This is a genomic window from Kribbella deserti, from assembly GCF_042434725.1.
GTDB lineage: Bacteria > Actinomycetota > Actinomycetes > Propionibacteriales > Kribbellaceae > Kribbella > Kribbella deserti.
This window is the reverse complement of the sequence record NZ_JBHLTC010000037.1, coordinates 1-229,635: the sequence shown is the minus strand read 5'-3', so window position 1 is coordinate 229,635 and position 229,635 is coordinate 1. Positions and strand designations below refer to the sequence as shown.

The 229,635-nt window shown below is 68.0% G+C and carries 199 protein-coding genes, 3 tRNA genes and 1 pseudogene (1 of these 203 only partly in view); 94 read left to right on the top strand and 109 right to left on the bottom strand.

Annotated features, from left to right (window positions below; all coding sequences use genetic code 11):
• On the top strand, positions 1–145 hold the 3' portion of the coding sequence (gene larC / locus ACFFGN_RS29380) for a nickel pincer cofactor biosynthesis protein LarC (RefSeq protein ID WP_380054052.1). Its footprint begins 1,151 nt before the window's first position; only the last 145 of its 1,296 coding nucleotides appear in the window; its start codon lies off the left edge, out of view; it ends in the stop codon at positions 143–145.
• Positions 146–153: 8 nt separating this feature from the next.
• Here larC and ACFFGN_RS29375 read toward each other — a convergent pair whose 3' ends face one another.
• Genes ACFFGN_RS29375 through ACFFGN_RS29365 form a run of 3 tightly spaced genes read right to left on the bottom strand, consistent with a single transcriptional unit; the run spans position 154 to position 2,795 of the window.
• Positions 154–474 carry a cupin domain-containing protein gene (locus ACFFGN_RS29375; RefSeq protein WP_380054049.1) on the bottom strand — a complete coding sequence of 107 codons (321 nt, stop codon included), beginning with the start codon at positions 472–474 and terminating at the stop codon, positions 154–156.
• Positions 475–2,022: a polyprenol phosphomannose-dependent alpha 1,6 mannosyltransferase MptB gene (mptB, locus tag ACFFGN_RS29370; protein WP_380054047.1), complete on the bottom strand. Its 1,548-nt coding sequence runs from the start codon at positions 2,020–2,022 to the stop codon at positions 475–477.
• Positions 2,019–2,795: a glycosyltransferase family 2 protein gene (locus tag ACFFGN_RS29365; protein ID WP_380054044.1), complete on the bottom strand. Its 777-nt coding sequence runs from the start codon at positions 2,793–2,795 to the stop codon at positions 2,019–2,021. The genes mptB and ACFFGN_RS29365 overlap by 4 nt, the downstream gene beginning before the upstream one ends.
• Before the next feature lie 639 nt (positions 2,796–3,434).
• Between ACFFGN_RS29365 and ACFFGN_RS29360 the strand changes: the two genes are divergently transcribed.
• Positions 3,435–4,907, top strand: coding sequence for a serine hydrolase domain-containing protein (locus ACFFGN_RS29360; RefSeq protein WP_380054041.1), 1,473 nt, complete (start codon positions 3,435–3,437; stop codon positions 4,905–4,907).
• A 68-nt stretch (positions 4,908–4,975) separates the two neighbouring features.
• Here ACFFGN_RS29360 and ACFFGN_RS29355 read toward each other — a convergent pair whose 3' ends face one another.
• Positions 4,976–5,908 carry a LysR family transcriptional regulator gene (locus tag ACFFGN_RS29355; protein WP_380054038.1) on the bottom strand — a complete coding sequence of 311 codons (933 nt, stop codon included), beginning with the start codon at positions 5,906–5,908 and terminating at the stop codon, positions 4,976–4,978.
• Positions 5,909–6,004: 96 nt separating this feature from the next.
• Here ACFFGN_RS29355 and ACFFGN_RS29350 point away from each other — a divergent pair, with 96 nt between their 5' ends.
• From ACFFGN_RS29350 to ACFFGN_RS29340, 3 genes are all read left to right on the top strand, one after another.
• Positions 6,005–7,189, top strand: coding sequence for an MFS transporter (locus tag ACFFGN_RS29350; protein WP_380054035.1), 1,185 nt, complete (start codon positions 6,005–6,007; stop codon positions 7,187–7,189).
• A 15-nt stretch (positions 7,190–7,204) separates the two neighbouring features.
• On the top strand, positions 7,205–8,020 hold the full coding sequence (locus ACFFGN_RS29345; protein WP_380054032.1) for an alpha/beta fold hydrolase: 816 nt from the start codon (positions 7,205–7,207) through the stop codon (positions 8,018–8,020).
• 177 nt (positions 8,021–8,197) lie between these two features.
• Positions 8,198–9,391, top strand: a complete 1,194-nt coding sequence (locus ACFFGN_RS29340) for an arginine deiminase (RefSeq protein WP_380054029.1) — start codon at positions 8,198–8,200, stop codon at positions 9,389–9,391.
• A 242-nt stretch (positions 9,392–9,633) separates the two neighbouring features.
• Here ACFFGN_RS29340 and ACFFGN_RS29335 read toward each other — a convergent pair whose 3' ends face one another.
• From ACFFGN_RS29335 to ACFFGN_RS29320, 4 genes are all read right to left on the bottom strand, one after another.
• Positions 9,634–10,599, bottom strand: coding sequence for a DUF5926 family protein (locus tag ACFFGN_RS29335; RefSeq protein WP_380054027.1), 966 nt, complete (start codon positions 10,597–10,599; stop codon positions 9,634–9,636).
• 91 nt (positions 10,600–10,690) lie between these two features.
• On the bottom strand, positions 10,691–11,107 hold the full coding sequence (locus ACFFGN_RS29330) for an ATP-binding protein (RefSeq protein ID WP_380054023.1): 417 nt from the start codon (positions 11,105–11,107) through the stop codon (positions 10,691–10,693).
• Positions 11,108–11,421: 314 nt separating this feature from the next.
• On the bottom strand, positions 11,422–12,237 hold the full coding sequence (locus ACFFGN_RS29325) for a glycerophosphodiester phosphodiesterase (protein ID WP_380054019.1): 816 nt from the start codon (positions 12,235–12,237) through the stop codon (positions 11,422–11,424).
• A 77-nt stretch (positions 12,238–12,314) separates the two neighbouring features.
• Positions 12,315–12,902, bottom strand: coding sequence for a flavin reductase family protein (locus ACFFGN_RS29320; protein ID WP_380054016.1), 588 nt, complete (start codon positions 12,900–12,902; stop codon positions 12,315–12,317).
• 363 nt (positions 12,903–13,265) lie between these two features.
• Between ACFFGN_RS29320 and ACFFGN_RS29315 the strand changes: the two genes are divergently transcribed.
• From ACFFGN_RS29315 to ACFFGN_RS29305, 3 genes are all read left to right on the top strand, one after another.
• Complete coding sequence (locus ACFFGN_RS29315) at positions 13,266–13,748, top strand: RNA polymerase sigma factor (protein ID WP_380054013.1); 483 nt, start codon at positions 13,266–13,268, stop codon at positions 13,746–13,748.
• Positions 13,745–14,317: a methylated-DNA--[protein]-cysteine S-methyltransferase gene (locus ACFFGN_RS29310; protein ID WP_380054010.1), complete on the top strand. Its 573-nt coding sequence runs from the start codon at positions 13,745–13,747 to the stop codon at positions 14,315–14,317. The genes ACFFGN_RS29315 and ACFFGN_RS29310 overlap by 4 nt, the downstream gene beginning before the upstream one ends.
• 188 nt (positions 14,318–14,505) lie before the next feature.
• On the top strand, positions 14,506–15,438 hold the full coding sequence (locus tag ACFFGN_RS29305; protein WP_380054006.1) for an ArsR/SmtB family transcription factor: 933 nt from the start codon (positions 14,506–14,508) through the stop codon (positions 15,436–15,438).
• 62 nt (positions 15,439–15,500) lie between these two features.
• On the opposite strand, the gene ACFFGN_RS29300 is transcribed toward ACFFGN_RS29305, so the two are convergent.
• The 6 genes from ACFFGN_RS29300 to ACFFGN_RS29275 all read right to left on the bottom strand — a co-directional run bounded on the left by ACFFGN_RS29300 (position 15,501) and on the right by ACFFGN_RS29275 (position 21,330).
• Positions 15,501–15,773 carry a hypothetical protein gene (locus ACFFGN_RS29300; protein WP_380054001.1) on the bottom strand — a complete coding sequence of 91 codons (273 nt, stop codon included), beginning with the start codon at positions 15,771–15,773 and terminating at the stop codon, positions 15,501–15,503.
• A 106-nt stretch (positions 15,774–15,879) separates the two neighbouring features.
• Complete coding sequence (locus ACFFGN_RS29295; protein ID WP_380053996.1) at positions 15,880–17,226, bottom strand: purine-cytosine permease family protein; 1,347 nt, start codon at positions 17,224–17,226, stop codon at positions 15,880–15,882.
• Positions 17,227–17,419: 193 nt separating this feature from the next.
• A complete protein-coding gene (locus ACFFGN_RS29290) occupies positions 17,420–18,088 on the bottom strand; it encodes an alpha/beta fold hydrolase (protein ID WP_380053991.1) in 669 nt (222 codons plus the stop codon).
• A 22-nt stretch (positions 18,089–18,110) separates the two neighbouring features.
• A complete protein-coding gene (locus tag ACFFGN_RS29285) occupies positions 18,111–19,109 on the bottom strand; it encodes a hypothetical protein (RefSeq protein ID WP_380053986.1) in 999 nt (332 codons plus the stop codon).
• A 75-nt stretch (positions 19,110–19,184) separates the two neighbouring features.
• A complete protein-coding gene (locus tag ACFFGN_RS29280; RefSeq protein ID WP_380053982.1) occupies positions 19,185–19,973 on the bottom strand; it encodes a DUF3152 domain-containing protein in 789 nt (262 codons plus the stop codon).
• Between the two features lie 163 nt (positions 19,974–20,136).
• Entirely contained in the window at positions 20,137–21,330 is a 1,194-nt protein-coding gene (locus ACFFGN_RS29275; protein ID WP_380053978.1) for an ATP-binding protein, read from the bottom strand.
• 238 nt (positions 21,331–21,568) lie between these two features.
• Here ACFFGN_RS29275 and ACFFGN_RS29270 point away from each other — a divergent pair, with 238 nt between their 5' ends.
• From ACFFGN_RS29270 to ACFFGN_RS29255, 4 genes are all read left to right on the top strand, one after another.
• On the top strand, positions 21,569–22,618 hold the full coding sequence (locus ACFFGN_RS29270) for a GTP pyrophosphokinase (RefSeq protein WP_380053975.1): 1,050 nt from the start codon (positions 21,569–21,571) through the stop codon (positions 22,616–22,618).
• 200 nt (positions 22,619–22,818) lie between these two features.
• A complete protein-coding gene (locus tag ACFFGN_RS29265; protein ID WP_380053970.1) occupies positions 22,819–24,579 on the top strand; it encodes an ABC transporter transmembrane domain-containing protein in 1,761 nt (586 codons plus the stop codon).
• On the top strand, positions 24,576–26,354 hold the full coding sequence (locus ACFFGN_RS29260) for an ABC transporter ATP-binding protein (RefSeq protein ID WP_380053966.1): 1,779 nt from the start codon (positions 24,576–24,578) through the stop codon (positions 26,352–26,354). Before ACFFGN_RS29265 ends, ACFFGN_RS29260 begins: the two co-directional genes overlap by 4 nt.
• Positions 26,355–26,372: 18 nt before the next feature.
• Positions 26,373–28,163 carry a S9 family peptidase gene (locus ACFFGN_RS29255; RefSeq protein ID WP_380053962.1) on the top strand — a complete coding sequence of 597 codons (1,791 nt, stop codon included), beginning with the start codon at positions 26,373–26,375 and terminating at the stop codon, positions 28,161–28,163.
• On the opposite strand, the gene ACFFGN_RS29250 is transcribed toward ACFFGN_RS29255, so the two are convergent.
• From ACFFGN_RS29250 to ACFFGN_RS29240, 3 genes are all read right to left on the bottom strand, one after another.
• Complete coding sequence (locus ACFFGN_RS29250) at positions 28,156–29,079, bottom strand: S66 peptidase family protein (RefSeq protein ID WP_380053957.1); 924 nt, start codon at positions 29,077–29,079, stop codon at positions 28,156–28,158. The two genes, ACFFGN_RS29255 and ACFFGN_RS29250, sit on opposite strands and share 8 nt — an antisense overlap.
• Before the next feature lie 151 nt (positions 29,080–29,230).
• On the bottom strand, positions 29,231–32,707 hold the full coding sequence (locus ACFFGN_RS29245) for a phosphodiester glycosidase family protein (RefSeq protein ID WP_380053953.1): 3,477 nt from the start codon (positions 32,705–32,707) through the stop codon (positions 29,231–29,233).
• A 231-nt stretch (positions 32,708–32,938) separates the two neighbouring features.
• On the bottom strand, positions 32,939–33,253 hold the full coding sequence (locus ACFFGN_RS29240) for a rhodanese-like domain-containing protein (RefSeq protein ID WP_380053948.1): 315 nt from the start codon (positions 33,251–33,253) through the stop codon (positions 32,939–32,941).
• A 260-nt stretch (positions 33,254–33,513) separates the two neighbouring features.
• Between ACFFGN_RS29240 and ACFFGN_RS29235 the strand changes: the two genes are divergently transcribed.
• A complete protein-coding gene (locus ACFFGN_RS29235) occupies positions 33,514–34,536 on the top strand; it encodes a trypsin-like serine peptidase (protein WP_380053943.1) in 1,023 nt (340 codons plus the stop codon).
• A gap of 220 nt (positions 34,537–34,756) precedes the next feature.
• On the opposite strand, the gene ACFFGN_RS29230 is transcribed toward ACFFGN_RS29235, so the two are convergent.
• Both ACFFGN_RS29230 and ACFFGN_RS29225 read right to left on the bottom strand, forming a co-directional pair.
• On the bottom strand, positions 34,757–35,302 hold the full coding sequence (locus ACFFGN_RS29230; RefSeq protein WP_380053938.1) for a dihydrofolate reductase family protein: 546 nt from the start codon (positions 35,300–35,302) through the stop codon (positions 34,757–34,759).
• 94 nt (positions 35,303–35,396) lie between these two features.
• On the bottom strand, positions 35,397–36,254 hold the full coding sequence (locus tag ACFFGN_RS29225; RefSeq protein ID WP_380053933.1) for an Fpg/Nei family DNA glycosylase: 858 nt from the start codon (positions 36,252–36,254) through the stop codon (positions 35,397–35,399).
• 130 nt (positions 36,255–36,384) lie between these two features.
• On the opposite strand from ACFFGN_RS29225, the gene ACFFGN_RS29220 reads away from it, so the two are divergent.
• Positions 36,385–36,522: a hypothetical protein gene (locus tag ACFFGN_RS29220; protein ID WP_380053929.1), complete on the top strand. Its 138-nt coding sequence runs from the start codon at positions 36,385–36,387 to the stop codon at positions 36,520–36,522.
• A gap of 6 nt (positions 36,523–36,528) precedes the next feature.
• On the opposite strand, the gene ACFFGN_RS29215 is transcribed toward ACFFGN_RS29220, so the two are convergent.
• The 3 genes from ACFFGN_RS29215 to ACFFGN_RS29205 form a co-directional block, all read right to left on the bottom strand.
• Positions 36,529–37,356, bottom strand: a complete 828-nt coding sequence (locus ACFFGN_RS29215; protein WP_380053925.1) for a class I SAM-dependent methyltransferase — start codon at positions 37,354–37,356, stop codon at positions 36,529–36,531.
• A 126-nt stretch (positions 37,357–37,482) separates the two neighbouring features.
• The gene (gene bglS / locus ACFFGN_RS29210; RefSeq protein WP_380053922.1) at positions 37,483–38,256 is read right to left on the bottom strand and encodes a beta-glucanase; all 774 of its coding nucleotides are present in this window, start codon (positions 38,254–38,256) and stop codon (positions 37,483–37,485) included.
• Positions 38,257–38,684: 428 nt separating this feature from the next.
• Positions 38,685–39,665 carry a DUF6528 family protein gene (locus tag ACFFGN_RS29205; protein ID WP_380053919.1) on the bottom strand — a complete coding sequence of 327 codons (981 nt, stop codon included), beginning with the start codon at positions 39,663–39,665 and terminating at the stop codon, positions 38,685–38,687.
• A gap of 149 nt (positions 39,666–39,814) precedes the next feature.
• Here ACFFGN_RS29205 and ACFFGN_RS29200 point away from each other — a divergent pair, with 149 nt between their 5' ends.
• Positions 39,815–40,999 (top strand): DUF418 domain-containing protein, encoded by a 1,185-nt coding sequence (locus ACFFGN_RS29200; RefSeq protein ID WP_380053915.1) that lies wholly within the window; start codon positions 39,815–39,817, stop codon positions 40,997–40,999.
• A gap of 118 nt (positions 41,000–41,117) precedes the next feature.
• On the opposite strand, the gene ACFFGN_RS29195 is transcribed toward ACFFGN_RS29200, so the two are convergent.
• Complete coding sequence (locus ACFFGN_RS29195; RefSeq protein WP_380053912.1) at positions 41,118–41,381, bottom strand: hypothetical protein; 264 nt, start codon at positions 41,379–41,381, stop codon at positions 41,118–41,120.
• Positions 41,382–41,463: 82 nt separating this feature from the next.
• Between ACFFGN_RS29195 and ACFFGN_RS29190 the strand changes: the two genes are divergently transcribed.
• The 3 genes from ACFFGN_RS29190 to ACFFGN_RS29180 all read left to right on the top strand — a co-directional run bounded on the left by ACFFGN_RS29190 (position 41,464) and on the right by ACFFGN_RS29180 (position 46,492).
• Positions 41,464–42,417, top strand: a complete 954-nt coding sequence (locus tag ACFFGN_RS29190; protein ID WP_380053908.1) for a GlxA family transcriptional regulator — start codon at positions 41,464–41,466, stop codon at positions 42,415–42,417.
• A gap of 41 nt (positions 42,418–42,458) precedes the next feature.
• Positions 42,459–42,932 carry a GNAT family N-acetyltransferase gene (locus tag ACFFGN_RS29185; RefSeq protein WP_380053905.1) on the top strand — a complete coding sequence of 158 codons (474 nt, stop codon included), beginning with the start codon at positions 42,459–42,461 and terminating at the stop codon, positions 42,930–42,932.
• A gap of 212 nt (positions 42,933–43,144) precedes the next feature.
• Positions 43,145–46,492, top strand: a complete 3,348-nt coding sequence (locus ACFFGN_RS29180; protein ID WP_380053901.1) for a GH92 family glycosyl hydrolase — start codon at positions 43,145–43,147, stop codon at positions 46,490–46,492.
• Between the two features lie 183 nt (positions 46,493–46,675).
• Here ACFFGN_RS29180 and ACFFGN_RS29175 read toward each other — a convergent pair whose 3' ends face one another.
• Positions 46,676–47,782, bottom strand: a complete 1,107-nt coding sequence (locus ACFFGN_RS29175) for an adenosine deaminase (protein WP_380053897.1) — start codon at positions 47,780–47,782, stop codon at positions 46,676–46,678.
• 223 nt (positions 47,783–48,005) lie between these two features.
• Here ACFFGN_RS29175 and ACFFGN_RS29170 point away from each other — a divergent pair, with 223 nt between their 5' ends.
• Positions 48,006–48,392 carry a RidA family protein gene (locus tag ACFFGN_RS29170; RefSeq protein ID WP_380053893.1) on the top strand — a complete coding sequence of 129 codons (387 nt, stop codon included), beginning with the start codon at positions 48,006–48,008 and terminating at the stop codon, positions 48,390–48,392.
• 531 nt (positions 48,393–48,923) lie between these two features.
• Positions 48,924–49,385 carry a zinc metalloprotease gene (locus ACFFGN_RS29165; RefSeq protein WP_380053890.1) on the top strand — a complete coding sequence of 154 codons (462 nt, stop codon included), beginning with the start codon at positions 48,924–48,926 and terminating at the stop codon, positions 49,383–49,385.
• A gap of 290 nt (positions 49,386–49,675) precedes the next feature.
• Here the strand turns inward: ACFFGN_RS29165 and ACFFGN_RS29160 are convergent, their stop codons facing one another.
• Positions 49,676–50,176, bottom strand: coding sequence for a nitroreductase family deazaflavin-dependent oxidoreductase (locus tag ACFFGN_RS29160; RefSeq protein WP_380053887.1), 501 nt, complete (start codon positions 50,174–50,176; stop codon positions 49,676–49,678).
• Between the two features lie 181 nt (positions 50,177–50,357).
• On the opposite strand from ACFFGN_RS29160, the gene ACFFGN_RS29155 reads away from it, so the two are divergent.
• On the top strand, positions 50,358–51,062 hold the full coding sequence (locus ACFFGN_RS29155) for a TetR/AcrR family transcriptional regulator (RefSeq protein ID WP_380053885.1): 705 nt from the start codon (positions 50,358–50,360) through the stop codon (positions 51,060–51,062).
• Between the two features lie 318 nt (positions 51,063–51,380).
• On the opposite strand, the gene aat is transcribed toward ACFFGN_RS29155, so the two are convergent.
• Positions 51,381–52,061, bottom strand: coding sequence for a leucyl/phenylalanyl-tRNA--protein transferase (gene aat / locus ACFFGN_RS29150; protein ID WP_380053879.1), 681 nt, complete (start codon positions 52,059–52,061; stop codon positions 51,381–51,383).
• Positions 52,062–52,191: 130 nt separating this feature from the next.
• Here aat and ACFFGN_RS29145 point away from each other — a divergent pair, with 130 nt between their 5' ends.
• On the top strand, positions 52,192–52,905 hold the full coding sequence (locus ACFFGN_RS29145) for an EcsC family protein (RefSeq protein WP_380053876.1): 714 nt from the start codon (positions 52,192–52,194) through the stop codon (positions 52,903–52,905).
• A gap of 57 nt (positions 52,906–52,962) precedes the next feature.
• On the opposite strand, the gene ACFFGN_RS29140 is transcribed toward ACFFGN_RS29145, so the two are convergent.
• A complete protein-coding gene (locus ACFFGN_RS29140; protein WP_380053872.1) occupies positions 52,963–53,889 on the bottom strand; it encodes a hydroxymethylglutaryl-CoA lyase in 927 nt (308 codons plus the stop codon).
• Positions 53,890–53,953: 64 nt separating this feature from the next.
• Here ACFFGN_RS29140 and ACFFGN_RS29135 point away from each other — a divergent pair, with 64 nt between their 5' ends.
• Positions 53,954–54,628, top strand: a complete 675-nt coding sequence (locus ACFFGN_RS29135; RefSeq protein WP_380053869.1) for a GNAT family protein — start codon at positions 53,954–53,956, stop codon at positions 54,626–54,628.
• A 518-nt stretch (positions 54,629–55,146) separates the two neighbouring features.
• Here ACFFGN_RS29135 and ACFFGN_RS29130 read toward each other — a convergent pair.
• Together ACFFGN_RS29130 and ACFFGN_RS29125 are read right to left on the bottom strand one after the other, a co-directional pair.
• On the bottom strand, positions 55,147–56,373 hold the full coding sequence (locus tag ACFFGN_RS29130) for a TrbL/VirB6 family protein (RefSeq protein ID WP_380053866.1): 1,227 nt from the start codon (positions 56,371–56,373) through the stop codon (positions 55,147–55,149).
• 91 nt (positions 56,374–56,464) lie between these two features.
• Positions 56,465–57,346: a DUF8175 domain-containg protein gene (locus tag ACFFGN_RS29125; protein WP_380053863.1), complete on the bottom strand. Its 882-nt coding sequence runs from the start codon at positions 57,344–57,346 to the stop codon at positions 56,465–56,467.
• 180 nt (positions 57,347–57,526) lie between these two features.
• Between ACFFGN_RS29125 and ACFFGN_RS29120 the strand changes: the two genes are divergently transcribed.
• Positions 57,527–58,084 carry a MarR family winged helix-turn-helix transcriptional regulator gene (locus ACFFGN_RS29120; protein WP_380053860.1) on the top strand — a complete coding sequence of 186 codons (558 nt, stop codon included), beginning with the start codon at positions 57,527–57,529 and terminating at the stop codon, positions 58,082–58,084.
• 52 nt (positions 58,085–58,136) lie between these two features.
• Positions 58,137–59,669, top strand: a complete 1,533-nt coding sequence (locus ACFFGN_RS29115; protein WP_380053858.1) for a molybdopterin-dependent oxidoreductase — start codon at positions 58,137–58,139, stop codon at positions 59,667–59,669.
• 34 nt (positions 59,670–59,703) lie between these two features.
• Here ACFFGN_RS29115 and ACFFGN_RS29110 read toward each other — a convergent pair whose 3' ends face one another.
• On the bottom strand, positions 59,704–60,306 hold the full coding sequence (locus ACFFGN_RS29110) for a TetR/AcrR family transcriptional regulator (protein ID WP_380053855.1): 603 nt from the start codon (positions 60,304–60,306) through the stop codon (positions 59,704–59,706).
• A gap of 72 nt (positions 60,307–60,378) precedes the next feature.
• Here ACFFGN_RS29110 and ACFFGN_RS29105 point away from each other — a divergent pair, with 72 nt between their 5' ends.
• Together ACFFGN_RS29105 and ACFFGN_RS29100 are read left to right on the top strand one after the other, a co-directional pair.
• Positions 60,379–61,365 carry a hypothetical protein gene (locus tag ACFFGN_RS29105; protein ID WP_380053852.1) on the top strand — a complete coding sequence of 329 codons (987 nt, stop codon included), beginning with the start codon at positions 60,379–60,381 and terminating at the stop codon, positions 61,363–61,365.
• Positions 61,362–63,425, top strand: coding sequence for a YhgE/Pip family protein (locus ACFFGN_RS29100; RefSeq protein WP_380053849.1), 2,064 nt, complete (start codon positions 61,362–61,364; stop codon positions 63,423–63,425). Before ACFFGN_RS29105 ends, ACFFGN_RS29100 begins: the two co-directional genes overlap by 4 nt.
• A 605-nt stretch (positions 63,426–64,030) precedes the next feature.
• Here the strand turns inward: ACFFGN_RS29100 and ACFFGN_RS29095 are convergent.
• The gene (locus ACFFGN_RS29095; protein WP_380053847.1) at positions 64,031–65,428 is read right to left on the bottom strand and encodes a hypothetical protein; all 1,398 of its coding nucleotides are present in this window, start codon (positions 65,426–65,428) and stop codon (positions 64,031–64,033) included.
• A complete protein-coding gene (locus ACFFGN_RS29090; protein ID WP_380053844.1) occupies positions 65,425–66,339 on the bottom strand; it encodes an N-acetylglucosamine kinase in 915 nt (304 codons plus the stop codon). Before ACFFGN_RS29090 ends, ACFFGN_RS29095 begins: the two co-directional genes overlap by 4 nt.
• Positions 66,340–66,438: 99 nt before the next feature.
• Between ACFFGN_RS29090 and ACFFGN_RS29085 the strand changes: the two genes are divergently transcribed.
• On the top strand, positions 66,439–66,885 hold the full coding sequence (locus tag ACFFGN_RS29085; RefSeq protein WP_380053841.1) for an LLM class flavin-dependent oxidoreductase: 447 nt from the start codon (positions 66,439–66,441) through the stop codon (positions 66,883–66,885).
• A gap of 89 nt (positions 66,886–66,974) precedes the next feature.
• On the opposite strand, the gene ACFFGN_RS29080 is transcribed toward ACFFGN_RS29085, so the two are convergent.
• Positions 66,975–67,715 carry a GntR family transcriptional regulator gene (locus tag ACFFGN_RS29080; RefSeq protein WP_380053839.1) on the bottom strand — a complete coding sequence of 247 codons (741 nt, stop codon included), beginning with the start codon at positions 67,713–67,715 and terminating at the stop codon, positions 66,975–66,977.
• 622 nt (positions 67,716–68,337) lie between these two features.
• On the opposite strand from ACFFGN_RS29080, the gene ACFFGN_RS29075 reads away from it, so the two are divergent.
• The 9 genes from ACFFGN_RS29075 to ACFFGN_RS29035 all read left to right on the top strand — a co-directional run bounded on the left by ACFFGN_RS29075 (position 68,338) and on the right by ACFFGN_RS29035 (position 79,857).
• Positions 68,338–69,177 carry a TIGR03084 family metal-binding protein gene (locus ACFFGN_RS29075; RefSeq protein WP_380053835.1) on the top strand — a complete coding sequence of 280 codons (840 nt, stop codon included), beginning with the start codon at positions 68,338–68,340 and terminating at the stop codon, positions 69,175–69,177.
• Positions 69,174–70,868: an acyclic terpene utilization AtuA family protein gene (locus ACFFGN_RS29070; protein WP_380053833.1), complete on the top strand. Its 1,695-nt coding sequence runs from the start codon at positions 69,174–69,176 to the stop codon at positions 70,866–70,868. The genes ACFFGN_RS29075 and ACFFGN_RS29070 overlap by 4 nt, the downstream gene beginning before the upstream one ends.
• Positions 70,865–71,992, top strand: a complete 1,128-nt coding sequence (locus ACFFGN_RS29065; protein ID WP_380053830.1) for an acyl-CoA dehydrogenase family protein — start codon at positions 70,865–70,867, stop codon at positions 71,990–71,992. The genes ACFFGN_RS29070 and ACFFGN_RS29065 overlap by 4 nt, the downstream gene beginning before the upstream one ends.
• An 88-nt stretch (positions 71,993–72,080) precedes the next feature.
• Positions 72,081–73,661 (top strand): acyl-CoA carboxylase subunit beta, encoded by a 1,581-nt coding sequence (locus tag ACFFGN_RS29060; RefSeq protein ID WP_380053827.1) that lies wholly within the window; start codon positions 72,081–72,083, stop codon positions 73,659–73,661.
• A gap of 5 nt (positions 73,662–73,666) precedes the next feature.
• The gene (locus ACFFGN_RS29055; RefSeq protein ID WP_380053824.1) at positions 73,667–75,703 is read left to right on the top strand and encodes an acetyl/propionyl/methylcrotonyl-CoA carboxylase subunit alpha; all 2,037 of its coding nucleotides are present in this window, start codon (positions 73,667–73,669) and stop codon (positions 75,701–75,703) included.
• Complete coding sequence (locus ACFFGN_RS29050; protein WP_380053822.1) at positions 75,700–76,857, top strand: acyl-CoA dehydrogenase family protein; 1,158 nt, start codon at positions 75,700–75,702, stop codon at positions 76,855–76,857. Before ACFFGN_RS29055 ends, ACFFGN_RS29050 begins: the two co-directional genes overlap by 4 nt.
• Before the next feature lie 27 nt (positions 76,858–76,884).
• A complete protein-coding gene (locus tag ACFFGN_RS29045) occupies positions 76,885–78,441 on the top strand; it encodes an AMP-binding protein (RefSeq protein ID WP_380053819.1) in 1,557 nt (518 codons plus the stop codon).
• Positions 78,438–79,253, top strand: coding sequence for an SDR family oxidoreductase (locus tag ACFFGN_RS29040; protein ID WP_380053816.1), 816 nt, complete (start codon positions 78,438–78,440; stop codon positions 79,251–79,253). Before ACFFGN_RS29045 ends, ACFFGN_RS29040 begins: the two co-directional genes overlap by 4 nt.
• Position 79,254: 1 nt before the next feature.
• Positions 79,255–79,857: a TetR family transcriptional regulator gene (locus tag ACFFGN_RS29035; protein WP_380053813.1), complete on the top strand. Its 603-nt coding sequence runs from the start codon at positions 79,255–79,257 to the stop codon at positions 79,855–79,857.
• 344 nt (positions 79,858–80,201) lie between these two features.
• Here the strand turns inward: ACFFGN_RS29035 and ACFFGN_RS29030 are convergent, their stop codons facing one another.
• The gene (locus ACFFGN_RS29030) at positions 80,202–80,975 is read right to left on the bottom strand and encodes a helix-turn-helix domain-containing protein (protein WP_380053810.1); all 774 of its coding nucleotides are present in this window, start codon (positions 80,973–80,975) and stop codon (positions 80,202–80,204) included.
• A 131-nt stretch (positions 80,976–81,106) separates the two neighbouring features.
• Between ACFFGN_RS29030 and ACFFGN_RS29025 the strand changes: the two genes are divergently transcribed.
• Positions 81,107–81,268: a hypothetical protein gene (locus tag ACFFGN_RS29025; RefSeq protein ID WP_380053807.1), complete on the top strand. Its 162-nt coding sequence runs from the start codon at positions 81,107–81,109 to the stop codon at positions 81,266–81,268.
• Between the two features lie 77 nt (positions 81,269–81,345).
• Positions 81,346–82,788 (top strand): MDR family MFS transporter, encoded by a 1,443-nt coding sequence (locus ACFFGN_RS29020; protein WP_380053804.1) that lies wholly within the window; start codon positions 81,346–81,348, stop codon positions 82,786–82,788.
• A gap of 6 nt (positions 82,789–82,794) precedes the next feature.
• Here ACFFGN_RS29020 and ACFFGN_RS29015 read toward each other — a convergent pair whose 3' ends face one another.
• Complete coding sequence (locus ACFFGN_RS29015; protein WP_380053801.1) at positions 82,795–83,376, bottom strand: hypothetical protein; 582 nt, start codon at positions 83,374–83,376, stop codon at positions 82,795–82,797.
• A gap of 109 nt (positions 83,377–83,485) precedes the next feature.
• Between ACFFGN_RS29015 and ACFFGN_RS29010 the strand changes: the two genes are divergently transcribed.
• The gene (locus ACFFGN_RS29010; RefSeq protein ID WP_380053798.1) at positions 83,486–84,511 is read left to right on the top strand and encodes a GNAT family N-acetyltransferase; all 1,026 of its coding nucleotides are present in this window, start codon (positions 83,486–83,488) and stop codon (positions 84,509–84,511) included.
• Between the two features lie 545 nt (positions 84,512–85,056).
• On the opposite strand, the gene ACFFGN_RS29005 is transcribed toward ACFFGN_RS29010, so the two are convergent.
• Positions 85,057–85,206 (bottom strand): hypothetical protein, encoded by a 150-nt coding sequence (locus ACFFGN_RS29005; protein ID WP_380053795.1) that lies wholly within the window; start codon positions 85,204–85,206, stop codon positions 85,057–85,059.
• A 247-nt stretch (positions 85,207–85,453) separates the two neighbouring features.
• Between ACFFGN_RS29005 and ACFFGN_RS29000 the strand changes: the two genes are divergently transcribed.
• The 3 genes from ACFFGN_RS29000 to ACFFGN_RS28990 all read left to right on the top strand — a co-directional run bounded on the left by ACFFGN_RS29000 (position 85,454) and on the right by ACFFGN_RS28990 (position 91,098).
• Positions 85,454–86,752 (top strand): NsdA family TPR-like regulatory protein, encoded by a 1,299-nt coding sequence (locus ACFFGN_RS29000; RefSeq protein WP_380053792.1) that lies wholly within the window; start codon positions 85,454–85,456, stop codon positions 86,750–86,752.
• A 22-nt stretch (positions 86,753–86,774) separates the two neighbouring features.
• A complete protein-coding gene (locus ACFFGN_RS28995; protein WP_380053789.1) occupies positions 86,775–87,338 on the top strand; it encodes a GNAT family N-acetyltransferase in 564 nt (187 codons plus the stop codon).
• 145 nt (positions 87,339–87,483) lie between these two features.
• Entirely contained in the window at positions 87,484–91,098 is a 3,615-nt protein-coding gene (locus ACFFGN_RS28990; RefSeq protein ID WP_380053787.1) for a COG1361 S-layer family protein, read from the top strand.
• A gap of 18 nt (positions 91,099–91,116) precedes the next feature.
• Here ACFFGN_RS28990 and ACFFGN_RS28985 read toward each other — a convergent pair whose 3' ends face one another.
• Positions 91,117–91,482 (bottom strand): hypothetical protein, encoded by a 366-nt coding sequence (locus tag ACFFGN_RS28985; RefSeq protein ID WP_380053784.1) that lies wholly within the window; start codon positions 91,480–91,482, stop codon positions 91,117–91,119.
• Between the two features lie 228 nt (positions 91,483–91,710).
• Here ACFFGN_RS28985 and ACFFGN_RS28980 point away from each other — a divergent pair, with 228 nt between their 5' ends.
• Together ACFFGN_RS28980 and ACFFGN_RS28975 are read left to right on the top strand one after the other, a co-directional pair.
• Positions 91,711–93,387 carry a PHP domain-containing protein gene (locus tag ACFFGN_RS28980; protein WP_380053781.1) on the top strand — a complete coding sequence of 559 codons (1,677 nt, stop codon included), beginning with the start codon at positions 91,711–91,713 and terminating at the stop codon, positions 93,385–93,387.
• 44 nt (positions 93,388–93,431) lie between these two features.
• The gene (locus ACFFGN_RS28975; protein WP_380053778.1) at positions 93,432–94,313 is read left to right on the top strand and encodes an oxygenase MpaB family protein; all 882 of its coding nucleotides are present in this window, start codon (positions 93,432–93,434) and stop codon (positions 94,311–94,313) included.
• Between the two features lie 5 nt (positions 94,314–94,318).
• On the opposite strand, the gene ACFFGN_RS28970 is transcribed toward ACFFGN_RS28975, so the two are convergent.
• Positions 94,319–96,451, bottom strand: coding sequence for an alpha-galactosidase (locus ACFFGN_RS28970; RefSeq protein WP_380053775.1), 2,133 nt, complete (start codon positions 96,449–96,451; stop codon positions 94,319–94,321).
• Positions 96,452–96,737: 286 nt separating this feature from the next.
• On the opposite strand from ACFFGN_RS28970, the gene ACFFGN_RS28965 reads away from it, so the two are divergent.
• Positions 96,738–97,928 (top strand): ROK family protein, encoded by a 1,191-nt coding sequence (locus ACFFGN_RS28965; RefSeq protein WP_380053772.1) that lies wholly within the window; start codon positions 96,738–96,740, stop codon positions 97,926–97,928.
• Positions 97,929–98,026: 98 nt separating this feature from the next.
• Here ACFFGN_RS28965 and ACFFGN_RS28960 read toward each other — a convergent pair whose 3' ends face one another.
• From ACFFGN_RS28960 to ACFFGN_RS28945, 4 genes are all read right to left on the bottom strand, one after another.
• A complete protein-coding gene (locus ACFFGN_RS28960) occupies positions 98,027–98,623 on the bottom strand; it encodes a ParA family protein (RefSeq protein WP_380053770.1) in 597 nt (198 codons plus the stop codon).
• Between the two features lie 142 nt (positions 98,624–98,765).
• Positions 98,766–100,088 (bottom strand): enolase C-terminal domain-like protein, encoded by a 1,323-nt coding sequence (locus ACFFGN_RS28955; protein WP_380053767.1) that lies wholly within the window; start codon positions 100,086–100,088, stop codon positions 98,766–98,768.
• On the bottom strand, positions 100,085–100,999 hold the full coding sequence (gene kdgD, locus ACFFGN_RS28950) for a 5-dehydro-4-deoxyglucarate dehydratase (protein ID WP_380053765.1): 915 nt from the start codon (positions 100,997–100,999) through the stop codon (positions 100,085–100,087). The genes ACFFGN_RS28955 and kdgD overlap by 4 nt, the downstream gene beginning before the upstream one ends.
• Before the next feature lie 139 nt (positions 101,000–101,138).
• Positions 101,139–102,047, bottom strand: coding sequence for a LysR family transcriptional regulator (locus ACFFGN_RS28945; protein ID WP_380053762.1), 909 nt, complete (start codon positions 102,045–102,047; stop codon positions 101,139–101,141).
• Between the two features lie 142 nt (positions 102,048–102,189).
• Between ACFFGN_RS28945 and ACFFGN_RS28940 the strand changes: the two genes are divergently transcribed.
• From ACFFGN_RS28940 to ACFFGN_RS28925, 4 genes are read left to right on the top strand one after another with little or no spacing between them, the layout of a single operon-like run.
• The gene (locus tag ACFFGN_RS28940; RefSeq protein ID WP_380053759.1) at positions 102,190–103,203 is read left to right on the top strand and encodes a Bug family tripartite tricarboxylate transporter substrate binding protein; all 1,014 of its coding nucleotides are present in this window, start codon (positions 102,190–102,192) and stop codon (positions 103,201–103,203) included.
• Complete coding sequence (locus ACFFGN_RS28935; RefSeq protein WP_380053757.1) at positions 103,200–103,691, top strand: tripartite tricarboxylate transporter TctB family protein; 492 nt, start codon at positions 103,200–103,202, stop codon at positions 103,689–103,691. The genes ACFFGN_RS28940 and ACFFGN_RS28935 overlap by 4 nt, the downstream gene beginning before the upstream one ends.
• Before the next feature lie 10 nt (positions 103,692–103,701).
• Positions 103,702–105,207, top strand: coding sequence for a tripartite tricarboxylate transporter permease (locus ACFFGN_RS28930; RefSeq protein WP_380053755.1), 1,506 nt, complete (start codon positions 103,702–103,704; stop codon positions 105,205–105,207).
• Positions 105,204–106,460 (top strand): glucarate dehydratase family protein, encoded by a 1,257-nt coding sequence (locus tag ACFFGN_RS28925; protein ID WP_380053752.1) that lies wholly within the window; start codon positions 105,204–105,206, stop codon positions 106,458–106,460. Before ACFFGN_RS28930 ends, ACFFGN_RS28925 begins: the two co-directional genes overlap by 4 nt.
• Here the strand turns inward: ACFFGN_RS28925 and ACFFGN_RS28920 are convergent, their stop codons facing one another.
• Positions 106,461–107,198 (bottom strand): FadR/GntR family transcriptional regulator, encoded by a 738-nt coding sequence (locus ACFFGN_RS28920; protein WP_380053749.1) that lies wholly within the window; start codon positions 107,196–107,198, stop codon positions 106,461–106,463.
• Between the two features lie 24 nt (positions 107,199–107,222).
• Positions 107,223–108,350, bottom strand: a complete 1,128-nt coding sequence (locus tag ACFFGN_RS28915) for an L-talarate/galactarate dehydratase (RefSeq protein WP_380053746.1) — start codon at positions 108,348–108,350, stop codon at positions 107,223–107,225.
• A gap of 224 nt (positions 108,351–108,574) precedes the next feature.
• Here ACFFGN_RS28915 and ACFFGN_RS28910 point away from each other — a divergent pair, with 224 nt between their 5' ends.
• Positions 108,575–109,618, top strand: coding sequence for a PDDEXK nuclease domain-containing protein (locus tag ACFFGN_RS28910; RefSeq protein WP_380053743.1), 1,044 nt, complete (start codon positions 108,575–108,577; stop codon positions 109,616–109,618).
• A gap of 47 nt (positions 109,619–109,665) precedes the next feature.
• Here ACFFGN_RS28910 and ACFFGN_RS28905 read toward each other — a convergent pair whose 3' ends face one another.
• Genes ACFFGN_RS28905 through ACFFGN_RS28895 form a run of 3 tightly spaced genes read right to left on the bottom strand, consistent with a single transcriptional unit; the run spans position 109,666 to position 113,650 of the window.
• The gene (locus ACFFGN_RS28905) at positions 109,666–110,628 is read right to left on the bottom strand and encodes an ABC transporter substrate-binding protein (protein ID WP_380053740.1); all 963 of its coding nucleotides are present in this window, start codon (positions 110,626–110,628) and stop codon (positions 109,666–109,668) included.
• The gene (locus ACFFGN_RS28900; RefSeq protein WP_380053738.1) at positions 110,622–112,589 is read right to left on the bottom strand and encodes an ABC transporter permease subunit; all 1,968 of its coding nucleotides are present in this window, start codon (positions 112,587–112,589) and stop codon (positions 110,622–110,624) included. Before ACFFGN_RS28900 ends, ACFFGN_RS28905 begins: the two co-directional genes overlap by 7 nt.
• Positions 112,589–113,650: a quaternary amine ABC transporter ATP-binding protein gene (locus tag ACFFGN_RS28895; RefSeq protein WP_380053736.1), complete on the bottom strand. Its 1,062-nt coding sequence runs from the start codon at positions 113,648–113,650 to the stop codon at positions 112,589–112,591. Before ACFFGN_RS28895 ends, ACFFGN_RS28900 begins: the two co-directional genes overlap by 1 nt.
• 160 nt (positions 113,651–113,810) lie before the next feature.
• On the opposite strand from ACFFGN_RS28895, the gene ACFFGN_RS28890 reads away from it, so the two are divergent.
• The 3 genes from ACFFGN_RS28890 to ACFFGN_RS28875 all read left to right on the top strand — a co-directional run bounded on the left by ACFFGN_RS28890 (position 113,811) and on the right by ACFFGN_RS28875 (position 116,948).
• Entirely contained in the window at positions 113,811–114,872 is a 1,062-nt protein-coding gene (locus tag ACFFGN_RS28890; RefSeq protein ID WP_380053734.1) for a DNA alkylation repair protein, read from the top strand.
• A 72-nt stretch (positions 114,873–114,944) separates the two neighbouring features.
• Positions 114,945–115,343 (top strand): DNA-processing protein DprA, encoded by a 399-nt coding sequence (locus ACFFGN_RS36110; protein ID WP_512700334.1) that lies wholly within the window; start codon positions 114,945–114,947, stop codon positions 115,341–115,343.
• A 750-nt stretch (positions 115,344–116,093) separates the two neighbouring features.
• Positions 116,094–116,948, top strand: coding sequence for a hypothetical protein (locus ACFFGN_RS28875; protein ID WP_380053732.1), 855 nt, complete (start codon positions 116,094–116,096; stop codon positions 116,946–116,948).
• Between the two features lie 129 nt (positions 116,949–117,077).
• Here ACFFGN_RS28875 and ACFFGN_RS28870 read toward each other — a convergent pair whose 3' ends face one another.
• The 8 genes from ACFFGN_RS28870 to ACFFGN_RS28835 form a co-directional block, all read right to left on the bottom strand.
• Positions 117,078–117,899: a siderophore-interacting protein gene (locus tag ACFFGN_RS28870; protein WP_380053729.1), complete on the bottom strand. Its 822-nt coding sequence runs from the start codon at positions 117,897–117,899 to the stop codon at positions 117,078–117,080.
• Between the two features lie 70 nt (positions 117,900–117,969).
• Positions 117,970–118,860, bottom strand: a complete 891-nt coding sequence (locus ACFFGN_RS28865; RefSeq protein WP_380053726.1) for a cation diffusion facilitator family transporter — start codon at positions 118,858–118,860, stop codon at positions 117,970–117,972.
• A 41-nt stretch (positions 118,861–118,901) separates the two neighbouring features.
• Positions 118,902–119,312 (bottom strand): ArsR/SmtB family transcription factor, encoded by a 411-nt coding sequence (locus ACFFGN_RS28860; RefSeq protein WP_380053723.1) that lies wholly within the window; start codon positions 119,310–119,312, stop codon positions 118,902–118,904.
• Between the two features lie 207 nt (positions 119,313–119,519).
• Complete coding sequence (locus ACFFGN_RS28855) at positions 119,520–121,205, bottom strand: ribonuclease J (protein WP_380053721.1); 1,686 nt, start codon at positions 121,203–121,205, stop codon at positions 119,520–119,522.
• Between the two features lie 19 nt (positions 121,206–121,224).
• A complete protein-coding gene (locus ACFFGN_RS28850; protein WP_446685226.1) occupies positions 121,225–121,944 on the bottom strand; it encodes a cation diffusion facilitator family transporter in 720 nt (239 codons plus the stop codon).
• Entirely contained in the window at positions 121,941–122,270 is a 330-nt protein-coding gene (locus ACFFGN_RS28845) for an ArsR/SmtB family transcription factor (protein WP_380053715.1), read from the bottom strand. Before ACFFGN_RS28845 ends, ACFFGN_RS28850 begins: the two co-directional genes overlap by 4 nt.
• Positions 122,271–122,464: 194 nt before the next feature.
• On the bottom strand, positions 122,465–123,592 hold the full coding sequence (locus ACFFGN_RS28840) for an endonuclease (RefSeq protein ID WP_380053712.1): 1,128 nt from the start codon (positions 123,590–123,592) through the stop codon (positions 122,465–122,467).
• A gap of 368 nt (positions 123,593–123,960) precedes the next feature.
• Complete coding sequence (locus tag ACFFGN_RS28835; RefSeq protein ID WP_380053709.1) at positions 123,961–124,911, bottom strand: glycoside hydrolase family 16 protein; 951 nt, start codon at positions 124,909–124,911, stop codon at positions 123,961–123,963.
• A gap of 295 nt (positions 124,912–125,206) precedes the next feature.
• Here ACFFGN_RS28835 and ACFFGN_RS28830 point away from each other — a divergent pair, with 295 nt between their 5' ends.
• Positions 125,207–125,905, top strand: coding sequence for a GntR family transcriptional regulator (locus ACFFGN_RS28830; protein WP_380053706.1), 699 nt, complete (start codon positions 125,207–125,209; stop codon positions 125,903–125,905).
• Positions 125,906–126,266: 361 nt separating this feature from the next.
• On the opposite strand, the gene ACFFGN_RS28825 is transcribed toward ACFFGN_RS28830, so the two are convergent.
• The 5 genes from ACFFGN_RS28825 to ACFFGN_RS28805 form a co-directional block, all read right to left on the bottom strand.
• The gene (locus ACFFGN_RS28825; protein WP_380053703.1) at positions 126,267–127,100 is read right to left on the bottom strand and encodes a carbohydrate ABC transporter permease; all 834 of its coding nucleotides are present in this window, start codon (positions 127,098–127,100) and stop codon (positions 126,267–126,269) included.
• Positions 127,097–128,068, bottom strand: a complete 972-nt coding sequence (locus ACFFGN_RS28820) for a carbohydrate ABC transporter permease (RefSeq protein ID WP_380053700.1) — start codon at positions 128,066–128,068, stop codon at positions 127,097–127,099. Before ACFFGN_RS28820 ends, ACFFGN_RS28825 begins: the two co-directional genes overlap by 4 nt.
• A 9-nt stretch (positions 128,069–128,077) precedes the next feature.
• Complete coding sequence (locus tag ACFFGN_RS28815) at positions 128,078–129,334, bottom strand: extracellular solute-binding protein (protein ID WP_380053698.1); 1,257 nt, start codon at positions 129,332–129,334, stop codon at positions 128,078–128,080.
• Between the two features lie 362 nt (positions 129,335–129,696).
• Complete coding sequence (locus tag ACFFGN_RS28810) at positions 129,697–130,524, bottom strand: hypothetical protein (protein WP_380053695.1); 828 nt, start codon at positions 130,522–130,524, stop codon at positions 129,697–129,699.
• On the bottom strand, positions 130,521–131,024 hold the full coding sequence (locus ACFFGN_RS28805; RefSeq protein ID WP_380053693.1) for a SigE family RNA polymerase sigma factor: 504 nt from the start codon (positions 131,022–131,024) through the stop codon (positions 130,521–130,523). Before ACFFGN_RS28805 ends, ACFFGN_RS28810 begins: the two co-directional genes overlap by 4 nt.
• A gap of 152 nt (positions 131,025–131,176) precedes the next feature.
• Between ACFFGN_RS28805 and ACFFGN_RS28800 the strand changes: the two genes are divergently transcribed.
• Positions 131,177–132,481 (top strand): GDSL-type esterase/lipase family protein, encoded by a 1,305-nt coding sequence (locus tag ACFFGN_RS28800; protein WP_380053690.1) that lies wholly within the window; start codon positions 131,177–131,179, stop codon positions 132,479–132,481.
• On the opposite strand, the gene ACFFGN_RS28795 is transcribed toward ACFFGN_RS28800, so the two are convergent.
• The 3 genes from ACFFGN_RS28795 to ACFFGN_RS28785 all read right to left on the bottom strand — a co-directional run bounded on the left by ACFFGN_RS28795 (position 132,478) and on the right by ACFFGN_RS28785 (position 135,505).
• Positions 132,478–133,584 carry a glycoside hydrolase family 183 protein gene (locus ACFFGN_RS28795; protein WP_380053687.1) on the bottom strand — a complete coding sequence of 369 codons (1,107 nt, stop codon included), beginning with the start codon at positions 133,582–133,584 and terminating at the stop codon, positions 132,478–132,480. The two genes, ACFFGN_RS28800 and ACFFGN_RS28795, sit on opposite strands and share 4 nt — an antisense overlap.
• A gap of 169 nt (positions 133,585–133,753) precedes the next feature.
• On the bottom strand, positions 133,754–134,716 hold the full coding sequence (locus tag ACFFGN_RS28790; RefSeq protein ID WP_380053685.1) for a helix-turn-helix transcriptional regulator: 963 nt from the start codon (positions 134,714–134,716) through the stop codon (positions 133,754–133,756).
• Between the two features lie 3 nt (positions 134,717–134,719).
• Positions 134,720–135,505: a PrsW family intramembrane metalloprotease gene (locus ACFFGN_RS28785; protein WP_380053683.1), complete on the bottom strand. Its 786-nt coding sequence runs from the start codon at positions 135,503–135,505 to the stop codon at positions 134,720–134,722.
• 178 nt (positions 135,506–135,683) lie between these two features.
• On the opposite strand from ACFFGN_RS28785, the gene ACFFGN_RS28780 reads away from it, so the two are divergent.
• On the top strand, positions 135,684–139,421 hold the full coding sequence (locus ACFFGN_RS28780; protein ID WP_380053680.1) for a S8 family serine peptidase: 3,738 nt from the start codon (positions 135,684–135,686) through the stop codon (positions 139,419–139,421).
• 30 nt (positions 139,422–139,451) lie between these two features.
• Here ACFFGN_RS28780 and ACFFGN_RS28775 read toward each other — a convergent pair whose 3' ends face one another.
• The gene (locus tag ACFFGN_RS28775) at positions 139,452–140,423 is read right to left on the bottom strand and encodes a helix-turn-helix domain-containing protein (protein ID WP_380053678.1); all 972 of its coding nucleotides are present in this window, start codon (positions 140,421–140,423) and stop codon (positions 139,452–139,454) included.
• Between the two features lie 144 nt (positions 140,424–140,567).
• Between ACFFGN_RS28775 and ACFFGN_RS28770 the strand changes: the two genes are divergently transcribed.
• The gene (locus tag ACFFGN_RS28770; RefSeq protein ID WP_380053675.1) at positions 140,568–140,996 is read left to right on the top strand and encodes a nuclear transport factor 2 family protein; all 429 of its coding nucleotides are present in this window, start codon (positions 140,568–140,570) and stop codon (positions 140,994–140,996) included.
• Here the strand turns inward: ACFFGN_RS28770 and ACFFGN_RS28765 are convergent.
• From ACFFGN_RS28765 to ACFFGN_RS28755, 3 genes are read right to left on the bottom strand one after another with little or no spacing between them, the layout of a single operon-like run.
• On the bottom strand, positions 140,969–142,795 hold the full coding sequence (locus ACFFGN_RS28765; RefSeq protein ID WP_380053670.1) for an ABC transporter ATP-binding protein: 1,827 nt from the start codon (positions 142,793–142,795) through the stop codon (positions 140,969–140,971). The two genes, ACFFGN_RS28770 and ACFFGN_RS28765, sit on opposite strands and share 28 nt — an antisense overlap.
• The gene (locus ACFFGN_RS28760) at positions 142,792–143,316 is read right to left on the bottom strand and encodes a TlpA family protein disulfide reductase (RefSeq protein ID WP_380053667.1); all 525 of its coding nucleotides are present in this window, start codon (positions 143,314–143,316) and stop codon (positions 142,792–142,794) included. The genes ACFFGN_RS28765 and ACFFGN_RS28760 overlap by 4 nt, the downstream gene beginning before the upstream one ends.
• 14 nt (positions 143,317–143,330) lie before the next feature.
• The gene (locus ACFFGN_RS28755; RefSeq protein ID WP_380053665.1) at positions 143,331–144,017 is read right to left on the bottom strand and encodes a MauE/DoxX family redox-associated membrane protein; all 687 of its coding nucleotides are present in this window, start codon (positions 144,015–144,017) and stop codon (positions 143,331–143,333) included.
• Between the two features lie 636 nt (positions 144,018–144,653).
• Between ACFFGN_RS28755 and ACFFGN_RS28750 the strand changes: the two genes are divergently transcribed.
• The gene (locus ACFFGN_RS28750) at positions 144,654–145,160 is read left to right on the top strand and encodes a S26 family signal peptidase (RefSeq protein ID WP_380053662.1); all 507 of its coding nucleotides are present in this window, start codon (positions 144,654–144,656) and stop codon (positions 145,158–145,160) included.
• A gap of 2 nt (positions 145,161–145,162) precedes the next feature.
• Here ACFFGN_RS28750 and ACFFGN_RS28745 read toward each other — a convergent pair whose 3' ends face one another.
• Positions 145,163–146,059 carry a DUF1963 domain-containing protein gene (locus ACFFGN_RS28745; RefSeq protein ID WP_380053659.1) on the bottom strand — a complete coding sequence of 299 codons (897 nt, stop codon included), beginning with the start codon at positions 146,057–146,059 and terminating at the stop codon, positions 145,163–145,165.
• A 169-nt stretch (positions 146,060–146,228) separates the two neighbouring features.
• Here ACFFGN_RS28745 and ACFFGN_RS28740 point away from each other — a divergent pair, with 169 nt between their 5' ends.
• Complete coding sequence (locus ACFFGN_RS28740) at positions 146,229–146,450, top strand: hypothetical protein (protein WP_380053657.1); 222 nt, start codon at positions 146,229–146,231, stop codon at positions 146,448–146,450.
• 44 nt (positions 146,451–146,494) lie between these two features.
• Here the strand turns inward: ACFFGN_RS28740 and ACFFGN_RS28735 are convergent, their stop codons facing one another.
• The gene (locus ACFFGN_RS28735; protein WP_380053654.1) at positions 146,495–146,887 is read right to left on the bottom strand and encodes a RidA family protein; all 393 of its coding nucleotides are present in this window, start codon (positions 146,885–146,887) and stop codon (positions 146,495–146,497) included.
• A gap of 95 nt (positions 146,888–146,982) precedes the next feature.
• Between ACFFGN_RS28735 and ACFFGN_RS28730 the strand changes: the two genes are divergently transcribed.
• Positions 146,983–147,594, top strand: a complete 612-nt coding sequence (locus tag ACFFGN_RS28730; protein WP_380053647.1) for a GNAT family N-acetyltransferase — start codon at positions 146,983–146,985, stop codon at positions 147,592–147,594.
• 754 nt (positions 147,595–148,348) lie between these two features.
• Here the strand turns inward: ACFFGN_RS28730 and ACFFGN_RS28725 are convergent.
• Positions 148,349–148,431: transfer RNA gene (locus ACFFGN_RS28725), tRNA-Leu, on the bottom strand.
• A gap of 231 nt (positions 148,432–148,662) precedes the next feature.
• Here ACFFGN_RS28725 and ACFFGN_RS28720 point away from each other — a divergent pair.
• The 6 genes from ACFFGN_RS28720 to pknB all read left to right on the top strand — a co-directional run bounded on the left by ACFFGN_RS28720 (position 148,663) and on the right by pknB (position 156,159).
• A complete protein-coding gene (locus ACFFGN_RS28720) occupies positions 148,663–149,469 on the top strand; it encodes an FHA domain-containing protein (protein WP_380053644.1) in 807 nt (268 codons plus the stop codon).
• A 10-nt stretch (positions 149,470–149,479) separates the two neighbouring features.
• The gene (locus ACFFGN_RS28715; RefSeq protein ID WP_380053640.1) at positions 149,480–149,965 is read left to right on the top strand and encodes an FHA domain-containing protein FhaB/FipA; all 486 of its coding nucleotides are present in this window, start codon (positions 149,480–149,482) and stop codon (positions 149,963–149,965) included.
• Positions 149,966–149,974: 9 nt separating this feature from the next.
• On the top strand, positions 149,975–151,351 hold the full coding sequence (locus ACFFGN_RS28710; RefSeq protein WP_380053636.1) for a PP2C family protein-serine/threonine phosphatase: 1,377 nt from the start codon (positions 149,975–149,977) through the stop codon (positions 151,349–151,351).
• Positions 151,348–152,736 carry an FtsW/RodA/SpoVE family cell cycle protein gene (locus ACFFGN_RS28705; RefSeq protein ID WP_380053633.1) on the top strand — a complete coding sequence of 463 codons (1,389 nt, stop codon included), beginning with the start codon at positions 151,348–151,350 and terminating at the stop codon, positions 152,734–152,736. The genes ACFFGN_RS28710 and ACFFGN_RS28705 overlap by 4 nt, the downstream gene beginning before the upstream one ends.
• Positions 152,733–154,190 (top strand): peptidoglycan D,D-transpeptidase FtsI family protein, encoded by a 1,458-nt coding sequence (locus ACFFGN_RS28700; RefSeq protein ID WP_380053630.1) that lies wholly within the window; start codon positions 152,733–152,735, stop codon positions 154,188–154,190. Before ACFFGN_RS28705 ends, ACFFGN_RS28700 begins: the two co-directional genes overlap by 4 nt.
• Positions 154,191–154,263: 73 nt before the next feature.
• The gene (pknB, locus tag ACFFGN_RS28695; RefSeq protein ID WP_380053627.1) at positions 154,264–156,159 is read left to right on the top strand and encodes a Stk1 family PASTA domain-containing Ser/Thr kinase; all 1,896 of its coding nucleotides are present in this window, start codon (positions 154,264–154,266) and stop codon (positions 156,157–156,159) included.
• Between the two features lie 62 nt (positions 156,160–156,221).
• Here pknB and ACFFGN_RS28690 read toward each other — a convergent pair whose 3' ends face one another.
• Together ACFFGN_RS28690 and ACFFGN_RS28685 are read right to left on the bottom strand one after the other, a co-directional pair.
• Entirely contained in the window at positions 156,222–156,839 is a 618-nt protein-coding gene (locus ACFFGN_RS28690) for an aminodeoxychorismate/anthranilate synthase component II (protein WP_380053624.1), read from the bottom strand.
• 18 nt (positions 156,840–156,857) lie between these two features.
• Complete coding sequence (locus ACFFGN_RS28685; RefSeq protein ID WP_380053621.1) at positions 156,858–157,568, bottom strand: DUF881 domain-containing protein; 711 nt, start codon at positions 157,566–157,568, stop codon at positions 156,858–156,860.
• A 122-nt stretch (positions 157,569–157,690) separates the two neighbouring features.
• Between ACFFGN_RS28685 and ACFFGN_RS28680 the strand changes: the two genes are divergently transcribed.
• Complete coding sequence (locus ACFFGN_RS28680; protein ID WP_380053616.1) at positions 157,691–157,951, top strand: cell division protein CrgA; 261 nt, start codon at positions 157,691–157,693, stop codon at positions 157,949–157,951.
• Positions 157,952–157,977: 26 nt separating this feature from the next.
• Here the strand turns inward: ACFFGN_RS28680 and ACFFGN_RS28675 are convergent, their stop codons facing one another.
• The 4 genes from ACFFGN_RS28675 to ACFFGN_RS28660 all read right to left on the bottom strand — a co-directional run bounded on the left by ACFFGN_RS28675 (position 157,978) and on the right by ACFFGN_RS28660 (position 161,461).
• Positions 157,978–158,994, bottom strand: coding sequence for an ABC transporter substrate-binding protein (locus ACFFGN_RS28675; protein WP_380053613.1), 1,017 nt, complete (start codon positions 158,992–158,994; stop codon positions 157,978–157,980).
• A 243-nt stretch (positions 158,995–159,237) separates the two neighbouring features.
• Positions 159,238–160,128 carry a serine aminopeptidase domain-containing protein gene (locus ACFFGN_RS28670; protein ID WP_380053610.1) on the bottom strand — a complete coding sequence of 297 codons (891 nt, stop codon included), beginning with the start codon at positions 160,126–160,128 and terminating at the stop codon, positions 159,238–159,240.
• A gap of 40 nt (positions 160,129–160,168) precedes the next feature.
• The gene (locus ACFFGN_RS28665; RefSeq protein WP_380053607.1) at positions 160,169–160,618 is read right to left on the bottom strand and encodes a nuclear transport factor 2 family protein; all 450 of its coding nucleotides are present in this window, start codon (positions 160,616–160,618) and stop codon (positions 160,169–160,171) included.
• A 135-nt stretch (positions 160,619–160,753) separates the two neighbouring features.
• On the bottom strand, positions 160,754–161,461 hold the full coding sequence (locus ACFFGN_RS28660; RefSeq protein WP_380053604.1) for a pyridoxamine 5'-phosphate oxidase family protein: 708 nt from the start codon (positions 161,459–161,461) through the stop codon (positions 160,754–160,756).
• Positions 161,462–161,486: 25 nt separating this feature from the next.
• On the opposite strand from ACFFGN_RS28660, the gene pdxR reads away from it, so the two are divergent.
• The gene (pdxR, locus tag ACFFGN_RS28655; protein WP_380053601.1) at positions 161,487–162,899 is read left to right on the top strand and encodes a MocR-like pyridoxine biosynthesis transcription factor PdxR; all 1,413 of its coding nucleotides are present in this window, start codon (positions 161,487–161,489) and stop codon (positions 162,897–162,899) included.
• A 305-nt stretch (positions 162,900–163,204) separates the two neighbouring features.
• Here the strand turns inward: pdxR and ACFFGN_RS28650 are convergent, their stop codons facing one another.
• Complete coding sequence (locus ACFFGN_RS28650) at positions 163,205–164,197, bottom strand: glycoside hydrolase family 43 protein (RefSeq protein ID WP_380053598.1); 993 nt, start codon at positions 164,195–164,197, stop codon at positions 163,205–163,207.
• Between the two features lie 73 nt (positions 164,198–164,270).
• Between ACFFGN_RS28650 and ACFFGN_RS28645 the strand changes: the two genes are divergently transcribed.
• On the top strand, positions 164,271–165,074 hold the full coding sequence (locus tag ACFFGN_RS28645; protein ID WP_380053595.1) for a hypothetical protein: 804 nt from the start codon (positions 164,271–164,273) through the stop codon (positions 165,072–165,074).
• Between the two features lie 53 nt (positions 165,075–165,127).
• Here the strand turns inward: ACFFGN_RS28645 and ACFFGN_RS28640 are convergent, their stop codons facing one another.
• From ACFFGN_RS28640 to arfA, 5 genes are read right to left on the bottom strand one after another with little or no spacing between them, the layout of a single operon-like run.
• Positions 165,128–167,344: a family 43 glycosylhydrolase gene (locus tag ACFFGN_RS28640; RefSeq protein ID WP_380053593.1), complete on the bottom strand. Its 2,217-nt coding sequence runs from the start codon at positions 167,342–167,344 to the stop codon at positions 165,128–165,130.
• A 24-nt stretch (positions 167,345–167,368) separates the two neighbouring features.
• Positions 167,369–168,196 (bottom strand): carbohydrate ABC transporter permease, encoded by an 828-nt coding sequence (locus tag ACFFGN_RS28635; RefSeq protein ID WP_380053589.1) that lies wholly within the window; start codon positions 168,194–168,196, stop codon positions 167,369–167,371.
• Positions 168,193–169,074: a carbohydrate ABC transporter permease gene (locus ACFFGN_RS28630; protein WP_380053587.1), complete on the bottom strand. Its 882-nt coding sequence runs from the start codon at positions 169,072–169,074 to the stop codon at positions 168,193–168,195. The genes ACFFGN_RS28635 and ACFFGN_RS28630 overlap by 4 nt, the downstream gene beginning before the upstream one ends.
• A complete protein-coding gene (locus ACFFGN_RS28625) occupies positions 169,071–170,396 on the bottom strand; it encodes an ABC transporter substrate-binding protein (RefSeq protein ID WP_380053584.1) in 1,326 nt (441 codons plus the stop codon). The genes ACFFGN_RS28630 and ACFFGN_RS28625 overlap by 4 nt, the downstream gene beginning before the upstream one ends.
• Positions 170,393–171,898: an arabinosylfuranosidase ArfA gene (gene arfA / locus ACFFGN_RS28620; protein WP_380053582.1), complete on the bottom strand. Its 1,506-nt coding sequence runs from the start codon at positions 171,896–171,898 to the stop codon at positions 170,393–170,395. Before arfA ends, ACFFGN_RS28625 begins: the two co-directional genes overlap by 4 nt.
• Before the next feature lie 220 nt (positions 171,899–172,118).
• Between arfA and ACFFGN_RS28615 the strand changes: the two genes are divergently transcribed.
• Positions 172,119–173,123, top strand: coding sequence for a LacI family DNA-binding transcriptional regulator (locus ACFFGN_RS28615; protein WP_380053580.1), 1,005 nt, complete (start codon positions 172,119–172,121; stop codon positions 173,121–173,123).
• A gap of 376 nt (positions 173,124–173,499) precedes the next feature.
• Positions 173,500–174,144, top strand: a complete 645-nt coding sequence (locus tag ACFFGN_RS28610) for an SMI1/KNR4 family protein (protein ID WP_380053578.1) — start codon at positions 173,500–173,502, stop codon at positions 174,142–174,144.
• Positions 174,145–174,317: 173 nt separating this feature from the next.
• Here the strand turns inward: ACFFGN_RS28610 and ACFFGN_RS28605 are convergent, their stop codons facing one another.
• The 3 genes from ACFFGN_RS28605 to ACFFGN_RS28595 all read right to left on the bottom strand — a co-directional run bounded on the left by ACFFGN_RS28605 (position 174,318) and on the right by ACFFGN_RS28595 (position 177,992).
• On the bottom strand, positions 174,318–174,986 hold the full coding sequence (locus ACFFGN_RS28605) for a maleylpyruvate isomerase family mycothiol-dependent enzyme (RefSeq protein WP_380053576.1): 669 nt from the start codon (positions 174,984–174,986) through the stop codon (positions 174,318–174,320).
• 104 nt (positions 174,987–175,090) lie between these two features.
• The gene (locus ACFFGN_RS28600; RefSeq protein WP_380053574.1) at positions 175,091–176,737 is read right to left on the bottom strand and encodes a M14 family metallopeptidase; all 1,647 of its coding nucleotides are present in this window, start codon (positions 176,735–176,737) and stop codon (positions 175,091–175,093) included.
• A gap of 115 nt (positions 176,738–176,852) precedes the next feature.
• Positions 176,853–177,992, bottom strand: coding sequence for an FAD-dependent oxidoreductase (locus ACFFGN_RS28595; RefSeq protein WP_380053571.1), 1,140 nt, complete (start codon positions 177,990–177,992; stop codon positions 176,853–176,855).
• A gap of 104 nt (positions 177,993–178,096) precedes the next feature.
• On the opposite strand from ACFFGN_RS28595, the gene ACFFGN_RS28590 reads away from it, so the two are divergent.
• Together ACFFGN_RS28590 and ACFFGN_RS28585 are read left to right on the top strand one after the other, a co-directional pair.
• Complete coding sequence (locus ACFFGN_RS28590; protein WP_380053568.1) at positions 178,097–178,657, top strand: TetR/AcrR family transcriptional regulator; 561 nt, start codon at positions 178,097–178,099, stop codon at positions 178,655–178,657.
• 96 nt (positions 178,658–178,753) lie between these two features.
• Positions 178,754–179,218, top strand: a complete 465-nt coding sequence (locus ACFFGN_RS28585) for a DUF5680 domain-containing protein (RefSeq protein ID WP_380053565.1) — start codon at positions 178,754–178,756, stop codon at positions 179,216–179,218.
• Between the two features lie 67 nt (positions 179,219–179,285).
• On the opposite strand, the gene ACFFGN_RS28580 is transcribed toward ACFFGN_RS28585, so the two are convergent.
• Together ACFFGN_RS28580 and ACFFGN_RS28575 are read right to left on the bottom strand one after the other, a co-directional pair.
• Positions 179,286–179,882 carry a rhomboid family intramembrane serine protease gene (locus ACFFGN_RS28580; protein WP_380053563.1) on the bottom strand — a complete coding sequence of 199 codons (597 nt, stop codon included), beginning with the start codon at positions 179,880–179,882 and terminating at the stop codon, positions 179,286–179,288.
• Between the two features lie 157 nt (positions 179,883–180,039).
• A complete protein-coding gene (locus tag ACFFGN_RS28575; RefSeq protein WP_380053560.1) occupies positions 180,040–180,582 on the bottom strand; it encodes a peptidylprolyl isomerase in 543 nt (180 codons plus the stop codon).
• A 221-nt stretch (positions 180,583–180,803) separates the two neighbouring features.
• On the opposite strand from ACFFGN_RS28575, the gene ACFFGN_RS28570 reads away from it, so the two are divergent.
• Both ACFFGN_RS28570 and ACFFGN_RS28565 read left to right on the top strand, forming a co-directional pair.
• A complete protein-coding gene (locus tag ACFFGN_RS28570) occupies positions 180,804–181,649 on the top strand; it encodes a hypothetical protein (RefSeq protein WP_380053557.1) in 846 nt (281 codons plus the stop codon).
• Between the two features lie 438 nt (positions 181,650–182,087).
• Entirely contained in the window at positions 182,088–182,492 is a 405-nt protein-coding gene (locus ACFFGN_RS28565; protein ID WP_380053554.1) for a hypothetical protein, read from the top strand.
• 185 nt (positions 182,493–182,677) lie between these two features.
• On the opposite strand, the gene ACFFGN_RS28560 is transcribed toward ACFFGN_RS28565, so the two are convergent.
• Positions 182,678–183,031 (bottom strand): hypothetical protein, encoded by a 354-nt coding sequence (locus ACFFGN_RS28560; protein ID WP_380053551.1) that lies wholly within the window; start codon positions 183,029–183,031, stop codon positions 182,678–182,680.
• 249 nt (positions 183,032–183,280) lie between these two features.
• Positions 183,281–183,760, bottom strand: a complete 480-nt coding sequence (locus tag ACFFGN_RS28555; RefSeq protein WP_380053549.1) for a methylated-DNA--[protein]-cysteine S-methyltransferase — start codon at positions 183,758–183,760, stop codon at positions 183,281–183,283.
• A gap of 172 nt (positions 183,761–183,932) precedes the next feature.
• Here ACFFGN_RS28555 and ACFFGN_RS28550 point away from each other — a divergent pair, with 172 nt between their 5' ends.
• Together ACFFGN_RS28550 and ACFFGN_RS28545 are read left to right on the top strand one after the other, a co-directional pair.
• Positions 183,933–184,754 carry a DUF4328 domain-containing protein gene (locus ACFFGN_RS28550; protein ID WP_380053546.1) on the top strand — a complete coding sequence of 274 codons (822 nt, stop codon included), beginning with the start codon at positions 183,933–183,935 and terminating at the stop codon, positions 184,752–184,754.
• A gap of 210 nt (positions 184,755–184,964) precedes the next feature.
• Positions 184,965–187,073 carry a DUF4328 domain-containing protein gene (locus tag ACFFGN_RS28545; RefSeq protein WP_380053542.1) on the top strand — a complete coding sequence of 703 codons (2,109 nt, stop codon included), beginning with the start codon at positions 184,965–184,967 and terminating at the stop codon, positions 187,071–187,073.
• 26 nt (positions 187,074–187,099) lie between these two features.
• On the opposite strand, the gene ACFFGN_RS28540 is transcribed toward ACFFGN_RS28545, so the two are convergent.
• The 4 genes from ACFFGN_RS28540 to ACFFGN_RS28525 all read right to left on the bottom strand — a co-directional run bounded on the left by ACFFGN_RS28540 (position 187,100) and on the right by ACFFGN_RS28525 (position 193,109).
• Positions 187,100–188,170: an S-adenosylmethionine:tRNA ribosyltransferase-isomerase gene (locus tag ACFFGN_RS28540; protein ID WP_380053539.1), complete on the bottom strand. Its 1,071-nt coding sequence runs from the start codon at positions 188,168–188,170 to the stop codon at positions 187,100–187,102.
• Positions 188,167–188,895, bottom strand: coding sequence for an SDR family NAD(P)-dependent oxidoreductase (locus ACFFGN_RS28535; RefSeq protein ID WP_380053536.1), 729 nt, complete (start codon positions 188,893–188,895; stop codon positions 188,167–188,169). The genes ACFFGN_RS28540 and ACFFGN_RS28535 overlap by 4 nt, the downstream gene beginning before the upstream one ends.
• A 368-nt stretch (positions 188,896–189,263) precedes the next feature.
• Complete coding sequence (locus ACFFGN_RS28530; protein WP_380053533.1) at positions 189,264–191,414, bottom strand: discoidin domain-containing protein; 2,151 nt, start codon at positions 191,412–191,414, stop codon at positions 189,264–189,266.
• Positions 191,415–191,516: 102 nt separating this feature from the next.
• Entirely contained in the window at positions 191,517–193,109 is a 1,593-nt protein-coding gene (locus ACFFGN_RS28525) for an FAD-binding oxidoreductase (protein WP_380053530.1), read from the bottom strand.
• A 42-nt stretch (positions 193,110–193,151) separates the two neighbouring features.
• Between ACFFGN_RS28525 and ACFFGN_RS28520 the strand changes: the two genes are divergently transcribed.
• The 3 genes from ACFFGN_RS28520 (at position 193,152) to ACFFGN_RS28510 (ending at position 196,487) form a co-directional block, all read left to right on the top strand.
• Positions 193,152–193,778, top strand: a complete 627-nt coding sequence (locus tag ACFFGN_RS28520) for a TetR/AcrR family transcriptional regulator (protein ID WP_380053527.1) — start codon at positions 193,152–193,154, stop codon at positions 193,776–193,778.
• Positions 193,775–195,334 carry a glycerol-3-phosphate dehydrogenase/oxidase gene (locus tag ACFFGN_RS28515; protein ID WP_380053525.1) on the top strand — a complete coding sequence of 520 codons (1,560 nt, stop codon included), beginning with the start codon at positions 193,775–193,777 and terminating at the stop codon, positions 195,332–195,334. The genes ACFFGN_RS28520 and ACFFGN_RS28515 overlap by 4 nt, the downstream gene beginning before the upstream one ends.
• A gap of 277 nt (positions 195,335–195,611) precedes the next feature.
• Complete coding sequence (locus ACFFGN_RS28510; protein ID WP_380053522.1) at positions 195,612–196,487, top strand: DUF4328 domain-containing protein; 876 nt, start codon at positions 195,612–195,614, stop codon at positions 196,485–196,487.
• Positions 196,488–196,493: 6 nt separating this feature from the next.
• Here ACFFGN_RS28510 and ACFFGN_RS28505 read toward each other — a convergent pair whose 3' ends face one another.
• A complete protein-coding gene (locus ACFFGN_RS28505; protein ID WP_380053519.1) occupies positions 196,494–197,381 on the bottom strand; it encodes a protein phosphatase 2C domain-containing protein in 888 nt (295 codons plus the stop codon).
• A 39-nt stretch (positions 197,382–197,420) separates the two neighbouring features.
• Between ACFFGN_RS28505 and ACFFGN_RS28500 the strand changes: the two genes are divergently transcribed.
• Positions 197,421–198,035 carry a pentapeptide repeat-containing protein gene (locus ACFFGN_RS28500; RefSeq protein WP_380053517.1) on the top strand — a complete coding sequence of 205 codons (615 nt, stop codon included), beginning with the start codon at positions 197,421–197,423 and terminating at the stop codon, positions 198,033–198,035.
• A 636-nt stretch (positions 198,036–198,671) separates the two neighbouring features.
• On the opposite strand, the gene ACFFGN_RS28495 is transcribed toward ACFFGN_RS28500, so the two are convergent.
• Positions 198,672–199,397 carry a VanZ family protein gene (locus ACFFGN_RS28495; protein ID WP_380053514.1) on the bottom strand — a complete coding sequence of 242 codons (726 nt, stop codon included), beginning with the start codon at positions 199,395–199,397 and terminating at the stop codon, positions 198,672–198,674.
• A gap of 369 nt (positions 199,398–199,766) precedes the next feature.
• Between ACFFGN_RS28495 and ACFFGN_RS28490 the strand changes: the two genes are divergently transcribed.
• Positions 199,767–200,054, top strand: coding sequence for a hypothetical protein (locus ACFFGN_RS28490; protein ID WP_380053511.1), 288 nt, complete (start codon positions 199,767–199,769; stop codon positions 200,052–200,054).
• 145 nt (positions 200,055–200,199) lie between these two features.
• Here ACFFGN_RS28490 and ACFFGN_RS28485 read toward each other — a convergent pair.
• The 6 genes from ACFFGN_RS28485 to gyrB all read right to left on the bottom strand — a co-directional run bounded on the left by ACFFGN_RS28485 (position 200,200) and on the right by gyrB (position 206,343).
• Positions 200,200–200,272, bottom strand: a tRNA-Ala gene (locus tag ACFFGN_RS28485).
• 8 nt (positions 200,273–200,280) lie between these two features.
• Positions 200,281–200,427, bottom strand: a complete 147-nt coding sequence (locus ACFFGN_RS28480) for a DLW-39 family protein (protein ID WP_380053507.1) — start codon at positions 200,425–200,427, stop codon at positions 200,281–200,283.
• A gap of 40 nt (positions 200,428–200,467) precedes the next feature.
• A tRNA-Ile gene (locus ACFFGN_RS28475) sits at positions 200,468–200,541 on the bottom strand.
• A 96-nt stretch (positions 200,542–200,637) separates the two neighbouring features.
• A complete protein-coding gene (locus ACFFGN_RS28470; RefSeq protein ID WP_380053503.1) occupies positions 200,638–201,489 on the bottom strand; it encodes a DUF3566 domain-containing protein in 852 nt (283 codons plus the stop codon).
• Complete coding sequence (gyrA, locus tag ACFFGN_RS28465) at positions 201,489–204,206, bottom strand: DNA gyrase subunit A (RefSeq protein WP_380053500.1); 2,718 nt, start codon at positions 204,204–204,206, stop codon at positions 201,489–201,491. The genes ACFFGN_RS28470 and gyrA overlap by 1 nt, the downstream gene beginning before the upstream one ends.
• Before the next feature lie 52 nt (positions 204,207–204,258).
• Positions 204,259–206,343 (bottom strand): DNA topoisomerase (ATP-hydrolyzing) subunit B, encoded by a 2,085-nt coding sequence (gyrB, locus tag ACFFGN_RS28460; protein WP_380053497.1) that lies wholly within the window; start codon positions 206,341–206,343, stop codon positions 204,259–204,261.
• Positions 206,344–206,620: 277 nt separating this feature from the next.
• Between gyrB and ACFFGN_RS28455 the strand changes: the two genes are divergently transcribed.
• The 3 genes from ACFFGN_RS28455 to ACFFGN_RS28445 are packed head-to-tail and all read left to right on the top strand — an operon-like array spanning position 206,621 to position 208,403.
• Positions 206,621–207,250 carry a hypothetical protein gene (locus ACFFGN_RS28455; protein ID WP_380053495.1) on the top strand — a complete coding sequence of 210 codons (630 nt, stop codon included), beginning with the start codon at positions 206,621–206,623 and terminating at the stop codon, positions 207,248–207,250.
• Positions 207,247–207,849 (top strand): hypothetical protein, encoded by a 603-nt coding sequence (locus tag ACFFGN_RS28450; protein ID WP_380053493.1) that lies wholly within the window; start codon positions 207,247–207,249, stop codon positions 207,847–207,849. Before ACFFGN_RS28455 ends, ACFFGN_RS28450 begins: the two co-directional genes overlap by 4 nt.
• Positions 207,846–208,403, top strand: coding sequence for a hypothetical protein (locus ACFFGN_RS28445; RefSeq protein ID WP_380053490.1), 558 nt, complete (start codon positions 207,846–207,848; stop codon positions 208,401–208,403). Before ACFFGN_RS28450 ends, ACFFGN_RS28445 begins: the two co-directional genes overlap by 4 nt.
• A gap of 55 nt (positions 208,404–208,458) precedes the next feature.
• Here ACFFGN_RS28445 and ACFFGN_RS28440 read toward each other — a convergent pair whose 3' ends face one another.
• The 6 genes from ACFFGN_RS28440 to dnaA form a co-directional block, all read right to left on the bottom strand.
• Positions 208,459–209,796: a hypothetical protein gene (locus ACFFGN_RS28440; protein ID WP_380053487.1), complete on the bottom strand. Its 1,338-nt coding sequence runs from the start codon at positions 209,794–209,796 to the stop codon at positions 208,459–208,461.
• Between the two features lie 87 nt (positions 209,797–209,883).
• Positions 209,884–210,525, bottom strand: coding sequence for a DciA family protein (locus tag ACFFGN_RS28435; RefSeq protein WP_380053484.1), 642 nt, complete (start codon positions 210,523–210,525; stop codon positions 209,884–209,886).
• Positions 210,518–211,654, bottom strand: coding sequence for a DNA replication/repair protein RecF (gene recF, locus ACFFGN_RS28430; RefSeq protein ID WP_380053481.1), 1,137 nt, complete (start codon positions 211,652–211,654; stop codon positions 210,518–210,520). Before recF ends, ACFFGN_RS28435 begins: the two co-directional genes overlap by 8 nt.
• Positions 211,654–212,580 (bottom strand): phosphogluconate dehydrogenase (NAD(+)-dependent, decarboxylating), encoded by a 927-nt coding sequence (gnd, locus tag ACFFGN_RS28425; protein WP_380053478.1) that lies wholly within the window; start codon positions 212,578–212,580, stop codon positions 211,654–211,656. The genes recF and gnd overlap by 1 nt, the downstream gene beginning before the upstream one ends.
• A 22-nt stretch (positions 212,581–212,602) precedes the next feature.
• A complete protein-coding gene (dnaN, locus tag ACFFGN_RS28420; protein ID WP_380053475.1) occupies positions 212,603–213,748 on the bottom strand; it encodes a DNA polymerase III subunit beta in 1,146 nt (381 codons plus the stop codon).
• A gap of 472 nt (positions 213,749–214,220) precedes the next feature.
• Entirely contained in the window at positions 214,221–215,792 is a 1,572-nt protein-coding gene (dnaA, locus tag ACFFGN_RS28415) for a chromosomal replication initiator protein DnaA (protein ID WP_512700336.1), read from the bottom strand.
• 2,753 nt (positions 215,793–218,545) lie between these two features.
• Between dnaA and rpmH the strand changes: the two genes are divergently transcribed.
• The 8 genes and pseudogenes from rpmH (at position 218,546) to ACFFGN_RS28375 (ending at position 225,015) form a co-directional block, all read left to right on the top strand.
• Positions 218,546–218,683: a 50S ribosomal protein L34 gene (rpmH, locus tag ACFFGN_RS28410; protein ID WP_328989730.1), complete on the top strand. Its 138-nt coding sequence runs from the start codon at positions 218,546–218,548 to the stop codon at positions 218,681–218,683.
• 39 nt (positions 218,684–218,722) lie between these two features.
• Positions 218,723–219,067, top strand: coding sequence for a ribonuclease P protein component (gene rnpA, locus ACFFGN_RS28405; RefSeq protein WP_380053472.1), 345 nt, complete (start codon positions 218,723–218,725; stop codon positions 219,065–219,067).
• Positions 219,064–219,357, top strand: coding sequence for a membrane protein insertion efficiency factor YidD (yidD, locus tag ACFFGN_RS28400; RefSeq protein ID WP_380053469.1), 294 nt, complete (start codon positions 219,064–219,066; stop codon positions 219,355–219,357). The genes rnpA and yidD overlap by 4 nt, the downstream gene beginning before the upstream one ends.
• A gap of 21 nt (positions 219,358–219,378) precedes the next feature.
• Positions 219,379–220,347: pseudogene (gene yidC, locus ACFFGN_RS28395) on the top strand (membrane protein insertase YidC); the annotation flags it as partial.
• A 304-nt stretch (positions 220,348–220,651) separates the two neighbouring features.
• A complete protein-coding gene (locus ACFFGN_RS28390; RefSeq protein WP_446685225.1) occupies positions 220,652–221,197 on the top strand; it encodes a Jag family protein in 546 nt (181 codons plus the stop codon).
• Positions 221,198–221,241: 44 nt separating this feature from the next.
• Entirely contained in the window at positions 221,242–221,877 is a 636-nt protein-coding gene (gene rsmG, locus ACFFGN_RS28385) for a 16S rRNA (guanine(527)-N(7))-methyltransferase RsmG (RefSeq protein ID WP_380053467.1), read from the top strand.
• A gap of 986 nt (positions 221,878–222,863) precedes the next feature.
• The gene (locus ACFFGN_RS28380; protein ID WP_380053464.1) at positions 222,864–223,799 is read left to right on the top strand and encodes a ParA family protein; all 936 of its coding nucleotides are present in this window, start codon (positions 222,864–222,866) and stop codon (positions 223,797–223,799) included.
• Between the two features lie 271 nt (positions 223,800–224,070).
• Complete coding sequence (locus ACFFGN_RS28375; protein WP_380053461.1) at positions 224,071–225,015, top strand: ParB/RepB/Spo0J family partition protein; 945 nt, start codon at positions 224,071–224,073, stop codon at positions 225,013–225,015.
• Positions 225,016–228,511: 3,496 nt separating this feature from the next.
• Here ACFFGN_RS28375 and ACFFGN_RS36090 read toward each other — a convergent pair.
• Both ACFFGN_RS36090 and ACFFGN_RS28365 read right to left on the bottom strand, forming a co-directional pair.
• Positions 228,512–228,784, bottom strand: a complete 273-nt coding sequence (locus ACFFGN_RS36090; RefSeq protein WP_446685224.1) for a ribosome-recycling factor — start codon at positions 228,782–228,784, stop codon at positions 228,512–228,514.
• 579 nt (positions 228,785–229,363) lie between these two features.
• The coding region (locus tag ACFFGN_RS28365; protein ID WP_380053458.1) for a transposase at positions 229,364–229,635 on the bottom strand (272 nt) is incomplete at its 5' end.

Sequence of the window (229,635 nt, the reverse complement as noted above, 5' to 3'; positions counted from 1 at the left end):
CGTCAAGATCGCCAGCTACGGCGGCGAGGTCGTCAACGTGCAACCGGAGTACGAGGACGTAGTGAAGGCGGCAGGCGCGTTAGGCCGTCCGATCAAGGTCGTTCTGGCTCAAGCCGTCGCGGCCGCTCACGACCACTGGAACTGAGCAGGCCACTAGCGGCCGGAGTAGGCCGGGGCAAAGAAGACCAGGAGGGCTAGGTCCTCGGTGATGTCTACGAAGCGGTGAGGCTGTTCTGCCGCGACGAAGAGCACATCACCCGGACCTACCGCCGTACGGCCCTCGTCGGTCTCCAGGTGGCCCCGGCCGGCAGTCACCACGTAGATCTCGTCTTCGCGATGTGGTTGCTGGTCGTCGACACCACCGGCCGGGATCGAGTACGTGCCGACCGAGAGCGCCTCGCGACGCAGATGCTCGACAAAGTGGTTCGGTTCGCCTTGCGGTGCCGTGTACTGCCCGGCCTGGGAAAGATGCATCTACGGAGTTAACGCCTTCTTGTCCCGTTTCGGCCAGTCGTAGGGCCACCATTGCGCGTCGCGGCGCCGGGCCCAGACGATCAGCGCGATCAGCAGGCTGAGCTCGATGATCGGGCTGATCGTGTCCCGCAGGCGGGCGCTGAACCATTCCAGCGAGCCGGACAACTCGCCCAGGAGCTGGCGAGCCCGCGGATCTCGCCCGGGCACATACGCGATGGCCAATGACGCCGTACGGACGACCATCAGCTGGTCCAGTCGCGACGAGGCCAGACAGGCCAGGGCGATCCAGGCGGTGAGGTCGTACCAAGGCAGCGTGTACATCGAGGTGAGCAGCCAGGCGATCGCGTAGATGGCCACGTAACGGATCGCGTCGGGCGTGGTGTCGTCCTCGTGCGCCTTCGGCACCACCGACTTCGGGAAGACCTGGGAGATCAGGATCGCGACCAGGAACAGGCCGACCCAGGACGCGATGCCGATGATCGTCCGGACCAGCACACCCGGCAGGAACAGGTCGAAGAAGCTGAAGATCGCCTTGTGCGGCGTACCGGTCGAGATGAACGAGCCCTGCGAGCGGGCCTGCTGGAACGCCTCCAGGCCGACGAACGAGTACAGCCCGATCATGGTCAGGCCCGCGCCGAGGCACAGCATCAGCATCTTGCGGTGGTTGGCCCGCAGGGACCACAGCATCGCGACGCCGACCAGGCCGATCGAGAGTTTCGTACAGCCCGCGATGCCGAGCAGGACGCCCGCCAGGAAGATGTGCCGGCGGAACAGCACCAGCGCGAACAGGGCGAACATCACCGCGATCGACTCGTTGTGCGCGCCGGCCAGCACGGTCCAGATCAGCAGCGGGTTCGCCATGCCGAGCAGCACCACCCGGCGGCGGCGTTCCAGATCGGGGCCGATCAGCTTGAGCAGCAGCAGACCGCTGACGATCAGTCCGATCGCCACCGACAGCTGCAACATCCACACGGTCAGGTGGATCGAGTCGCCGCCGATCTCCGACGACAGCCACTGGATCCAGGTGGCGACCGGTCCGTAGATGCTCTTCGCGCTCTGCCACGGGCGCTCGGTCGCGATGATGACCGGGTCGTAGCCGAGCCGGATGATGTCGGCCGGGGTGGTCTGATACGGATTGCCGCCGGTCGCGATGATCCGCCCGTACGCCGCGTAGATCAGCACGTCACCCGAGGCCATCGGCGGTACCAGCGTCACCGCGGCGGTGGTACCGACACCGAGCGCGATCAGCCGGTCGACCCGCGGGGCCCAGCCGTTCTTCAACGCGCGCAGCGCCACCCACACGCCGTACCCGGCGATGATCAGCGCGACGTAGATCAGGCTGCTGACCAGCCAGTCGTTAGGGCTCTCCCCGAACCAGTACGGCGGAAGCCAGCTGTGCTGGTTCGTCAGGGTCAGTACGACGACCGAAGGCCCGAGTAGTCCCGTGACCACGATCAAGGCCGTCGCGATCAAGTAGCAGGCGATAGCCCGCTTGCCGTCCCGGTTGGCCGTTGCGCGCTTGTTCGAGGTGGTGACCTCGGTGCTCATCGCAACACCTTCAACGGCGGCAGGGCCCTCCGCGCGGCTAGGGCCCGTCGCACGTGTAGGAACTGCTTGCCCCGGTGCAACTGGCCCTTGAGGTCCGTCCCGGTCGCACGATGCCGTACGTCGATGGGCACCTCCACGATCCGGAAGCCCTTCCGGCCGAGGTCAATGCTCAAGGCGGTCTCAACCCCGAACCCCGTGGCCAACGGCACAGCCGCCAGGAAGGCCTTGCGAGTCAGACAGCGCTGCCCGGACAGGGGTTGAGTCGCAGTCCAGCCAGTGGCCTTCTCGATGCCCGCACGGGACAACCGAACCACCAGGCCGTGGCCACCGGCTTTACTGCCATCGGGCCGCACCTGCGCCGGCAAGGTCCCGATGGCCATATCGGCCTCGCCAGAACGAACGGGCTCCACCAACGGCTCGGCGCCGGTGGCCGTCTCGCCCAGGTCGGCGTCCAGGAACAGCAACAGGCGCGGGACGTCCCCATCGCGGTCGATCACCGCGCCGGCGCCGGTCTCCATCGCGGCGGCCTTGCCCCGGTTGGTCTCGTGCCGGACCACCACGGCGCCCGCTTTCGTGGCGACTCCGGCCGTGTCATCGGAGGATCCGTCGTCCACCACGACGACCAGATCGACACCTGCGATTCGTGCCGCGGCTTCGACCGTGGCGGCGATCCGCTCCGCCTCGTCCTTGGCCGGGATCACACAGGCGACAGCCGCGGATCGTGCCGTGGACTCCAAGGACGGTTCAGACGGGCGTGATTCGGTACCGGACACAACACCGCAGCCTAGTTGTTCCCCGGCCGATCGCCCGCCTTCCCCGGCCTTTAGGCCCAGGTTTTGGTGTGCCCACTACCGGGACCACCTCCGACCACCACGTCCACGTTGACCCGCCGTCGACCTCGGCCCGCCGCGGGTTCCACCTCATTCAGCGACCGCGACAACCCCGCGCCATGACGCGCGAACCCAGCCTGTCGGGACGTGCCGCGCGAACCCAGCGCCGTGGCGCGCGAACCCAGCGTGATGACGCAACCCCGGCGCGCAGCGTACGGAACCACCCGAGTCGACCGGCCCAACCTCACCCGACCCGGCCTGACAATTCGCGACTCCTCAGGGGGGACGGGTGACCACGCGAATCCTGGCCCGCGAACGGACGCGCACACGCGACCACTCACCACGACTCGCGAGTGAAGACGCACGACCCTGTCGCACCGTCCGGCCCCGGCGGCCATGCCCGATCACAATCCGACCGCCGGCGCGGACCGGTCGACCTCCAGAGGAGCACCCCGACTCTCCTACCTGCGGAAAACCACAGTTCAAGTCTGCGGTTGTTCGCACTGTGCGACGCCGTGGCGGTCGGCAAACTTGTAAGCACGCACGGAGGAGCCGCCTCTGGGTGTTCTGGAGGTGGTCTGGGTGCGTCGAGGTGTTTACCTGGTGGTGGCGCTGGCGCTGCTCCTCAGCTCCGGAGCGAACGTTCCGGCGGCGCAGGCGACACCTCACGACCGGTCCGCTCTGTCGCCGGAGGCCATCTCGAGAGTCGTGGAGCAGAGCATCGGGCCGACCCGGTTGCCCGGCGTCGCGGTCGTCGTGGTGGGTTCGGGCCGAGTACTGCACAGCGGCGGGTACGGACAGGACTCCCGGGGGACGCCGATCACCGGCAATACGCTGTTCCGGATCGCCTCTGTATCGAAGGCGTTCACGGCGCTGGCCGTCCAGCAGCTCGCGGTGAGCGGCCGGCTTCGGCTCGACGATCCGGTCGCGGCGCGGCTGCCCGAGTTCGCGCCGGCCGATTCGCGCGCCCGACGGATCACCATCCGGCAGTTGCTGAACCACACTTCGGGGCTGTCGGACCGGACGTTCCCCGAGGCGACCCTGCCCCAGCCGGACTCCCTGCGCGAAGCCGTCGCCGCGCTTCGGACGGCCGAGCTGGCAACGGATCCCGGCGCCCGGCACGACTACCACAACCCGAACTACTGGGTCGCGGCCCGGTTGGTCGAGGTCGTCAGCGGGCAGTCGTTCGAGCAGTATCTGCGGCAGCGCATCCTCGGCCCGCTGGGAATGCGATCGACGGTCGCGCTCACCAACTGGAAGGAACCGGTACCGGGTCTCGCGGAGGGGTACAACCGGTTCCTCGGCTTTACCGTGGCGCGACCCGAACCAGACCGCTTCGTCGCCGGATCAGCGGGCCTGGTGTCCAGCGCCGACGATCTCGCCCGCTGGCTGCTCCTGAACAGCGGTTCCGGACCTGCTTCCGTACTGTCCGGCGCGGGCCTGGACGAACTCCACCGTCCAAGTGCTCCCGCCGACGGCCGGTACCGCGGGCGCTACGCGCTCGGCTGGGATGTTCCCGAGATCCCTGACGGCCCTCGGCAGGTGTCCCACTCGGGATCGTCCTTCACCGGGACCGCCCAGGTGGCCTTGCTTCCCGGCAGCGGTCACGCCATCGCGGTGCTGGCCAACAGCCGCATGCCACTGGAATCCGACCTCGAAGCGATCATGACCGGTCTGATCGCCCTCACTCAGGGACGGGCCGCTCCACCGGCGGGGCCGCCGGCTGCTTTCATCGCCGACCTGGTCATGATCGGCCTCGGGTTCCTGATGGGTCTGCTCGGAACGCTGACGATCCGGCGCTCCCGTGGCTGGGCTCGACGCCGCCACGGCGCACCACTGTGGCTGACAATTTTTAGGCTGCTCATGTACCTCTCACCGCTCGCTGCGCTTCTGGCCCTGCCGCGGCTGCTCGAGATCCTGACCGCCGGGCGCAGCGTCACGTTCCAGCTGGTCTCTCACATCTGGCCGACGCTCCTCGTCACGATCGCGCTGGCCGCTGTACTGGGCCTGCTGATCATCACCACCCGCGCCCTGGCCCTGCGGGACGCCGAATAGCTCGGGTCGCCAGTTCGATCACCCGTTCTCGTCCTTTCGTACGACCTCCCAACGGCCCAGGATCGTGATCAGCCGGCTTCGGGCCGGGGCAGCCAGGCGTCGTCCGGGGCGTCGAGCCAGCCTTCGGCGCGGACCAGTTCGTCCACCGCCTCGTGCAAGGCCCGCAAGCCGGGATGCTCGATGTCGTCGCGCCAGATCATCACCCAGGGGAACAACGCGACCGGTTCGATCAAGGGCCGTAGCACCGCCCCCGGTACCTCGGGCTGGGTCGTCATCGTGAGGATCGGGGCGTCGCGATCACGAACGTGCTGGGCCAGTTCGTCAACGCCCTGTACGTGCGGATGCGCGCCCGCCGCGTCAACGCCGAAGGGCGCGAGCAGTTGCAGCAGCGCGTGCTCCCACCCGGGCGTCGCGTGATTGCCCGCGCGAATGCACACGCCGGTCCCCCGCAACGACTCCAAGGTGATGGCCGCCCGCTCGGCCAGCGGATGGCCGGACGGCAGGAGCACGGCGATGGGCTCGCGCCGTACCGGACGCTGGAGAACCCCGTCGAGCGGGCCAGGACTCCGGCCGAACGTGACGTCGAGCTCGTCACCCAGCAGCGGTACGGCGGCCTGGGTCCCGGTGTGAAACCGGGCGAAGAACTCCAAGTGCGGCGCCTTCCGCCGCGCGGCCGCCAACACGACCGAGGGAGTTAATCCCGGCCCGACCACGTCGACGGTCAAGGACCGGGGTTCACCGTGCAGCTCGCGCAGGGCCCGGTCGTGCAAGGCGACCAGCTCGCGCGCCCGAACCAGCAACTTCTGTCCGGCCGGGGTGAGGCCGACCCGGCGGGTGGTCCGGTCGAGCAGCCGGACGCCAACCCGATCCTCCAGCCGCCGGATATCGCGGCTGAGGGCCTGCTGCGCCACAAAGAGGCGTTGGGCCGCACGACTGAAGTGCAGCTCCTCCGCCACCGCGATGAAGTACCGCAGCAGGCGGATGTCCAGGTCGTCGGGCATGTCGTCCTTTCTACACCCGGATTAACACGCCAGGTGCGTGAATCAGCCGTCAGCAGGTGTTGGAGTTCAAGCCGGGACCTCGGCGATGGTCGAGACATGAGATCAGCCAGCGCGAGGAGCCCGAGGCACACCATCGCCCTGTACTACGGGCTGACCGGCGTGCTCAACGCGCTCTGGGGTGCCGCGCTGCCCGCCATCGACGCCCGGCTCGACCTCGGCCCGGCGCGGCTCGGCGGCCTGTTCGCGCTACTGGCGATCAGCGCCCTCGTCGCCATGCCGATCACCGGGCGCCTGGCCGACCGCTGGGACAGCCGGTTGCTGCTCCGGGTGACGAATCCGGCGTCGGCGCTCGCGCTGATCGGCGCCGCGCTGGCACCGACGGCGTCGACCCTCGCGATCTGGACCGTGGTGATGGGCCTGCTGTTCGGCGCGCTCAACGTGGCGCTGAGCATTCAGGCCGTCGCGGTCGAACGAACGATAAGCCGCCCGGTGATGTCCGGCCTGCACGGCATTTGGACCCTCGGCGCGGTCGCCGGTGGCGTTTTGGTCACCGTGGGCCTCGGTACCGGCGCGGACGTCCGGCTCGTCATGACCTCCGGTGCCGTCGTACTGGTGGTCGCCGGTCTCACTATCGCGCCTCCCCCGGTCCGGCCTTCACCGTTGAAGGCGACGGACGAGCCCGGCCCGGTCATCAGTACGACTCTGCTCGTCACCCTCGGCCTGATCGGCGCGGCGGGATTCCTCACCGAAGGTGCCGCCACGGACTGGGCCGGTATCCACGCCACCCGGGTGCTCGGCGCCACCCCGGCAGTCGCGTCGTTCGTCTACACGGTCTTTTTCGTGGCGATGACGGTCGTGCGCTTCGCCGGAGACGCACTCCGGGCCCGATTCGGCGCCGAACGCACGGTCCGCGCCGGGGGCGGTACGGCGTCCGCCGGCTACGCGCTCGTACTGCTGGCCGGTTTGTTGCCCTCGGCAACGCCAGGGCGGATCGCCGTCGCCGTGACCGGCTGGGCCCTGGCGGGAGCCGGGATGGCGGTGATCTGGCCGGTGGTGGTGAGCACGTTGGGCGCGACCGCCGCTTCCGGCCGACGGCTGTCCACGGTGACCGCCATCGGGTACGGCGGTGGTCTGGCCGGACCCGCGCTGATCGGTCATACCGCTGCGGCGACCTCACTTTCGACCGCCCTGGTGATCCCGGCGGCCGTCACCGCGATCGCACCAACCGCACTTCGCCGGGCTCGCATCCCGCGTCCCCTGCAGCCGACTTCCCGGCCTTGATCGAAAGGAATCACCATGTACGAGACCGTCACCCGCGCCACCCTCGCCGTACCGGGCGCCGAGTTGTACTACGAGGTCCGGGGGCAGGGCCCTCTCGTCGTACTCGTCGGGGCTCCGATGGACGCGAAGGCCTTCGCCCCGCTGGCCGACCTGCTCGCCACCGACCACACCGTGCTCACCACCGATCCGCGCGGTATCAACCGAAGCTCGGTGGATGATCGTGACCAGGACTCGACTCCCGAACAACGGGCGGACGACCTCTCCCGGCTCATCGCCCACCTCGACTCCGGTCCCGCCGTGGTCTTCGGTTCCAGCGGTGGTGCCGTCACGGCCTTGGCGCTGACCCAGGCACATCCGGAACAGGTTCGCACGGTGATCGCCCACGAACCGCCGCTGGACGAACTGCTCGACGACCGCGAGGCACTTCGCGTGCAGACGGAGGAGCTGTGTACGACGTACCTGTCGGGTGACGTGATGGGCGCCTGGGAGCTGTTCATGCGGCAGGCCAACATCGACCTGCCGGAAGGCGCGCTGGAGTACATGTTCGGCGGTGACCGGGATCCGCAGGCCGTCGCGGACGAGCGGTTCTGGTTCGAGCACGAGATGCGCCCGAGCACGTGGTGGCGGCCCGATCTCGATGTTCTGCGCGCTAGCCCGGTCCGCATCGTCGTGGGCGTCGGCGAGGATTCGATCGGCCAGCACTGCGATCGCACCTCGACCGCACTGGCCTCCGAACTCGGACTGACCACCACGCCGTTCCCGGGTGATCACACCGGCTTCGCCGAGGACCCGGCCGGCTTCGAGCCGCGGCTTCGCCCGTACCTGGCGTAGCGCCCGGGTGCATTGCCGGGGGAACTGGGTTAACGGCACGATCAAAGCTCTGTGTATATTGTCGGACAATCAGACAGGGCAATGATACGCCCGCGCTCAGGCCAAGCCGGAAAACGGTCCTGGGCGGCGGGTGGTGCCGTAGCTTGGATTGAAGTTGGGTCGAGGAGAGGACGCGCCGTGAGCCGGACGTTTGGGGTCGACAGCGAGGTAGGACCGCTTCGAACGGTCATCCTGCACCGCCCGGGCAACGAGTTGCGGCGGCTGACGCCCCGGAACAACGACAAGCTCTTGTTCGACGGGATTCCTTGGGTCGGCCGGGCGCAGGACGAGCACGACGCCTTCGCGCAGACGCTGCGCGACCGCGACGTCGAGGTGCTCTACCTGGGCCAGTTGCTTACGGAGGCGCTCGGCGATCCGGACGCGCGGGCCGTCGCCGTCGCCGACTCGACCGAGGACCTCCGCCTCGGCGACACCCTGCGCGAGTATCTCCGCGGGCATCTGGGTTCGCTGGATCCGGCCGGGCTGGCCGAGACGCTGATGGCCGGCGTGCGGAACGACGAGGTCCGTGCAGGTGGTCTCGTCACCTCACTGCTGGCCGACGAGGACTTCCTGATCGATCCGCTGCCGAACCTGCTGTTCACCCGCGACTCGAGTGTCTGGATCGGCGGCTCAGTCGCGGTCACGTCGCTGGCGATGCCGGCCCGGGCCCGCGAGACGCAGCTGACCGAGCTGATCTACACGTTCCACCCGCGGTTCAAGGGCGTCGAGCGGATCTACGACCACAAGCTCGAACACGTCGAGGGCGGCGACGTACTGGCACTTGGTCCGGGCGTGCTCGCGGTCGGCGTCGGGGAGCGTACGACGCCCGCGGGGGTGGAACGGCTGGCCCGGCGGGTGTTCGCGAAGGGCCTCGCGCACACCGTGCTCGCCGTACCGATCGCGCAGCAACGGGCCACCATGCACCTGGACACCGTCTGCACGATGGTGGACGTAGACGCCGTGCTGATGTACCCGAACATGGCCGAAGAGATGCGGGCACTCGCGGTCACCGCCGAGGGCGACGAGCTGCACGTGGCCGAGCCCGAGCCGTTCCTGGTCGCCGCCGCGAAGGCGCTCGGCATCGACACCCTGCGCCGGATCGACACCGGCCTGGACCCGGTCACCGCGGAGCGCGAGCAGTGGGACGACGGCAACAACACGCTGGCGCTCGCGCCGCGGGTCTGCATCGCCTACGAGCGGACCGTGGAGACGAACGCGCGGCTCGAGGAGGCCGGCATCGAGGTCATCCGGATCGCCGGCTCGGAGCTCGGATCGGGCCGTGGCGGACCGCGCTGCATGTCCTGTCCGGTGTCCCGCGAACCACTTGCCTGACGGGTCAATCAAGGCCGATTCGGATGCTCGGATGGGCCTGACATCAACCGATTGAGCAGCGCGAACGAGCTGGCGCGGGAATTTGACACTCCGTCGGGTGTGGGACTTGTTGACGGCCCCCACTTTGAGTACTCTTCGTGTCTAGGCCCAGGCCCTGTTGCTCCCCCGTCAGCAGGACTTGGGCCGTCCACGTGAACGAAGGCCCCGCGCTCAAGCGCGGGGCCTTCGTCGTATGTCCGGACCTATCGGATGGTGAGCTGCCGGTTGGCCAGTCCGGCCCGGGCCGCGCGCTCCTCGGCGGAGAGCGGCTCGGAAGTGGCCAGCGCCTTCTCCAGCGCGGCGGCGAACTCGGCCGCCGGCTTCTCCACGTCGGCGGCGGTCGAGTCGGCGGGCAACTCCCACACCGGCGCCAGCAGACCCAGCGCGCGGAACGAGCCGATCAGGCGCGTCCCGTCACCCAGCGTGGACGAACCGGCCGCGTGCAGCCGGGCCAGCGCGTCGAGCAGCACGTCCTCGCTGTGCGGCATCACCCAGCGCAGGTAAACGCGATCGCCGATGCGCGTCCAGTACGCCGCCTCGACACTCTCCAGGCGAACGGTCGGCGCGGCAGCGGCGTTCGCACGCTCGAGCCCGGCGGCGACCTCACCGGTCGGGTCCTCGACGTTCTCGCCGACCCAGAAGTCGAAGCCGTCGTGCACGGCGATGTCGATCGGCTTGCTGACGTCGATCAGGTCCTGCAGTCGCGGTCCGGCGACCAGCAGGTCCGGCGTCTGAACCGGGTTGCCGGGCTCGGTCGCGAGCGCGGCGGTCAGTACGTGGCCGAGGTCGCGGCTCGGGTCGCCGGTGGAGTGGTGCACCTGCAAGCCGATCCAGATCGAGCCGTCGTCGCGGACCAGCCCGGGCATGGCCATCGGCAGCAGCGTGCAGAGGGTGACCGCACGGTCGGCGTGCTCCCCGGCCAGGGTGACCTTGGCGGTGGCGGCCGGTACGACCTCGCGGAAGGCGATCAGGTCGCACTCCGACGGCAGGCCTTCGAACGGACGGACCACGAACACGTCCGCGGCCTGAGCCTGCTCCTTGCCGTGGCACTGCTTGAAGCGCTTGCCCGAACCACATGGGCAGGGCTCCCGGGGCCCGACGTCGGCGAGGTCGGCCGGGTCGAGCGTGACGGTCGAGGTTTTAACGCGCTGGCGCGACTTCTTTCCCATCCCCGCAGTCTCGCAGCAACCCCACCGGTAACCACAAATGCACCGGTCCCGAGCCTCTCGCCGGCGCGTGGGTCAGCACTCGAGCGCGGGGTCAGTGCGGGAGTACGGCGAAGACGGTACGGCCACCGTTGCGCTGGCGCACGCCCCAGCTGGAGGTCAGCACGGTGACGATGGCCAGCCCACGGCCGCCGAGGGCCTCGGGGTCGGCACCGGTGATGTGCTGCGGCGCGGTCTCACCGCAACCGTCGGTGACTTCGATGTGAATGCCGCGCGGATCGATCCACCAGCTGACCCGCAGGTCTCCCGACGACAGCGGTGGCGCGTGGCGAATGGCGTTGGACAGCAGTTCGGACAGCACCAGCCGGGCGTCGTCTCGTCGATCGACCGGCACCTCGTAGCGGCGCAGGTAATCGTTGAGACCACGGCGCGCGTCCGATACCGCCGAGACGTCGTGGGGCAGCACGACCTCGACCGACCTGACGTCGGCAGGCAGAGCGACGGCGGACACGCAGGGATCTCCTCTTCGAGGCTGGGAACGGGGGATGACTCCGCTAGCTCTTCTTCCCATGATGGCGGCGGCGAAAACGTTTGACTGACATTCTGTGATGTTTTCTGCCAGGAATGCGCGGCCTTAACGGAATCTTTAGGGAGATGATCACTTAATTGAGCGCTCGAATTACGCAGCGCATTCGCCTCGTGACAACAACGAGCGTGAAAACGGTTACTTCCGTGACACGCTGGAACGATCCACCTGCTGGAACGAGGGTCAAGTCACAGTCTGGATCGTCCACCAGGTGGACGTTTTTCGCACCCTGGAGTTGATCAGCGCGGCACGGTCTTCAGCTCGCGAACGGTCTGTACCGCCATCTCCGGCCGGTCGCTGATGATCGCGTCCACCCCGATTTCCGCGCAATGCCGGACATCTTCGGGCGTATTCACGGTCCAAACGTGCACCTGATGCCCATGACCGTGCGCGCGGGCGACGTACTCCGGATGGGAAACGACCAGTTCCAGACTCGGACCGGCATGGCTGACACCGGTCGGCAACGAGCCGTCGCGGAAGCGCAGCGGTACCCGTTCCATCAGCAGTACGGTGCGCAGACTCGGCGCCATCGTGCGCATCCGGCGCAACGACAGCCAGGAGAAGCTCATCACCCGCGCGGGTGATTCCGAGCCGATCCGCGGATGCGCCCAGCCGAAGCGATCGAGCGTCTCGATCAGTTTGCGCTCGACCAGCCCGGCGTACCGGGTCGGGTGCTTGGTCTCGATGGCGAGCTCGATCGGACGGCCGCTGTCGCGGACCATGCCGAGCAGCCGGTCCAGCGTGAGCACCCGGGACATGTCCGGATCGGGCAGTTCGGCCTCGTCGTCGAGTTCGGCCCAGGGCTGCTTCCACGAACCCCAGTCGAAGGCGTTCAGCTCTTCGAGGTTCATCGTGGACAGCACGCCCTTGCCGTTCGAGGTGCGCTCGATCCGGCGATCGTGCACGCAGACCAGATGGCCGTCGGCGGTCAGCCGGATGTCACATTCGAGTGCGTCCGCGCCGGCCTCGACCGCTTTGCGATAGGCCGCCAAGGTGTGCTCAGGACTGACCTCACTGGCACCGCGGTGAGCGACAACGCTCGGGCGATTCCCCATGGCTCAACTCTGGCACGCGAACCGCGCCAACCACCGCATGCCCGGCGGTTTTTCCTCCCGTGGGGACGAGTTCTCCGTCAGGGCAGACGGTCGGTGGTGGCGTAGCGACCGTCGTGGTAGAGCAGCGGTTCGTGCTCGCGTCGCTCGGTATGGGTGGCCAGCCGGGCCACGATGATGTGGTGGTCGCCGACGCCGAAGCGGTGCTCGACCTGGCCCAGCAGAAAGCTCGGCACGTCGTCGAGCACCGGTTCCCCCGACGCCAGCCGGGACCAGCGGGTGGGTTCGGCAAAGCGGTCGATCCCACTGGTCGCGAACCGCCCGGCGAGCTCGGTCTGGGTCGCGTCGAGGAAGTTGATCACCAGGCTGTTCGCGGCGTTCACGGTCGGCCAGCTCGACGCCGAGGCCGAAATGGCGAACGACACCAGCGGCGGCAGCAGGCTCACTGAGACCAGCGACGTGGCGGTGAATCCGACCGGGCCGTGGCCGGCGTCGGCGGTGATCACGACAACACCGGCGGCATGCCGGCGAAAGACGGTGCGATAGACGTCGGCGTCCACCGGGCGCTCGGCGGCTTCGGCCGGTACGACGGACAGCGCGTGCGTCGTACCGGGGCTGTGGCGGTGCGGACGGATGGAACGGGCGGAGGTGATGGCCTGAACGGACATGACGGATCTCCCTCGGGGTCATCCACGGGCGCCCACACGCCTGCGAAACGGCCGGTGGGCAGGGCTGATCGGTGGCGCACGCGACCTGGGCAATGCCGTGGCCGCTTGGATACGGGCGCAGAGGTGGTACCGGGAATCAGCGACAGAGCGCGCTGGCGATCCGCATCTGGTCGATGTTGCGGCGGCGGGTCAACCAGGACGTGACGAGCGGCGGCAGCAACCGGCTGCGGTCCTTGCTCGTCTTGGCCATGCCCAAGACTCTCTCATCAAAGTCGACTGATTCACTAGACAATCCCACTATCCGGGACACCGGCTCCGAAGCCGGCCTCACAGCTTCGTCCGCCCGTGCGTTCTACTGACGTGATGCCAACTCCGAGCGCGCTCCCTCCGTTCCAGGCGCTGATCGACGCGCATTGGCGGGACGTGGCGCGCCTAGCCCGCGCACTGGCCGGGCCCGTCGACGGTGACGATGTGGCCCAGCGAGCCTGGGAGAAGGCGCTGAACGCCTATCCCGGTCTCACCTCCGCGAAGAACCTGCGGAGCTGGCTGCTGACCATCACCGCCCGCTGCGCGACGGACCTGCACCGCTCGCGCCGGCCCCAGTCACCGCTGGACGACGACCTGCCGCTCACGGTGGACGGGCCGGACGTGACCGACTGGCCCGATCCGGATCTGTGGCGGGCCGTCGGCGAGCTGCCCGAACGGCAACGGGTGGCCGTCACGCTGAAGTACGTCGCCGATCTCGATCACAAGGCGGTTGCCGCCGTCCTCGACACCACCCCGGCCGCGTCGCGGCGATTGGTCAGCGACGCGCTTGCCACCCTTCGCAAGGAACTGGACTCATGACCGACCTCGAGAACCGCCTCCAGACGGGCCCGGCGTACGGCGCCCCGCCGGTGCTGCCCGACTCCGACGTCTCCTACGCGCTGCACGACACCCCGATCGGCACGATGCTGCTGGCCGTCACCCACGGCCGGGTGGTGGCGAGCTCGTTCGACGACGAGGAGACCATGACCGCCCGGCTGGCCCGGACGATCTCCCCGCGAGTACTGCGCAAACCTTCGGCTGTTGACGATGTCCGCCGCCAATTGGACGAATACCTCGCCGGACGGCGGAAGGCCTTCGAGCTGGACGTCGACCTGGCCCTGGCGACGCCGTTCCAGCGGCTCGTGCTCGGGGATCTGCCGCGGCACACGTCGTTCGGGCAGACCACGACGTACGGGCGGCTGGCCGGGGAACTGCATCGCCCGAAGGCCGCCCGGGCCATCGGTACCGCGCTGGGCGCGAATCCGGTGTGCGTCGTACTGCCCTGCCATCGGGTGGTCGGCGCGAGCGGATCGCTCACCGGATACGCGGGCGGATTGGCCGCGAAGGCCTTTCTGCTGAACCTCGAACAAGCCGGTTTTCAGCCCTGATCGAAACCCTCCGGTGGTGTTATTCCGCTGAGACGGGATTGCAACGTTCAGGCCCCGGATATGAGCGTCCAGCTGGCTACGGTGAAACGACGGTGGTGAATTCCAGCAGGGAATCCTCCGCTTGATTGTGCCGTTGCGGAATCTGGGGGTTCGCCGTGGGACTGAGAATTCATTTCACTTGTGACGACGTGGCCCGGACGACCTTCGCCTCGAAGCCGGACCCGCTGTGGGAGTTGTTGCTGAGCCTGCACCAGTTGCAGACCGATGACGCGCCGGAGGTGTTCGGGCAGTGGCGGCGCCGAGTGCGGGCCAAGCTCGGCGAGCAGGAGCGAAGGCTGCTGGAACTCGCGCCGCCACTGGGATATTCGCCGGACTTCCTGACGCCACCGGAGTCCTCGAACGGCCTGGGCGCGGGTCTTGACGCACTGGCCCGGACGGATCGCGCCCGGCTTCGCGCCGAGCTCGATCGACTGGACGAGGTTCCCCGCTGGGCGGCCGGTCTGCTGGGCGCGGACGGCACGAGCCGGCTGGCGCAGGCGATGCGCGGGTACTTCCGGTCGTTCGTCAGCCCGTACTGGCCGTCGATCAGCCGGCAGGTGGAGCACGATCTGAGCAGCCGGGCGAAGACCCTGATGACCGGTGGGCTCGGCGGCCTGAGCGCCGAACTGACCAAGGGCATGGCGTGGAACTCGCCGGTGCTGGAGGTCGATGTCGGCCAGGCCCGATCGAAGGATCTGCACCTCAACGGGCGCGGGTTGCGGCTGATCCCGTCGTACTTCTGCTGGGGCTATCCGATCACGCTGCGGGACCCGGATCTTCAGCCAGTGCTGGTGTATCCGGTTCGGCACCAGCCGTTCACCGAGCCGGTCACCCAGACGCGCACGGATATCCAGCAGGCCCTGGGCAGTCTGCTCGGACGGACCCGCGCGGCGGTGTTGCGATCGATCTCTTTGGGCGGTTGCTCGACCACCGAACTGGCTCAGCGGGTGGGCATCTCCCCCGCCTCGGCCAGTGAGCACGCGCGGGTGCTCAACCAGGCCGGCCTGATCAGCACCCGGCGGGTAGGTGCCGCGGTCAACCACACGATCCGCCCAACCGGCCGCGAACTCCTCGGCGTCTGAATCGGGCGAAGGCCCCCGCCCTGGCGGGCGGGGGCCTTCATTCGCGATGACCGGCTGGGGCCTTACTTGTAGACGACCCAGAGCTCGTAGTCGTCACCCGGGAACGCGCTGCCGTCGATGCACTTGTACTTGGTCCACTTGGTACCGGCGGCACCCGCGGCGTGGCAGTCCGACTGCCAGAAGAAGTCACCGACGTACTGCCAGTTGTCGGCCGCCTGGACCGCACCGGCCGTCGCGACCGGGGCCTCGACCGCCTGCGCGGCGGGCAGTGCGAAACCACCGGCGGCGAGCGCGGCACCGGCCGCGACACCGAAGATCGTCCTGCGAATGTTCATGACGCCTCCTTCTCGGGAATTTCTTTTGATGTCCCAAGAATGCTTTTCCGGCGGTTTTAACGCTATTGATCTTCGGACCGGACCGAAAGGCGCAAATGCTTTTCGGTCAGGCCCGAACAGTCCTTGCGCCAAGCTTGCCGAGCAGGATCGCCGCGAGCATCGAAATCACGATCGAGGTGTACGTCGCCCCGAGCCAGCCGGGCACGGCGTCCGTACCGGCGAGGTCCAGCAACCGCGCCTGCAGGTCGACCCAGAAGGCGGACCAGCCCGTGACGGTGCCCGGGTTGACGAGCTGATAGGTGACGAAGCCGATCAGCCAGGCGACGGCCGGCTGCCAGCGGAACCGGGCCGCGTCGGAGACATCCCAGTTCATCTTGCTGACCACGAAGAAGTCGGCGATCGCGACCGCGAACAGCGGAATGAACACCGAGCCGATCAGGTAGAGGAACTGCGTGTAGTTGCCGAGATCAACAAACAGCGCGAGCGTGGTGGCGAGTACGCCGATCGCGATCGAGATCCAGCGGCGATCGATGTGCCCGATGATGTTGTGCGCCGCCATCGTGGTCGAGTAGACGTTCGCGTAGGCCTCGTCCACCTCGTCGACCAGCAGTACGAACAGCGCGATCGCGCCCGCAGGCAAGGTGACCAGCGCGGTGATCACGCCCTCGCTGTCGGTCTGCAGCGTCGCCACGGCAAGCACGCCGAGGGTGAAGTAGGCGATCGCGGCCAGCCCGTACCCCAGCGACGATCCGAGGAACGCGGCCTTGTTCGACTTCGAGTGCCGGGTGTAGTCGGCGGCGAGCGGCGCGAACGAGACCACGCCGGCCGCGGCCAGGTCCACCCCGGGCCAGAAGCCGAAGACCCCGTCCTGCGGAATGTCCTGCACCGGCTTACCGAGCACCTGGACGAACAGGTACACCGACGCGGCGAGCACCAGCCAGACCATGAACTTGCGCAGCACCCGCACACTGCCGAGCGGGCGAACCGCCATCGTGGTGGCGATCGCCCCGGCCAGCAGTACGAACACCCAGCGCCAGCGTTCGCCGGTGATCGCGACGGCCGCCTGGGAGATCACGATGATCTCCATCGTGGCCCAGCCGACGTTCTGCGCGATGTTCAGCACGGTGGGCGCGAGCGAACCGCGCCGCCCGAAGATGCCGCGCAGCGCGGCCATCGCCGGCGCGCCGGTCTGCGACCCGAACACCGCGGCACCACCGAGCACCAGCGCCCCGAGCGTGCAGCCGACCAGCACCGCGAGCAGGCCCTTGACCAGCGATCCGGTGTACGCCGCGACCAGCGCGCCGGTGACCGGGCCGAACAACGAGATACCGAGATTGCCCCACAACGTGAACTGGTCGAAGAAGCCCAGCGTGCGGGGTGTATCGGTAGTGAGAACAAGTGGCGCCTCGGCCTTGGCCGAATCCCCAGAGTTGCGCACAGCAGTAGACGTCATCGGTCCTGCTCCCTACGCCGGCATTACCCGGTCAGGTTCAGGCGGTCGGTGACCCGGCTCCGGCCTTTCGGTCTCCCGAAGTCAGGCCGTCACTGCTGCCACCCTCTCAGCCCGCATCCGGCGCGAGCTCCCGCGAAGGTTGGTCCGTACGCCCGCACCCTAACCTCCACCTTCCGCGTCAACAACAGCCTCGCTACCGCTGTGACCCAGCCGACGTGACGCCGTGGATGGTGGTGGCTATTTCGGGACCGCTGGTAAGGACGGGGAGGTGGGAGCCGGAGGGAAGGGTTCGCGGGGCGCCGTGAGCCAGCTCGGCCACTCGGTTGATCCACGAGGTCGGGGCGATGCGGTCGTACTTGCCGCGGAGTACGGCGACCGGGATGGCGAGTGGTTCGAGGCGGCGGGAGAGGTCGTGGCGCTGGGCGGCGCGGAGGCCGCGGATCATGGCGGCCGGACCGGTTCGAACGTACTGGCGGCGCAGAGTCGGGACGAGGCGCGCGGGTTCGTGCACGGCTGAGCGGACCCAGCGTTCCGCCAACCGCCAGAACGCCGAGGCGCCGGGATCGCCGATCGGGCCGATCAGCACGAGCCCGGCGACCAGGTCCGGCCGGGCCAGGGCCGTCTCGACGACGATCTGGCAGCTCGCCGAATGCCCGACGAGTACGGCGGAGGTGATACCGCGTGCGTCGAGCTCCCGGGCCACGACGGCACCGAGTGCCTCCGGGCGGAAGTCGTCACCGCGTCGCGACGGCAGTCCGTACCCAGGCAGGGAGATGACCTCGGACGGTTGATCCAGGCAGCGCCGTACCGGCTCGGACGACTCAGGGCCGAGACCAAGGCCCGGGACAAAAACCACGCTCATTAGCCATAGGTACCCACTCGGACTACTCCCAGGGCGGGCGCTGCGGAGCGGGTCGCACGATCGGGTTCGAGACCTCGGGCTTGAGGGCGCGATAGCCGAGGCCGAAACCGACGGCCAGCAGGATCAGCCCGAGGCCACCCCAGGCGTAGGCGATCGGCAGGCGATCGAGGGTCTCCTCCCGGCCGCCCATGCCGGTCGTGAGCACCATCACCAGCCACACCATCAGCGGCAGCAGCGAAACCAGCACCAGGGCGAAGCCGGCTCGTTCGACCGGATCGGGCTCCAGCTTCGCCTTGCGGCGGGCGATCACGTCGAGCACCCACATCCCAATGGCGGCGGCGCCGACGATCAGCACCAGCAACTGGCCGATCGAGTCGATCACGTCCGTGCGCAGCGGGTGGTTCAGGGACGAACCAGGCGCCTGCACGATCTCCCGGATCGAAACCCGCTGCACGGTCAGTACCAGCAGGCCATAGATGCCCGAGGCAATCGCCGCGACCAGCAGGACCCGCGCCGCCCGGGCATCCCGCCCGACCTCGGCCATCGGCCCGTGCCCATGGCCATACGCGTCCACCGGTGCGCCGGGCTGCTGCTGCGGATGCGCCTGGCCGGGAAATCCCTGCTGATACCCAGGCGCCGGCGCATACCCCTGCCCAGCCGGTACGCCGTACTGCGCGGGCTGTCGATACTGGCCCGGCTGTCCGTACTGCCCAGGTTGACCGACCTGCCCGGGCTGACCGTATTGCCCAGGCGGTCCGTACTGGCCGGGCTGGCCGGGCTGGGGTGGCTGGGCGTAGTGCCCGGGCTGACCGAACTGGACCGGCCCGGCGAACTGTCCGGGCTGACCGCCAAGACCGGGCTGACCACCCGGCCCGGGCTGACCGGTCTGACCAGGCGGCGTACCGGGCGGAGTGCCCGGGGCGTTCTCGTCGTACGGCGCGGGCTTGGCGTACTTGCCGGAGTCGTCGGTTTCGGCCGGATCGTCCCCACGGCCGTACGTCGGGAAATCGGATGACGACATCGAGGCTCCTCCAGTCCGGGCCAGTCCTGCTGGCAGCCTCTCACGAACGCGCGTCAGGCGACCGCGAACGAGGGGTCAGGTGGCGTTGACGGTCGGCCACGGATTGGGCAGGCAGCCGCCGAGGCCTTTGGTCTGCTGCATCATCACCGGTGCCGGTTTGCCGTCGGCCGCGCAGGTCGAGTGGCCGAAGCCGAGCGCGTGGCCGACCTCGTGATTCACCATGTACGCGCGGTAGAGATCGATCTTGCCCTGGTAGTGCGGAACCGCGTAGGCCCAGCGCTTGGCGTTGAGCACCACCCGGTCCTCGACCCGGCAGGAGACCTGGCCGCCGGTGTCGAGCGGTTCGCAGAGCTTGTCGGTAAGCGTTGGCGTCGCCACGATGATCCGGAGGTCGGGATCGGGCCCGTCGGTGCGCTCGAAGTTGACCGGGTGCGCCGACTGCCAGCCACGCTCGTCGGTCAGCGTGCGGTGGATCGCCTCGGCCACGCCCGGTCCGCTGAACGACAGGCCGTGCTCGATCTCCAGCCGGTAGGTCAGCTTGTTCTTCTCGCTCTTGGCCTTGGTTCCGCCCGACACGATCGCCAGCCGGCCGGTGGAGCGGGTGATGTTCGGCGGCGCGGGCTTGGGCGGCCGGACCGTGGACTGCGCGCTCGGATCGGGCGTGGGTTCGATGACCGGATCGGGCTCCGGGCTGACGCCCGGGGTCGGCGCGGCCGTGGGCAGCCCGCCGGAACCGCTGGGCAACTGCTCGCGCTCGGTGGTCACGCGCGCCTCGACCAGGTCGACCGCGAGACTGCTGCGCTTACCGGGATCGGGATGAACCACCACGACCATGGCGAGAACGGCGAGTGCTGTAACACTCAACCATTGACCACGATAAGACCTATGTCGACTGTGGCGGCCCTGCCGCCGCCGTCGCCGACGGTGGGCACGCGTGCGCGCCGCGTGGCGGCTATGGGACCCGACCGTCATGTCGGTTCACACTACCGACCCATTGGTAACTCCGGGAGGGGTTCGGACGGAATACTCAGGCCGTCCGGGTTCGGAGGAACTTGCCGAAGTGCGGCACCGTGAACGCCACGGTGCCTCGCTCGGCCGAGTAGACCAGGCCCTTTTTGATCAGCCCGTCCCTCGCCGGGGACAGACTTTGCGGCTTGCGCTTGAGCGACGCGGCCACTTCGGATGTCGGCACGGACCCGTCCGCGGCACCCACGCCCAGCTCGGCCATCGCCCGCATGTAGTCGCGTTCCGCCGGCGTCGCCCGCTCGTACCGCGAACCGAAAAAGCCCACGGTCAGCTCGGCCGAGGCCTCCGGTGCCGCGACCGCGACATCCTTGATCGTGATCGGGCTGGCCGGCGCGTGGTCCCAGGTCGCGTGCGCGAAGGCCTGCACGAAGTACGGATAGCCGTCGGTCTGGGCGTACAACTCGTCGAGGGCCTCGTCGTCGTACTCCACGTCCTCACTCGCGGCCGGCACCATCAACGCGCGGTCGCACGCCTCCCGGGCCAACCGGTCGACCCGGACATAGCGGAACAAGCGCTCGGAGTACGACTTGCTGGCGGAGAGTACGGCGGGTAGGTGCGGCAGGCCCGCGCCGACGACCACGAGTGGTGCCGCCTGCTGGCTGATCTCGTGGCAGGCCGCGCACAGGGCGGAGAGGTCGTCCGGATTGATGTCCTGCATCTCGTCGATGAACAGGCCGACGCCCACCGACAGATCGTTGGCCAGATCGGCGGCGTCCGCGAACAGCTCGATCAGGTCCATCTCCAGATCGCCGGAGTCCGCCCGCCCCTTGGCGGCGATCACGTCGACGGGCGGATGCCAGCGAATGCCCTTGCGATCGTCGGCGGAGGTCCGCAGCGCGAAGGCCTTGAGCACGGCGCTGAACTGTTCGACCCGGTCGTCGTCGCGATGGCGGTGCCCCAGTTCGCGCATCGCCGAGTGCAGCGCCTGGGCCAACGGCAGCCGGATGCTCTGATCCGGCCGGGCCTCGATCTTGCCGGTGCCCCAGGCCCGTTTGATGGCCTGGCTGCGCAGCGTATTGAGCAGCACGGTCTTACCAACCCCGCGCAGACCGCTCAGGACCAGGCTGCGCTCCGGCCGTCGCGCGGCGATCCGCTCGAGCACGACCTCGAACTGCCTGACCTCGGTATCCCGCCCGGCCAGTTCGGGCGGGCGTTGACCTGCTCCTGGCGCGTAGGGATTCCGAATCGGATCCATGCATCGCACTGTATGGCGTTGTCTAGCGAATCTCGTAGATTTCGCTAGCCACGGTCATAGCGTGTCGCCTCTAGGGAAATCTAGCCCCAGCGCTAGACAACCCTAGAGGGCGACATCGACTACTACAGCGGTGCTCCCGTGCTTCGAACGCCTGTTCACATACAAGCACATCCGCTGACCGGAAATCAACCTCAGCGCGCCTGCGGACACCGGCCCTCTGGGTCGCTATGGTCTCGGCATGAGTGGGGCGAAACCCCTGAGTGGGGCGGAGGAGTTGCGGCGGCTCGCGGAACCTGCGGCCGCGCAGTACGAACGCACCCACCAGCAGTATGTCGGCGGCGCGCGCAAGCTCGAAGCACTGATCAACGAGCTGATCGGTGACGAAGAGGGCATCAACTATCTGAGCGCGACCGCCCGGGCCAAGGATCCGGAGTCGTTCTACGAGAAGGCCTCGCGTCCGCATCCCGACGATCCCACCCGGCTGAAGTACGACGACCCGCTGCAGCAGATCACCGATCTGGTCGCGGCCCGGGTGATCACCTTCCTGGTCGAGGCGGTGGACCGGGTCTGCGAGGTGATCGAGTCCGAGTTCGAGATCGTCGAGCACACCGATATGGGCGCGCACACGCGGGCACAGGGCGTGTTCGGATATGCCAGCAAGCACTATCTGGTCCGGCTGAACGCCCACCGCTCCGATCTGCCCGAGTACTCCGTGCTGAAAAACCTGACGATGGAGATCCAGGTCCGTACGGCGGTTCAGCACGCCTGGGCCGAGTTCGAGCACGACATTCGCTACAAGCTGGATATTCCGCCGGAGCGCAAGCCCGAGTTCGACCGCCGGTTCCTGCTCGCGGCGGCGCTGATGGAACTCGCGGACAACGAGTTCGCCGAGATCGACAAGATGTACCGCTCGCTCGCCGCGAAGCCGGACACTTCGCCGTCACCGACCGAGGCGCTCAGCCCGGCCGCGCTCACGACGTACCTGACCAGGCGGTATCCGGACGCTCCGCACGCCAAGACCAATCACTACGTCTGGATGCTCGGCATTCTCGGGCGGCTGGGCGTGACGACCGAGCAGGAGCTGGGCGCGCTGCTGGCCGGGGTCGACAGCACCGCGGTCCAGGCGGCGATGACGCACCGCTTCCCGGCTGGAACCGTGCGCCGGCTCGACGACGACCTGCTGGCGGCCAAGGGCCAGGACTATCTCAACCTGTTCGCCGACGAGGAGCGCCGGACGAAGATCCTGCGCGGCCGCCTCAAGGCCCTCAGCCGCGCCGGTCTGGCCTGATCCAGGCTCGCCCGGCCCGCTGCGCCGGTTCGTCTCACCAGCTGGGGTTCGAGGCCTCCCCAGTCCTTGAGCAGGACTTAGACCACGGCGTGAAACTCGTTTGACGGGCCCCAGAAGCCGACGCCTAGTGTTGATGAGAGCGCCTGGCCAGCGCTCAGTCCTGCTTCGGAAACCCCTTACCTCACCCCTCTTGGGACGTCATGTCGCTGCGCGAAATTCCATTCGCCGATCCAGGTGTGCCCGACACCCGGTCAGGCCTTCGATTCATTCTCTGGCTGGAGCACCAGCAGATCCGCGGTCAGCTGGCCGCGATCGGCTGGGGCCTGCTGTTCTTCGGTTCCATCGCCGCCGCTCCGGTCGCGGTCGGTATCGCCGTGCAGGCCGTCATCGACCGGTCCTGGCCCCGGCTGCTGCTGGCCGGTGGCCTGCTGCTGGCGATGGGCGTCGTGAAAGCCATCTCCGACGCGTTCTTCCACAAGGCCGTCGTCACCAACTGGATCCGTACCGCGGCGCGGATCCAGCAGCTGCTCGCACGCAAGGCCGCCGACCTCGGATCGATGCTGACCCGCCGGATCGCGGCCGGTGAGGTGGTCGCGGTCAACAGCGGTGATGTCGAGCGGATCGGCTGGTTCGTCGAGATCATCGGCCGGTTCAGCGCCGCCCTGCTGACCTGCCTCGCCGTCGTGATCGGCCTGCTCTTCTACGAACCGCAGCTCGGTCTGGCCGTCGCGCTCGCCGTACCGGTGCTGGCGCTGTCGATCGTGCCGCTGCTGAAGCCGGCCGAGCGCCGGGCCGATGCCCAGCGCGCGAAGAACGGCCGCGCGACCGAACTGGCCGCCGATACCGTGGCGGGTCTGCGCGTGCTGCGCGGTATCGGTGGCGAGGAACTGTTCCTGGCTCGCTACCGCTCTGCCTCGCAGGAGGTCCGCAGCGCTTCGGTGCGCACCGCCCGGATGTGGTCACTGATCGCCGCGCTCCAGATCTTCCTGTTCGGCTTGTTCCTGGTCTTCATCGTGTGGTTCGGCATCAGCCTGGTGCGGTCCGGCCGGATCGGTGTCGGCGAACTCGTCACGACGTACGGCTTCGTCACGTTCCTGCTGCTGCCGTTGCAGGTGTTCGAGGAGACCGCGAGCGCCTTCATCTTCTCCAAGGTCTCCGCCAAGCGCGCAGCCCGCGTGCTGGCGATCCAGCGGACCGACGACACGATGGGCCAGGGCGTCGCGCAGGCGCCTCGCGGTGACCTGTTCGATCCGGTCTCTGGTCTGCTCGTCCAGGAGGGCAGTTTCACCGCTGTCGTCTGCGGCGATCCCGACGCCGGTGGCAAGCTCGCCGACCGGCTGGGCGGTCACAGCCCGGATGCCCTGCCTGAGGACGCCTCGGTGCTGGTGGGCGGTGTATCGCTCGACAACCTTCCGCTCGCTTCGGCGCGGGAAGCCGTGCTCGTACAGGACAAGGACCCGGTGCTGCTCTCCGGCTCGGTGCACGAACTGTTCGACGTACCGGCGAGTGGAGACGTTTCGATCGCGGACGCTCTGCGGGCCTCGCAGTGCGCGGACATCCTCGACGTACTGGCTCAGACCTTGCCGGAAGGCGTCGAGGATCCGATGGAGGCCGTACTGACCGAGCGCGGTCGTTCGCTGTCCGGAGGCCAACGGCAGCGGGTGGCCCTTGCCAGGTCGTTGTACGTCGATCCGCCGGTGCTGGTTCTCGACGAGCCCACGAGCGCAGTGGACGCGCATACCGAGGCCCGGGTGGCAGACGGCCTTGGGGCGTTGCGAGCCGGCAAGACGACCGTGGTGTTCACGTCCAGCCCGTTGGTGCTGGACCGGGCCGACCAGGTGGTGTTCGTTCCGGACGGCCGGGTGGCCGCCGTCGGCACGCATCACGAGTTGGTGCATTCCGACCGCCGCTACCGCTCGGTGGTCACCCGTGAAGATGAAGCTCTCGAGGAGACAGCGTGAAGCGCCCTGAGTACGACCCGGCCGCCCCGCAGGCGGCCGCGCGCCTGCCGGTCGGCGGGACGCCAACGGTCAAGGCGTATGTCCGTGAGCTGGCCGTGCGGCACAAGTTGGCCTTCGCCTGGCTGATCGGAGTCAACGCGATCGCGGCCATCAGCGGCATGGTCGGGCCGTACCTGCTCGGTGAGGTCGTGCAGAAGCTCACGGTGGGCCAACGCGATCTCAACCTGCCGTGGGTGATCGGGCTGTTCCTGCTCGCCCTGGTACTCCAGACGATCTTCGTGCGCCTTACCCGGTTGAAGGGCGCGGTGCTCGGTGAGCACATGCTGGCCGACCTGCGCGAGGACTTCCTGGTCCGGGCGGTCGCACTGCCGCCGGGTGTGCTGGAGCGCGCCGGAACGGGTGACCTGCTCTCGCGGATCACCACCGACGTGGACCGCCTCTCGAACGCGATGCGGCACGCCGTACCGCAGTTGACCATCGCGGTGTTGTGGGCGTTCCTGCTGCTGGGCGCGTTGATCGTGACCGCACCGGAACTCGCGATCGCCGTGGTCATCGCCGCGCCGATCCTGATCATCGGAGGCCGGTGGTACTTCCGCCGGGCGCCTTCGGCCTACCGGTCGGAGGCCGCGGGCTACGCGGCGGTGGCATCGGCGCTGGCCGAGACCGTTGACGCGGGTCGCACCGTTGAGGCCCACCGGCTGGGCGAGCGCCGGATCGGCATGAGCGATCGGCGGATCGGCCAGTGGGTCGCCTGGGAGCGGTACACCCTGTGGCTGCGGATGATGCTGTTCCCGATCGTGAACGCCACGCACACGGTGGCGCTGGTCGCCGTACTGGTGATCGGTGGCGGCTTCACGATCCAGGGGTGGATGACGGTGGGCGCACTCACCACCGGCGCCATCTACATCCAGATGCTGTCCGAGCCGGTCAACATGATGCTCCGGTGGTACGACGAACTGCAGGTGGCTCAGGTATCTCTGGCGCGGCTCGTTGGCGTCCGCGAGGTTGAAGCGGCCGCGACGGGTGACGACACCGAACCGGACGGCCGGACCGTACTGGCGGACGAGGTGCGCTTCGGCTACTTGGAAGGCCGGGACGTACTGCACGGCGTCACGCTGCGGGTGGAGCCGGGCGCGCGAGTTGCGCTGGTCGGACCGTCCGGTGCGGGCAAGTCCACGCTCGGACGCCTCCTGGCCGGGATCTACTCGCCACGGCTCGGGGACATCACCCTGGGCGGTGCAGCGCTCGACAAGATGTCCGCCGAGCGGGTCCGGAACCACGTGGCACTGGTCAACCAGGAGCACCACGTCTTCGTCGGCAGCATGCGGGACAACCTGCGGCTGGCGCGGACTAGTGCGACCGACGCGGAGCTCTGGCAGGCTCTGCGGGCTGTAGACGCTCATGCCTGGGTGGCCGGGTTGGAGAACGGTCTGGACACCGAGGTCGGTTCTGGCGGCGTATCACTCGCACCGGCTCAGGCGCAGCAGATCGCGTTGGCCCGGCTGGTACTGGCCGATCCGCACACGCTGGTCCTGGACGAGGCCACCTCGCTCATGGACCCGCGGGCCGCTCGTCACCTGGAGAGGTCCCTGGCCGGCGTACTGGAAGGCCGTACGGTCGTGGCGATCGCGCACCGGCTGCACACCGCCCACGACGCCGACGTGATCGCCGTGGTCGAGGACGGCCGCATCGTGGAGCTAGGCGGTCACGACGACCTGGTGGCCGCCGAAGGTCCCTACGCCGCCTTGTGGCACTCCTGGCATGGAGACCGTTAGTAGGTAAGTTCTATTGGTATGACCTTGCTGAGCACGCTGCTCTCGTTGCCCGCTGTCATCGCGTTCGATGTTGATGACTCCGGCCGGCTTCTAGTCGGGTACGACGGGAGCGGCGTGCGTCAGTTGCACGAGGTTTCGCCCGCTGGCGACTGGCGTGCGCTGACCGACTTGGCCGACCGGGTGACGAACGGCCAGCTCATTCCAGGCACCACCCGGGTGGTCGTCGAGCACGACACCGGCGGCAACGAGCGAGGCCAGCTGTCCGTACTGGACCTGACCGATCCGGAGCTCGAGCTCGAACCGCTCGTGCACGATCCCGAGTACTTCAACACGTTGATCGAGGTCCGGGCCGATCGGCTGCTTTATACGAGCAATCGGCGTAACGGCACCGACTTCGACCTGATCGCCCGCGAACTTGCCACCGGCGACGAAACCACCCTCTGGGACGGCGGCGGCTACGTCATGCGGGTGAAGCCCTCTCCGGACGGCCGCTGGGTGGCCGTCACCCGCGCCGGTGGGCCCGCGAACTCGAACCAGTTGCTGCTGGTCGAATCCGGCACCACCCACACCATCGAGGTCACGTCGTACGACGACCCGACGTACCTGCACGCCATCTCCTGGTTGCCGGACTCGTCCGGGCTGCTGGTCGCGTCCGACGCGGACCGGGACCGGATCGCCATTCTCCGGTACGACCTGGCCACGGGCGCGTTGTCCGACCTGCTCGTGGACGAGCGGTACGACCTGGCCGGGTGGGCCTGTCCCGACGGCGAGCACCTACTGGTCGCGACCACCGACGACGGAGAGATCTCGCTCGCCCTGCACCGCCTCGCGGACGGCGTACTGCTGGCGCCGCTCGGCCTGCCCGCGGGTGGTTGCGCGGCCCGGCACATGGCGGCCGCGGATCCGCTCTGGTCGACGGACGGGGCCTACGCGCTGATCAACTACAACTCGCCGACGGAACCGCCTTGCGTGATCCGGTACACGCGGGAGACCGGCGAGCTGCTGACCGTGCGCGCCCCGGATATGCCCGAGCTGCCGGCGAATCTGCCCACGCCGGAGAGCCACCGGGTGAAGTCGTTCGACGGCGAGCAGATCCCGGTATTCGTCTACCGCCCGGCCGACGGTGGCGACGGTTCGGCCGTGGTGCTGGTTCACGGTGGGCCCGAGTGGATGTCGGCCCGCGTGTGGCATCCGATGACGATCGCGCTCGCCGGGCAAGGCCATACCGTCGTCGTTCCGAACGTGCGCGGGTCGGCCGGATACGGCAAACGCTGGTATTCCCTCGACGACAAGTACCTGCGGCTCAACTCGGTCAAGGATCTCGCGGCGCTCCACGACTGGCTGCCCGAGCTGGGCCTCGACCCGCGACGTGCCGCGCTGTACGGCGGTTCCTACGGCGGCTACATGGTGCTCGCGGGACTGGCCTTCCAGCCGGAGCGCTGGGCCGCCGGAGTGGACGTGGTCGGCATGGCTTCGCTGGTGACGTTCCTGGAGAACACCTCGGACTACCGCCGGGTGGCCCGCGAACGCGAGTACGGGTCGTTGGCCGAAGACCGGGAATTCCTCGAACAGGCCAGCCCGCTCAACCAGGTCGACCAGATCCGCGCGCCCCTGCTGGTGATCCACGGCGCGAACGACCCGCGGGTCCCGTTGTCCGAGGCCGAGCAGATCGCCGCCGCGCTCGCCGCTCGGGACATCCCGTGCGAGCTACTGGTCTACCCCGACGAAGGCCACGGCCTGCACAAGCGGGTCAACCAGCTCGACGCATATCCGAAGGCCTTGGCGTTCTTGGCGGAAACCCTTAAATAAAAGGCGATTCACTCATGGTGAGGGTGGCCGCCGTCGCGTCGAGCACCACCGGCGCGCCGAGCGGTACCGCCAGGTTGAGGTCCGCGTGACCGACCGGCACCTGGCCGACCATCGGAATTGCCAGGGGCGCAAGGCGATCGTGGACCAGGTCCTCGACCCGGCCCGGCCCCTCGGCCTCGGTGAAGTCGCCGATGACCAGCCCTGCCACCCGATCGAACCAGCCCGCGCGCAGCAACTGCGTGAACAAGCGGTCCAGGCGGTAGACGTCCTCGCCGACATCCTCCAGTACAACGATCGCGCCGTCGGGCCGAAGCTCCGTCGGCGTACCGAGAGAGGACGCCAGCATCGCCAGGTTGCCGCCGAGCAGACGGCCTTCCGCGCGGCCGGACACCAACGTACGAGCTGCTGAAGGCGCGAGCAGATCGGTGATCGACTCGGGCTCGAACAGCAAGGCCCGCAGGCGATCCCGGCTCGCCTCGACCGCGAGCTGTTCGACCGCCGCGACCATCGGGCCGTGCACGGTGACCAGGCCCGCGGAGAGGAACACCTCGTGCAAAACCGTGACATCGCTGAAGCCGAGCAGCAGCTTGTCCGGCGCTGAGGTCAGTTCGGCGAGGTCGAGTTGCTGGAGCATGCGCTGGGCGGCGTAACCACCGCGGGCGCAGAGAACGGCCTGGTACTGCGGATCGAGCCAAGCATCGCGGAAGTCCTTCGCCCTGGCCGCGTCATCGCCTGCCAGGTAAGGGAAAACCTCGTGCCGCGCGAGTACGGACGGCATCACCACCGGGTCCAGACCCCACTCGCGAAGCAGCTTCAGCCCGACCTCCAGGCGCGCCTCAACCACCGGCCCGGACGTGGCCACCACCGCCACCCGATCCCCCACCCGAAGCCGCCGCGGCTTGCGCACCTCATCCATCCCTCGACCCTACCTTCCTTGGAACCCTTACTTTGCGACCGCTTCTTGCGACGATCGGACCCGTTTTGCCGCACGTCCGCTGCCTGTCAGGTACAGGCGGCCTCGCAGCGGCAAAACGGGTCCGATCGTCGCAAAAGTTGGGATGCGTGGACTAGCGCGTGATCGTGACGGGGGTGGACTTGGTGGTGTTGTTGACGGTGACGGTCAGGGTGATGGTGCCGGGGCGGAGGCCGGTGAGCTGGCCGCTTGCCGGGTCGAAGGCGGCGACGGACCAGAACGGCGCTTCCCGGGCCGGACCCAGGTGCAGCAGCGACGAGCCGGACCAGTCGGCCGAGACGGGGAACGCGACCGGAACTCGCCGGTTGTCCTGCACGACGGTCGCACCGGCCGGGGCCGAGGCGTTCACCTTCACCGACGCCGGCGCGTTCAGCTCCAGCGCATCCACGTGCGGGCGGAGCTCCAGCTTGAGCCACCCGCTCTCCGGCGACGACCAGTGCCGGTACGGCGCCTCGGCCGCGCGGGCCGAACCGTCCACGCCTACCAGCGCCCAGCCGGTGAAACCACCCGCGTCGGGTGCTGCCGACGGACCCTTGCCGGCGTTACCCGTGAGCGGCAGCAGTACGCCATCCGTGCGGGTGGCCGCGAACGTGCCCGCGTGGGCCGCCAGGTACGCGGCCCCCTTACCGGTCGACGCCCGGAAGTCGGCGAGCCAGCGAACCAGCAGTTCGGCCTCCTTGCGATCGGCCAGCTGGGAGTTCGCGGTCGGCGACGGGTCGTTGATCGGGTGGTGGGCCATCACCACGACGTTCCGGATCGACTTGTTCCGGGCGGCGTCGTCGAGCTGGCGGCGCAGGTCGAGGATCTGGGCGAATCCGCCCGCCCGCAACGAACCGAGCGACGAGTCACGCAGTACGAAGCGCGTGCCCTTGTGGTCGAACGTGCTGGTTGGAGCGCCGAAGACCTTCGACCATTCGGACAGATCGCCCGGGCCGTAGCTCTCATGGTTGCCCGGAACGTAGTGCACCGGAACCCGGCCGGCGACCTCCTCGTCGAGGATGCGCTTGGCCAGGGCGATGTCGTTCGCGAAGGCCCGGTCGACGAAGTCACCGTTGATAACAAGGAACTCCGGCGACTGCGCGAGCGCCTCGCGGATCGAACGACGCGCCTGCTGCACGATGTCCGAGTCCGGGTTGTCCGCGGTGAACTGAGCGTCTGAGAGTACGGCGAACTTCCACCGGTTCGGGCCGACCGTGCCGTCGGTGATCACCATCGGGTCGATCACCTTGGCGGGCGGCGCCAGGTCAACGGGCGGCGCGCTGCGCACGGTCAGGTCGTCCACCACGATCCGGCCCGAGTACTGCCGGGTCGGCGCGGTCTCCACGACGTACAGCCGGAAGAACCGCAACGGCATGGTCAGCCCCGGCGGGATGTCCGCCTCGACGTACTTCCAGCCGGTCCAGTCGACGGCCGCCGCGAGGTTCACCGTCTTCGCGGCACCACCCGCGGCGTCGTACAGGTTGGCGCGCAACCAAGCGCCCTTGCCATCGCCGTACACCCAAGCGCCGAGCTTTTGCGGCTGCCCGGGCAACGTCTGCTGAACGGTCTGGGCCAGGTACGCCGCGCGCGTGGCCGTTGTCCCGGTCAACGAGTAGTCCAGGGCGATCGCGCTACCACCATCGTGGCCTTCGGCAACGGACTTGCTCGCACTCACGACCACCGGGAAGCCCGTGGCCTGCCAGCCGTTGAGGTTGTCCAGCTCGTCGACGACCTGCGCGGTCAGACCCGCGGTGACGGCCAGTTCCGTACTCAGGCCGGCCGCCTTCGCCTTGACCACGGTCGAAACCGGGCCGTCGCCGAGCGGGGTGACGGCGAATCCATTGCCCTTGGCAACGACCTTGATCAGCGTGGCGTCGTACTCGAGGCGGAGATCGCGCGGCTCCACCCAGGTGGCGAAGCCGTTCGCGTCGTACCCGTTGATGCTGAAGGTGCTGGTGGCCGGCAGTGAGACCTGCCGGGTGGAAGGAGCGAGGCGCACGGGCTTGCCGAGAACGGTCAGCGGGAAGCGCCCGTGCGCCTGGCCACGGATCGCGGACACGGAGGTCTCACCGGCGAGCCGGCCGGTGACGACCGCTTCGCCGAGATTCCCCGCCACGCGGACATGCGGCCCGGCGGTCCACAACGGCACGCCCGCGACCGCGGCGTACGTCTCGTCGTGACCGCGAGCGGCGAGGACCCGGCTCAGGCCGGTCAGTACCCGGGCGCTGTGGCTCAGGTCGGCGTCGGCGGCGGCATCCGCCGTACCGGTCGCCTCGATTCGGAAGCCCTTCAGGCGGCCGGATCCCTTGACGGGCAGCAGGCCGAGGCCGTTCGGGGTCAGCCGCTCGGCGCCGTCGGAAGGCTTGTTCACCACCTCGGGCGTGACCTCGCCAGGCGCTCGCCGCAGCATCGTGGACGAGCCACCACCGTCGAGATTCAGTACGTCGTCCGAGCCGAGGTCGAGCATCAGCCGGCCGAGCTCCCGCTCGGTCAGACCGCGCGAATCCGCCATCCGGCCGTCCACGGTGAGCAGCACCATCCGGCGGCCGTCGGCCGAGAAGCCGATCGCGGTGCGCGGGTGCAACGCGGTGTCATCGACGTTCAGCACCTGGCCGTCACGGGCGAGCTGGATGTTGCCGCTGACGCTCACGGCGATGTCCGCCGCGTCGCTACGTGGGCCGTAGTTCACGACGACCTTCTCGCCCGGTTCGAAGGCGGTCAGCGCGGTGGCACCGGCGTCCCGGCCGATCAGCGCGAGTTCCCCGGCGGCGAGCGGCGTCGTACCGGCTGCGGTGTTGCTGGAGACGACCACCCCGTCGCGCAGCACGATCTCGCGCACAGCCGCGACACCGTCCACGGTCCTGGTCCGCGGCGTCGCGCCCCACTGCGGCGTGTAAAGACCCACGCCACCCGCCTTGACCTCCGGCGAGTTGAGGTTGGTCAGGTCGAGCTTGCTGCCGTCGTCGTCTGTTGCCGTACCGGCGAGAAAGACCTGGGCGATGCGGCCGATGCCGTCGGCGCCGATAACGGCCGACTCGTTGTGACCGCTCGCGGGCGCGTTGACGAGCCGCCCCGCGCCGCCGTCCTCATCGCGCTCAATGCCGACGCCGAGCGGTGCGCCCGTGTCGTTGATGTCGAAGAAGTCGCCGTTGACCCCGGCGATCGCACCCTTGCGGGCCACCTGCTGACTGAGCACCTCGCGGCCCGAGACCGTGCCGGGGTTGAGGTAGTCCACCTTCACCCCACCGGCGTCCAGGTCCGCGACCAGGATGTCGCCTCGCAACCAGCCGCGAGCGTCCAGCCGATCGAAGCTGGTGTACGTGACGCCGGGCGCCACCGGAGTGTCCGAGCGCCTCGTGACCAGGCCTTCGCCCGGCGGCGCCAGTGCGACATCCGGGATGTCCGAGACCGCCGACGAACCCCGGTGCGCCTCGACCACCCCGGCGGCGGCTAGCCGGTCCCGGGACAGCTCGGGCTCTGGCGTGAATGCGGCGGCGGTTGGCACTACCAAGGTGGTCACCAGACCGCCGGTGAGCACGCCGGCCAGCAAACCGCTGGCCAACCGGGATGTCTTACGGACGTACGACGGCATGGGGCCTCCTCGACAGGGCGGACGCGGCCATCCGACGCCGCGCGCCCTACCGGGAGGTGAGGCCCGGGTGTACGCCGGTCGACCGGACGGTGACAAAGTAACCCGTCCGGTGCTTAACCGGTAGATATCTGGCGAACCTATCGCAGGCTAATCCTGCGGGCAGCCCGAGCCGGGAGCCGGAAGGGCACCCATCAGCCGAGCCGCGGGTGGTCGGCGGCCAGGGCTGTGAGGTCAGTCGAAGCTGAGGGGACGGCCTGCGCCGGCCCAGGCGTACATGCCGCCGTCGAGGTTGATCACGTCGCGGCCTTCGGCGTTCAGGAACTGCGTCGCCATGCCGGAACGGCCGCCGACCGCGCAGACGCAGACGATGCGCTGGTCCTTCGGCACCTCGGCCACGCGGGCCTGCAGTTCGCCGAGCGGGATGTGCTGGGCGCCGGCGATGTGCCCGCGGGCCCATTCGTCGTCCTCGCGGACATCGAGCACATGAACATCGGCCAGCATCTCGTCGGTCAGATCGGCGAGCGTGATGGCAGGAATCTCAGACATGACCCGATCATCCCAGACCGCCTGTAGTGGCTCCGCCAGCCGTGGCGCCCACTCGCCCAGAGCACCGTCGAGCCCATCCGCCATGACTGCCGCGCGCCCAGGCCGCGATGCGCGAGGCGGAGTGCGGTCGGTCGCGGGGGTGGCGGGATAGCGATTGCCCTTGCTTTTTCGCGGAGGCCACCTTCTAATCTACTGAGCGCTATCAACCGACTACTTATCGTGCACGACTCTTTTTCCGCCCGGAACAAGCAAGGAGTCGCATGTCCAGCTTTGCTCTGCGTAGGAAGTCCTTTCGCCGCCTCGGTGGTCTCACCCTCGCCGGCACACTCGCCCTCAGCACGCTAGCCATCGGCGGCTCGTCCGCCACCCCGCCACCCACTGGCCCGGCGGGGCTCACCACCTCGGTCAACGCGCCGCCTTTGTCTGGCAAGGCTCCGGCCGGGGCGCTCGACGCGGCCGGGTATTGGACCGCCGAGAAGCTGCGAACCGCCATCCCGGCCGACAACCCCGCCGTGTTGCACGCCGCCAAGGGTGACTCACCGAAGAGCACGCCGGACTCCAATGCCGGGAAGACCGCGGGAGTGGCTTCTCACCCGGTTGCGCCGAAGCTCGGTAGCGGCAACCAGACCATGGCTGATCCCGTGCCATCGACGGCAGGCAAGGTGTTCTTCACCTACAACGGCCGCAACTACGTGTGCTCCGCTTCCACGATCAACAACAACTACAAGAACCTGACCATCACCGCGGGCCACTGCGTGCACTCCGGCGCGGGTCAGGGCTGGCATGCCAACATCGCGTTCGCCCCGGCGTACTACAACGGCCAGTCCGGCTACGGCCTGTGGAACTGGAAGACCGCCCGCGCGTTCACGTCGTGGACGAACAACAGCGACTTCAGCCATGACCAGGCTTTCGTCACGTTCCACCCGCGCAACGGGCAGAACCTCGTCGACGCCGTCGGCGGCAACGGCCTGGTCTGGGGCAACAGCCCGGACCAGGGTGGCGTCCGCATCTGGGGCTGGCCGGCGGAGCCGCCGTACAACGGGCAGGTTCCGTACTACTGCGACGGCACCTCGTACCGCTGGTACGCCGGCAGCACCGACGCGGCCTTGCCCTGCACCATGAACGGCGGCGCGAGCGGCGGGCCTTGGCTGAAGGACCGGATCAACCAGAACCTCGGCTACGTCTTCGCCGTGACCTCCCGCCGAACCACCAGCGGCACACCACTCCTCCTAGCCACCCCGAACTCAGCCGACGTGAAGTCCATGTTCGACCAGATGACCTAACCACCAGAACCGGATCCACCAGCCACAGGCGGAACCGCCTCGGCCCTGCGTCGATTCGCCTGGTTTTGCCCCGCTTGCGCGGCGGGCCAGTCTGCAAGCCAACGGTTGGCGGGCAAATCCGGGCGAATCGACGCAGAGCTGATCGGGTACGGCGTTGCGCCCAGGCGGTTCGACGCAGGAGCTCGGGTGGTACGGCGTTGCGGGCGTCTGGCTGGTTGGTTCAGGCCTCGGACTTGGCGGGGGCGTAGACGAGGTGGAGGACGCCGGTTTTGAAGGTGGTGGAGTTGATCAGGGTGAGGGGGACCTTGGCGCCGTCGGCGAAGAGCTTCTTGCCGCTGCCGACCACGACCGGGTGGACCAGCAGGTGCAGCTCGTCGACCAGGCCCTGCTCGAGCATCCAGCGGACCAAGGTGGCGCTGCCGGTGGTGCCGAGGTTCTGGTCCCGCTTGAGCGCGGTCAGTTCGGCCACGACGTCACCGTTGACGATGGACGAGTTCTCCCAGGTCGCGTCTTCCAGCGTGCTGGAGACGACGTACTTCTTGGCGCCGTTCATCTGCTCGGTGAACGGGTCGCTGGGGTCGGCCTGCGGCCAGTAGGCGGCGAACTCGTCGTACGTCTGGCGTCCCAGCAAGGTGGCGTCGGCCTCGCTCATCAGCGCGCCGACCGCAGCACCCATCTCGTCGTTGAAGTAGTCGAAGTGCCAGGTCTCCGGCGCCTCGATGACACCGTCGAGCGAGATGAAGAGGCTGGACTTGATCGATCCCATGATCGGCTCCTTGCGGTTGCGGTGACACCGGCTCTCGGTGTCTCTCACCACAGCGTCGAAGGGCCGACAGCGAAATCGACAGGGCCGCCAAAATTTATTTGAGAAGTTTTGAGAGGCGTCGATCAGCCAATGGTTTGCCGCCGGTCTGGCAGGTCGCGCAGTACTGCAGAGAGGAGTCGGCGAAGCTGACCTCGCGGATGATGTCGCCGCAGACCGGGCACTTCTGGCCCTTGCGGCCGTGCACGCGCAGGCCGCTCTTCTTCTCGGACTTGAGGTCCTGCGCCGCGAGACCGGCCGAGCGCTTGACCGCGTCCTCCAGGGTCGAGCGCATCGCGTCGTACAGCACGGTGAGCTCGTCCTCCGACAGGTTGGACGCCGGTTTGAACGGGCTCATCTTCGCCACGTGCAGGATCTCGTCGGAGTAGGCGTTGCCGATGCCGGCGATGATCGACTGGTTGCGCAGCACGCCCTTGAGCTGGACCCGCCCGGCCGCCTTCATGATCTCGGCGAAGTCCTCCGCCGTCAGCGAGAACGGATCCGGCCCGAGCTTGGAGATGCCCGGGACCTCGGCCGGGTCACGAACGACATACACCGCGAGCTTCTTCTGGGTGCCGGCCTCGGTCAGGTCGAACCCCGAACCGTCGTCGAGCACCACCCGGCAGGCGATCGGGCCCTTGCCCGGCCGGACCAGGCTGGTCGATTGCTCCTCGCGCCAGCGCAACCAGCCGGCGCGGGCCAAGTGCACGATCAGGTGCACGCCTTGGGCCGAGATATCCAGAAATTTGCCGTGCCGCTGGACATCGTCGATCAGCAGGCCCACCAGCGAGGAGATCGGCGGGTCGTAGGTCTTCAGGGCGCTGATCGCGGTGATGTCGGCACGCACGATCGCCCGCTCGACGGCTCGCTCCCGCAGGAACGCCGCCAGGGACTCCACCTCCGGCAACTCGGGCATTCCCCCATTGTGCCCTGAACCACCGACGGTTTCCGGGTGTTCCTTGGCGGGCACAGCTACGGTCTAACCAGGACGGTGAGCCGGAACGTGCCACTGGTGGCAGGTGACCGGCCGGGAAAGGAGGCCCAAGATGGGTTTCATCAAGGGTGCACTGAAGGCGGGTGTGATCGCCAAGGTCGCACAGATCGCCCAGCGTGAGCTGAGCAAGCCGGAGAACCAGCGCAAGGCCAAGGAGATGGTCCAGAAGTTGCGCGACAAGAAGCGCTGACCGGGATCAGCGGAGTTTGACGGCCTGCAGGGTGTACGAGGCCGCCAGCCGCTCCGGGCGGTCGGTCAGCCGCCATTCGCCGAGGTCCGCCTGGGTCATCAGCCCAGGCAGGGCCTCCCAGGGCACGCTGTCGTGCTCGGACAAGGCGGTGAGCTGCAGACCGGCCTCCAGCAGGGCCGTCACGATCTGGCCCAGACCGTGGTTCCACTCGTGGGTCACGGTGTGGGTGAATTCGGCCTGCGTCTCGACGTACGTGCCGGGTTCGTCGAAGACGTTCGCTTCCGGCTGCTCGAAGTACGGATAGCCGACCGTCAGCAGGCCGTCGGCCCGGGCGTCATCGAGGGACCAGAGCATCGGGTGACCCTCGCGAATGAACAACCGCCCACCCGGCTTCAACAGACCCGCCACGACCTGGGCCCAGCGATCCACGCTCGGCAGCCAGCACAACGCGCCGATACCGGTGAAGACCAGGTCGTACTGTTCGGCGCCGAGCACCTCCACCGCGTCGTACACGTCGGCCTCGTGGAAGTCGATCTCCGCGCCGGTCTTCGCGGCGAGCTGCCGCGCCTCCGTGATCGCGGCCGGGGAGAAGTCCAGCCCGCTCATCCGGGCGCCCAGCCTCGCCAGCGAGACCGTGTCAGTCCCGATGTGGCATTGCAGATGTACGCCGCGCAGGCCGCGCACCTCGCCGAGACGCGGCAGGTCGAACCGGACCACGTCGCTGAGAACAGCCGGGTCGTCCACAAACCGCTGCAGACCGTAATCGGCGGAGGCCGCATGGGCCGGAGCGCGTTCGTCCCACGCGGCCCGATTCACCTCGCGATAGTCAGCCATGCCGAGACTCTCGCATCCGTCAGCGCGGACCGCCAGCCGATTACGCGCCCCGACCCCGACGGCGGCTCAGCTGGCGGCCGTCAGCCGGAGTGGGCCTCTGCGCTAGTGTCCTGAGTCGGAAGGACACTAGTAGGCGGTGTAGCGAAGCCAGTCGAAGGTGGCGTTCAGCGGTCCGGAGTAGTTGAAGGGACCCAGCCAGCCGTCGACCCCAGTCCCTGGCCAAAGGTTCAGCATGATGCGCCCGGGATTGGTCGGCAGCGGACCGCGCGAGCCGTTCTCCTGGTGGACGAGGCGGCCGTCAACGAACCAGTTGATCGTGCCTTTGTTCCACCATTCGATGGCGTAGGTGTGATAGCCGGCCGAGGCGTCGAAGCCCAGGTTGATGACCTTCTCGTGTCCACCGACGCCGTTGGTGAAGTAGTTCGTTTGCATCTGGGTGGGATTCTTCCCCAGGATCTCGATGTCGATCTCGTCCCAGGGCTTACCGTCACTCGGGCCGGTATAGGTGAAGAATCCGGTCACCGTGCCGGCGGCCTTGACCGCCTTCATACGGACCTCGTAGCGGCCATACGAGTAGAAATCGTTGGTGCGAAGCTCCCCGGAGGCATACGGCTTGCCTGAACAGCCGCTCGGGCAAGGGACATTGTCCAGCTTGAGACCGGCGACACCGCCGCTGAACCAGACGTGGTCGGCACGCCAGCCCACGTTGAACATGCTGCCGTTGCTCCAGCCGTCAGCCTTGTGCCACCGGCCGGTGTTGAACCCGTCGAAGTTGTCCACAAAGCTGCCGCCGATCGCTGTCGGGGCCGCCTGACTGCCGGCCGGTGCCAGCCCGGCGCCGGTGATGCCCAAGGCAGCCAGCGCAAGGACCGTGGTGAGGCGAGTTCGCAATCTGAACATTTTCCCTCCGGTTCATGAAGCCAGCCAACCATCTTGCGGGCACGGCGGAAATCGGCGGATTTGGCAGGCATGAATGGCCGAACCGACCGATTCTGGCAACACCGACGTAGCGCCCTGAATGGCATTGGGAAATGCCAGGGGCGTGCCATCGGTCACGCAAGAGCTTGACTGTGGGCGGATGCGACTCGAGCGGGAGGTCGCAGCAAGATCGTGCTTTGGGAGCGCTTCCATGTCAACGGGCCCACGGTTCCGGAACTTGCTTCACAGCTTGATGAAAGCGCTACCGGTATTTGCTGATTCCGCAAACGCGCTGACCCCAAAGGGAAATCTCTGGTCCGGCGAAAATCGTCCAGCTACCGGTGAAACTGCTCTTCCTGTGCCGAGTCGCGGCGCCCAGGTCGGCGGCGCCGCGAACTCAGCGGCGGGAATCACTGGAAGGCGGCGGTCCAGATTCGGGCCTTGTAGAACTGGGCGCCGCTGCGGGAGCGGTCGGGAGAGGCGGAGAAGCGGACGGTCTTGTTGGCCCACTTGCGCGGTTCGGTGTTGTCACCGCGGATGGAGACGACCTCACCGGACGAGTGCTTCACGTACGACTTGACGCGGGTCTCGCTCGAGATCTTCCGCACGCGGAAGTTGCCGCTGTCGGTGAGCAGTTCCCAAACGCCCTTGGTGGCGGTGAGCAGCAACTTGTTCTTGTTGGTGTAGTCCGGCTGGAGGTCATGCCCCAGGTTGCCGCTGCCCAGACTGAAGTGGCGGCCGTACTTCAGCCGCGTGTTCCGTCCGCTGCCCATCACGGCGTAGTGGCTGACCCTGTTCTGCCCGACGACCCAGAGCAACTCGTACGTCGGGTCCCACAGCACGCCGTGAGCGCCGCCGTAGCTGACGGTCTGCACAGCCTTGAGAGTGCTGAGGTTCGACACCGAACTCGGCGAGTACAACGTCAACTTGCCCCCGCTGCTGGCCACGATCACCGAGCCATTGCCCGGTACGCGCTCGATCGCGTGCGGGTTACCGCCAGGCGAGGCCGACCACTTCAGGTCGTTCAGCTCGGTGTGCTTCTCGCTGCCGATGTCGACGATTCCCGCCCGACCACCGGACGCCGCCACCAGTGCGATCCAGCCCTGCGCCTCGGTGTTGCGGATCTTGATGTCGGACAGATTGCTCCAGCCGCCACCGCCCGGGCTGAAACTCCAATGCACGTTGGCGTCCGAGAACGCCTTGTTCTTCGGGAAGACCAGGATCTTGTTCTTCGTCTGCTCGGTTGTCGCGACGTAGTAGCTGGCCGCGGCGGCGTCGACCTCCTGCACCGCGGCGCCCGCCGCGAGCGCGCCTTCAGCGCCAGCCAGCGCGGCGGCCGGCGCGGCGATCGCGCTCGCGGCCAGACCGCGCAAAAACGTCCTGCGTTTCATGACGTGACTCCTTTTTCCGCTGTCGCGTGGATTCGCAGGGTAGGACGCCGGTTTCCCCGTAAGGGTTGGCTCGGGGTAGGTAAAAGTCCACCGGCGATCGAGGAGTCAGCGCGACTGATCACGGTCGAGTCCGCTGGTGGACTGAACGCATGACAACCTCCGAACTCGCGGCCCGGTCGCGCATTTCCGATGTCGACGCCTTGCGCGGGTTCGCGCTGCTCGGCATTCTCATCGTCAACATCACCTTCGCGGCGTCGGGTTATCCGATCCACGTCGCCGAGGACCCGGCGTACGACTCGGGTCTCGACCATGCGGTGCGCTGGCTCAGCAGCACCTTTGTCGACATGAAGTTCTACCTGCTTTTCTCGTTCCTGTTCGGCTACAGCTTCCAGCTGCAACTGGAGGCGGCACGGCGGGCGGGCGCGCAGTTCAAGCCGCGGATGTTGCGCCGGCTGGGTGGCCTGTTCGTACTCGGCTGGTTGCACATGATCCTCCTGATCACCGGTGACATCCTCACCGTGTACGCGCTGATCGGCCTGATCCTGCTGGCCATGCACAAGGTGAAGGACAAGACCGCCCTCATCGTTGCTGCAGGCATCTACATTTGGTTGCTACTGGCAATGGGTTCGACCGGCCTGCTGATGGACAGCTCGACCTTGCTCGACCCGGCCGGAGCCATGGCCGCGGCCCAGGAGACCACGGCCAATCTCGCCGGCGGGTTCGGCGGCGTGATCGGCGAACACCTCAAGGCTCTCCCGCTCTACGGCCTGTCGATCGTGTCGATGCAGGGCCCGACCACACTGGCCGCACTGCTGATCGGCATGGTCGCCGGACGCCGTCGCCTGCTTTCGGGTGTGACCGGCCACGAGCCGGTCCTGCGCAAGGTCCAGCTGATCGGCTTCCCCGTCGGTATCGCGGGCGGCGCCATCTACGCCACCGCCGGCGGCAACGGCCACACGCTCGCCGTACTGGCCAGTGTGATGACCGCGCCGTTCCTGACCGCGGCGTACGTCGCGACCGTGCTGCGTTTCCTGCACACCACCCGCGGTGCCGCCTTCAGCAAGGCCCTCGCGCCGACCGGCCGGATGGCCCTCTCGAACTACATCGGCCAGTCGGTCGCCACGATGATCATCTTCACCGGCGTGGGTTTCGGCCTCGTGGGCCAGGTATCACCGCTGGAGATGGTGGTCTTCGCCTTCGCGATCTTCGCGGCCCAGCTGGTGCTGAGCCGGCTGTGGATGAACCACTTCGAGTACGGGCCGCTTGAAGGCGTCCTGCGCGGCATCACCAACAAGACCCGCCCGACCTGGCGCAAGCTGCCCCAGACGGTCTGAACCGCCACCCCTCCCACAAACCTTTGCGTTCATTCGTCGGAATACGGCCGGCGTCTAAGCCGTACTCCGACGAATGAACGCAAAGGGCTGTGGATGGGCCAGCCGGGGCTGGCCGGCATCAGGCGGCGTGGCGGTGGGTGAAGGTGCGGGTGGCGCGCAACGAGAGCACGTTCTCATCCTGCGCCATCGGCTTGTGACTGAAGGGCTCGGCCGCCGCGCCCAGGGCGAGCAGGTCGAGCTTGGTCCTGGCGAGGTCGCGATCGCCGGCGGCGGTGGAGCCGTTGAGGCCCCGGCCCAGCTGCGACGAGTGGCGCCGGTTGCTGATCTCGAGGGCCGCGATGAGGGCCAGTGCGAGGACTGTGAGTACTACGATTCCGGTCATGGCAGTAATCTTGCTACCATCGAGATTCGGCCACAATTGGCAAAACTGACCCACTTCCACAAATTTCTGCCAGTCTGGAGCCATGATGCGCAAGATCGCCGTCGTGCTGCTGGAAGACGTTGCCCTGTTCGAGTTCGGCGTCCTCGCCGAGGTGTTCGGCGTGGACCGAACCGATGATGGGGTGCCGGCGTTCGACTTCCGCGTCTGCGCCTCCAAGCCGAACGAACCACTGCAGACCAGCAGCCACTCGGCCGTGATCGCGCCGTACGGACTGGACGCCCTCGAGGACGCGGACCTGGTCGCGGTTCCAGCCACCTCCAAGCGCGGCAAGTACCCGGCCGACGTACTCGAGGCCCTCCGCGCCGCGGCCGCCCGGGGCGCGATCCTGCTCACGGTCTGCTCCGGCGCGTACGTGCTCGGCGCCGCGGGTCTACTCGACGGCCGGAAGTGCGCCACGCACTGGCGCTACACCGACGACTTCCGCGAGAAGTTCCCGAAGGCGAATCTCGACCCGGACGTGCTTTTCGTCGACGACGGCAACATCATCACCAGCGCCGGTACGGCGGCCGGCATCGACGCCTGCCTACACCTGGTCCGGCGCGAACTCGGTGCCGCCGTGGCCACCCGCATCGCCCGGCGCATGGTCGTACCGCCGCAGCGCGACGGCGGACAACGGCAGTACGTCGATCTGCCCGTGCCGGAGGCCACCGGCGAAAGCCTGCAGCCGATCCTCGACTGGATGGTCGACAACCTCGCCACCGAACACACCGTGCCGGATCTCGCCCGCCGCGCGCGCATGTCCGACCGGACCTTCGCCCGGCGGTTCGTCGCCGAAACCGGCACCACCCCGCTCAAGTGGGTCACCACCCAGCGAGTGCTGCATGCCCGCACCCTGCTGGAACAGACCAACCTCGGCCTCGAGCAGATCGCCGCCGAGTCCGGCTTCGGCACCGCCGCCCTGTTGCGCCACCACTTCCGCCGGGTCGTCGGCGTGGCACCCCAGGATTACCGCCGTACGTTCCAATGTGCGGGATAACGGTTCGCCCCGGAGGCTGATCCGGCGATCTACTGAGACCTATGCCTGTTGTGTACCGGAACGCGGAAGTCGCCGAAGCCGAAGCGATCCTGGAGTTCTGGGCCCGCGCCGCCGAAGACGCCGACCGCCCACCGGACTCCCCCGACGCCATCCGCCGCCTGATCCACCGCGACCCCACCGCCCTGATCCTCGCCATCCACACCGCCGTGCCAACCCCGAGCGAGGACGTGCAAGCGGGATCGGGCGAGGGCGCGGGCGGCACCATCGTGGGCAGCATCATCGCCGGCTGGGACGGCTGGCGCTGCCACCTCTATCGCCTGGCCGTAGACCCGGCCCACCGCCGCCAGGGCATCGGCCGCGAACTCATCACCCGCGCCGAAGCCCTCCTCAAGTCGTACGGCGGAACCCGGGCGGACGCCATGGTCCACGACGCCAACACCCAGGCCCACCCCAGCTGGCGCACCGCCGGCTACACCCCCCAACCCACCTGGTCCCGCTGGACCCACCCCCTCTAGCCACCCCCTCGGCGTGTCATCGGACGCTTGTGACCAGGCGTGTCGGCACTCATCGGACGCTTGTGACCACCCACCGTCGTGTCGTCGGACGCTTAATACCGGGCGTGTCGGGCTTCATCGGACGCCTCGGACCGTGACCCGTTGACAACGTGGGACATTGCATGACACGGTGCCACAACCCTGTCACCGTGCGTGCAATACGGAGGCCCGCCATGCCCCGATCGCCCCGCCTGGCCGCTTCGCTGGCGGCCCTCGGCCTGCTCACCACCGGGCTGCACCTCGCTCCCACGGTCGCCGCCGCCGCGGTCCCGGCTGACCTGACCGCCCTGGTGAACCCGTTTGTCGGCACGCAGAACTTCGGCAACACCTTTCCCGGGGCCTCCGCGCCGTTCGGCATGGCCCAGGTCAGTCCCGACACCGGCGGTCAGGGCGGCTACGACTACACCCGCAACACTCTGTACGGCTTCAGCCAGACCCATCTGTCGGGCGTCGGCTGCGAGGTGATGGGCGAACTCCCGGTGATGCCGACGAGCGGCCCGGTCGAGTCGGTCCGGCACGACCAGTACGGCTCCGTCTTCAGTCACGCGCGCGAGTCCGCGAAACCCGGCCTCTACCAGGTACACCTCGACCGGTACGGCGTGGACGTCTCGCTCACCGCGACGGCCCGCACCGGTTGGCAGCGGTACAAGTTCGACCCGGCCAAACCGGCGAACGTGCTGTTCAACACCGGCAAAGCTCAGCAGCGGGTTTTCTCGTCGGAGTTGACCATCGTCGGCGACCGGCGGATCGAGGGCCGCATCAACGCGGGCAACTTCTGCGCGGGCGTTGACCGGCACACGCTCTACTTCAGCGCCGAGTTCGACCGGCCGTTCGCGTCGTACGGAACCTGGAAGGGCGACGTGAAGACCCCGGGCAGTCGCGAATCGGCCACCACCGGCGGCAACGGCGGCTGGGTCACCTTCGATCCGGCAACGGACGACGACGTCGTACTGAAGGTCGGCCTTTCGTACACGGGGGTGGCCGGGGCCCGGACCAACCTGGTGGCCGAGACCGGCGACAGCTTCGACTTCGACGCCACCCAGCGCAAGCTCACCGCCGAGTGGAACGAGATGCTGCACCGCATCGAGGTGGCCGGCGGTACGGCGGATCGGCAGACGGCGTTCTACACCGCGCTCTATCACTCAGTGCTACATCCGAATGTGGCGAGCGATGTCGACGGCAACTACCGCGGCTTCGACGGAACGGTGCGCAAGGCAACCGATTACACGCCGTACCAGAATTTCTCCTTGTGGGACACGTATCGCCCGCAGAATCAGCTGGTTGAACTGATCGCACCGAAGGTTGCCCGCGACACCCATCTGTCCGTCCTGGCTCACGGCCGCGAAGGCGGTTGGTTGCCTCGGTGGTCTTTGGCGAACTCCGAGACCAACATCATGACCGGCGACCCCGTGACACCGTTCCTGGTTGAGGGCTGGTCGAAGGGCCTGCTGAAGGGCTACGAGCAGGAGACCTACGAGCTGCTCCGGAAGAACGCGACCGCCGTACCGCCAGCAGAGCTGCCGCACAACGGACGAGCCGGCGCGGCGTACTACGGCGAGAGGGGATACGTACCGTTCCCGCTCGACCGGGCGCGCGATTGCCTCCACAAGGGTGGCGACAACGACTGCTCCCACGGCGCTTCGGCCACCCTGGAGTACGCCGCGGCCGACGGCAGTCTCGCCCTGATGGCGCGAGCCCTCGGCAAGAAGGCCGACGCGCGAATGTTCGCGGCTCGCGCGCAGGCCTATCGGAACATCTGGGATTCGGGCATCGGGCATTTCCGCCCGCGCACGAAGTCCGGCGTGTGGCTCAGCCCGTACGACCCGTTGGACGGCGCGCACGCGTTCCACGAAGGCGGCGCCTATCAATACCAGTGGCTCGTACCGCAGGATCCGGCCGGGCTGGTCGACCTGATGGGTGGGCGCCGCGCGACGGAGAAGCGGCTCGACGACTTTTTCGTCTACGACAAGCTCCTGACGGATCCCGCCGGTACGGCCCGAACCGACTGGGTGCAAGGGCCCTTCGAGTACTACGGCAAGGCGACGTACAACCCGAACAACGAGCCCGATCTGCTCGCGCCGTACATGTACGCGTGGACCGGCGCGCCGCACAAGACCGCGACAGTGGTCCGCGCGGCGATGACGTTGTTCACGAACGGGCCGGACGGCATGACCGGCAACGACGACCTCGGCACGATGTCCGCCTGGTACGTCTTCAGCTCGGTCGGGATCTACCCGACGATGAGCGGCGCCAACTTCTTCACGGTGACCACGCCGCAGTTCGAAAGCGTGCGCGTGAAGGTCGGAGCCTTCGGCAACCAAGGCGGCACGCTCTCGATCGTTGCCCCGGGCACCGACGACGCTCGGCGATACATCACTGCCGCGCGGATCAACGGCAAGTCCTGGAACAAGCCGTGGTTCACCTGGGACCAGCTCCGGCGCGGCGCCTCCGTCCGGTACGGCGTGTCGAACCGCCCGGGCGACTGGGGTACGGCGAAGTCGGCGCAACCACCTTCGGTCTCGGCTGGCGACGGCATTCCGTACGCCACGGTGGACGCGGCGATCAACCCCGCCGAGGTGGCCCGTCCAGCGAAGGACTCAGCACAGACCGTTGCCCTTAGCACCGAAATCCTCGTGCAGGACCGGGGATCCCGGCGCGTATCGGTACGCGCGACGGCGCCCGCTGGGTGGACGGTCAAGCCCACCGCGACGTCGCTACGAGTGGATTCGGATGGCCTACCAACGCAGAAGGCAGTAGTGCTAACGGTCGGCATTCCGGCCGGTGCGGCGCCTGGGCGGTATCCGATCAACGTGGTGGTGTCGTCACGAGGTCTTGCGGATAAGGCGGTTCAGGCCGTCGTCGTGATCCGGCAGGCCCGGTGCGCGGCGTCAACGGCCGACTCGTGCGCGGTCGACCTGTCCGAGTACTACGACCACGACGGCACGGCCACTGTCGCCGACAACGCCGCGGGCGACTTCGACGGCGGTGGCTGGAGCTACGACGCCGCGCTGTTGCCCGTCGCGGGCCAGGTCGACCTGGGCGGTACGACGTACTTCGCCCCGGACGCGTCGGGTACGGCCAAGAACTTCGTCGAGACCACGGGCGAGTCGATCCTCATCCCCGCCGGAGCCTTTAACGAGGTACGGATTGCCGGCGCGGCGCACAACGGCGCCGTCACGGGCGAAGTCCTGATCGGCTACGAGGACGGGAGTACGTCGAAGGCGCCGCTGGTGCTGACGGACTGGGCTGGATCCGCCGCTGCGGGTAACACCGTTGCCTTGCGCAACGCGCACCGGATTCAGCGCGGGGTCGGAGTGGTCGGGCCGCCCGTTTCACTCTTCGAGGCGAGACTGCCGCTGACCCCGGGCAAGCAGGTCCAGTCGATCACCCTGCCCACGGACCCCCGCCAGGAGATCTACGCCGTCACGGCAACAACCACCGCCAGCCAGCCTTCCACCACCAAGACACGCGTCCTCCCCACGCCCTCGGCAATCCCCACCTCACCCAACCCAGCGCCATAACGCCCGACATCGCATACCGTTCATCGGACCCTAGTGACGCGGCGTGTCGCCGTTCATCGGACGCTTGTGACCAGGCGTGTCGCCGTTCATCGGACGCTTGTGACCAGGCCGTGGGGTGGTCGTGGTGGCGTACCGCGGTGAGGCAGCACGTCTCGGTCGCGACGGCTGGCCTGGAGCCAGTGGTTAGGCGAGGGCGTCGGCGTACCAGGGCTTGATGATGGTGTTGATCAGGGCGAGGCGCTGCTCGAACGGCAGGAAGGCGCTCTTCATCGCGTTGATGGTGAACCAGCGGATATCCGCCAGGTCGTAGCCGAACGCCTCGGCCAGCAAGGAGAACTCGCGGCTCAGCGTGGTGCCGCTCATCAGCCGGTTGTCGGTGTTGACCGTCACGCGGAACTTGAGCGCCGTGAGCAGCCCGATCGGGTGATGCGCGATCGAGTCGGCCGCGCCGGTCTGCAGGTTCGAGCTCGGGCACATCTCGAGCGGGATCCGCCGGTCCCGCACGTACGCCGCGAGCCGGCCGAGCTCCACCTTCGCCAGGTCGACCGAGGCCAGATCCAGCAATGCGCTGTCGGCGGCCGCGATGTCGTCGACGATCCGTACGCCGTGGCCGAGGCGGTCCGCCCCGCACCACTGGATCGCCTGCCAGATCGAGGGCAGACCGAAGGCCTCGCCGGCGTGGATGGTGAAGTGCGCGTTCTCCCGCTGGAGGTACTCGAACGCGTCCAGGTGCCGGGTGGGAGGGAATCCCGCCTCGGCGCCCGCGATGTCGAACCCGGCCACCCCCGCATCGCGATAGGCAATGGCCAGTTCGGCGATCTCCATCGAGCGGGCCTGGTGCCGCATGGCCGTCAGCAACTGGCGGACCACGATCTGGTGCCCGGCGGCCTTGGCGAGCACCTCGCCTTGTTCGAACCCCTCGCGAACGGCTTCGACCACCTGATCCAGGCTCAGCCCGCCGTTCAGATGCTGCTCGGGCGCGTACCTGATCTCGGCGTACACCACACCGTCCGCGGCCAGATCCTGCACGCATTCGCTCGCGACCCGGGTGATCGCGGCGGAATTCTGCATCACCGCCACGGTGTGGTCGAACGTCTCCAGGTATCGCTCGAGCGAACCCGAATCCGCCGACTCGACGAACCACGCGCCGAGCTCATCGGGATCGGTGCGCGGCAGCGTGTGCCCGATGTCGGCGGCCAGCTCCGCGATCGTTCCCGGCCGCAACCCACCATCCAGGTGATCGTGCAGCAGTACCTTCGGCGCAGCCAACATCTGGTCCCGACTAATCATCCCCCCATCCTGACACCCACCACCGCCGAGCCGGCCCAGCGCCCACCGCCCCACCGATCCACCGGCCCGATCCGTCCGCGCAATCCCGCAATCACCGACTGCCCCGTACGGCGGCCCGGTGGTTGCCCGACGACGGCGGCGTTCTCGTGGACGGTCAACCGCCTGGACTTGACCTGGTTGATCCGCATGATGGGGCCGCAGCCAACTGAGGGAAGGTCCACCGATGCAACTCGTCCCGCACAACCCCACCGAAGGCATCTACCCGGCAAGCGACGACTACGTGCACGCGCTAGAGGTTCGCGGAGCGACCCGCACGCTGTACGTCGCCGGCACGATGGGGCTCGACGCCAACGGGCTCGCGGGTACGTCGCTGGACGAGCAACTCGCCTTGATCTGGTCGAACCTCCGCACCATCCTGGCCGCGGCCGAGATGACCGTCGACAACATCGTCCGCATCACCAGCTACCTCCGTGACGCGTCGTACGCCGAGGCCAACGCCCAGGCCCGGGTGGCCGCGCTCGGTGGTCGGGTGGTCCCGACCACCGCAATCGTCGTTCAGACCCTCGCAGACGACTGGCTCGTCGAGCTCGAAATCATCGCCGCCGCCTAACCAACCCGCGCACCGCCTCTTGGGCGGCGACCAGTCAGCTTGCTGTGGAAGTCGATCCGTAGCCGGCTGTACGCCCGACTGGTGGTTCCGCTGCGGGCACGGTGCTGAACACGATCTGGTGAAAGGTCCGTTCGGCGTCGGCGCGGACGACCTTCAGCGGCGCGGACCGCCTTCAACGGCGTGGACGCCGTAAGTGTTTACTCATTCGGGCCCTGGACTCTGCTGTCCTGCGTGCGGGGACTCCAATCCAGCACCGCCGTCATGTACGCCTGCTCCCCGGGGCCCTCTTCGCGCTCGTCAGCTGCAATTGCATCAAGCTGCAGTTTGAAAATCTGTCCTTGAGCGCTATCAGGTCGGCAGACTGGCGGTCCGGTTTGAGCTTGGAGAGGTGGTCCGATGAGGCGGCTGGTGGCAATGGGGCTGGTTGTTCTGGCAGTGTCGGGTCAGCTGCAAGCAGCACCAGCCAGCGCAGAGCCATTTCCAGGTAATTGTCACTTCGCCGGCGGCGGGAACAACCTGAAGTGGAAGGACATGACGACCACGTCGTCTTACTCGGCGGTCGCGCACGCCGCCATCGAGGCCTGGAACTCGACCAGCACCCAGTTCAACTTCACCAAGGTCACCTCCGGTGCCAACGTGACGATCACCGACGGAAATTTCGGTAAGTACTACGAGGGTGCCCCGAGCGCCGGCCTCACGCTGACCAACACCGGTGGAAATCCGCTGGAGGCGTGCACCGGCGGGACCTGGGACCAGGGACTCATCGTCTGGTTGAACACGTTCTACACCGATTCGTATCCGCCTGAACGGCGTAAGGCGAACCTGGTTCACGAACTAGGCCACGCCCTCGGCCTGGACCACACGACCCCGCCCAGGGAGGGCCAGCTCTGCTTCCCGTCGATCATGGACGTGAATCTCGACGTGAACTTCGCACGCTGCGGCCGGACGGTACCGGCCCAGGTCGACATCAACGTCGCCAATTCGCTCTACTAGCTTCACCTGATGCGTGGGCTGCCCGCGTGATAGGTGCGCCGCCGCTCGACCGGTGCGGTCGGGCACGATGACGCGTGCCGCGTGTGCGGCGCGGCGAAGTCGCCGGAGCCCGTTGAGGACCTCGCCGGGCCGAGAATCAGGCCGCGAGGTCTTGCCGAAGCCCGTCAGCATTCGGCCGCCTGCACGATCTCCGGACCCCCGTGTCGCCTACAACCAGCGAGTCCGGGGCAAGACCATCTGGACGCAGCCGCGCCGAAACCTGCTCCCACCCTCGCGAAAGGTCGGGGTGGTTAGGACGGGGTGATGCGGAAGACGGGGAAGCCGGGAGCTACCTCGAGGAGGCGGGAGTGGGGGGAGTCGGGTTTGACGTCATCGCCGAAGAAGGCGCCGACCTCCCAGGCCCACTTCTTCAGGTAGCGGCGCAGGATCTCCGGCTTCTCCTCATCGGCCAGTTCAACGCCATGGAACGTCTGCACGCGCCGCCCGATCGACAGCCGGCCCTCGGGGTTGGCGCGCAGGTTCTTCACCCACTGGGTGTGCCCGCGCGGCGCCACGAGGTACTGCACGCCGTCCACGGTCAGCAGGTTGACCGGGGTCGCACGCCATTCGCCGGACTTGCGCCCCTTGACCTCTAGCACTCGACTCCCCTGCAGGCTGATGCCGATCCGTGCCAGCCCGGAGACAGCGCCGTTCATCAATCGAAGCGGCCAACCCATGCCCTTGGTGACGTAGCGCTTCTTGTCGTACTGCTGTTCCATGGCGTTCTCCTCGGTTGGCTCGCGTGAAGTCATGACTGGAAACCCTCGACGGTGGGTGGCGACCTTCGTCGGGTCTTCGCGGTCATTCAGTGCGGTGCTCCAAAACGAGAGCACTGCTCTCGCTTTCATCAGTGAACCGGAGACCACTGCTCCAAGTCAAGAGCAGTGCTCTCGTTTGTGGTCAATGCTCTCGCAAGCTGGCAGACTGCTCGTCATGAGTGCTCCACGTACCGCCCGGGACCGCGCCCGGGCCGAGCTGACCCACGAAATCAAGGAAGCCGCTCGCCGGCAGCTCATCACCGGCGGCGCGGAGCAGCTGTCCTTGCGCGCGGTGGCTCGCGAGCTCGGGATGGTCTCGTCCGCGCTCTACCGGTACTACCCGAGCCGGGACGAACTGCTGACCGCCTTGATCATCGATGCATACGAGGCGCTCGGAGACGTTGCCGAGAAGGCCGCGGCCGCAGGGAATCCACGGAACTATCGAGCCCGCTGGCGCGCGGTCTGCCGGGCGATCCGCGACTGGGCGGTTGAGAACCCGCAGGAGTACGCGCTGATCTACGGTTCCCCCGTCGCCGGCTACAACGCGCCGCAAAGCACCGTGGACCCGGCCTCGCGAATCCCGCTCGCCTTGATCGGGATCGCCCGCGAGGCCCACGCCGCGAACCACCTCGGTACGCCGTACGGCCCGGTGATGATGAGCGCCACCCTGCGCAAACAGCTGCACGCCTTGGCAGAATTCGTCGAGGCCGGCCTTCCCGTTGAGATCCTCGGCCGCCTGATCATCGCCTGGACCCAGCTTTTCGGCATGATCAGCTTCGAGTTGTTCGGACACCTCAAGGGCAGCGTCGATCCGAGCCGTCCCTTCTTCGACTTCGCCACCGATCAAATGGCCGACTACCTAGGCCTCGAAGGGCCCTGACGCCCCGGCGGTCGTCTGCACGGCAGCCACTCTGCTTCCACCTGCACGGCTCCCATCTGCACGGCAGCCACTCTGCTTCCACCTGCACGGCTCCCATCTGCACGGCAGCCACGTTGCTCCGCGGCCACGTGGCGCGAAGAGCGCTCGAACGGCAGGCACCCACACCGCCCCGGCAACCGTGGCCCGCCCGCTCGGCGCCGAACACCCGACTCCACTGTCGGCTCGCGCGCTCGTCACAGCAAACCAGGCGAGCCCGGACGAGCCAGACGAGCCGGACGAGCCGGACGAGCCGGGAAGAACCCTGACGAGCCGGGAAAGCTACTGAGGGTTGGTGTCGCCGAAGGCCTTGGGGAGCGGGAGAGGCAGGGCCTTGGCGAGGCGGTCGAGGTAGGTGTCGCGGGGGAGGGGGATGGCGCCGAGGGTGGCGAGGTGGCTGGTGACCCATTGGATGTCGAGCACGCGGTCGGCGGCGTACTCGTCGTTGAGTAGTTCCACCAAACCGGCGACGGCGGCCTTCGACCCGTCCGTCTGGTGGTGGAACATCGACTCCCCGGCGAAGAGCCCGCCGATCGCGACGCCGTAGAGCCCGCCGGCGAGTTCGCCATCGCGCCAGGCTTCGACCGAGTGCACCCAGCCCATCCGGTGCAGCCTGGTGTACGCCGCGATGATGTCCTCGTCGATCCACGAACCCGGCCGCCGTGGATCCGCGCAGGCCCGGATGACCTGGTCGAACGCGGTGTTGACCCGGATCTCGAACGGCTTCCGTGCCCGCCGTAACGACCGTGACGGGTTGAACCCGGCCACCTCGATCACGCCGCGTTCGACCGGGGACCACCACAACAGTGGACCGTCCGAGTCGGGCATCGGGAACAGCCCGCGTCGGTACGCCGCGAGAATGGTTCCGGGTTCGAGGTCGGCCCCGGCCGCGACGACATCGCCCGGCCCGGCCACTGCGACCGGCGGGAAGTCCCACACGGAGGCTGGTGGTTCGACTGGCACCCCTCCATCCTGACCTACCGGTCGGCGGTTCAATCCACCGGTGGGGGATCGTTCGGGGTTTTGCCCGAGTGGCACGATCCGCGCGGCCACGTATGGTTGACGGGGAGCGTTCAGTCAGGTGAGGAGTGGCATGGCCGGAGTAGCCAGGTTCGTCGCCAGCAGTCTCGCGCCCGCCGCACAGCGGTTCGCCCCACAAGCCGCGGCAGGGGCGCTGCGCCGCGTCCTCGAAGTGGCGATCGACGGTTACCAACGCTTCCCGGGGGCGGAGGCGGTCGCCGCGCGCTACCTGGAGAAACAGGAGACCGACGCGCAAGGCCGTCGCGACGTGCAGGCCGCGCTCGAAGCGGTGATCGATCAGCATGTCCGGCTCGCCGGGGTGCAGGGATTCCTCACCAGCATCGGCGGTCTGATCACGCTGCCGGTCGCGCTGCCGACCAACCTGACCGGACTCGCCGTGGTGCAGACCCGCATGGTCGCGGCGATCGCCAGCCTGCGCGGTTACGACCTCGATGATCCGCGGGTGCGCACGGCCGTGATCACCTGCCTGCTCGGCGAAGACGGTGTCACCGACCGGCTGAAGAACTCCAGCCTGCCGACATCCCCGCTGGCGATGGCGACCGCGCCGGTGTTCGACCCGGAGCTGGACCGCTTGGTCTCGGCCGAGGTCGTCGGCGAACTGATCGCCCACATCGGCGGCAAGCGGATGGCCATCACGGTCACTCGGCGCGTGCCCCTGCTGGGGGGCGCGGTTGGCGCCGGCGTCGACGGCTGGTCGACGTACAAGATCGGGCAGTACGCCGACAAGGTGCTGCTGCGCCGGGCGCCACGACCGATCGAGCAGTAGCCGGGCAGTTCAGGCCTTGGCCGCACCCGCCAGATCTGGCGGGTGCGTGGCTGGGTGTCAGCCGGCCAGGGCTTGGACCACTCGGCTGGCGGCGGGTTTGCCCAGCTGGGTGGACATCCAGACGCTGGTTTCGACCAGTTTCTCCAAGTTGACGCCGGTTTCGATGCCGAGGCCGTCGAGTTGCCAGACCAGGTCCTCGGTGGCGAGATTGCCCGTCGCACTTTCCGCGTACGGGCAACCGCCCAGACCGCCGGCGGAGCTGTCGACGGTGGTCACGCCCTCGCGCAAGGCGGTCAGCGTGTTCGCGAGGGCCTGGCCGTAGGTGTCGTGGAAGTGCACCGCGAGGGATTCGACGCCAACGCCCGCCTTGCCGAAGGCCTCGATCAGCGCGATGACCTGACCGGGCGTGGCCACGCCGATGGTGTCGCCGAGGGAGAGTTCGTGGCAGCCGAGTTCGGTCAGGCGGGCGCCGACGCTCACCACCTGCTCGATCGGTACGTCGCCCTGCCAGGGATCGCCGTAACACATCGACACGTAGCCCCGGACGGCCAAACCGGCATCAAGCGCACGCCGGATCGTCGGGGCGAACATGGTGAACTGCTCGTCGACCGTCGAGTTCAGGTTCTTCGCGGCGAAGGTCTCGGTCGCACTGGCGAAGATCGCGATCTCGGCGACACCCGCTTCGAGCGCGCGGTCGAGGCCTCGCTCGTTCGGCACCAGCACGGGCGCGCGGACGCCGGGCGGTAGGTCGATCGCCTTCAGCAGTTCGGCGGCATCCGCCAGCTGCGGAACCCACTTCGGGTGCACGAAACTGGTGGTCTCGATCGTGGTCAGCCCAGCCTCGGCCAGTCGCCCGATGAAGTCGGCCTTGACCGCGACATCGACGATGGCCGACTCGTTCTGCAGGCCGTCGCGCGGTCCGACCTCGTAGACGGTGACTCGTTCGGGCAGTCCCTCGGCCCTGACCACCTGCGGTTTGCGCACCTGTGCTCCCACCTGCCCGATCCGGTCGAACCCGCGATCGGGCTCTCGACCAGAATGTCACCCGATGACAAGCCAACCAGCAAGTCCGCCGGCCGCCCTCGCCGCCATTCTGCGTGGCGTCGAACGTGGCGTCTTCCCCGCCCCGGATCTGAGCGTCACGGTCATCCCCGCGCCGTTCGAACGCGACACCTGCGTAATCGGTCTGACCGCGCACATCGTGGTCGCCGCGGACGTCGATCCGGCCTGGGTCCACCGCCAACTCCCGCCGGGCGATCTCTCGGCGCCGCTCAATCCGCCGTTCCTCGAGGCTCTCTCGAAGCTCACCGGCCGTGCGGTGAACGCGATCGACGCGATGCTGCTCGCCCCGGCCTTGACCGACGCCGCCGAACGAGCGGAACTGACAGCCGGGCTGACCGAGCTGACCGATCACGACCACCCGCGCGTACGACGGGCCTGGCAGTACCGCGACAACGTGCGGGTGTACGTCGATGCCGACGGCGGATTGGTCCTTACCGGGTACGGCCTGGCCGGGCGGCTCGAATGCGCCCTGGAGGTTCCGGAATCCAGCCGCGGCAAGGGCCACGGCCGCCGCCTCGCCAAAACCGCCCGCGCCCTCGCGCCTACGGACAGCCACGTCTGGGCGCAGGTAACCCCCGGCAACGCCGCCTCCTTCCGCGCTTTCCTGGCCGCCGGCTACCTCCCCGTAGGCTCCGAAGCCCTCCTGACAGCGATGACGTGATGCCAGCTTCGCACTGCCGCGCCTCGCCTCCCCACGCCGACGACGCGACGCGCTCAGCGATCAGCGCTCAGCGATCGGCGATCGGCGATCGGCGCCCGCGATACCAGGCCCGCGATACCAGGCCCGGCCGGTACGACGACCTAGGCGACAGCCGCAGCGCCCCTAGGAGTGGCTGGCCATCGCCGAGGTGGGTTACCACCTCGGAATCCCAGGTGGTAACCCACCTTCCGAGTGGCCAGCCACTCCCAGGGCACCGCGACCAACCGCCATCGGTCGTACGTCGCTGCGTGACGCGCTGCTGCACCGACGGGCCGATGGACCTGGCGGCGGCCAGCCGCGTCGTGGGAGGTGGCCGGCCACGCCGACGCCCATCGTGGGGCTGGTCCAGCGGGAAGGCGGGGCCCGGCTGCTCCGGATACCCGTCGCCGGTAACGACGTCGTGGTGAAGCCGCACCCGCTCGCGGTCCTGGGAAGGTCTTCCGTGCCAGGTTGGCCCGCGGCCGTCGGCGTCCACGCCGTTAGGCGGCGCGGGTGGGGTTATGGGGTGGTGGGGAGTTCGCGTGAGGGCGTCTGGCCGTGCTTCGAGGACGAGGGCGAGCGGTGGAGCTGGGTGGGGTGGAACCGGAGCTGGATTCGCCTGCTGAGTGGGAGGTGGCGGCGGTGAGGGCGCCGACGGCCTGCTGGGTTCCGGTTCCGGCCGCGCGGAGGGAGGCCGCCGCGGCAGTGAGCGCTCCACTCGCGCCACCTCCACCTCCACCGCCGACTGAAGCGCTTGAGGTGGGGTTGGACCAGCTGGGTTTGCGGGGGCCCACGGCTACTGCGCCGGTGGCGAGACCGCCCGCGGCGGCCATGCCGGCGCCCGCGCCTGCTGAACCGCCCGCGACGGCGGTGGTGATGGGGGCGATGAAGCGGAGCATCGCCGGGAGGGCCAGGACCGCCATCAGCATCATCATGAAGCCGGTCAGCGCGTTGACCAACGCGTTGCCTGGATTGAGCAGGCCTTTCTCGGCGAGCTTGATCGCGGCCGCGTAGATGATCGCCGCCGCGGGTTTGTAGGCGATGAAGGCGATCGTCCAGGTGCAGTACTTGCGGAACATCTCCCGCCCGATCTCGGTACTCGTCGCGGCCGCCGCGATCGGGAACGTGCCCGCCAGCAACACCAACATCGCCGAGCGGACCAGCATCAAGATCACCTGCATCGCCGACGCGGCGAAGACCGCCAGGCCGAGGAACATCGTGACCAGCAACGGCATCGGGCTCACCGGCGCCGCGGCACCCGTCGCAAGGACCAGCGAGCCGAGCATCGATTCGAACGACTCGTTGTTCGGCATGGCCTGCTCGATGATCCACAGCGAGAACACGTCCGCGATCTCGATCAGCGCCTGGATCACCGTCGCCGCCGCGCCGACCACAACGACCAGTGTCAGCAGGCTTTTCAGCAATTGCTGGGCGGATTCGCCGCGCATCTCCCAGGCCATTCGGGCCCCGGCGGCAATGACCGACAACGTGCAGAGCAACAACACGATCCACAGCGTGTGCTCCTGCAGGAAGGCGATCACACCGTCGCGCTCAGAGGTCTCGGTCAGGTCAGGGGAGTCGAGCGTCATCCAGAACGTCGTGACGGCCTTCAGCCCGGCGACGGCCATCTCGCCGACCTTGCCGGCCAGATCCTCGACGAGACCGCCCGCCGCGTTGGTCATGCTCTCGCCGACCTTGCACGCGATGTCCACCCGGCTGCAACTCATCGCCCGCACCAGCCGCGTAGCTCCGCCCCGAAAACGCCGAACTGCCAAGTGGACGAGGATGCCACCAGGCCGCTCCAGCCGCTCCGGCCGGTCATATTCCGCTCCAGCGCACGAAGTCGCCTAGTCCCGGCAAGCGTGAGAATGGCGCGCCGAGCTGCTGGCCCGGCCGTGGCGCGAGGATCCGCCAGTCGTCGCGATGCCACACCATCGTGAACGTCGTACTCGCGTAGGCGTCCTTCACCCGCAACGCCAACACCAGGACCACGCGGTCCGGGCTCGCATCGATGATCCGGAATCCCGCGAGCTGACTCGGTACGTCGTGACCACCTGCGCTTTCGGTGGCGAGATCGGCCAGCAGGCGGTCCGTATCGGGTCCGGGTAGCAACATCTTGGCCGCGGCCGCACCGGCTTGGCGGTTGTCGGCCAGCGCCGCAATCGCGTTGTACGCCGCGAAAACCGCGCCGGTCGGCGAATGCGCGAAGCACCGGCGGAAGCCGTCGCGTTCGATCCGGGCCGGGCCGAACTCGCCCGAGCGCGGCACGACCAGGCGGTTCCACACCTCCCACGAGATCTGCCCCGGCGGTCGCAACGGCACTCGCTGATCACCGGCCGGTACGACGCACGCGGCCGGTCCATCGCGCGGCCCGGGTTGGTTCGCGTCGCCATCAGGCCGTACGGATGGCGCGCGCGTGGCCGAATCCCCTGGTTGTAAGGACAAATCGGGCGCTACCGAACCACCCGGGTCCGCCGTACCAGCCGAGGACGTCGTACCGCCAGAGGCCGACTCCGGCGTACCGCTCGGGTCAGACGCACCGGCCGAGCGGGAGACCGAGGTGGGTGGGTCGAGGACGGCAGAAGCGACGAGGGCGAGGCCGCAGAGGGCTATCGCGCCCACGAGTATCGCCGCCGCGACAAACCCTCGATCGAACGATGGCCGCGCTGGATCACGAGACGGCTGAGAGCGACTGAACATCGGCGGATCCCCCGATCGGCAGGTGAATTTCGGCAACAGGACAAGCCTGGCAAAATTCCGTCTGGCGCCGCGAAAGTTATCCACAGGCAGGCTCTTGACCGCTCAACTGGATCTCCCTGCGTTGCCAAAAGATCACCCCGTGTAGCGGGATGCGCCGAGAGACCCGTAGGCTCTGCGTTCATGACCATCGCGCCTTCGCTTTGCTCGCCCCTAGCGCTCGCCGATGCAGAACCCACTCGCGTCACCGACTCACCGGCCACGGAGCCATGGGACACCGACGTGATCACCGCGTACGGTCTGCTGCGGGAGGCAGCGGCCGAACTCGATCATCTGATGCGCCATAGTTTGAAGCGCAGTGGCCTGCAAATGGCAATGTTCGAACTGTTGCTGCGGCTGGCCCGCAGCCCCGGCGAGAAACAGCGCCTCACCTCACTAGCACGGGAGTTGACCGTCACCACTGGCGGCATCACCCGCCTCGTCGACCGCGCCGAACATGCCGGCCTGGTTCGCCGGGAGGCCTGTCCGGACGATGCTCGCGGGTCCTTCGCGGTGCTGACCGAAGAGGGCAAACGCCGTCTTCGCGAAGCGCTGCCGGACCACCTCCTCGAGATCGACTCACTCTGGACCAGCCAGATCGGCGAAGACGCCGATGTGGTGCTCGGCCGCCTTCGCGCCGTTCGTGACAACGCACGACGCTGGCCGCACGGCCGCCCTCACCTGGGTGTTACCCACGGCTAACGGATTGGCCGCCCGGCTGGTGTCGGGCGGCCTGCCGGGGGATGGTTGAGAGGTGAATGAACCTCGGCCGGCCAGTGAGACCAAAGCGCCTGACACCAAAGCGCTGGCAGCCCTCGGCGGAATCCTCTCGGCGTTGGCCGGCCTGGCCGCCGGTTCGATAGTGGCCGCTGTTCTCGGCAGCCGGCAGACCCCGGTGGTGGCGGTCGGTTCCGCGTTCATCGACCGGGTCCCGCCGTGGCTGAAGGACCTGGCCATCTCATTGTTCGGCGTGCACGACAAAACGGCTCTGCGCGTCGGCATTCTTGTTGTTCTGCTCGTTCTCGCGGCCGTCGCCGGCATTCTCGCCGTACGACGCTGGTGGGCCGGCGCCGCTTTGACGGCAGCGCTTTCGGGCCTGGGCATTCTCGCCGCGGTGACCCGTCCGGATGCGGGCCAGCTCGACTTCGTTCCGTCGTTGGCGGGCGGGGTCGCGGCGCTGTTGATCCTTCGGTTGTTCGCGAACCGCCTCAGCACCACGACCGGGGCCTCCGGTGAAGTCACGCGTCGCGGATTCCTGCAGTTGTCCGCCGGAGTTGGCCTCGGCACCATCGCCGTGGCGGCGGGCGCGCAACTGGCCGGCGGACGCCGTACCGAGGTCGCCGACGCGCGACGTGCCCTGAACCTGCCGAAGCCGCCAACACTCGACCAACCGCCCGGTGTTCAGGCGCCTGGCGCGACTCCGTGGGCCACGCCCAACGCCGACTTCTACCGGATCGACACCGCCCTATCGGTGCCGCTGATCAAGCCGTCGGACTGGCGGTTGCGCATCCACGGCATGGTCGACAAGGAGCTCGAGCTGTCGTATTCCGAGCTGCTCGAACGCGACATCGTGCACAAGTGGGTGACGTTGACCTGCGTCAGCAACGAGGTCGGCAGCGACCTGGTCGGAAACGCCCTCTGGTCCGGCATCCTGCTCAAGGATCTGCTCGCCGAGGTAGGTCCCGCGGCGAACGCCGACGCGATCAAGTCCACCTCGAACGACGGTTTCACCGCCGGTACGCCGCTCAGCACGCTCACCGATGACCGGGATTCGATGCTGGCCTTCGCGATGAACGGCGAGCCCCTGCCGCTCGAACACGGATTCCCCGTGCGCATCGTCGTACCAGGGCTGTACGGGTACGTCTCGGCGACGAAGTGGCTGACCGATATCGAGGTGACCCGGTTCGACCGGTTCGAGGGCTATTGGACACCGCGCGGCTGGTCGGCGCAGGGGCCGATCAAACTTGCCTCGCGGATCGACGTACCCCGGTCGAAGGCCGAGCCCGGACCGGTGACCGTGGCCGGGGTGGCGTGGGACCAGCACGTCGGCATTTCCAAGGTCGAGGTTCGCGTCGATGGGGGCCCTTGGCAACAAGCAACGCTGGCTGCGGACGGGTCGATCGACACCTGGCGGCAATGGCACTGGACCTGGAACGCACCGCGGGGCAACCATGTCCTGCAGGTACGGGCGTTCGATGCCCAGGGCAACGCGCAGATCGAGGCCGAGGCACCGCCCGCGCCGGATGGCGCCACCGGCCTGCACAGCGTCGACGTACGCGTCGGCTAGCGGCTGGCTCGAATCCCTCAGCCCGAGGGTCGCGTCAGCTGAGGGTCGCGTTCAGCATCAGCGGCAGGAAGGCCCGTTCGAGCGAGCCGGCTGGTACGTCGCCCGGCTCGAGCAGACTTTGGGCGCGAGCTCCCTCGTGTACGGCGATCACGAGCCGCACGAACTGGTCCGGCCGCACCGACATCTTCAGTTCGTTGCTCTCGACAAGGTTCTCGACCAGCTCGGTCAGGCTTTGCCGGAAGGCCGCACGCTGCTCGATCCACGCCTTCGCCGCGGCCGGGTCGCGCAGCGCGTGCAGGGTGAACTCGGTCGAGATCAGATGCCACTGGCGCTGATCCGGACCGGCCTCTTCAAGCACGCCGAGCACCGCCTCGAGTAGTGACTCCGGGCGGTCGGCCAGCGCGGGCACCAGCGCGGCGATCTGTTCCAGCAGGCGATCTGTGGTGCTCTGGAACAGGGCCAGCGCGAGCTCGTCCTTGGAGCCGAAGTTCGAGTAGAAGGCCCCGCGGGTGAATCCGGCCCGCTCGCAGATGTCCTCCACCGAGGCGCCGTGGAAGCCACGCTCGGCGAAGACCTCCTGCGCGCCGGCGAGCAGACGGGCGCGGGTGGTGGAGCGACGGCGCTTGGGCGGTTCCATGGTCATAGGATACAGTTCCGTATTGAATACACAAACGTATTGAATACACTTCCGTATTGAACGAGGTCATCGATGCAGCTCAGCGCGCACGCCATCAGCGTCAAGGGCCCGCACGCCCCGATGCTGGCGCCGACGTCCATCGCCGTGTCCGGACATCAACTGGTGCTCCTGGCGGGTGATCCCGGCGCGAGTCATACGGCGGCTTCCCTCGGCCTGTCCGGTCGGCTGCGCGTCGACGGCGGCGGGGTGACGCTGGACGGCAAGGCCGATATGGCCGCGCTGCGCCGCCGGGTCGCGGTCGTGGATACGCCGGGTATCACCGAGCCGGACGACGCATTGCCGGTGCGCACGGTCATCGGCGAGGAACTGGCCATCGCGGGGCGGAAGGCCGGCCGTCGCGCCGTACAGGCCTGGCTGGAGGAGAACGACGCGAGCGAGTTCGGGGAGATGCGGTTCGAGCACCTGCCGGTCGACGCACGGACCCGGCTGCTGGCCGAACTGACCGTCGCCCGGCCCGACGTACAGGTGGTGATCCTGACGCTGCCGGATCGACTCGGTGGCGATCCGCATCACTGGTACGGCGTGGGGCGGGATCTGGCGGCGCGTGGGTACGGCGTCGTGATCACCTGCTCGGAGTCGTCGGCCCGGCTGCTGGATGTTCCGGCCGCGCGGCTTGGTTCGCTGGAGCCGCCTCCGCCGGTGCAGGTGCCTCCGGTGGTGAAGCCGGTCGAGACCACGGAGACCACGGAGGCCGTGGCCGCGGAGGAAGAGGCTGCGGAGGCGGAGGCTGCGGAGGCGGAGGCGGAGGCCGCCGAGGCGGAGGCCCCGGAGGCGGAGGTAGCCGAGGCAGGGGACGATCCGTCGCGCAAGGACATGCTGATCCCGCCGCCACCCAGCCCTAAGCCGGCCGCCGCGCCAACTGAGGCCGAGACCGACACCCAAGACGAGCCCGAGGCCGAGCCTGGGACCGCGAGCGCGGACGAGGCGGCGGACGAAGTGAGTGAAGAGCAGGACAAGAAGAGCGATGCCGGTACGTCCGGTGCGAAGGAGCAGGCATGACCGCGATCCGGATGGCGCTGAGCGAGCTTCGGCGGCTCACCGCCGGGCGGTTGCCGAAGCTGGCGGTGATCGCGCTGCTGACCGTGCCGATGCTGTACGGCGGCCTCTACCTCTACGCCAACCACGACCCGTACGGGCGGCTCGACAAGGTCCCGACCGCTCTCGTGGTCGAGGACGCGGGCACCACGTTGTCCACCGGCGAGAAGCTGACCGTCGGCCCGCGAGTGGGTGACGAACTCCTCGCGTCGCGGAGTTTCGACTGGCACAAGGTCAGTCGCGCCGAGGCCGACGCGGGTGTTGCCGACGGCAAGTACTCGTTCGCGCTCATCCTGCCGAAGACGTTCTCGGAGGATCTCGCGTCGAGCGCGGAGTTCCAGCCGCGCCGGGCGACGATCGAGCTGGCCACCAACGACGCGAACAACTACCTCGCCCATACGATCGCGAACCAGGTTGTTGCCGAGGTCACCAAGTCCGTCGCGGCCGAGGTCAGTTCGACGGCCGCCAGTAAATTGCTGGCCGGGTTCAGCACGATCCACGGGCAGGTGACGCAGGCCGCGAGTGGAGCCGCGCAGCTCAAGACGGGTCTGACCCAGGCCTCCACCGGCGCCGCGCAACTCCAGTCCGGCGCGGGCAAGCTCAAGACCGCGCAGGAACAGCTCGCCGCCGGCGCGAACAAGCTCAACACCGGCGCGGGTCAAGCAGCGAAGGGCGCGGGCGATCTCGCCAACGGCGCCGGCCAGCTCCGCACCGGGCTCAACACCCTCAAGACGAAGACGGCCTCGCTGCCCGCGGATACCCGCAAGCTCGCGAACGGCGCCGACCAGGTTGCCGATGGCAACGAGCGGATCGCCACCGTGGGCAAGGAGGTCGCGACGGCCTCTTCCACGTTGCTGCGCGACCTCTCGACCCTCGACGCCAACCTGGCGGCCCGGTTGCGCGCCCGCGGTTTCACCGAGCAGCAGGTGAAGATGGTACTGATCGAGACGTCGAAACTGCGCCGCCCGGTCATCGCCGCGAATACCAAGATCCAGTCGACGTCCCAGCAGCTCAACCAACTCGCGACCGGCTCCCGCCAAGTCTCGAACGGCGCCTCCCAGCTGGCCAACGGCATGCCCGCCCTCACCCAGGGCATCAGTACGGCGGCCAGTGGCGCGGGCAAGCTCAACACCGGCGCCAAGCAGCTCCGAACCGGCCTCGGCACGCTCCAGTCCGGCGCTTCCCAGCTGGCCACCGGCGAGCAGCAGGCCGTCACCGGCCAGACCCAGCTCGCGAATGGCGCCACCTCGCTGAACAGCGGCATGACCAAGCTCGTGACGGGCTCCACCCAGCTTGAAGCCGGTCTGGTCAACGGAGCCAAGCAAATCCCGGACCCGTCGCCTGAGGCCCGCAAGGCCATCGCGGAGACCCTTGGCGCGCCGGTAGCCCTGCAGAACTCCTCCGACGCTACGGCCGACAGCTACGGCGCGGGCCTTGCGCCGTTCTTCCTGTGCCTAGCCTGCTGGATCGGGGCGTACGTGCTCTTCCTGCTAGTCCGGCCTCTATCTCCCCGAGCCCTCGCAGCCAGCCAGTCGTCGCTCCGAGTGGCACTAGGAGGTTGGCTGCCGCCAGCCATCCTGGGAGCGGTTCAAGCCGCACTGGTCTTCACCGCGGTCAGTATCGGCCTAGGCATCAACGCGGTCCACCCGTGGCTCACGATGGCCTTCCTGGTCCTGACCTCGTTGACCTTCGTCGCGATCCTGCACGCCCTGTCGGCCTGGTTGGGCGCGGTCGGCAAGTTCCTCGGCCTCGTACTGATGGTGATCCAGTTGGTCAGCGCGGGCGGTACCTTCCCCTGGCAGACCATCCCCGAGCCGCTGTACTTCTTCCACCACGCTCTCCCGATGAGCTACGCCATCGACGGCGTCCGCCACCTCATGTACGGCGGCCCCGGCCCAAGCCTCGGCCTGGACCTCACCGTCCTACTCGCCTGGGCCCTAGCCGCCTTGTTCGCCTCCACCCTCGCCGCCCGCCACCAACGCGTCTGGCCCGCCAAAAAACTCCAACCCGAACTAGCCCTCTAGCCCACCTCCCCCCGCAGAACCCGGGCCCCACCTCCCGGCTTCTGCGGCGGGCGCTCGCTGGCTGCGGGGGCCGTTGACGCGTACGGGATCCTGCTGGGGAAGGGGCTCCGGCGCGACCAGCGCATGGTCCGGCGACTCGCGGCGGTTGGCATTCCGGCGGACGCGGAGATCGTCGCCTCGACCTGGCCAGCGTCGACGACAACAACCTTGCGCTCACGCTGCACGTCACCGGCCCTGGCATCGAACGCGATCCGCGCCCGGGGCACTACTGGGCCACCTATGAATGGCTGGCCATCGGCGAGGTGGGTTACCACCCCGGAATCCCAGGTGGTAACCCACCTTCGGAGTGGCCAGCCACTGCCAGGCAGCGGCCCGTTCAGACGTCCGGGAGGAGGACACGGCCTCCGTCGCACCAGCCCTGCCGACCGTAAGCCTGCCAATGGCCGACGGGGCGGCGTCCATAGGAGCATCCCCACTCGGCACCCGCGGACGGCCTTGGTTATAAGGGTCCGACGAAGGGCGACACGCCGCGTCACAAGGGTCCGATGATCGGAGACACGCCGTGTCACGAGGGTCCGATGAACGGTATGCAGCGGCGGGGCGGGCTAGAGAAGGGTGCGGGTCTGGGTGAGGAGGGTGTGGGTGGCGGTGGGGTCGAAGAAGCTGATCAGGGCTTCGTAGGTGCCGGTTTGGTGGGCTTCGGGGTCGACCAGGTAGCCGAAGTAGCCGTCGGTGTAGCCGATGACGCGGGTGATCGGGTACGGGCTTGCGGCTTGCAGGTGGAGACCGTGGGCCGCGAAGGGTTCGACCGGGAGGTGGATCCAGGCGATGTCGCCGAGGGTGACCACGCTGACCGGGAGGTCGTAGGCCTCAGGTAGGGCCGCGTCGCGCATTGCCGCCTGACCACGCGCGCCGTCCAGTCGCGTCTGGGCGATCCGCGCTGCCGGAGCTTCACCACGTGCCCTGCCGGAGTCACGAGCCCCGCCGGAATCGCCAGCCCCGCCGGAACCACGTGCCGCGTCGGAATCGCCAGCGCTGCCGGAATCGCGTGCGCTGCCGGAATCGCGTGCGCTGGCGGAATCGCGTGCGCTGGCGGAATCGCGTGCGCTGGCGGAATTGCCGGCCACGGCGTGTTGGGCGGCGGTGACGGTGGCGGCGATTTCGTCGGCGGGTGGCAGGTCTCGGACGGGGAGGCGGATCGTCGTACGGCGGATTTGCGGGGCTTCGGACGGTACGGCGTGGCCTTCCGTGGCGAGGGCGTCGAGCACACCGGCGGCGAGGATTCCGCCGAGGCGGCGGATTTCGGCGGCGTCGCGGCCTTGCCGGGTGAAGCGCGGGCTGACGTCACCGGCTGCGCCCTGGAGAAAGCCGACCACGGGCGCGGCCGAGATCGCCGTACGGGCCGCGCCCGGGTAGTCGGCGGACCAAAGCAGGTTTTCGGGGCCGTACGCCGTCGGATGACACGCGAAGTCGAGCAGTACGGCGGCCAGCGTGCCGTCGTACTGGCGGAGCGCGAGGGCCCCGGCGGTGTTGTCGTGCGGTCCGTCCGGGTGGTAGCGGTTGGTGCCGACGCCGGTCACCTCGGTCGAATGCCATGCGGCGATTACCGGCCGGCGCGGCAGCGAGGCGGACTCCACGGCGGCGATCAACGGTTTGTACAGCGCCGGCTCTCGCTCACCAGGGATGACCGGATGGATCGCCCCCGACCAGCCGGTCGGACCGGAGTGGGTGTGCGACGCGCAGACCAGCACCCGATCGGCGGGAATACCCGTCGCGGTCGAAGCGGCGGCGGCGAGTTCCGCGGTGAGCTCGGTTCCGGCGGCGACCGCGTCGAGGCTGAGCCAGAGCACGCCCGGATCGTCCTCGGTACTCAGCCAGATCATCGTGGCCCGGAGTGGATCCGCCGTGCCCAGCGCGGTTGCGGCGCGGGCGGCGTACCCGTCGAGGGGATGACCCGGCGGCGGTGTCACGTCGAGCGAGATTGCCCCTAGTAACAAGGTCATTCGCCGGCTCCCGAGCGGTAGACGGTGACCAGTCTCTCGTACGGTCCAAGTGGTCCCGTCGCGAGCCGGGCTGCTCCGTCCAGTGGAGTTCCGGCGGCCGGGCGTAGATCCGCCCGGGCGGGCAGGCGATCCCGCAATGGCGCAAGGAGTTGCTCGCCGGCCTGGAAAACCCCACCCACACAGGCGACCGGGACCAGGTCGACGCCTGGCAACGAGTTGATGCCTGCGGCAATAGTGTCGGCCAGTCCGGTCGCCGCGTCCAGAACGATGCCCTGAGCAACGAAATCGCCTTCCGCCGCGAATCGCAGGACAACCGGCGTGAACCGCGCGACGTCATCCACCACGGTCGGCGAGGGATAAAGGCTGATCGGGTCGAAGTCGAGACCGGCCAGCGCCGTGTCCGGCCCGCGCCCGTCGCGTGCTCGCAGCAGGGCGGAGATCCCCGCCCGGCCGATCCAGAAGGCGCTGCCGACGTCGCCGAACAGGTACCCGTGGCCGTCCACCCGATGCGAGGTGCCACCGTGATCGACCGCCAGGCAGACCGATCCAGTGCCGGCGGCGATCACCACGCCGTACCCGTCGGGCAGCGCACCCGCGTGGGCCGTCACCATGTCGACGCACAACCGGATCTCGCTGGCGTTGAGGAGTTCGGCCAGGTCCGCGGCGAGCATCCGCACGTCCGACGGATCGTTGGGATAGCCGGTCAGGCCGAGGCAGGCCACCTCAACCGGCTCACCGAGAACGCCCGCCTCGCCGGCCGCGCGACGTACGGCGGCCAGGGTAGCGGCGATCCCCTTGTCCCCGTGGGTGTAGCCGGGGCCGGAGCCACCGCGGCCGTCGGGCAATACGCGCAGTCGCAGGCCGGACTGGCCACCGTCAACCGCGATGGCCAGACCGGTCGGGATACTCATCGTGTCTCTCCTCGGGTGGTTCCGGTTTCCACTCTCGACGCCTCACCCCACCAACTCAAGCACCTCCAGTTCAACCCGCCGAGTGGCAGGGTGATCCCGATGGTCCGGCACCGGACCACCGGACAAGGCAGCCTGGGGCACAACCATGCCGGGAAGTACTACAGCTACGAGCAGGCTGCCATGACGGCCGGGCCGGTCCAGGGGCGGATTCCGCTGATCGTGGCGGCGAACGCTCCTCGCGCACTGGACGTGGTAGCCGCCCAAACGGACGGCTGGACCACGTTTCCCGGCACGGCGCCGGAGGACGAGTTCCGGGCCGCGTCGGTGAAACGGATCGAGCGGCTCGAACGCAGTGGCCGGCCGTTGCGCCGGATCCTGCTTGCCTACAGTGCGATCACGCCCTGGTCGTCGGTTGACGGTTTTCGCGCGATGGTTGCGGACTACGCGGCGATCGGCTTCGACGAGATCGGCTGCCATGCGCCAAAGCCGGAGGAGCGTGCTGTGTTCGACCAGGTCGTACCGACCCTGGCCGACTACCGCGACTGAGCTGCTGGTCAGTACGACGACCTGGTCCGGCCGGTAGTTGTGCCCGCCGTCGGTGGACTCGCCACCGGCGTCGTGTGGTCGTCGCGGGATCAGAGGCCGTTGGCGTCGGAGCGCGGTGTGGGGGTCATCCGGAGTTCGGCCGTGAAGGCGTAGCGATCGCCGCGATAGACGGCGGTGGTGTACTCGAAAACCCGCTCGCGCCGATCGAAGCTCACGCCGTGCGAAGCCAGGCACGGCTGGCTGGTCGGAATGTCGAGCCACTCGGCGGTTTTCGGATCGGGCATGGTCGGTTCCAGCTTGGACGTGCCGCTGATCAGCTCGATGCCGTACCGCTCGTCGAGTAGGTCGTACAGCGAGCCGTCGAGGTCCGAGGCCTGCAGGTCCGGCACGTAACTGCCGGGCAGGGCGGTTCGCTCGACCACCATCGGCAGGTCATCGGCCAGCCGCAACCGGGTGAACGTGATGACCGGATCCCCCACTGCGATTCGCAACCGCCGGGCCACGGCTCGATCGGCCCGGACCTGCCGGAACTCCAGCGTTTTCGTACCGGGCCGCATCCCCCGACGGCGAATGTCCTCCGCGAACGACATCATGCCCAGCCACTTCGCCACCTTCGGCCGGGTGGTGTACGTGCCGCTGCCGTGGCGGCGTACCAGCAGTTCCTCGATCACGAGTTCGTCGACGGCGCGACGTAGCGTCATGCGCGCGACGTTCCAGCGGGCGGCGAGTTCACGCTCCGCCGGCAGGGCGGCCCCTTCGGGCAGGGAGTCGATCAGGTTCAGCAGCAGGGCCCGGATCTCGGCAGCCTTCCCGGGCAGCGAACTATGCATGCCCCTTCCCTACACGCGATCCCGTCGCCAAAACAGCCCTTCGATCACCGTCCAAACCTCCCGCCTCCCCACCCGAGCTCGACACGCCCATGCAGGCGATTGCATACCGTTCATCGGGCGCTTGTTACCCGGCGTGTCGTGCTTCATCGGACGCTTTTGACGATGCCCGGGGGTTGGTTTGTTCAACCTCGGCGGCGGGTGGTCGTGTGGGGGGAGTTGGCGGGTTCCGGCTTTGGTGGTGGCGGGGTGGAGGTTGGCGACGATTCGCCCGAATTCGCCCGCCCAGGTGGGCGATCAGACTGGCCAGCCGAGGTTTGGGGCGAGCGAATGTAGACGAATCGGCGCAACGCCGGAGATCCGTGGGCGGTGGGAATGGGGCGGGGGCGAACGCGACGCTGTGGGATCCGTTGGTGGTCGGCTGCGGGCGGAGGGCGTGGCCGGAACGCCGTGCCGTCCGTCGGTGGTCAGAAGCGTCCGATGAACGGCGACACGCCGGGTCACAAGAGTCCGATGAACGGGGACACGCCGGGGCGGGGTGGGGGACGGGGATGAAAACAAGCGCGCTTGATTCTTTTTGGTTGGCGTGCGAGGCTCGGGCGGGACCGGTCGAACAGGAGTCGCCGTGGTTCAGCTGGATGAAGTGCTTGATGATCTTGCCGCCGAGAGCCAGGAGCTGGACCGCCTGGTCGCGGGTTTGCCCGCGGCCGATTGGGCGCGACCGACGCCGGCTGAGGGGTGGACGGTCGCCCACCAGATCGCCCATCTCGCGTGGACGGACCAGGCTTCGGTGCTGGCTGCGACCGATCCAGAGGGGTTCGCCCGTCATCTTGAGACGGCGTTGGCCAATCCCACCGGGTTCGTCGACGAGGGTGCCGCGGAAGGTGCCGCGTTGCCGCCCGACGAGTTGCTCTCGTTGTGGCGCGAAGGCCGTGGTGAGCTGGTTGACGCGCTCAGCGCCGTACCGGCTGGGCAGAAGGTGTCCTGGTTCGGGCCGCCGATGAGCCCGGCTTCGATGGCGACGGCGCGGTTGATGGAGACGTGGGCGCACGGGCAGGACGTGTTCGAGGCGCTGGAGGTACGACGTACGCCGAGTGAGCGGTTGCGGCATGTGGCCCACCTCGCGGTGCGGACGCGCGACTTCGCCCATCTGCTGAACGATCGCCAGCCGCCTGCGGAGGAGTTCCGGATCGAGCTCGTCGCGCCCGATCGCGAGATCTGGACCTGGGGACCGGAGGGCGCGAAGCAACGCGTGACCGGAACCGCGCTCGACTTCTGCCTGCTCGCGACCCAGCGCCGCCATCGGGACGACACCGACGTCGAGGCCGTTGGCGCCGACGCGAACGGCTGGCTCGACATCATCCAGGCGTTCGCCGGCGCGCCGGGCCCCGGCCGCCCGAAAGCCGCTCCCGGTGCTGACCGGCCGAACGGTGAACAAGGCCCGGCCGGAAGCGGCACGTCATGAGTGGGGCCACGGCTGGGATAAGGATCGGCAACGCGTCCGGGTTCTACGGCGACCGGTTCAGCGCCGTTGAGGAGATGCTCACGGGTGGGCCGCTCGACGTACTCACCGGGGACTACCTCGCCGAGCTGACGATGTTGATCCTCGGGCGGGACCGGCTGAAGGACCCGTCGCTCGGCTACGCGAAGACCTATCTCAAGCAGCTGGAAACCGGCCTGGGCCTCGCCCTCGACCGAGGCGTGAAGCTGGTCAGCAACGCGGGCGGCCTCAACCCGGCGGGCCTGGCCGAGGCCATTCAGGCGCTGTCGGATCGTCTCGGCCTGGCGCCGAAGATCGCGTACGTCGAGGGCGACGACCTCCTGCCGCGCGCGGCTGATCTCGGCCTCGGTTCACCGCTCACCGCCAACGCGTACCTCGGCGCGTGGGGCATCGCCGAGGCGCTTCGCTCCGGCGCGGACGTGGTTGTGACCGGGCGGGTTACCGACGCCTCGGTGATCGTCGGACCGGCCGCCGCGCATCACGGCTGGAAGCGGGACGACTTCGACGCCCTCGCGGGTGCGGTTGTCGCCGGGCACGTGATCGAGTGCGGCTGCCAGGCCACGGGTGGCAACTTCGCCTTCTTCACCGAATTGCCCGACCTGGCTCATCCGGGCTTCCCGATCGCGGAGATCCACGCGGACGGCAGTTGCGTCATCACCAAGCACGAGGGCACGGGTGGCGCCGTCACGGTCGACACGGTCAAGGCTCAACTCCTGTACGAGATCACCGGCCCGCGGTACGCCGGTCCCGACGTGACGGCCCGTCTCGATACCGCCGAGGTGGTCGCCGAAGGGCCCGATCGCATCCGGATCACCGGCGTTCGCGGCGAAGCGCCGCCCCCGACGTACAAGGTCTCGCTCAATTCGGTCGGCGGTTTCCGCAACGAGGTGGCCTTTGTACTGACCGGGCTCGAGCTGGAGGCGAAGGCGGAGCTGGTTCGGCGGCAGCTGCTGCCGAAGGCCGGCGAGGTGACCTGGACGTTCGCGCGGACCGAACAGCCCGACGCGCCGACCGAAGAGCAGGCCAGCGCGGTGTTGCGCTGCGCGGTGAAGGACCCGGATCCGAAGGTCGTCGGCCGCGCGTTCTCGAACCAGGCGGTCGAACTGGCGCTGGCGAGCTACCCGGGCTTTCACGTCACGGCGCCACCCGGGGACGCCGCGCCGTACGGCGTGTTCAAGCCCGCGTACGTCGGGGCCGGGTTGATCGAGCACACGGTGGTCCGGCCCGACGGGACTCGCCATCGCATCGAGCCCTCGGCCGAATCCAGGTCGTTGGAGGACCTCGCCGAGCCGGAACCGCCCGCGGCATTGCCGTCGACCATGGTTCGGCGGGTTCCACTCGGCACGCTCGCGGGCGCGCGCAGCGGCGACAAAGGTGGTGACGCGAACGTCGGGGTCTGGGTTCGCGACGCGACGGCCTGGCGCTGGCTCGCGCACTACCTGACGGTCGACCGACTGCAAGTATTGTTGCCTGAGGCAAAGGAATTGCCGGTCAGGCGGCATCTGCTGCCGAACCTGTGGGCCGTCAACTTCGTCATTTCAGGCATCCTCGGCGAAGGTGTCGCCTCGCAAGCGCGGTTCGATCCGCAGGCGAAGGCGCTCGGCGAGTGGTTGCGGTCCCGCCTTGTCGACGTACCGGAGGTCCTGCTGTCGTGAACACCCAAGAGCGCGAGGCGCTGCGCGAGACCGTACGTCGATTCATGGCCGCGGAGGTCCTGCCGTACCTGGACGACTGGGAGCGCGCCGGCGAACTGCCGCGCGACCTGCACAAGAAGGCGGGCGCGCTCGGTCTACTGGGCGTGGGCCTGGTCGATCAGGACGACAGCCGGCTCGCGGACGCCATCGCGGTGGTCGAGGAGATGCACTACGCGGGTGGTTCGGGCGGTCTGGTCGCGTCCTTGCTGACCTGCGGTATCGCCCTGCCGCACATCATCGCCGCGGGCGATCCCAACCACCTCGCCCGCTGGGTCGAACCAACCCTGGCGGGCGAACTCATCGGCGCGCTGGCGATCACCGAGCCGGACGGTGGTTCGGACGTCGCCTCGATCCGGACGACGGCCGTGCGCGACGGGGACCACTACGTCGTCAACGGTTCGAAGACCTACATCACCTCGGGGTGCCGCGCCGACTTCGTGACCACGGCCGTCCGCACCGGTGGACCCGGAGCGCACGGGATCTCCCTGCTGGTGATCGAGCGGGATAGGCCCGGCTTCACCGTTTCGCGCAAGCTGGAGAAGATGGGCTGGGCCTGTTCCGACACGGCCGAGTTGTCGTTCACCGACTGCCGGGTGCCGGTGGCGAACCTGGTCGGCGCCGAAGGCAGTGGGTTCGTTCAACTCGCGCTCAACTTCGTCAGCGAGCGACTCACCTTGGCGGTTCAGGCGTACGCCGGGGCACAGCGGGCGCTCGACCTCAGCGTCGAGTGGTGCCGTGTGCGGGAGACGTTCGGCCGGCCGTTGATGGCGCGCCAGACCGTTCAGCACACGCTGGCGGAGATGGCCCGGCGGGTCGACGTGGCCCGCGTCTACGTGCATGACGTCGTACGGCGCGCACAGGCGGGTGAGGACGTCATCGCCGAGGTCTGTTTCGCGAAGAACACCGCGGTCGAGGCGGGCCAATGGGTGACGGACCGGGCTTTGCAGTTGCACGGCGGCCTCGGCTACATGCGCGAGTCCGAGGTCGAACGGCAGTACCGCGACCAGAAGATCCTCGCCATCGGAGGCGGGACCACCGAAATCATGACCGGCCTAGCCGCCAAACGACTGGGGTACAGCGTATGAAGAACTGTTGCGTTCATTCGTCGCGATCCGCCCTTCCAGCGCTGCTGCCCGCGTCTGAAGGCTCACGGCGAAGGGCGGATTGCGACGAATGAACGCAACAACGGTTGAGAACGCCGAGGCCATGTTGGAGAAGTTGGCGGCCTTGGAGGTCGAGCACGCGAAGGCGCTCGCCGGAGGTGGCGAGAAGTACGTCGAGCGGCATCATCGGCGGGGCAAACTCCTGGCGCGCGAGCGGATCGAACTGCTGCTGGATCCGGATTCGCCGTTCCTGGAGTTGTCGCCGTTGGCCGGCTGGGGTTCGGACTTCACCGTTGGCGCCTCGCTGGTGACCGGGATCGGCGTCGTCGAGGGAGTCGAGTGCCTGATCACGGCGAACGACCCGACGGTCAAAGGCGGCGCGAGCAACCCGTGGACGCTGCGCAAGGCCTTACGTGCCGACGAGATCGCCCGGCAGAACCGCCTTCCGGTGATCAGCCTGGTCGAGTCCGGCGGCGCGGATCTGCCTACCCAGAAAGAGATCTTCATTCCGGGTGGCGCGATGTTCCGCAACCTGACCCGGTTGTCGGCCGAGGGCATTCCGACGATCGCGCTGGTGTTCGGCAACTCCACCGCGGGCGGCGCGTACATCCCCGGCATGAGCGATCACGTGGTGATGGTCGACGGTGGCGCCAAGGTGTTCCTGGCCGGACCGCCGCTGGTGAAGATGGCGACAGGCGAGGACGCCGACGACGAATCCCTCGGCGGCGGCGCGATGCACGCTCGCACCTCGGGCCTGGCCGACTACCTGGCCGTTGACGAGGTGGACGCGATCCGCCTCGGCCGGCAGATCGTCTCCCGCCTGAACTGGAAGAAGCTCGGCCCGCCACCTGCTTCGTCGTACGACGAGCCGTTGTTCGACGCGGAGGAGTTGCTCGGGATCGTGCCGGGTGATCTGAAGATCCCGTTCGATCCGCGAGACGTGATCGCCCGGGTGGTGGACGGTTCTTCCTTCGACGAGTTCAAACCGCTGTATGGCTCGAGTCTCGCGACCGGCTGGGCCTCGCTGCACGGGTATCCCGTCGGCATTCTGGCGAACGCGCGCGGGGTGTTGTTCAGCGCGGAGGCGCAGAAGGCGGCGCAGTTCATCCAGCTGGCCAACCAGGCGAACACGCCGTTGATCTTCCTGCACAACACCACCGGTTACATGGTCGGCCAGGAGTACGAACAAGGCGGCATCATCAAGCACGGCGCCCAGATGATCAACGCCGTCTCGAACTCGCTGGTCCCGCACATCTCGATCCTGATGGGCGCTTCGTACGGCGCCGGGCACTACGGCATGTGCGGGCGCGCGTTCGATCCGCGCTTCCTGTTCGCCTGGCCGTCCGCGAAGTCCGCGGTGATGGGCCCGCAGCAACTCGCGGGCGTGCTCTCGATCGTCGCCCGGGCCGCCGCGGCCGCGAAGAACCAGCCGTACGACGAGGAAGGCGATGCCGCGATGCGGGCCTACGTGGAAGGCCAGATCGAGGCGGAGTCGCTGCCGATGTTCCTGTCCGGGCGCCTGTACGACGACGGGGTGATCGATCCGCGGGACACCCGGACCGTGCTCGGGTTGTGCCTGTCCGCCATCCATTCGGCTCCGGTCGAGGGAACCCGCTTCGACGGCGCCAACTTCGGCGTCTTCCGGATGTGAGGCCGATGATCACGTCAGTACTGGTCGCCAACCGGGGTGAGATCGCGCTGCGGATCTTCCGGACCGCGCGCGAACTCGGGCTGGAATGTGTCGCGGTCTATTCGACGGCCGACGCGTCCTCGCCGCACGTTGCCGAGGCCGACGCCGCCGTACATCTGCCGGGCAATACGCCGAGTGAGACGTACTTGCGGGCCGACCTGCTGATCGAGGCCGCGCGCAAGACCGGCGCGGACGCGATCCACCCGGGCTACGGCTTCCTGTCGGAGAACGCCTCGTTCGCCCGGGCGGTGATCGAGGCCGGGCTGACCTGGATCGGGCCGACGCCGGAATCGATTGAGTCGATGGGATCGAAGGTCGAGTCCAAGCGGTTGATGGCCGCGGCGGGAGTTCCCGTTCTCACGCAGCTCTCGGACGTGACGGCGGATGACCTGCCGGTGCTGGTGAAGGCGTCCGCGGGTGGTGGTGGTCGCGGCATGCGCGTGGTCCGCCGGCTGGAGGATCTCGCGGGCGAGCTGGAAGCCGCCGAGGCCGAGGCGTTGTCGGCGTTCGGGGACGGGACGGTGTTTTGCGAGCCCTATCTCGCGACTGGGCGGCATATCGAGGTTCAGGTTCTTGCGGACACTCACGGCACGGTGTGGGCGGTTGGCGAGCGCGAGTGCTCGATCCAGCGCCGTCATCAAAAGGTCGTGGAGGAAGCGCCTTCGCCGTTGGTGTCACGGTTGCCGGCCATGCGGGCCGAGTTGTTCGAGGCGGCTCGGAAGGCGGCTGCCGCGATTGGGTACGTCGGCGCGGGCACGGTCGAGTTCCTTGCGGATGACGACGGGCGGTTCTTCTTTCTCGAGATGAACACGCGGTTGCAGGTCGAGCACCCGGTGACGGAATTGACGACTGGCCTGGATTTGGTCGCCCTTCAGCTGTCGATCGCGGACGGCGTCGCGTTGCCGCCCGCGCCACCGGCGACGGTTGGGCATGCGATCGAGGTCCGGCTGTACGCGGAGGACCCGGCCCATGATTGGCAACCCCAGAGCGGAGTCCTGCATCGGTTCCAGGTAGGTGACTTTGCGACGAGTGAACGCGTTCTGCGCCCCAACGTCGGCACGGTTGACCAGATTTCAGGGAATATCCCGGACGAGGAAGGGGCGCAAAACGCGTCCACTCGTCGCAAAGTAGGCGTGCGGGTGGATTCGGGGGTGGCGGACGGCGGCGTGGTGTCGGTGTTCTACGACCCGATGCTGGCGAAGGTGATCTGCTGGGCGCCGGAGCGGGAGACCGCCGCGCGAAGGCTTTCCGCCGTACTGGCCCGGGCGGAGATCCACGGCGTCACCACCAACCGGGACCTGCTGGTCCGGATTCTGCGACACCCCGCCTTCCTCGCCGGTGAGACCGACACCGCGTTCTTCGAGCGGCACGGCCTCGCCACACTGGCGGAACCACTTGCCGACAAGGAGACCGAGGAACTCTCGGCTTTGGCAGCCGCGTTGGCCGACGCCGCGGTCCGTCGTACCTCCGCCAAGGTCCAAGGCCGTTTGCCCGGCGGATGGCGGAATCTCGCGTCCGCGCCGCAGCGCAAGACCTACGCCACGGCCAACGGCACGTACGAGATCGCCTACCGGTTCGCCCGCGACGGGCGGCTCCTCGGCGAGCACGAACTCCTCAGCTGCACGCCGAACGAGGTCGTGCTGGCGGTCGGCGGCGTACGTCGTACCTTCCGGGTCGCGGCGTACCCGGGCCTGGTCTGCGTGGATTCACCGCTCGGGCCCGTCGCGCTGACCCCGGTCGAGCGATTCCCCGACCCCACGGCACAGGTCGCGGCCGGTTCGTTGCTGGCGCCGATGCCGGGCACGGTGGTCCGCGTTGCCGTGGCGGTGGGGGATCAGGTCAAACAAGGTGAGCCTCTGCTCTGGCTGGAGGCGATGAAGATGGAGCACACTGTCGCGGCACCGGCCGACGGCATTGTCACCGAACTGTCCGCGGAACCCGGCCGTCAGGTCGAGGTCGGCGCCGTACTCGCAGTGGTCCAAGCACCGGAGGAATCAGCATGAGCTTCGTCGAGACCGAAGAACGCCGGGCACTGCGAGCTGCCGTGAGCGAGCTCGGCCGCAAGTACGGCTACGCCTACTTCAACGAGAAGGCCCGTTCCGGTGGGCAGACCACCGAGCTGTGGCAGGAGGCAGGCAAGCTCGGCTACCTCGGCGTGAACCTGCCTGAGCAGTACGGCGGTGGTGGTGGCGGTATGGCCGATCTCTCGATCGTGCTGGAGGAACTCGGCGCCGCCGGATGTCCGCTGCTGATGATGGTGGTCTCGCCCGCGATCTGCGGCACGGTCATCGCCCGCTTCGGCACGCAGGGCCAGAAGGAACAGTGGCTGCCCGGACTGGCCGACGGCTCGACCACGATGGCGTTCGCGATCACGGAGCCCGACGCCGGATCGAACTCACACGGCATCACCACCACGGCCCGGCGAACGGACTCGGGCTGGACGTTGTCCGGCCGCAAGGTCTACATCTCCGGCCTCGACGTGGCGAAGGCCGTCCTGGTCGTCGGCCGGACCGAGGACGCCCGCACGGGCCGGTTGAAGCCCGCGCTGTTCGTCGTACCGACGGATGCGCCGGGGGTGGAGTTCCGGCAGATCGAGATGGACCTGATCAGCCCGGACAAGCAGTTCGCGTTGTTCCTCGATGATGTCGCGCTGCCGCCCGAGGCCCTGGTGGGTTCGGAGGACGCGGGCCTGATGCAGCTGTTCGCCGGGCTCAACCCCGAGCGGGTGATGGCGTCCGCGTTCGCCATCGGGATCGGCCGGCACGCGCTGGACAAGGCCGTCGCCTACGTCAAGCAACGCGAGGTGTGGGGCAAGCCGATCGGCAGCCACCAAGGCCTCGCGCATCCGCTGGCGCAGTGCAAGATCGAGCTCGAACTGGCCCGGCTGATGATGCAGAAGGCCGCCGCGCTGTACGACGCGGGTGATGACGTCGGCGCGGGCGAGGCCGCGAACATGGCCAAGTACGCCGCCGCGGAAGCGACCGTGCGCGCCACCGACCAGGCCGTCCAGTGCCTCGGCGGTAACGGCATGACGGTCGAGTACGGCGTGGCCTCGCTGGTCGCGGCCGCCCGGGCCAGCCGGATCGCGCCGGTCAGCCGCGAGATGATCCTCAGCTTTGTCGCCCAGCACAGCCTGGGCCTGCCGAAGTCGTACTGAAATCCGTCTCTCTGGAGGTTCCGCCCGATGGTGATCCGCAGTGAGTACCCCGATATCGAGATCCTGGATGTGCCGATCCATGACGCGGTGCTCGGACGTGCCGCGGAGTACGGCGACCGGCCCGCGCTGATCGACGGTGTGACCGGCAAGGAGATCACCTACCACCAGCTGGACGCGATGACCCGGCGGATGGCCGCGGCCTTTGCCGAGCTAGGGGTTCGGCACGGGGACACGATCGCGCTGTACAGCCCGAACACGATCCTCTACCCGGTCGTGTTCTACGGCGCCACCCGGGCGGGCGCCACCGTCACGACGGTGAACGCGCTCTACAACGCGGCGGAGCTGGCGAAACAGCTGAAGGACTCGGGCGCGCGGTTCCTCGTCACCGTGTCGGTCTTCCTGCCGGTCGCGACCGAGGCCGTCGCGGGGACTTCGGTGGAGGAGGTCTTCGTCTGCGACGAGGCGGAGGGCTTCCGCTCGGTGCTGGAGTTGCTCGGCACGAAAGCACCCGAGCCGGTGGTGGAGATCGACCCGGCCAACGATGTCGCCGTACTGCCGTACTCGAGTGGTACCACCGGCGCGGCCAAGGGCGTGATGCTGACCCACCGCAATATCGGCACGAACATCGTGCAGGCCGAGGCCTCGATCAACGTCGCTCCGGGTGAGCGGATCATCGCGATCCTGCCGTTCTTCCATATCTACGGGCTGACCGTGCTGATGAACCTGCCGTTGCGGCTCGGCGCCACGGTAGTGGTGCTGCCGAAGTTCGACCTGCAGCAGTTCCTCACGGTTTTGCAGGACCACAAGATCAACCGGGCCTTCGTCGCGCCGCCGATCGTGCTGGCGCTGGCGAAACACCCGGCGGTGGACGGCGTCGACCTGTCCGAGCTGAAGTACGTCACGTCCGCGGCGGCACCACTCGATGGCGTCCTGGCCGAGGCCTGCGCGAAACGGCTCGGGCTGCACGCCGTACTGCAGGCCTATGGCATGACCGAGCTCTCGCCCGGCACGCACGCCGTGCCGCAGGACGAGGTGGATCCGCCGGCTGGTGCCGTGGGCAAGCTTTTCCCGTCCACCGAGATGCGGCTGGTGGATGCCGAGGGCAACGACACCGAGGTGGGCGAGATCTGGATCCGTGGCCCGCAGGTGATGAAGGGCTATCTCGGCCGCCCGGCGGAGACCGAGGCAACGATCGACCGCGATGGCTGGTTGCACACCGGCGATATCGGCCGCGTCGACGAGCGGGGCTACCTGTATGTGGTGGATCGGTTGAAGGAGCTGATCAAGTACCACGGCTACCAGGTTCCGCCGGCCGAGCTGGAGGCCGTCCTGCTCACCGACGACCGGATCGCCGACGCGGCCGTCATCGGTGTGGCCGACGCGGACGGGCACGAACTACCCAAGGCGTTTGTCGTACCGATGCCGGGCGTGACGCTGACCGAGCACGACGTGATCGCGTACGTCGCGGAACGGGTCGCGCCGTACAAGAAGATCCGCCGGGTCGAGTTCATCGAGGCGGTACCGAAAGCGGCATCGGGCAAGATCCTTCGCCGTGAACTCCGGGCCCGGGAGGCCAGCGCATGACACTCGCCGGCAAGACCATGATCATGTCGGGCGGCAGCCGCGGTATCGGCCTCGCGATCGCCCTGCGCGCCGCCCGCGACGGCGCGAACGTGGCGCTGGTCGCGAAGACCACCGATCCGCATCCGCAACTGCCCGGCACCATCTACTCGGCGGCCAAGGAGATCGAGGCCGCGGGCGGTAAGGCCCTGCCGATCGTCGGCGACGTACGCAACGACGAATCCGTCGCCGAGGCCGTCACCCGGACGGTCGAGGCCTTCGGCGGTATCGACATCGTGGTGAACAACGCGAGCGCGATCGACCTGTCGAAGACCGACGAGATCAGCATGAAGCGGTACGACCTGATGCAGGACATCAACGCCCGCGGCACGTTCCTGCTGTCGAAACTCGCCATCCCGGCGCTACGGCGATCCCCGCACGGACATATCCTCACGCTGTCCCCACCGTTGAACCTGTCGCCGCGATGGGCCGGCGCGCACCTGGCCTACACGATGGCCAAGTACGGAATGAGCCTCACCACGCTGGGCCTGGCCGAGGAACTACGGCCCGACGGGATCTCGGTGAACTCGCTCTGGCCCCGTACGTTGATCGCGACCGCCGCGGTGCAGAACCTGCTCGGCGGTGCCGAAGCGACAGCCCGGTCGCGCACGCCGGAGATCGTGGCCGACGCGGCGTACGTCGTACTGAGTGGCTCGGAGACCGGGCAGTTCTTCATCGACGACGAGGTACTGGCCTCGGCCGGCGTGACCGACCTGACGCCGTACCGGCTGGCGGCGAGCGAAGCTGACCTGGCGCCGGATATCTTCCTCGATTGACATGTCTGAACTTCCGAAAGAGCCTCAGCAGGACCGAAGCCGGGCCACCCGGCAGAAGTTGCTCGAGGCCGCAGTCGAATCCCTGGCCGCCGTCGGCTACGCCGCGACCACAGTGGCGGTCGTCGCGGCGAGGGCCGGGGTATCGCGTGGTGCCGCACAGCACCACTTCCCGACCCGAGCCGACCTGTTCGCGGCGGCGGTCGAGTACATGACCGAGGTACGACTGGCCGAGATCCGCGAACAAGCCGCCGCCCTTCCGGGTGGCGCCGGCCGCACCGAGGCCATCGTGAGCATGCTGGCCGACGTCTACACCGGCCCGCTGTTCCGCGCGGCCCTGCACCTGTGGGTCGCGGCCTCGACCGAAGAACCGCTACGACGCCAAATCACCAGCCTCGAAAGCCACGTAGGCCGCCAAGCCCACCGCGCCCTACTGGAAGTCCTCGAAGTCGACGAACGCACCCCCGGCGTCCGCGAAACCGTACAAGGCGTCCTGGACATGGCCCGCGGCCTAGGCCTGGCCGACCTCCTAACCGACGACAGCGCCCGCCGCCAACGCATCGTCCACCACTGGGCCCACCTCCTGGACCAATCCCTCCCGCGCTGACCCGCCCCCCGGACGCCGCATCGGCTGGCCGCGCGGCTACCGGGTTCTGGCGCGGCTACCGGGTTTCGGGTTGCCCGCTGCCGAGTTGTTTGACCGCTACCCGGTTGCAGCCAGGTACTCATGAAGAAACTCGGCAGCCGTCCCAAAAGCCGGTACCCGCCGACGTCAATCACCGCATTCCGCGTCCGACCGTCGGAAAGAATCCACCCGCACCACCCGTGCCAGCCGAAGCCACCCCACGACCAAGCATCCACATCCGCCACCACCCCGGCGCGGCGGAAGACGTCGTACCGGCGCCGGAAGACCTCGTACCGACCGCGGAATACCGTACCGACGGCGGTGGTCTAGGTATGCGTGCCTGGAGTGTGGCCGAAGGCGCGGCGGAAGACGTCGATGAAGGCGCTGGCGGAGGACCAGCCGCACTGGTGGGCGACTGCGGTGACCGGGTGCTGTTCCGCGAGTAGGCGGAGGGCCAGGTGCAGGCGGAGCTGCGTTCGCCACTGCGGAAAGGTCATGCCGAGATCGGTACGGCACAACCGGCTGAGGGTGCGTTCGGAGGCGATGCCCTTGCCGAGCTCGGTCAGGGTGCTGTTGTTGGCCGGGTCCTCGTGCAGCATGGCGCACACCGCCGCGAGTCGTGGATCGCGTGGGCTCGGCAGATGCGTCGGCCGCTGCGAGGAGTGCCGCAACTGATCGAGCAGTACGGCGCGCAGGCGGTCCCGCTCGGCGGCCTCGGCCGGGCTGAGCGGTACGGACGGGCCTGCCACGGGTTCGTCGTACCGGCCGTCGGTGTAGGCCAGGATCAACTCGCGCAGCAGCGAACTGACCACCAGCGCCGACGGCGTGGAGAGCCCGAGCGGGTTGTCCTGGATCGGCAAGGCCACCGCGTGCATGGAGGTTTCCCCGTACGCGCGGTGCTCGTGCACGGTGCCGGCCGGCAGCCAGATCGCCCGGGTCGCCGGGGCGATCCAGCTGCCCGCGTCGGTGGTCACCGCCAGCAGGCCGCTGCCCGCGTAGATGATCTGGTGATGCTCGTGCCAGTGCGCGTCGATCCCGCCACCGGCGCGCATCGGCGTGACACCGGTGGTGGCGGGCAGCAGTTGGCGGGTATCCGGCATAGCTTGGCATTTTATCGGAAGTCGGCCAGTGCCTGACTCGGCATCATCAGTAGGTGAAGAAGTCTGGCCGATGGAGCTGACGGCCGTCGCGTACGGCACGGCCATCCGCACCACTCTGGGGGAGTCGGTAAATGCGCAAGGACAGCAGGTTCGGACCGGTGTGCGTCGTGGGCTGGGGAGGCTCGGGACCGCTCGAACCACTCGAGTTGCTCGACCCGGTCGCACCGGACCACGAGGAGCAGACGTCACACGAGCAGCCCGACGGTAACCCGGAACTCGCCACCGCCTGCTGATCACGCCGGAGGTCACCTCCTGAGGGCCGCAATTTCGGGTGATGCTTGTTGCCGCGATGACATAGGTTTTCTTTGTCATGACAACGGAACGGATCGAGCCCGAGGGCGTGGGTCTGCGCTCGCGGCGTGGGCCGGTACTGCTGGCGGTGATGCTGAGCGTCGGGCTGGTCGCGATCGACGCGACCATTCTCGCGACGGCGGTGCCGTCCGTGGTCGAGGATCTGGGCGGGTTCACGCAGTTCCCGTGGCTGTTCTCCATCTACCTGCTGGCGCAGGCCGTTTCAGTGCCGATCTACGGCAAGCTCGCGGATCTGCGTGGGCGCAAGCCGATCATGCTGCTGGGCATCGGCCTGTTCGTGCTCGGTTCGGTGTTGTGCGGGTTCGCCTGGAACATGGCCTCGCTGATCGTGTTCCGGTTGATCCAGGGGCTGGGCGCGGGCGCGGTCCAGCCGATCAGCATGACCATCGTCGGCGATATCTACACCGTGGCCGAGCGGGCCCGGGTGCAGGGCTATATCGCGAGTATCTGGGGAATCGCCTCGTTCGTGGGTCCGACCCTGGGCGGCGTCTTCTCGGACTACCTGTCCTGGCGGTGGATCTTCTTCGTGAACATCCCGCTCGGCATCGCCGCGGCCTGGATGATCTTCCGCCGGTTCGAGGAGAAGGTGCAGCGCGAGGGCCGGCCGCGGATCGACTACGCCGGCACCACCTTGCTGGCCATCGGTGGCACGTTGCTGCTGCTCGGCCTGCTCGAAGGTGGCGTCGTCTGGGCGTGGGACTCCGCCGTCAGCATCACGGTCCTGGCCGTCGCCGCGATCACGCTGACCGCCTTCGTCCTGGTCGAACGCCGGGCCGCCGAGCCGGTGCTGCCCCTGTGGGTGCTGAACCACCGGGTGCTGAACTCCGCGAATGCCTCCGCGCTGCTGATCGGCGTACTGATGGTCGGCCTCTCGACGTACGTGCCGCTGTTCGCGCAGGGCGTGCTCGGGCAGAGCGCGCTGGTGGCCGGATTCGCGCTGGCCGCGATGACGCTGGGCTGGCCGATCGCGGCCTCGCTGGCCGGACGGTTCTACCTGCGGCTCGGATTCCGTACGACGATGCTGCTCGGGTCCGCCGTGGTGGTGACCGGCGCAGGTCTGCTGGTGAGCGTGGGCTCGACCAGTTCGGTGGTGTACCTCGGGTTCGCGTGTTTTGTGATCGGTATCGGGCTCGGGTTCTGCTCCTCGCCCGCGATCGTCGCGGCGCAGTCGTCGGTGAACTGGCAAAGCCGTGGCGTGGTGACCGGAGCCACCATGTTCGCCCGATCGGTGGGTAGCGCGGTCGGGGTGGCGGTGTTCGGCGCCGTCGCGAACGCCGTCGTCGCCTCGCGGCTGGGTGGCGCGCACGATGACCTGGAACACCTGCCGGCCGACGTACTGGAACCGGCCATTCACGACGTCTATCTAGGCGCAGCGATCGCGGCGGTGTTCCTGATCGTCGCGGCGGCGTTCATGCCGAACCGCATGACGCCGGTCGAATAGCGCCGGTCAAGGTCTGGGCGCGAAGAGAGCGGCGGCGAGACTGGCCGCCAGCAGAATCAGCCAGGTGGTCGTCGCCACCCGGCCCGCGACCGTGAGATGCGCCTTCGTCGTCGGCTCCGGGCGGAACTTCCTGAACAGCAGCGACGCGATCGCCAGCAACAAAAGATAGAGGAACAACACGAGAAACCCGCAGGCCCAACCGAAGCCGAGGGGCCGGCTGTCGGCCAGCGCGGCGCCGAAGCGCTCCTGATCGGTCTCATGCCGGCCCGGCAGCAGCATGGCGGCGCTCCCGGCCCAGACGATCCCGGCGTACCCGATCGCCACCTTCACCGGCCGGCTCATCCGCTCCTTGAGCCAGACGAGCAGGGACCACGCGAGCAAGGGCCCGCCGCCCCAGCACCAGCCGATCAACCGCAGGGCCAACTCGTCATGCCCGGCGATCCGGCCGAGCGCGCCCACCACGTGCGGCGCGAGCTGGCTGCCGCCGAGGCCGCAGACCAGAAGGACCAGGAGCAACGTGCCGACCGCTCGGCGCTGCGTCGGCGTCGGCTTGCGGACCGCCGTTCCGGTCGCGGGATCGGTGCTCACGGCAGCACTCTGGCAGACCCCCAGCTCAGGTCGTACTGGCTCAGGTCGTACTGGCTCAGGTCGTACCGGGCCGCGGAAAGGTGTCGGCGCGGTGAGGCAGGGTGTGGTCATGACCGTTGAGCCGCGCGACCCGGAACTCGATTGCGTCGGGGCGCTGATCCAGGACGCGCGCGGCCGCGTCTTCGTGCAGCGCCGAACGGCGGAGCGACGTCTGCTGCCCGGAATCTGGGACATCGTCGGTGGCCATCTCGAACCAGGTGAGACCCCGGCGCAGGCACTCGCGCGGGAGATCGAGGAAGAGACCGGCTGGGTGCTGCGCGAGACCGTGGCACTGATCGCCGACTGGCAGTGGGAGTACGACGGGGTCGTGCGGCGCGAACTCGACTACCTGGTGACGGTCGACGGCGACCTGACGGCACCCCGGCTCGAAGTGGGCAAGCACGACGCCACCGCCTGGGTCGGACCGGACGACCTCGAACTGCTGATGGTGGGCCGTACCGATGGCGACCGCCGACTGCTCGACATCGTCGGCCGGGCGGTCCGGTGCACGGTGACGGACCGGTTGCGGCTCGAACCGGTCACAACCGGACATGCGGCGGACCTCCACGCCGTACAAGCGGACCCCTGGGTCGCCGAGTGGTACGACGGCGCCTGGTCGTACGACGAGGCGAAGGCCCGCGCCGCGTGGTTCGAGGACCAGTGGCGGGCCGACGGCGTGAGCAAGTGGCTGGCCTACCGTCGTACCGGCGAGCTGGTCGGCCGCGGCGGGCTGTCCTGCCTCGCGCCGGACAACCCACTCGTGGCGGCGATCGCGTCGGTGCTGCCCGCCTCGGTGGCGGAGGTGTGGCGCCGGGACCGGCTGGAAGTCGGGTGGGCGCTGACCGCGCAAGGGCGGGGCCACGGATACGCCGCGGAGATCGGGCGCGCCGGGCTGGACCTGGCGTTCGGGAAAGTTGGCGCGGCCGCCGTGGTGGCGTTCACCGAGCAGCACAACCAGGCGTCCCGGGCGGTGATGGCCCGGCTCGGAATGCGGTTCGCCGGGGAATTCACGGCGGAGGGCCTGCGCGAGGGCGCGGCCGGAGTGGTGCCGGATGCGGCGTTCGCGTTGTGCGTGATCGGCCCGGACGTCCGCTAGGCATCCGGCCCGCCGTCCGCACGAACAGCCGCGAACACCTTCCTTGACCGGGGAACGACGCGGGGCGGACGGGCCCACGCGTCGTACCAGGCCGCTGCCGGTACGGCGCCGGGCGGACGGGCCCAGGTGGTCGTACCAGGTTGGTCGGTGCCGGTACGGCCTTTGGGCGGACGGGCCCGGCGGTCGCACCGTTTCACCTCACGCTGGGTGACCGTCCAGGCGCGACGGTCACACAGCGGAGTGGCCAGCCGCTGAAGGTGCTCGGTGTGTGAGGCACGACGAGCGCGCGCTCCGGCGGGAGGTGTTGGCCAGTGAGGTGGTTCTTTGGATCGGCTGGGCGGCGGCGACACAGGGAATCAACCGCGGCCCAGCCGGGCCGTTGGTGATGCGGTCCGGATCTGAGGAGGGATCCGGACCGCATCAGATGTCCGGGACTGAGGATTGCCCCGGACCCTCTCCGTGCTCCTGGATGTGAGGAGGTCCCAGGAACACCTGCCGAGGTCCCTGAGGAGGACCCGACTGGTCTGATGTGTGCTGGTACAGCGCTAGAGGTCGGCCGGAGCCTGCGGTCCGAGCAGATCGTTGGTGACCCGCAGACCGGCGAAACGCCGGCGCATGGCCTGCTCGTAGCGGGCGGCGAGCGGCGCGTCGGCGACGTACTGCGCGATCACGTGCTCCCCGAACCAGACCCGCACCCGGCGTCGGTGCTGTCTTGATGTCAATTCTGCTACAGGCACTACTCACTCACCCCGTAACTCTAGGCCGGTTCAACCAGTTGGAATTACTGGTTGTCATGGCAGTAATGGTGCACGGGCCATGAGTGACCGCTCTAGGACCTGGGAAGGACATGTACAGGACCTTTGGCGGACATCTGCAGGACTGCACCTTGTAGTGAGGCCGAAGTCAAGACAACGTCTCATCTGACGTCAACGGGAGGCATCGATGGCGGGTAGGCATACGCCAAAGACGGTTCTGGCGCATTTGATCTCGCGCCGGGACCAGACCTACTCAGAGATCGTTGCCGAGTTCGTCGAGCTGGGTGGCACCATCACCGAGCGGCATCTGCGGCGCCTCGCCTCCGGCGAGCGTGCAGGTACCACGCCACAGACCCGGCGCACCCTGCAAAAGATGTTCGGAAAGCCGGTCGAGGAACTGCTCGCCCCGTACCAGCCGGAACAGGCCGCCACCTCGGTGGCCCTGGTGCCGGCCCACGGCGGGCGGATTTCGACCGGCAATGAGATGGAGGTACTCGACATGGCTGCCAGCCGTGCGCGGGCTTTTGCCCTCGCGGCCCAGACCGGCCTCGGCAACGAGGCGATGGAGCAGGTGTACGACGACGTCCGGCATGTTGCGAAGGCTTACCCGCAGCGGCCGCTCCCGGAGATCCTCGGCCAGCTGGTCGAGACCCAGGACCTCGTCTTCGCCCTGCTCGAGAGCCGGCAGCGGCCGGAGCACCTACGGCAGCTCTACTTCCTGGGGGGCGTCACCGGCGGTCTGCTGGCCAAGGCCTCCCACGACCTGGGCAACCCGCATGCCGCGATGACCCAGGCCCGAACCGCCTTCCTTTGTGCGGACAATGCCGACCACCACGGTCTGCGCGCCTGGGTCCGTGGCCTGCAGTCCCTGGTCTCCTACTGGGCCGGCAACCCGCACGACTCGGTGCGCTACGCCCAGTTGGGCGCCGGTTATGCCGAGCAGGCGAACAGCACCACCGGCGTCTGGCTACCGGTGAGCGAGGCCCGCGCCTGGGCCGCGCTGGGCAACGCCGACGCCGCCCGCGCCGCGCTGGAGCGCGCGGAGAACGCGTGGAACAACGTGCAGGGCGACGAGCTCGACGAGATGGGCGGCCTGTGCACGTTCGGGCGCAACCGCCAGTTGTACTACGCCGCCGACGCGCTCGCGTGGCTGCCGGGTGAAGTTGACACCGCAGAGAGTTACTCTCGGCAGGCAGTCGACGCGTACACGGACCAGAGCCACCCGGAATGGGCCTTCGGCGATGCCGCCGGAAGCCACGCCGCCATGGCGATCACACGGATCGCCCACGGGGAACTGGACGGGGCCGCGGACGCACTCGCGCCCGTTCTCGGGCTGCCGGCCGAGCGGCGGATCAACGGAGTCGTGCACTCCGCCCGCCGGGTTCACCAGGCTCTTCGGCAGTCCGGGCACGCAGCTGATGCCCGTGAACTGCAGGAGGAGATCGAGATGTTCACCAGGACCCCGATACAGAGTTTCCCCCGGTAGCCGGGCTACCGAGGTGTACCCCGTGCGCCTCACCGGCGCTGGCGTCGGCCTGCGCGAATTCAGGCCCGAGGACGTCGACGACGTGCTCGCCATCATCGGTGACGACCGGGTGACGTCATGGCTGTCGTTCGACAGCCGTGACCGCGCCCAAGCGGTGGAGATGGTCACCACCGTGGTGGCGCGGGCCCAGGAGGTCCCGCGCCAGGAGTACTACCTCGCCGTCACCCGGGCCGCGCCCCACGACGACCGCCTGATCGGTTTCGCCCGGCTCGCCCTCGACGGCGTACAGGCCGCCAAACTCGGTTACGCGATCGCGGCCGATCACTGGGGCCACGGTTATGCCACCGAAGCGGTCCGGACCATGCTGGTCTTCGGCTTCGGAACGCTCGGCCTGCATCGTGTCAGCGCCGCCATCGGCCCGGAGAATCAGTCCTCCATCGCGGTGGTGAAACGCCTCGGTCTCAGCTACGAGGGCCGCATCCGCCACCATGTCCGGACCAACGGCCAGTGGCGCGACTCCTTGCTCTACTCGATTCTCGACGAGGACTGGAGCCGCGCGACCCGTCCCACCGAGTTCCCCAGCTGAGCCGATTGCCCCTCCGGGCGAGTTCAGCTGCTTGCCATCGACAACAGTCCCGCTCCGGCGTAACTTGAAAACGGCTCGAGGTACATGTCGCCGGGGGGCGACTGCTGTCTAGCAGGCGATGCTCGTTGAACCGGGGGTTCCCATCATGCGGTACCGAAGTGTGTCCTTGTTGTGCCTGTCGGCCATGGTCTCGGCCCTGGTCGTCGCCGTTCCCGCCGGCCCGGTGAATGCGAGCTCAGAGCGCGCCGTCACCCGCTCCGGCGAGGTCAAACCGGGTATCTCCAAACCCGTTCGCAGCTTTCCCAAGGCCAAGGCGAAAAGTACCTCGCCCGGCCTGACCATCGACAAGGCGCTCACCCAGCCCACCCGCAAAGGGTCGGCTGACCAGGCCATCCAGACCCGGGAGGCGCCGGTCAACGACGACCTGACGGCACCGCTGGTGAACTTCGCGGGCATGCAGGGCGGCGGCCCGCCCGACCCGGTCGGAGACGTCGGCCCGAATCACTACGTGCAGATGATCAACTCGACATTCCAGATCTGGAACAAGGACGGCACCTCGCCGGCCGGTGGCGGTCCGTTCAACATCAACACGTTGTGGACCAGCAACAGCGTGAACGACAACGGCTGTGACACCCAGAACGCCGGCGATCCGATCGTGCTCTACGACCAGACCGTCGACCGCTGGATGCTGGCGCAGTTCACCTCACCGAACACCGCGCCATTCGATATGTGCATCGCGTATTCGCAGACGCCGGATCCGACCGGGGCCTTCTTCACCTACTCGTTCCGGCTGAGTGCCAGCCACGACTACGAGAAGTTCGGCATCTGGCCCGACGGCCTCTACATGTCCACCTTCGAAGGCGGCACCAACGGCGCGTACGTGTTCGACCGGGCCGCGATGATCAGCGGCAGCCCCGCGACCTTCCAGTACTTCGGCAGTGGCGCGGGCGCACTCGGCGCCGGCATCGGCGCAGGTGGCCGGGTTCGGGTCTTCCCGAGTGACTGGGACGGTGTGAACGCACCGCTGCCTGGCGAGCCGAACCACTTCCTGTTGTCCCGCGACACCGACAACGGCCAAGGCGGTACGCAGGACAGCATCGAGATCTGGGACTTCCACGTCGATTGGAACAACCCGGCCAACAGCACCTTCGCCTTGGCCAGCACGCTGAACACCCAGCCGTTCGACATCAACGTCGGTTGTACCGACGCGGATGGCAACGGCGTCGCCCGCGACTGCATCGCGCAGCCCGGCACCACGCAGCAGATCGACGCCCTGCCGGGCCGGCTGATGCACCGCGTGCAGTACCGCAACTTCGGCACCCACGAGGCCATGGTCGCGGTGCAGTCCTCGGTAGATGCCGATGGCAACGATCGCGTCGGCACCCGGTGGTACGAACTGCGCAACACCGGTGCCGGCTGGGGAATTCACCAGCAGGGCACCTATGCGCCGTCGTCGACCAACAGCACACCCGATCGCTGGATGGGCTCGGCCGCGATGGACAAGAACGGCAACATCGCGCTCGGCTACAGCATCGTCGACGCGACGAACAACGTCTTCCCGTCGATCGCGTACACCGGCCGCTCGGTCAACGCACCGCTCGGCGCGATGTCCGAGCCGGAGCAGTTCATCTTCAACGGCACCAGCTCGCAGAACTTCGACCGCTGGGGCGACTACAGCTCGATGAACGTCGACCCGGTGGACGACTGCACCTTCTGGTACACCACCCAGCACAGCGGCAATCTGCAGACCCGGATCGCGTCGTTCCGGTTCACCGCCTGCGATCAGACGGATCTGCGCATCACCAAGACCGATTCGCCTGACCCGGTGTACGCCGGGCAGCAGCTCACGTACAACATCAACGTCACCAACGATGGACCGAACACCGCACACGACGTCACCGTCACCGACGTACTGCCGGCCGGTGTGACCTTCCTGTCCAGCGCTCCGGCCTGTACGAACGCGGCCGGCACGCTCACCTGCGAGCTCGGCGAGATCCTGCCGGGCCAGACCGTACCGCTCACCATTCAGGTACAGATCCCGGCCAACTTCGCCGGTAGCACGATCAGCAATACCGCCACCGTCAGTGCAGCGGACCAGTTCGATCCGGTTCCGGGCAACAACACGGCCACGGCGGTCACCACGGTGAAGACCGCGGCCGATCTCGCGGTCAGCAAGATCTGTAAACCCGACATACCCGCTCAGGCCGGTACAAACGGCTTCTGCGACATTCACGTCGACAACCTCGGGCCGTCCAACGCCCAGGACGTTGTCCTGAAGGACGTGCTCACCTCGGCGACGCCGTTCTCGGTCGTTTCGGTCACCACCACCCAGGGCACGTGCGCGCCGCCCAACTCGGGTCCGGTCACGAGCTTCACCGTCACCTGCAACCTGGGCACGCTCGCGGCGGGTGCTCGAGCCACCATCCGGGTGACAGTGACGGCGGCTGATGTCGCCCAGGTGAACGACGTGGCCACGGTGACAAGCTCCACCACCGATCCGAATACGGCGAACAATCAGGCCACCGGCAGAGTCGACTTCTATGGCTCGGCGGACCTCAGCCTGGTCAAGACCGGTCCGGCCACGGTGGTCGCCGGTACGAACCTGACCTACACCATCACCGTGCACAACAGCGGACCGTCCGTGGCGCACAACGTGCTGGTTCAGGATCAACTGCCGGGTGGCGTCAGCTTCGTCTCGGTCACGCCTTCGCAGGGCACCTGCACCTATGGCCAGCCGACCGCGCGGGACATGCGTTGCGGTCTCGGCAACCTGGCCGCCGGTGCCAGCGCCACCATCACGGTGGTCGGCAAGGTGGCTCCGCAGGTGGCTCCGGGCACGCTGCTCGTCAACGACGCGATCGTGTCCAGCTCCACCGCCGATCCCGACAACGACGACGTTCGCGGCAGTGTGCCGACGACCGTCACCGCGTCGGCCGACCTCTCGGTCACCAAGACCGATTCGCCGGACCCGGTGGTCGCGGGCAAGCCGCTGACCTACACCATCACCGCCACGAACAGCGGACCGTCGACAGCGCAGGAGGTCATCGTGACCGACACGCTGCCGGCCGGTACCAGCTTCGTCAGTGGCGTGGACGGCAACGGCAACACGGTCTGCACCCTGGTCCAGAACGATCAGGTCGTCTGTGCCCTCGGTGCACTCGATCCAAATCAGTCCAAGGTCGTCTTCCTGACCGTTCTGGTCGGGCCGTCGGTCCCCAACGGCACCGTGCTGACCAACTCGGTCACCGTCTCGTCGGCAACACCCGACCCGAACGGCGCCAACAACACCGCGACCGCGGGCACCACGGTGCGGACCTCCGCCGAGCTCTGGCTCGACAAGCAGGCCTCGCAACGCAGCGGCAACCCGTCTCCGACGGTGATCTACACCTTGGTCGTGCACAACGACAAGGGGTGTGAGACCGACGCGCAGTCGACACCGACACCCACCTGCGGTGAGGGTGGCCCATCGGACGCGCAGAACGTCACCGTGGTGGACACCCTGCCGCTCGATCCGAAGAAGCTCGTTGTCCAGTACGTGTCGCCGCAATGCACCTACGTGAAGGCGACCCACCAGGTGACCTGTACGGCGGCGACCGTGCCGGCCGGAGCCACGGTGACGTTTGTCATCGAGGCCCAGGCGGCCGGCAGTGTCCGGACGATCACCAACACCGCCACCCTCACGAGCACGACGCCCGATCCGGTCGCGGCCAACAACAAGAACGCCGCCACCATCGTGGTGAAGGGTGGCACGGGTAGATAGCAGATCGAGGGGCCGTCGCTACTGAATGCCGGTCACATAAGTGAGCGGTACGAGAACGGCGGCCCCGGCGATCACCGTCACCCCACGCTCCGGGGCGGATTGGAACCCCCTGACCGGTTCGCCCCGGACCACGTACGCACCGGAACCAACCAGCACCACGGCATGGCCATCGGCCCCGGTCCGGCCGTTCGCCACCACCTCACCACCTGTGGTCAGCACGACGTACGACGTGTTGGCGCGGGGGACCGGGTCACAGCGCGGGTCGTACGTCGGCGGCCGGTGCGGGCACTGCTCTCCGATCTGCGTGACGATATCCAGCGCTGCGCGCCCCGGCTCCGGCCGCACCGTCGTACTGGCCGTCGGCCACGCGGTCGGGGTAGTCATCGGAGCTGTTCGCGAAGCTGGAGATGCGGGCGAGGGATCGGTGGGACCAGCGAAGCGTGACGTATCGGCGCAGCCGGTCAGCACCAGCAAGCAGCAGATCGTGGCGACTGTTCCGCCCACCATGGATCGAGTCTAAGCCCGGAATCACGCGTCCTGTTCACCGTGGAGCCATGAAAAATCAGCTGGGCGGTCTTGTCAGGACAACCGACCTCTGCGAGATTGCGCGGCATGGCTGAAACGCGCGCGGTGCCGGAGTGGGCTGATGGTGAGGTGCCGCAGGAGCGGCTCGACTCGCAGGGGGTGTCGCGGCGAGGGCTGATCCGGGGCGCGGGTCTGCTCGGCGCCGGGTTCGCCGCGTCGGCGGCCCTACCGAGCCAGGCGGCCGCGGCTGCTGCTGTGACCGCTACCGAGGCGTCCGGTGCGGATCCGGAGTTGGTGTATCTGGTGGGAGATCACCACGTGCACAGCCGGTACAGCCATGACGCGAAATACGACTTCACCCAGTTGGCGTTGCGGGGTTCGCAGTTCGGGCTGGACTGGATGGCGTTCACCGAGCACGCGAACTTCGGGCATGCCGACAAGGGCGCGGAGGCCGAGCGGCAGGAGATCCTGAAGGCGCGGGCGGAGAACCCGCGGATGCTGATCTTCCAGGGCCTCGAGTGGTACATCCCCGCTGCCGAACACGGCACGGTCCTGGTCGCGCCGGGCCCGAACGAGGCGGAGCTGCTGCGCCGGTTCGAACGCGAGTGGGACGGCAAGCTCACCGGCCGGGCCGATTCGACGCCCGCGAACGAGCAGCACGCGGTCAAGGCCTTACGCTGGCTCGCCGAGCAGAAGCGCACCGGGTTCGTCGACGATGTGCTGGTCTTCGCGAACCACCCGATGCGGCTCGGTATCGACGCTCCGCATGAACTCCGTGGCTGGCGCGACGCCGCCGCCGGGATCTGCGTGGGCATGGAAGGCGCGCCCGGTTCACAGGGTGACGCCGATCCGGCCTGGGCGGCGTTCCGCGGCGCGACCAACGCCCAGCGCGGCGAATACGTCAACGCGCCAAGGCCGGACAGCTTCCCGGGCTATCCGGCCGACGCCTATCGCACGTACGGCGGGTTCGACTGGGCCACGGCGACCGTCGGTGGTTTGTGGGACGCGATGCTTGCCGAGGGCAAGTTGTTCTCGATCACCTCGAACTCCGACAACCACCGGACCATCTGGGACACCTGGCGTGACGGCGTTTTCCCGCCCGGCGAGAACTTCGACTCGCTCGGCTGGAAGCCCTCGCCCACCGACACCGGTACGCCGCAGCCAGGTTCCGACTTCTGGCCCGGGCAGTTCAGCCGTACGCACGTGGGGGTGAGGCGGTACGGCTATCTCGACGTGATGGCGGGTCTGCGAGCCGGCCGAGTCTGGGTCGATCACGGTCAACTCGTCGACGGGATCGACGTACGCCTGGCGCCGGCCGGATCACGCCATCGCGGTACGACGCTCGGCGGCAGGTTGTCGGTACATCGCGGCGAGCGGCTCGAACTGCGGATCACCGTGACGAGCGCGACCCGGCCGAACTTCCACGGGTTGTTGCCGCGCCTCGCGCATCTCGACGTCATTCGCGGCGTGGTGACGGGCCAGCCCGCCGATCCGGACGGCTGGAAGGCCCCGGACACCAGGGTCTTCGACCAGGTGGACGTGAGCAAGCGGACCGGGACCTACACCGTGCGGATTCCGCTCGGGCGGGCCGAGCGCTCGCACTACGTCCGGGTCCGCGGTAGCGACGGCCGACGCAACGGAACCGGCTACCTGGGCCGGGCGGTCGACCCGTGCGGTCCGATCCAGCACCCCACGAACGACGGCGATCCGTGGCTCGACACCTGGCTCTACACCAACCCCATCTTCGTGGACGTTCATCGCTAAGCCGCTTGCATAAGTTCGCTTGGGGTGGTGGGGACACTGGCGATATGGCCCCGCCCGAGAATGGCCGACTTGTCGGTGTGCTCGATCCCGTCCGCGACGGGCTGGCCCGGATGATCATGACGAAGGTCGCCGGCCCAAATCCGCAAGCGGCCCGGTTGTCCGTGCACGCGAGTCCGGGCGAACGCTGGTTCGCCCCGGACAGCCCGATCCGCCGGGTGCACGGGGACGCTTCGATGTTCGTCGGTGGATTGCGCGCGCTGTTGCTGCAGTCGTTGCACCCGCTCGCGATGGCCGCAGTTGCGGCGCACTCGGGTTATCGCGGCGATCCGTGGGGCCGGTTGCAGCGGACCAGCTACTTCCTCGCCATCACCACCTTTGGCGCGGCGGCTGACGCCGAATCCGCAGTCGAGCGGGTGCGCGCGGTGCACGAGCGCGTACGCGGGACCAGCCCGGACGGCCGCAAGTACGTCGCGTCGGATCCGCACCTGCTCAAGTGGGTCCACATCGCCGAGGTGGACAGCTTCCTCGCGGCCCACCAGCGCTACGGGATGAACCCGCTCGACGCCGAAGGCTGTGATGGCTACGTCGCCGACGCCGCGCGAGTGGCCCGCGCCCTTGGGGTGGAAGACCCGCCGGTGACCGAGGCCGAACTACACGAGGCCATCGCGTCGTACCGGCCGGAGTTACGCGGGACGGCCGCGGCGCGGGAGGCGGCCCGGTTCATGCTGGTCCATCCGCCCGTGCCACTCGTGGCCCGCCCGGCGTACGGCGTACTGACCGCGGCGGCCGTCGGACTGTTGCCCTGGTGGACTCGTTGGCCGCTCCGCCTGCCGTACTTACCGTTGGCCGAAGCCACCCTCGTTCGCGCGTCCGGCACGGCTCTCACTAATACGATCCGCTGGGCGCTGACGTCTCCCGAGCTCTAACCGGTTCAGACCGCCGTGAGATGGATGACCGTCGCTTGCGCCGGAGCCAGCGTGGGGAACGGTAAGCCCAGCGAGGCCAGTACGGCGCCGGGCAACGTCACGCCCTCGGTGTACCAGCTAGGCGCGGCAACCTCGTGGCGATGCGGTAGACCCATCTCCGTGCGTACGCGAACTTGGTAGACCTTGGACGGGTCCAACCCCGGCAAGGTGATTCGGCCGGAGTGAGCCGCACTGCTCGTACCGAGACGCGCCCAGCTGTAGACGGCCTTCGAACGGTCTGGCGCGACTACACCCGACAGGAGCGTTTCCGGGTCCAGTACGTCGGCCCTTACCGTCGTACCGCCGTGCAGTAGTTCGCGTAGTTCTCGGTAGAGGCCAGTCCAGGCCTTGAGGACTTCAAGCTCCTCGGCCGAGCAAGCCGTCAGGTCCCACTCCAACCCGGCATGACCGAACAGAGCGGTCGCCAACCGGAACGAGAGGTCCGTACTCCGGTGAGTGGTGTGAGCCGTCGCAGGACCGACATGGCCACCAACAAGCTCCGGCGGCAGCAGTAGACCCGTCCACCGCTGGATGGACTGACGCTCGACCGGGTCGTTGCAGTCCGAGGCCCAGACGCGATGCGTGCGCTGGAGTATTCCGAGGTCCACCCGGGCTCCGCCGCTCGCGCAGGACTCGATCTCCAGCGATGGATGCCGGGCGATCAACTCGTCCAGCAGGGCGTAGAGCGCGCTGGTCTGGCGATGTACGCCGGGCCCGCCCGCGTCGACGGCCTCGTGCAGATCGCGGTTGTGGTCCCACTTGAGGAAGTCGATGCCGTACTCGGTGACCAGCGCGTCGAGGCGTTCCAGCAGGTACGCCGAGGCCTCCGGGTTGGCCACGTCGAGCACGTACTGGTTGCGCCACGGCACCGGCACTCCGGCCTCTGGCGAGAGCAGCCAGGACGGGTGTTCGCGGACGAGATCCGAGTCGAGGTTGACCATCTCCGGTTCGACCCACAGGCCGAACTGCATGCCAAGACCGTGCACCCGCTCGACCAGCGGCCCGAGGCCCTTCGGCCAGACGTCCGCGTCGACCCACCAGTCACCGAGACCGGCGTGATCGCCCCGACGCCCTGCGAACCAGCCGTCGTCCAGCACGAATCGCTCGACGCCGATCTGCGCGGCCCGTTCCGCCAGCGCGGTCAACCGCTCGAGGTCGTGGTCGAAGTAGACCGCCTCCCAGGTGTTCAGGACCACCGGGCGTGGGCTCGCCGGATGCGCGGCGAAGGCCCGCACGTGGGCGTGCAGGCGTTCGCTCAGACCGTCGAGGCCTTGGCCGGACCAGGCGAAAACCAGCTCCGGACTCCGATAGGTATCGCCTGCCGCGAGGCGGATTTCCCCAGCACGCAGCAGTTCGCCGCCGCCGAGGACCGAGCGGTTGACCCCGGCGCCTTCGGGCAGCCGCTCGACGACGTACTCCTGGTCGCCGCTCCACGCGACATGCGTGGCCCAGACCTCGCCCGAGCGAAAGCCGAAGCCGGGTGTACCCACGACGGTCAGCAGTGCCGCGTCGTGCCCGGTCCGGCCGCGTCGTACGGCCCGTCGATGGGCGCCGTCCCGAACCGGGGTCCGCTGCGGCGATCGCTCGCGGCACCACTTGCCGGTCAGGTCGAGAATCTCGCCCGCCCGTTCCGGCAGCGGCAGCAGGATCCGCAGCTCGGCCAAGTCGAATCGGCCTTCGCCGGCAGGCCGATGGACCTCCGCGCCGGCCGTCAGGACGCCGTACTGGTCGAGGCGATACCGCAGCGCGAGCTCGAGGCCCGTGATCGCGTCATCCAGCCGGAGCAGGAGTTCGCCCGCGGTGACGTCGTACGACGTGAGGGCGAACCGGGGTGTGGTGTGGTTGCCGTCGAGATGACCGGCGATACCGGGACTGCCGGACCAGCCTTCGGCCTCGGTGGGCAGTAGGCCGAAGCGGCGCGGACGATCCATCGAGCTGTTCAGCACGGGCGGATCCGCGGTTTCGGCGATCGCCGCCAGGGCGGTTTCATCCAGCTCGCCGGGATCGGCGCCCCAATGCAGCAGCCGGGGTGGCGCGGCGGCGGTGACGTCGAAGATCGCGCTCACTCCCGCGGACCGCAACTGGACGACCTTCGGCATGGTTGAACTTCCCCGTTCGTAGATACTTGACGATGTCAATAAATCATTCTTAGGGTGGCGCGGCAAGCTGGTTTCGCGTCGTCCCGACGGCCGGAACCGGCCAGTCGCTCTCCGCGCCAACCGGCCCGCCGCTCTGCTCACCCGTCCGGCCACGGCGGGGACCCGGAAAGAAGGCCGGAATGTCGACAAATCTCCCTATCCGCCGCGTTTGCCGATGTGGCCGTGTTGCGGGCCCCGCGGCTTGTAGTTTGTTCACCGTGACGCACCTCCCGTTCGGAACCGCCTCGTGAGAACGGCGCCGCGCCTGCCGCTGGCGACTCCGGCCGCGGTCGAGGTGCTGACCCGGATCCTCACCCAAGGTCCGATCGCCCGGGTCGAGATCGCCCGCAAGACCGGGCTTTCCCAGGCCGCCGTGACCAAGGCCGTCGCGCCGCTGGTCGAGGCCGGCTACGTGGTGGACGCGCCCAGTGCGCGCGACGACACCGTGATCGGGCGGCCGGTCAGCCCGTTGTCGGTGGTCGAGTCGAGCGTGGCGGCGATCGGCATCAAGGTCACGCCGGGCGAGCTCTTCGGCGTGGTGACCGATCTGCGGGCGAACATCCGGATCGCCCGCAGCAAGACCCTGCCGGACACCAGCCCGGAAACCGCCCTCGACCTGCTCGCCATCCTGGTCGGCGAACTGCTCGCGGCGGTCGAGACCGGTGACAGTCCGCTCAGCACGGGTACGACGGCCCTGGCCGGGGTTGGCGTTTCGGTGTCGGGTGACGTGGACGCGACCGCTGGGGTGGTTCGGCACTCGGCGTTCATGGGCTGGCGGGATCTGCCGCTCGGTGCACTGCTGCACGAACGGATCAACCTGCCCGTCGTGGTGACAAACGACGTGCGCGCCTTGACCGTGGCCGAGCACTGGTTCGGCATCGGCGTGAACGCGAACTCCTTCGCCATCGTGACGATCGGCTCCGGCATCGGCTGCGGGCTCTACCTCAACGGTGACGTGGTCGAGGGCGCGCACGGTGTCGCCGGGGAGATCGGCCATCTACCGCTCGCCCCGGAGAACCTCGTCTGCACCTGCGGACGGCACGGCTGCGTGGAAACCGTGGCGTCGTCCGACGCGATCCTGGCCCGCGTCCGCGAGGACACCGGGCGCGCGGAGCTCGACCTGGCCGGAGCGATCGACCTCGCACACGCGGGTGACGAACAGGCCCGGGCGGCGTTCGACCGCGCGGGCCAGGTGATCGGCTCGGCCCTCGCGGCGATGGTGAACCTGGCTGGACCCGAACTGGTGGTGATCGCGGGTGAAGGCGTCGCCGACTACGACCTCTACGACCACCGGATTCGGGCCGCCTTCGCGCAGCACGCGTTCGGCGCGGCCGCCGACTGCGAGCTCACGATCCGCTCACACACCTTCGACGACTGGGCTCGCGGCGCCGCTGCCACCGTCATCCGCAGCTACATCCGCACCGAACCCCCGTTCTGACTCATCTCTTTCTTTGCGTCATTCGTCGCAAAGATGGGGTAGGCGCCAGCGTCCGAGGAACCACGCAGGTGGGGCTCCTCGGACGGTTGAGGCCCAGGTCAGCTGCGGGCGGCGGCGAGGATCTTGCGCCACACCTTGCGGTACGCCTCGAGGCCGTCTTCGGCCAGCGGTCCGGTCGGGCCCGCGGTGATCGCGACCCGCTCGGGGATCGTGCCCCAGACCGGGATGCCCTCCTCGGCGTACGTCGCCATCGTCTCCTGGTAGGACCGGGTATACGTCCGGGCCGAACAGATCACCAGGCCGACCGGGGTGTCTTCCGGCACCAGGTCGAGCACCGCCCGCACCCGGGGTGTCTCGACGCCGCCGATCCGGGTCGGAATGACCACGATCCGGGCCCGCTCGAGCGCCTTGTTCAGCAGCCGCTCGTGCGACGGGGGCATGTCGACGACACCGATGCCCTCCGGTGGAACCTTGTCCAGCGCCTTCGTCAGCAAACGCTCGGTCGGGGCCTCGGCGATCTCGATCCGGGCCAGGTGGTCGTCGTCGGAGTTCTCGATCCAGTCCGCGGCGCTGCCTTGCGGATCGGCGTCGACGAGGGTGGCCGTACGGCGGTTCGAGGATGCCAGCGCGGCGAGGTACACCGACGTGGTTGTCTTCCCGACCCCGCCCTTCAGTGCAGCTGTCACGATGATCATGAGATGACGCTACCCGGTCCAGACCGATTTCCGGCGTGTCTTCGGCGTTGCCCTCAGACGTCGTGATAATTGCCCCCAGCCCCTAAGGGCCCTCGGCAACGCATTCGGCCCGAAAGCGCCAAGGAACTCCGGACGCAGGGCACTAGCGCACCAGGCAGGGGCGCTTGGGGTCGAATGCCCAGTCCTTCACCAGGAACTGCATCGCCATCGCGTCGTCACGGGCGCCGAGGCCTTTGCTGAGGTAGAGCTCGTGCGCGGCCTGCAGCGCGTCCCGGTCCAGCTCGACGCCGAGCCCAGGTGCGGTCGGTACGGTGATGCGGCCGTCGGCGATCCGCAACGGATTCGTCGTCAGAGCCTGGCCGTCCTGCCAGATCCAATGGGTGTCCAGGGCCGTGATCTCGCCGGGTGCGGCGGCGCCGACGTGGCTGAACATGGCCAGCGAGATGTCGAAATGGTTGTTCGAGTGTGAGCCCCAGGTAAGCCCGAGGTCGTTGCACAGCTGGGCCACTCGTACCGAGCCGTTCATCGTCCAGAAGTGCGGGTCGGCCAGCGGGATGTCCACCGCGTTCGCCCGGATGGCGTGGCTCAGCTCGCGCCAGTCCGTCGCGATCATGTTGGTCGCGGTGCGCAGTCCGGTGGCGCGCTTGAACTCGGCCATCGTCTCGCGGCCGGAGAACCCTGCCTCCGGGCCACACGGGTCTTCGACGTACGCGAGCACGTCGTCGCGGCCCCGGCACAGCTCGATCGCCTCCTGGACCGGCCAGGCGCCGTTGGGATCCACCGTTATCCGGGCCGCCGGGAAGCGCTTCGCCAGTGCGGTGACCGCGGCGAGCTCCTCCTCGCCGGCGAGCACTCCGCCCTTGAGCTTGAAGTCGGCGAAACCGTAGCGCTCCTGTGCCGCCTCGGCCAACGCCACCACGGCTTCCGGCGTCAGCGCCTCTGAGCGACGTACCCGGGACCAGCGATCGTCTCCGCCGTCACCGGTCACGTACGGCAGGTCCGTGGCGGACGTGTCGCCGACATAGAAGAGGTACCCGAGCACCGGCACGGTCTCGCGCTGCCGGCCGTCGCCGAGCAGTTCGGCCACCGGCACCCCGAGGTGCCGGCCGATCAGGTCGAGCAGCGCCGACTCCAGCCCGGTGACGGCATGCACCGTGGTGCGCAGGTCGAACGTCTGGGCTCCGCGGCCGCCGGCATCACGATCGGCGAAGGCCTTGGCGACCGACTGCAGCAGCCCACGGTAGCGCGCGATCTCGTTGCCACGCAGGAGTTCTCCGGCCTCGACGATCGTCGACGCGATCCGGCCGCCGCCCGGGACCTCACCGAGGCCGACGTTGCCCTCGCTGTCGGTCACGATGACGATATTCCGGGTGAAGAACGGTCCGTGCGCACCGCTGAGGTTGAGCAGCATGCTGTCGTACCCGGCGACCGGCACGACCTCGACCGAGCTGATGGTGGGCGTCATTTGACGTTGCCGACCAGGGCTGTCAGCTGCGCCAGCTCTTCCTCGTTCAAATCTTGCAGGGGTGGGCGGACCGGCCCGGCGGGGCGGCCGATCGCGGTGAGGCCCGCCTTCACGATCGACACCGCATAGCCCTGCATCCGGTCCCGAATGTCCAGGTAGGGAAGGATGAACTCGTTGAGCTTGCGGTAGACGGCATCGCGATCCTGCGCGCGCACGTCCTGGTAGAAGCCGAGCGCGAACTCGGGCACGAAGTTGAAGATGGCCGAGGAATACGTGCTGACCCCGAGCTGCAGCAGCGGCAGCGCGAACGTCTCGGCGGTGGGCAGGCCGCCGATGTAGGTGAGGCGATCGCCGACCCGCGCGTAGATGCGGGTCATCATCTCGATGTTGCCCACGCCGTCTTTGAGGCAGACCAGGTTGGGGTTGCGCTCGACCAGCCGCAGGACGGACACGTCGTTCAGGACCGCGTTGGCCCGGCTGTAAACGGTCACGCCGAGGCCGGTGCTGCGGCACACGGCCGAGACGTGCTCGACCAGACCATCCTGTCCGGCTTCGGTGAGGTACGGCGGGAGCAGCAGCAGGCCGTCCGCCCCGGCAGCCTCGGCCGCCTGCGCCTGGGCGATGGCGGCGGCGGTACCACCCGTGGCCGGCGCCAGCACGGGCACCTTGCCCCCGATCTCCGAGACGGCCGCGCGGACGACGGTGTCGATCTCGGCCGGGGTCAGCGAGAAGCCCTCACCGGTGCCGCCGGCGGCGAAGAGCCCAGCGACGTCGTACTGGCTCAGCCAGGACAGGTGCTCGCGGTAGCCGGTCTCGTCGAAGCTGAGGTCCTTCGTGAAGTGCGTGACGGGGAAGGACAGTAGCCCGGTCTTGAGCTGGGCCGCGAGCTCGTGGGGGTTGTAGTGCGTCAAGCTGACGGTCCTTTATCTGTGGGCCGCGAACTAGTGGGGCAGCCGGTGGGGTCGGGATGCCGTCAGATTAGAGAGCGCTACTGATGCCTGTCCAAGATCGTTTTTGTATTCATTGATGCTCTCAAGGTATTAACCAGATTCAGAAGTCGTCGAGCAGTTCCAGCACGCGGTGCAGGACAGGGCTGGCCGATTCACGGCTCCAGATCGCGTGCAGCTCGACCGGCAGCCCCGGCACCTCGGCATCGGCCACCGACTCACTTCCGCCGTCAACGAGATCGCAGTAGACGACGCCCTGGACGCCCAGTGTGCGCGCGGAGGCCGGGACCAGCGCGACACCACGACCGGCGGCAACCAGCAGCACCACGGTGAGGATCTGCTGGACCCGCTGCTCGATCCGGGGGTGGGCATTGGCGAGGAACCGCACCGTGAGCTCGTGGAAGTAGCGGGCCTGCGTGGGCGAGTAGCTGATCACCTGCTCGTTGGAGAAGTCCGCCGGGGCCAGCGGCCTGCCGAGCGTCGCCAGCCGATGGCTGCTCGGGACCACGGCGCACAGCGTTTCGCGGAACACGACCCGGGAGCCCAGGGCCACCGAGTCGAACGGCGGCCGGCCCAGCCCCAGGTCGAGTTCGCCCCTGAGCAGACCTTCCACCTGCGCCGGCGTGACCCCTTCGTGCAGGATCACGTCCACGCCTGGCAACTGCTCTGACATCCGGCGCAGAAAGGAGCCCAGCGTTCCGATCGCGGAGACGGCGGTGAACCCGAGCCGCAAGGTCCCCTCCGCGCCCTGGTCGACGCGCCGGGCCAACTCACCGGCGGTCTCGACGAGGGCCAGCATCCTGCGAGCCTCGGTCAGAAAGGCCCGACCGGCCTCGGTGAGCGCCACCCGGCGGTTGTCCCGCTCGAGCAGCCTGACCCCGATGGACCGCTCCAACTTCTGGATCTGCCGGCTGAGTGGAGGCTGGGTCATGTTGAGCCGTTCGGCGGCTCGGCCGAAGTGCAGCTCCTCGGCGACGGCGACGAACACGCTGAGCTGATCGAGCGAAAACATGATTCGCAAAAGGTATCACTCTATGCCGAATCAGCCTTGGACAGGCATCATCGGCCGCCCCTACGCTCTCGAGATCGGCACCCGCGCACCGCAGCGTCGACCTCTCCGCATCGCAGTGCCGACCTCTCAGAGGAGGAACTCCATGAAGTTCGCAGAGACCAGCCGCCGGGCCGTACTGGTGGCGGCCACCGGCGTGACCACCGCGGCGATGCTCTCCGCCTGTGGTGGGGTCAAAACGTCGTCGACCGGCAGCGGTGAGGGCGAGTATCCGACCGGCAACATCCAGATGAGTGTCGGCGCCTCGCCCGGCGGCAGCACCGACCTGATCACCCGGGCGATCGCGGAGGGTATCGGCAAGGAGCTGGGCGTCTCGGTGCCAGTGGTCAACAAGCCGGGCGCGAACGGCGCGCTCAACGCCAAAGAGCTGCAGTCCGCCAAGGCCGACGGCTACAAGATCGCCGTGCAGAACGCCTCGCTGTTCACCATCACCCCACTGGCCGTGTCCGCGGCCGAGGCGGTGAAGATCGACAGCTTCGATCTCATCACCGGTGTCTCGCAGGACGACTACATGCTGGCGGCGCAGGTCGATTCGGGCTACAAGAGCATCGCCGACCTGAAGAAGGCCGGCAAGAACATCAAGTACGGCACCACCGGAGTCGGTACCGGCGCGCAGCTGGCGTCCGCGCTGACCTTCAAGGTGGCCGGCATTCCGGCCACGGACGTGCCGTTCGACGGCGGTGCGCCGGCGATGACGGCGCTGCTCGGCAAGCAGGTCGACGTGGCCACCTTCCAGCTCGGCGAGGGCATCGAGAACGTCAAGGCCGGCAAGCTGGTCCCGCTGGGAGTCTTCTCCGCGGAGCGAATCAAGTTCCTGCCGGACGTGCCCACCGCCAAGGAGCAGGGGTACGACGTGGTCGTCTCCCAGTACCGCTTCCTAACGGCACCGAAGGGCACCCCCGAGGACGTGAAGACCAAGCTGGCCGAGGCTGCCAAGAAGACTTTCGCCACCGACGCGTACAAGAAGTTCAACGAGACCAACTTCCTCACGCCGGTCGAGGTCCCACCCGCCGAGATCGCGAAGATCCTCGACGACGCCACCGCGAAGTACAAGTCGCAGATCGAGCAGTACGGCATCGAACTGGGCGCCGGCAAGTGAATCCGGACCAGGCGGCGCTCATTGCCGAACTGGAGGAGGACCGCCCACCCCACGCCGGTCCGGTGTCGCAACTGAGCGCCGCGATCGTGACCACCCTGATCGGAGTAGCCGGCCTGGCCGGTTCACTCCGGCTCGGCCTCGGCGAACTCACCGCACCCGGTCCGGGCCTGTGGCCGTTCGTGATCAGCGTGGTGATCACCTCACTGTCCGTCGTGCTGGCATTCGTAGGACGCCAGGCGAAGGACACCGAGAAGTTCTCCCGGGCCAGTGTGCAGACGGCTGTCGCCATTGCCACCCTCGTCCTACTGGCGCTCGCGCTGCCGGTGATCGGCTTCGAGATCCCGTCGCTGGCGCTGACTTTCGTCTGGCTGCGTTTCCTCGGCAAGGAGTCCTGGCGGTCCTCGATCGTCATCAGCCTGGGCACGGTGATCGCGTTCTACGTGCTCTTCGTGCTGCTCCTCCAGATCCCGCTGCCACGGCTTTTCTGAGGATCTCGCGATGGACTTCCTCAACCCCGCCATCGACGGCTTCGGCGTCGTACTGGAACCGGCCAACCTGCTGTACTGCCTGCTGGGCGTGATCATCGGCATGCTGATCGGGGTGCTGCCCGGACTCGGCCCGGCCGCCACCATCGCCATCCTGCTCCCGATCACCTACGGCATCGAGCCGGTGCCGGCGATCATCATGCTGGCGGGCATCTTCTACGGCGCCCAGTACGGCGGCACCATCACCTCGGTTCTGCTGCGCCTTCCCGGCGAGGCCTCCTCAGTGGTCACCGTCTTCGACGGCTATGCCCTGGCGAAACAGGGCAAGGCCGGCACCGCCCTCGGCATCGCCGCCATCGGCTCGTTCATCGGTGGCACCGTGTCCATCGTCGGCCTGACGCTGCTGGCGCCTGTCGTGGCCGGCTTCGCGCTGAACTTCGGCCCACCCGAATACGCCACGCTCGCGCTGCTCGGCGTACTGCTCGTCGCGACCGTCGGGAACGGCGGCAGGACGAAGTCGATCATCGCGGCCGCCGTCGGACTGCTGCTCGCCACGGTCGGGCGGGACACCTTCACCGGGGCCGGCCGGTTCACCTTCGACAGCCTGAACCTTGCCGATGGCATCGACTTCGTGCCGATCGCGATGGGTCTCTTCGGCCTCGGTGAAATCCTCTACAACCTGGAGGAGCGGCACAACAAGGTGCACGTCCCAGCGAAGGTCGCGAACGTGTGGCCCTCGCGCCAGGAGCTTCGCCAGTCCAGTGGTGCCATCGGTCGCGGCTCGGTGATCGGCTTCCTGCTCGGCGTCCTGCCAGGCGGGGGCGCCACCCTGTCGTCCCTGGTCGCGTACGCCGTGGAGAAGCGGCGCGCCAAGCAGCCCGAACGGTTCGGCCGCGGCGCCCTCGAAGGAGTGGCAGCACCGGAGACCGCCAACAACGCGGCGGCCACCTCGTCGTTCATCCCGCTGCTGACCCTCGGCATCCCGGCGAACGCCACCATGGCGCTGATGTTCGGGGCCCTGCTGATCCAGGGCATCCCGCCCGGACCGCAGCTGATCTCGGACCATCCCGACGTGTTCTGGGGCGTCATCAACTCCATGTACATCGGCAACATCCTGCTGCTGGTGATGAGCATCCCGATGGTGGGCATCTTCGTGAAGATCCTCCGGGTGCGCCCGGCGATCCTGGCGCCGATCACCGTGCTGATCACCCTGCTCGGCGTCTACACCGTGGCCAACCAGGTCTTCGACATCTTCCTGGTGATCATCTTCGGGGTGATCGGCTACCTGATGAAGAAGTTCGGGTTCGAGCCTGGGCCGCTGGTACTGGCTTTTGTTCTCGGCAGCATGATGGAGACCGCCGTCCGCCAGTCGCTGCTGATCTTCGAGGGCGATGTCACCGGTTTCTTCACCCGGCCGATCTCCGGCACGATCCTGGCGATTCTGCTCGCGGTTCTCGTCTTCCCGCTGGTCCAACTCGTACTGAAGAAGAAACCCTCGAAGCAGAAGGAATTGCTATGACCGCCTCGCGGATCTCCAGGGTCGTCGTCACACCGGTCGCGTTCACCGACCCGCCACTGCTCAACGTGGTGGGCGTGCACCAGCCCTTCGCTTTGCGCGCGATCATCCAGATCCACACCGACAGCGGCACCGTCGGGCTTGGGGAGACGTACGCGGACGAGGCACACCTCGCGCGGCTGGGCACCGTGGCCGACGTACTCGCCGGCCTGGACGTCTTCGACCTGAACGGGCTGCGACGCAGGGTGGTCGACGTACTCGAAGACGGCGGCGGCGCGAAGGTCGCCGGCATGCTTGCTTTGAAGAACCCGGCCGATGTCGTGCTCTCCCCGTTCGAGGTCGCGCTGCTCGACATCCAGGGCAAGGAGCTCGGTCGCCCGGTCTCCGATCTGCTCGGCGGCGCGGTTCGCGACGAGGTGCCTTTCAGCGCCTACCTGTTCTACAAGTGGGCCGGCCATCCGGGCAGCGATGCTGACGCCTGGGGGGAGGCACTCGACCCGGACGCCATCGTCGCCCAGGCCACCCGGATGGTCGACGCGTACGGCTTCACCGCGATCAAGCTCAAAGGCGGCGTGTTCGCGCCCCAGCAGGAGGTCGAGGCGGTCAAGGCGCTGTCCGCGGCCTTTCCCGATCACAAGCTCCGCATCGATCCCAACGGCGCCTGGACGGTCGGCACCTCGATCCAGGTGGCCAAGGAGCTCGAGGGCCTGATCGAGTATCTCGAGGACCCGACCCCCGGCATCGACGGCATGGCGCAGGTGGCGCGCCAGACGGACATTCCGCTGGCCACGAACATGTGCGTGATCGCGTTCGACCATCTCAAGCCCGCGGTCGGGGCAGACGCCGTACAGGTCGTGCTGTCCGATCACCACTACTGGGGCGGTCTGCAGCGGTCGCGTCTGCTCGGCGGGATCTGCGACACCTTCGGGATGGGACTGTCGATGCACAGCAACTCGCACCTGGGGATCAGCCTCGCGGCCATGACCCATCTTGCGGCCGCGACGCCGAACCTCACCTATGCGTGCGACACGCACTACCCCTGGAAGACCGAGGATCTGATCAAGCCCGGCGTACTGGACTTCGCCGGCGGCAGCGTGCAGGTCCCGAACGCGCCGGGTCTCGGGGTCGAGCTCGACGAGGACGCACTCGGGCGGCTGCACGAGCAGTACCTCAGCTGCGGCATCCGCGGTCGCGACGATACGGCGTACCTGCGAACTTTCCAGCCGGACTTCACCCCGAACACCGCCCGCTGGTGACTAGGTTTTCAAACGGTGGCGTGAGTTGGACAAGTGCACGCGGACCGCGGCGCGAGCGCCTTCGGGGTCGGAGCGGGCGATGGCGTCGTAGATGTTCTCGTGCTCCAGCGCGACTCGGGTGAAATGCGTGGCATCACCCAGCGAGTACGACGCGTCGAGGCGGGTCCGCGGCAGCATGATCACCATCGGCCCGAGTGAGCCGAGCAGCTCGGTGTAGAAGCGATTGCCCGACGCCGAGGCGATCTTGAGGTGGAACGCGAAGTCCGCTTCCACCGCCCTGCTGGGGTTCTCGCTGGTACGTCGGAAGTCGGCCAGAGCTCGTTCGATGGCCTTGAGCTGGTGCTCGGTCCGCCGAGCGGCCGCCAGCCCGGCCGCCTCGGCCTCGAGCCCGATCCGGAAGTCGAGCATGTCCAGTACGTCGCGGTGCGAGCGGATCTGCGATGCCTCGAGCGAGAACGTGGTGGTCGTTTCCGGCAGCGCCAGCACGAACGAGCCGCGGCCTTGGAACGTCTCCACCAGCCCGGCGGCCTGCAACCGGGAGATGGCCTCACGGACCACGGTGCGGCTGACGGAGAACTCGGTCATCAGTGAGCTCTCGGGCGGCAGCTTCTGGCCTGGCTCGATGTCGCCGCCGAGGATCCGTTCCTTGAGCCGCTCCACCAACTCGTGAGCCAACCCGCGCCCGGTGTCACGATCCAGCTCCTGCGCCTGAGCTGCCTCGCGCGTCTGCTCTGCCATGCTCGACAACCTATCCGCGCCGGCTCACCGGGTGCCGAACTCGCAGCTGTCGACCGTCCACGCCGCGCATTGCTCGCTGGTGGTGAAGCCCAGCCCTGGCCGGTCCGGCACCAGCATCCGGCCGTCGAGAGTCTCCAGCCGCTCGTTGAAGAGCGGGTTCAGCCACTCGAAGTGCTCGACCCATGGTTCTCGCGGGTACGCCGCCGCGAGGTGGAGGTGGATCTCCATCGCGAAGTGCGGGGCCAACTGCAGCCCGGCGTGATCGGCCAGCGCGGCCAGCCGCAGGAACGGGGTGATGCCGCCGATGCGCGGGGCGTCGGGCTGGATGATGTCCGCGGCGCCGGCCTCGATCAGGCGGACGTGCTCGGCGACACTCGACAGCATCTCGCCGGTCGCGATCGGGGTGTCCAGCGCGGCCGCCAGTTGGGCGTGCCCCACCGCGTCGTACGCGTCGAGCGGCTCCTCGATCCAGACCAGGTCGAACTGCTCCAGCGCCCGCCCGAAGCGCAGTGCCGTCGGCCGGTCCCACTGCTGATTGGCGTCGACCATCAGCGGTACGCCATCGCCCAGGTGCTCGCGGACGGCCCGCACGCGCTCCAGGTCGATCCGGGTGTCGGGCTGGCCCACCTTGATCTTGATGCCGCCGATGCCGTCCGCCAGGGACTTGGAGGCGCGCTCTTTCACCTCTTCGACAGAGGCTTGCAGGAACCCGCCCGAGGTGTTGTAGACCCGCACGGAGTCGCGATGCGCGCCGAGGAGTTTCGCCAACGGAAGGCTCGCGCGCTTGGCCTTGAGGTCCCACAGCGCGATGTCGATGGCCGCGATGGCCTGGGTGGCGACGCCTGAGCGGCCGACGGATGCGCCCGCCCAGAGCAACTTGTCGTACAACCTGCCGATGTCCGACGGGTCCTCGCCGATCAGGTCGCCCGCGATCTCCTTCGCGTGCGCGAACTGCGCCGGGCCGCCGGCTCGCTTGGAGTAGCTGATCCCGATGCCGTGCTGGTCCTGCTCCGTGGCGATCTCGGCGAACAGGAAGACGATCTCGGTCATCGGCCGCTGCCGGCCGGTCAGCACCTTGGCATCGCTGATCGGCCGGTCGAGCGGGAGCACCACGGAGGAAAGCCTCAGATGGCGGATGCGGTCACTGATCACAAAGAGATCGTACAAGTTCCCCACCTGTACGACAAGCAACGGCCGGCCGCGGTTGTCGGCGCCCCCGCGGTGGGATTACTTGCCGCCCGGACGGTCGGCAACCGGGCCTCGGAAGGGCATCTCGGGGCACCTTCGGGCGGGTCGGCCTAGCACGGCAAACGCCCATGCCGACTGCACTACGGTTGGCCCGGAAAGGGTGCGCAAGGCAAGACAGGAATCGCCGGATGAACACGGACATGATCCAGCCCGACTGCTATGGCGAGATCCTTGATCACCTGAAAGCCCAGGTACGCGCTGCACAGCTGCGCGCGCACCGCATCGTCAACACCGAACTGCTCGGCCTGTATTGGACGATCGGCAGGACCATCCTGGAACGTCAGGCCGCCGAGGGCTGGGGCGCCCGCGTGATCAACCGGCTCGCGAACGATCTGCGCGCCGAGTTTCCGGACGTGCGAGGGTTCTCGGGCCGCAACCTCCAATACATGGCGTCTGCCGCCCGGGCGTGGCCAGCTCCAATTGCGCAGCAAGCTGCTGCGCAATTGCCATGGGGTCACATCATGGTGTTGCTCGACCGCCTCGACGACCAGGCCGAACGCGACTGGTACGTCGCCGCAGCGACCGAACACGGCTGGTCCCGCAGCGTCTTGCTGAACCAGATCAAGAACCAGTTGCGGCTGCGCACCGGAGCCGCGCCGTCCAGCTTCCCCGCCAGCCTCCCACCAGCCGACTCCGACCTGGCCCAGCAGCTCACGCGAGACCCATACGTCTTCGACTTCCTCGACATCACCGCAACAACCAACGAGCGCGCACTTGGGCAAGGCCTCATCGACAGCCTCCAGGCCACTCTGTCCGAATTCGGCCGAGGGTTCAGCTTCGTCGGGCGCCAAGTTCACTTCGACGTCGATGGCAAGGACTTCTACATCGACCTGCTGTTCTTCCACAACGACCAGCTGCGCCATGTCGTTGTCGAACTCAAGATCGGACCGTTCGAACCCCAATTCACCGGCCAGCTCGCCTTCTACGTCTCCCTTGTCGACGACAAGCTACGCAAACTGGACCGGCACGCACCGACTGTCGGGATCCTGCTCTGCGCGGAACGCAACGACCGAGTGGTGCGGTACGCCCTCGCCGGCGGCCGCGCATCCCATCGCTGTCGCGGACTACACGTTCGCCGACCGGGGCCGAATCCCGGCCGGGGCGTTGCCCACAGCCACAGAACTCGCCGATGTCGTCGACACCGCCATTACGCGACCGGAGACGACGACTGACTGACGCCGAGAGTAAGCATAGACCCGCCGATGAGCCCGGTCGCGAACTACTTGCCGAGCCAGGCGTCTACCTTGGGGCGGTTGGCGTCGACCCACTTCTTGGCGGCGGCTTCGGCGGTGAGCTTGTCCTCGGCGATGTACTTGGCGACCTGGTTCTGGTCGTCATTGGTCCAGGAGAACGCCTTGACGAGGTCGTACGCCGGGCTGCCCGAGTCCGCGAACTTCTTGCTGACGATCTTGTCCAGCTTGTACTCGGGGTAGTCGCAGGCGACCTTCGCCGGGGTGGCGTCGCAGCCAGGGGTGTACGGCGGCAGGTTGACCTTGACCAGCTTGAGCTCGTTGAACAGCCACTGCGGCTCGTAGAAGTACCCGATCAGGGGCTTCTTCTGCTTCTCCGCCTGGCGGAACGCCTGGATCAGCGCCGTCTCACTCCCGGCGTACACGACCTTGAAGTCGAGCTTGAGGTTCTTCACCAGGGCCTCGTCGTTGGTGACGAACGAGGGGTCACCGTCGAGCAGCTGGCCCTTGTTGCCGGACTCCGAGGTCTTGAACAGCGAGGCGTACCGGTTGAGGTTCTTCCATTCCTTCAGCTCGGGCTTGTCGGCCGCGAGCCACGGCGGCAGGTACCAGCCGATCACACCGGTGTTGCCGGTCGGCCCGGCCTCGACCGCGACCTTCTGCTCGGTGATGTACTTCTTCTTCAGATCCTCGTGGCCCCAGTTCTCCACCACGGCGTCGACCTCACCGGTGGCGAAGCCCTGCCAGGAGATCTCCTCCTTGAGGTCCTTCTTCACCACCTTGCAGCCGAGGTCCTTCTCCGCGACGTACGCGTAAACGGCCGCGTTGGCCTCGTAGCCGACCCAGGGGCTGACCGCCAGGTTGACCGTGCCGCAGTCCTTGCCCGACGGTGCGGTCGCGCCCGGGTCGTCGATCTTCTGGCCGCCACAACCGGCGGCGGCCAGCGCCAGCACGGTGAACAGGCCTGCGGTCCTGAGCTTCAGGGCTACCACTTCTTCTTGTCTCCTCTGGATTCGGACGGGCCCGCGGCGGTACGGCGGGCCGCGGCCTGGGTGATGCGGTCGAGCAGGACGCCGAGCAGCACGATCGCCAGACCGGCGGCGAGCCCCTTGCCGTACAGCTCGCTCTGCGAGAAGCCGGCCGACACGTCGTAGCCGAGGGCGCCGGCGCCGACCAGGCCACCGACCACCACCATCGACAGAACATAGATCAGGCCTTGGTTGGCCGCGAGCGTGATAGCCCGGCGCGCGACGGGCAACTGCACCTTGGTGATCACCTGCCACGCGCTCGAACCGGCCGAAGTGGCCGCCTCCACGGTCGCGGCGGGCACCGCGCGGATGCCGTCGGCAACGATCTTGCTGGTCACCGGTACGGCGAACACCACCGCGGCCGCGATCGCCGTGAACCGGCTGGTACCGAACAGGGCCAGGAACGGTACGAGGTACACGAACGCGGGCATGGTCTGACCGGCGTCGAGGGCCGGGCGCAACCAACTGTCGACCTTGCGGCTGCGGCCCATCCAGACACCGAGCAGCACGCCGACGGCAACAACCACGGCGGTGGCGAGCAAGGTCGAGGCCAGCGTCACCATCGCGTCCTGCCAAACCCCGGTGCCGACCAGCAGCCCAAGGCACACCGCGGCCGGCAGGGCACCGCGCAGGCCGCCAACGAGCCAGGCGAACGTCACCACCACGGCGGAGACGAGCCACCAGGGCGATCCGGTCAGCAATGCCTCGAGCGGATTGAGTACGCCGTGCGTGACGCCATCGCGGACCCCGAAGGTGATCGAGCCGAACCGCTCCAGGAACCACGTGGACGCGGAATCCGCCGCCATCGCGATCTTGCCGCCGATCGAACCGGCCGTCGGGAACTCCGCCGCCCACAAGTAGGTGCGGGAGTACCAGATCGCCACCAACGTCACCACGCCACCAGCCGCGAGGAACACCTTGCGGCGGGTCGAAGCCGGTCGCGGTACGCGGGCGCCCGCGGCGGTGGTGGCCCGGTCGAGCACGATGGCCAGTACGACGATCGCGAGGCCGGCGTTGAACGCGATACCGACGTCCAGCGTCTGCAGCGCCTTCAGCACGGTCTTACCGAGGCCGGGCGCATCGATCAGCGCGGCCACGGTCACCATCGAGAGGGCCGCCATGATCGTCTGGTTGACCCCGACGACGACCGTACTGCGGGACATCGGCAGCAGCACCTTCGTCAGCGTCTGCGTGCCGGTGGACCCGAGCGAGCGGGCCGCCTCGACGCTGGCCGGGGATACCGACCGGATCGCGTGGGCGGTCAGCCGGACCGCCGGTGGCGCCGCGTAGATCAAGGTGGCGATCGTGGCCGCGGCCGGGCCGATCGCGAAGACGAGGGTCAGCGGGGCCAGGTACACGAACGTCGGCATGGCCTGCATCAGGTCGAGCACCAGCGACACGACCCGGTAGGCCCGGTCGGACAGGCCCGCCCAGATCCCGATCGGGATCGCCACCAGCAACGCCAGGCCGACCGCCGCGAGGGTCAGCGCGAGCGTGTCCATGCTCTCCTGCCACAACCCCTGCAGGCCGACGAACACCAGGCCCGCCGCGGTCAGCAGCGCCACTCGCCAGGTGCCGAAGGCCCAGGCGACGTACGACGCGAGGGCGACGACGCCGAGCCAGCCGAGCGCGGGCACGGGCCGGCCGAACGAGGGCTGCGAGATGAGCGCCTGCAGCAGCGTGACGAGTTGATCGATGACCACGCGGATCGCGGTGAAGAAGGCGTTGCGATCGGGACCGGTCTGGTCGCGCAGATCGGTCAGCCAGCGGTGCAGCGGCGTGGTCTCCTGGCCTCCCAGCGGCAGCGTGTGGATGCCACGGAAGACGAAAAAGAGCAGCACCCAGCACAGCAGCAGCACTCCGACGACGTAGATCCGCCGGGGTCTGGGCAGCCGGACGTGCAGGGAACCGGTGATGGCCGCCATCAAACCCCCGCGACCACGGCGAGAATCTCCTCGCCGCCGACCACGCCGAGCAGTTCACCGTTCGCGACCACCTTGACCGGACGGTCCGCGCCGAGAACGGCCCTGGTCGCCTCGCGGACGACAACATCCGGGCCCAACTCCGGCCCGTCCAGTACGTCGTCGTCGGTCGGCGGGCGCATGATCCAGCGCAGGGTGAGTACGTCGGCCTTGGACACGTCGCGGACGAACTCGCGCACGTAGTCGTCAGCGGGATTCCCGACCAGCTCCGCGCCGGTGCCGAGCTGGATGGCGGCTCCGTCACGCATGAGCAGGATCCGGTCGCCCAGTTTGAGCGCCTCGGTCAGGTCGTGCGTGACGAACACCATGGTCTTGCCGACCTCCTGGTGCAGCCGGACGACCTCACTCTGCATCTCGCGCCGGATGAGCGGGTCGAGCGCCGAGAACGGCTCGTCGAACAGCATCACGTCCGGATCGCCCGCAAGCGCCCGGGCGAGGCCCACACGCTGCTGCATACCTCCGGACAGTTCCTCGGGGTAGAGCTGCTCCGAACCGGCTAGGCCGACTAGCTCGATCACTTCCTGCGCACGGCGACGGCGATCGGACTTGTTCTCCCCGCGCACCTCCAGGCCGTACGAGACGTTGTCGATGACTCTGCGGTGTGGAAGCAGCCCGAAGTGCTGGAAGACCATCGAGAACTTGCTGCGGCGCAACTCCCGCAAGCGCTTCTCGTCGGCCGCACGCAAGTCCTCGCCCTCGAAGAAGAGCCCGCCGGCCGTCGGCTCGATCAGCCGGGTCAGGCAGCGCACGAGGGTGGACTTGCCGGAACCGGACAGGCCCATCACCACAAAGACCTCGCCGGGGGCCACGTCGAAGCTCAGGTCGCGCACAGCCGCCGTACAGCCGGTCTTCTGCTTCAGCTGACGGCGGTCCAGGGCGGCCAGGTCGGGCCGTCGCGGCACCCGGGCAGCCTTCGGCCCGAACACCTTCCAGAGTCCTTGCACGGAGATGGCGGGTTCGGCCGCCGAAGGTGCGTCGGCGGGGTACTCGAGCTGTGCGGTCACTGCTGCTCCAGGCCTCGCAGGCGGTCGGTCGTGCTCGTGACCTTACCCAAGACCACGGTCCGGCAATGACTGAGTGGTCAAGATTTGGCTCACATCTGGCATGAGAAGAAAGTGTCGGTGGCAGCTGATTCGATGGTCTCAGTCGAGAGGAGACCGGCTGATGCCGACCGCCGAGGAGATGCTCAGCACGCCTGCCGTCGCCGCGCTGGGCGAGATCCTGGCCGCGCCGACCGTAGCGGCCGTGGACCTGCGTGGCGCGACGTTCAGCGAGCGCGGGCGGCTCGTGCGCGACGCCCTGCTCACCGACCTGCCAGGGGAGTACGACGAGTTCGACCGGGCCATCCGCAAGGCGCTGGCCGACGACGCGTTCACCGGCTGGATGATCTGGCCGGTCACCGAAGCCCTGGCGGTCCGCGCGGTCGACGCCAACGCCCTGGATGCGGGTTTGGCCCTGCTGGCGGAGTTGACCGGGCGTTTGACCGGGGAGTTCGCCCTGCGCACGTTCCTCGCGGCGGATGTGGATCGCACCCTGGCGACCGCGCTGGAGTGGACGACGCATCCCGATGAGCACGTGCGGCGTCTCGCGACCGAGGGGACGCGATCCCGCCTGCCCTGGGCTCGGCAGGTGCCCGCCCTGCTGGAGAAACCCCGGACGCTGGCGATTCTCGACGCGCTGCGCTCGGATTCGTCGGCCTACGTGCGGCGCTCGGTCGCGAACCACCTGAACGATCTGAGCCGGGACCACCCCACCGCGGCCGTTTCACTGGCATCGCGCTGGGCGGAGCCGGGCGACGAGCGCAGCGGGTGGATCATTCGCCACGGTCTCCGGACCTTGGTGAAGAAGGGCGATCCCGGCGCGCTGGGACTGCTCGGATTCGCGCCGCCCGTCGGGGTGGAGGTGATCGGGCCCACCCTGAGCAAGAGCGAGATCGACTTCGGCGGGGAGCTGACCTTCGAGGCGACCGTGACGAACACCTCCGCCGAGCCGGTTCGATTGGCCGTCGACTACGTGATCCACCACCAGAAGGCCAACGGCAAGCTCGCGCCGAAGGTCTTCAAGCTCACCGTTCGCGAACTGCTGCCCGGTGCCTCGGCCGTGCTGCAGAAACGCCACTCGTTCCGCCCGATCTCGACCCGCCGCTACTACCCAGGCCCGCACGCCGTGGAGCTCCAGGTCAACGGCCGCCCGACCGAACCAACCCCCTTCACCCTGCTGCCGTAGCCCACCCGGGCTCAGAAGCGGCGAGTCGATGCCGGTGGGCGGCGACGGCGATACCTCGTCGCATCCAGGCCCTTGAGCCGAAGCAGGTATCTGGCGCGACACAATAGGAATAGGCGGTCTCTACGGTCGTACCCACTGGTCTTGTCGCAGTTTTGGCCCGGCAGCCCGCCCACCAAGTCATCGTTTCCGATGCGCAACGCGACCATGTCCGCCTACGGCCGATGCACTTTCGTGGCTGCCGCCGGTGAACAATCTGGTGCCCGGATTCAGGCTCGCCACGCGGTCGCACACGGTCGACCGTTGTTGCTGGCCTACGAAGTCGTGGCAACCACCAGCTGGGGCCGCAAGCTGGCCGACTCGACGTACGCCGTTCAGGTCGTCCGGACACCGGGGGAGGCAGTCGACGCTGTCCTCAGAATCCTGGATCGCTCCCAGAGCATTGATGACCTCCTCGCCGAGCTGCAGGTATGAGCGTTGACGACCGAAAAGCCGGGTATCTCGGTGAGATTGCCGGCGTTATGTGCAATCCCATTCGCTGGCACGAGCGGACTTGCAGGGTTTGCGCCCGGGCGCAAATCCGGGCCACCCGATGTGCATCCGCTGTCGTCAGCACTACATCGCCCACGCTCTGCCTGACTGGTCCAGGTCTCGTACGGCCGATCTCGTCGTACCGCTCACTTACGCGGTCAGGGCCGAGACGGCCTACTACGACATGTACAACTACAAGAACCCCGATCTCAGTCCATCAGTTGTCGCACAGGCAAAAGCTGACGCGGATCCTGCCTGCTGATTGGCCGAGGATCCCGCTCGCGCCTAGCGAGAATCTGCCAGACGAAACCAACGAGCGCAGAGAGATCCCGCCTTCTACCGGTGCGACGTCGATCTCACCGGCCAACACGTCGTGCTGTTCGACGACACGTGGGTCTCCGGCGGCCATGCGCAGGGAGCTGCCGTCTGTCTGCGGGATGCTGGTGCCGAAAGAGTCACAATTCTCGTGATCGCCCGCATGCTCGACACTCGGTGGGACGAGACGCGTGAGTTCGTACGGGACTTCAAGCTGCCATCCGGGAGGCCCTACGACCTCGGGAAGTACCCAGTCACTGGCCACCTCTGCCCTGAGAAGGACCCGGGCTTCCACAGCTAGTGTCCTGAGTCGGAAGGTCCTGTCGACGCCAAAGCGCGGGGTACTGGCCATCCGTTGGGATATGCGAGGCTTCCGCCATGAGTGATCCGACCGGACCAGTGTCAGCCGAGCTCGACCTTGAACGGCGCGACCGCCGGGGCTGGGCGTTGGCGCGGGTGGTCTACCTCGGTATTCCGGCGATCTTCTTCGTACTGCTCTGCTGGATCGGTCTCGCGAGCCGTCATCCCGGCCCGGCGCTGGCGCTGGCGATTCCGGCCGCGATGTTCGTGATCAACCTGCGGCAGATGCGGAAGAACCGGTATCTGCCGATGCGCTGGCCTGTTGCCGGTTACGTCGGCGGCGGTATTACCGGCCTGGTCGTATCGCTGTCCACCATCGTGCTGGACTTCGACTGGCTGGTGACGTTGTTCTTGGTGGCGATGTTCGGGGGCGCGCTGATCGGCCGGGCCCTCGGCAACGCGGGTAATCGCGCCGTCAGCATGCCACCCGGGCCGGATCTGGCCGAGTCGCCGTACGAGTTGATCTACCGGCTGCGCTCGCCGCGGAACATGGTGCTCGTGCTGAACCAGGACAAGCTCGCGATCAAGGCGCTGATCCTGCGACGCTCCCCGAACGACGTCAATCGCACCGGTCTGGGCGTCGGGCCGGACTACCCGATCGAGGCGATCACCGGCACGCATGAGGTTTCGCTGTCCGGGGCGGAGCGGTTGAAGTTCCCCGTCGATCTGCAGACTCGGCCGCAGTCCAGCCCGGGGCCGGCGTTGATCGTCCAGCTCAAGGGGATCGACTGGGTCCTGCCGATCCGTCACGCCGCCGGGCTCGCCGCGCTGATCTCCCGCCGCGCCGAACTCCGCCGTACCCAGGTCGAGCAGGAACTCCTCGCCGCCCTCGAGGCCGATGGTCCGGAAGAGTCGGACCACCGTACGGAGTGAGGTGGAACCGGGTGGGCCATTAGCGACGATTGGTCAGGATTCGCCCGCGAACCGTTGCCGGCACAGTGAACCGCCGCTGGGGCGGGCGAATCCAGACCAATCGACGCAGTGCAGAGGGAAACCCCAGTGTCAGGCGGGGGTGGTGTTCGCTTCGCGTTCGGCGCGGGCGGTTTCGGCCTTTTCGGCCTGCCAACCGTCCTCGTTCTTGCCGCGACGCCAGTAGCCCGAAATCGAGAGCCGCTCGCGGGTGATACCGCGCTCGCGCAGCGGCTTGCGCAGGCGCTGTACGAAACCGGCCTCGCCGTGTACGAACGCTTGCCCGTCACCCGGCTCGAAGGTGAACGCCTCGACCGCGGCCACCAGCTGATCGCCCGGCTCGGCGGTGGACCCAGCACGGTAGAGCCAGGTCAGCTCGACGTCACCCGAACCGCCGAACTTCTGCTCCTCCGACGCGTCCTCGACCTCAACGATGACCCGCGCGCGGGCACCTGGCGGCAAGGCCTCGATCGCTGCGCCGATGGCCGGCAGGGCACTCTCGTCCCCGACCAGCAGATGCCAGTCGGCGGTCGGGTCAGGCTTGTACGCACCGCCCGGGCCGACGAACCAGATCTCGTCACCGGCCTTCGCGGCGGCGGCCCACGGCCCGGCGACACCTTCGTCCCCGTGGTACACGAAGTCGATCGTCACCTCGGCCGCGACCGGATCCCAGGCGCGAACCGTGTACGTCCGGCTGGTCGGCCAGTACTCCGGCGGGACCTTCTCCCGGATCACGCCCATGTCCAGCGGCTCCGGGTACTTGAGCCCGGCCTGCGGGAAGAGCAGCTTCACGTACTTGTCGGTGCAGCCGTTGTCCGCGAACTCGGGGGCGCTCAGCACCAGCCGGATCATGTGCGGCGTCAGCCGTTCGGCGCGACGGACTACCGCCACCTTGATGGGGTTGGTGCGGGCCACGGGCGGGTCCTCTCACTGGCTACTTAGGTATGCCTTACTTAGGCTAGCCCACCAGGTCAAAGCGCCAGTGTTAGGCGTGCGTCGGGTGCTCGTGGTCCGCATGGCCGATCGGTTCGAGCTGGAACGTCGAGTGCTCCACGTCGAAGTGACCCGCCAGACAGGTCTGGAGCCGGTCCAGCAATTGCGGCGCATGCCCGTCCTCGAAGCACTCCGAGTCGACCACCACGTGGGCGGTCAGTACGGGCAGGCCCGAGGTGACCGTGTACACGTGCAGGTCGTGCACGTCGTGGATGTGGTCCACCTCGGTGATGTGCCGGCGGATCTCGTCCAGGTCGATGCCGGCCGGAGTGGTCTCCAGCAGGATGTCCGCCGCCTCGCGCAGCAGCTTGATCGCCCGCGGCACGATGACGAGGCCGATCAGCAGCGACACGATCGGGTCGGCCCGGGTGAACCCGGTCAGCTGGATGACCAGGGCCGCGACGAGTACGCCGACCGAGGTCGCGCTGTCGGTGGCGACCTCGAGGAAAGCGCCTCGCATGTTCAGGCTGTCGGCACGCGCTTTGAACAGGATGGCGACGGCGATCAGGTTGCCGATCAGGCCGATCGCACCGAACAGGGCCATGCCACCCGGCTCAACCGCGGCCGGCTCGATCAAACGGCGCACGCCCTGGATCACGACGTACACGCCCATGCCGGACAGGATCAGGCCGTTCACCGCCGCGGCGAGGATCTCGGCCCGGGCCCAGCCGAAGGTCCGTCGCCCGGAGGCGGGCCGGCTCGCGAGCAACGCGGCGCCCAGGGCCATCGCGACGCCGCCCGCGTCGGCCAGCACATGCCCGGCGTCCGCGAACAGCGCGAGGCTGCCGGTCAGAAAGGCGCCGACAAGCTGGATCGCGGCGATCGTCAGCGAGATCAGCACGACCAGCGCGAGCACCTTGCGATGCCTGCCGGTCGCGGTCACCCCATGACCGTGGCCGTGCCCATGTCCGTGCCCGTGGCCGCTCACTTCTGGTCGTTCTCCCGCTCGGGGTGGATGGCTTCGGTGTGTTCGGTGTGCGCGACCGCGAGGTCGACCAGCATGCGCACGTGGGCGTCATCGAGACGGTAGTAGGCCATCCGCCCGTCGCGGCGGACCGACACCACCCGATGCGCGCGAAGCAGGCGCAACGCGTGGGAGGTCGACGACTCGCTCATCCCGGTGAGGGCCGCCAGATCGCAGACGCACAGCTCACCATCGAGCAGCGCGACCAGCAGCTTCAGCCGCCGGGGATCGCCAAGCAGGCTGAACACGTCGGCCGTGTCGACCACGTCCTGCTCAGACGGCATCCGCGCATGCACCGCCGCAACCCGCTCCGGGTCCACCAGCCGCACATTGCACGCGTCCAGCGAATGCACATCTGCAGATCTGTTCATACGTCACACAGTAACCACCCGCACCTCCGCCGTCCAGCTGACGCCCACGACCTTCTTTGCGACGATCGGACCCGTTTGCCGCTGCAAGGCCGCCTGCACCTGACAGTTCGCGGACGAGCGGCAAAACGGGTCCGATCGTCGCAAAGAAGGCACAAGAAGAGCGCCCCGCCGGGGTGTCCCGGCGGGGCGCTCGCGTTGATCGAAGGGTCAGGCGTCGATGACGACGGGGATGATGACCGGGCGGCGGCGCCAGTGGCGCCAGGTCCAGTTGCCGACGGCCCGGTTGATGAGTTCCTCGAGCTGGCGGGTGTCGCCGATGCCTTCGCGGGCCGCCTTGTCCAGGGCGTCCTCGATGACCGGGATCAGCACCTTGAAGGTGGTGTCGTCGTAGTTGAACCCGCGGGCCAGGAAGTCCGGCGGTTCGGCCAGTTTGCCGGTGTGCGAGTCGACGATCGCGACCACGCTCACCACGCCTTCCTCGGACAGCGTGCGCCGGTCCTTCAGGTTGGCCTCGGTGACACCGCCCACGGTCATCGCGTCGACGTACACGTAACCGGCCTCGACCTTGCCGGCGATCTTCACCCGGCCCTTGTGCAGGTCGACGACCACGCCGTCCTCTGCGATGACGACGTGCTCGCGCGGTACGCCGGTGTCGATGGCGAGTTGCGCGTTGGCCTTGAGGTGACGGAACTCACCGTGCACCGGCATCACGTTGCGCGGCTTGACCAGGTTGTAGCAGTAGACGAGCTCGCCCGCGCTGGCGTGACCGGAGACGTGCACCTTGGCGTTGCCCTTGTGTACGACGTTCGCGCCCCAGCGGATCAGGCCGTTGATCACGCCGTAGATGGCGTTCTCGTTGCCGGGGATCAGCGAGCTGGCCATCAGAACGGTGTCGCCGTCGCCGATCCGGATCATGTGATCGCGGTTCGCCATCCGGGACAGCGCGGCCATCGGCTCACCCTGCGACCCGGTGCAGACCAGCGTGACCTTGCGGTCGGGCAGGCGCTCGAGTTCCTTCAGGTCGACGATCAGGCCCTTGGGAATGTTCAGGTAACCGAGGTCACCGGCGATCGCCATGTTGCGGACCATCGAACGACCGACGAAGGCGACCTTGCGGTTGTTCACCTTGGCGGCGTCGAGGACCTGCTGGATCCGGTGCACGTGGCTGGCGAAGCTGGACACGATGATCCGGCCGGGCGCGGTGCGGAAGACCGCCTCGATCGCCGGGCCGAGGTCCTTCTCGGCGGTGGTGAAGCCGGGCACGTCGGCGTTGGTCGAGTCCGTCATGAACAGGTCGACGCCCTCCTCACCGAGGCGGGCGAAGCCGCGCAGGTCGGTGAGGCGCTTGTCCAGCGGGAACTGGTCCATCTTGAAGTCGCCGGTGTGCAGCACGGTGCCGGCCTTGGTGCGCAGCGCGACCGCGAGGCTGTCCGGGATCGAGTGGTTCACCGCGAGGAACTCGAGGTCGAACGGGCCGACCTTGCGCCGCTCGCCCTCCTTGACCACGATCTCGTTCGGCTTGATCCGGTGTTCCTTCAGCTTCGCGGCCAGGAACCCGAGCGTCAGCCGCGAGCCGATCACGGGAATCGTGCCGCGTTCCTTCAGCAGGTACGGCACGCCACCGATGTGGTCCTCGTGACCGTGGGTGAGCACGATGCCGTCGATCTTGTCGAGCCGGTCCCGGATCCAGCTGAAGTCGGGCAGGATCACGTCGACGCCGGGCTGGTGCTCCTCGGGGAACAGCACGCCACAGTCGATGACGAGCAACCGGCCCTCGTGCTCGAACACGGTCATGTTGCGGCCGATCTCGCCCAGGCCGCCTAGGGGCACGACCCGCAGGGCGCCTCGGGCCAGTCCGGGCGGGCGGCCGAGTTCAGGATGGGGATGACTCATGGCCCACACGGTACGTGAATCAGCCGCAACACCCATCGTCACAGCCGTCGGAACCGCTCGCCGGCCCACCGTCGGCACCGGCCAGCGGCGGGCAGCAGCCCTGTCCGCGCCAGGCCTGAACGCCCTCACGCAGCGCGACCGCGGCGATGATCAGACCGGCCAGCGGGTCCGCCCAGAACCAGCCGAGCGTCGCGTTCAGCACCAGCCCGGCCAGCAGTACGGCGGACAGGTACGTGCACAACATGGTCTGGGTCCCGTCCGCGACCACGGCGTTCGACCCGAGGGCCCGGCCGGTACGGCGCTGGGCCCGCGACAGCAGCGGCATCACGATCAGTGAGGCGATCGCCAGCCCGATACCGATCGAGGACGAGTCCGGCGTGGACCGCTCGAACAAGGCCCGCACCGACTCGAAGCCGACGTACGCCGCGAGGGCGAAGAAGGACAGGGCGATCAGCCGGAGCGCGCGCCGTTCCCGCGTCTGCGGCAGCTTGTGCCGGAACTGCCACAAGATGATCAGGCCGCTGGCCACCTCGACGATCGAGTCCAGCCCGAAGCCGACCAGCGCCACCGAGCCGGCGATCGTGCCGGCCGAGATGGCGATCACCGCCTCGACCAGGTTGTACGTCACACTCGCGCCGGCCAGCAGCTGCGCCCGCCGCCCAAGCCGCCGCCGTTCCGCCTGAACGGCTGGATCCGGCTCGGCGGGTGGTCTCCCGATGAGCGGGAGTTGCTCGGTCATCGGCATTCTCCCGTCGTGTCCGGGCGGCAGCAGGCCGGATCGACCGCGAGTACGACGTTCAGCAGCTCGATCAGGGCGGTACCGAGGCTCGGGTCGGCCAGCTCATAGCGAGTACGACGGCCTTCCGGCTCGGCGACGACCAGGCCACAACCGCGCAAACAGGCGAGGTGGTTCGACAGCGACTGCCGGCTGACCCCGATCCGCTCGGCCAGATCGGCCGGATAACTCGGGCCTTCCTGCAGCACGAGCATCACCTGCGTACGCGTCGGGTCGGACAGCGCGTGCCCGAATCGCGCCAGCACCTCACTACGGCTGATCGTGTCCATACCGAGAACCGTACAGCCAAATCTGTATTCAGCAAAAGCTGTACCGCAGCCACCCCAAGCCGCTACCCGTTGACGTCCGCCGCCGACTCGACGTACAGCCGGCGGCTTGTCGCCACCGCGTCCGCGTCCGTCCACAGCCGCGCACAGAACTCGGAAGCCGGCTCCTGGATGAGCAGTGGCACAAAGGAGAAGGGTCAGGGCCAGATGGCGGTTACCCATTCGGGGTGGTCGATGAAGGGGTTGCGGTTGCGCTGGTAGGTGTCGTAGATGACCTGGTTGCGGCGCTTTTCGAAGGCGTCGGGCGGGTCGCCGGCGTGCCAGGCCTTCAGCACCGAGAGCTTGCCCATCGCGGGGGCGGTGCCGTTGCCGACCTGGTCGTTGGGTTCGAGGTTCGGCCAGCCGTCGTTGCCCTCGTAGCGCACGGCCATGTAGAGGATCATCCGGGCCACGTCACCCTTGACCGCCGCGCGCGGTTCGAACGAGTCGGCGTCGGTCCGGCTGCCCGGGGCCTCCGCGACGGTGGTGCCGCCGTTGTCGAAGTCCTTGTTGCCGCGGACCGAGTTGACCGTGACGTCCTCCGGCCGGAGGTGATGGATGTCCGTGCCGGGCCCGGTCGCCGTACCGAAGTCGCCGTGGGACTTGGCCCAGACGTGCTCGCGGTTCCAGTCGTTCGCGTCACCGCCGTTGGTGGTCTTGCTCTGCGAACGGCCGGAGTAGAGCAGGATCACGTTGTTCGTATTGGCCGGATCCTGATCGGTGGCCTTGAGCGCGTTCCACACCTGGTCGTAGCTGAGCTTGGTCTGGCTCGAGATGATCGTGTGCAGCGCGGCCTTCAGTGCCGGCCCGGTCTTCCCGGCGGCACCCGCGTAGTAGTCGTCCGAGCCGCCCCCGCCGCCGCCCGTTCCGCCGTTGAAGGCGGTCGGGTTCTTGAGGCCTGCGTGGGTGAAGTACGCCGTCAGCGTGCCCGTCACGGTGATCTTCGTGCCGAGGCGGGACGGGTTGGACTGCAGCCCGTACGTCGAGCGGAAGGCCGTCGGGATCTGGACGTACAGCATCGCCGACGTACTCGTCTGGCTCGCGCTGTCGGCGAGGGCCAGGGCGGTGTCGCCCGGGAAGTTGCTCCGGACCACGGTGTTCGTGGCCGTCGGCTGGCCGACCACGTAACCCTCGACGGTCGCGACGGCGCCGTTCTGCTGCTGGATGGCGGCGGCGACCGAAATGGTGGCGGTAGTCGCGGCGGTGGACGCCGGCACCTGCCAGGAGATCAGCGCCAGAAGGACGGCGAAGGACGCGAAGAAACGTGGGACACGATTCGTGGGCACGGCGGACTCCCAGGGGGCGGTGGGGTCGTGCTTGGGCAGTGACTGACAGTGTGCCCGTCGAACACGTCAGTGAATACCGCTGCCGCCGTCCGTTCGCCAGAACTTCACAAAGCGCGGAATTGAGTCGGTGGGGCGGTACGGCGCATCGCGCTCATTCCGCCCCACCTAGGCAACCGGGCCCCCATCAGCCCCCGGCTATCGCCGGCGGCTGCTCGCCCAGCCACCAGTGAGGTGCCACTAGCGGGCAGCACCTCACCGAATGGTGAGAAGAAGGACGAATCCTTCCGCAGTAGGCGTGGGCGGGACGCCGCTACGGACCGTACTCAGTCCGGTACCGAATGTCCATGGTTACTGGCGGGAAAGGTTTTTCAGCAGCTGATCGTGTCTGAATGGCGGACGCCGCTGTTGCGGAACTGGGCCACGCGGTTCACTGCCGCGGCAGGTGTCAGGGTCTCGTTCTTGGCGTAGTAGACCCAGTCGGCCGACTGCACGTAGACGCTGGTCGCGCCGCTGTGACCGCCGAGGTCGATGAACCACTGGTTGTAGTTCAGCGTCATGTTGCGCCGCGGGTAGACGCTGCGGCCCTGGTCGTCGGTGGTGTGATCGCCGACCAGGTTGCCGTCGATGTAGTACTTCACGTGCCCGTCCGCGACGGTGGTTACCAACGTGTGCCAGCCGTTGTGGCTCCACGGCATCCGGCTGCTCTTGCGCCAGCCGTCGAACGGGTCCGCCTGGTACGTGTTCCAGCTGGTGACGAAGTTGACCGGGCCGGTCTCACCCCAACCACCGTTCGGCAGGTACTCGGAGAAGTCCAGCTCGCTGTACGTCGGTTCCCAGTCGTAGTCGAGCGGGGAGATCGCGTAGAACGTCTGGTTGATCCGGTCGCCGTCGTTCCCGCTTACCGGGGTGTCGCTGAACTTGAACCGGGTGGCGTAGGTGCCTTCCCGGAAACGCAGGGTGTTCTGCTGGACCTGGGCGTGGGTGGTACCGCCGGGCGTGCCGTTGGTCGAGGCCCGCAGCTGCATCACCTTCTGGCCGTCGACCGTCGGGAACGTGACGTTGCTCGCGGCCCAGGTGGCGCCACCGACGCCGGGACCACCGGCGTTCGTCCGTACGCTCCAGTCGCGTCTTGTGAAGGCGGGGTCTGTCCGCGAGGTGTAGTTGAAGTCGTCGAACAAGGCACCACACGCGGCGGTCTTCGCCGGCTTCGCCTCGGGTGTCGGTACCGCGGTGGCCGGCATCGCGACGGCCGCCGTGAGCAACGGCAGAACGGCGGCAGTGGCAGCGGCAACGAACCTGGTCTTGGCTGAACGGGTCATCGGGCTTCACCTTCTCTTGGGCGGGGGCTGGGCCGGATGGTTACCTTTGGTGCACGCTCCGACCACTTTAGGTAAAGTGGTCCGCCAGATTGGTAAAGTCAAGACCTCAGATTTCTTTTCCACTGGATATTTTACTAATCCCTTCGCCAAGCGGTCTGCACGCTCCGCTCAGCTGACCGCCGTCCGTTAACCAGTTAGGGCCGGTGGTCAAGATCGACTGACCATTAGGACCTCATCCGCGCTCACCAGTTGCTACGATTGCGTAGGTCGCAATCGAGCGTGCGAGGGGTGGGCGATGAGACGCACGGAGGCCAGGGACCGGCTGCTGCAGTTGATCGAGATCCGGCAGCCCGGCGAGGCGCTGCCGTCGGAGCGAACCCTGAGCGAAACGCTCGGCGTATCGCGGCCGACGCTGCGGGCCGCGCTCGACGATCTCGCCAAGGACGGACTGGTGACGCGGGAGCACGGGCGCGGCACCTTCACCGGCTCCCGCAAGATCTCGCAGGAGCTGAAGCCGACACCGCAGGGCGATTACAACCTGGCCCCGGCCGAAGGGTCATGGCAGAGCCGGCTGGTGAGCTTCGCGATGGAACCGGCCGGCGCGCGGCTGGGACAGCGCATGCAGGTCTCGCCGGGTGACCAGTTGGTCTCGGTGGTCCGGTTGCGCATCGTCGACGCCGAACCGATGTGCATCGAGAAGATCCGGATCCCGGCGGTCTTCGTGCCGGGCATCACCGGACCGGATTTCGAGCAGGGCTCGCTGTACGAGCTGATGCGCGACCGGTACGACGTCGTGGCGCGCGAGGCCGTGCAGACGACCGAGCCGACGGTGACCGACGGCCAGGAGGCGGAACTGCTCGGCGTACCGATCCTGTCCCCGGCCTTGCTCTTCGAGCGCTTGACCCGCAACGCGAACCAGGCCGTCATCGAGTACACCCGCTCCATCTACCGTGGCGACCGCTACCGCATCACCACCAAGCTCACCTTCGACTGACGCGGATCACTGCGAAGCGGTCAAAGGCGCGGGCATGCCGTCGGTGAAGAGGCGGGCGTCGATCTGGTCCAGCGCGACGCGGAGACCGCCGAGGGCGACGCTGTCGGCGCCCAGGTCGGAGGCCCTGATCTCGGGAACGCGCAGGCACAGCTGACCGAGTTCCTGGCCGAGCGGTTCGATGATGAGGTCGGCCGAGCGGGAGTAGCCACCACCGAGTACGACGACCTGCGGGTCCAGCGCACGGCCTTGAGCGCACCGATCTCACCGGCCGCTCCGCCGTAGCCGCGGCGAAGGGTGCCGTCCAGGATCAGGCCGGGGACACGGCCGCCCAACCGGGCAGGTGGGTGGTCCGGGGAGGCGGTCAGCCCTTGACGGCGCCGGCGGCTACGCCGGTGGTTACCCGGCCTTGGAGGGCTAGGAAGATCAGGAGTACGGGCAGCATGAAGAGGCTGGCGGCGGCCATGGTCGCGCCCCAGTCGGTTCCGAAGGTGTTGCTGAACGAGGACAACCAGACGGGCAAGGTCCGCTGGTCCTGGTTCTTGATGATCAGCAGATTGGCGAAGGCGAACTCGTTCCACGCCGTGATGAAGCCGAACAACGACGTCGACAACAGCCCCGGCGCGAGCAACGGAAACGAGATCCGCCGGAACGCCTGGAACTGGTTACAGCCATCCACCTGAGCGGCCTCTTCCAGCTCGGCCGGAATCGCGTTCAGGAAGCCGCGCAACGTCACGATCGTGAACGGCAACGTGACCATGAAGTAGATCAGCGTCAGCATCGGCAGCTTGTCCAGCATGTCCGTGTCACGCGCGATCACGTACATCGGGATCAGCAGTGCCTCCCACGGAGTCATCTGCGCGATGAACACCATCAGGATGAACGCCCGCCGGCCGGTCCACCGCATCCGCGATACCGCGAACGCGGCCAGGCAGGCCACCACCAGTGACAGCAGCACCGCGCTGATCGCGACCAGTCCACTGTTGCGCCAGAACAACCAGAACCCGTCCGCGTTCACCGCCGTACGGAAGTGGTCGAAGGTGATGTTGGTGGGCAGGAAGGTCGGCGTCTCGGCGGTGATCTCCGTGGTCGGCTTGAACGCCGTCAGCACCATCCAGTAGACGGGAAAGACCGAGAAGACGAAGACCACCAGGGCGAGCAGATTGACGGTCGCCTTGCGGCGCAGGCTGGTTCTCACAGCTGCCCCTCTTCCTTGAACATCTGCCGGAAGTACGCGAACAGCACGCCGGTCAGGATCAGCACGGTCACCATCGAGATCGCGGCACCCAGGTCGTACCGGTTCAGCGACTGCGCGATCTGGTAGGCGTACACCGGCAGCGTCAACGTCGCGTTACCCGGTCCACCCTGGCTGATCGCCCAGATCTGCACGAAGCACTTGAACACCCAGATCACTTCCAGGCAAAGGATCAACCCGAACATCGGCCGCAGAATCGGGAACGTGATCAGGAAGAACGTCTTCACCCCACCCGCGCCGTCGATCTGCGCCGACTCGCTCAGCTCCCGCGGCACTGTCGTCATCGCGGCGTACAGCGTCAGCGCGGCGAACGGCACCGACTGCCACACGATCAGTACGACGATGATGGCGAAGGTGGACTTGCCGTTGGCGAACCACGCGTAACCGTCGTACTGCTCGAAGCCGAGCGCGACCAGCACCCAGTTCACCACGCCCAGCTGAGACTGGAACAACCACTGGAACACGGTCGTGGCCGCGATCACCGGGATCGCCCACGCGACCACCAGACCGAACATCACGGCCAGCCGCATCCACCGGCCGAGCGCCATGATCAGCAGCGCCACCAGTGTTGACAGCACCATGATCAGCGACACGTTGATGGCGGTGTAGACGAACGTACGCCGGACCACCGCCCAGAACATGCCGTCGGTGAGGATCTGCTGGTAGTTGCTCAGGCCAACGAAGTCGGCGCCGCCGCGGATCAGCTCGCCAATACCGAACTTCTGGACCGAGATCTGCAGATTGCGGGCCAGCGGATAGACCAGCAGGTACGCCATGCCGAGCACGGTCGGCGCGATCAGCAGATAGGGCAACAGGCGCACCCACAGCGGGCGCCGCCCCCGCGCCGAGACCGGGCTGGTCTCGGGCGGGGGAGCACCCGCTGTGGTGGGCTCAGCGTGAACTACAGCCACGGGTCTTCTTTACTTGCCCGCGTTGAGGGCATTGGTGATGATCTCGTCGGCTGCCTTCGCGGCGGCCACCGGGTCACCACCGGTCAGCACCTTGGTCTGGTACTCCTTGATCGGGTTCTTCGCCTCGACCGCGGCCCAGTTCGGCGAGTTCGGCGTGGCCTTGCCGTTGGCGGCACCCGCGGCCATCGCGGCCGTGCCCTCGTCGGCGCCGGCCGCACCGGCCAGGCTCTTGCGGTTCGGCACGTACTTCATCGTCTTCGCGAGCTCGGTCTGCCACTCGTCACCGGCGATCGCCTTGATGAACTCGTACGCCGCGTCGGGCGCGTCCGAGGCCTCGGGAATGATCAGGTCGGAGCCACCGGTGAAGACGGCACCCGGCTTGTCGGCGGTCTTCCCGGGGATCGGGAAGAAGCCCAGCTTGTCCTTCAGCGCCGGATTCGCCTGGGCGATCAGCTCGGCGGCACCCGGTACGGCGATCATCTGCGCGACCTTGCCCTGCGCGAACACGTCGGTCTGGGTGGGCTTGGCCTCGTCGGAGTCCTTCGGGCCCTTACCAAGGGCCTGGATCTGCTTGTAGAACTCCATGCCTTTGAGCGCCTCGGGCGTCGACAGCGCGCCCTTCCACTTGTCGCCCTCTTGTACGGCGAGGTCGCCGCCCTCGTCCCAGATGAAGCCCGAGAGCACGTAGAAGTTCTGGCCGGGCAGGTAGATGCCCTGGTTGCCACCACTGTTCAGCTTGGCAGTGGTGGCGAGCCACTCCTCGCGGGTCTTCGGCGGCGTCACGTTGGCGGCCGCGAAGAGGTCCTTGCGGTAGATGACGACCCGGTTGGCCGCGTAGTACGGAATGCCGTACTGCTTGCCCTCGTAGTTGCCAGGACCAGCCAGGCCCTCGATCCAGTCGTCGCCCTTGAGGTCGGCCTTCTTGTCGGTCAGGTCCTTCACGCCACCGCTGGCCGAGTACTGCGCGACCTGGGTGTTGCCGACCTCGATCACGTCGGGCGCGTCCTTGCTGGCGAGCGCGCCGATGATCTTCGGGCCGATGCCGTTCCACTCCTGGATCTGGACGTTCAGCTCGATCTTGTCTTTGTTCTTCGTATTGAAGTCGGTCACGAACTTGTTCAGGAAGTCGTCGGAGACGCTTCCCTTCATCAGCCAGACGTCGAGCTTGGTCGGACCGGACGCGCCGGCGTCGCCGGGGTCGGAGGAGCCACAGGCAGTGGCGGTGAGGGCCAGGACGGCCGCGACGGCAAGGGAACGGAACTTCATCGGATCACCTCGAGCGGAGCGCCGGACAAGTCCGGCTGACTGGTATGAACCTGTCGTTCAGTGGCTAGAACAATCACGTAGCCACAGTTGACCAGTCAAGGGTTCGGTAAGATCCGTTACTAAGTCGTGAGTGCCTTTTCTCGGCTTTTCACGCTGCAAGCGTCTGTTTTAGTAGCGCGACTCGCACTCGTGTTTGCAAAATACGCAACAGACCACTCGGGCGTCTGGTTAGCGAAAGATCGGACCAGTGAGGCGTATTGGTAAAGATCATGCGGTCGCACCCCGATATAAGTCAGGAAATTACGAAAGCACCCTGCGCAACCAGCGGGCCTCCCACCGGAAGATGGAAGGCCCGCTGAGCGTCAGCGCGCCAGCGTCGCCAGTTTGCGAGCGACGGTCACCTGCTGGTCCGAGGTGAGCGGCAGCGCGGCAAGTGGTCGGATCTTTCGCGGGGTTGTCCCGTTGTAGTCCGGCGACAGCGGGTCCCCGTGCCACGGCAGCAGGTCCGGCGAATCCTTGGCCCACTCCCGGTGCGACGGATACCCCTGGGACTGGATCAGCATCACGTCGGCCTTGTCGGTCAGGAACCGGATCAGCACCGTCCGGCCCTGATTGCTGTCGGTCCAGACCTTCTCCCAGTGGTCCCCGACCTTCCGGCAGGTGGCTGCCTTGCCCTGGTACGGATACGGTGCGATCGCACATCCGTTCTGCCGGTTGGCGGCCGCCACCTTGCCCGGATCCAGCTCCGCCACCAGTCCGACGTACCCGGCCCTGGTGCCGTTTGTCACCGGTATGCCGACCCTGCCCCCGTTGAACGGATCGGGCCACAACAGCCGCGGCTTCTGACCGAACCGGACCAACTCCTCAGCCAGCCGGTCCACCAGCTCATCGGCCGGATGCGGCGGAATCGCCTTTCCGGTGTGCACGTCCATCGTGACGGTTCGCCCGGCCGTACTCGGCCCACCCGCGAACGGTGCTTCCCCTTGCGCCGGTCCACCTCCGGTCACACCCGCCAGTACGGCGACCAGGCCCGTCGCGAGCGCGGCACCTCCGACCGCGACGCTGGTCCGCCGTACGCGGAGGCGACGCCGCCCACCGGCCGCGACCACCTTCGGGTCCAGCGTGGTCGGTACGTCCAGGGTGTCCACTTGGGCGAAGGCCCGGGTGACATCGTCGTACTGCTCGGTCATTTCGTCAGTTCCTCTTTCGCTCCGAGGGCCAGCCGTAGCGCCCGCAGGCCCTCGGAGGTCTGGCTCTTCACCGTTCCGGGCGCGCAACCCATCACCTCGGCGGTCTCGGCCACGCTCAGGTCCTCCCAGAACCGCAGCACCAGCACGATCCGTTGCCGCGGCGGCAGGGTGCGCAAGGCGCGGGCCAGTTCCACCCGGTCGTCGGTCTGGTCCACCGGCACCGCGAGGGCGTCGGGTAGTTCCGGGACGAACCGCTCCCGGCGCCAGGGCCGACGGCCTTCGCTGAGGTGGGCGTTGACGATCGACTTGCGGACGTAGGCGTCGGGCCGGCTTACGGCTCGTACCTTCGGCCAGACGACGTACAGCCGCTCGAGCACCTGTTGCACCAGGTCCTCGGCCAGTTGCCAGTGCCCGCACAGCAGGTACGCCGTTCGCAGCCAGTGCCGTTGCCTGGCCGCGACGAAGTCCTCGAACTCGTCGCGGCCGTGATGTTCGCGCATACCCCTCAAACGCAACGACTCCCTGGTTCGGTTGGGTCCGGTTGTGGCGTTGGTCAAGCCGTTGACACCGGTCGAGGTGCTGCCTAGGTTCGGGCAAGCGCTTACTGAGTGTGTGTTCGTGTGCACAAATGTGGATCAGACGGGACGGTGCCGTGAGAAATCGCAGACCTCTGCTGCTGGGGCTTGCCAGCATCCTGCTGCTTCCCGGTGTCACCCCACCGGCCACCGCCTCACTCGCGCCATCCGCCGAAGTAACTCCGGCGGCGGCAGCCCCGGCGCACGGCCAGGCCGGGCGGATCGCGATCTGGAGTGGCAGCCTGCGCGGCCGGAACGGCACTTCGCCCGATACGACCGTTCGCAACATCGCCCGCGCCTCGGTCGACGCGACCTCGCTGCGAATCCGGATCGGCAACCCGTACGGCGATCGCGCGCTGCACCTGCGTGCGGGCTCGATCGGCCTGCAGGCGCGGATCGGCGAGGCTGATCTGGTCCCCGGCTCACTGCGGAAGCTCACCTTCGCCGGCAAGCGCTCGATCACGCTCGACCCGGGCGAATCGGCGTACAGCGATCCGGTCGCTCTGCGGGTCCGCGCCCAGCAGAACGTGGCGATCAGCCTCTACGCGCCCGGTGCCCCGATCAACGACCAGGTCTTTCCGCCGCCGACGCCGAACCCGCCGGGCAGCTTCCTCTCGCTCGCGGGCGATCACACCGGCGAACCGGGCGACAAGGCATATCCCGAGACGAACGTCGGGCAGAACACCTCACCCGGTTACCACCCCGGGCAGTTCTGGTGGTCCGACATCGTCGACGCGCGATCGGCCGCCAGGGGCACCATCGTGGCGCTCGGCGACTCGAACACCTCCGGCCATCAGGCGATCGGCGGCGGCGACCGCTGGACCGATCTACTCGCGCGGGAACTCAACGAACGCGCTCCCGGGCGGCAGCTCGCGGTCGCCAACGCAGGCATTTCCGGTAACACGGTCAGCCGTCAGCCCAATCCGTACGACCCGACCGGTCAGTGCTGTGGACCGCCCGCGGTGGATCGCCTGCACCGGGACGTGTTCAGCGTCGCCGGAGCGAAGTACGTGATCCTCTTCGAGGGCACGAACGATCTCGGCGGCGGTGCCTCCGCCCCGCAGGCGCCTGCCAGTCGGGTGATCGCCGCGCTGCGCGAGGTGGCCGATCGCAGCCACGCGCGTGGGCTGAAGGTCATCGGCGCGACGCTGATGCCGATGTGCAACGACGCCGGCAGCTTCCGGGAGACGAATCGCCTGGCGGTCAACGAGTTCATCCGGACCAGCCGGATCTTCGACGGGCTGATCGACTTCGACGCCGCCGTACGCGATCCGGCCAATCCGCGTGAGATCCGGCCCGCCTTCATGGCCGACTGCTACCACCCGAACGCCGCCGGCCATGCGGCGATGGCGGCGGCTATCGACACCGGGTTGTTCCGCTAGACGGTTCCGGCGAACTGGCTGACGTGGTACGCCGTGCTCTGGCCTTGCGGCGTACGGGTCCACTTCGAGACCAGGAGGTGCAGGCTGTCGCGGGTGGACCACGGGTGGATGAAGCCGCCGTACAGCGCTGGCTCCTGCCATGAGGTGACCTGGATCTTCTCCGGGGTCCACGCCTGGTCCGGGCCGTTCGCCGTCCGGGTGACGATGTTGCCGGTGGCGCAGTTCAGGTACGCCATCACCCAGGTGCCGTCGCTCAGCCTGCGGACCGAAGGCTCTCCGAACCGGCCGTTGAGGATCGGACTGCACGGGCGTCCCCAGCCCCAGTTGCTGCCGTTCCAGCCCCAGCCCTCGTACGCGTTCTGGTCGAACAGACGGTCCCACAGCACCCGGCGCAACATCATCGGCCCGTCCTGGCGCCCCGACCGGACCGAGAACACGTAGACCCAGTCGCCGTCGCGCTGCATCGTCCACATCTGGAACGGGTCCTTGTTGTCGCCGCTGTTCCACCACTTCAACGGCGTCCTGGTGAAGTCGTTGCCGTTGTGGGAGATCGCGAGCCCGGCATAACGGGACTTCCATTGCGGGCCGTTCGGGCCGGCGGAGTCCCAGTTCTCGATGCTCATGTACGAGATGAGCTGGTCACCGGTCTCGGGGAAGCTGATGCCGTCGTTCGGGATCACCGTCACTTCCCACAGACCGTCGATGCCGATGCCGTTGTGGCCGTTGTGCATCAGCTCCGGCGCCCGGCCGTTGCCCGCCACCTTCGCCGCGCTGTCGAACACGATGCCGCCGGCCGCGCCGGGGTGCACGTTCGACCGCAGCATGACCGGGGATCGCCAGTCGTTGTTGGGCTGTTCGGGCCAAGGCGTGTTGAAGGTGTCGCCGAACAGATAGCCGATGGACCCGTTCTCCAGCACGTACGGAATGCCCAGGTCCGTGCCGGCGACCTGCCAGCGATGGTTCGTATCCAGGTCGGCGCCGGTCAGCCGCTTCTTCCAGGTCGCGGCCTGCGCCTGCCCGGGCAGTATCAGCCCGGGCCCCACGGCCGCGGCCAAACCACCGGCGGCTACCGAGCCGAGAAAAGCGCGTCGATTCAACGTCATGACAGGAAACCCCTTGATCGGCCAACGGTGACGAAGTGTCATCGCGAGATCACGAATCTGGCACCAGTGGCGTGAAAGGGCCAGGCAGGAAAAGCCAATCGGACCGGCCTAGATGCGCCTTTGTCCCAGATGCGCCAGCGCTATTCGATCTGGGTCGAATAGCTGGGCGCTATAACCAGCCGCGGCGGGAGGCCTGTACGCCGGCCTGGAAGCGGGTGGTCGCGCCCAGGCGTTCCAGTAACGCGGCCGCCCGGCGCACGACGGTTCGCCGGGACAAGCCGAGCTGACGGGCGATCGCGTCGTCGGTGGCACCACTCGCCATCAACGTGAGGATCTCCCGGTCCCGTTCGTCGAGCGGCCTGCGAATGCCTTCAGTGGTGACGGGCACGGCCAACCGCCAGAACGACTCGAAAACGCTGCTGAGGGCATCGAGCAGACCGGACGAGTGGATCAGCAGCGTGACCAGGGAATCAGGATTGCCCTCGATCAGTGTCTCCAGCGGCAGCAGGGCGATCCGGTGGTCGGAGATGGCCATCTTGATCGGCGGATCGACCATCACCCGGGCGCGTTCACCATTGGCCACCGTGCGCATCATGCCTTCGCTTCGCCGGGGCGATTCCTGCTCCGACTCCGGGTAGATCGTGCGGTACTTGATGCCCGCGGCCATTCGTTCGATCTGCAGATTCTCCTGGCTGCCAAGCTCGGCTTCGTCCCAGAAGTACGGCGGGCGGTCGATATTGCGGACCTGATGCACCGCGCCGGTCTGGAACCGCCGGTAGTGCTCGAACACGGCTGAGGTCTGATCCAGCACCTCGACCGCGCCGTAGCCGCTACGCTCCCGCCGGGCGAACCGGTAGATCTCAGCCAGTTCCGCCTCGGCCTGCCGTAGCAACATCCTGCGGCGGTCTTCCGCCAGCAAAGCCGCGGCAACGACCAGGTCCGGCCTTTGCGCGTCCCACTCGGCTCCAGCCTTCATCACCACTTCGGACTCGTGGAGTTCGCCAAGCAACTGCTCGACCTCGTCCGGGTCCAGCGCGGTCAGTTCCGCCAAGTCCGCCACGGTGCTGCGCGGATGGGCGATCAACGCGCGGTACACCTTGCCCTGCGGGGTGTTCGCCGACAGGACGTCCATGGCTCAGTGTTTCGTGACGGAGTTGTCGAGTCCCTGCGCCTGGCGAAGGCCCACGAGCAGGAGGCCGATGCTGATCACTCCGACGATCGCGTAGGTCAGGTAGCCGCCGATGCCGTCCCAGGCGGTATGAAGCGCTACGGCCAGCGCGTACATCCCTAGGAAGTGCAAGAACCTTTTGCCACTCGGAGATGTCGCCAACCACCAAAGGCCCCAGCAGCTCAATCCGGTCCACGCGGCGTGCCCGGCGGGTGCGAGCAGCCCGCGCACCAGCAGGGTCTCCTCGGCGGCGCCGACGTTCCCACCGGACTGGATCAACGCGACAAACGCGTAGCCCATCGTTTCCAGGACGGCGAAGCCGGTGCCTACGGCAACACCGATCACGATGCCACTGCCGATCGAGCGATACCGGCGATGCGCGAACACCACCAGCACGACCGGGACCAGCAGCTTCGCGCCTTCCTCGATCAGCCCGACCGCGACCATCGGAACGGTGCCGAGGCGGCGCATGGTGTCGTACTCGAGCAGGCCGGCAACGACCACGCCGACCACCCCGCCGAAGAGCAGGCAGCCGCCGAGCGTCGGACCGTCGATCAGCCAGGTGCCGGATCGGCCCGCCGCGAAGGTGACAAACGTCAGCGGTACGACCAGTGCGCCGAGCAGGATCATCGTCGGGAACAGGTTCGGATTCCCGGTGTCGCGGAGTACGCCGAGAACCAGGAGGTAGAGCGCGGCCCCGATGGCGAACGTGCCGAGCCAGGCCCAGCGCCGGACGAGCTGCTGTGCGGTCATACGCCGATCCTGCACCGTCCGTGACCTGCACCGCACCATCCGCGCCGGGCCGGGCCGCCGGGCTGTCGTGGTTGTGCCATGGCGCAGAGGCGGCGTTGATGGACAGGGCGCGGGACAGCGCCGGGACTGCACACTCCGGAAGAGGTCTTCCGGCTCACCAGTCTGAAGGAGTTCCCGTATGACCATCCCGCTACGCCGCCCCGGCGCCCACGCGCGACAACCCGGCGCGATCGTGCTGGCCGCCGTACTGGCGCTCGGCACGGCGATCCCGTCCCCGGCCGCCAACGCCACTCCAACCGCCGGAACCGGCACGACCGCCACCCCGACCGGTGAGACCGGGGTCGCCGCCAAGCCCCGGGCAGTCACCCTGATCACCGGGGACGTCGTCGAGGTGTCCGAAGCCGGGAGCGGCCGTCGAGCCGCCACTGTTCGTCCCGCCGCCGGACGGGAGCGGATCGCGTTCCAGACCCTTGAGGTCGATGGCGGCCTTCGAGTGATCCCAACCGACGCTGTGCCGTTGCTGGCCACCGGAGTACTCGACGCGGATCTGTTCGATGTCGAGGAGTTACTTGCGGACGGCTTCGGCGACCACGCGGCCACCAGCCTGCCGCTGATCGTCAAGTACGCCGGTTCGCCTGCGGCACGCTCTCGTACCCTCGCCGGTACGACGACCACCCGGGCCCTCGACAGCATCGGCGGCGCCGCCGTCAGCGCGGGCAAGTCCACCCTGCCGGGCCTTTGGAAGACGCTCGCGCCCACCGGGTCGATGACCAGCCTTGCCAGTGCGGGGATCGACAAGATCTGGCTCGACGGCAAGGTGCGGGCGGTGCTGGACCGCAGCGTCGCGCAGATCGGCGCACCGGCCGTCTGGCAGTCCGGCTTCCAGGGCGGCGGCGTCAAGGTGGCGGTGCTGGACACCGGCATCGACGCGAACCACCCGGACGTCAGCGGCAAGATCGAGCAGTCCCGTGACTTCTCCGGCAGCTCCGGCATCGGCGACAACTTCGGTCACGGCACGCACGTGGCCGCGACGATTGCCGGCACCGGCGCGGGCTCGAACGGCCTGCGCAAGGGCGTCGCGCCGAAGGCGGACCTGCTGATCGGCAAGGTGCTCGGCGACGACGGCTACGGCCAGGAGTCCTGGATCATCGAGGGCATGGAGTGGGCCGCCGGCCAGGGTGCCGCGGTGGTCAACATGAGCCTCGGCGGCAGCGCGACCGACGGCACGGACCCGATGAGCGTGGCGGTCGACCAGCTGACCGAGAGCACGGGCACGCTGTTCGTCATCTCGGCCGGTAACGAAGGCGCCGACGGCACGATCGGTACGCCCGGCGCCGCCCGTTCCGCGCTCACTGTCGGCGCGGTCGACCGGAACGAGAACCTGGCCGACTTCTCCAGCCGCGGCCCGCGCCTCGGCGACGAAGGCCTCAAGCCCGAGATCACCGCGCCCGGCGTGGACATCGTCGCGGCCCGGGCCGCCGGTACCGCGATGGGCAGTCCGATCGACGCCCTCTACACCGCCGCCTCGGGTACGTCGATGGCCGCGCCGCACGTGGCCGGTGCCGCCGTACTGCTGAAGAACGCGCACCCGGAGTGGTCCGCCACCCGGTTGAAGGACGCCCTGGTCAGTACGGCGCTCTCGAACCCGGCGCTGTCCGTCTACGCCCAGGGCGTGGGCCGTGCCGACGTGGCGAAGGCCCTCGCGCAGCAGGTCTACGCGACCAGTGTGGCCGACTTCGGTCTGCTCGCCGACAACGCGTCGGCGACGGACAACGCGCTGGAGCGGACGATCACCTACACCAACGACACCACCTCACCGGTGACGTTGCAGCTCAAGGTGGACGTGCGGAACCTCAGCACGCGCCAGCCTGAGACCGACGGCATCACCGTGCCGGCCAGCATCACCGTTCCGGCCAAGGGCACCGCCGACGTAGGGGTCGCACTTGATCCCGCGAAGGTCGAGCGCGGTCTGCACAGCGGGTGGATCGTTGCCACCGGCACCAACGGAGTCACCGCGAAGACCGCCGTCGGCACGCTTCGCCAGGGCCCGACGCACAAGGTGACCGTACGGGCGATCGCCCCGGACGGTTCGCCCACCGGCGTACCGACGTTCAGCCTGTTCGGCGACCACGCGCGGTCGGACATGCTGTGGTGGATCCCCGAAGGTGGCAGCCGGACGTTCGACGTGGAGGAAGGCACGTACTTCGTCCAGGGCCTGATCGAGATCCGCGAAGTGCAGCGCGAGGCCGCCGGCCTGTACGTCGACCCGTCGCTGAAGATCGACCGCGACATGTCGGTGGTGCTCGACGCCCGCAAGGCCGTACCGATCCGGATCGAGACGCCGAAACCGTCCGAACAGCAGGCGGTGCTGAGCTACTACAGCCATCGCGAGTTCGGGAACGGCCGGACCATCAGCCACGGCGTGATGCACTTCAGCACGGTCAGCGAGGTCCGGGTCACCCCAACCGCCCCGGTGACCGATGGCAAGTACGAGTTCTCCTCGCGCTGGCAGCTGGTCGCGCCGCTCGTCCAGGCTTCGGTGCACGGTCTGCCGAACCCGTTGCCCGACATGCACCTGCTGCATCGGTCTCCGTCGTTCGAAGGCACCCGCCGATTCCCGTTGGTGGCCGCGACGACGACCGACCTGCGCCGGGTTCGCGGTGCCGTGGCGGTGCTCGACCCGGGGCCCGACGCGGACGAGACCGAGGTGATCGCCGCCATCGCGAAGGCCGGTGCAGCCGGGGTGATTCTGCTTCGCCCGCTGGACCAGTTGCCATGGACGGTCTGGCGTCCGACCGGTGATCGCGAGCCGATCCCGGCGATGGTGACCACCCAGGCCACCGGTCGGCAGTTGCTGGCCAAGGGCAACCAGCCCGGCGCGAAGATCAACCTCACGCTGACCACGTCGAGCCCGTACCTGTACGACGTACAGCAGGTCTCGACCGGGCGGATCCCCGCGCAGATCGTGCACAAGGTGACGCCGTCGAACAGCCGCCGCATCACCACCGGGTACGCCGACAACGGTGGATTCGGCTGGGCCAAGGAGCAGCGGTTCGGCTGGCGCCCGTGGCAGACCTACTCGTGGAACGACGCGCAGCGGTTCATCCAGACGCCGAAGGTCCGCGAGGAGTGGGTCTCGGCCGGGGATTCGCTGTGGCAGCACCGGGTGCACCACGCGTTCACCTGGGACGAGCTCGGCCCGCTTCGCGGCGGAATGGCCGAGGCGCCGCGCGGCTACCAGCCGGGCTCGTCCAGCGAGACGTGGTTCGGCCCGGTGGTCCGTCCGGCCTCGCCGCGCGGCGTACCGGGGTTGGTCTCGACTCGCACGGGTGACCTGCTCGCGCTGCGTGTGCCGGAGTTCGTCGACAAGGCCGGGCACTACACGATCGGAGAGGCCGAGACCTCGGCGAAGCTCTGGCGGAACGGGCAGCTCCTGGCCGAGCTGCCCGACGCTCGACAGGATGTCACCACCACCGGCGCCGACGCGGCGTACCGGCTGGAGCTGTTGACGCAGCGGGCGGACGAGGAATGGACGCTCGGCACCAGCACGAAGACCGTGTGGGACTTCCGCTCGGGCAAGCAGCCCGCTGACCAGGCGAAGCCGCTGCCGCTGTTGCAGGTCGACTACGACGTACCGGTCGGCTTGGACGGCAAGGCGACCTCCCTGCCCCACGTGGTCCGGTTCGCCCTCCGGCACCAGGACGGGTACGCCGCACCGCGAGGGACGTCGCTGAAGGCGGAGGTCTCCCGTGACCAGGGCAAGACCTGGCGCCGGGTCGCCGTCATCGGCTCGGGCACGAACCACCTGGCGCTGATGCCGAGTGGGCGCGGGACTGTCTCGCTCCGGGTCGTTGCCAGTGACAGTGCGGGTAACAAGGTCGAGCAGACGGTCGTGAACGCCTACGGCCGTCGGTAGTTCGAAGTAGGTCTAGGTTGCCCGTCGCGGTTAGAGCCAGCCGCGGCGGGCAACCTGGAATGCCAGACCTGTTCGGGTGTCCACGGCCGCCAGGTCCATGAGCCGGTCCAGGCGGCGTTGGACTGTTCGGCGGCTGATGCCGAGCTGTGTAGCGATGGACTTGTCCGGCAGGCCTGCAACCACCAGGGAGAGCAGTAGGCGCTCGGAGTCGTCCAAGCCGTCTCGAGTTTCTTCTTGGGCTCCTTGCAGCCGAACGGGCGTCGCGAGTTCCCAGTGGCTTTCGAACAACGCAAGCAGGGCGTCGAGCAGTTGGCTCCGCCCGATCACCGCGGCCGTCGGTTCGCCGATGCCCTGCTCGTCCGTCCGCACCAGCGGGCAGATGGCTGTCTGCCGGTCGATGATCGCGAGGCGGACCGGAAGCGTCGGTAGCGTCCGGGCTTCTTCGCCCCAGCTCACGCCCTCGGCGATGCTGTCGAGTTCCCCGGGCGTTTCGAGCAGCGCCCGCTCGTAGATCGAGCGATAGCGCACGCCACGGTTGAGAGCGGCGTACTCCTCGGTGTTGTCGGCGCCCTGCATCGCGAGCGGGTTGGCCCGGCAGAACCAGAGGATCTCCTTGCGGGCCGAGTTCTGCACCTGGCGCAGGCGTTCGCGCAGGGTGGCGGCGCCGACGATGACCTCGACCAAGTGGTCCGCGTCGTGGCGGCGGGCGCCGGCGCGGTACTCCTCGCTCAACGCCGCGACGGTCTGCCGCGCGGCCTCGAGCCACTCCTGGCGCTGCAGCAGCGTCGTACCGAGCGCGACGTCGGGCGGCAACGGGCGGAAGACGGGATCGTCGCCCGGCTGAACCGTGACCAGGCCGAGGTGCTGCAACCGGGCGAGCACCTCGGCCGCTTCCGCCTCGGTCAGCGCGGCCACGTCGGCGACCTCCCGGGCGCGCGCCGCGGCCATCCCGATCAACAAGCGATAGGCCTGCTCCTCACGCGGCTGAAGCAGCTCGTGCATGCCGTACCCCTCTGACTTACGAATGGACCTTTGTTCGCGGGCGGCGGCCCTTAACATAACCTTCCCCGTCAGCTATGTCCGAACGAATACGGCCGACACGGCCGGCGTCGCGAAGTGTCGGCGCGGCCCGCTAGCGTCTGGCGCATGAGCGAGACCGAGCAGACCCGGGCCGTCGTCCGGGCGTATCTGGACCACATGGTGGCGCGGAACTGGGAGGCGTTCGCGGCGACCCTGGCCGACGACGTGGAGTACGAGATCCCTCAGAGCCGCGAGCGGATCTCCGGCCGGGAGAACTACGTCCGCTTCAACGCGGAGTACCCGGGTGACTGGGTGCTCAAGGTGACCCGCCTGCTCGTGGACGGCAACACCGCGGCCGCGACGTTCAACTTCCAGGTCGGCGGCGAGTACATGGTCGGAATCGGCTTCCTCGAGCTGACCAACGGCCTGATCTCACGAGTCACCGACTTCTGGCCCGAGCCGTACGAACCACCAACCGGCCGCGAACACCTGGTCCAACGAGTCGACGGCCGGACCGACCACTTCGCTCACCCCGCGACGGCCTCCGAGGAGTAGCCCTTGGCCTGCAACTCGAAGAGCCGCGCGTAGGTCCCGCCGGTGCCAACCAGCGTCTGGTGGGTGCCGAGTTCGGCGATGCGCCCGTCGACCAGTACGGCGATCCGGTCGGCGTCCCGAACCGCGCCGAGGCGGTGCGAGATCAGCACGCTGGTCCGGCCCGCGCGATGGGCGGCCAGGCCCTGGTGGATCTCGTGCTCGGCCTCCGCGTCGAGCCCGGAGGTCGGTTCGTCGAGAATCAGCAGATCGCGGCGGTCCCGCAGGAACGTCCGGGCCAGCGCGACCCGCTGCCACTGACCACCCGAGAGCAGTACGCCGGTGGCCGGGTCATCCTTGTCGGTCTGGTCGAAGAACATCCGCGACAGCATCGTCTCGTAGCCGCGCGGCAGCGCCTGCAGTACTTCGCTGATGCCGGCTCGCTCCGCGGCTGCCTCGACCCGGGGCCGATGGCCTGCCGCTAGTTCGTCGGCGCCGTCCACTTCACCGAAGGCGATGTTCTCGGCCGCGCTGAGCTCGTAACACATGAAGTCCTGGAACACCGCCCCGATCCGGCGGCGCAACTCGGACACGTCGAAATCGCGCAGATCGACGCCGTCCCACAGCACCGCGCCCTTGGTCGGGTCGTAGAACCGGCAAAGCAGCTTCACCAGCGTGCTCTTACCGGCGCCGTTCTGCCCGACGAGCGCGAGCGACTGCCCGAACGGAATGAACAGGTCGACCCCACGCAATGCCCACGGATGCTCGTCGCTGTAGCGGAACCACACGTCGCGGAACTCGATCCCGTGCCGCAGCGCGGGTACTTCCGCCGGCTCGGCCGCGACGGGCAGACCGGACGTCTCTTCGGTCACCACCTGGTAGTGCGTGAACATCAGCAGCGCGTTGTGCGCCATGCCCAGTCGCCCGATCAGCAGCGACAGTGCGCCCTGCACGCCGGTCACCGCCGCGACGAACACAGCGACGTCGCCGAGGGTCACCCGGCCGCTGCCTGCGGCGACGATCGCCCAGATCAGGCCGCCGCCGGCGATCACCGCGCCGAGGGCCGCGAGCAGCCCTTGCACCAGCAGGTCGCGACGATCGAGCCGGCGCTTGGCGGCGTTGGCCTTGTGCAGTTCGGCCAGCATCCGGCGCCGCAGCAGCCGGCCGAGCCCGAGCAGACGGATCTCCTTTGCCGCTTCGAGACCGGTCATCAGTTCGGAGTAGAAGAACTGCCGGCGCTCGGTGGGGCTCAGGCCCGTCATCATCTCTGCCCGGCGGCGGCTGAGTTGCAGTTCGGCGTACAGCCCGGGCGCCGACGCGGCGAGTACGACGACCGCCATCCACGGGGAGATCGTGATCAGCGTGATCACGAAGCCGCCCACGGTCAGCGCGGACTGCAGACCACCGATCAGCGCGTCGAGAATGATGACCGGCCCGGACTGGCTGTGTTGTTCGCCCATTCGGAGCCGGTCGCGATAGGCCGGGTCCTCTAGCTTCGCCAGCCCGGTCATCCGATCCGTGGCCGCGTACAACCGGTCGCGCGACAGCACAGTCACCTTGCGGGAGACCTCGGCCGAGAGATACCGCAGCAGTTCGGTGAGCACCGCGACGGTCAGGCCCGCCAGCGCGAGTCCAGCGGCGAGCAGCACCAGGCGGCCGTCTTGTCCCGCCGCCAGCCGATCGAGCACGGCCTTCAGCAACCAGGCTGTCGCCACCGGAGCCAGGCCGCTGCCGATACTGGCCAGCACGTAGCCGGCGAACGCCGCGGGCGCCGCTCGCCAGGCCAGCGCAAGCGACGCGACCGCACCCGAACGCATGCTCATGCCGTCAGCTGGCCGGCCTGATATCCACTCGCCGCCACCCGCAGGTTGTCGTCGAGCACCACCAGGGTCGGCGTTCCGACCACTCCGACCGCGCGGGCGACCGGCCCGTCGTGGGCCTCGATCACCACCCGGGCCACCTTCGAGAGCTTCTCCGCCATCTCGGTCAGCATCGGCTCGTCCCCGTTGACGATGGCGATGACCCGTTCCTTGCCGAGCGGCTCGGCGTACGCGAGAAAGCCGGGCAGGCTCTCCGCGCAGGTGTCACACCGGGTGGAGAAGAACCCGAGCACGGTGCCGCCGGCGGGCGCGACCTCCAGACCGTCCAGCGCGGTCGCGGTGAACGACGCGATCGGCGTACCAACGGCCACGATGCCGACGTCCAGACCCTGGTTGGAGGTGTTGACCAGCTTGGTGAGCATTTCGGCATGGGACCGCAGGCGCCGGACCAGGCCGAGCGTGATCATCAGATCGAGTACCAGCACCACACCGATCAGCACGACCGCGACCGTCAGAATGATCAAGGCATTCTCCTTCGCTAGACACCGACGGAGGCGTCGGTGGGACTGAACAGATCAAGCAGGTCGTCGAACCGGGTGATGAGCAGCCCGCCGATCACCCCGGCCATGACGGCCAGTGCGGCGCCCGCCGGCTGAAGCGGCGCGCCCTGGGTGAGCGCGGCAACCAGGCCAGCGACGGCGAGTACCAGCAACAGCAAGTTCCGTACGACGTGAGCGCGACCTAGCGGTGTTGAGGTGGCCCCGAAGCACTTGCAGGCTTTGCGAACTCCCCGGCGAAGTGTGAGCACGATGGCGGTTGTGAAGGCCAGGAGCAGCGTTATGGCCAGTACGAAGCCAACGATCGCGAGGAGACTCAGCCGCGAACTGAAGGCTCCACCGGCGCCGACCACCAGCGCGATGGCAAGTGCCGCCTCGACCGCTACAACGCCGTACGCCGCCGGTAAGCGCAAGGCCTCGGGCAGCACCTCCAGCGGTCCCGCAGAGGTTACGAAGTCGTGGAAGGACTTCCGGCTCGCCTTATTAGCGGCGGACAGGGCGAACACCAGCGCCAAGGCGGCGCAGGTGCTGAGCAGTAGATAGGCCATCGACACCCCAGAGTCGAGGCGGTGCCGGCGTCTCCACCGGCACCGCTGGTATTGATAGGTCAGCAGGGGTGAGAGGGGTAGCAGTTGCCGCAGGCACCGGCCGCACAGTTCTTCATCCACCTGATCATGCTGGGCGAGTCCCAGCGGCAGCCACAGGACACCTGGTAGTCCTGCACGCCGGCTTCGGCCACGACCTCCGGAACCAAGCGGCTGACAACCCGATCTCCAAGCTGCTGAATTGCCTTGAACATTGCTATTCCTTTCCGAGGCGGACAAGTGGCCAGGACTGTACTGACGCAATCCGCCTGGAGCGAGAGTTAATTCAATCTCTCCACTGGCAAGATCCGGACAGCTCACCATTGTCATGAACCAGCCTCGCATTCCGCGTTGTCCGACCCGAAAATCCGGGTAAGACACCCCGGCGCGGATCAGAGCCGATGCCCGCCAACGCCCTGTCTCCGCGGCGATTCGGCCAGATTCGCGCCTACTCCAGCGGCGTTGATCCAACGGTCACCAACGATCCGCAGCCGAATTCGTCGAATGTCTTCGACCACAGTCGAATAGTTGCCAATACAGGTCACCACGATGCCTACGCGAGAGGTAATTCAGGTCGGGCAAACCTCTTGCGGTGATTCTTTGCACGGCTTTAGCGTTCAACCGGTTGAATGCTCCTGCGGACCGCTTGCGGGAATCGCCCGCAGCCCCATGCGGGTGAGTCCGCGGCGATGCCGTTCGGGCCGCACTTAGGGTGGGGGAATGCTGAAGGTTGGGGTAGTGGCGGCCGGCGTGGTCGCGCTCGGACTGGTCGCGGCGAGCCGGCGCCTGACCGCGGTGACCGTGACGGGCAAGAGCATGGAACCGGCCTTGGCCGACGGCGACCGGCTGCTCGCCTGGCGTCAGCCGAGACCACTGCGCGCCGGGGACATCGTCGTACTGGAGGCGCCTTATCCCGCCGGCCTCGTGGTGGGCGAAACCGCCGACGGCGCGTTGGAGCCACCTCCCTGGCAGACCCCACCACTCGCGCGCGGCGAGATGAGCCGCCGCTGGATCGTCAAACGCGTGACGGCTCTACCGGGCGACGCCGTACCGCCGGACTCGGCCGGCCGAGTGCCCGCCGGCGCCGTCGTCCCGCCCGGACACCTACTCGTTGTCGGCGACAACCGACCGCACAGCTACGACTCCCGCCAGGTCGGCTTCGTCCCGGCCGAACGGGTCCTCGGCCTAGTTGTTCGCCGTCTGGGGCCTTCAGCCGGAAGTGCTTGAGGTCAGCCGCATTGCCAGGTGAAGAGCGCTTCTTCCGGCTGCTGTGCGTCCTGGACCAGGTAGTACAACTGGCCCGCATCGCCCCACATCATGTCGGCGTCGTCATCCGAAGCCACTTGCAGAAGCAGTTGCCAACTGACTGCCGCCGCTTGTACTTCCGGATCACTCGCGTCGAACGGCTCATCCAGAAGGCCGTGCCGCAGTTCCTCGGCCTCGTACTCGACCGGGTTCTGCTGAGGGTGCGGATGTCCACCGATCTGATGCACGTCACCTCCACCGGCCGACAACTCCTCAAGGGCTTCGTAGAGCGCGTCGACAGCTGGCGCCGGCATCCCCTCGCGTGGACCACTCAGGCCGTGCTTCCCCCAGACCGCCTCAGCCGCCGGCGCGTCGTACGACGGCCAGGTCAGCGTCCGGATCGCGGCCAGCTCAACCGCTGGAAGCGGAACGAGGCCGGGTGGTGTCGCGGAGATGCCGCCCGGGAGGAGGTGGAGCACCCGGAATCCGGGTCGGGTCGACGCGTCCCAGGTACCAACGACAGCGTCCTGGAAGAAGTCGGGCCGTTGGTCGAGGTAGAAGAAGGCCAGCTCGCCGTCGGCCGGAAGGCCCAGCTCGGGCAGCATCATGGACACTGGGCCGCACCTGAAGCTGAGGACGTGGGCGAGCGGGCCGTATTCGTCCCAGGCCGGCCAGGAAGCGACCGCGGTAGCCGGCAATCCCCCGAGTCGTGCCACGACCTCCTGACCTTCGCGCGCGTGCTCCAACCGGAGCGCGGGACGCAGGCTGGCGAGAAAGTCGGCCGCAGCGAGCGGCGGGAGGTGCTTGTCCGCGAGCGCGGTCAAAACCCGGAGTCGGTCGTCGAACTCACTAGCCGGTTCGCCCGGACCTCGCTTGGCCATGTTTCAACCTACTGGCCGGGGAAGCCATCACGGCGGCGCTGACCCAGCACGCGACCAGCCGATCTGGGCTGGTTGGGGTGATCTTTGGGAATCGGCGTCATGAAGGGGGATTCCGGCCGTCCTTGTCGTGTAACCCGGCAGCCGTCCCCTGCCAACGACGAGGAGAGAAATGGGCACCACCGTGGTCGTAAGCATCACCGTGATCGGTCTCGCCGTCCTCACCGGCTGGCTGATCGCGAACTCCCGCACCACCCCGCATCGCGGTACGCCGCGCGGGGCCGCTCAGTCGCTCAGCCGGCAGGGACGCCATCGCGGCCGGGTCACACCCGCGCTCCGCGCCACCGGCAGCGCCGCGCGAGCGCGCCGCCCACAGCACACGGGGGAAGAATGACGCCGGGCAACGACTGGCTCGCCTAACGCGTTCCGTGCCCGGCGCTAGCCCGCGGCGATGGCCTCGATCTCCAGGAGCCACTCCTCGGCGAAGATCCCGGCCAGCACGACGGTCAGCGCCGGGCGATGTGCTCCGAGCACCTCACGCCGTACGGCCGAATTGACCGCGGCGTGCTCCCGGGCGGACAGGAAAGTGGTGACCTTCACCAGGTTCGCCACGCCTAGACCCGCGTCCTCGAGGACGGCTAGCAGGTTCGCCCAGACCTGCCGCGCCTGCGCCTCGAAGCCGTCCGGGACCGTCCCGTCGCGGTCGACGGGGATCTGCCCGCTGATGAACAGCAGCCGCTGCGCTCCGTCCACCGCGACGCCCTGCGCGTACCCACCCGAGGCCTCCGGCGCCGAAGCCGGGTCGATCGCCGTCATCCGTAGTTCCGTCATGCCCGGGTGGTATCACGATCGATAAGCCGACGACACCGGGTTTTGGCGGCGCTACTCTTTGGGAGCGCTCTCAACCGCTGCCAAGGAGTTCGCTCATGCCGTTCATCCGCCCTTATCGCCCAGCCGATCGCGCGGCCGTCGGTGACATCTGCGTCCGGACGGCGGATGGCGGGGGCGACTCGCGCTCGCTCTATCCCGATCTCGACCTGATGCCGAGCATCTTCGCCTGGCCGTACGTCGAGCTGGAGCCGGAGCTGGCCTTCGTCCTGGACGACGATGCCGGCCGTGCGGTCGGCTACGTGCTGGGCTGTGCGGACACGCCCCGGTTCGCGAAGCGCTTCCGCGACGAGTGGCTGCCCACGGTCGTCTCACGGTATCCGGAAGGCCACGAGGCCGGTACGCCGTCCGGTTTCATGGTGAGCCTGCTGCACGATCCGGAGCGAATGGTGGTGCCGGAGCTGGCGGACTACCCGGCGCATCTGCACATCGACCTGCTGCCGGAGTACCAGCGCGCCGGTTGGGGCCGGGCCTTGATCGACACCCTGTTCACCGCCCTCGCGGCCGGCGGGGTCGACGCAATCCACCTCTGCATGGTGTCGGCCAATACCGAGGCGCGGGCCTTCTACGACCGGCTCGGCTTCCGCGAGATCGCCGTACCGAACGCCGTAGTCGTGACCTACCTCGGCCGCTCCACCCAGCTGGACTGAGGCCCGCACTCGCTCAGTCGAGGACCCAATCCGCACCAGCCCAAGCACCTCTCGTAGATGTGCGACTTACCCATAGTTGTGGTGCGATGTCGGGGCAGTTCGAGGAACCGGGTCCATGACTCGGCGCCTCCTTCCGGCAAACGCCGAGTGATCGCGGGGGTGGACCGGCGAGTTGGGGGGTTGGCGTCCGAGATTCGACGAGTCGCCCCCCCATTTCACCTGTCGACCCCTGCAATCACTTCCGCGATCCGCCGCACGGGACGCGTTTAGGACCGGACGACCGCGTCGATCGGCGAGAAGGCCTGGGCGAAAGGGTGGCTGGCCACTGCCGAGGTGGGTTACCACCTCGGAGTGCGGGGTGGTAACCCAACAGCCCAATGGCTGGCCACCCGCAGGGCACCGCGACAACTGGCCCTACAGGCTCGAGGTGGTTGCCGGATGCCAGGTAGTCGCGCCGGTGCCGGGTTGCGGTGTGGCCGCTGCCGGGCTGTTGGGCCGCTACCCGGTTGCAGTCAGGTAGCCGTACGAAATCCCGGCAGCCGGCCATCTCGATCACCGCATTTCGCGTCCGACCGTGGGATAGCGGGCCGCGCGGCCCGACCATCCGGCCAACCCCGCGAGAGCCCGGTGGCGAATCTGGCCGCATCGGTGGATCCGGGCTTGGGCGACTGGCCGGGCGGGAGTGAGCTGCGTCATAGGGAACAGAAAGAGCGGTTCCAGAGACTGGAACCGCTCTTGTCTTTCGCAGATGCTGTGCGCGAGGGGGGAGTTGAACCCCCACGCCCTTTCGGGCACACGGACCTGAACCGTGCGCGTCTGCCATTCCGCCACTCGCGCGCTGGTCGTACCTGAGCGGTAGACCGCTCATCCCCAACCGAGACGAAAGGTTAGCACGGGTCAACCGGAAGTCTGACATTGCGGGTTGGGTCGAACATCCCGATACGATCGATCGTCGTATGTGTATGGCCGCCGGGCATCGGCGGACAGCGTACGGCGAGCCTCTCGGAGGCGCCGTGCGGCAGGCAGGATCGTTGAGCCAACCGGCGATCGGACCGTGAAGGAGGACCCGTGCGAGGGCTGCAGCGCTTCGAGCGACGCCTCGAGGGCATCGTCAGCGGCGTCTTCGCGCGCGCGTTCAAGGGTGATGTCGAACCGATCGAACTGGCGGCCGCGCTCAAACGCGAGATCGACAACACCGCCACGATTCTGTCCAGGGACCGGCGCCTGGTGCCGAACCACTTCACCGTCGAGCTCAGCCGAAGTGATCACGAGCGACTGAGCGCCTACGGGCGCACGCTCAATCACGAGCTGGCCAATGAACTCCGCGAGCACGCCGACATCCAGCGGTACACGTTCTCCGGGCCGATCGAGATCGAGCTGACCCAGCACGACGACCTGCCCACGGGCAAATTCCGGGTGCGCAGCGCGACCGTCGCCGCGCCGCAACGGCCGCAACGCCCCCAGCCGATGGTGAACGACGGCCAGACGGTGTTGCAGAGTGTGCCCGTGCAAACTCCACCTCCCGCGGCCCCACCACGTACCGGCACCCCTCAGGTGATGCTGGAGGTGAACGGCCGCCGCCGTCCGGTCAATCCACCCGGCGTGGTGATCGGCCGGGGTACCGACGCGGACATCCAGATCAACGACCCCGGGGTGTCCCGGCGGCACGCGGAGATCCGGCTGATGCCCGAGGGCCCACAGGGGGTCCGGGTGGTGATGGTCGATCTCGGCTCGACGAATGGAACGCTGGTGAACGGGCACCGCACCGCCGAGGCAGAGCTGACCGACGGATCTACTGTGAGGATCGGGAATACCGAGATGACGTTGCGCCTCGCGGACGAGCCGATCGCCCAGCCGCCCAGCAATTGGCGGTGATCGGGCGAACATGTCGGAACTCACTCTCACCCTGATCAAGCTGGGCTTTCTCGCCCTGCTGTGGATGTTCGTGCTGTCCGTGCTGTCGGTGATCCGCTCCGACCTGTTCGGCGCGAAGGTCGACGCCCGCGCGATGGCGCCGGCCGCGCCGGTTCCCTCGGCGAAGCCCTCGAAGGCGCTCAAGGCGGCCAAGAAGAAGCGCGGCGCCCCGGGCAAGGTGACGATCGCCGACGGCCCGCAGGCCGGTGTGGGCGCCACCCTGAGCGCCGAGCCGGTGGTGATCGGCCGCGGTTCGGACTGCCAGATCCGGCTCGACGACGACTACTCCTCCACCCGGCACGCCCGGCTGTTCCAGTCCGAGGGCGAGTGGTGGGTCGAGGACCTCGGCTCCACCAACGGCACCTACCTGGACGGCCAGCGTGTGACCCGGCCCGTTCCGGCCGAGATCGGCGGCTCCATCCGCATCGGCCGTACGACGCTGAACATCACGAAGTAGGGCGGCCAGATGACCCTGTCGCTCGACTATGCCGCACTGTCCGATGTCGGACGGGTGCGCCGGAACAACGAGGACTCGGCCTACGCCGGTCCGAACCTGCTGCTGCTGGCCGACGGCATGGGTGGCGCCGCCGCCGGTGAGGTGGCCAGTGCCGCTGCCGTGCAGGTGATCCGCCGCCTGGACAAACCGGGCATCTCCGGCGAGGACATGATCGAGGCCCTCGCGGGCGCGGTGCACCGGGCCAACGAGCGGCTGTCCGAGCTGGTCGAGGAGGACCCGGAACGCGAGGGCATGGGCTCGACCGTGACCGCGCTGATGTTCGACGGCGAGCAGCTCGGCCTCGCGCATCTGGGCGACTCCCGCGCCTACCGGATGCGGGACGGTCTGCTCTACCAGCTCAGCCACGACCACACCTTCGTGCAGTCCCTGGTCGACGAGGGCCGGATCAGCCGCGAGGAAGCCTTCACCCACCCGCATCGCAACCTGATCCTGCGCGTGCTGGACGGCCGGCCCGACTCCGATCCGGACCTGGAAATCCTCGACGTACGGGCCGGGGACCGGTTGCTGCTGTGCAGTGACGGCCTGCCCGACTACGTCACCGACGACATCATCGCCACCTCGATGGCCGAAGGCACACCTGACTCGGTCGTGGTGGACCTGATCACCCGCGCGCTCGAGGCCGGATCCAACGACAACGTCACCTGCGTCGTCGCGGACGTGACCGAAGGCGGCGGCCAGACCGCGCCGCAGCTGGTCGGCGCCGCGGCCGAGCTCGGCCAGGGCGGTACCGGCCGGCCCGAACCCACCATCGAGGTACGGCGCTCCGGCGAAGGCGGTGCCGGTGGCGGAACGGCCGAGGAAGACCTGGAACACCTGCGTTACGCCCCGCAGGCGCCGAAGCGGTTTCGCTGGGCCCGGCGGCTCGCGCTGGTGATCGTGGTGCTCGCCCTGATCGGCGGCGCCGGGCGGTTCGCCTACGGCTGGACCCAGCAGCAGTACTACGTCGGCACCGACGGCGACAACGTCGCGATCTTCCAGGGCATCGACGAGGACATTCCCGGCATCAACCTCTCGCACATCTACGAGCGGCAGTCGCTGCAGGTCGAGCAACTGCCCCGGTTCCGCCAGGACGCCCTCGAGCAGAACATCCAGGCCGACGACCTGACCGACGCCCGCAACATCGTCAAGGAACTGCAGACCATCGCCGAGGAGTGCGCGAAGGCTGCCGTGCCGCCGACCCCCAAGCCGACGCCGACGCCGCCGGTGACCAAGCCGGTCACCCCGGGCAAGCCGACCACGCCGGTCAAGACCACGCCGGTCCCGACAACACCGACCCCGACGATCACGCCGGGCCTGCCGACCGAAGACTGCGGTGGCCTGAAATGAGCATCGCGTCCACCTCGGTCATCCAGGTCATTCCGCGCACCCGGCGCGGGGTGGAGTTGTTCCTGCTCATCATCGCCGTCGCCGTCGCCGTCGGGGCGTACATCAACATCGGCATCACCGTGCAGGGCAAGATCCCGGCCAGCACCGGGTACTACGCCGCCGGGATCGGCATCCTCGCCCTGGTCGCCCATATCGTGCTGCGCTACAAGGCGCCGTACGCCGATCCCGTGCTGCTGCCCTGCGCCGTACTGCTCAACGGCCTCGGCCTGGCGATGATCCACCGGATCGACCTGGCCTACGCCGTGCGCGGGATCGAGCGCACGGCCGCCGCGCCGCAGCAGATCACCTGGACCACGGTCGGGGTGATGTTGTTCCTCGGCGTCATCCTGCTGGTCCGGGACCACCGCCGGCTGCAGGCGTTCACCTACACCGCCGGGCTCGTCGGTTTGATCCTGCTGATCATGCCGCTGACGCCCGGACTCGGCGTCGAGCGCCTGGGCGCGCGGATCTGGGTCAGCGTGTTCGGCCTGTCCTTCCAGCCGGGTGAGGTCGCGAAGATCTGCCTGGTCATCTTCTTCGCCGGCTACCTGGTCGTGAAGCGGGATGTGCTGACACTGGCCGGTCACCGGTTCCTCGGCCTCGACCTGCCCCGGGCGCGCGACCTCGGCCCGATCCTGGTCGCCTGGGCCTGCAGCCTCGGTGTGCTCGTCTTCGAGAAGGACCTCGGCACCTCGCTGCTGTTCTTCGGCCTGTTCCTGACCCTGCTGTACGTCTCCACCGAACGCATCGGCTGGATCCTGATCGGCGGCCTGATGTTCGCCGTCGGTGGCTGGTTCGCCTACGCGACCTTCGGCCACGTCCGGGTCCGGGTGAACACCTGGCTGGACCCCTTCGGCAACATCGATCAGGGCGGTTTCCAGCTGGTCACCGCGCTGTACGGACAGGGCTGGGGCGGCATCCTGGGCCGCGGCCTCGGCGAGGGACGGCCCGACCTGACCCCGGTCAGCCAGAGCGACTTCATCATGTCCTCGTTCGCCGAGGAGCTGGGCCTGACCGGGCTGATCGCCTTGATCCTGGTCTACACACTGATTGTCGAGCGCGGTATGCGTACGGCGCTCGGCTGCCGGGACATCTTCGGCAAGCTGGTCGCCGTCGGTCTGGCGATGAGCTTCGCCGTGCAGGTGTTCGTGGTGGTCGGCGGTGTCACCGGGCTGATCCCGCTGACCGGTCTGACCACCCCGTTCATGTCTCTCGGTGGAACCTCACTGGTGGCGAACTGGGCGATCGTCGCCCTGCTGCTGAGGATCAGTGACCAGGCCCGGCGGCCACAGACTCCCGCGGCGCCGGTCTCCGACGAAACGATCGCCCTGGCGGTGCAGCGATGAACAAGGCAATTCGACGTATGGCCGTGGCCGCGATCATTCTGATGCTCGCGCTGATGGCCAACTCGACGTACATCCAGGCCTTCCGGGCCGAGGAGCTGAACGCGAAGAACGGCAACCGCCGGGTCACCGACTCGCAGTTCTCGGTGAACCGCGGCCCGATCACCGTCGGCAACGGCAATACCGCCATCGCGGCGAGCGTGCCCAGCGACGACCGGTTCGAGTACCTGCGCACCTATCCCGGCGCCGGCAACTACGCGCACCTGACCGGCTACTACTCGTTCGTGTTCGGGCGATCCGGTATCGAGCAGTCGCAGAACGCCGCCCTGAACGGCACCGACCCGTCGCTGGTCTTCCGCCGCGTGCTGGACGTCGTCACCAAGAAGCGCCAGCAGGGCGCCTCGGTCAAGCTGACGATCGACCCGCGGGCCCAGGCGGCCGCGATCAAGGGCCTGAAGGGCAAGAAGGGCGCGGTTGTCGCGATCGACCCAAAGACGGGCAAGATTCTCGCCAGCGTCTCCATGCCGTCGTACGACCCGAACCTGCTGGCCGGTCACGACATCGACAAGGTCCAGGCGGCCTGGAACAGGCTCAACGCCGACAAGGACAAGCCGATGCTGAACCGGGCGGAGCGCGAGCTCTACCCGCCGGGTTCGACGTTCAAGCTCGTCACGGCCGCGGCGGCGCTGTCCAGCGGGAAGTACACACCGGAGAGCCAGGTCGACTCGCCCGCGGTGCTGAACCTGCCGCAGAGCACGGCCACGCTGCCCAACCAGAACGGCCGCAACTGCGGTGGCAGCAACCGGGCCACGATCCTGGTCGCGCTGCGCGAGTCCTGCAACACCGCGTTCGGCGTGCTCGGTATGGAGCTCGGCCCGGAGGCGCTGCGCGAGCAGGCGGAGAAGTTCGGTTTCGGCGAACGGCACCTGCCGGAGATCGGCGCGGTCGCCAGCCGCTTCCCTGAGGACCCGAACGCGCCGCAGGTCGCGCAGTCCGCGATCGGCCAGTTCGACGTTCGCTCCACGCCGCTGCAGATGGCGATGGTGGTGGCCGGCATCGCGAACAAGGGCGAGGTGATGAAGCCCTACCTGGTCAGCGAAATCACCACGCCCGATCTGAAGACGATCTCCGAGACCAAGCCGGAGTCGCTGCACCAGGCGGTCAGCCCCGAGGTGGCCGAGCAGCTGAACCGGATGATGGTCGACGTGGTCAAGAACGGCACCGGTAAGCCCGCGCAGATCGACGGCATCGAGGTGGCCGGCAAGACCGGTACGGCGCAGACCTCGAAGGACCGCCCGCCGTACGCGTGGTTCGTCTCGTACGCGCCGGCGAACGACCCGCAGGTCGCGGTCGCCGTCGTGGTCGAGGACGCCGGTGTCGCCCGTGACGACATCTCCGGTGGCCGGCTCGCGGCGCCGATCGCCAAGGACGTGATGGAAGCGGTGCTGAACCGCTGATGACGATCCTCGAAGTGGCCGCCCCGGTGGCCACCCCCCATTCGCTGATACCCGCAGTCCGGAAGGCAGAAGGATGAACTCGCAGGCACGTCTCGTCGGCGGTCGCTACGAAGAAGGCGAACCGCTCGGACGAGGGGGGATGGCCGACGTCCGCAAGGGTGTCGACAACCGGCTGGGCCGAACGGTCGCGATCAAGCGGCTGCGTGTCGACCTGGCCAGCGATTCGACCTTCCAGGCCCGGTTCCGGCGCGAGGCACAGTCGGCGGCGTCGCTGAACCACCCGACCATCGTCTCGGTCTACGACACCGGCGAAGAGCCGGACCCGAACGGCTCCGGCATCACGATCCCCTACATCGTGATGGAGTACGTCGCGGGCAAGACGTTGCGGGACCTGATCCGCGAAGGCCGCAAGATCATGCCCGAGCGCGCGCTGGAGCTGACCTCCGGCGTACTGGAGGCGCTCGACTACAGCCACCGGGCCGGCATCGTGCACCGCGACATCAAGCCCGGCAACGTGATGATCACGCCGCAGGGCCAGGTCAAGGTGATGGACTTCGGTATCGCCCGGGCCATCGCGGACACCTCGTCCACGATGACCCAGACGGCGGCCGTGATCGGCACCGCGCAGTACCTGTCGCCCGAGCAGGCCCGCGGTGAGACCGTGGACGCCCGCTCCGACCTGTACTCGACCGGCTGCCTGCTGTACGAACTGCTCACCGGGCGACCGCCGTTTGTTGGTGAGTCGCCGGTGTCGGTCGCCTACCAGCACGTCCGGGAGGAGCCACTGCCGCCGTCGTCGTTCGACCCGGACATTCCGCCGGAGATCGACGCGGTCGTGCTGAAGGCCCTGACCAAGAACCGCGAGCACCGCTACCAGAGCGCGAACGAGATGCGCCAGGACATCCACCGGGTGCTGGCCGGCCAGCAGGTCACCGCGCCGATGGCGCCGGTGGCGGCCGCGGCCGAGACCCGCGCGATCCCGGCGACGATGGTGGCACCCGCCGGTGGCACCGGCCTTGGCGGGCCGCGTCCGGACGCCGACCTGATCGGGCCCGACGACCGCGACCCGATGAGCGCGGCGGCCCGGCGCAATCGCGGCCTCGCGTTCTTCCTGCTCGGTCTGGCGATTGTGGCGGTCGCGATCGGCGGCTACCTGGTCTACAAGAACGCCAACGACAACACGGCCGACCCCGGCACTGGTGGCCAGACCACCAACAGCGTGACTCCGCCGCCCACGACCACCAGCAGCACTCAACCCACCCAGGTGGAGGTGCCGAACCTGATCGGGATGACCGTTCTGGAAGCCACCAGGGCACTCAACGCCAGGGGCCTGACGGTGGGCACAAAGGAGTCGAAGCCCGACAATGAGATCGCAGCCGGCAAGGTGACGGCGCAGGACCCGGTGCCGACGACGATGGCCGACCGGAACACGCCGGTCAACCTGGTCTACTCGGCCGGCAAGGAGACGTACTCCGTACCCGACGTTCTCTCCATGACCGAGAAGCAGGCCAAGGCCGCCATCGAAGGGGTGGATGGCGCCAACTTCACCGTCAAGGTCGAGGAGAAGGACGACGCCGCCAAGAAGGGCACGGTGATCGACGTATCGCCGAGCACCGACAAGAAGTACACGGCCGGCACCACCTTCACCCTGACGGTTTCGACCGGCGCGGTGAAGGTCGACGTGCCGAGTGTGGTCGGCGACAGCCAGGAGCAGGCGGAGAAGAAGATTAGCGACGCCGGTCTCGTGCCGGTGGTCGAGGCGCAGGAGTCCGACGAGGTCGACCCCGGCAAGGTGATCAGCCAGACGCCTGCCGACGGCCGGGCCACCCGCGGTTCGCAGGTCAAGATCTACGTCGCCGAGAAGCCCGAGGACGACCCCTCGACGGACCCGACGCCGACCGGTCCGACCTTCACCATCCCTGGTAGCGGCAACGGCTGGGGACGCGGTAACGGCAACGGCGACGAGTAGTCCCGAGTGACAAAAGGGCCGGTCTCCCCACTGGGAAACCGGCCCTTTCGCTTTGCCGAAGTTCAGCTGACGACGGGCGCCATGCCCTCGGAGCGAGCGACCGCGCCGGCGTCACCGCACTGCGTGAGCCAGTTGGCCAGCATCCGGTGACCGCCTTCGGTCAGCACGGACTCCGGGTGGAACTGCACGCCCTCGACCGGCAGGTCCCGGTGCCGCGCGGCCATGATGATGCCCGCCTCGGTACGCCCGGTGACGTCCAGTACGGCGGGCAGGCTGTCCTGCTCGATCGCGAGCGAGTGGTACCGGGTGGCGGTGAAGGGGCTCGGCAGACCGGCAAGCACGCCTGCGCCCTCGTGGTACACCAGGCTGGTCTTGCCGTGCAGCAGTTCGTCCGCCCGGCCGACGACACCGCCGTACGCGACGCCGATCGCCTGTAGGCCGAGGCAGACACCGAAGATCGGGACCTGACCGGCCGACTCACGGACGATGTCGACGCAGGCGCCGGCCTCCTCGGGAGTGCCCGGGCCGGGCGACAGCAGCACGCCGTCGTACTTCGCGGCGTCGTCGGGTGTCACCTCGTCGTTGCGCAGCACGGTGGTCTCCGCCTCGAGCTGCTGGAGGTACTGCACCAGGTTGTAGACGAAGGAGTCGTAATTGTCGACTACGAGGATCCGTGGCATGCGGCCCATTGTTGCAGGTCAGCGGCTGCTGGGCGTCGGCGTTGACGCCGAAGGCACCGTCGCGAACTGCAGGTCCAGCGTGCCCTCGTAGGCGGGCATCGCGATCGATACCTCGGACTTCACCTGGTAGCCGAGCTGGAAGCGCACCACGTAGTCCTGCAGGTTGTCGATGTACTTCGAATCATCCAGGGCTTTCTGCAACCGGGCCCGGTCACCGATCGCGCTGATCCGGTACGGCGGCAGGTAGGGCACACCGTGCAGCACGACGGAGTTGCCGACGCACTTGATACCGGTGGTGGAGATGATCCGGTGACCCTGGATCGAGATCGCGTCCGCGCCACCGGCCCACAGGGCGTTCACCACGGCCTGGATGTCCTGCTGGTGGATGACGAGCCAGTCGGCGTCGATGTCCGGGTTGTTCTGCACGACCTCTTTGGGTGCGTCCTTCAGCGTGACGGTCAGGCCACGGCCGACCAGCGGGGTGGTGCCGACCTCGCGGGACAGGTCCTTGAGGCGCTTCTGCAGCTTCGGGTCGATCGTGCCCTGCTGCGCCTGCAGGCCCTCGATGTCCTTGCGCAGGGCCGCGGCGTGCCTGGCGAGCTCGGCGCTACGCTTGCTTTGTTCCTCGACCAACCCGGCCAGTGTGGTGTTGCGGCTGGGGCGCAGGTCGGTGCCGCGGGCGTTCGAGGCGCTGGTCGCGAAGAGCAGACCGGCGCACAGAAGTGCCACCGGCGCCGCCGCGCGCCATAACGAAAACCGCCTCATTCGACTCACCCGTGATCCTGTTGCCGTGTCCTGCACTACGCTAACCGAGGCCAGAGCCAGGCAAGTACCGCGCAAGGAGTCAAGACGTGCCCGAGTCCAGCAGTCGGAACAAGAAGTCTTCCGAGAAGAAGGCGGTCGAGAAGACGCCCAAGAAGGTCCGCACCACCAGCCAGCCGTGGGTCGCCCCGGTGATGCTGGGCGCGTGGATCCTCGGTCTCGCCTGGCTGGTGGTGTACTACGTCGCCGGTCCGGATGTCCCGCTGATGAAGGACCTCGGCAACTGGAACCTGCTGATCGGCATGGGCCTGATCGCCGTGGGCTTCGTCGTCTCCACCCAGTGGTACTGATCCCTCCGTCGTTCTAGCGCGGGCTTTCAGCCGCCGAGGGGGCGCATCCGCCCGAGGTCGGCGGTCAGCTTGCGCAACGCGGGGGCGAAGCCTGCCCAACTGGCCGGCAAGGTGGGGTTCCAGGCGATGGTCTGGCCCGCCTTCACGGCAGGCATCTGCAGGTACGTCGGGATCTTCGCCTTGTCCTTGGTGAAGATGTCCCGGCTGCGCTCGTCGTACAGGAGCACGTCGGCCGGGTACTTGCCGACCTGCTCCCAGGACACGGTCTCCCAGTGCGGTTCGGCCTGGTCGGGCTTCGGCGTGACGAATCGCACACCGAGGTCCGCCAGCGTGCGCAGATCCGAGAACTGTTCGGCGTTGCCCAGGTAGGCGTTCTCCGGCGTCGCGCTGAGAAACAGCACCTTCAGCCCGGCCAATCGGCCCGCGGTCTCGGTCAGCGCCTTCGAGGCCGCTTCGAACTCGGCCTTCGCGTTGGTCACCGGTTCCGCCGCCAGGTCCGCACCGAGGGCCTTCGCGAGTTCGGCGTACCGGTCGATGACCTGCGGAACGGTCTTGTCCAGGTGGGTGACCGCCACGATCGGGGTCAACGCCTCGATCGGTTGCACGCTAGCGGCGGGCACGTACCAGAGCTCGTTCGCGACCTGCATCGGCGCGATCAGCAGTTCCGGCTGGAGCGCCGCGTACTTCTCGAGGTTGAACTCGCCGTAGGTCTCGGAGATCGACGTGACCTTGCTGAGGTCGATCGAGCCGGCCGCCAAGGCCGGAGTGCCGTCGGTGTTCCGCGATTCGCCGAAGGTGCCGACCGGGCGGATCCCGAGGTCCCAAAGTGCTGCCGCGGACGAGAGCTGCGCGACGATCGTGGTTGGCCGTTGTGGCCGGGTGACCTTCTTGCCGCGATCGTCGGTGAACTCCCAGCTGCCTCCGGCCGGAGTTGCCGCCTCCTTCGTCTCACCTGCCCCGCCTGCCTCGCCGCAAGCGGTCAGTAGAAACAAGCCGCCAGCGGCTAGGAGTGACCGCCTGGTCACGGTGACGGGCTGGTTCATGACGACTCCTCGACGAGATGAGATTAGGCGAGCCTTACCTTATCCGTCAGCCATCTCTGTCGTCGCCAGGCTGCGAACATCGCGAAGTTATCCACATCGCCGTCCCCAGATGTGCACAGAGTTTTCCCATGTTTATCCACAGAATCTGGTGGGAAGTCGTGCAAAACCTGCGGTTTTCTGTGGATAACCCGAGTCAGGCGCCAGGTTGTCCACAGGGTTCTGTGCACAACCTGGCGCTGGGGATCAACGCTCGCCGAGCACGCCCGCCAACTTGTCTCCAAAGTCGGCGGGGAATACGTGCCCGAGGCCCGGGATGATCTCGACCGTGAAATCCGGCAGGCCTTGGATCGCCTCCGCGTACTCGGCCAGCTCGTCTTCGGCTCCGAACCAGGCCACCGCCGGTTCCAGCGCTCGGGACGGCGGCAACTCGATGCCTCCGATCGCCGGCGCGAGAACGGCCACACCGGCCACCGGCAACGGGTCTGCGGTCAGCGCCCACAGCAGGGCCGCCCGACCGCCCGCCGAGAAGCCCGCCGCGACCACGGGACCAGCACGCAGGTCGTCGGGAACTGTGTCCATCGCGGCGGCGATGTCCTTGGCGGCGATCTCCTGATCCGGCCAGGTCCGGTACATCGGCGACATCCGCTGGCTCGACTCCACCGCGAGAACGGCGTACCCGAGGTCCAGCGCGGCGGACCAGTCCGATCGGGCGTGCTCAGCCCGCTGGCCGGCCCCATGCAGGGCGACCAGCACACCGCGGGCCGTCCCTGCCGGGACGTCCAGCCGATGCTCACCCGGTACGGCGCCCTCGTCCGCCCGTCGCTGTTCGGCCTGATCGACGAATTCCGCGAACCCGGGCAAATCGCGCAGGCCCGCCAGGTCGTCGTCCTCGGCCAGGATCCGGCGATGCCACCAGCCACCCTTCGCGAAGGCCCGTCGCAACGCCTCCAGCGCCTCGACTGGTCTATCCGAAGCGCCTAACAAGCACGCCTCAGTGTGGGCCAATTCGGCCTGCCATGGATCCAGGTCCCGGTCGGCCGTTCGGAGTATGTCGAGCGCCGCCGTCAGCCGGTCCTGCTCGTAGAGGCTGAAAACCTCGTCCATCAACGCGTCGTACCGCTGCTCTGCCGTCATGGCTGAATCCTCGCCCGACCACGGCCGCAAAGCGCGGCATTTATCCCGCTTTGGGCGACTCCGCCGGCAGCCGGAGGTGGCGAGTGACGTCACCGACGAGATCGAGCCCGGCCTTGCGTTCGACGAACCACCAGCTGCCGTCGCCCCGCTCGAACCTGTCCCGGTAGGTGCCGGTGGCAACGATCTGCAGGGGCAAGTCGGGCAACGCCTGCAACACGGTGAAACTGGACCGCGCCGACGCTGTTCCGCCGTACTCGTCGACCTCCACCGCCACGTTGCTGACGAGATGCTTGGTCCGCGGGGTGCCGTCCTCGTACACCACCACCAGTTCCCGCAGCATCGCCTCGATCGCCTCGGCCCCGCTCACCGGCTCACCACTCCCGGCGAACGTGGCATGCGAGAGCAGCGCCCCAACCCCGGCGAAGTCCCCCGCGTCGACCAACTCGGCATACCGATGAATCAGATTCTCAATCACCCGGTCCGTAGCCATCCCCCGACTCTAACCAGCCCACCCACCCGACCCTCCCCTGCGGAGCGCCGCGCCAACTCACCTAGGCGGGCGGGGTCCTGCGCAGCCGGTCAAGATCGAGCTCCACCTCGACGCCATTCAGCGTCGCCTTACCGCTCAGGCGTCACGGATCGCTAGGAATTCATCGGTGGTGAGGTCGTGGGAGCGGGATTGGATGTGGGTGGGGATGGGGTGGGGGCAGTCGGGGTTGGTGATGGGGGCGCCGGCGGTCAGGCGCACGGGGATGACGCCGGCCCAGTGCGGGAGGGCCAGGTCTTCTTCTTCGTCGTTGGCGCCTTCGGCCCGCATCTTGACCGAGGCCTCGGTGAGGTCGAGGGCCAGTACGGAGGTGGCGGCGAGTTCCTTGCGGTTGGGGGCGCGGGTGCCGCTGGTACGGCCGGGGACGAGGTGGTCGACGATGCGGTCGAGGCCGTGCAGCTTCTCGTCCAGGTCCACCACCAGGCGCGGTACGCCGTAGATGACGGCCGACCGGTAGTTCACCGAGTGGTGGAACGCCGATCGCGCCAGCACCAGGCCGTCCAAGTGGGTGACGGTGACGCAGATCGTCTGGTCGGGCGCGGCCATCACGCTCCGGGCGGCGACCGAGCCGTGCAGGTACAAGGTGCCGTCGGGTCCACGGTCGAGGTCGATGCCGTACGCCGTCGGCAGCACCATCGGCGCGTCGCCCATGATCACGCCCAGGTGGCAGATCATGCCCGCGCGCAGTACGTCGTGCAGGATCTCCCGGTCGGCCACGGCGCGGTTCTTGCCCCGGCGAACGGTGGTCCGGTCAGTGGGCTGCAGTGGTGTCGCGAGAGTGGTCATAGCTCAAGCCTGCTGGTTCAGTGGCATGCTGGCACGGTCCATTCCCCTCACTTTTCCGCAGGCCACTTTGCAGCTCACCGAACTTCCCCTGACCGTACGACGCGACGGCGGTGGGCCGTTGCACCTCCAACTGGCGGAACAACTCCGCGAAGGTGTTCGGGACGGCCGGCTCCGCGCAGGCCACCGTCTGCCCTCGACGCGGGAACTCGCGCGCCAACTCGAGGTATCCCGCTCAGTCACGCAAGCGGCGTACGACCAGCTCCACGCGGAAGGCTGGATCGCAGGCAAGACCGGCTCCGGGACGTACGTCGCGGACGTCGTACCGCTTGAACCGGCTCAAGCGGTCCCGCGCCGCCCTAAGCCGGTCGAGGAGCGTCCGCTGCTCTCGTTGCGCCCGGGCATTCCGTACGTCGAGCGCTCGGTTGATGCCGGTTGGCGCCGGGCCTGGCGGGAGGTGTCGGCCCAACCACCTACACGTGGCTACGAGCACGCTGCGGGCCTACCGGCGCTACGGACGGCCCTGGCCGAGTACGTCGCCCGCACGCGGGGAATCGCCTGCGGGCCCGACAACATCCTCGTCACGAACGGGACGATCCACGGCCTGCGGCTCCTGCTATCGGTTACGCGACGACCTGGCGATCCGATCGCCATCGAGGACCCGGGATACCTCAGCGCCGTACGGGCCGCGAACAGTCACGGCCTGCCGATCATCGACATCCCCGTCGACGCCGATGGCCTGCGGGTGGATCTGCTCGGGCCGGAGCCGTCCGCCGTGTACGTGACGCCGTCGCACCAATACCCGCTCGGCGGCCGACTGCCCGTCGCCCGGCGGAACGCGCTGATCGAATGGGCCCGCCGGACCGGGGCGACCGTGATCGAGGACGACTACGACAGCGAGTTCCGGTACGACGTGGCGCCTCTTCCCGCCCTGGCTCAGCTCGACCTCGACCGAGTGGTTCACCTCGGCACGTTGTCGAAGATGCTCAGCCCGTCCCTCCGCCTCGGCTGGCTCGTAGCGGCGCCGGAGGTGGTCGAGGCGCTTACCGAACATCGCGAGAACTCGGGCGACTGGCCGTCGTGGCCGGTTCACGCCGCCACGCTCGCCATGCTCCGCGACGGCTACCTCGACCGGGTCGTCCGCCGGGGCCGCCGCCGCTATGCCGAACGTTGTGCCCAGGTGATCGAGGCGCTGTCGCCGTACGGCGAGATCGTCGGCCGCGACGCCGGCCTCCACGTCACCCTCCTGCTGCCGGATTCGCTTGACGACCGGGTGGTCGCTCAAGCTGCCGAGGCCTCGGGCGTCGGCGTCGCGCCGCTCTCCGGCTACCGCCGTTCGACCCCCGGCCCACCCGGCCTGGTGATCGGCTATGCCACTCCGACCAGCCCTGAGCTCCACAAAGCACTGACCCTCCTAACCCAAGTCCTCACCACGTTCTGACCGCCACCGTCCAGCCACCGGATCCGGCTCCCCGGTCGACTCCGAGGTCGCGCGGGGGTAGTCCAGTTCCACCGCCCGCCGGGTTCATCCCGTGGTCACCGGCTTCCCGCTGCGGCTCGCCAGTTCGGCGGGTCGACCTTTGAAGTCGGGGGTCGACGTGCCCGATCTGACGGGTCCACCCCCTATTCCGACGGTCGACCGTCGGAATAGGCGGTACGAGAGGCGGCCGGGGGCTGCGCCGGGGACAAGCTTTTGGAGCCGAGCGGGCCTAACCGGTCGCAGGGTCGGTGCGTCGGCAGCGGTGGCTAGGGGTAGACGGGGTTGGTGCGGAGTGGGGGTTGGACGGTGGGGGTTTGGTCTTGCCAGGTGAGTTCGGACAGCCACATGGTTCGGCCGGGTGGATCGGCGCCGATGAGGGCGGGGTCCCAGGCGTGGTAGATGAACCAGTCTCGGTCGCCTTTGCGCAGGACCATGTTGTGGCCGGGGCCGGCGGCGTCTTCGGATGAGGTGAGGAGGGGGTCGCCGGATTTGCGGCACGGGCCGAGTGGGGTTTCGCAGACCGCGTGGCCGACGGCGTAGTCGGCCTTGTCGTAGGCGTTGGCGGAGTAGAACAGGTGGAACCTGGCTTCGCGCTCGATCATGTACGGCGCCTCGACCAGGTGGCCCTCCCACGGCAGGTCCTGCTTGAACAACCTGACCGGATCGCCGACGAGGGAGAGGCCGTCGGGGGACAGGCGGGAGGCGTAGATCCAGGTGTCCTGGCCGATCGCGTTGCCGTCGTTCTTCCAGTAGAGGTATCGATCACCCGCCGAATCGACAAAGGGACTCGCGTCGATCGAGCCGCCTTCCGCCGCCTGACAGACGAAGGCGCGTGTCGAATTGTCGACATAGGGACCTTCTGGCCGGGTGGCCACTGCCACCCCCAGGCATTGCCGGCCGGAGGCGTCGTCCGCGGTCGTGTAGTACATGACGAAGCGGTTCGGGCCGTGTACCGCGACCTCCGGCGCCCAGACCTTGCCTGCCGTGGTCCAGGCGGGGAGTTCCGGCAGCGCGTCGCCGACCTGCTCCCACTGGACCAGGTCGGTCGAGCGCAGCGTCTGAACGTTGCCCAGGGCACCGTTCGTGGCGAACGCGTAGTACCCGGCGGCCGTCTCGATCACGTGTGGATCGGCGAAACCGCCGTCGTACACCGGGTTCGTGAAGGTCATCGCGGTCCTTTCCTGAGCGGGATTCGGGCTACTGCCACAGGCGGTCAGCAAGGCCAGCAACACGGCCGCAGAAAAGAATCTGATCCGCATGCAACCTTCGAGCCGGCCGAGGCGTCTTCCACGTGGCTCCACCAGGGAGCCGGTTCTTGGGGAGGAAATGATCATGAAGTCCACCATCCGTCGTGCCTTTGTCATGACCGTCGCGCTTGCCGCCGCGGCGACCGGCGCCGGGCTCGCCGCGGACACCGCCGCGAACGCGACCGTCGATATGAGCAGCACCCAGGCCACCGTCAGCGTCGCGCAGCGGCCGTCGTACCTGACCGCCAGCCCGACCGGCAAGCTCACGCTGAACGTCTACGGCCTGCTTGCCCTCAAGGGCACGCTGAAGGCGAAGACCCTGACCGGCTCGATCGTGCCGCTGAAGCACCAGACCGTTCGCGTGCAGGCCCGGCGTGCGGGTGAGACCGCCTATCGGGACGTTGTCCTTACCGGCACCAACGCTCTGGGTGTGTACGGCGACGACTTCGCGCTCGGCAGCCACCACATCGGCGCGGACATCCGGGTCGCGTTCCGCTCGCCGTACCAGACGATCGCCTCCGACTTCACCTACGTCGGCAAGATCGTCGCGCAGGCGAAGTTCCCCTCGGTGCTGACCACCAGCATGCCGAAGGTGCTGCGCCCGGCCGCCGATGGCACCTTCAACTTCCACGGTTACCTGAAGGTGAAGCACCCGTCCGGCAAGCTGGTCCCGCTGTCCAACACGATCGTGATGGTCCGGGCGATGGGCGGCAGCATGACCCGCTACGAGCGCATCGCGTTCAGCAACCCCACCTCGAAGTCGGGCTACTTCACCACCGGCCGGATCGCCGGCATGGACGGCGCGCACGGTCACAAGATCCAGTTCCTGTTCAAGTCGAAGTACGGCACGATCGCCTCGTCCGCGCTGTACGTCGGCAAGATCGCCTGACGTACGACGCGAAGCAGCCCGGGCCGTCCCCAGCGGATGGCCCGGGCTGTTAGTCATTTGGCCGCGTAGAAACGTAGGTACTCGAACGTGGCCACCGGCGGCGGGTTGGAACCGGTCTGGTCGCCGTGCGCGTACAACCCGAGCTGGGGCGTCGCGCCGGCCGGAAGCACCCAGGCGGCTCCCCAGGTCCAGTTGACGCCGTCGATGCTGGTGCCCGCGCGGTAGACGTGTTCGCCAGCCTCGTTCAGGTGGTAGGCGAGCCGCATCCACATCGTCGGCGCCGGCCGTCCGATCGCCGCGCCGCCGTACGACGTGGCGCCGTCGGGCCGTGCGACCAGTTCGCGGCCGAACTCGGTCTGCCGGGTCCGCCAGATCGCGACATCACCGAGCCGGGCGAAATCGTCGTCGTTGCGATAGGCGATCATGCCCGCCTGCTGGTAGTTCCGGATATCGCCTTCGCCCAGGTCGAGATGCAGCTTGGTCTCGGCGATCCACCGGTTCGTCGCGGGCGTCTGGTGGAACAACAGGCCCGCGTTGTTGCCGGAGCCGACCAGGTCGGTGTTCTGCAACGGCCAGGAAAGCTTGCCATTGGCAACAGTCGCGCGGGCGTCGGGACGGACCCAGCTCCAGCCCGGGCCGAACCCGTTGCCGAACTCGTCCCCAGCCAGCAACTTCCCGGTCCGCGGTACGGCGACGGCCTTCCGCACCGGCACGGCCGCCGGGCGGATCGTCAGGTTGTCCACCTCAGCCGTCCCGGCCAGCGAAACGCGGCCAGGCTTGAGCCGATCCGGTATGGCGACACTGGTTTCGGCGTATCCGTCACCGAGGCCCGCGTCGCTCACCCGCACGGTCGCACGGCCTTCCGCGACCTGCACGGTCAGGCGATTCCACTCCGGGGCGGTGAACCCAGCCGGCATCGCCACCTTCGTGAGCCGCCGGCCGGCCGAGATCGTCAGGGATTCGTCCCGCAAGGTCACGCCGACCTGCCCGAGCCGAACGGTGAGCGCCTTGCCGGTCAGCCGGACGTCCGCGTCGAACCGCAGCGAGCCACCCGGGGCCACCTTCCGGGTGACCGCCATTCCATCAACGAGCGCCGTCGGACCGCCGAGGGGATCACCCGGCGACCGCTCAGCGCCGTACAGGCCGCCGGCTGGATCGGTCGAGGTGATGCCCAGGGATGAACCCGTGACCGGCGCCGGCTGCGGGGTATCGGACGGGCCCGCACCGGCGCGGGTACGCGGCCAGCCGTCGATCCAGTCGATCCGGTCGATCAGCATCGGCCGCCGGTTGATGCCGAACGGCTCGTTCAGCCAGGGCTTCGACCGATCGATCGCGTGGTAGACGATGTGGTCCTGGCCGGTGGCGTCGGTGAGGAACGCGTGGTGCCCGGGACCGATCCAGCGGTTGCCGTTCTGCGTGATGACGGTGGTTCCGCCGACGCGGGACTCGAGCAGGCTCGCGCCGTCGGCGTCGACGAACGGCCCGCGCGGGGACTTCGATCGCCCGGCGAAAACGGAATAGCCCGTGGTCGGCCCGGCGCAGCAGTTCATCGACGAGCCCATCAGGTAGTACCAGCCATCGCGGCGGACGACGTACGCGCCTTCGTAGCGGTCGCCGATCGTCACCTGGGTGGGAGTTCCAACGGCGCGCAGGCCGTCGGCGGAGACCTCCGTGACGGAGATGCCGCCGTAGTACCCGCCGTAGTACAGGTATCGCTTGCCGTCGGCGGCGGTCAGCAGGGCCGGGTCGATCGTGCCGAAGTAGCCGCCGTTGCCGTCCGGCTTCGGCGTTACCACCGGTCCGTCCGTGGCGGTCCACGGTCCGGCGGGGGTTGGTGCCGTCGCGACGCCGATGGCTGGATCGCCACCGGGGTTGGCCGCGGTGTCGGTCACGGTGAAGTACATGACGTAGCGCCCGCCGAAGTACCGGATATCCGGCGCCCAGAAGAACGAACCGGGCGCGGCCCACGCCGGCTTGGTGGAGTCGTCGAACACCGTGCCGAGGTAGTCCCACGACGAGAAGTCCTTCGTCCGGGCCATGTGCATCAACCCGAACGGGCCGCCCTCGACCAGCGGGTCCGAGGTGGCATAGGCGTACCAGTAACCGTCACGGCCCTGGATCACGGCCGGATCGGCAAAGGTGTCGGAGAACGGTGACGAAATCGGGTTCTGCGTGGAAACAGAAGCAGGGGGATGGGGAGCCGCCGCCGCGGTGAGCGGGGTGATCGCAAGAGCGGCGGCGACGACAGTGGTCAGAAGGCGAGAAGGCATAGGGCGGTTCCTCTCGAAACGGGATCAGCCTTTGATGCCGCTGCGGGCGACACCTTCGATGACGTAGCGCTGAACGAAGATGTAAAGGATCAGGACCGGGATCGAGGCCACGGTCGCCCCGGTCATGATCACCGGGTAGTCGGTCGTGTATGCGCCTTGCAGCAACTTCAGACCAGCGGGCAGCGTGAGCCGCTCGGGGCTGAAGAGCACGTACAGCGGCCAGATGAAGTCGTTCCAGTTGGCCAGGAACGACAGCACCGTGAGGGTCGCGATGGCCGGTTTCGCGTTCGGCAGGATGATGCGGCTGAAGACGGTCCACGCGTTGGCGCCGTCGATCATCGCGACCTCTTCCAGCTCCCTCGGAATGGCGAGGAAGAACTGCCGCATGAAGAACACCCCGAACGCGCCGGCCGCGCCCGGAACCACCAGGGCCCAGAGCGTGTCGAGCCAGCCGAGGTTGTCCATCAGCAGGTAGTTCGGCATCAGGAAGACGAACCCCGGCACAAAAAGCGTCGCCATGATCAGGCCGAAGATGGCCTTCTTGAACCGGAACTCCATCCGGGCCAGGGCATAACCCGCCATCGACGCGACCAGCACCACCAGTCCCGCGTGCAGGGTGGCCGCGAGGAACGAGTTGATCGCCCAGCGCAGCACCGGATTCTGCCCGCCGGTGGTGAGGATCTCGCCGTACGCGCGGCCGGTCGGATCCTCCGGCACGATCGTCGGCGGCACCTGCTGGGCTTCGCCGACGGTCTTGAACGAGGTGATCGCCATCCAGACCAGCGGCGCCACGAACACCACCGTGAGGGCGATCACCAGCACCCAGAATCCGACGGACGGCCGCTTTCTCATTTGCGCTCCCTGAGCAGAACGAAGTTCACCAGCGACACCACGGCCAGGCACAACGCCAGCACGTAGCTCATCGCGGTCGCCTGACCCATCCGGAACTGCGACAGGCCGGTATCGGCGATGACCATCAAGGCCGTACGCGTGCTGTCACCCGGTCCGCCCTGGGTGACGAGCACGGACTGGCCGAACATGTTGGCGCTGGCCAGCACCGTCATCGTCACCACGAACACGAAGACCGGTTTCAGGCCCGGCATGGTCACGTTCAGGAACCGCTGCCACGCGCCGGCTCCGTCCAGCTGAGCCGCCTCGTACTGCTCGGCCGGAATGTCCTGCAGTCCCGCCAGGTAGATCACCGCGTTGAAGCCGACGGTCCACCACACGGTCATGCCGACCAGCGCGATCCATGCCCACGGCATCGAAGTGGTCCAGCCGATATCGCTGTCCCTGCCCAGCAGGCGAAGACCCGCGTTGAGTACGCCGAAACTGGTGTCGAGGATGTACCGGAACATCAGGCCGACCACCGCCACGCCGAGCACGTACGGCGCGAAGTACACCGCCCGGAAGAACGTCCGGCCCGGGAACTGGCGGTTCAGCAGTACGGCCAGGCCGAGCGGAAGTACCACCAGGAAGGGAACCGAGGCCACCGTGAAGATCGCGGTGGCGCGCATCCCGTGCCAGAACGGCTCGGAAGTGGTCGACAACGGGTCGAACAGATCCTTGTAGTTCTGCAGACCCGTGAACGGCTTACCCGGCAGCTGGAAGTCCCAGTCGTGCAGGCTCATCCAGAACCCGAACAGCGCCGGACCGATGACGAACAGCCCGAACAACAACAGGTACGGCGCCAGGAACAGGTACGGGGTGGCTTTTCCGTAGCCTCTCATGCCCCGTACTTCTTGCGGTTGGCCTCCAGGATCTTGTCGGCCCGGGCGGCGGCGTCCGCGAGTGCCTTGGCCGGTTCGGCCTTGAGCAGAACGGCCTCGTTGACGGCCTTGTTCAGTTCGGCGAGCGCGTCACCGATACCCGGCACGGGCGGCGGGAAGTGCAGGTCATCGACCTGGGTCGCCAGCGCCGCCTGATCGGTCAGCGCCTTGAAGTCGGCCGATTCCCGGACCTGCTTACGCGCCGGGACCTGACCACCCTTGGCCCATTCGAGCGACTTCTGGCTGACGTAGTTCACGAAAACCCGGGCGGCGGTCGACTTGTTCGTGTCCGGCGTCTTCAGCTTCGGCAGGCAGAACTGGTGCGAACCGGCCCAGGCCGCCTTCTCGCCACCGATGTTCGGCAGCGGCGCCACACCCCACTCGAGGCCCTTCTTCTCCTTCAGGGTGTTGATGTTCCAGATGCCGTTCCAGTTGAAGGCGGACTTGCCGTTCTGCAGCGCGATCGCGTCCGCGTCCTGGGCCACGTTCTTCGGGCTGTGCCCGTTCTTGACCAGGTCCACGAACCAGGTCAGCGCCTTCACACCCGGCTCCTCGGCCCAGATCGCCTTGTTCGACTCGGGGTTGAACATGTCACCGCCGAACTGCCAGATCAGCGACTGCACGCTCAGCACCCCGGTGAACTGGAACGGCGAGGCCCAGTGGCCCTGAATACCCTTGCCCTTCAAGGCGTCGAGCGCCGCGGCGTACTCGTCGGCGGTTGCCGGCGGCTTGGCCGGGTCGAGGCCCGCCTGCTGCATCAGCGTCTTGTTGTAGAAGAACCCGAGCGGGTGTACGTCGAGCGGAATGCCGTACCGCTTGCCGTTGAACTCGCCGGCCTTCCAGACCACCTCGGCGAAGTCGTCCTGCTTCAGGTCGAGCGCCTTCGCGACGTCGTCCAGCGGCTCGATCACGTTGCGGGCGGCGTTGGTGGCAAGCGAGTCCACGTGCATGATCGCGATCGCCGGACCACGGCCACTGCTCACCGCGGTGGGCAGCTTGGTGTAGTAGTCGGCCCACTGCATCACGGTCATCTTGACCTTGATGTTGGCATGCTCGGCGTTGAACTGTTCGACCAGCTTGCGCATGAACGGGCCGTCACCACCGGTGAACCCGTTCCAGAAGTCGAGTTCGACGGCCGGGCCGTCGTACCCCTTGGCGCCGCCGTCACCGGTCGCCTGACCGGGCTTTCCGGCCGAGCCTTCACCACATCCGGTCAGCGCGCCCAGACCGAGCGCGCCCGCGCCCGCGAGCACCAGCCGGCGGGATACGAGTTGCGTGTTCACCGTGTACCTCCAGGGGAGAGCCTGATCATGTGCCACGACGCAGGGGGCAACGTGGCTGTACAGGTACCGCCTCGCACGATGGTCGTATCCACCTTGCGCGGTACCACCCGGTCCGGATCTGCTGCGGAGTTCACCGCGGACCGGTCGTCGTCATAGAGGCCGAGGTGCTCGATCAGCTCGAGGCTCGGCGCGGGGAATTCCAGGTCGACCTTGTCGGTCTCGGAGCGGTTGACCACGAACAGCACGGTCTCGCCCGTCGTCTCGTCGTACGTCGCGGTGCTCCACAACGCGGGCACCTTGCCGAAGGCCCGGGTCTCGATCTCGGGCCCGGCGACCTCCGTGTGCAGTACCCGGCTGCCCGCGTGCTTGGCGGTCAGCGCGAACGGATGGAAGATGGTCTGCCGCCAGGCCGGGCCATCGGGTTCGGTGCGGATCGGCCCGATCACGTTCACCAGTTGCGCCTGGCAGGCGATCTTGACCCGGTCGGCGTGCCGCAGCAGCGTGATCAGCAGACTGCCGACCACCACCGCGTCGTCCACGTCGTAGGTGTCCTCGATCAGCGGGCTGACCTCGCGGATGTCCAGGCCGAGCTCGCCGGGGAAGTGCCGCTGGTACCAGACGTTCCACTCGTCGAACGACAACGTCATCACCTTGTCGCTGCGCTTGAGCGCCTTGACGTGGTCCGCGGTCGCGACCACCTCGGTGATGAAGCGATCCATCTCCTCGGCGGCGGCGAGAAAGCTCGCCTGGTCGTCGCCGTTCGGTTCGTAGTACGCGTGCAGCGAGATGTGATCGACCTGGTCGTAGGTGTGTTCCAGGACCGTGCGTTCCCAATCGCCGAACGTCGCCATGCCCCGGTTGCTCGAACCGCAGGCCACCAACTCCAGCTCCGGATCGACCCGGCGCATCGCGTTCGCGGTTTCGGCGGCCAGCCGGGCGTACTCCTCGGCGGTCTTGTGGCCGATCTGCCAGGGCCCGTCCATCTCGTTGCCGAGGCACCAGATCCGGATGCCGTGCGGCTCTTTGCTGCCGTTGGCCACCCGGCGGTCCGCGGCGGCGGTGCCGGCCGGGAGGTTGCAGTACTGGAGTAGTTCGACGGCCTCGGCGATACCGCGCGTACCAAGGTTCACCGCCCAGATCGGCTCGACACCGGCCTTGCGGGCCCACTCGACGAACTCGTCGGTGCCGAACTGGTTGGTCTCGATCGCACGCCAGGCCAGATCCAGCCGGCGCGGCCGCTGGTCCTTCGGGCCGACGCCGTCCTCCCAGTTGTAGTTCGAGACGAAGTTGCCGCCGGGATACCGCACGGCGGTGACGCCGAGTTCGCGAACCAGCTCGAGGACGTCGGTCCGGAAGCCGTTCTCGTCAGCGGTGGGGTGGCCGGGCTCGTACACGCCGGTGTAGACGCACCGGCCCATGTGCTCGACGAACGAGCCGAACAGCCGGCGGTCCAGCTCACCGACCACAAAGGCCGGATCGACGGCGAGACGGGCAACGGTCACATCGTCCTCCAGGAGCTTTTACAACGTTTGACCTGGTTTCTACAACGATTGACATAGACTGTAAAGACCTCGCTGGCGACGAGCTCAATCCGTGACGTTGTTCGGCCCGTCGGCGTCACGCGGCGATCACGCGGCGGGCCGCTCGTGGCACACTCAGCGACTAGCGGACTCTGCGTGGGTGGAAGTGCTCCGGTGAGGCGGTTTCCAGGAGGTGGTGGCGATGGTGGCGACGCGGCTCAGCGATGTGGCGGCGCGCGCGGGAGTGTCGGTCAAGACGGTCTCGAACGTCATCAACGACTACCCGCACATCACCCCGGCCACCCGGGCCAAGGTCGAGGCGGCCATCGCCGAACTCGGCTACACCCCGAACGTGAGCGCCCGCTCCCTGCGCAAGGGCCGGTCCGACTTCATCGCGCTGGCCATTCCGGAGATGGCCTCGCCGTACTTCGCCGAACTCGGCGCCGCGATCAGCCGGGCCGCGAAGAAGCGCGGTATCACCGTGCTGATCGACCAGACCGAGGGTGAACCCGCCGCCGAGCAGTTCGTCCTGGACGGCATGCGCGGGCAGTTGATCGACGGCATCATCTTCTCGCCGATCACCACCGCCCCGACCAAGATCACCGTGGCGGACGACGGCAAACCCCTGCTGCTCCTCGGTGAACGCCAGCCGGGCGGCGCCGTGGACCACGTCGCGGTCGATTCGGTGCAGGCCTCGTTCGACGCGACCAACCACCTCATCTCCCTCGGCCGGACCCGGATCGCCGCCGTCGGTGTCGGTGGCGGCGCGGGCACAGGCGCCGTACGGCGTAAGGGGTATCGCAAAGCCCTGAAGGCGGCGGGCCTACCGATCGACCCGGCGCTCGAGATCGACGGCACCGGGTACCACCGCGAGGACGGCGCCGCCGCGATGCGGGACCTGCTCGCCCTGCCGTCGCCACCCGACGCGGTCTTCTGCTTCAACGACCTCCTGGCCCTCGGCGCGCTCCGGGCCCTCGCGGACGCAGGCCTGTCCGTGCCCGGCGACGTGGCCGTGGTCGGTTTCGACGACATCGAGGACGGGCGCTACCACTCGCCTTCGCTGACCACGATCTCCCCGGACCTCGACTGGCTCGCCGACAAGGCCGTCACCCTCCTGCTCGACCGCATCGCCGGCACCGGCCCACCCGAACGCCTAGACCTCTCCGTGCCCTACACGCTGCAGATCCGCGAATCCACCACCGGCTAACGCCTGCCACCGCCGTTGATGGTCAGTGGCGCGGTGGTTGGTGACGCAGTGGTTGGTGACGCAGTGGTTGGTGACGCGGGCGATTGGTGCCGCGGGTGGTTCTTTTCCCACGGTCGGACGCGAAATGCGGCGGCCTCTACGGCCGGTGCCGAGTTTTGGTTCCCCTACCTGGTTGGAAACCGGGTAGGGGCACAACAACCGGGTAGTGGCGACACCGAAACCCGGTAGCCGCGCGAAAACCCGGCACCAGGCCGCGCCGATGGCGGCGCGGGTTCCGCGGGTGGACCTGGTGGCGTCGCGAGTGCACGCGTCCACTCGCGGCAGATCTGCGACAGGTCGCCACTTGATGACCTCGGGGGTGGACCAGGATGTCCGGATGCCAAGGTCTGTGACAGCTTCGTGGGCGCTCATCGCCGAGTGGCTTGCCGCCAATCTCCCGGCCGCGATGGCCGTCGTTCAGGCGCCGGCGTCGGCCGAACAGATCGCGCAGGTGGAGGCGGCGATGGAGCGCCCGCTGCCAGCCGACATGGTCGAATGGCTGCGGCTGGCTGACGGCATGCACTGGCAGACCCGGCACGGAAGTCTGCTGCCTACCTTGCACAATCCCATGGGGTGCGAGGAGATCCTGTCTCACCGCGACATGCTGCACAGTGTCTACGGTCGCCGTCCTCGCCCTGAGGACAACGACCCTGCGGGGACGCCCGTCGGCGAATGGCTCGACGCGTTCCTCCCGATGGGCAACGCGATCATCGGCCTGACGTTGTTTCTCGACCTCCGTGATGGGAGTCGGTACGGCGGTGTCTGCGAGTGGGATCCCGAGGCAGGCGGATTCGTGGACGAACCGCGCTGGGACAGCGTGGCGCATCTGTTCGCGGAGGTCGCCGACGCCTTGACGACCGGAGCACCGGTGATGAGCGCGTACGCAGCGGGTGGCCGAGGACCTGGCGATCGGTTGCCCGCGATGATCCCCGACCTCAGCGACCCCGACTACCTCAGCTGGGAAGGGGAGCTCGGCACCTGATTGGCTGTACCGGTGCGCGAGGTCGGGTTCGGCCGTACGGCGTCCTGGCTGGCGCGTCGAGGTGCCGTACTGGGGACACCTTGCGGGATCGCGAATCTGGGCCGACGGCAGCCGGACAGGGCGCGGCGCTCGCCTCCCTGGCCTTCTGAATCGTCTTGGTGAGTGCAACCGCGTCAGGTTGTGAGGTTGGAGGTTAGGCGGGGGAGCGCGGGGCCGGTTAGGGCGGGGAGGCCGGCGGGGCGGCCGGTGGCTACCAGGATGAGGTCGGCGATCGGGCCGCGGAGGTCTTGCGTACCGGTGCCGGCGGTCCAGTCGCAGTCAGTGGCGATCAGGCGCATGTCGCGGAGGCGGCGGTGGGCGCCGTAGAACTTGTTGCCGAAGACGTGGTTCGCGGCGTGGATGGCCGGTTCGATCGGCAGCTGGCGGGCCCGGCCGAGCGGGCGGGCGACGTCCTGGCCGTGGACGAGGGCATCGAGCAGCGGGTCGAGAATGCCCGCGCCGGGAGTGCGATGGGCCGAGCCGGCGGTTTCGCGGAGCTGGGCGATCAACTCCGCCGGGGTGAACTGGGCGGCTCGTTCGGTGGCCAGGATGGTCTCCATCCGGTCGAAGCTGAAGCGCGCGCGGGCCACCGTCTTGAGCACGATCGGCCAGGTGGTGCGGGTCGACCAGGTCATGTGCGCGGCCACGTCGCGAACGGTCCAGCCCGCGCAGAGTGAATCCGCGTGCCACTCTGGCTCGGTCAACTGCTCGAAGAAGTCGGCCAGGCTGAGTCGCTCCGCCTTGGTCCAGGCCAGGATCTGCTCGTTGTCGGTCATGGTCGGGCCTTTCGTGGTCGCTGTCATGGCATAACCACGAATGGGAACCGCCTGGATGGACACCGGTCGGCAAGAAAGTTCAGACCCGGGCGGTCGGAGGGGACCGCCCGGGTCCGAGTCCAGGCCGTGGCTTAGAAGTTGGCTGCGCAGGTGGTGAGGTTGGCGGTCACCGAGGCACCGCGAGCGACCGTGATCTGCCGGGTTTCCAGCACCGTGCCGTTGGGCCGTTCACAGGTGAAGGTCCACGACTCGGTCTGCCCCTGCTGCTGGGCGATCGGCCGCGTCGACGGGTTCGCGTGGTACGTGTACGTGCCACCGGCCGGGACCACCATCGTCGTGTTGAGCACGTCCGGAACGTTGGTGCCGTTCCACGTCTTGGTGCTGAACGACTTCTTCAGGCGCAGTACGGCGCCAGCCGGCGCGGTTCCGGTGATGACCGAGTGCCGGGCCGGGTTGATCGTGCTCTCGGCCGCGACCAGGAAGGCTTCGCGACTACCCTTGCCTGCCGTGGATCCGGTACCGAAGTACTGGTTGATCACGTTCGAGAACGCCGGGTGGAACGACGAGCCGTGCTCGAAGGTGAAGCCCAGACCACCCGTGGCGTAGTACGACCAGTCCTCGGTCGTGCCAGTGGTGTCGTACAGCTGGTAGCCGTACTGGCTCCTGTAGTTGTTCTGCGCGGCCATCTGGTCACCCAGCGACTTGTAGAGCGTCTCGTCGGGCGTCTTACCCGCACTGGCGTAACCGGGCTGACGCAGCACCAGGTTGCCGTACGTGTGGTTCGTGATCAGCGTGGTCGCCTGGTACGACGAGACGAGTGCCTGGATGTTCCGGGACTCGGGCTCGCTGAAGGCGCTCGCGCCACGGTAGGTCTCGCTGGTCAGGCTGGTGGACGCACCCGGGCCACCCCAGAAGCCGGCGTAGTTCCGGTTCAGGTCGGTACCGCGGGAGTGGTTCGTCGAGGACGCGCACTGGCCCGGCGTCGGGAGCTGGCCGTTCACGATGCGGCAGTTCTTCCGCTTCATCTCGTAGCCGAGGGAGCGGCTGAGCTGGAATCCGTCCGGGTTCACCACCGGTACGAGGACCACCCGGGCCTTGTCGAGAATGTTCGTGATGCGCGGGATCACCCCGTCGTTCTGAAGCAGGTCGTAGCCGAACTCGATGGTGAGCTCACCCGACGGCCATTCGCGCGCGTGGTGCAGGCCCATCATGACGAAGACGGGCTTGCCGTCGGAGACGTTGACGTTGCGGCTGATCTCCAGACCGCGGATCGCGCGCCCTTCCAGCGAAGGGTTCTTCAAGGTGATGACCTTGGCCTTCGACGGGTACTGCGCGGCGAGCGCGTTCAGGTTGTTCTCGTAGTCGGCCAGCTGCCGGTACGCCGTGCGGCCGCTCGGCAACGTGGCGGTCGGCGCCATCGCGAAGGCCCGGTCCTCGGCCTCGCGGCGCTGATCGGTCGCCACCAGATCGCCGTCGAGCACGGACCAGGTGAAGCCGGCCAGCTTCAGCAGCCGCAGGTCTTGGTTGCCGTGGGCAACAACATCGACATGGGTGGGCCCGGCCGATTCGGCCAGGTCCAGGTCCAGCCGGGTGAGCCGCTTCTTCGCGGCGGTGCTGTCCGCGTTGACGCGGATCAGCTGGATCTTCTCTGCGGGTGACTCCGGTTGTGGGTCCGGCTGGTTCAGCGCACCGGCACTGGCCTGGCCGGTGATGAGCAGCGCGGCCAGGCCGGCGACTCCGAGCGGGACGAGGCGGCGCCATCGGGCGGATGGTGACACGGTGACCTCCAGTAATGGGCGGGTAACCGAGGGTAGGACCGTGCGTACGTTGCACGGAAGCAGTTCCGCCCCGGATTTCCGGCACATCTGGGCCCCGGCTCCGCCGTGCCAACCGCTAGCGCAAACCCGCCAGCTGGAAGGCGAGCCGGCGACCGAACCGTGGGTTCTTCGCGAGCAGCCGGAGCAGGAGATTACGCAGATCGCGCACGGCCGGTTTCGCCGTACCCACCACAGTCAATCGATGCGCCAGCGCCACGACCTGGCGAGCCTCCGCCCGCGCGCGAACGGCGTACTCGTCGAGGGGCGCGTCATCCCCCTTGCCAAGGGTCGTCGACAACGCCGTCGCGAGAGCGACGGCGTCCCGAAGGCCGAGGTTCATGCCCTGCCCGCCGGCCGGGCTGTGCGTATGCGCGGCGTCTCCCGCGAGCAGGATCCGGCCCGCGCGGAACTGCGACGCCACCCGCTCGTGGATCCGGAAGCGCGAACCCCAGATCACCTCCCGTACGACGGCCTCGCCCCGCCCCGGGCCGCGCGCATCCACCAGCCGCTGAGCGAACTCGACGTCCGGTTCTTCCGGCGCGGGGTCGATCTGCGCGACCAGGCGAACCGACCCGTCCGGCAGTGGCGCCGACACGAGAATGCCCTCGCTCGAGAAGAACAGCACCACCTCGTCGAGCGGCAAGCCTTCGGCCCGTACGTCGGCCAGCGCGAACGACAGTTCCAGGTCCTCACCTTCGAACCCGAGCCCGGCCTGGTCCCGAACCACGCTGTGCATGCCGTCCGCCGCCACGACATACGACGTCCTGATGGTCTGGCCGTCGGCCAAGGTGACGGTGGCACCCTCGTCGTCCTGGACCACCTGCGTGACGACGTACGGGCGGTGCACTTGGCCACCGAGTTCGGTGAGCCGGTCCAGCAGGATCTGCTCGGTGAGGTTCTGCGGGATCATCAGGGTGTACGGATACAGCGTCGGCAGATCGCCGAATTCCACCGGCAGGAGTTCGCTGCGGCCGGACCTCACGCTGAACGACTTCGCGTGAATGCCCTGCTCGACCAGGCTTTCGGTGACGCCGAGACCCTCGAGCATCTCCAGCGTGCGGGCGTGAATCACCGCGGCCCGCGAGGTGTTCGCGCCTTCGGCCTGCCGGTCGAGCACCACCACCTGGTGACCCTTGATCCTCAGCGCGACTCCGAGCGCGAGGCCCACCGGCCCGGCTCCCACCACCACGACCTCGGCTTGCTCCGGCACCGTCATCGTCCGCTCCTTCGCTCGCAGTCAACGGGTGTTGACCAACACTTGTTGACCAAGATAGGAGCCGTCGGCTTGGAAGTCAACGGGTGTTGACCTACGGTTGACTCATGGCGAACGAGCGGCAGTCGGATCGGTCCCGGGCGACGATCCTGCGGGTGGCGCGGGAGCGCTTCGCCGCCGACGGGTACGAGCGCGCGACCATCCGGGCGATCGCGGCCGACGCGGCGATCGATCCCGCGATGGTGATGCGGTACTACGGCAGCAAGGAGAAGCTGTTCGCGGCCGCGGCGGAGATCGACCTGCGGCTACCGGATCTGACCGCGGCGCCACGCGAGCAGCTGGGCACGACGTTGATCGCGCACTTCGTGGACCGGTGGGAGGGTGACGAGACCCTGACCGCCCTGCTGCGAGCCGGCGCCACCAACGACGCCGCCGCCGAACGTATGCGCGAGATCTTCACCGACCGAATCGGTGGGCTGGTCGCGACCTTCGTGGCGGATCCAGCCGAAGCCCAAGTCCGCGCCGGCCTCGTCGCCAGCCAAGTCCTCGGCATGGCCCTCTGCCGCTTCGTCCTCCGCCTACCCCCGGTGGCCGACCTCCCCAAGGCCCAAGTAGTCGCCTGGCTAGGCCCCACCATCCAGCGCTACCTAACCGCCCCCATGCCTTAGGCGTTCCCCTTTGGCACTCATTCGTCGCCAACCGCCCTCCCAGGTGGGCGCCGGCTGACCCACGCCACTGTCGGTGGTGACTGGTAGTGCTTAACCGTGCCTACAGATGCCGAGCTTCAGACGTTCATCGTCCAGGCCAAGGCGGCCACGTACGCGGGAGACGGCGGATTCTCCATACCGAGCCGGCCCGCCTCCCACGACCTACGGTTCGCGGCGGGCGACTTCGAGTACCTGGACAGTTATTTCGGGAATGCGGACTTCCTGGGGCAGGAGGTGGTGTATTGGCGCGGGCAGCCGTTGTGGGGGATGAACTACTACGGATATCTGCTGCAGCCGCAGCGGCTCGACGCCGCGTCCGCCGGCCAGCTCATCAAGCGTGCGCTGACCCGGTTGTACGAGGAGGACCGGTTCCTCGGCGGCTTCACGTTTCAACACGACGGCTGGACCTACACCGACCAGACCAACGGAGACGTCGCCCGCTTCAGCGGCACCGAGCACATCACCTCAGTTGACGGTACGAGGTGCTATCGACTCGAGTACCACGGCGGCCGCATCGTCTGACCGGTTGTACAGCTGCCCCGAAACGGGTTCGCCTGACCGGTCGCGGCCTTGGGGCGGTGCCGTGGGGTTAGAAGCGGGGGCGTTGGCGGCGGCGGGAGTCGGCTACGAAGAGGGCGCCGAGGGCCAGGCCGGTGACGAAGCCGCCTAGGTGGCCTTGCCAGGAGATGTTCGGGATGGTGATCGAGATGACCGCGGTGATCGCGACGTAGATCAGCATCCAGGTGATGTCCATGCCGCGGGCCTTGCTGATCACCAGCAGGGCGCCGACCAGGCCGAGCACCGCGCCGGAGGCACCGAGGGTGCCCTGCAGGGGGTTGCCGAGCAGCCACACCGCGACGCCCCCGCCAAGGGCGGAGAGCAGGTACAGCACGATGAAGCGGAGGCGGCCGAGCATGGCCTCCAGCGGCGGACCGAGCTGATACAGCATGAAGAGGTTCGAGAAGATGTGGAACAGCGCCACATGCGTGAAGGCCGAGGTGAGCAAGCGCCACGGCTGGATCTCCACGAAGTACGGCACCAGCACGAGCCGGCTCAGCGCTTCCTGGTCCGATCTGACCAGGAAGAAGATCGCCACGTTCATCGCCAGGATGACCATGGTGATGACCTGGGTGTTGCCGCGCGCGACGCCACCCAGCGAGGTCCTGGTCTTCGGGATCGACTTCACCCCGGCGTGGAAACACTCAGGGCACTGGAAACCGACCGCGGCACTGTTCATACACGCGGGACAGATAGGCCGGTCGCACCTTTGGCAGGAGACTCCGGCCGGCCGGTCCGGATGGCGATAGCAGACGCGGTCGGTCATTCCAGTGTCCTGACCCGGCTCAGGCCGGGCGACGCTCGATCTTGACGCTGTTGATCACGATCGGCTCGAGCGGCCGGTCACCCGGCGCGGTCGGCGCGGTCGCGATCGCGTCCACGACCTTCTTGCTGTCGTCGTCGACGACCTCGCCGAAGATCGTGTGCTTGCGGTTCAGGTGCGGCGTCGGCGTCACGGTCACGAAGAACTGCGAGCCGTTGGTGCCGCGGCCGAACTGGATCCCCGCGTTGGCCATCGCCAGCAGGTACGGCCGGTCGAACTGCAGCTCGGGGTGGATCTCGTCGTCGAAGGCGTAGCCCGGCGAACCGGTGCCGGTGCCGAGCGGGCAACCGCCCTGGATCATGAAGCCGTCGATCACCCGGTGGAAGCCCAGGCCGTCATAGAACCGCTCGTTGCTCGGCTGGCCGGTCTCCGGGTTCGTCCACTCCTTGGTGCCCTCGGCCAGGCCGACGAAGTTCTGCACAGTCGCCGGGGCGTGGTCGGGGAACAACTTGATGGTGACGTCGCCCTTCGTCGTCTCCAACGTCGCGTAAAGCTCTTCTGCCACTGGGTCCGCTCCTAGATCGTCACTGCTTACGGCGTTGATCCTGCCATGTGAGACCAAAGTGCCATCTAATCGGGCCCTTGCGCCTGCCGTGTTTACGGCCTGGGTACGACGTACGATGCAAACGCAGACGCTTTTGTCAGAGCGGTATCAGGGTCGTCAGGGGCGCTGGCCGCCCGCCTGATGGGCCATGCAGCACCAGCTGTCGGCACCGAGGAGGAACCGTGGGTTTGTTGAAGTCGAAGAGCCGGGTCGAGACCGCCAAGGGGCGCGTCCGTCCGCTCGCCGAATCGGCATCGCAGAAGGTAGGGCCGGTGCTGGACCACATCGGCCCGGCCGTGGGCACCGCACGGGAGAAGGTGTCGCCGTATGCCGAGAAGGCACGGGAGCGGGGCGCCACCGCCGCGAGCCATGCGGTCGAGAAGGTGAGTCCGATCATCGACGACGCGCTGCACCGGGTGGGACCAGCCACCGAGCACGCCGCCGAGCGGGCCCGGGAGAAGTTCAATGACGACGTTCTGCCGCGGGTGACCGGTGCGCTGGCCGCACTGGCCGCGGCCGCCGAGCCGGTGATGGAGGAGAGCGGCCGTCGTGGCCGTGCCACCAAGGCCGCGCTGAAGGGCGAGATCGACGTCCCGAAGAAGAGCCACAAGTTGCGCAAGGCCGTGCTGCTGCTGGGCTTCGGCGCCCTCGCGGCCGCCGCGATCAAGAAACTGCTCAGCGCGCCGGAGCCGGCCTGGCAGTCGACGCCGACCAGCGGCCGGGAGTACAGCTCCTCCCCGTCCAGCTCGAGCCCGCGTCACGCCGCCGCGTCGGCGGATCCGGCCTCGAAGCCGGAGCCGGGCCTGAGCAAGTCCGAGACCGGCAAGTCCGAGGCCGCTCCGGCCACGGCTGGTACGGCGTCGGACCCGCTCGCGGCGAAGGCCGACGAGAAGACCGACGAGAAGGACGAGGCCGGCGAGAAGCCGACCGCGACCAGCAACGGCTCCACCAAGAAGGCCGGCGCGGGCAGCACGAACCAGCGCCGCTCGACTGGCTCGAACAACTCCAAGCCCAGCTCGGAGTCCTGAACACCAGCACCACCGCGAGACCCCCAGCGCCCTCCCCGGGCCCTGGGGGTCTCGCACGTTCCAGGCCTGTTGAGGACCCGATCCCGCGCTGGAGCTGACGTGTCGCTACCACCCGGCTTGAACGCGACCTCAGGGCCTCCGGACAGCTGCGTGGACTTCCCGGCCCGGAGGCTCGACAACCGTTGAGGTCGAGCCGTGCCGGCCGATCTGTGCAAAACCCTTGCGCGAGGTGCCTTGTTGTGTCGCGCGTACGCAAACACAACGAGGCACCTCGCGGGGAGATATCCCCAGATGGCCCTTTGGCCCTTGTGATCACGCTGCGGAAGGGCCGGGATTGGGCTCGTTCGGTGAGTTGGAAATTGGCAGGTTTAGGCGGTGGTACCTGTATGCAAGCGTTTGATTACCGAGCGCCATAACTCACGGGGAAGGATCAGCATCATGAACGTTCAGCGCGTAGGTCAGTTCGTTGCTGTCGCCGCGGTCAGCGGTCTTGCCGCCACCGGTGTCACGTCGGCGCAGCAGACCAGCTCGGCTCCGGCACCGGAGTGCGGTACGAAGGTCGAAGACTACGCCGAGCACAATTACCGGGGCTTCGAAGGGGTCTGGGATGCCCTTTGGGAGTTCAAGAAGGACGGCAAGGTTGCCATCGGCAACTTCGACGAGAAGCCGACCTTCAAGGCCAGCAAGGAGAAGCTGGAAGTGACGATCGGTTCCCAGACGTTCGCCAGCGCCAGCCGCGTGTGTGAGGGAGATTCCGCCACGCCTGGCACGATCACGCTGTTCTGGCAGAGCAAGGACCGCCCGTGGAGCAGCGACGCCGTTGTACTCGTGAAGATCAAGTGATCCACACCAACTAGCTCGTCATCAGCCGCGGCGCCTCTCGCGCCGCGGCTGGTGAGCACTCAGACGCCGCCTGCTTCAAGGCCCGCCGGGCTGGGGTGGCTGCGCGCGAGGGGGGAACGGCGAAGGCCGCGACACCCACCGAGGGCGCGACCTTCGCCGGTACGGGGACCCGGGCGGTGGCCGGGTCAGTTGGCGCTGGGCGGGGACTTCTCGTCCCCGACCACGCGCAGGTGGTGTTCGGGGTACTCGTTGTCGACCTCCACCGCGCGGCCCACGGTGAGGCGGCCGGCCGAGAGCAGCTGGGCGGCGTACCGGTGGGTGATGCAGGGATAGGTGTCACCGCAGTGCACGCAGTTCGCGTGGTGGCGGTGCGGCCAGGGCAGTACGCCCCAGCGCTTGCTCCAGGTCAGCGGATCGCGGTCTGGCGCGTGGGCTTCGAGGGCCGACTTCGCCGCCGCCTGGATGTCTTCGACAGTCCATTCGGCGGCGGTCTTGTCGACGAGTTCGCTCAGCGTCGGGGCCGGGTTGGGCAGGGTCATGCGCATCTCCCGCAGGTTCGTGGCGTCCTGGCCAGCGCGACTACGGCAGCGGCCTGACCGCTGTTGCCGGACCGCCCTTGCGGGGCTTCGGAGGGAACGAAGTCTGTGGAGGTGGCGGCGCTGGAACGTGTTCGTGTGGTTGCTCACCGCGACACTAGACCCGTTGGGTGCGACGGCAACAACCGGGGCCGGTGTGTCCCGGGAGTCCGTCCGGAATGTCGCAGGCTGCTGCCGGCGGACGAGCCGGAATCAGTTCCAGGCGGTCTCCAGGGTGACCCGGGCCTCCAGCTCCAGCAGGTGCCTCTTCCGGGGCAGGCCGCCGCCGAATCCGACCATCTTTCCGCCCGCGCCGACCACGCGGTGGCAGGGCACGATGATGGCCACCGGGTTGCGGTTGCACGCCATACCGACGGCTCGCGCCGCTCCCGGGTCGCCGACGGCCCGGGCGACGTCGCCGTACGTCTCCATCTCGCCGTAGCCGATGGCGGACAGGTGCCGCCAGACCGCGACCTCGAACGCCGAGCCGGCCGGCGCCGACAACGGCACGCTGAAGCCGGTGAGTTCCCCGGCGAAGTAGGCGGCGAGCTCTTCCCGCGCGGCGGCCAGTACGGGATCCTCGGCGCGGGTGTCGCGTGGACCCTCCACTCCGAAGCGCAATCTGGTCAGGCCGGTGTCGTCGGCGGCGAGGGACAGCTCACCGATGGGCGATTCGATCACGATCCAGCGCATACCGGTATTGAACGCGGCCGCACCGACAATTCGTACCGTCGGACACGGAAGGTTCTCGCCCGATCACAGGGTGTTGTGCTATTTGTGAGACCCGCCCTCAGCCCGGCCCGCCGGCCGGACCGGTGTTCGGCAGCGCACTATCCAGCATCGAGGTACTCAGCGGAGGTGGCCGGTGAACGATCCGTACCGAGGTGAGCCGTGGACCGATCACCGGGCCTACGCCGTGCCCGCCCAGCCGCCGCTGGACCGCTGGTTCAGTTCGGAGCGGGCGATCGGTATCGCCGCGGCCGTACTGATCGCGGCGGTCACGCTGATCAGCGCGCTGACCGCCGTGTCCGACTGGCACAGCTTCCGGGTGCTGCGCGCCTACGAGGCCGGCCCGATCCGCGATGCCGCGAAGCTGCAGCAGGCTGACCTGGTCTCGGGCTCGCTGTGGGTACTGTCCTCGATCGTGTTGCTGGCGGCCGCGCTGGTGTTCCTGATCTGGCTGTGGCGGGTCCGGTGGAACGCGGAGATGTTCTGCCAGGGCGCTCACCGCCATACCCGCGGATGGGTGATCGGCGCCTGGATCTGCCCGGTGGTGAACCTGTGGTGGCCCAAGCAGATCATCGACGACGTACTCGCAGCCAGCGATCGCCGTACGCCGGCCCGGATCGACAGTCTGCGAGCAGTCCCGAACACCGCCCTGGTGCGGGCGTGGTGGATCGCGGGCCTGACCGGTTTCCTGCTCGACAACGCGACCAACCGGCGCGCGCTGATCGACGACAGCTCGATCGGCGCCATCGGTGTGAACGCGGTGCTCTCGACCGGATCCGCGATCGCCACCGCGGTCGCGGCGGTGCTGGTGATCATGATCATCGAGCGGGTGAACGCCTTGCAGACCGAGCGCCCGTGGGAACCGTGGTGGTCCACCCCGCTGGCCGCTCCGCAGGCACCCCCTGGTTTGCCGCATTACGGGCCGCGGGGGCAGAGTGGGCCCCAGCCTTCCTTTTGAGGGCTGCGGATTCCTGCACAGGAAGGAATCCCGGCGCTACGCACGGTGAGTTGGATCGAAAGGTTTGGGTTAAATCTATACACTCCGTGCTGAGTCCGACTCCCGCCGGATAGCTACTTCGTGGTATCCATGAGGCTCGGTTGAGCGGGGGCTGATACCAACCGGAAGCGCCGACCAGACGGAGTTCGAGCAAGCCGAGGGACGCAGCACGTGAGCCACCCGCACCCGGCGGAGAAGCCCGCCGAAGAAGCCGATGAGTGGCAGCCGCACGCGCCGGAGACCTTCCAGCAGATCGGCCGGATAGGTCAGATCGCGATCGGGCTGCTAGGCCTGTCGCTGGTGACGCGACTGCTTTCGACGTGGTCCGACTGGAACAGCTACGACGTCGTCGCCCGCTATCTGAACGGATCGCCCGGCGTCGAGAACGTGGACATCGACCGCGCGGACACCATCGCCCGCTACACCTCGATCCCGAACATCGTCGTCGCGGTCGCGACGGCCGTCGTGTTCGTGCTCTGGCTGTGGCGCGCCCGGGTCAACTCCGAGGTGTTCTGCCAGGCCGATCACCGGCACAGCCACGGCTGGGTCCTGATCAGCTGGTTCTGCCCCGGCCCCAACTTCTGGTATCCGCGTCAGGTCGTAGAGGACGTCTGGGTCGCGAGTGACCCGGCCACCCCCGCCTGGACCGACCGGCTGCGGCCGAAGCGCAACATCATGATCATCGACGTCTGGTGGTACACCTGGGTCACGACGATGGTGCTGGATATCGCCGTTCGCCGCGTGCTGATGGAGATCGATCCGTCGCCCCTGCTGCTGCGCATGACCGCGCTCTCGTCCACGCTCGCCCTGGTGCTCAGCACCGTGTCCGCCGTCTTCGCCGCACTGCTGATCCGCAAGGTCACCGCGATGCAGGTCGGTCGCCCGTGGGAGCCGTGGTGGGACCAGCGCGAGCCGACCGCTCGCCTCAGCGCCGTCCCGGCCAACGCCCGGGCCGACGCCGATCTGGACGCCACCGCCGTGCAGCAGCCGGTCGCGCTGCGCCGGAGCCGGCAGCCCGAGCTCAAGTTCGCCAGCGCCGTCGGTGCGGATGCGCCGCGGTTCGGTTCGACCCCCGTGCAGGCTCCGCTGAAGGCTCCTGGTGCGCCGATGCCCGCCGCGGGTGTCCCGGGCAGTGGCATGGCCGCCGCCGCGGGTGGTGCCGCCGCCGCGCAGACCAGTCGCCTGGCCGCCGTACCGGGCCCGCGGACCTCGCAGCCGGCTCAGCGGCCCGCAGCCCGTCCGGAAGCTCGTCCTGAGGTCCGTCCTGAGGTTCGGGTCGAGGAGAAGGAGGAGGCGCCGGTCTGGAGCCCCTTCGCTCCGGTGGTGAACACCTGGCAGGAGCCCGAGACGAGCACCGACGCCCTCGGCTCCACCGCCGGTTACGCCGCCTTCAAGCCCGACGCGTACACGCCCGAGTCGCAGCAGTCCGCGCTCGGTAAGCCGATGGGTGACACCACCTCGTTCATGCCGTCCGGTCTCGACGCCACGCTGCCGAGCTGGGGCGCCCCGATCACCGACGACCCGTTGCAGCCGTCGTGGCGGTCCGCGGCGCCGGAGACGCCCGCCTTCCCGGTTCCGCCGGTCTACCAGGCTCCGCCTTCGCACCAGCCGCCGCCGGCACCGACGTACCAGTCGCCTTCGTCCTACGAGCCGTATGTCGAGCCCGTCGTGGAACCGGAGCCGACCGTGACGCCGCCCGCCCTGAGCGTTGTGCCCCCGCTGCCGGCGGAGAGCTACGGGAGCGACTACAGCGACTCGTTCGACCCGGGCTACCTGCCGCCGTCGCGCCCGATCCCGACGCCGGATATCGAAGCACCCGTACGACGCTCCACCCCGGGCCGCCGGGCCGCCGCCGTTGCGGTCGACAGCCCGTCTTCCGTGCAGCGTCCGGCCGAGCCGACTTACGACGAACAGCCTGAGTACGGCGCCACCGCGTCGTTCGAGCAGGCGCCGGTGCTTCCCGGGCCGCCGCCCGCGCCGGCCGACGAGTATGACTACTTGATGCCCTCGCAGTCGCTGCCGCCGGTTCTGCCCGAGCTACCTTCGGTGCCCGCGCCGGTTTACGAGCCCGAGCCGACGTACAACCCGTCGTACTCCTCCGAGACCTACTCGTCGTACGGGTCGGACTCCTACGAGTCGTCGACCTACGACAGCGGCTACACCTCGTCGTACACGCCCGACCCCGAGCCCGCTCCGGCTGCCTCAACGGAGGACGAGTCTCCGACGGAGCCGGAGAAGCCTGTGACGCCGCGGGTGCACCCGCGCCGCCGCTGGGCCTAGTACCGAGTAGTCCGGCCTAGTCCCGGCTAGGGCGTTTCGGCTGGTAGGAGCAGGCACAAATCGCCGAACTCGTGCCACAGGTAGCCGCGTTCCAGTGCCGCGTCGTAGGCCCGCTGGACCAGGTGCCCACCGGCGACGGCCTCGAGCAGCAGTAGGTGCGAGGCGTCCGGTGCGTGCATCCCGGTGATCAGCCCGTCCACCACCCGGGCGAGGCGGTCCGGCCCGAGCACGAGATCGGTCCAGCCGCTTGACGGGCGCACCGTTCCGTCAGGTGCCGCGGCCGACTCGAGCGCCCGTACGGCGGTTGTCCCGACTGCCACCACTCGACCGCCGTTGGCCCGGACGTGATTCACCAGCCGGGCCGTAGCCGCCGGCACGTCGTACCGCTCGGCCGTCGGTGGTTCGTGGCTCTCCAGCGAGGAGACACCCGTGTCGAGGCGGATAGGCGCGATCAGTACGCCGGACGTGACCAGGCGCGTGACGAGTTCCGTGGTGAAGGGACGTCCCGCGCTGGGCATCTCCGCACTCGTCGGGCTGTGCGCGAACACCGTCTGGTACGACTCGATCGGCCAACGCGCGCCGACGTACTTGTACGCAATCGGCCGCCCGTATCGCTCGAGGAACTCCCGAACCGCCGCCGGCTCCACCTTCGCCTGCCACAACCGCACCCCGTCGTACGTCGCGTTGCGCGGGTTGTACGGCATCAGCAGGGTGATGCGGTTGCCGCCGGGTAGTTCGACCTGGTCGCCGGCCTCGGCCGTAAGCAGGGGTGAACCCGCATCCGGCGCCGTACGCAGCTCGATCACCCAGGTGCCGTCATCGAGCTCGGTCGAGAAGTGCACCACCACCGGATCCACCCCGCGAGCCGTGATCCGGGTCCCGTCGGCGGCAGCCGCCATCGTGCCGGAGGTGTTCACGACCAGGAGATCGCCGGGGCGAAGCGCCGCGGGCAACTGGTAGAACCGCTTGTGCGCGATGACCTCGCCATCGGCCACCAGGAGCCGGACCTCGTCCCGCTGCATTCCACGGGCCTCGGGCGGTTCTGCGGCGTTCAGCTCGTCTGGCAGCGTGAACCGGGTCAGCGGATGTGCTGTCACGATGTCACCGCCGGAACCAGTTCTGCCGCCTTGTACCGGCCACTCGCGGGCCGGGTGTCCAGCAGCTGCAGGAAACCTGGCACGCTCGCCTCCGGCTCAGGCCGATCCGAGATGTCCTCGCCCGGGAATGCCGCCTGGTGCATCGCGGTCCGCATATCGCCCGGGTCGACCGCGTAGACGCGCAGCGCGGGCTGTTCTGCCGCGAGGATCGCCGTCGCGTGGTCGAGAGCCGCCTTGGCAGAGCCGTAACCACCCCAGCCTTCGTACGGCTCGACCGCGGCGTCCGAGCTGACGTCGATGATGACGCCCTCGCTCTCGCGCAACGCGGGTAGCACCTGCTGGATCAGCGCGATCGGCGCGAAGACGTCCACCTCGTAGACCCGGCGCAGCTCGTCCAGGTCGTAGTCGGCCAGTCGCGGCTGAGGGCTCGGGCCGAGATGGCTCGCGTTGTTCACCAGCAGGTCCAGCCGGCCGAGGCGAGCCACCGCGGCGGCGAGTTCGGCGCGATGGACCGGGCCGGTGATATCGCCTGCCACCGCTACTACCTCGGTCTTCGCGGACAGGGCGGACGCGGCGGTGTCCAGCGCGTCGACGCCACGGGCATCGATCACCAGGGCCCAGCCACGATCGGCCAATCCGTGTGCCAGGGCCAATCCCAAACCGGCCGAAGCACCCGTGATGAGGGCAACCGGCCGGTCCTTGTCAACAGCGTTAGTCGTCGTCATGCCCGCCACCCTCATACTTCAAGCGGGCTTGAAGTCAACCCTCGCCCGGCAAGGACACAAGGAGGTTCGCGATCCTGTGGATAAATCGCCGCGGAGAAACTTCGGAGTTATCCACTGGGTCGGGGCAATGTGGAGGGCGCTGTGCACAATCCCCAAAAATCCCGACTTATCCACAGTTGATCCCCAAGTTATCCACAGTTTGTGGAGGTTGGGGGAGCCTGTGGACACCGCGATCCCCTGCGCAAAGACCACAAGTGTCCACAGGCTCTCCGAACCCGGCGAACCCGGCGAACCCGCCGACCTGCGAGGCGTACAAGCGGCCGGGCCGGGGCGGGAGAGATGCCCGGCCGCCCGTACGGACCGATCGGTCAGGAGCTGTAGACCTCGAACTCGGAGACTTGGCCCGCCGGCCAACCGGTGTTCGCCGAAACGACGATCCGCACATACCGTGCGCTCACGGCTGACGGCAGCGTGATCGTGGCGGTATTGCCCGTGCCCGGGTCGAACGTGCGCCCGGTCGCGGCAGCGAGTTGGCCGTACGAACCGCCGTCGGTACTGCCCTGCAAGGCGATCGTCTGCGTACGGCTGCCCCACGACGGCGGCAGCTTGAGCACCACCCGCTGCACCGTACGACTGCTGCCGAGGTCGACCGTCAGCGACTGTGGGAAGGCGTTGTTGGCGCTTTCCCAATAGCTCGCCACGTTGCCGTCGGTGCTGTTGCCCGGGCTGTAGTTCTGGTTCTGGCTCGACGCGCTCGCCGGACGCCCGGCCGCGAGATTGCCCTCCGGGACCCCCGTGCCCGTGCCCGGCTCCGGCCAGGAGCAACCGCTCCAGGTCGACTCCCATCCGCTGTTGCCGGCGCCGCGGTTCATCGTGAACGTGCCACCCGGGTAGGGACAGTTGTAGACGCCCGCACGTCCGATCCCGCTGGCCGTCACATTCGTGAACGTGGCCGATCCCTGCGTTTCGGCCTGTACGGCGAAGGTGCCGGCGCCTTCGATCGAACCGCCATCGACGGTCACGTTCGACGCCGGATGGCCGGCCCCACCGCCGGACACGAACTGGTAGCCCGACCACGGACTCGCGATCAGCCGGTTGCCGGTGAACCGGACCTGCGCGTTGATCGCGGAGTTGTACGAGTCGACCCGGATCGCGCCGTGCGGATGGCCCCAGTTCGGGTTCAGCGCGCCGGTGCGCACGAGGGTATTGCCCGACACCGTGTGGGTTCCGGCCAGCGGATGGAACGGCGAGGCGAAGGCCTGGTTCGAGATGGCGATACCGCTGCCGAGGGCGTTCGTATCGGCGATGTAGTTGTCCCGCACCGTCATGTCGGTACCGCCGTAGATCGCGATTCCGTTGGCCAGGTTCGGCTGGATGATCGTGTTGTTGGCGAACGTGCTGTTCCGGTTGGGCGCGTGCAACGACCAGGCCGCGAGCGAGTCGTCGCCTTGGTTGCGCAGGAAATTGTTGCGCACCTGGATGTTCCACGCGCTGCCATTGAGGTTCAGCCCGTCCGCGGTCATGTCGTAGAAGCGGTTGTTCTCGACGATCAGGTTGTCGTTGTTGCCGGTGAGCCAGAGGCCGACCTTCAGGTGCTGCAGCCACATCCCGGAGACCACCGAGTTCGGGCCGAGGCTGCCGTTGACGAAGTTGTCCGGCCGTTCGTCCACCCGCTCGGTGACGTCGCCGATCACCGCGAAGTCGTGCAACCGGACGCCACCGCCGCCGTTCGGGCGATCGATGAAGTGGTGGCTCAGCACCACGCTGTGCCAGTGTCCCGCGCCGCGGATCGTGACGCCGTCGGGATTGATCGGGCCCGGGATGCGGAAGCGGCCCGCCGGGATCCACACCGGCACGCCTTGGCCGCGCGCATCGTTGATCGCGGCGTTGAGAGCTCCGGTCGAGTCGCCGTTGCCACTCGGGTCGGCGCCTCGATCGGTGATGGAGATGGCGTTGGCCGGCTTGGCCGCGGCGCCGGCGACATGCTCGAACTCGACGTCATCGATCGTGTAGGGACCGGCGGTGTTCTCGCCGTCGACCTGCAGCCGGATCTTGTCGCCGCCGTTGACGGTCCGGCCCAGCTGCAACCGCGAATGATCGTAGAACTTGTGGGTCCGGGAGCCAGGGATCCAAGGTGTATCCACATAGCTGTATCTCGCTGTCACCGCTAGAGACTGCGAGAGCTTCTGTCCGTTGACGTAGACCGAGAGAGTGCCTTGCCGCCCGTCGGGAACGCTGTAGGCCACGTTGATGGCGTTGGCCGTTCCAGGCGCGGTGAACTCGACGTACTGACCTTGACCGCCCAAGGTGACCGCTTGCCGGCCGGACGCCTCTGAAGCGAGTGATCCCTGGGTATAGCTCGGGCCGATCCGCTGGCCGTTGGTGGCGCCGGCTTCGGCTTCGACGATGGTGAAGGGCAACGAAGCCCCGGCCAGAACACGCGTGGGGGCGGCGGTGGCGGGCGGAGCGGTGACGGCAGCCGTCACCAGGGTGGCAGCCAAAAGCACGGGTAGTCGCACGAGTACTCCTCGGGGGCGGAGGGGAACGTGCGCCACACCATAGGGAGACCGACATCATCACGCAATAGCTCGACTACATCACGCAAATGTCCGACAGGCCCGTCAGGAGGGCGGCGGGATCAAGATGCCCGGATTCATCGTCCGGGCTGGGTCCAGCACCGACTTGACCGCCTGCAGCACCTCGATCGCCAGCGGACCGATCTCGGCTTCGTAGCCGGGCCGATGATCGGTGCCGACGGCGTGGTGATGCGTGATCGTGCCGCCCGTGCGGCCGATCGCGTCGCACGCCGCCTGCTTGGCCCGGGCCCATTGGGCGATCGGGTCTTCGGTCTGGGCACACAACACGGTGAAGTAGAGCGAGGCGCCGGTCTCGTACACATGCGAGATGTGGCACAACACAACCGGCGGTGTGCCCTGATCCGACAACGCCTTGACCAGCGCCTCCGTCACAGCGGCCTTCAACCCGGGCAGCGCCGACCAGAAGCCTGCGGTCTCGAGCGTCTCGACCAGCGCGCCCTCGTCCAGCAACGGGTCGCGCAAGTACGGCGCGTTGTACCGCCCGCGGCGCCACGTCTCCCCAGGGCCTTCGCCGAGCGGTTCGCCACCAGCCGCCTGAAGCACCTCGGCAACCTCGGCCCGGCGAGTCCCGATCCGGCTGCCCTCGAATCCGCAGATCGCCACACAGCCGCCGGGACCACCCGAGCCGAGCACATCCGGATCAGCCAGGTTGATCGCGGTTTCGGCCTCGTCCGAGAGGCGCAGCACCGTCGGCAACGGCCCGTCCTGCGCGAGTCGCCGTACGGCGTCGAGGCCCGTCTCGAAGGTGGGGAAGCGCCAGCCCTCGAAGACCCGTTCGGTCGCGCGCGGGCGGATCCGGACCACCACCGAGGTGAGAATGCCGAAGGCGCCTTCCGAACCAAGGAACAACTGCCGCAGGTCCGGCCCAGCGGCGGAATGCGGCGCGCGCCCGAGCTGGATCGTGCCGCGCGGTGTCGCCACGGTCAGGCCGACCACCATCTGGTCGAACCGCCCGAACCCGGCGGAGGACTGCCCGCTGGACCGGGTGGCCGCGTAACCGCCGATACTCGCGCCTTCGTACGACTGGGGGAAATGCCCCAGGGTGAACCCGCGCGCGGCGAGTTCCGCCTCGGCCGCCGGCCCGCGAAGACCCGCCTGCAGGGTCGCCGTACGGGAGATCTCGTCCACCTCGATCACCTGGTCCAGCCGGGCGAGGTCGACCGCCACGACCGCGTCGTACCCCTGGCGGTCCGGCGCGAGGCCGCCCACCACCGACGTACCACCGGCGTAGGGCACGACGGCCACGCCCAATTCGGTGCACGCCGTCAGCAGGGCCTGCACCTCGTCGTGAGAGCCTGGCAGCACCACCAGGTCGGGGGCGTCCGTCGTGTCACCGGCCCGGTCGCGCAGCAGGTCCGGGGTGGAATAGCCCCGGGTGTGCCGCCAACGGGTCTCGCTGTCGGTCTTCACCTGGGCTGCGCCGACAATGGCGGCCAGGGCTGTCACGAGGGCGTCGGCGGGCGCGGGCAGCTCGGGAGCCGGAGCGGCCGGCGGCATCGGTCGCGCACCAAGATGGCGCAGGGCATCGAGGGCCGCCGCGGGCAGGTGGGTCTCTCGAGCGGGATCACCCCACCGACCGTGGGCCATCCGCACCACCGGCAGATCCGACTCGCTCATCCAGGCTCCCGTAATCCGAGGGTCGCTGATACACTCCGACGTATGGTGTCTCAGCGTAGCAGCGACCGTAGCAGTGAAGCGTTGACTCCCCGAACCAGCCCGGCGAACGCGATTCCCGAGCAGCGCATTCTGGACGCGGCGTATGAGTTGTTGCTCGCGATCGGCATGCGCCGGATGACGATGGCCGATATCGCCCGGCATGCCGAGGTCTCCCGCGCCACGCTCTACCGGCGCTGGCCGAACGTGCAGTCGGTGGTGGCCGCGCTGATGACCCGCGAGTGGACGACGGCCGTGGTCGCCGCGTTCCAGCCCGAGGCCAGCGATGGCCGGAGCCGGCTGGTCGAGGGAGTGGTCGAGGTGGTCGCGCAGACCCGGACCCACCCGCTGATGCGCAAGATCATCGAACTGGATCCCGAATTCCTCACGCCCTATCTGCTCGAGCGCCGTGGCAGTAGCACGGTCGCGCACCTCGCGCTGGTGGTGGAGGGCCTCAAAGCGGGTCAGGCCGACGGTTCGATCCGCGAGGGCGACACCGACTGGCTGTCCCGCCAGGTCGTGCTGGTCGCGTTGGCCTCGGCCGTGTCCGGCCCGATGATCGCGACGCCGGAGGAATACGGCCGGCTCGACGAGGAGTTGCGCTCGATGCTCACCAGGTATCTCCGGCCATGATTGCCCTCGGCAACAACAGCCTGAACGCGGTACGCCGCGCCCGGGACCTGGACTGGCTCGACTCGGCCCGTGGCCCGGTCGACGTCCTGGTCATCGGTGGCGGTGTCACCGGGGCCGGTGTCGCGCTGGACGCGGCGTCACGCGGCCTGTCGGTTGTTCTTGCCGAGAAGCACGATCTGGCCTTCGGAACCAGTCGCTGGAGTTCGAAGCTGGTGCACGGAGGCCTTCGCTACCTGGCCTCCGGACGCGTGGGCATCGCCTACGAGAGTGCCGTCGAACGCGGCATCCTGATGAAGCGAACCGCCCCGCATCTCGTGCACGCCGTTCCGCAACTGGCGCCTTGGTTGCCGGGGGCAAGCAAATCCCAGGCCGGCATGATCCGGGGCGCCTTCCTCGGTGGTGACGTTCTGCGCACCCTCGCCCGGACCAGCGAAGAGATCCTGCCGCGCTCGCGCCGGGTCAGCACGGCCGAGGTGCTTCGCTACGCACCGACGCTTCGCCCCGGCGGTTTGCGCGGCGGCTTCCTGACCTGGGATGGCCAGCTGTACGACGACGCCCGGCTGGTCGTCGCGATTACCCGCACCGCCGCGCAGTACGGCGCCCGGGTGCTGACGCATTGCGAGGCGACAGAGGTGACCGGCTCGGGGGCGGTGCTGGTCGATCGGTTCTCCGGCCGCCGCATCGACGTACCGGCGCGCATCGTCATCAACGCGACCGGCATTTGGGCGGGAGAGGTCGCGCCCGGGATCCGGCTACGCCCAAGTCGCGGGACCCACCTGGTGCTGCCGCAAGCGGCCTTCGGTGGGTTGTCGGCCGTGCTCACGTTGCCGGTGCCGGGACGGCTCCGCCAGGTGGTGATGGCGATTCCCGCGCCGGATGGCCGGGTTTACGTCGGGCTGACGGATGAGGATGCGCCTGGGCCGGTGCCGGATGTGCCCGCGGCGACCGAGGCGGAGATCTCGTTCCTGCTCGACACGGTCAGCGCCGCGGTCCAGGTGCCGCTGACCCGGGCGGATCTGCTCGGCACATACGCCGGATTGCGCCCGCTGCTCGACTCGGACCACGGTCCGACCGCGGACCTGTCCCGTCGCCACGCGGTGATCACCAGCCCGGACGGGCTCGTCACGATCGTTGGCGGCAAGCTCACGACGTACCGGCGGATGGCCCAGGACGCTCTCGACACGGCTCTCGGCCCGACCGGTAGAAGCGCGGCCGGTAGGGGCGTGGACCGGCTGCGGCCAGGCCCGTGCCGTACGGACCGCCTGCCGCTTGTGGGCGCGGCCAGCCTGGTCGAGCTCGCCGCGGTACCTGCGCCGGCCCGGTTCGTCCACCGGTACGGCGTGGAGGCTCCGGCGGTGATCGAGGGTGATCCCGCGCTGCTCGCGCCGATCGCCCCGGGCGTTCCGACCACGCACGCCGAGTTGTTGTTCGCCGTACGGCATGAAGGGGCGATGACGCCGGACGATCTGCTGGACCGGCGTACCCGGGTCGGGCTCTCGGCCCGCGATCGCGAACTGGCCTTGCCCGCCGCACAGGCCGCCTTCGCCTCTGTCTGAGGTACTTTGGGCTGCACCTCTGGAGGTGGGTTTGAGCTATCCCCCGTCGTACGGGCCACAGCAGCCGGGGCCGTACGGGCCGCCGGCTCCTCACCCTGCCCAGCCTGGCTCCGGGCCTCAGCCTGGATCTCAGCCTGGTTTCGGGTCTCAGCCTGGTCCGGCGCCGTATGGCGGTCCTGGGCCTTACAGCGGTCCGGGGCCCTTCGGTGGTCCTGGTCCCGCGGGGCATGGTCAAGGGCCGTATCCCGCTGGTCCGCCCAGGTCGCAGCCAAAGTCGGTGCGCAGTCTCGGCATCGCCGCCATCGTCCTGATCGGCCTCACCATGCTGGGTGCGCTCTACCAGACGTTCCTGATGTGGCAGTGGTACCCGGACATCAAGCGGATCGTCTTCGGGCTCAGCAACGAGGACGAGGTCCTCGCCTGGACCGACAGCCTCACCGACTCGGGACCACTGGCGAACCTCGCAAGCCTGCTTTTCCTCGCCACGGCCGTCACCTTCCTGGTCTGGCTCTGGCAGGCCCGCGAGACCACCGAGGCGCTGGACCCGAATCCACAGCCGCAACCCGGCCAATCGATCTACCAGCGGCCGCGCGGCGTGCACCGGCTCGACCAGGGCTGGGTGATCGGAAGCTGGTTCTGCCCGATCGTGCAGTACTGGTATCCGCTGCGCATCGTGCAGGACGTCGACACCGGCAGCCGGCCTCCCGGTGAGGTGGCACCTGGCCGGGACCGCGGACTGATCTACGCCTGGTGGACCGGCTGGACCACCTACTGGACGATCAGTTTCTTCGGTGCCATCGCCGCGGTCATCACGTTCTTCGTGTGGATGGTGCAGTTCGTGTCCGACGTGGAAGCGGCCGAGGCCTCTGGCGCGGAGCTGGATGTCTACGGGCTGCAGGACGCTTTGCTGAAGTTCGTGCTGGCCCTGTTCATCGGTGCCACTGTCGCGATGGCCGGAATGCTCCTTGCGGCGGTGACGATGTCGCTGCTGATCCTGCAGATCTCCGGACGGCTGGAACGGCGCCTCACCACGCCGCCGGCGCCGCCCGTGCAGCCGCAGGGACCTCGGCCGGTTGACCAGCCGTTCCCGAACTACCAGCAGCATCCGCAGCAGTCCCACGGCAACCCGCAGCAGTCGCCGTACCGCTTCTGACTCTCGCTAGAGGGACCAGAGCGCGACGGTGGCGTCGTCGTACCGCTTGCCGCGGTACTTCCCGGCCGGTGCCGCCGCGTCCGCCGCGTGGACCCGCCGGATCAGCTCGGCGGGTCCTTCCTCTTGAAGTAGCTCAAGCAGCTCGGACCAGCTATGCCCATACCTATCGGCATAACGCGAGGCGCCGTCTGTAAGCACCGCAACCACGTCCAGATCCTCCAGGTCCCTCGTACCCGCCAAAGCCTCGTACGCCGCCTCCGAGGCGGTGCTAGCGGCCCAGAACCCGTCCGGGGAGTTCCGCAGCCGCCGGACCGCCTCGAGCGTGTACTCGGGGAGCAGGTCGACCCGGTCATCGAAGACGACCTCAATCTGCTTGTCCCGGTACCGCATCACCACGGGCGAATCCGCCAGCACCAGATAGTCCAGCCGCCCGCGGCAGACCCGCACGATCGAAACGGTCGACGACGGGCTGTCCGGGTTCGAGAGATCACAGGTACCACCGTGGACCCGGCCAACTCCCGTGATCGCCTCAGCCAGCAGATCCGCCAGCGGCTCCTCGGAACCCCCGACCAACGGAACGGTCAACTGCCGCGCCAACTCCCCAACCAGCCAGGCCACGGAATGCACACACCCCGACTCCACCCCCGCAGGCGCCGTAGCCCCGTCCAGCACCACCACAAACCCGTTCCCCGCCACCACCAAATCCTCATTCACCCGCGCCCCCGGCGTGTCCCCACCGTTCATCGGACGCTTGTTACCAGGCGTGTCGCGGTTCATCGGACCCTTGTGACCACGCGCGTCGGCGCTCGCCCGGCTCTCCTGGCGGCGTGCGGCGGCGGTCGCCGGGCCGTGCGGACCGGTGGGCGCGGGCTCGGAGGCGAAGGTGAGCTGCATGCGGGCCATTTTGTCGGTGCCGCGTGCCAGCATGCAGAGGTGGCTGATCGCATGCACGGCAGACCTGCCCCGGCGACCGAGAGCGAGGTGCGTGACTGGGACGATCCCGACCCGTCGGGCAATACCTATACGAAGGTCGCGTTCATCGACCTGGACCTGACCGAGGTGGCGAATACCGGCGCCGTCTTCGAGCAGTGCACCTTCCGGGGCGTGCGGTTCAACGCGTCGACGCATACCGACTCGGCGTTCGTGAACTGCACCTTCATCGGCTCGTCGTTCTTCGACAGCACCTTCACCCGGTGCAAGGTGCTCGGTAGCCGGTTCGATCGGTGCACGTTCGGGCTGTTCAAGGTGGCGGGCGGCGATTGGTCGTTCGTCGGCTTGGCGGGCGCGGATCTGCGGGGGTCGGAGTTCAGCAACGTCCGCCTGCGCGAGGCCGATCTGATCCGCGTCCGGTGCGAGGGCGCGACCCTGCGCGGTGTCGACCTGTCCGGGGCCTCCCTACAAGGCGCGAACTTCGCCAAGGCAGACCTCCGCGGCTCCGACCTCAGCACGGTCGACCCGCACACCGTCGAACTGTCCGGCGCCATCATCGACATGACCCAAGCCGTCGTACTCGCTACCTCCCTGGGCCTCGACGTCCGCCCCTCCTGACCTTGGTGATGTCCGCCCGGCCTGGCCGTCCCGGGTAGCTCCGTCCGCCCCGGCATGGGAGTGGCTGGCCATCGGCGAGGAACCAACCGCCCTGCCGAGTTGCTGCAACGCCTGGGTTCGCGGCGGTCCTAGCGGGGGAACCGTGGGCTAGCAGGGATAGTCGCTTCCTGGCAGGTGTAGCTGTTCCCTGGCAGGGTTATATCCCCTGCTCCGACGCCGTTTGAGGCGCTCGGCCCCCACAAGGTGTCCCTAAAGCAGCGGCTCGTCGCGCCAGCCGGGGACGATGCAGGTGGCGCGACTCGACCGATCCCGACCGGCCGTACCCCGCCTCCCCGTGAATGGGCTCGCGAATATGCAGCTCACCGCGATTGGTACGTCCCAGTCGTACTGGCCGGCCGATCACGCCTGACCACACTCCCGGTTATCGCCGGTTGACCTCCGTAGAAGCATCCGCGGCCGTCGTACGGCGCCCGCTGGCCCGGCGTATGCACGCGGTTCGTCGGTGGCACGCGATGGCCCGGCGGACGGAGCGTCGTACGACGGCCGTTGGCCGGTCTACCCGCGCGGTTCGTCGGTGGGCATGCGGTGGCCCGGTGTACGTCGGACGGGTGAGGTCGGCGTACGCCGGGTGGGTGGTCAGCGGGTGCGGGAGGTTCGGACGGTGGCTAGGGCGGGGCTGCCGGCGGTTCGGGCGGCGCTGGCCGTGGGGGAGGCGGCGGGGCGGAGCACGATTTGGCCGGTGGAACGTCGATGGCGGCCCGAGCGAGGGCGCGAGATGAGCATGGCCGCGTGGCCGACGGTGGCCGGGGGTGCGATGGCCTGAGCGGACCGCCACGACCTCCGGCCGGACAACCCGCCCAGTCCCGGTGAGGCCGGTGACCGGAGTACGAGCAGAAGAGCGCTCGCCAGGCCGACGCCGGCGAGCGCTCCGAGGGTGTTCGCGATCAGGTCGTGCAGCTGACACGAGCGGCCCAGCACCGGTATGAACGACTGCACGGCCTCCACCCCGGCGGACATCCCGATCCCGGTACTGATCCCCAGCGACGGCTTGCCGGTGACAAACGCGAGAAGTCCGGCGGCCGGTACGAACAGCAGCACGTTCAGCACCCCCTGCAGGGTGGTCAACGCCCCCCGGCTGGTCAGACTCGTACCGCAGGCGCCGATCGCCCCGAAGTTCTGTGCCGTCGGACTCAGCGTGGCCGCCAGGATCAACCCGAATGATGCCGGAAGCAACAATGTGCCAAGTCGCGTCGGCAGATGCCTGATCCGGCGCGAACTCACTGCGACCACCGGCAGCGCGAGCGCGGTGACCACAAGCCAGGTATCAAGCAGATATGGGATACCGCGGTAGATCTCGAGCACGGATCCTCCGTCATCGCCCGAATCAGGCCGTCTCCGTAATTAGTTGCCGGAGGCCACGATCTGTCCGGGGCAGTGGTCATCGCGCATCTGGGTCTTTGTCCTGAGAAGAACATCGATCCAGTAGCCGACTGACCGCTAGGTCAGAGACCACATCTGGACGAACCCGCAAGCATCTCGCGACAGAACGTGACCCAACTGTCACGCTGACCACGAATGAACCGGCAAACCCCAGAAACCCCGCCCCAAAGCCGTCCTGAGCAGGCGGATCGGCGCCGGCCCAGAGCCCGGACGAGCAAGGCGGATCGACGTCGGCCGGGGAAGCGGATCGACCTACCGGCCCGGCGCCCACGGACATGGCAAGCTCATGCCGTGGACGCGACCGACTACGACGAGCTCGCCGGCCGGCTCCAGGGACTGCTCATCCGCCTCGACGACCGCCTCGGTCCCCGCGACCAGTCCCGCGTCCTCACGTACATCGAAGCGAATGAACTCGCCCTAGCCCTGAATCACCTAGCAGTAACCCTGGCTCAGGCCAACCACCGATTGGCCCTCGACGAACGGGCGGACCTACTGGCGCTGGCCACCACCATGGGCACCACCCACCGCGTCAGCCCACTACTCGATGCCTGCCCATCAAGTCACACGCCGTATCCCTGAAACGACCCTCAAGGCCAGAGGCGCGGTCGAAGGGCCGGTTCAAAGCCGGAGGAGCCGGGAGGCCGGCGACGACGGGCCGGCTAGGGCCAGGAGCGGCCGGTTCGGGGCTAGAGAGCGGCCGGGGCGCGGAGTGGGGGAGAGGTTGTGGAGACGAGGGGACTCGAACCCCTAACCCCTGCCTTGCAAAGGCAGTGCTCTACCAATTGAGCTACGCCCCCGAAGGGGATCAGTGGCCCGGGGTGACCGGGTCCACGGCCTCGGCCCAGAGGTCCTGCTCGGCCTTGGCCTGGTCCGCCTTGGCTTGCTGGGTCTTCTTGAAGACGAGGTAACCACCGACGCCGGCCACAGTGGCCAGCAGGATCTTCTTGAACACGGTGGCTCCTTTGATCGCCGGGTGGAAACCGATCAGCGGGTGGGCCTAACTGGACTTGAACCAGTGACCTCTGCCTTATCAGGGCAGCGCTCTAACCGTCTGAGCTATAGGCCCGCATTTCGTGCTTCAACTGCGCGGAGAGATTACCCCACGAAGCACGCTCGGCCCAAACCGGATACCGCTGACCGGTATCCGGCCGGGCCGATCGCCTCAGTCTTCCGACGCGAGGGTGACTTCCAGACCGCCCAGCAAGGTGGCGGCGATGTTGTAGAGGAACGACCCGAGGGTGGCCAGGGCCGTGATGATGAACACGTCCGCGACCGCCAGCAGGGTGGTGAAACCCATCACCTTGCCGGTGGAGATGTAGTCCTGGATGCGGAAGGGCTCGGCCGACGTCGTACCGAGCACCTCGTTCACCGTGCGGTTCAGGTTCTCGAACACACCGGCCGCGTCGATCGCCGACCAGACGATGAAGACGGCGACCCAGGTGACGATGCCGAAGGCGACCGAGAGCAGCAGAGCGGTTTTCATCACCGACCACGGGTCGAGCCGGGTCAGCCGGAGCTGAGCCTTTCTCGTCCGCGGGGCCGAAGTGGCCTTGCTGGGCTCCTGAATCCGCGAGGTGGCCTCGTCGCGGGCCTTCTGCTCGCTCAGGGGCGCCGGGGTGTCCTTGGGGGTCACCACAGCGGCGGGACGGTTCGGCGCAGCGACGGGCCCGGCCGAAGCAGGCTGAGCGGGCTTCGGGCTCGGCGACTGGTTGACCGGCTGAGTCACCGCCGGGCGGCCCGGCGTTGACGGAGTCGGAGCGGGCCGGTTCTGACCGCTGGGAGCAGCCGGACGGCCTCCACCGGTCTGCGCCGGGCGAGGCTGGCCGTTACCAGGCCCGGAAGGCGCCGGGGCGGCCGGAGCCGATCCCGGTGAGCCCTGGTTGGCACCCGGCGCGGCCGGTTTGGCGCCGCCCTGGGGTTTGGCGGCGGGTTGCCCGGTCGTGCCCCGAGCCGGTCTCGAGGAGGCGTTCTCCGCCTGTCCCTCGGGCCAGGTCGGCCTCGCACGGTTGCTCATCAGATGTCCTCCTGGCCGGCGTCGTCGTCTCCGACGGTAGCCGCGCCGTTCACGTCAGTCGAATGGTCGTCGCTTTCCTGGACGCTCTCAGGGGTGCTTTCGGTTGGCGTTTCCGCCGAAGTGCCCACTCCTTGGACACCCGGCACACCCTCCAGCGCGCCACCCTCGACGTCCACGACCGCGCCGTCCGGAACCGCCAGGCCCTCGACGACCTCGCCCTCGGCGCCGGTTTCGTCCGCCGCGATCTCGGCGTTGCGGGCGATCGCGACCACCGCGTCGGACTCGCCGACGCCGGCGAAGCGCACGCCCATCGTGTCGCGGCCCTTCATCGGCACGCTGTCCACCCGGCTGCGCACGACCTGGCCACTGGCCTTGATCGCGAGCACCTGGTCGGTGTCGACCACGATCAGCGCGCCGACCAGCGAACCGCGCTCGTCGTTCAGCTTGACGGCCTTGATGCCCAGACCGCCCCGGCCCTGCAGGCGGTACTGCGAGACCTCGGTGCGCTTGGCGTAACCCGCGTCGGTGACGGTGAAGACGTACTGCGCGTCCTCCTCCGAGCCGGCCCGGATCACCGACATCGAGAGCAATTCGTCGCCCTCGCGGAACTTCATCCCCGTCACACCCGAGGTGGCACGGCCCATCGGCCGCAGCTGCTCGTCGTTCGCGGTGAAGCGGATCGACTGGCCCTTGCGGGACACCAGCAACAGGTCGTCCTCGGCGGAGGCCAGCTCGGCGCCGATCAGCTCGTCGTCGTCCTCGCGGAAGTTGACCGCGATGATGCCGCTCTGCCGGGCCGAGTCGTAGTCGGTCAGCGCCGTCTTCTTGACCAGGCCGCGCCGGGTCGCGAGCACCAGGTAGTCGGCCTGCTGGTAGTCGCGCAGGGTCAGAACCTGGGCGATCTCCTCGTCCGGCTGGAACGAGAGCAGACCGGCCACGTGCGAGCCCTTGGCGTCGCGCGCGGACTCCGGCAGCTGCCACACCTTGGCCCGGTAGACCCGGCCCTTGGTGGTGAAGAACAGCATCCAGTGGTGGTTCGTGGTCGCGAAGAAGTGGCCGATCTCGTCCTCGGCCCGCAACGCGGCACCACGCACGCCCTTGCCGCCACGGTTCTGCACGCGGTACAGGTCGGTCTTGGTGCGCTTGGCGTAACCACCGCGGCTGATCGTGACGACAACGTCCTCGTCCGGCACCAGGTCCTGCACGGACAGGTCGCCGTCGGCCGCGATGATCTCGGTACGGCGCTCGTCGCCGAACTTCTCCACCACCTCGGCCAGCTCGTCGCGAACGATCGTGCGCTGCCGAATCGGGTCGGCCAGGATGTCCTCGAGGTCGGCGATGACGATTTCGAGCTCGTTCAGCCGGTCGATGATCTTCTGGCGCTCCAGAGCGGCCAGGCGGCGCAGCTGCATGTCGAGAATGGCCTGCGCCTGGATCTCGTCGATCTCCAGCATCGAGATCAGGCCGGACCGGGCCTCTTCGACGTCCGGGCTGCGGCGGATCAGCGCGATGACCTCGTCCAGCGCGTCCAGCGCCTTCACCAGACCGCGGTAGACGTGCGCCTGCTTCTCGGCCTCACGGAGGCGGTAGCGCGTCCGGCGCTGGATGACCTCGATCTGGTGGTCGATCCAGTGCGTGATGAACAGGTCCAGGCTGAGCGTGCGCGGTACGCCGTCGACCAGGGCCAGCATGTTGCAGCCGAAGGTGTCCTGCAGCTGGGTGTGCTTGTACAGGTTGTTCAGTACGACGCGGGGCTGGGCGTCGCGCTTCAGCACGATGACCAGGCGCTGACCGGTACGCGACGAGGTGTCGTCCCGGATGTCCGCGATGCCGTTGATCTTGCCGGTGTTGACCAGCTCGGCGATCTTCTGCGCCAGGTTGTCCGGGTTGACCATGTACGGCAGTTCGGTGACGACGAGGCTGGTCCGCCCCTTGGCGTCCTCCTCGATGTCGACCACCGCGCGCATCGTGACCGAGCCACGACCGGTGCGGTAGGCGTCGTCGATGCCCTTGTAGCCGACGATCAGGGCGCCGTTCGGGAAGTCCGGGCCCTTGATGTGCTCCATGCACGCCGCCAGCACTTCTTCCTGGCTGGCGTCCGGGTGCTCGAGTGCCCACTGCGCGGCGGCCGCGACCTCGCGCAGGTTGTGCGACGGGATCATCGTGGCCATCCCGACCGCGATACCGGCCGAACCGTTGACCAGCAGGTTCGGGAAGCGGCTCGGCAGGATGACCGGCTCCTGCGAACGGCCGTCGTAGTTCGGGCGGAAGTCGACCGTCTCCTGGTCGATGTCGCGCACCATCTCCATGGCCAGCGGCGCCAGCCGGCACTCGGTGTACCGCATGGCGGCGGCGGGGTCGTTACCCGGCGAGCCGAAGTTGCCCTGGCCCTGGATCATCGGGGCCCGCATCACCCAGGGCTGCGCCAGCCGCACCAAGGTGTCGTAGATCGCCGAGTCACCGTGCGGGTGGTACTGACCCATCACGTCACCGACGACGCGCGAGCACTTCGAGAATCCCCGGTCGGGGCGGTAACCGCCGTCGTACATCGCGTAGAGGATGCGGCGGTGCACCGGCTTCAGGCCGTCGCGGACCTCGGGCAGCGCCCGGCCGACGATGACGGCCATCGCGTAGTCGAGGTACGACTGCTGCATCTCGGTCTGCAGATCGAGTGGCTCGATCCGGTCATGGCCGGGGGAAATTGGGGTCTCGGTCATCTCGTCCCGTTCGATTCAGAGCTGGTACGGCGTGATCTGTGGCTGACGTCCGTCAGATGTCGAGGAACCGGACATCCTTGGCGTTGCGCTGGATGAAGTTCCGCCGGGCCTCGATGTCGTCACCCATCAGGGTCGCGAACGTCTCGTCGGCCCGGGCCGCGTCGTCCAGGGTGATCTGCAGCAGCACCCGGTTGGCCGGGTCCATCGTGGTCTCCCACAGCTCTTGGGCGTTCATCTCACCCAGACCCTTGTAGCGCTGGGTGCCGTTCTCCTTGGGCAGCTTCTTGCCGGCCTCGGCGCCGGCGGCCATCAGGCCGTCCTTCTCGCGCTCGGTGTAGGCCAGTTCGTGCGCCGAGTTGCTCCAGCGGATCTTGTACAGCGGCGGCTGGGCGGCGTACACATGCCCGGCCTCGATCAGCGGGCGCATGAAGCGGAACAGCAGCGTGAGCAGCAGCGTGCGGATGTGCTGGCCGTCGACGTCGGCGTCGGCCATGATCACGATCTTGTGGTAGCGCAGCTTCTCGGCGTCGAAGTCCTCGTGGATACCGGTGCCGAGGGCCGAGATGATGGCCTGCACCTCGTTGTTCTGCAGGACCTTGTCGATCCGGGCCTTCTCGACGTTCAGGATCTTGCCGCGGATCGGCAGGATGGCCTGGAACTTCGGATCGCGCCCACCCTTGGCGGAGCCACCGGCCGAGTCACCCTCGACGATGTAGACCTCGCACTCCTCGGGATTGGTCGACTGGCAGTCGGACAGCTTGCCCGGCAGACCGCCACCACCGAGCAGGCCCTTGCGGTTACGGGCCAGGTCGCGCGCCTTGCGGGCGGCGATCCGGGCGCTCGCGGCCGCGGTGGCCTTGCGGATGATCTCGCGGCCTTCCTGCGGGTTCTGCTCGAACCAGGCGCCGAGGCGGTCGTTCACGACCTTCTGCACGAAGCCCTTGACCTCGGTGTTGCCGAGCTTGGTCTTCGTCTGGCCCTCGAACTGCGGCTCGCCGAGCTTGACCGAGATGATGGCGGTCAGGCCCTCGCGCACGTCGTCGCCGGTGAGCCTGTCCTCCTTCTTCTTGATCATGCCCTGGTCCTCGCCGAAGGAGTTGACCAGCGTGGTGAGCGCGGCCCGGAAGCCCTCCTCGTGCGTACCACCCTCGTGGGTGTTGATCGTGTTGGCGAAGGTGTGCACCGACTCCTGGAACGAGCCGGACCACTGCATCGCGACCTCGAGGCTGAGGCTGTCGTCGCCCTGGGCCGCCTCGAACGCGATCACGTTGTTGTGCACGGTCTCGCGCGTACCGGTCAGGTACTTCACGTAGTCGACCAGGCCGTCGTCGTACTTGAAGGACTGCTCGACCGGCTTGCCCTCGGGGGTGTGGTCCGGGCGTTCGTCGCGGATCACGATCTCGAGGCCCTTGTTCAGGAAGGCCATCTCGCGGAACCGGGTGGAGAGCGTCTCGTACGAGTACGTGGTGGTCTCGAACACGTCCGGGCTGGCCCAGAACGTGATCGTCGTACCGGTGCCCTCGGCCTGGCCCACCTCGGCCAGGTCCTCGTCGGGCACGCCGATGGTGAACGACTGGGTGTAGAGCTTGTTGTTCTTCTTGACGTCGACCTTGAGCCGGCTGGACAGCGCGTTCACGACGGAGACACCCACACCGTGCAGACCACCGGACACCTTGTAACCGCCGCCGCCGAACTTACCGCCGGCGTGCAGTACGGTCAGGACGACCGTGACCGCGGGCTTGCCCTCGGACGGCACGATGTCGACCGGGATACCGCGGCCGTTGTCGATCACCTCGACGCCACCGTCGGCCAGCAGTGTGACAATGATCTTGTCGCAGTAACCCGCGAGGGCCTCGTCGACGGCGTTGTCCACCACCTCGTAGACCAGATGGTGCAGGCCGCGCTCACCGGTGGAACCGATGTACATACCGGGGCGCTTCCGGACGGCGTCGAGGCCCTCCAGAACCTGGATGGCGCTGGCGTCGTACTCAGCGTCGACGGCTCCGGACAGGTGCAGCGTCGAAAGCGGTGCGTCTGAGCCGATGCTTTCGGCGGACGGGTTGGCGTCGGTCGTGGTCGGCTCGTCGGTCACCGGCTGCGGTCCTCCTCGGACCCCCTGGCGGGGGCATCGATTCATGGTGGGGGCCGCGGACGCCGGTGTTTTGGCGCTGCGGCCCTCTCAACCCCTCCATCTTACCCGTCGACCGAAGCAGAACCGGCCATCAGCCGCCAGGAATCGCGGGCAGGGCGTATTTTTGGCCTCCCAGCCATGTCCCCCCACGCGGGACAGGTGCTCGGAAAGCGCTCGTGGGCTCCAGTGGCTTCTGACGCGATCAACCCGGCGAGGTCTCGGACCCGAGACTGGCAGCGGCCGGGGATACGGCCGGAGCCCCGTCGGCCCTAGGATCTGAGCCGTGGAGACTCTCGACGACGTCATCGACGCGATGATCGCTGACCGGGTGATCCATCGGCACCGCCGGAAATGGCTGATCTTCTTCGCGATTCTGGTCGCGCTGGCCCTGCTGGTGTTCGCGCTGGGCGGCTGGGAAGAGAAGAAGGGCCGCCGGGTGGACACCAAGTCGGCGCCGGTCACGCTGGAGGCCGGCCGGTTCGAGTTCGGCATCACCAAGGCGACGATCATCCGCCGGCCGAAGACGAAGTACAGCGAGGCCGAGGCCAAGCTGGAGTTGTCGCTCGATATCCGCAACATCGACAAGGAGACCCGCAAGAGTTCGACCATCCAGGGGGAACTGCTGCGAGTGGTCCCACCGAACGGCGCGCCGCTGATCAAGGCCGACCTCACGACCTGCCACGGTGAGTCCGGCTACCACGTGGTCTACGGCCTGCCGGCGGTGTCCTGTACGACGGCGTTCAAGGTCCCGCCCGAGTTCAGCGAGAAGGTGGTCGAGATCGCGGTGCTGGCCGAGGAGTACAAGCCGGCAGAGGGCTCGCTGATCTCCGACGACAAACCGTACTGGCACAACGAAAAGCCGATCGCGGTCGTCCAGGTCCCCGCCACCATCGAGACGGAGGGTGACAAGTGAAGCTCTACCGCCCCGTGACCGTACTGGTGGGAGTGCTGTTCGTGCTGCTCGGCGGGCTGGCCCGGCTGGCCGGTCCGGTCCACGTGTACGACGAACAGCCGAACCGGGTCACCGTGGACGGCGTGATCGGCCAGAAGGTGATGGTCAAGAACTCCTCCTTCGAGATCATCCGGCTGCGCTTCGTGAAGACCCTGGTCGAGGAGAACGCCGACGACGAGGATCCGCCCCAGGCCACCGACGGCATCTTCGTCGCGGTGGACTGGGAGGTCGTCGGCGGCAGCGAGAAGATGCTCTCCCACGAGGTCACGCTGAAAGGCGGCGAGGGCACCGTGTACGAGGCGACCGACGAGACGATCGGAGCGTCGTTCACCTCCCGCGAGCCTGGTTTCGCCGAGACCGGCACGTTCGTTTTCGAGGTCAATCCGGCCGATACCGCCGGGCTGGAGCTGTGGGTGAAGCCGACGACGTTCTGGACCGTGGTGGTGAACGACTACCGCATCGATCTGGGCATTCCCGATCAGCAGACGGCCGATGAGCTGATCGCCAACGCCAAACCTGAGCACGTGCTGACCCGGCCGGTAATGCGGGTGGCGTCGTGAGCGCGCGACTGCTCTCGATCGCCGCGCGGCTCGCGCTGGTGCTGTGCCTGTTCTCCGTATCGATCTATTTCGTCAGCAAGCCCTTCCTCGGCGACGACTACGAGAACCTCCAGCGCAGCCTGGCCGTCACCCAGGTGGTGGACCGTGGCCCGGTCACGATCGACGGCTTCGAGTGGACGCTGCACTCGATGAAGGCCTACACCCAGTTGGTGGACGAGGAGGGGGCGAAGGTCAATCTCGAGGTGCCGGCCGGCGCGACCATCATCGTGGTCGAGGCGACGGTGAAGGCGGACTCGACCGTGTTGGTCGACGGCGACGGCTACTCCTGCAACGCCGTGCTGACCGACGACCAGGGCAACAAGTGGGCGGAGAAGAGCGCGTACCGCTTCCCGCTACCGACGTCGTGCAGCGACAACGACCGCCCGGCCAAGCGGAACGTGCCGTTCAAGGTCGCCAAGCTGTTCGTCGTACCGAAGTCGGCCGTTCCCGGCCTGCTCGGCATCATCGTGCCGCCGGAGACGCGAACCGAGTACCGCACGCTCATCCGGGCCTGACTCCAGCCTGCGCAGGGTCAGAGCCCGAGCGGACCTTGAGAGGACCTTCGGCGGTTCAGGCCGTGGGTTTGACTTCGTCGGCCGGCCCCGACGTGGCCGCCTCGGCCGCTTCCGCCAGGCGGGCCTCCTCGCGCCTCTCGGCGCCGACGGACAGGCACTGGTCGAACGCCGCGGCCAGCAGGGCGATGCGCAGTGTGTCGAAGAACGCGCCCCGGAAAAGGTCGACCAGGCCGCCCCACATCAGGCCCCAGGGATGACCCAGGGGCCCGATCCAGCGCAGCGGCTGGTACCAGGCCCACTGAAACGCGACCTCGTGCAGCGTGTAGACGAGACAGACCACGCCCAGGAACACGGGACCGACCTGAACGAGCAGGCGGAACGCGTTCAGCGCCGGGTAGAACTTCTCCTTCAGCCCACCGAGGACCAGGTTCGGCGCCTGGTTGGCCACCTTGGCGATCCGGCCCTGCGGCGCCGGGGCCGTGCCGGTGCCGAAGCGCTGCTCGAACCGGGTGCCGCGGATGAAGCCGTGGCTGGACAGCGCGCGGTGCCCGAAAACGACCGTGGTGATCGCGAGCCAGGTCAGCGGCTCGGCGACGCCCTTCTTGAACAGCGGCCACAGTGTCTCGTCGAAGAAGCCCCAGAGGAACTCCAGACCGTCCGGGACCGGGAGCTTGATGCTGCTGAAGAACTCCTTGAGCGACTGCCACCACTGCACCGTCTGGAACCAGAAGACCCGGTCCTCGAACCAGTCCTTCACCAGGTCGATCACCGGCGGGGCGATCGCCAGCAGCAACAGCAGGAAGAAGGCCTCGCTCCAGACCTGGGCGAGCTTGCCGGCCTTGCTGGGCCAACGGTCGTCGGCGAACTCCAGCAGCCGGCGGATCACCAGCAGCGCAAGCAGCGCCGGCAGGAAGCCCTTCCAGGAATCGCCGCTGAAACTGATCAGGTACTCGCCCGGGCCGAGACCACGATCCATCGCGTAACTGGTCTCGAGCTCGCTGATCTGCTCATCGAGGAAGCCCCAGGCCGACCAGACCGCCACCAGCGGCAGCAAGGTCAGCGAGAGCAGGTCGAGCAGCTGCTGCTGGGTCGGGTCGGTCGTCTCACCCGGGCCGGCCGCGGCGTCGCGCCAGCGGTACAGGGAGCTCGCGCAGGTGCGGATCATGCCGACGATGACGGCCAGCTGCAGTAGCACGCCGGCGGAGAAGACGCCGATGGCCAGGCTGCGGTGATTGTGCGAGCCGAGCCAGATCGCGATGTTGATGCTCAGCCGGAAGCCGGCATACCCGACCAGCCACCAGGTCATCAGAGGTAGCAGGTTGCGCCACCAGAGCCGGAACATGTCGGCGATCAGGCGGACGGCCTCATGCAGTCCCTCGGCTAGCGTACGCATCGAGCTTGATCGTAGGGCCTGGCCTGGTTCAGCGCGAAGTGCCCGCCCTCGGCCTGAGCGGAGTCACCCGTGCTTGTCGCGGCGGAGTCACCCGTAGGTGTCGCGAGGGCCGCGGCCGCCGCGCACGGTGCGAGGGCCTTTGCGCCAGGTCGGCACGTTCGGGCCGAGCACGTTCACCCGGGTGACGGTGCCGTCGCCCAGTTCGGCGTTGAGGCGGCGAACCAAGTCGGGGGCGAGCAGCCGGACCTGGGTGGCCCAGGCGGTGGACGACGTACGCACGGTCAGCTCGGAGTCGGCGTACCCCTCGGGGGTGCAGTGCTGGGCGATCTCCGGTCCCACGATGGCGGGCCAGCGGGCCATCACCGCGTGAACCGCGACATCGACCTCCCAGCCGTGGTCCCGCATCAGGCGGCCGATCGTCGAGGTCAGCGTCTGCGGGTCCCGGTCGTCGGGCCGGGCGCCGCTGCTCATCGGGGTGGTCGCCGAACGACGCTTGCGCCGGACCGGTTTGGCCGGGATCTTCAGGCCTTTGAGCCGCCCGGCCAGCGATCGGGCCAGGTCCGTGCCGTGCTTGTCGTGGTCGATCGACTCCGCGGGGGTGTCCTCGTCGTCGGCACGCTCGGGCAGTCGTTGCTCCCCGGCCGCCCGGAGGTCGCCCGTCTCGGCTCGCGCGTCACCGCCTTGGGGGTGGTCGTCCCCAAGCGGAAGGGCGTCGGCCGGGTCAGGCACGTCGTACCGTCCCCTCCCCGACTTCGTAGCGCACACCCATCAGTTCGGTTGGTACGTCGGCACCGACGGCGGCCGTGACCAGAACCTGCCGGGCCGGAATCACCAGTTCCGCCAGGCGGTCGCGCCGCTGGGTGTCCAGCTCGGCGAACACGTCGTCCAGGATCAGCACCGGCTCACCCCCGTCGGCTCGCAGCAACTCGTACGACGCCAACCGTAGCGCGAGGGCGAAGGACCAGGACTCACCATGGCTGGCATAACCCTTGGCCGGCAGTTCGCCGAGGCCGAGTACGACGTCGTCGCGGTGCGGGCCGACCAGGGAGACCCCGCGGTCGAGTTCGTCCTGCCGCTTCTCGTGTACGGCGGCCAGCAGGATCTCGGCGAGCGCCTCGCGACCTCGTACGCCTGGCTCGAGCGGTACGGACGACTTGTACTCCAGCCGGGCATTTCCCTTGCCCCGGGCAACAGCGTCGTACGCCGTATCCACCAGCGGGCGAAGGGAATCCAGCAGTTCCAGGCGGGTGGCGAGCAGTTCGGAACCGACGCGGGCGAGGTGCGAATCCCAGACCTCGAGCGTACGGAGCTGGCCTTCGCCGCCGCCGCGGTTCTGCCGGCGGGCCAGGGAAGCGCTGCGCAGCAAGGAGTTTCGCTGCTTGAGCACGCGCTCGTAGTCGGAACGAACTCCGGCCATCCGGGGTGACCTGAGCGTCAGCAACTCGTCGAGGAACTTGCGTCGCTCCGAGGGATCACCCTTGACCAGCGCGAGGTCCTCCGGCGCGAACAGCACCGTGCGGAGCAGGCCGAGCACCTCACGCGGGCGCGGCACCGGAGCGCGATTCACCCTTGCCCGGTTGGCTTTTCCGGGATTGATCTCGATCTCGACGATGACGTCTCGATCGGTATCACTGCGGATCTCGGTCCGGATGATGGCCCGCGGCGCGCCCATCCGAACCAGCGGCGCGTCGTTCGCCACCCGGTGCGAGCCGAGCGTCGCGGTGTAGTGAATCGCCTCGGCCAGGTTGGTCTTGCCCTGGCCGTTGCGGCCGACGAACGAGGTCACGCCGGGTTCGAACGTGACCTCGGCCTGCGGGTACGAGCGGAAGTCGGCCAGGCCGAGGGCGGTGACGAACACTAGCTGTTCGGCTTACCCTTCGGCACCGAGGCGTACGACGGGTCCTCGGCGCCCTTGACCGCGTGACCGCCGAACTGGTTGCGCATCGCCGCGATCGCCTTCATCGCCGGCGAGTCCTCCTGGCGGGAGGCGAACCGCGCGAACAGCGAGGCCGCGATGGCCGGCACCGGTACGGCGAGATCGATCGCCGCCTCGACGGTCCAGCGGCCCTCGCCCGAGTCGTCGGCGTAACCGCGGATCTTGTCCAGGTGGGTGTCTTCCTTCAGCGCGTTGACCATCAGGTCGAGCAGCCAGGACCGGATCACGGTGCCCTCGCGCCAGGAGTCGAAGGCCTCCGGCACGCTGTCAACGATGTCCGCCGCCTCGAGCAGCTCGAAGCCCTCGGCGTACGCCTGCATGATCGCGTACTCGATGCCGTTGTGGACCATCTTGGTGAAGTGACCGGCGCCGACCTGGCCGGCGTGCACGAAACCGAACTCACCCTCGGGCTTGAGTGCTTCGAAGATGGGCATCAGCGTGCCGATCGTCTCGGCGTCTCCACCGCACATCAGGGCGTAGCCGTTCTCCTTGCCCCAGACACCACCGGAGACACCGCAGTCGACGAACTTGATGCCCTTCTCGGCCAGCTGCGCGGCCCGGCGGGTGTCATCGGTCCAGCGGCTGTTGCCGCCGTCGATGACGATGTCGCCCGGGCTGAGCAGCTCGGACAGCTCGGTGATCACCGGGTCGATGGCCTGCACCGGCACCATCACCCAGACCACCTTCGGCTGGTCCGTGGCGGTCAGCTGCCCCACCATGTCGGCGAGGTCCTTCGAGTCGGACAGCGCCTGGTCGCGGTCGTAGCCGATCACCGTCAGGCCGGCTTCGCGAATCCGCTCGCGCATGTTGCCGCCCATCTTGCCGAGACCGACAAGGCCGAGCTCCATCGTGAATTCCCCTCGAGTCGATTCAGTTGTTGAGGCGGACGGGCATCAGCACATAGCGGAACTCGCTGAGCGTCTCGCCCTCGTAGTCCTTCGCACCGGTCAGCTCGGCCGGCTTGGTGGCCTGGGTGAAGGCGAGATGCGCCACGGGGGTCCCGATCGCGCCCAGCCCGTCCAGCAGGTACGTCGGGTTGAACCCCACGGTCACCGGTTCCCCGGTCACCTGCGCCTCAATCGACTCCGACGCCTGGGCCTCGTCACCGCTGCCCGCGTCGAGCGTCACGCCGTCCTCGGAGAACGTCAGCCGGACCGGTGCGTTGCGCTCGGCGACCAGGGCCACGCGCTTGACCGCCTCGACCAGCACCGCGGTGTCGACCCGGACCCGGGTCGCGATCGCGGCGTCGGTCGGGATGATCTGCCGAACCTTCGGGAACTCGCCGTCGAGCAGCCGGGTCGTCGCCCGGCGGGATCCACCGGCGACCTGGCCCTCGAAACCGACCAGGCCCTCGCCCGTACCGGTACCGGCCAGCGAGATGGTGATCTCGGTGCCGGTCATCGCCTTGGCGGTCTCGGCCAGCACGCGCGCCGGGATCAGCGCGGCCGCGGAGGCGTCGGGGGACAGCGGATTCCACTGCAGTTCGCGAACGGCCAGCCGGTAGCGGTCGGTCGCGAGCAGCGAGATGGTCGAACCCTCGATCTCGACCCGCACACCGGTCAGCACCGGAAGGGTGTCCTCCCGGCCGGCCGCGGTGACCACCTGAGCGACGGCGTGCGCGAACACGTCGCTGCGCACGGTGCCGCTCGCGGCGGGCATGTCCGGCAGGGCCGGGTACTCGTCGGTAGGCAGCGTCTGCAGCGTGAACCGCGAACTGCCACAAGTCATCTGGGCCTTCGCGCCATCGACACTCAGGTCGACCGGCTGATCGGGAAGGCTCTTGGAGATATCGGCCACCAGTCGCCCGGAGATCAGGCAGCGACCGGTGTCGGCCACCTGTGCGGGCACGGTGACGCGGACGGAGGTCTCGTAGTCGAAGCCGGACAGCGTGATCTGCCCATCCTCGGCCTCGACCAGTAGTCCCGCGAGGATCGGGACACTCGGACGGCTGGGCAAGCTACGCGCGGCCCAGGCCACCGACTCGGCCAGGACGTCGCGCTCGACGCGGAACTTCACCGCTGGGTGCCTCCTGATTCGGCTGGGTGCCATGGAGATCCTGCCATGGCTGGACGCGATGTGCGCCAACCGGTGGCGATCTGGGGATTCGGGCGGGTCGCGACGGGGTAGTCCGGGCTCTTTTCGGGGGCCGTGCGACGAGGTCCGAGCAGGGCCCGAATTCCGGGTTTTCCCCAGGTTCGGGCCGCAGAAGATTTTGTGGACTTTGAACTAGGTACAGATTCCATAGTGTTCTTCACACCTGGGGATACTGTGGAGAACCGGCGACTTCGCAGGTCAGAGCCGCTTTTGCCCTGTGCACGGGGTGTGGACGAAACCGGCCCTGCCTGGGGACGGCTGTTGACGGCCGAACTCTTACACACAGGCCGTCCACAACGAGGACCGAAGTGTCCACCGGTACACCCACAGTTATCCACAGCGGTATCCCCAACCTGTGAGGTTGGGGACGAGCCGGTTTCGATGGCCATTTCGATCACTGCTGCTTGGCCTGGTGCTTGATCCGGTTGGTCAGTTCGGTGACCTGGTTGAACACGCTGCGGCGCTCCGACATCAGCTGCCGGATCTTGCGCTCCGCGTGCATCACCGTGGTGTGGTCGCGACCGCCGAACTGCTGGCCGATCTTCGGCAGCGACAGGTCGGTCAGCTCCCGGCACAGGTACATCGCGATCTGCCGGGCCGTCACCAGCACCCGGCTGCGGCTGCCGCCACACAGGTCGTCGATCGACAGCCCGAAATACGACGCGGTCTGGCCCATGATCATGCTGGCGGTCACCTCGGGCTTGCTGCCTTCGGGGATCAGGTCCTTCAGCACGATCTCGGCCAGGCCCAGATCGACCGGCTGCCGGTTCAGGCTGGCGAACGCGGTGACCCGGATCAGGGCGCCCTCGAGCTCACGGATGTTCGTCTGCACCTTGCTGGCGATGAACTCCAGCACCTCCGGCGGGGCGGTCAGCCGCTCGGTGGCGGCCTTCTTCCGCAGGATCGCGATCCGGGTCTCGAGGTCGGGCGGCTGGATATCGGTGATCAGGCCCCACTCGAACCGGTTCCGCAGCCGGTCCTCGAGCGCCTCGAGCCGCTTCGGCGCCCGGTCGGAGCTGATGACGATCTGCTTGTTCGCGTTATGGAGGGTGTTGAAGGTGTGGAAGAACTCCTCCTGGGTCTGGATCTTGCCCTCGAGGAACTGGATGTCGTCGATCAGCAGTACGTCGACATCGCGGTACCGCCGCTGGAACTGGGCGGCCTTGTCGTCACGGATCGCGTTGATGAAGTCGTTGGTGAACTCTTCGCTGGAGACATACCGAACCCGGGCGCCCGTGTAGAGACTGCGCACGTAGTGGCCGATGGCGTGCAGCAGGTGTGTCTTGCCAAGACCGGAGTCGCCGTAGATCAGCTGCGGGTTGTACGCCTTGCCCGGCGCCTCGGCGACCGCGACCGCCGCCGCGTGCGCGAAGCGGTTCGAGGAGCCGATGACAAAGGTCTCGAAGGTGTACTTCGGGTTCAGCCGGGCCTCGACCTGGTCCGGCGTCGGCGCGGGAGCGGGCTGGTTGTTCTGGTGCTGCTGCTGAACCTGGGCCGGCTGGACCTGGCTGGAGGGCTGGGTGAGCGGCTGGTTCTGCTGCTGCTCGTGCTGGTTTTGCTGTTGATAGTTCTGCTGCTGGTACATCGGCTGGTTGAGCTGGCCGATCGACGAACTGAGCGTGGGCTGCTCGGTATCGGCGCTCGGCGGCGGGCCTACCGGGATCGGCGGCTGGCTCGGCTGATGTCCCTGCTGCTGGTTCTGGCCTTGCTGGTTTTGCGGTTGGGTGGGCTGGCCGAAGTGGTTCTGCTGCTGGTAGCCCTGCTGGTTCTGGCCGCTGTTGGGGTCGCTGTAGTTGGCGATACCGGTCGCGTGGCCACCGAGCGGGCTGTGGATCGGGGCGGGCGCGGGCGTCGGCTCGCGTAGCTCCGGGTCCAGGGAGGGATCGACCGTGACGGCGATGCGGATGTCGCGCCCGAACGATTCGCTGAGAATGCGCTCCAGGTCGGGCCGAAGGCGGGTCTCCAACTGGCCCCGGGTGAAGTCGTCCGGCACGGCCACGATCGCCGTACTCTCGTGCAGCGTGACCGGGCGCGAGTTCGTCAGCCAGGCGCGTTGGTTCGACGGGAGACCGCCGAGCACTCGCGCCCACGCGTCATCCAACGTGACCGTCGGTGCCCCACCCTGCTGAGCCTGCCCCTGCGGTGCTTGGCCTTGCTGCTGGCTTTGACCCTGAGCCTGGTTCTGGCCCGGCTGGTTTTGCCCGTACGCCTGCTGGTGGCTCTGCTGCTGAGCCTGCTGGCCCTGGCCGTGCTGTTGCTGCTGGGGCTGTTGGCCTTGCTGGCCTTGTTGGTTCTGCTGGTTCTGGTCGAGCCCGAGGCCTTGCTGGACCGGCTGGCCCTGCTGCTGTCCCTGATTTTGGTACGGGTCCTGGTACTGCTGACCTTGGTGAGCGGCCTGCTCGTGCTGAGGCGCCTGGCCGTGAGTCTGCTGAATGGGCGCGCCCTGGCTCGGCTGAGCTGTCTCGCCGTACTGCTGGTGCCCGGCATCCTGCTGCAGCGGCAGGAGCGGCTCCTGAGCCTCAGCCTGTCGCTGAACGGGTTGCTGAACCGGCCGCGCCTCAGTCTGCTGCGGCGCCGGCGTCATCTCCTCCGAGTGCGAGGACGCTCGGTTGGTGCCGCGATCCCACGGCGCAGGGGCGTACTGCTGCCCAAGGCCCTCCTGCCGCGACTCCGCCCCAAATCCACGCGGCAACTCACCATGCTCCTGCCCAAAGGCGGCCTCGCCGTACTGCGCGGGCTCTCCGTACTGCGGAGTGGGTGCCGCGTCCGCGTGGTGCTGGGCGGGCGCCTCGTCCGCGCGCTGCTCGTCGGACGTCGCGTCGCCGTACTGCTGAACGGGCGCTTCCTCCCAGTCCTGCTGCGCCGGCACCGAAGCGGCGGCCTCAGCCTCCGGGCGCGGCACCACGTCGTCGACCTGCTGGCCGTCTTGTGCCATCGGCAGTTCGCCCTGTGGCTCGGACGACTCGTCGTGCTGTTGTCCTGGCTGGTTTACGTCGCTCTGCTGGGACACGTATGTCGCCTCGCTTTGCTCCAGTACCGGCTGTACCTCTTCGTACCCACCCGATTCGTTCTGAGCTCCCCGCTGAACCGGCTCCACCTGCTCCGAATCAGCTCGACCCGCCTCAAGCCCACTCGTCGGCTCGAACTCGGACAGTCGCTGAGACTCAGGCAGCTGACTCTGCGGTGCCAACGGCGGCGCGGCCACCGAGAGCTGCGACGTGGCAGGCACCACCGGCTTCGGCGTCGCGCGAGAGCCGGACCCAGCACCAGTCCGCCGCCCGGAGAACTGACCAGGCTGCGTCGGCTGCCGGTGCCATGGCTGCGAGTTCGCCTGAACGGCGGGCGCGATCGAAATCGAAACCGGGTTGGTCGTCCACGCCTGCCGCTGCGCCTGCGGTCCAGCCGCCTGAGCCGCCTGCGCATACACAGCCAGCAACGCCGGCGTCGGCGCAACGGGCCGAGCCGCCGGACTCACCGGGGTCGTGGGCGCAGGCTGTGTCACTGGCGCGGGCTGCGCAGCCGCCTGCCGCGGCGCAGCAACGCCCGCATCCGCAGCAGCCGCGGCATCCGCCACAACCGCGGCATCGGTCTCGCTCGTCTGGTCGACGTCCGCCTGCTCACCGGGGACGTGCCGGCCACTCGTCTCGTCAGCCTCCGCTTGCCTCTTACCTCCCAGCGGCTCCGCTGCCTTCGTGGCAACCTGCTCCGGCTCGGCCTGCGATCCCTGGTTGGAGGTCATGGCCTCGCTGGACTGCGGCTGACCGGTCTGCCCGAACGCGGGGACCTCCGGCGCGGGCCATCCCTGTCCATTCGATTCATCGCCCGCGGAGTCGGACCGCAGGAAAGCGGACGAGGCAGACCCTGCGGCCATTCCACCCGCAGGAACGTCGTACTCAGCGCGATCTTCGCGGACCGGCTCACGCTCTGAATCGAGCTCGATCCGGGACTCGGCGGTCGGCAGCTCCATGTCGAGCAGTTCGTCCTGCGTGTACGAGACGGGCCGGAAGTCGGCGGGGGTCACTCGTGGCGGAGGCGGGGGAACGAGGTGGTCGGCCGACAGTCCGGGAGCGGAGATCCCTGGCCGTCCGGCTCCGGCTGTGTTGTCCGCATTGCCGGACTGGTCCTCGACCACGTGGTGCTCCCCGATTCGTTGCTGCTCTGGCCGGCCCAGAATCGTGCGCTGGTCGCGACCTTCGATGGACCGCTCCCAGACCTCGGAGTGGTTTTACCGTTATCCACACGGTTGTCCACAGTTGTGAACGAAGCGTGTAGCCACTTGGTTACCAGCCGTCGAGCCTGACACGGATAGGGCCCCGGCGCTGTGAGGGGCTGACGCTAACAAGCTGACAGGGCCTGCTTCAAGCCGTCATCCACAGGCTATGCACAGCAAATTGGGGGAAACTTCCGGCGTGTCGGGTAGACGTCGGAGCGTAATCATGGTCGCTGTCACGCTCGCCAGCCTAATTCTGGCAAGATCCGGTAAAGGCTTGACGGAGCGGTCTATCCACAGCCCTGTGGAAAACCCTGGGGATGGCCGGTTTGACCTGTCCACAGACTGCCGCGTACCGTGAATCGGTCGGCGTTGAGCCGGCCGTTTCGTGCTGCGCTCCCTGAGACCGTTGGTCACCGGGCCGGGCAAGGCCGACGTTCCAGCGGCAGAGCCACACCTTGCGTGTGGATATGTCGACAAATGTGATCTCGATACCCGGAGTCATTCCAGTGAGCAAGCGGACGTTCCAGCCGAACAACCGTCGTCGGCACAAGAAGCACGGTTTCCGTCTTCGGATGCGCACCCGTGCGGGCCGCGCGATCCTCGCCTCCCGTCGCACCAAGGGCCGCGAGCGCCTGGCGGCATGACGCCGTCCGGGCTGACCTTTCTCAGTCGGTGACCACACCGTGCTGCCTGCGTCGAATCGGCTTCGCCGGTCCGACGAGTTCCGTCGCGCCGTTCGACACGGTCGGCGTGCGGGGAGGCGCTCGGTTGTGGTTCATCTGTTGTTGCAAGCCGATCCCGGCGCACCTGCCCGTATCGGATTCGTGGTGAACAAGGCGGTGGGCGGAGCCGTGCAGCGGAACCGCGTCCACCGCCGCTTGCGTGCGGTCATGGCCGCACAGTTGCCAGGCCTCCCAGCCGGCAGCCTCACCGTCGTACGGGCTTTGCCGGCCTCGGCCGGCGCGACGTACGACGAACTGGCGGTCGACGTGGCCCAGGGCCTGCGGCGAGTGCTGGAACCACGATGAAGTACGTGTTGATCGGTTTTCTCAAGCTGTACCGGCAGTTCGTCAGCCCGCTGTATGGGCAGGTCTGCCGTTTCTACCCCTCTTGCTCGGCTTACGCACTGGAAGCGGTCCAGAGCCACGGCGCGGTGCGCGGTAGTTGGCTGGCGGCGAGACGACTCGCCCGCTGCCACCCGTGGAACCCCGGCGGCTACGACCCCGTTCCATCCAAAGATGTCGACCGCGGAGAGCATGACTCCGCCAATCAGTCCGGCGCCGTCTTGGACGCCGGACCCCTGCAGCGAGGTGCTTGAGTGACTCTTTCGGCCATCCCCATGCTGTCGCTGGGGTTGTGGGACTCGATCGTTGATCTGTTCAACCTGGTGATGACACCGCTGTACCACGCGGTGGCCTTGCTGCTGAACGGGTGGCACAAGCTGCTGTCGCCGATCTTCGGCGCGGACAGCGGCTGGGCGTGGGCCCTGTCTATTGCCGGCCTGACCATCGTGATCCGGACGCTGCTGATCCCGCTGTTCGTCAAGCAGATCCGCTCCAGCCGGAATCTTCAGCTGCTGCAGCCGAAGATGAAGGAACTGCAGAAGAAGTACGGCCATGACCGGGAGAAGCTCGGTCAGGAAATGATGAAGCTGTACAAGGAAACGGGCACCAACCCGTTCTCCTCGTGCCTTCCGCTGCTGCTGCAGTCCCCGATCTTCCTGGCGCTGTTCCGCGTGCTCGACGGCGCCTCCCGCGGTAAGTCGCACAGCCAGTTCCTCGACGGCGAACTGATGCAGTCGCTGCGCGACGCCAAGATCTTCGGCGCGCAGATCTCCTCGACCTTCCTGCGGGCGCCCGCAGACGGCAACCTGAACGTCAAGATCGTCGCGATCGTGCTGATCCTGCTGATGACCGGCACGATGTTCATCACCCAGCTGCAGCTGATGCGCAAGAACATGCCGAAGGAGGCCCTCGAGGGCCAGGCGGCGCAGATGCAGAAGATCATGCTCTACGTCTTCCCGATCTTCTTCCTGATCGGTGGATTCAACTTCCCGATCGGTGTGCTCATCTACTGGTTCGTCTCGAACGTGTGGACGATGGGTCAGCAGTTCTACGTGATCCGCCGCAACCCGGCCCCCGGCACCGCCGCGTTCGACGCCCTGCAGGAGCGCAAGCGCGAGCACGCCCGTAAGACCGGCAAGCCGCTGGACGACGACCCGATCAAGATCGCCGAAGAGGCCGAGGAGCGTCGCGCCACGGTCGTTCGCCAGCAGCCGAAGCGTCAGCCGCGCAGTGCCCGTAAGAGCGTGCAGGACGGCCCTGCCACACCCGCTCAGAATGGCCAGGCCGCTTCGAGTGGTCAGAAGGCGGGCCAGCCGGCGAAGAAGGCCGCGCAGGGCAAGAAGCCGACTGGCTCGAAGAACGCCGCCCAGCGTGCCGCGGCCCAGAAGGCCGCCGCCGCGAAGAAGGCCGCGCAGAAGAAGTCGGGCGGCGCCGCCAACGCGCGGAAGTCCGACAGCTGATTCGTGTCCCCGTGGGCACTCCTGATTTTTCTTGCTGTGAACGATCTTGATCCCGGTGGGGCGGATCTCGAATGACGAAGGAGTAGCCGTGACCGACGGCAGCCAGACTGAGGATGTCCAGACCACGGACGTCCAGACTGAGGACACCCAGGGCCCGCGACCGGAGGTTGATCGTGTGAAGGCCCTTGAGGTCGAGAGCGACATCGCCGCCGACTATCTCGAGGAACTGCTCGACATCGCCGACCTGGACGGCGACATCGACATGGACATCGACGGCGACCGTGCCGCGGTGTCGATCGTCGGCGCCGACCTGAACCACCTGGTGGGCGACAAAGGCAAGGTGCTGGAGGCTCTGCAGGAGCTGACCCGGCTGGCCGTCTACCGCGAGACCGGTGAGCGTTCACGGCTGATGCTGGACGTGTCGGGCTACCGGGCGAACCGTAAGGCCGAACTGGAGAAGGTTGGCCTGGCCGCGGTCGAAGAGGCGAAATCCACCGGTGAGGCGGTTCACCTCGATCCGATGACGCCGTTCGAGCGGAAGGTCGTGCACGACGTTGTCGCTGCCGCCGGCCTCACCAGCGAGTCGGAGGGCGAGGAGCCGCGTCGTCGCGTCGTCGTCCAGCCGGCGGTCTGACCGTCCCCGTGGCGGATGAGGTTTCACGTGAAACGCCGCCGATCGTGGATGAGCTCTATCCACGGTCGGCGGAGCGGCTCGCTCAGTACGCGGAGCTGCTAGCTACTGAAGGAACTCTGCGCGGCCTGATCGGCCCGCGCGAGGTGCCCCGCTTGTGGGATCGGCACCTGCTGAACTGCGCCTTGGTCGAGCGGCTGATCCCGCAGAACGCGACAGTCGCCGACATCGGCACCGGCGCCGGTCTGCCCGGTATCGTGCTCGCCCTGGTCCGGCCGGATCTGGAAGTCGCGCTCGTTGAGCCCCTGCTCCGGCGTACGACGTTCCTCACCGAAGCCGTGGAGCAGCTCGGGCTCACCAACGCTGAGGTGGTCCGCGCCCGGGCCGAACAGGTCGGCGGGCGGAAGTTCGACGTGGTGGTATCCCGTGCCGTCGCCCCGCTGGACCGGCTGGCCGCATGGTGTCTGCCGCTGTGCGAAGAGGGCGGTTTGATGCTGGCGATGAAGGGCCAGACAGCCGAGGCTGAACTCGCCGAGAATGAGCGTGCGCTGGACGCTCTGGGGGCCGAAGATCGACATGTACATCATGTCGGTGTGGATGAACTGACGCAGCCGACGACAGTGGTGAGTATTGTTGCCGGACGTGCTGCGCGGGGTTCCCAGCACAGTAGACGCGGGAGGTGAGTGGGGTCGTGACTCGTGCCCTGGGGTGGCCAGAGAAGAGCACCGGTGAACCGCGGGCGAGCAGCCCGATCGGTTGGCCGCGAGGCAGCTCGGCGGTGGAGAGCGTGGGGCCGAAACCGACCTCAATCGATGGTGTGAGTCCGGCCGTTACCGGCGACTCCGCTGCACCGACTCACGAACCCGTCAGCCCTGTTCCAGTGGCCGCCGGCCCTGGCCTTTCTGCTGATGCGCCGTCCTCACCCTCGGCTGTTGCCACGGACGACAGCGTCAGTCAGTCTGCGTCCGCTGCTCCTGCTACCGACGAGACTTCGAACGTCGTGAATGAGCCCAGGGCTGCAGAGAACACGGACCTTCGTGCGTCGGAGCCAGTGGCGCAGATGGCTGACGACGAGGCCGGCGCCCTTGTGGATGACGAGCCCTCAAGTGGCGCGGTCCTGACCGCCACGGTTGGCGCGGCACAGCCTCAGGTGCAATTCTCCGAGCCGATGATCACTCCGGCCGAACTGCCGGTGCCTCCGCAGCAGGTCCACTCCATAGCTACAACGGAGAGCGGCTCTGCCACAGAAGACGGGACGCCCATCGCGACAAGCACGCCGACCGAAGAGCAAGTCTCGGACGGCACCGCGACGGAGGACCCCGCCCTCCCCAGCCAGGCGCAGTCGCCCCTTCAGGCGGCCGCCTCCCTAGGACTTTCCGACGTTCTGGCCGCGACTGAGACCGCTCCGGTTTCACGTGAAACCCAGACGTCGGCCTCCCCGGCGACAAAGCCGATTTCGACGCCGGTTTCACGTGAAACCGAGTCGGTCACGGCCGCCGACGAGGAGTTCCCAGAATCACCCCGGCCTGTGGATGACTACCCCCTGGAATCGGCTTCTCAGGCGGGAATTCATCCACAGGTGCCTGTGGATGAACCTGGGGGTAAAGCCACACCGACCCCCACTGACATCCTCTTCGGGCCGAGTCCCACACCTATCGGAATGGGCGCTATGACTGCCGCACAGATCGCCGCGCGCGCTACCTCGGACGAGCTGCAGCGCCGACTTCTCGAGACCCCGATCGCCGCCGCCACCGAACGGACGCTGCTCGTGAATGAAGGCCGGACCATGGGCAAGGAATTTCCGCTGCCCGAAGAGACGCGCGTATTCGTCGTCGCCAACCAGAAAGGTGGCGTCGGCAAGACGACCACCACCGTGAACGTCGCCGCCGGCCTCGCGCTGTACGGCGCGCGCATCCTGGTGATCGACCTCGACCCCCAGGGCAATGCCTCCACGGCACTGGGGATCGACCACACCGAGGGAACGCCCGGGGTCTACGAGGCGATCATCGAGAACGAGCCGCTGAGCAAGCTGACCCAGCCGTGTTCGGAGCACCCGGGCATCTTCGTCGTACCGGCCACCATCGACCTGGCCGGCGCGGAGATCGAGTTGGTCAGCATCGTCGCCCGCGAGAGCCGCCTGAAGAAGGCCCTCGACGCGCACCTGGCGGAGACCGAAGCGGCAGGCGAGCCGTACGACTACGTCTTCATCGACTGCCCGCCATCGCTTGGCCTGCTCACCGTCAACGCGCTGACCGCGGCGCGCGAGGTGCTGGTCCCGATCCAGAGTGAGTACTACGCGCTCGAGGGTCTGTCCCAGTTGCTCCGCCACATCGACATGGTGAAGTCGCACCTGAACCCCAGCCTGGACGTCTCCACGATCCTGCTCACCATGTACGACGCGCGCACCAAGCTGGCAGGGGAGGTCGCGGCCGAGGTCCGGGGTCACTTCCAGGACCGGGTACTGCGTACCGCCGTACCGCGGTCGGTCCGGATTTCCGAGGCCCCGAGCCACGGTCAGACCGTGCTGGCCTACGACCCGGCGTCGGCCGGCGCCTTGTCGTACCTGGAAGCCTCGCGAGAGATCGCGATGCGGAACAACGCGTGACGCGATCGAGCCGAACGATTTCCGCCCTCGCGGTTGCGACGAGGGCCTCCAGGCGGCCGTGTCCGGCGGGCGCGCAGCGGGCCGGTCTCAGCACCGACTGCGCACGTAGTATCTGGTCGCACGGCACGGTTGCCGCCACCGGGCTGATCCACCCCGCACCATCTTCGGCCGGTGACGCCGGCGCTCGGTTCGCCGGGGGCGGCCTTACCAGCAACGGTTCTACCAGCACCGGGCGAGTGAGCACGGGCACCGAACGACAGAGGGAGCGTCGATGAACACCCGACTCGGACGCGGCCTCGGCGCGCTGATTCCCAGCACGCCGTCGCCGGCAGGCACCCCGACCCTGGGCAGCAAGTCGAACTCGATCCCCGGCGCACCGCCCGAGCCGGAACTTGCCGCCGTGCCGGGCGCGCGCTTCGCGGTCATCCCGGTCGAGCAGATCAGCCCGAACCCGAAGCAGCCTCGCACCGTCTTCGACGAGGACGCGATGGCCGAACTGGTCCACTCGGTGAAGGAGATCGGCCTGCTGCAGCCGATCGTCGTACGCAAGCTCGACACCGACAAGTACGAACTGGTGATGGGGGAGCGTCGTTGGCGCGCCACCCAGCAGGCCGGACTGGACAGCATTCCGGCGATCGTGCGGGAGACCGCCGACGACGTCATGCTCCGCGACGCGCTGCTCGAGAACCTGCACCGGAGCCAGCTGAACCCGCTGGAAGAAGCGGCCGCCTACCAGCAGATGCTGGACGACTTCGGCTGCACGCAGGAGGTGCTGGCCACCCGCATCGGCCGTTCGCGTCCGCAGATCTCGAACACGCTCCGGCTCCTGAAGTTGCCGGCCTCGGTCCAGCGCCGAGTCGCCGCGGGCGTACTCTCGGCCGGTCACGCACGCGCACTCCTCGGTCTGCCGAGCGGCGACGCCCAGGAGCGACTGGCTCAACGCATCGTCGCCGAAGGCCTGTCCGTCCGTACGGTCGAGGAGATCGTCTCGATCGGCGAAGCCCCCGGTGCTGACGACGCAACTCCGGCGCGGAGGCGTAACCGCCCGGTCGCGCCGAAGCTCGTCGACCTGGCCGACCGTCTCTCGGACCGCTTCGAGACCCGGGTCAAGGTCGACCTCGGCAAGACGAAGGGCAAGATCACCGTCGAGTTCGCCTCCCTCGACGACCTCGAGCGCATCGTGGACCTCATGGACCCCAACAAGCGAACCTCATGACCGACCGCTTGGGCCCATCCACTGGCGGGTCTCGGCCCTAAATCGCCCCAAATCGGCCTGTCTCAGACGCCCTGTACGCCAAGAAATCGCTCGGCCGGAACAATTCCGGGCGAGCGATTTCGCTTAGGATCGCGCTGACAGAACCGTGAGGCCCAAGATCCGTCCTCCTGACACCCTTTGCGCCCTCGGCACAAGGCCACGATTCCCAGTTCCGTCACCCCAGTACGCAGACGGTGTCGGCTGAGTCCGACAATCCACGGGCCCGAGCAATTGCGGCACCGCAACTCGATCCTCGATACGGACACATCTGCGTCGCCACCTGGTTGATCTGCAGCCTGACGACTTCCGTCCCCACAGCTTCCAACTAACAGGAACCGCAGCCGGCCATCGTGAAGCCAGCTCCCGCCACGCCAGTCACCGCCCATGCTGCGCAACTCGCACCTGCGGCCGCCTGCCGTCCCGCCGGACCATCGTCCACAGGAGCCACCGGATGCGGCGCGCATCCGCAACGGCGATGCCATTTCATACCGAACGCCGGCGCCGTCTAACGACCTCACTGTCCGCGACACCGGCGTCCACAGCCGCGCTCGAGCAAATGTCTACAAATCGTCATGCCCCCGTGCAGGCCTCCGGTGATCGCAGTGACGCCCTGCTGAACAAGACGATTCGCCCAAGAAGCCGCCGGCGAATGCACCGAGCCCCCATACCTCGGTCGCCGCCACGGCTGGCTGTCCATCCTCTAAGCCGCAGGAGGCCATCCGCCCCAAGCACCCGCCGACCACGTCGGCAAGTCCGAACCGGCTCCGGCACTCGTCATCGACGACAAGGCGTGAGCGCCTTCCGCACATCGCGACGCACAGCCGGACGTCCACATGCCGTTAGCGTGCTCCCGACGCCGACGCCGACGCCGACGCCGACGCCGACGCCGACGCCGACGCCGATGCGCGCGGATGACCCCCCACCCCAGCCGCCAAGAACTCCCGGCCCTCCGTCGGGAGATCGCCAGCCGAAGCGGCGAAGCTGGCGAGCTCAAACTCGCCACCGCCGCGCGTGACGACCAGCGCCAGTCACCGAGACCGGCGCCGAATGCGGGATGGCCGAGCCAGTGGTGGACCGCATCGCCATCAGTGGGCGCACCTTGTCCGTGCAGCCTCACCCGCGGGCCCGAAACGCTCGGCCAGTACGCCGATGGCTGTTAGATCGCCTATCGGCACCGGGAAGAATCGGCACACTTGCGAAGCATGCTGACTGTGGTCGGTACGCGGTGAGCGTGCGCCGTCGAGAGCGGATCCCGCCGCCAGCCGACCACGGGAAGTCCGCGATACCGCCGACGCTGCCCACGCCGCTCGATCCGCGATACAAGGGCCGCCCCGTTTCACGTGAAACCCACGACGGCGTGCCCCGTTTCACGTGAAACGGGGCGACTGATCCAGGAAGTGGAACCATCGATCGGCTCGCGGTGCGACGCTCCGGAAACGATCAGCCGGTCGTGGAAATGGCCACGACCGAAATCCTGACGCTGACTGGAGCGCGCGCGTCGCCCGCGCTGCGAGGTGGCGGCGAGCATCGACGTGCCGTCACCGCGAACCGGGGGGCCGTCCAACCAGGCGGGCTCAACAGAAGTCTGCGGTCGGCGCAGAGGTGTCGACGGCACCCAGCCGAATCGCGATGAGCGCCGGGGCGACGCAGCTCCGGCAGCGGACAAGTCGGCCGTCGTAACAGTTCAGGAGACCGCCGAGCGTCGACCTCCGTCGGAACGGCGCGCCTGACACAACAGAATTCGCAGCGGCCAGCGCGAGTGAGATCGACGCCAAGCGTTCGTCGCCCCGGGACGACCTGGGCTCGACGCCGCGCCCTGCTGGACCAATGCGAGACCGAGCGTTCGACGCGGCCGGCCAGCGCATCGAAGCCGTCCGCGATGGACATCCGGAGAGGTGTCGCTGACCGCTGACCTCGCAGCCGCGCGATGGTTGAGCGGATGAAGCCCGGCATGATCGTGGTCGACCTGGCCGCGGAGTCCCGCCGACCGCCGACCCTGCCGACCGCCGTGCAGCCGCGCCGTGCAGCCGCGCCGCCGTGCGGTGCCCAGTCCTAGCAGCGGAGATCGGATTAGGGGGAGCGTGACGCTGGCCGATGGTTTGACACCGCCGCCGTTTAGGGAGCCCTCTACCCGCTGAACTGAAGCGGGCGACTTTGGGGAGGCCATGGTGTTGCGAGATACGCGGATGTGTTTATGAACGGCGCCTGACGGAGCCAACCGGTCAGGACTGCGGATGGTCAGTCGGGCGAGAGCCTCGAACAATCACCTCCGCAGCTTGATCGGGCGCCGCCGCCGCCGTACAGATGGCGTTAAGTCGACACTGTGAGAAGTGGCCAGCACGGACACTCGTCAGGGTTGCGCTCAACCCAGTGCCGTCAGGGCGAACCTCGAACCGGCCCGTGGGTCAGTGTGGCAATCAGAGAATCTGCCGCGAACATAGCCGCTGCCTGATCGCCAGAACTATCCGCGAGGACTCACAGCATGCGCCGGACTTTCGGAATGCGCGGGGGAGCGCTGAACTGGCAGAACTGGCATGCGCCGAGCGAGGCGCGACCACCACCTGACCCCGTGCTGGCTTACGGCAACACCCGAGCCCTAGCTCGTCGATCGCTATAGCCTCATCGTGTCGCCTGCCGAGAACTCACTGAGGGCGGCCGGCTAGAGCGACGGCAGGGGTGGGGGAAATTGATCGACGGTCGCGCTGCAGCGCCGCGCAACCGATCCGCTGCTGATACTGCAGATCGGCCTGCGTCAGCGCGCGCCTAGTCCCGGTCATCTCCTCGAGCCCGCCCAACCCGGCCTGCCCGACTGTTGCCAGAGGGCGACTGTCCACCGCGCCGGGCGCGGTACTCGGAGTTCGGGGCGCATCCACAGTGATGTGGTTGGCTTCGGCATCACCGACGACAGTGGCGCGTACGACGGACGCAGGTTGTTGAACGGCCCCCGCTAGCGGTGGCCGTGGGTGAATCTCGCGGTTGAGCGTTGCGGTGTCGACCTCAACGGCTGCCGGCTGTCCCGCAGATGGCGGACGTTGGCGTTCCGCGACTCCACATTGCCTACACCGCAGCAGTCGTAGCCACTGGCGGTAGACCGAGTAGAACGTGGCGAAACCACGCCGCGGCAGGGTGCTTCGCGACTGCAGCAGAGGTCCGAGGCGGGGGTAGGTGCTTGTCGGCGCTCGGCCGCGCTGATCCAACGCCTCGGCTCTAAGCAGTGGCCAAGTCCAACTGAATGTTCTGGCCAAGATCGTCCTGTCGTACCTGCGGTCGAACGAAGCGGAGCGGGCTCTGCCTCGGGACGGAAACCGTACAGCGCCTGGTGTGCAGTCGACCGCTTCGCAGGTTCAGCAGCGTGTAGACCACGGCGACCGCGATCTGCCGCGCGCCAAAAGACGACGCGGTCCCAGCTGCCCCGGCTCATCCCGTCCGCTCCGAGCACGACCGACCGATCTGGCGGCTACCCTCCCGCCGGCGCGATCCATACCCACCGAGGAAGGACGAACAAGCCATCGTGCCGTTCCTCCGCGCACCGATAGCCAACCACTCTGCGATCCACTCCGGCGGCTTGCGAGCTGCTGGAGTGGGGCTGCTGGCCGTAGTAGTCCGCGGTGATGTTCGCGAACATCGCCGGGTGCGCCCGACCGGTCCGGATCGCGGCGAACCCGTCCTTGGCGACCTCCACGGCCCGCGCCATCTTCTGCTCGGCTTCGCGGAGTGCTTCGTCGATCACGACAATCCTCGCTTCCTCGGGGGTTCGCCGTACCCGACCTGACGAGGGCGGCGTCGGGCCTGCGTCGTCATCGGCCGTCTGGACTAGGGGATGTGGGGACCGGCGGCATCGGATTGCTCGCTCGGTGCTGAGTCCAGCGGGCCGCTGGTGGGTTGGCAATATGCCGCAGCGGATGACTGCTCGCAGCATCTCGCGTGCCTAGGCGCAGTCCGCATATGGCGCTGGCGTTCTGGCCTGCGATAGCGCCTTATCGATCATCCGAGCGGATTCGGGCGGAGGAGAGATCCGCGCGCTGGTGTCCGCCGGGTTGAAGGTCACGGCAGCTGAAAGCACCGAGTCGGTATAGCGTGCCCGAACACCGACCGAGCTCGGACCGCCGTCATTGTCGCTCCGCCAGCGCCCACGGTCGGGATGTCAGAGCTGATCCGCTCAGAGCGGCTGGTCCGAGGACGGGGGTGCTCGCAACTTTAGCCGGGGCTCGGTGCTGACGAGAGTTCGTGCTGAGTTGGTGCGAGAAGCGTTGATGTGGGTCAAGTCCTTTGGAGTGGTGTACGACGGTTGGTCCTTCGTTGTTGTCTGTTAGGCGCTGATCGCGCCGGCGGTGGGGTTGTGCTCGGGGGTGGGGTTGTTGGTGATGAGGGTGAGTCGGCTGCGGTGGAGTACTTCGAGGCCGAGGTAGCGGCGTCCGTCGGCCCATTCGTCGTGTTGTTCTGCGAGGACGGCGCCGACGAGTCGGATGATCGAGTTGCGGTCGGGGAAGATGCCGACGACGTCGGTGCGGCGGCGGATTTCGCGGGCGACCAGGTCTTTGAAAAAGCTGTTCCAGCCGGCGCCTGATTCGGCCGTGGAAG

Excerpts from the sequence above, each read along its gene's own strand:
- ACFFGN_RS28985 (WP_380053784.1), bottom strand. The coding sequence starts at position 91,482 with ATGACTACCCCGACCGCGTGGCCGACGGCCAGTACGACGGTGCGGCCG.
- ACFFGN_RS29035 (WP_380053813.1), top strand. The coding sequence starts at position 79,255 with ATGTCTGAACTTCCGAAAGAGCCTCAGCAGGACCGAAGCCGGGCCACC.
- ACFFGN_RS28730 (WP_380053647.1), top strand. The coding sequence starts at position 146,983 with ATGCCGTTCATCCGCCCTTATCGCCCAGCCGATCGCGCGGCCGTCGGT.
- ACFFGN_RS29350 (WP_380054035.1), top strand. The coding sequence starts at position 6,005 with ATGAGATCAGCCAGCGCGAGGAGCCCGAGGCACACCATCGCCCTGTAC.
- ACFFGN_RS29135 (WP_380053869.1), top strand. The coding sequence starts at position 53,954 with ATGACAAGCCAACCAGCAAGTCCGCCGGCCGCCCTCGCCGCCATTCTG.
- ACFFGN_RS29200 (WP_380053915.1), top strand. The coding sequence starts at position 39,815 with ATGACAACCTCCGAACTCGCGGCCCGGTCGCGCATTTCCGATGTCGAC.
- pdxR (WP_380053601.1), top strand. The coding sequence starts at position 161,487 with ATGCTGGCACGGTCCATTCCCCTCACTTTTCCGCAGGCCACTTTGCAG.
- ACFFGN_RS28670 (WP_380053610.1), bottom strand. The coding sequence starts at position 160,128 with ATGACGGCAGAGCAGCGGTACGACGCGTTGATGGACGAGGTTTTCAGC.
- ACFFGN_RS29045 (WP_380053819.1), top strand. The coding sequence starts at position 76,885 with ATGGTGATCCGCAGTGAGTACCCCGATATCGAGATCCTGGATGTGCCG.
- ACFFGN_RS28860 (WP_380053723.1), bottom strand. The coding sequence starts at position 119,312 with ATGAACAGATCTGCAGATGTGCATTCGCTGGACGCGTGCAATGTGCGG.
- ACFFGN_RS28795 (WP_380053687.1), bottom strand. The coding sequence starts at position 133,584 with ATGACGTTGAATCGACGCGCTTTTCTCGGCTCGGTAGCCGCCGGTGGT.
- ACFFGN_RS28890 (WP_380053734.1), top strand. The coding sequence starts at position 113,811 with ATGCCGACCGCCGAGGAGATGCTCAGCACGCCTGCCGTCGCCGCGCTG.
- ACFFGN_RS28635 (WP_380053589.1), bottom strand. The coding sequence starts at position 168,196 with ATGAGAAAGCGGCCGTCCGTCGGATTCTGGGTGCTGGTGATCGCCCTC.
- ACFFGN_RS29070 (WP_380053833.1), top strand. The coding sequence starts at position 69,174 with ATGAGTGGGGCCACGGCTGGGATAAGGATCGGCAACGCGTCCGGGTTC.
- ACFFGN_RS28645 (WP_380053595.1), top strand. The coding sequence starts at position 164,271 with ATGAAGTCCACCATCCGTCGTGCCTTTGTCATGACCGTCGCGCTTGCC.
- gyrB (WP_380053497.1), bottom strand. The coding sequence starts at position 206,343 with ATGAATCGATGCCCCCGCCAGGGGGTCCGAGGAGGACCGCAGCCGGTG.
- ACFFGN_RS29325 (WP_380054019.1), bottom strand. The coding sequence starts at position 12,237 with ATGGGGAATCGCCCGAGCGTTGTCGCTCACCGCGGTGCCAGTGAGGTC.
- ACFFGN_RS28845 (WP_380053715.1), bottom strand. The coding sequence starts at position 122,270 with ATGGACACGATCAGCCGTAGTGAGGTGCTGGCGCGATTCGGGCACGCG.
- ACFFGN_RS29230 (WP_380053938.1), bottom strand. The coding sequence starts at position 35,302 with ATGGGATCGATCAAGTCCAGCCTCTTCATCTCGCTCGACGGTGTCATC.
- ACFFGN_RS28945 (WP_380053762.1), bottom strand. The coding sequence starts at position 102,047 with ATGTTTTCGCTCGATCAGCTCAGCGTGTTCGTCGCCGTCGCCGAGGAG.
- ACFFGN_RS29300 (WP_380054001.1), bottom strand. The coding sequence starts at position 15,773 with ATGAACATTCGCAGGACGATCTTCGGTGTCGCGGCCGGTGCCGCGCTC.
- ACFFGN_RS29235 (WP_380053943.1), top strand. The coding sequence starts at position 33,514 with ATGTCCAGCTTTGCTCTGCGTAGGAAGTCCTTTCGCCGCCTCGGTGGT.
- ACFFGN_RS28715 (WP_380053640.1), top strand. The coding sequence starts at position 149,480 with ATGTCGGAACTCACTCTCACCCTGATCAAGCTGGGCTTTCTCGCCCTG.
- ACFFGN_RS29335 (WP_380054027.1), bottom strand. The coding sequence starts at position 10,599 with ATGGGAAAGAAGTCGCGCCAGCGCGTTAAAACCTCGACCGTCACGCTC.
- ACFFGN_RS29025 (WP_380053807.1), top strand. The coding sequence starts at position 81,107 with ATGCGCAAGGACAGCAGGTTCGGACCGGTGTGCGTCGTGGGCTGGGGA.
- ACFFGN_RS28970 (WP_380053775.1), bottom strand. The coding sequence starts at position 96,451 with ATGCCGAAGGTCGTCCAGTTGCGGTCCGCGGGAGTGAGCGCGATCTTC.
- ACFFGN_RS28930 (WP_380053755.1), top strand. The coding sequence starts at position 103,702 with ATGGACTTCCTCAACCCCGCCATCGACGGCTTCGGCGTCGTACTGGAA.
- ACFFGN_RS29355 (WP_380054038.1), bottom strand. The coding sequence starts at position 5,908 with ATGCCCGACGACCTGGACATCCGCCTGCTGCGGTACTTCATCGCGGTG.
- ACFFGN_RS28735 (WP_380053654.1), bottom strand. The coding sequence starts at position 146,887 with ATGACGGAACTACGGATGACGGCGATCGACCCGGCTTCGGCGCCGGAG.
- ACFFGN_RS29125 (WP_380053863.1), bottom strand. The coding sequence starts at position 57,346 with ATGTTCAGTCGCTCTCAGCCGTCTCGTGATCCAGCGCGGCCATCGTTC.
- ACFFGN_RS28805 (WP_380053693.1), bottom strand. The coding sequence starts at position 131,024 with ATGCGCGAACATCACGGCCGCGACGAGTTCGAGGACTTCGTCGCGGCC.
- ACFFGN_RS29250 (WP_380053957.1), bottom strand. The coding sequence starts at position 29,079 with ATGGATGAGGTGCGCAAGCCGCGGCGGCTTCGGGTGGGGGATCGGGTG.
- ACFFGN_RS28850 (WP_446685226.1), bottom strand. The coding sequence starts at position 121,944 with ATGACCGAGCAACTCCCGCTCATCGGGAGACCACCCGCCGAGCCGGAT.
- ACFFGN_RS28955 (WP_380053767.1), bottom strand. The coding sequence starts at position 100,088 with ATGACGCCCACCATCAGCTCGGTCGAGGTCGTGCCGGTCGCCGGGTAC.
- ACFFGN_RS29165 (WP_380053890.1), top strand. The coding sequence starts at position 48,924 with ATGACGACCACGTCGTCTTACTCGGCGGTCGCGCACGCCGCCATCGAG.
- ACFFGN_RS28595 (WP_380053571.1), bottom strand. The coding sequence starts at position 177,992 with ATGACGGTGCCGGAGCAAGCCGAGGTCGTGGTGGTGGGAGCCGGGCCG.
- ACFFGN_RS29120 (WP_380053860.1), top strand. The coding sequence starts at position 57,527 with ATGACCATCGCGCCTTCGCTTTGCTCGCCCCTAGCGCTCGCCGATGCA.
- ACFFGN_RS29285 (WP_380053986.1), bottom strand. The coding sequence starts at position 19,109 with ATGTCGTCATCCGATTTCCCGACGTACGGCCGTGGGGACGATCCGGCC.
- ACFFGN_RS29105 (WP_380053852.1), top strand. The coding sequence starts at position 60,379 with ATGCAGCTCAGCGCGCACGCCATCAGCGTCAAGGGCCCGCACGCCCCG.
- ACFFGN_RS29205 (WP_380053919.1), bottom strand. The coding sequence starts at position 39,665 with ATGAAACGCAGGACGTTTTTGCGCGGTCTGGCCGCGAGCGCGATCGCC.
- ACFFGN_RS29095 (WP_380053847.1), bottom strand. The coding sequence starts at position 65,428 with ATGACCTTGTTACTAGGGGCAATCTCGCTCGACGTGACACCGCCGCCG.
- ACFFGN_RS28535 (WP_380053536.1), bottom strand. The coding sequence starts at position 188,895 with ATGACGACGACTAACGCTGTTGACAAGGACCGGCCGGTTGCCCTCATC.
- ACFFGN_RS28565 (WP_380053554.1), top strand. The coding sequence starts at position 182,088 with ATGAACGTTCAGCGCGTAGGTCAGTTCGTTGCTGTCGCCGCGGTCAGC.
- ACFFGN_RS29265 (WP_380053970.1), top strand. The coding sequence starts at position 22,819 with ATGTCGCTGCGCGAAATTCCATTCGCCGATCCAGGTGTGCCCGACACC.
- ACFFGN_RS28810 (WP_380053695.1), bottom strand. The coding sequence starts at position 130,524 with ATGACCGAGCAGTACGACGATGTCACCCGGGCCTTCGCCCAAGTGGAC.
- ACFFGN_RS28920 (WP_380053749.1), bottom strand. The coding sequence starts at position 107,198 with ATGGCAGAGCAGACGCGCGAGGCAGCTCAGGCGCAGGAGCTGGATCGT.
- ACFFGN_RS28770 (WP_380053675.1), top strand. The coding sequence starts at position 140,568 with ATGAGCGAGACCGAGCAGACCCGGGCCGTCGTCCGGGCGTATCTGGAC.
- ACFFGN_RS29375 (WP_380054049.1), bottom strand. The coding sequence starts at position 474 with ATGCATCTTTCCCAGGCCGGGCAGTACACGGCACCGCAAGGCGAACCG.
- ACFFGN_RS29290 (WP_380053991.1), bottom strand. The coding sequence starts at position 18,088 with ATGAGCGTGGTTTTTGTCCCGGGCCTTGGTCTCGGCCCTGAGTCGTCC.
- ACFFGN_RS28910 (WP_380053743.1), top strand. The coding sequence starts at position 108,575 with ATGAACACGGACATGATCCAGCCCGACTGCTATGGCGAGATCCTTGAT.
- ACFFGN_RS28630 (WP_380053587.1), bottom strand. The coding sequence starts at position 169,074 with ATGAGAGGCTACGGAAAAGCCACCCCGTACCTGTTCCTGGCGCCGTAC.
- ACFFGN_RS28675 (WP_380053613.1), bottom strand. The coding sequence starts at position 158,994 with ATGAACCAGCCCGTCACCGTGACCAGGCGGTCACTCCTAGCCGCTGGC.
- ACFFGN_RS28520 (WP_380053527.1), top strand. The coding sequence starts at position 193,152 with ATGGTGTCTCAGCGTAGCAGCGACCGTAGCAGTGAAGCGTTGACTCCC.
- ACFFGN_RS28875 (WP_380053732.1), top strand. The coding sequence starts at position 116,094 with ATGAGTGATCCGACCGGACCAGTGTCAGCCGAGCTCGACCTTGAACGG.
- ACFFGN_RS28740 (WP_380053657.1), top strand. The coding sequence starts at position 146,229 with ATGGGCACCACCGTGGTCGTAAGCATCACCGTGATCGGTCTCGCCGTC.
- ACFFGN_RS29155 (WP_380053885.1), top strand. The coding sequence starts at position 50,358 with ATGAGTGCTCCACGTACCGCCCGGGACCGCGCCCGGGCCGAGCTGACC.
- ACFFGN_RS28975 (WP_380053778.1), top strand. The coding sequence starts at position 93,432 with ATGGCCCCGCCCGAGAATGGCCGACTTGTCGGTGTGCTCGATCCCGTC.
- ACFFGN_RS28940 (WP_380053759.1), top strand. The coding sequence starts at position 102,190 with ATGAAGTTCGCAGAGACCAGCCGCCGGGCCGTACTGGTGGCGGCCACC.
- ACFFGN_RS28990 (WP_380053787.1), top strand. The coding sequence starts at position 87,484 with ATGCGGTACCGAAGTGTGTCCTTGTTGTGCCTGTCGGCCATGGTCTCG.
- ACFFGN_RS29255 (WP_380053962.1), top strand. The coding sequence starts at position 26,373 with ATGACCTTGCTGAGCACGCTGCTCTCGTTGCCCGCTGTCATCGCGTTC.
- gnd (WP_380053478.1), bottom strand. The coding sequence starts at position 212,580 with ATGGAGCTCGGCCTTGTCGGTCTCGGCAAGATGGGCGGCAACATGCGC.
- ACFFGN_RS28375 (WP_380053461.1), top strand. The coding sequence starts at position 224,071 with ATGAACACCCGACTCGGACGCGGCCTCGGCGCGCTGATTCCCAGCACG.
- ACFFGN_RS28640 (WP_380053593.1), bottom strand. The coding sequence starts at position 167,344 with ATGCCTTCTCGCCTTCTGACCACTGTCGTCGCCGCCGCTCTTGCGATC.
- ACFFGN_RS29245 (WP_380053953.1), bottom strand. The coding sequence starts at position 32,707 with ATGCCGTCGTACGTCCGTAAGACATCCCGGTTGGCCAGCGGTTTGCTG.
- ACFFGN_RS29000 (WP_380053792.1), top strand. The coding sequence starts at position 85,454 with ATGGCGGGTAGGCATACGCCAAAGACGGTTCTGGCGCATTTGATCTCG.
- ACFFGN_RS28650 (WP_380053598.1), bottom strand. The coding sequence starts at position 164,197 with ATGCGGATCAGATTCTTTTCTGCGGCCGTGTTGCTGGCCTTGCTGACC.
- ACFFGN_RS29195 (WP_380053912.1), bottom strand. The coding sequence starts at position 41,381 with ATGACCGGAATCGTAGTACTCACAGTCCTCGCACTGGCCCTCATCGCG.
- ACFFGN_RS29040 (WP_380053816.1), top strand. The coding sequence starts at position 78,438 with ATGACACTCGCCGGCAAGACCATGATCATGTCGGGCGGCAGCCGCGGT.
- ACFFGN_RS29085 (WP_380053841.1), top strand. The coding sequence starts at position 66,439 with ATGGTCCGGCACCGGACCACCGGACAAGGCAGCCTGGGGCACAACCAT.
- ACFFGN_RS29130 (WP_380053866.1), bottom strand. The coding sequence starts at position 56,373 with ATGAGTTGCAGCCGGGTGGACATCGCGTGCAAGGTCGGCGAGAGCATG.
- ACFFGN_RS29220 (WP_380053929.1), top strand. The coding sequence starts at position 36,385 with ATGGGTTTCATCAAGGGTGCACTGAAGGCGGGTGTGATCGCCAAGGTC.
- ACFFGN_RS29145 (WP_380053876.1), top strand. The coding sequence starts at position 52,192 with ATGGCCGGAGTAGCCAGGTTCGTCGCCAGCAGTCTCGCGCCCGCCGCA.
- pknB (WP_380053627.1), top strand. The coding sequence starts at position 154,264 with ATGAACTCGCAGGCACGTCTCGTCGGCGGTCGCTACGAAGAAGGCGAA.
- ACFFGN_RS29215 (WP_380053925.1), bottom strand. The coding sequence starts at position 37,356 with ATGGCTGACTATCGCGAGGTGAATCGGGCCGCGTGGGACGAACGCGCT.
- ACFFGN_RS29030 (WP_380053810.1), bottom strand. The coding sequence starts at position 80,975 with ATGCCGGATACCCGCCAACTGCTGCCCGCCACCACCGGTGTCACGCCG.
- ACFFGN_RS28615 (WP_380053580.1), top strand. The coding sequence starts at position 172,119 with ATGGTGGCGACGCGGCTCAGCGATGTGGCGGCGCGCGCGGGAGTGTCG.
- ACFFGN_RS29050 (WP_380053822.1), top strand. The coding sequence starts at position 75,700 with ATGAGCTTCGTCGAGACCGAAGAACGCCGGGCACTGCGAGCTGCCGTG.
- ACFFGN_RS28605 (WP_380053576.1), bottom strand. The coding sequence starts at position 174,986 with ATGACAGCGACCACGAAAGGCCCGACCATGACCGACAACGAGCAGATC.
- ACFFGN_RS29320 (WP_380054016.1), bottom strand. The coding sequence starts at position 12,902 with ATGTCCGTTCAGGCCATCACCTCCGCCCGTTCCATCCGTCCGCACCGC.
- ACFFGN_RS29270 (WP_380053975.1), top strand. The coding sequence starts at position 21,569 with ATGAGTGGGGCGAAACCCCTGAGTGGGGCGGAGGAGTTGCGGCGGCTC.
- ACFFGN_RS28710 (WP_380053636.1), top strand. The coding sequence starts at position 149,975 with ATGACCCTGTCGCTCGACTATGCCGCACTGTCCGATGTCGGACGGGTG.
- ACFFGN_RS28815 (WP_380053698.1), bottom strand. The coding sequence starts at position 129,334 with ATGAAGTTCCGTTCCCTTGCCGTCGCGGCCGTCCTGGCCCTCACCGCC.
- ACFFGN_RS28560 (WP_380053551.1), bottom strand. The coding sequence starts at position 183,031 with ATGACCCTGCCCAACCCGGCCCCGACGCTGAGCGAACTCGTCGACAAG.
- ACFFGN_RS28785 (WP_380053683.1), bottom strand. The coding sequence starts at position 135,505 with ATGACCGCACAGCAGCTCGTCCGGCGCTGGGCCTGGCTCGGCACGTTC.
- ACFFGN_RS29225 (WP_380053933.1), bottom strand. The coding sequence starts at position 36,254 with ATGCCCGAGTTGCCGGAGGTGGAGTCCCTGGCGGCGTTCCTGCGGGAG.
- ACFFGN_RS29090 (WP_380053844.1), bottom strand. The coding sequence starts at position 66,339 with ATGAGTATCCCGACCGGTCTGGCCATCGCGGTTGACGGTGGCCAGTCC.
- ACFFGN_RS29080 (WP_380053839.1), bottom strand. The coding sequence starts at position 67,715 with ATGCATAGTTCGCTGCCCGGGAAGGCTGCCGAGATCCGGGCCCTGCTG.
- ACFFGN_RS29020 (WP_380053804.1), top strand. The coding sequence starts at position 81,346 with ATGACAACGGAACGGATCGAGCCCGAGGGCGTGGGTCTGCGCTCGCGG.
- ACFFGN_RS28515 (WP_380053525.1), top strand. The coding sequence starts at position 193,775 with ATGATTGCCCTCGGCAACAACAGCCTGAACGCGGTACGCCGCGCCCGG.
- ACFFGN_RS28555 (WP_380053549.1), bottom strand. The coding sequence starts at position 183,760 with ATGCGCTGGATCGTGATCGAATCGCCCATCGGTGAGCTGTCCCTCGCC.
- ACFFGN_RS28900 (WP_380053738.1), bottom strand. The coding sequence starts at position 112,589 with ATGGCGGCCATCACCGGTTCCCTGCACGTCCGGCTGCCCAGACCCCGG.
- ACFFGN_RS29055 (WP_380053824.1), top strand. The coding sequence starts at position 73,667 with ATGATCACGTCAGTACTGGTCGCCAACCGGGGTGAGATCGCGCTGCGG.
- ACFFGN_RS28750 (WP_380053662.1), top strand. The coding sequence starts at position 144,654 with ATGCTGAAGGTTGGGGTAGTGGCGGCCGGCGTGGTCGCGCTCGGACTG.
- ACFFGN_RS29100 (WP_380053849.1), top strand. The coding sequence starts at position 61,362 with ATGACCGCGATCCGGATGGCGCTGAGCGAGCTTCGGCGGCTCACCGCC.
- ACFFGN_RS29170 (WP_380053893.1), top strand. The coding sequence starts at position 48,006 with ATGCAACTCGTCCCGCACAACCCCACCGAAGGCATCTACCCGGCAAGC.
- ACFFGN_RS29190 (WP_380053908.1), top strand. The coding sequence starts at position 41,464 with ATGATGCGCAAGATCGCCGTCGTGCTGCTGGAAGACGTTGCCCTGTTC.
- ACFFGN_RS29110 (WP_380053855.1), bottom strand. The coding sequence starts at position 60,306 with ATGGAACCGCCCAAGCGCCGTCGCTCCACCACCCGCGCCCGTCTGCTC.
- ACFFGN_RS29275 (WP_380053978.1), bottom strand. The coding sequence starts at position 21,330 with ATGGATCCGATTCGGAATCCCTACGCGCCAGGAGCAGGTCAACGCCCG.
- ACFFGN_RS28440 (WP_380053487.1), bottom strand. The coding sequence starts at position 209,796 with ATGCGTACGCTAGCCGAGGGACTGCATGAGGCCGTCCGCCTGATCGCC.
- ACFFGN_RS28705 (WP_380053633.1), top strand. The coding sequence starts at position 151,348 with ATGAGCATCGCGTCCACCTCGGTCATCCAGGTCATTCCGCGCACCCGG.
- ACFFGN_RS28470 (WP_380053503.1), bottom strand. The coding sequence starts at position 201,489 with ATGAGCAACCGTGCGAGGCCGACCTGGCCCGAGGGACAGGCGGAGAAC.
- ACFFGN_RS28690 (WP_380053624.1), bottom strand. The coding sequence starts at position 156,839 with ATGCCACGGATCCTCGTAGTCGACAATTACGACTCCTTCGTCTACAAC.
- ACFFGN_RS29185 (WP_380053905.1), top strand. The coding sequence starts at position 42,459 with ATGCCTGTTGTGTACCGGAACGCGGAAGTCGCCGAAGCCGAAGCGATC.
- bglS (WP_380053922.1), bottom strand. The coding sequence starts at position 38,256 with ATGTTCAGATTGCGAACTCGCCTCACCACGGTCCTTGCGCTGGCTGCC.
- ACFFGN_RS29315 (WP_380054013.1), top strand. The coding sequence starts at position 13,266 with ATGCCAACTCCGAGCGCGCTCCCTCCGTTCCAGGCGCTGATCGACGCG.
- ACFFGN_RS29160 (WP_380053887.1), bottom strand. The coding sequence starts at position 50,176 with ATGACTTCACGCGAGCCAACCGAGGAGAACGCCATGGAACAGCAGTAC.
- ACFFGN_RS28790 (WP_380053685.1), bottom strand. The coding sequence starts at position 134,716 with ATGGACGTCCTGTCGGCGAACACCCCGCAGGGCAAGGTGTACCGCGCG.
- ACFFGN_RS28700 (WP_380053630.1), top strand. The coding sequence starts at position 152,733 with ATGAACAAGGCAATTCGACGTATGGCCGTGGCCGCGATCATTCTGATG.
- ACFFGN_RS28590 (WP_380053568.1), top strand. The coding sequence starts at position 178,097 with ATGGCGAACGAGCGGCAGTCGGATCGGTCCCGGGCGACGATCCTGCGG.
- yidD (WP_380053469.1), top strand. The coding sequence starts at position 219,064 with ATGAAGTACGTGTTGATCGGTTTTCTCAAGCTGTACCGGCAGTTCGTC.
- ACFFGN_RS28660 (WP_380053604.1), bottom strand. The coding sequence starts at position 161,461 with ATGACCACTCTCGCGACACCACTGCAGCCCACTGACCGGACCACCGTT.
- ACFFGN_RS28960 (WP_380053770.1), bottom strand. The coding sequence starts at position 98,623 with ATGATCATCGTGACAGCTGCACTGAAGGGCGGGGTCGGGAAGACAACC.
- ACFFGN_RS28855 (WP_380053721.1), bottom strand. The coding sequence starts at position 121,205 with ATGAGTCATCCCCATCCTGAACTCGGCCGCCCGCCCGGACTGGCCCGA.
- ACFFGN_RS29295 (WP_380053996.1), bottom strand. The coding sequence starts at position 17,226 with ATGACGTCTACTGCTGTGCGCAACTCTGGGGATTCGGCCAAGGCCGAG.
- ACFFGN_RS28780 (WP_380053680.1), top strand. The coding sequence starts at position 135,684 with ATGACCATCCCGCTACGCCGCCCCGGCGCCCACGCGCGACAACCCGGC.
- ACFFGN_RS28775 (WP_380053678.1), bottom strand. The coding sequence starts at position 140,423 with ATGCACGAGCTGCTTCAGCCGCGTGAGGAGCAGGCCTATCGCTTGTTG.
- ACFFGN_RS28525 (WP_380053530.1), bottom strand. The coding sequence starts at position 193,109 with ATGAGCGAGTCGGATCTGCCGGTGGTGCGGATGGCCCACGGTCGGTGG.
- ACFFGN_RS28830 (WP_380053706.1), top strand. The coding sequence starts at position 125,207 with ATGAGACGCACGGAGGCCAGGGACCGGCTGCTGCAGTTGATCGAGATC.
- ACFFGN_RS29010 (WP_380053798.1), top strand. The coding sequence starts at position 83,486 with ATGACCGTTGAGCCGCGCGACCCGGAACTCGATTGCGTCGGGGCGCTG.
- ACFFGN_RS28610 (WP_380053578.1), top strand. The coding sequence starts at position 173,500 with ATGCCAAGGTCTGTGACAGCTTCGTGGGCGCTCATCGCCGAGTGGCTT.
- ACFFGN_RS28925 (WP_380053752.1), top strand. The coding sequence starts at position 105,204 with ATGACCGCCTCGCGGATCTCCAGGGTCGTCGTCACACCGGTCGCGTTC.
- ACFFGN_RS28835 (WP_380053709.1), bottom strand. The coding sequence starts at position 124,911 with ATGACCCGTTCAGCCAAGACCAGGTTCGTTGCCGCTGCCACTGCCGCC.
- ACFFGN_RS28980 (WP_380053781.1), top strand. The coding sequence starts at position 91,711 with ATGGCTGAAACGCGCGCGGTGCCGGAGTGGGCTGATGGTGAGGTGCCG.
- ACFFGN_RS29240 (WP_380053948.1), bottom strand. The coding sequence starts at position 33,253 with ATGTCTGAGATTCCTGCCATCACGCTCGCCGATCTGACCGACGAGATG.
- ACFFGN_RS28505 (WP_380053519.1), bottom strand. The coding sequence starts at position 197,381 with ATGCAGCTCACCTTCGCCTCCGAGCCCGCGCCCACCGGTCCGCACGGC.
- ACFFGN_RS29345 (WP_380054032.1), top strand. The coding sequence starts at position 7,205 with ATGTACGAGACCGTCACCCGCGCCACCCTCGCCGTACCGGGCGCCGAG.
- ACFFGN_RS29175 (WP_380053897.1), bottom strand. The coding sequence starts at position 47,782 with ATGATTAGTCGGGACCAGATGTTGGCTGCGCCGAAGGTACTGCTGCAC.
- gyrA (WP_380053500.1), bottom strand. The coding sequence starts at position 204,206 with ATGACCGAGACCCCAATTTCCCCCGGCCATGACCGGATCGAGCCACTC.
- ACFFGN_RS28380 (WP_380053464.1), top strand. The coding sequence starts at position 222,864 with ATGACTGCCGCACAGATCGCCGCGCGCGCTACCTCGGACGAGCTGCAG.
- mptB (WP_380054047.1), bottom strand. The coding sequence starts at position 2,022 with ATGAGCACCGAGGTCACCACCTCGAACAAGCGCGCAACGGCCAACCGG.
- ACFFGN_RS29310 (WP_380054010.1), top strand. The coding sequence starts at position 13,745 with ATGACCGACCTCGAGAACCGCCTCCAGACGGGCCCGGCGTACGGCGCC.
- ACFFGN_RS29180 (WP_380053901.1), top strand. The coding sequence starts at position 43,145 with ATGCCCCGATCGCCCCGCCTGGCCGCTTCGCTGGCGGCCCTCGGCCTG.
- ACFFGN_RS28665 (WP_380053607.1), bottom strand. The coding sequence starts at position 160,618 with ATGGCTACGGACCGGGTGATTGAGAATCTGATTCATCGGTATGCCGAG.
- ACFFGN_RS28765 (WP_380053670.1), bottom strand. The coding sequence starts at position 142,795 with ATGAGCATGCGTTCGGGTGCGGTCGCGTCGCTTGCGCTGGCCTGGCGA.
- ACFFGN_RS28745 (WP_380053659.1), bottom strand. The coding sequence starts at position 146,059 with ATGGCCAAGCGAGGTCCGGGCGAACCGGCTAGTGAGTTCGACGACCGA.
- ACFFGN_RS29060 (WP_380053827.1), top strand. The coding sequence starts at position 72,081 with ATGAACGCAACAACGGTTGAGAACGCCGAGGCCATGTTGGAGAAGTTG.